Source organism: Flavobacteriales bacterium, assembly GCA_020635395.1.
GTDB lineage: Bacteria > Bacteroidota > Bacteroidia > NS11-12g > UBA9320 > UBA987.
Map to the genome: position 1 here is coordinate 576,715 of JACJZV010000002.1, position 176,285 is coordinate 752,999.

General features: G+C 38.4%; 133 protein-coding genes, 1 tRNA gene, 1 pseudogene and 1 riboswitch (1 of these 136 running past the window's edge). Of the genes and pseudogenes, 65 read left to right on the forward strand and 70 right to left on the reverse strand.

Annotated features, from left to right (window positions below; translation table 11 throughout):
• A protein-coding gene (locus H6607_08705) for a serine hydroxymethyltransferase (GenBank protein ID MCB9262439.1) crosses the window boundary here: on the reverse strand, window positions 1-592 show its 5' portion. 704 nt of this gene lie to the left of the window's left edge; only the first 592 of its 1,296 coding nucleotides appear in the window; its start codon is at window positions 590-592; its stop codon lies beyond the left edge, outside the window.
• Window positions 593-709: 117 nt separating this feature from the next.
• On the opposite strand from H6607_08705, the gene H6607_08710 reads away from it, so the two are divergent.
• On the forward strand, window positions 710-3,961 hold the full coding sequence (locus H6607_08710) for a tail fiber domain-containing protein (protein ID MCB9262440.1): 3,252 nt from the start codon (window positions 710-712) through the stop codon (window positions 3,959-3,961).
• A gap of 30 nt (window positions 3,962-3,991) precedes the next feature.
• Entirely contained in the window at window positions 3,992-6,262 is a 2,271-nt protein-coding gene (locus tag H6607_08715) for a PKD domain-containing protein (protein MCB9262441.1), read from the forward strand.
• Window positions 6,263-6,277: 15 nt separating this feature from the next.
• On the opposite strand, the gene purS is transcribed toward H6607_08715, so the two are convergent.
• Together purS and pssA are read right to left on the reverse strand one after the other, a co-directional pair.
• The gene (purS, locus tag H6607_08720) at window positions 6,278-6,532 is read right to left on the reverse strand and encodes a phosphoribosylformylglycinamidine synthase subunit PurS (protein MCB9262442.1); all 255 of its coding nucleotides are present in this window, start codon (window positions 6,530-6,532) and stop codon (window positions 6,278-6,280) included.
• Window positions 6,529-7,218, reverse strand: a complete 690-nt coding sequence (gene pssA / locus H6607_08725) for a CDP-diacylglycerol--serine O-phosphatidyltransferase (GenBank protein MCB9262443.1) — start codon at window positions 7,216-7,218, stop codon at window positions 6,529-6,531. The genes purS and pssA overlap by 4 nt, the downstream gene beginning before the upstream one ends.
• Before the next feature lie 91 nt (window positions 7,219-7,309).
• Here pssA and H6607_08730 point away from each other — a divergent pair, with 91 nt between their 5' ends.
• Entirely contained in the window at window positions 7,310-9,676 is a 2,367-nt protein-coding gene (locus H6607_08730; GenBank protein MCB9262444.1) for a TonB-dependent receptor, read from the forward strand.
• A gap of 4 nt (window positions 9,677-9,680) precedes the next feature.
• Entirely contained in the window at window positions 9,681-10,544 is an 864-nt protein-coding gene (locus H6607_08735) for a DUF4249 domain-containing protein (GenBank protein ID MCB9262445.1), read from the forward strand.
• On the opposite strand, the gene H6607_08740 is transcribed toward H6607_08735, so the two are convergent.
• On the reverse strand, window positions 10,534-11,766 hold the full coding sequence (locus H6607_08740; protein MCB9262446.1) for a TlpA family protein disulfide reductase: 1,233 nt from the start codon (window positions 11,764-11,766) through the stop codon (window positions 10,534-10,536). The genes H6607_08735 and H6607_08740 overlap by 11 nt on opposite strands.
• A 64-nt stretch (window positions 11,767-11,830) precedes the next feature.
• On the opposite strand from H6607_08740, the gene H6607_08745 reads away from it, so the two are divergent.
• Both H6607_08745 and H6607_08750 read left to right on the forward strand, forming a co-directional pair.
• Window positions 11,831-14,692, forward strand: a complete 2,862-nt coding sequence (locus H6607_08745) for a carboxypeptidase-like regulatory domain-containing protein (GenBank protein MCB9262447.1) — start codon at window positions 11,831-11,833, stop codon at window positions 14,690-14,692.
• A gap of 61 nt (window positions 14,693-14,753) precedes the next feature.
• The gene (locus tag H6607_08750; GenBank protein MCB9262448.1) at window positions 14,754-16,454 is read left to right on the forward strand and encodes a T9SS type A sorting domain-containing protein; all 1,701 of its coding nucleotides are present in this window, start codon (window positions 14,754-14,756) and stop codon (window positions 16,452-16,454) included.
• A 63-nt stretch (window positions 16,455-16,517) separates the two neighbouring features.
• Here H6607_08750 and H6607_08755 read toward each other — a convergent pair whose 3' ends face one another.
• Complete coding sequence (locus H6607_08755; GenBank protein MCB9262449.1) at window positions 16,518-17,657, reverse strand: acyl-CoA dehydrogenase; 1,140 nt, start codon at window positions 17,655-17,657, stop codon at window positions 16,518-16,520.
• An 80-nt stretch (window positions 17,658-17,737) separates the two neighbouring features.
• On the opposite strand from H6607_08755, the gene H6607_08760 reads away from it, so the two are divergent.
• Entirely contained in the window at window positions 17,738-18,655 is a 918-nt protein-coding gene (locus H6607_08760) for an LD-carboxypeptidase (protein MCB9262450.1), read from the forward strand.
• Here H6607_08760 and xerD read toward each other — a convergent pair.
• From xerD to H6607_08775, 3 genes are read right to left on the reverse strand one after another with little or no spacing between them, the layout of a single operon-like run.
• Window positions 18,650-19,546, reverse strand: coding sequence for a site-specific tyrosine recombinase XerD (xerD, locus tag H6607_08765; GenBank protein MCB9262451.1), 897 nt, complete (start codon window positions 19,544-19,546; stop codon window positions 18,650-18,652). The two genes, H6607_08760 and xerD, sit on opposite strands and share 6 nt — an antisense overlap.
• The gene (locus H6607_08770) at window positions 19,536-20,411 is read right to left on the reverse strand and encodes an Omp28-related outer membrane protein (GenBank protein MCB9262452.1); all 876 of its coding nucleotides are present in this window, start codon (window positions 20,409-20,411) and stop codon (window positions 19,536-19,538) included. Before H6607_08770 ends, xerD begins: the two co-directional genes overlap by 11 nt.
• A 1-nt stretch (window position 20,412) precedes the next feature.
• Window positions 20,413-21,303: an rRNA pseudouridine synthase gene (locus tag H6607_08775; GenBank protein MCB9262453.1), complete on the reverse strand. Its 891-nt coding sequence runs from the start codon at window positions 21,301-21,303 to the stop codon at window positions 20,413-20,415.
• A gap of 171 nt (window positions 21,304-21,474) precedes the next feature.
• Here H6607_08775 and H6607_08780 point away from each other — a divergent pair, with 171 nt between their 5' ends.
• The 10 genes from H6607_08780 to H6607_08825 all read left to right on the forward strand — a co-directional run bounded on the left by H6607_08780 (window position 21,475) and on the right by H6607_08825 (window position 30,978).
• A complete protein-coding gene (locus H6607_08780; GenBank protein ID MCB9262454.1) occupies window positions 21,475-23,136 on the forward strand; it encodes a gliding motility-associated C-terminal domain-containing protein in 1,662 nt (553 codons plus the stop codon).
• Window positions 23,137-23,583, forward strand: a complete 447-nt coding sequence (gene ybeY / locus H6607_08785; protein ID MCB9262455.1) for an rRNA maturation RNase YbeY — start codon at window positions 23,137-23,139, stop codon at window positions 23,581-23,583.
• Window positions 23,573-25,435, forward strand: coding sequence for a tRNA uridine-5-carboxymethylaminomethyl(34) synthesis enzyme MnmG (gene mnmG / locus H6607_08790; protein MCB9262456.1), 1,863 nt, complete (start codon window positions 23,573-23,575; stop codon window positions 25,433-25,435). The genes ybeY and mnmG overlap by 11 nt, the downstream gene beginning before the upstream one ends.
• Window positions 25,436-25,470: 35 nt before the next feature.
• Window positions 25,471-27,048, forward strand: coding sequence for an Ig-like domain-containing protein (locus H6607_08795; GenBank protein ID MCB9262457.1), 1,578 nt, complete (start codon window positions 25,471-25,473; stop codon window positions 27,046-27,048).
• A 400-nt stretch (window positions 27,049-27,448) separates the two neighbouring features.
• On the forward strand, window positions 27,449-28,465 hold the full coding sequence (pheS, locus tag H6607_08800) for a phenylalanine--tRNA ligase subunit alpha (protein ID MCB9262458.1): 1,017 nt from the start codon (window positions 27,449-27,451) through the stop codon (window positions 28,463-28,465).
• Between the two features lie 31 nt (window positions 28,466-28,496).
• A tRNA-Pro gene (locus H6607_08805) sits at window positions 28,497-28,571 on the forward strand.
• Window positions 28,572-28,610: 39 nt separating this feature from the next.
• Complete coding sequence (locus H6607_08810) at window positions 28,611-28,919, forward strand: hypothetical protein (GenBank protein MCB9262459.1); 309 nt, start codon at window positions 28,611-28,613, stop codon at window positions 28,917-28,919.
• A 302-nt stretch (window positions 28,920-29,221) separates the two neighbouring features.
• Window positions 29,222-30,265 carry a DUF2806 domain-containing protein gene (locus H6607_08815; GenBank protein ID MCB9262460.1) on the forward strand — a complete coding sequence of 348 codons (1,044 nt, stop codon included), beginning with the start codon at window positions 29,222-29,224 and terminating at the stop codon, window positions 30,263-30,265.
• Complete coding sequence (locus H6607_08820; protein ID MCB9262461.1) at window positions 30,262-30,411, forward strand: hypothetical protein; 150 nt, start codon at window positions 30,262-30,264, stop codon at window positions 30,409-30,411. The genes H6607_08815 and H6607_08820 overlap by 4 nt, the downstream gene beginning before the upstream one ends.
• 66 nt (window positions 30,412-30,477) lie before the next feature.
• Window positions 30,478-30,978, forward strand: coding sequence for a hypothetical protein (locus tag H6607_08825; protein ID MCB9262462.1), 501 nt, complete (start codon window positions 30,478-30,480; stop codon window positions 30,976-30,978).
• A 128-nt stretch (window positions 30,979-31,106) separates the two neighbouring features.
• Here H6607_08825 and rdgB read toward each other — a convergent pair whose 3' ends face one another.
• Together rdgB and H6607_08835 are read right to left on the reverse strand one after the other, a co-directional pair.
• Window positions 31,107-31,697: an RdgB/HAM1 family non-canonical purine NTP pyrophosphatase gene (rdgB, locus tag H6607_08830; GenBank protein MCB9262463.1), complete on the reverse strand. Its 591-nt coding sequence runs from the start codon at window positions 31,695-31,697 to the stop codon at window positions 31,107-31,109.
• Complete coding sequence (locus H6607_08835; protein ID MCB9262464.1) at window positions 31,694-32,080, reverse strand: RidA family protein; 387 nt, start codon at window positions 32,078-32,080, stop codon at window positions 31,694-31,696. The genes rdgB and H6607_08835 overlap by 4 nt, the downstream gene beginning before the upstream one ends.
• Before the next feature lie 44 nt (window positions 32,081-32,124).
• On the opposite strand from H6607_08835, the gene H6607_08840 reads away from it, so the two are divergent.
• The 3 genes from H6607_08840 to H6607_08850 are packed head-to-tail and all read left to right on the forward strand — an operon-like array spanning window position 32,125 to window position 33,786.
• Window positions 32,125-32,793 (forward strand): 3-hydroxyacyl-CoA dehydrogenase, encoded by a 669-nt coding sequence (locus H6607_08840; GenBank protein ID MCB9262465.1) that lies wholly within the window; start codon window positions 32,125-32,127, stop codon window positions 32,791-32,793.
• Window positions 32,790-33,341: a 1-acyl-sn-glycerol-3-phosphate acyltransferase gene (locus tag H6607_08845; GenBank protein ID MCB9262466.1), complete on the forward strand. Its 552-nt coding sequence runs from the start codon at window positions 32,790-32,792 to the stop codon at window positions 33,339-33,341. The genes H6607_08840 and H6607_08845 overlap by 4 nt, the downstream gene beginning before the upstream one ends.
• Complete coding sequence (locus H6607_08850; protein ID MCB9262467.1) at window positions 33,331-33,786, forward strand: methylated-DNA--[protein]-cysteine S-methyltransferase; 456 nt, start codon at window positions 33,331-33,333, stop codon at window positions 33,784-33,786. Before H6607_08845 ends, H6607_08850 begins: the two co-directional genes overlap by 11 nt.
• A gap of 69 nt (window positions 33,787-33,855) precedes the next feature.
• Here H6607_08850 and H6607_08855 read toward each other — a convergent pair whose 3' ends face one another.
• Both H6607_08855 and H6607_08860 read right to left on the reverse strand, forming a co-directional pair.
• On the reverse strand, window positions 33,856-35,550 hold the full coding sequence (locus tag H6607_08855) for an aryl-sulfate sulfotransferase (protein MCB9262468.1): 1,695 nt from the start codon (window positions 35,548-35,550) through the stop codon (window positions 33,856-33,858).
• A gap of 123 nt (window positions 35,551-35,673) precedes the next feature.
• Entirely contained in the window at window positions 35,674-38,553 is a 2,880-nt protein-coding gene (locus tag H6607_08860) for a T9SS type A sorting domain-containing protein (GenBank protein ID MCB9262469.1), read from the reverse strand.
• 181 nt (window positions 38,554-38,734) lie between these two features.
• Between H6607_08860 and H6607_08865 the strand changes: the two genes are divergently transcribed.
• Window positions 38,735-39,913 (forward strand): thiolase family protein, encoded by a 1,179-nt coding sequence (locus H6607_08865; GenBank protein MCB9262470.1) that lies wholly within the window; start codon window positions 38,735-38,737, stop codon window positions 39,911-39,913.
• A gap of 101 nt (window positions 39,914-40,014) precedes the next feature.
• On the opposite strand, the gene H6607_08870 is transcribed toward H6607_08865, so the two are convergent.
• From H6607_08870 to H6607_08885, 4 genes are read right to left on the reverse strand one after another with little or no spacing between them, the layout of a single operon-like run.
• Window positions 40,015-40,728 carry a CDP-alcohol phosphatidyltransferase family protein gene (locus H6607_08870; GenBank protein MCB9262471.1) on the reverse strand — a complete coding sequence of 238 codons (714 nt, stop codon included), beginning with the start codon at window positions 40,726-40,728 and terminating at the stop codon, window positions 40,015-40,017.
• 3 nt (window positions 40,729-40,731) lie between these two features.
• Complete coding sequence (gene serS / locus H6607_08875; protein MCB9262472.1) at window positions 40,732-42,000, reverse strand: serine--tRNA ligase; 1,269 nt, start codon at window positions 41,998-42,000, stop codon at window positions 40,732-40,734.
• Between the two features lies 1 nt (window position 42,001).
• Window positions 42,002-43,519, reverse strand: a complete 1,518-nt coding sequence (locus H6607_08880) for an L-serine ammonia-lyase, iron-sulfur-dependent, subunit alpha (protein ID MCB9262473.1) — start codon at window positions 43,517-43,519, stop codon at window positions 42,002-42,004.
• Between the two features lie 15 nt (window positions 43,520-43,534).
• Window positions 43,535-44,089, reverse strand: coding sequence for a hypothetical protein (locus H6607_08885; protein ID MCB9262474.1), 555 nt, complete (start codon window positions 44,087-44,089; stop codon window positions 43,535-43,537).
• Window positions 44,090-44,301: 212 nt separating this feature from the next.
• On the opposite strand from H6607_08885, the gene H6607_08890 reads away from it, so the two are divergent.
• A complete protein-coding gene (locus tag H6607_08890; GenBank protein MCB9262475.1) occupies window positions 44,302-46,728 on the forward strand; it encodes a hypothetical protein in 2,427 nt (808 codons plus the stop codon).
• Between the two features lie 31 nt (window positions 46,729-46,759).
• Here H6607_08890 and H6607_08895 read toward each other — a convergent pair whose 3' ends face one another.
• From H6607_08895 to H6607_08910, 4 genes are read right to left on the reverse strand one after another with little or no spacing between them, the layout of a single operon-like run.
• Complete coding sequence (locus tag H6607_08895; protein MCB9262476.1) at window positions 46,760-47,344, reverse strand: hypothetical protein; 585 nt, start codon at window positions 47,342-47,344, stop codon at window positions 46,760-46,762.
• Window positions 47,331-47,909 (reverse strand): hypothetical protein, encoded by a 579-nt coding sequence (locus H6607_08900; GenBank protein ID MCB9262477.1) that lies wholly within the window; start codon window positions 47,907-47,909, stop codon window positions 47,331-47,333. Before H6607_08900 ends, H6607_08895 begins: the two co-directional genes overlap by 14 nt.
• Complete coding sequence (locus tag H6607_08905) at window positions 47,896-48,828, reverse strand: glycosyltransferase family 2 protein (GenBank protein MCB9262478.1); 933 nt, start codon at window positions 48,826-48,828, stop codon at window positions 47,896-47,898. The genes H6607_08900 and H6607_08905 overlap by 14 nt, the downstream gene beginning before the upstream one ends.
• 45 nt (window positions 48,829-48,873) lie before the next feature.
• Window positions 48,874-49,326 (reverse strand): hypothetical protein, encoded by a 453-nt coding sequence (locus H6607_08910; protein MCB9262479.1) that lies wholly within the window; start codon window positions 49,324-49,326, stop codon window positions 48,874-48,876.
• Between the two features lie 59 nt (window positions 49,327-49,385).
• Between H6607_08910 and H6607_08915 the strand changes: the two genes are divergently transcribed.
• Both H6607_08915 and H6607_08920 read left to right on the forward strand, forming a co-directional pair.
• Window positions 49,386-50,420, forward strand: coding sequence for an ABC transporter permease (locus H6607_08915; GenBank protein ID MCB9262480.1), 1,035 nt, complete (start codon window positions 49,386-49,388; stop codon window positions 50,418-50,420).
• Window positions 50,421-50,598: 178 nt separating this feature from the next.
• Window positions 50,599-56,325 carry a T9SS type A sorting domain-containing protein gene (locus H6607_08920; GenBank protein ID MCB9262481.1) on the forward strand — a complete coding sequence of 1,909 codons (5,727 nt, stop codon included), beginning with the start codon at window positions 50,599-50,601 and terminating at the stop codon, window positions 56,323-56,325.
• Window positions 56,326-56,426: 101 nt separating this feature from the next.
• On the opposite strand, the gene H6607_08925 is transcribed toward H6607_08920, so the two are convergent.
• On the reverse strand, window positions 56,427-56,927 hold the full coding sequence (locus tag H6607_08925; protein MCB9262482.1) for a hypothetical protein: 501 nt from the start codon (window positions 56,925-56,927) through the stop codon (window positions 56,427-56,429).
• A gap of 29 nt (window positions 56,928-56,956) precedes the next feature.
• Window positions 56,957-58,099 (reverse strand): cytochrome-c peroxidase, encoded by a 1,143-nt coding sequence (locus H6607_08930; protein ID MCB9262483.1) that lies wholly within the window; start codon window positions 58,097-58,099, stop codon window positions 56,957-56,959.
• A gap of 279 nt (window positions 58,100-58,378) precedes the next feature.
• On the opposite strand from H6607_08930, the gene H6607_08935 reads away from it, so the two are divergent.
• Window positions 58,379-58,879, forward strand: a complete 501-nt coding sequence (locus tag H6607_08935) for a hypothetical protein (GenBank protein ID MCB9262484.1) — start codon at window positions 58,379-58,381, stop codon at window positions 58,877-58,879.
• Between the two features lie 446 nt (window positions 58,880-59,325).
• On the opposite strand, the gene H6607_08940 is transcribed toward H6607_08935, so the two are convergent.
• Complete coding sequence (locus H6607_08940; protein MCB9262485.1) at window positions 59,326-62,844, reverse strand: hypothetical protein; 3,519 nt, start codon at window positions 62,842-62,844, stop codon at window positions 59,326-59,328.
• 365 nt (window positions 62,845-63,209) lie between these two features.
• On the opposite strand from H6607_08940, the gene purQ reads away from it, so the two are divergent.
• Both purQ and H6607_08950 read left to right on the forward strand, forming a co-directional pair.
• Entirely contained in the window at window positions 63,210-63,902 is a 693-nt protein-coding gene (purQ, locus tag H6607_08945) for a phosphoribosylformylglycinamidine synthase subunit PurQ (protein MCB9262486.1), read from the forward strand.
• A gap of 114 nt (window positions 63,903-64,016) precedes the next feature.
• Window positions 64,017-64,526: a hypothetical protein gene (locus H6607_08950; protein ID MCB9262487.1), complete on the forward strand. Its 510-nt coding sequence runs from the start codon at window positions 64,017-64,019 to the stop codon at window positions 64,524-64,526.
• Between the two features lie 28 nt (window positions 64,527-64,554).
• On the opposite strand, the gene H6607_08955 is transcribed toward H6607_08950, so the two are convergent.
• Complete coding sequence (locus H6607_08955; protein MCB9262488.1) at window positions 64,555-66,507, reverse strand: DUF3352 domain-containing protein; 1,953 nt, start codon at window positions 66,505-66,507, stop codon at window positions 64,555-64,557.
• Between the two features lie 126 nt (window positions 66,508-66,633).
• On the opposite strand from H6607_08955, the gene H6607_08960 reads away from it, so the two are divergent.
• The 7 genes from H6607_08960 to H6607_08990 all read left to right on the forward strand — a co-directional run bounded on the left by H6607_08960 (window position 66,634) and on the right by H6607_08990 (window position 73,198).
• Window positions 66,634-68,064: a glycosyltransferase family 39 protein gene (locus tag H6607_08960; GenBank protein MCB9262489.1), complete on the forward strand. Its 1,431-nt coding sequence runs from the start codon at window positions 66,634-66,636 to the stop codon at window positions 68,062-68,064.
• A gap of 93 nt (window positions 68,065-68,157) precedes the next feature.
• Entirely contained in the window at window positions 68,158-68,643 is a 486-nt protein-coding gene (locus tag H6607_08965; GenBank protein ID MCB9262490.1) for an RNA polymerase sigma factor, read from the forward strand.
• Window positions 68,633-69,490 carry a hypothetical protein gene (locus H6607_08970; GenBank protein MCB9262491.1) on the forward strand — a complete coding sequence of 286 codons (858 nt, stop codon included), beginning with the start codon at window positions 68,633-68,635 and terminating at the stop codon, window positions 69,488-69,490. Before H6607_08965 ends, H6607_08970 begins: the two co-directional genes overlap by 11 nt.
• A 64-nt stretch (window positions 69,491-69,554) precedes the next feature.
• Entirely contained in the window at window positions 69,555-70,523 is a 969-nt protein-coding gene (locus H6607_08975) for a hypothetical protein (protein MCB9262492.1), read from the forward strand.
• A gap of 223 nt (window positions 70,524-70,746) precedes the next feature.
• The gene (locus H6607_08980; protein MCB9262493.1) at window positions 70,747-71,700 is read left to right on the forward strand and encodes a hypothetical protein; all 954 of its coding nucleotides are present in this window, start codon (window positions 70,747-70,749) and stop codon (window positions 71,698-71,700) included.
• Window positions 71,701-71,831: 131 nt separating this feature from the next.
• Complete coding sequence (locus tag H6607_08985) at window positions 71,832-72,140, forward strand: prolipoprotein diacylglyceryl transferase (GenBank protein ID MCB9262494.1); 309 nt, start codon at window positions 71,832-71,834, stop codon at window positions 72,138-72,140.
• Window positions 72,137-73,198: an Mrp/NBP35 family ATP-binding protein gene (locus H6607_08990; GenBank protein ID MCB9262495.1), complete on the forward strand. Its 1,062-nt coding sequence runs from the start codon at window positions 72,137-72,139 to the stop codon at window positions 73,196-73,198. Before H6607_08985 ends, H6607_08990 begins: the two co-directional genes overlap by 4 nt.
• A 68-nt stretch (window positions 73,199-73,266) precedes the next feature.
• Here H6607_08990 and H6607_08995 read toward each other — a convergent pair whose 3' ends face one another.
• Window positions 73,267-73,908, reverse strand: coding sequence for a YceI family protein (locus H6607_08995; protein MCB9262496.1), 642 nt, complete (start codon window positions 73,906-73,908; stop codon window positions 73,267-73,269).
• 168 nt (window positions 73,909-74,076) lie between these two features.
• On the opposite strand from H6607_08995, the gene H6607_09000 reads away from it, so the two are divergent.
• Complete coding sequence (locus H6607_09000; GenBank protein MCB9262497.1) at window positions 74,077-75,528, forward strand: hypothetical protein; 1,452 nt, start codon at window positions 74,077-74,079, stop codon at window positions 75,526-75,528.
• A gap of 9 nt (window positions 75,529-75,537) precedes the next feature.
• Window positions 75,538-77,541, forward strand: coding sequence for a methionine--tRNA ligase (metG, locus tag H6607_09005; GenBank protein MCB9262498.1), 2,004 nt, complete (start codon window positions 75,538-75,540; stop codon window positions 77,539-77,541).
• A 663-nt stretch (window positions 77,542-78,204) separates the two neighbouring features.
• Here metG and H6607_09010 read toward each other — a convergent pair.
• Window positions 78,205-78,936 carry a DUF4197 domain-containing protein gene (locus tag H6607_09010; GenBank protein ID MCB9262499.1) on the reverse strand — a complete coding sequence of 244 codons (732 nt, stop codon included), beginning with the start codon at window positions 78,934-78,936 and terminating at the stop codon, window positions 78,205-78,207.
• Between the two features lie 66 nt (window positions 78,937-79,002).
• Window positions 79,003-81,909: a serine hydrolase gene (locus H6607_09015; protein MCB9262500.1), complete on the reverse strand. Its 2,907-nt coding sequence runs from the start codon at window positions 81,907-81,909 to the stop codon at window positions 79,003-79,005.
• 165 nt (window positions 81,910-82,074) lie between these two features.
• On the opposite strand from H6607_09015, the gene H6607_09020 reads away from it, so the two are divergent.
• Window positions 82,075-82,947, forward strand: coding sequence for a DUF4846 domain-containing protein (locus H6607_09020; protein ID MCB9262501.1), 873 nt, complete (start codon window positions 82,075-82,077; stop codon window positions 82,945-82,947).
• A gap of 1 nt (window position 82,948) precedes the next feature.
• On the opposite strand, the gene arsC is transcribed toward H6607_09020, so the two are convergent.
• From arsC to H6607_09035, 3 genes are read right to left on the reverse strand one after another with little or no spacing between them, the layout of a single operon-like run.
• Complete coding sequence (gene arsC / locus H6607_09025; protein MCB9262502.1) at window positions 82,949-83,296, reverse strand: arsenate reductase (glutaredoxin); 348 nt, start codon at window positions 83,294-83,296, stop codon at window positions 82,949-82,951.
• Window positions 83,277-83,645: a hypothetical protein gene (locus H6607_09030; GenBank protein MCB9262503.1), complete on the reverse strand. Its 369-nt coding sequence runs from the start codon at window positions 83,643-83,645 to the stop codon at window positions 83,277-83,279. The genes arsC and H6607_09030 overlap by 20 nt, the downstream gene beginning before the upstream one ends.
• Window position 83,646: 1 nt before the next feature.
• Window positions 83,647-84,747, reverse strand: a complete 1,101-nt coding sequence (locus H6607_09035) for a hypothetical protein (GenBank protein MCB9262504.1) — start codon at window positions 84,745-84,747, stop codon at window positions 83,647-83,649.
• A gap of 169 nt (window positions 84,748-84,916) precedes the next feature.
• Here H6607_09035 and H6607_09040 point away from each other — a divergent pair, with 169 nt between their 5' ends.
• Window positions 84,917-85,711 (forward strand): DUF3108 domain-containing protein, encoded by a 795-nt coding sequence (locus H6607_09040; GenBank protein MCB9262505.1) that lies wholly within the window; start codon window positions 84,917-84,919, stop codon window positions 85,709-85,711.
• Between the two features lie 24 nt (window positions 85,712-85,735).
• Here H6607_09040 and H6607_09045 read toward each other — a convergent pair whose 3' ends face one another.
• From H6607_09045 to H6607_09080, 8 genes are all read right to left on the reverse strand, one after another.
• Window positions 85,736-86,155, reverse strand: a complete 420-nt coding sequence (locus H6607_09045; GenBank protein MCB9262506.1) for a DUF1801 domain-containing protein — start codon at window positions 86,153-86,155, stop codon at window positions 85,736-85,738.
• Complete coding sequence (locus H6607_09050) at window positions 86,139-86,537, reverse strand: SRPBCC domain-containing protein (GenBank protein MCB9262507.1); 399 nt, start codon at window positions 86,535-86,537, stop codon at window positions 86,139-86,141. Before H6607_09050 ends, H6607_09045 begins: the two co-directional genes overlap by 17 nt.
• Entirely contained in the window at window positions 86,537-87,283 is a 747-nt protein-coding gene (locus H6607_09055; GenBank protein ID MCB9262508.1) for a hypothetical protein, read from the reverse strand. The genes H6607_09050 and H6607_09055 overlap by 1 nt, the downstream gene beginning before the upstream one ends.
• Before the next feature lie 31 nt (window positions 87,284-87,314).
• A complete protein-coding gene (locus tag H6607_09060; protein MCB9262509.1) occupies window positions 87,315-88,064 on the reverse strand; it encodes a UDP-2,3-diacylglucosamine diphosphatase in 750 nt (249 codons plus the stop codon).
• Between the two features lie 2 nt (window positions 88,065-88,066).
• The gene (locus tag H6607_09065) at window positions 88,067-91,489 is read right to left on the reverse strand and encodes a T9SS type A sorting domain-containing protein (GenBank protein MCB9262510.1); all 3,423 of its coding nucleotides are present in this window, start codon (window positions 91,487-91,489) and stop codon (window positions 88,067-88,069) included.
• Window positions 91,490-91,560: 71 nt separating this feature from the next.
• A complete protein-coding gene (locus tag H6607_09070) occupies window positions 91,561-92,316 on the reverse strand; it encodes a hypothetical protein (GenBank protein MCB9262511.1) in 756 nt (251 codons plus the stop codon).
• Between the two features lie 9 nt (window positions 92,317-92,325).
• Window positions 92,326-93,174: an OmpA family protein gene (locus tag H6607_09075; protein MCB9262512.1), complete on the reverse strand. Its 849-nt coding sequence runs from the start codon at window positions 93,172-93,174 to the stop codon at window positions 92,326-92,328.
• A gap of 62 nt (window positions 93,175-93,236) precedes the next feature.
• Window positions 93,237-94,232, reverse strand: coding sequence for a WYL domain-containing protein (locus H6607_09080; GenBank protein ID MCB9262513.1), 996 nt, complete (start codon window positions 94,230-94,232; stop codon window positions 93,237-93,239).
• 82 nt (window positions 94,233-94,314) lie between these two features.
• Between H6607_09080 and H6607_09085 the strand changes: the two genes are divergently transcribed.
• Together H6607_09085 and H6607_09090 are read left to right on the forward strand one after the other, a co-directional pair.
• Window positions 94,315-94,695, forward strand: a complete 381-nt coding sequence (locus H6607_09085) for a hypothetical protein (GenBank protein ID MCB9262514.1) — start codon at window positions 94,315-94,317, stop codon at window positions 94,693-94,695.
• Window positions 94,696-94,716: 21 nt separating this feature from the next.
• Window positions 94,717-95,226, forward strand: coding sequence for an HIRAN domain-containing protein (locus H6607_09090; protein MCB9262515.1), 510 nt, complete (start codon window positions 94,717-94,719; stop codon window positions 95,224-95,226).
• 285 nt (window positions 95,227-95,511) lie between these two features.
• Here the strand turns inward: H6607_09090 and H6607_09095 are convergent, their stop codons facing one another.
• The 7 genes from H6607_09095 to H6607_09125 all read right to left on the reverse strand — a co-directional run bounded on the left by H6607_09095 (window position 95,512) and on the right by H6607_09125 (window position 103,316).
• Window positions 95,512-96,783, reverse strand: a complete 1,272-nt coding sequence (locus tag H6607_09095) for an HlyC/CorC family transporter (GenBank protein ID MCB9262516.1) — start codon at window positions 96,781-96,783, stop codon at window positions 95,512-95,514.
• A 63-nt stretch (window positions 96,784-96,846) separates the two neighbouring features.
• A complete protein-coding gene (locus tag H6607_09100) occupies window positions 96,847-98,544 on the reverse strand; it encodes an AAA family ATPase (GenBank protein ID MCB9262517.1) in 1,698 nt (565 codons plus the stop codon).
• Window positions 98,545-98,547: 3 nt separating this feature from the next.
• Window positions 98,548-99,336, reverse strand: coding sequence for a tellurium resistance protein TerC (locus H6607_09105; protein ID MCB9262518.1), 789 nt, complete (start codon window positions 99,334-99,336; stop codon window positions 98,548-98,550).
• 49 nt (window positions 99,337-99,385) lie between these two features.
• A complete protein-coding gene (locus H6607_09110) occupies window positions 99,386-100,369 on the reverse strand; it encodes a M28 family peptidase (GenBank protein ID MCB9262519.1) in 984 nt (327 codons plus the stop codon).
• 4 nt (window positions 100,370-100,373) lie between these two features.
• Window positions 100,374-101,834 (reverse strand): cysteine--tRNA ligase, encoded by a 1,461-nt coding sequence (locus H6607_09115; protein MCB9262520.1) that lies wholly within the window; start codon window positions 101,832-101,834, stop codon window positions 100,374-100,376.
• A 27-nt stretch (window positions 101,835-101,861) separates the two neighbouring features.
• Window positions 101,862-102,350: a hypothetical protein gene (locus H6607_09120; GenBank protein MCB9262521.1), complete on the reverse strand. Its 489-nt coding sequence runs from the start codon at window positions 102,348-102,350 to the stop codon at window positions 101,862-101,864.
• 90 nt (window positions 102,351-102,440) lie between these two features.
• Window positions 102,441-103,316: a cation transporter gene (locus tag H6607_09125; protein ID MCB9262522.1), complete on the reverse strand. Its 876-nt coding sequence runs from the start codon at window positions 103,314-103,316 to the stop codon at window positions 102,441-102,443.
• A 122-nt stretch (window positions 103,317-103,438) separates the two neighbouring features.
• Here H6607_09125 and H6607_09130 point away from each other — a divergent pair, with 122 nt between their 5' ends.
• The 6 genes from H6607_09130 to H6607_09155 all read left to right on the forward strand — a co-directional run bounded on the left by H6607_09130 (window position 103,439) and on the right by H6607_09155 (window position 111,171).
• Entirely contained in the window at window positions 103,439-104,563 is a 1,125-nt protein-coding gene (locus H6607_09130) for an HlyD family efflux transporter periplasmic adaptor subunit (GenBank protein MCB9262523.1), read from the forward strand.
• 2 nt (window positions 104,564-104,565) lie between these two features.
• Window positions 104,566-107,730, forward strand: coding sequence for an efflux RND transporter permease subunit (locus H6607_09135; protein ID MCB9262524.1), 3,165 nt, complete (start codon window positions 104,566-104,568; stop codon window positions 107,728-107,730).
• Window positions 107,717-109,030 carry a TolC family protein gene (locus tag H6607_09140; protein MCB9262525.1) on the forward strand — a complete coding sequence of 438 codons (1,314 nt, stop codon included), beginning with the start codon at window positions 107,717-107,719 and terminating at the stop codon, window positions 109,028-109,030. Before H6607_09135 ends, H6607_09140 begins: the two co-directional genes overlap by 14 nt.
• Window positions 109,027-109,635 carry a fumarylacetoacetate hydrolase family protein gene (locus H6607_09145; protein MCB9262526.1) on the forward strand — a complete coding sequence of 203 codons (609 nt, stop codon included), beginning with the start codon at window positions 109,027-109,029 and terminating at the stop codon, window positions 109,633-109,635. Before H6607_09140 ends, H6607_09145 begins: the two co-directional genes overlap by 4 nt.
• A gap of 61 nt (window positions 109,636-109,696) precedes the next feature.
• Entirely contained in the window at window positions 109,697-110,335 is a 639-nt protein-coding gene (locus tag H6607_09150; GenBank protein ID MCB9262527.1) for a hypothetical protein, read from the forward strand.
• 290 nt (window positions 110,336-110,625) lie between these two features.
• Complete coding sequence (locus H6607_09155; GenBank protein ID MCB9262528.1) at window positions 110,626-111,171, forward strand: pyridoxamine 5'-phosphate oxidase family protein; 546 nt, start codon at window positions 110,626-110,628, stop codon at window positions 111,169-111,171.
• Here H6607_09155 and H6607_09160 read toward each other — a convergent pair whose 3' ends face one another.
• Together H6607_09160 and H6607_09165 are read right to left on the reverse strand one after the other, a co-directional pair.
• On the reverse strand, window positions 111,172-111,924 hold the full coding sequence (locus H6607_09160; GenBank protein MCB9262529.1) for a response regulator transcription factor: 753 nt from the start codon (window positions 111,922-111,924) through the stop codon (window positions 111,172-111,174). It abuts the gene before it with no gap.
• Window positions 111,917-113,938 (reverse strand): histidine kinase, encoded by a 2,022-nt coding sequence (locus H6607_09165; protein MCB9262530.1) that lies wholly within the window; start codon window positions 113,936-113,938, stop codon window positions 111,917-111,919. The genes H6607_09160 and H6607_09165 overlap by 8 nt, the downstream gene beginning before the upstream one ends.
• Window positions 113,939-114,087: 149 nt before the next feature.
• On the opposite strand from H6607_09165, the gene H6607_09170 reads away from it, so the two are divergent.
• Window positions 114,088-114,597, forward strand: coding sequence for a hypothetical protein (locus tag H6607_09170; GenBank protein MCB9262531.1), 510 nt, complete (start codon window positions 114,088-114,090; stop codon window positions 114,595-114,597).
• On the opposite strand, the gene H6607_09175 is transcribed toward H6607_09170, so the two are convergent.
• Window positions 114,594-116,597, reverse strand: a complete 2,004-nt coding sequence (locus H6607_09175) for a hypothetical protein (GenBank protein MCB9262532.1) — start codon at window positions 116,595-116,597, stop codon at window positions 114,594-114,596. The two genes, H6607_09170 and H6607_09175, sit on opposite strands and share 4 nt — an antisense overlap.
• 78 nt (window positions 116,598-116,675) lie before the next feature.
• Between H6607_09175 and H6607_09180 the strand changes: the two genes are divergently transcribed.
• Window positions 116,676-117,893: a pentapeptide repeat-containing protein gene (locus tag H6607_09180; GenBank protein MCB9262533.1), complete on the forward strand. Its 1,218-nt coding sequence runs from the start codon at window positions 116,676-116,678 to the stop codon at window positions 117,891-117,893.
• Here H6607_09180 and H6607_09185 read toward each other — a convergent pair.
• Window positions 117,887-118,696: a hypothetical protein gene (locus H6607_09185; GenBank protein ID MCB9262534.1), complete on the reverse strand. Its 810-nt coding sequence runs from the start codon at window positions 118,694-118,696 to the stop codon at window positions 117,887-117,889. The two genes, H6607_09180 and H6607_09185, sit on opposite strands and share 7 nt — an antisense overlap.
• A 203-nt stretch (window positions 118,697-118,899) precedes the next feature.
• Here H6607_09185 and H6607_09190 point away from each other — a divergent pair, with 203 nt between their 5' ends.
• The gene (locus H6607_09190; GenBank protein ID MCB9262535.1) at window positions 118,900-120,366 is read left to right on the forward strand and encodes a glycoside hydrolase family 28 protein; all 1,467 of its coding nucleotides are present in this window, start codon (window positions 118,900-118,902) and stop codon (window positions 120,364-120,366) included.
• On the opposite strand, the gene H6607_09195 is transcribed toward H6607_09190, so the two are convergent.
• The 6 genes from H6607_09195 to H6607_09220 all read right to left on the reverse strand — a co-directional run bounded on the left by H6607_09195 (window position 120,367) and on the right by H6607_09220 (window position 132,512).
• A complete protein-coding gene (locus tag H6607_09195) occupies window positions 120,367-121,467 on the reverse strand; it encodes a glycosylase (GenBank protein ID MCB9262536.1) in 1,101 nt (366 codons plus the stop codon).
• 55 nt (window positions 121,468-121,522) lie between these two features.
• Window positions 121,523-124,162 carry a methionine synthase gene (gene metH / locus H6607_09200; GenBank protein ID MCB9262537.1) on the reverse strand — a complete coding sequence of 880 codons (2,640 nt, stop codon included), beginning with the start codon at window positions 124,160-124,162 and terminating at the stop codon, window positions 121,523-121,525.
• A gap of 37 nt (window positions 124,163-124,199) precedes the next feature.
• Window positions 124,200-124,300: riboswitch (SAM riboswitch) on the reverse strand.
• A gap of 79 nt (window positions 124,301-124,379) precedes the next feature.
• Window positions 124,380-130,070: a PKD domain-containing protein gene (locus H6607_09205; protein ID MCB9262538.1), complete on the reverse strand. Its 5,691-nt coding sequence runs from the start codon at window positions 130,068-130,070 to the stop codon at window positions 124,380-124,382.
• A gap of 101 nt (window positions 130,071-130,171) precedes the next feature.
• Window positions 130,172-131,434, reverse strand: coding sequence for a gliding motility-associated C-terminal domain-containing protein (locus H6607_09210; protein ID MCB9262539.1), 1,263 nt, complete (start codon window positions 131,432-131,434; stop codon window positions 130,172-130,174).
• Window positions 131,424-131,969, reverse strand: coding sequence for an RNA polymerase sigma factor (locus H6607_09215; protein MCB9262540.1), 546 nt, complete (start codon window positions 131,967-131,969; stop codon window positions 131,424-131,426). Before H6607_09215 ends, H6607_09210 begins: the two co-directional genes overlap by 11 nt.
• Before the next feature lie 72 nt (window positions 131,970-132,041).
• Window positions 132,042-132,512: a YbjN domain-containing protein gene (locus H6607_09220; protein MCB9262541.1), complete on the reverse strand. Its 471-nt coding sequence runs from the start codon at window positions 132,510-132,512 to the stop codon at window positions 132,042-132,044.
• Window positions 132,513-132,615: 103 nt separating this feature from the next.
• Between H6607_09220 and H6607_09225 the strand changes: the two genes are divergently transcribed.
• Complete coding sequence (locus H6607_09225) at window positions 132,616-136,722, forward strand: caspase family protein (protein ID MCB9262542.1); 4,107 nt, start codon at window positions 132,616-132,618, stop codon at window positions 136,720-136,722.
• Between the two features lie 98 nt (window positions 136,723-136,820).
• A complete protein-coding gene (locus tag H6607_09230) occupies window positions 136,821-137,267 on the forward strand; it encodes a hypothetical protein (protein MCB9262543.1) in 447 nt (148 codons plus the stop codon).
• A gap of 13 nt (window positions 137,268-137,280) precedes the next feature.
• Here H6607_09230 and recO read toward each other — a convergent pair whose 3' ends face one another.
• Together recO and H6607_09240 are read right to left on the reverse strand one after the other, a co-directional pair.
• Window positions 137,281-138,006 carry a DNA repair protein RecO gene (gene recO, locus H6607_09235; protein MCB9262544.1) on the reverse strand — a complete coding sequence of 242 codons (726 nt, stop codon included), beginning with the start codon at window positions 138,004-138,006 and terminating at the stop codon, window positions 137,281-137,283.
• Complete coding sequence (locus H6607_09240; protein MCB9262545.1) at window positions 138,006-140,291, reverse strand: hypothetical protein; 2,286 nt, start codon at window positions 140,289-140,291, stop codon at window positions 138,006-138,008. Before H6607_09240 ends, recO begins: the two co-directional genes overlap by 1 nt.
• Before the next feature lie 127 nt (window positions 140,292-140,418).
• On the opposite strand from H6607_09240, the gene lipA reads away from it, so the two are divergent.
• The 7 genes and pseudogenes from lipA to H6607_09275 all read left to right on the forward strand — a co-directional run bounded on the left by lipA (window position 140,419) and on the right by H6607_09275 (window position 149,237).
• Window positions 140,419-141,306, forward strand: coding sequence for a lipoyl synthase (lipA, locus tag H6607_09245; protein MCB9262546.1), 888 nt, complete (start codon window positions 140,419-140,421; stop codon window positions 141,304-141,306).
• A gap of 15 nt (window positions 141,307-141,321) precedes the next feature.
• Window positions 141,322-141,679 (forward strand): annotated as a pseudogene (locus H6607_09250) (four helix bundle protein).
• 52 nt (window positions 141,680-141,731) lie between these two features.
• Window positions 141,732-143,498 (forward strand): acyl-CoA dehydrogenase family protein, encoded by a 1,767-nt coding sequence (locus H6607_09255; GenBank protein MCB9262547.1) that lies wholly within the window; start codon window positions 141,732-141,734, stop codon window positions 143,496-143,498.
• Between the two features lie 12 nt (window positions 143,499-143,510).
• Complete coding sequence (locus H6607_09260; protein ID MCB9262548.1) at window positions 143,511-145,919, forward strand: enoyl-CoA hydratase/isomerase family protein; 2,409 nt, start codon at window positions 143,511-143,513, stop codon at window positions 145,917-145,919.
• Window positions 145,920-146,141: 222 nt separating this feature from the next.
• On the forward strand, window positions 146,142-146,771 hold the full coding sequence (locus H6607_09265) for a hypothetical protein (protein MCB9262549.1): 630 nt from the start codon (window positions 146,142-146,144) through the stop codon (window positions 146,769-146,771).
• A 376-nt stretch (window positions 146,772-147,147) separates the two neighbouring features.
• Complete coding sequence (locus H6607_09270; protein MCB9262550.1) at window positions 147,148-148,629, forward strand: hypothetical protein; 1,482 nt, start codon at window positions 147,148-147,150, stop codon at window positions 148,627-148,629.
• An 83-nt stretch (window positions 148,630-148,712) separates the two neighbouring features.
• Window positions 148,713-149,237, forward strand: a complete 525-nt coding sequence (locus H6607_09275) for a hypothetical protein (protein MCB9262551.1) — start codon at window positions 148,713-148,715, stop codon at window positions 149,235-149,237.
• 192 nt (window positions 149,238-149,429) lie between these two features.
• Here H6607_09275 and H6607_09280 read toward each other — a convergent pair whose 3' ends face one another.
• The gene (locus H6607_09280; protein ID MCB9262552.1) at window positions 149,430-150,572 is read right to left on the reverse strand and encodes a Fic family protein; all 1,143 of its coding nucleotides are present in this window, start codon (window positions 150,570-150,572) and stop codon (window positions 149,430-149,432) included.
• 318 nt (window positions 150,573-150,890) lie between these two features.
• Here H6607_09280 and H6607_09285 point away from each other — a divergent pair, with 318 nt between their 5' ends.
• The gene (locus H6607_09285) at window positions 150,891-151,316 is read left to right on the forward strand and encodes a protease inhibitor I42 family protein (GenBank protein MCB9262553.1); all 426 of its coding nucleotides are present in this window, start codon (window positions 150,891-150,893) and stop codon (window positions 151,314-151,316) included.
• A 181-nt stretch (window positions 151,317-151,497) separates the two neighbouring features.
• On the opposite strand, the gene H6607_09290 is transcribed toward H6607_09285, so the two are convergent.
• The 6 genes from H6607_09290 to H6607_09315 all read right to left on the reverse strand — a co-directional run bounded on the left by H6607_09290 (window position 151,498) and on the right by H6607_09315 (window position 161,291).
• Window positions 151,498-156,960 (reverse strand): Ig-like domain-containing protein, encoded by a 5,463-nt coding sequence (locus tag H6607_09290; GenBank protein MCB9262554.1) that lies wholly within the window; start codon window positions 156,958-156,960, stop codon window positions 151,498-151,500.
• 124 nt (window positions 156,961-157,084) lie between these two features.
• Window positions 157,085-157,978, reverse strand: coding sequence for a hypothetical protein (locus tag H6607_09295; protein MCB9262555.1), 894 nt, complete (start codon window positions 157,976-157,978; stop codon window positions 157,085-157,087).
• Entirely contained in the window at window positions 157,941-159,242 is a 1,302-nt protein-coding gene (locus H6607_09300; protein ID MCB9262556.1) for a T9SS type A sorting domain-containing protein, read from the reverse strand. The genes H6607_09295 and H6607_09300 overlap by 38 nt, the downstream gene beginning before the upstream one ends.
• Before the next feature lie 41 nt (window positions 159,243-159,283).
• Window positions 159,284-159,907 (reverse strand): murein L,D-transpeptidase catalytic domain family protein, encoded by a 624-nt coding sequence (locus H6607_09305; protein MCB9262557.1) that lies wholly within the window; start codon window positions 159,905-159,907, stop codon window positions 159,284-159,286.
• A 55-nt stretch (window positions 159,908-159,962) separates the two neighbouring features.
• Entirely contained in the window at window positions 159,963-160,385 is a 423-nt protein-coding gene (locus H6607_09310) for a GNAT family N-acetyltransferase (GenBank protein ID MCB9262558.1), read from the reverse strand.
• A 12-nt stretch (window positions 160,386-160,397) separates the two neighbouring features.
• Window positions 160,398-161,291: a hypothetical protein gene (locus H6607_09315; GenBank protein ID MCB9262559.1), complete on the reverse strand. Its 894-nt coding sequence runs from the start codon at window positions 161,289-161,291 to the stop codon at window positions 160,398-160,400.
• A gap of 171 nt (window positions 161,292-161,462) precedes the next feature.
• On the opposite strand from H6607_09315, the gene H6607_09320 reads away from it, so the two are divergent.
• The gene (locus tag H6607_09320) at window positions 161,463-161,609 is read left to right on the forward strand and encodes a hypothetical protein (protein ID MCB9262560.1); all 147 of its coding nucleotides are present in this window, start codon (window positions 161,463-161,465) and stop codon (window positions 161,607-161,609) included.
• A gap of 3 nt (window positions 161,610-161,612) precedes the next feature.
• Complete coding sequence (locus H6607_09325; protein ID MCB9262561.1) at window positions 161,613-161,786, forward strand: hypothetical protein; 174 nt, start codon at window positions 161,613-161,615, stop codon at window positions 161,784-161,786.
• Here H6607_09325 and H6607_09330 read toward each other — a convergent pair.
• From H6607_09330 to H6607_09340, 3 genes are read right to left on the reverse strand one after another with little or no spacing between them, the layout of a single operon-like run.
• Window positions 161,783-162,022, reverse strand: coding sequence for a NifU family protein (locus H6607_09330; protein MCB9262562.1), 240 nt, complete (start codon window positions 162,020-162,022; stop codon window positions 161,783-161,785). The two genes, H6607_09325 and H6607_09330, sit on opposite strands and share 4 nt — an antisense overlap.
• A 20-nt stretch (window positions 162,023-162,042) precedes the next feature.
• Window positions 162,043-164,100, reverse strand: coding sequence for a S9 family peptidase (locus H6607_09335; protein ID MCB9262563.1), 2,058 nt, complete (start codon window positions 164,098-164,100; stop codon window positions 162,043-162,045).
• A 57-nt stretch (window positions 164,101-164,157) separates the two neighbouring features.
• Window positions 164,158-165,276: an ATP-binding protein gene (locus H6607_09340; GenBank protein ID MCB9262564.1), complete on the reverse strand. Its 1,119-nt coding sequence runs from the start codon at window positions 165,274-165,276 to the stop codon at window positions 164,158-164,160.
• Window positions 165,277-165,414: 138 nt separating this feature from the next.
• On the opposite strand from H6607_09340, the gene tsaB reads away from it, so the two are divergent.
• Both tsaB and H6607_09350 read left to right on the forward strand, forming a co-directional pair.
• Window positions 165,415-166,089, forward strand: coding sequence for a tRNA (adenosine(37)-N6)-threonylcarbamoyltransferase complex dimerization subunit type 1 TsaB (gene tsaB, locus H6607_09345; GenBank protein MCB9262565.1), 675 nt, complete (start codon window positions 165,415-165,417; stop codon window positions 166,087-166,089).
• Window positions 166,086-167,867, forward strand: coding sequence for a hypothetical protein (locus tag H6607_09350; GenBank protein ID MCB9262566.1), 1,782 nt, complete (start codon window positions 166,086-166,088; stop codon window positions 167,865-167,867). The genes tsaB and H6607_09350 overlap by 4 nt, the downstream gene beginning before the upstream one ends.
• On the opposite strand, the gene H6607_09355 is transcribed toward H6607_09350, so the two are convergent.
• A complete protein-coding gene (locus H6607_09355) occupies window positions 167,854-169,158 on the reverse strand; it encodes a 1-acyl-sn-glycerol-3-phosphate acyltransferase (GenBank protein MCB9262567.1) in 1,305 nt (434 codons plus the stop codon). The genes H6607_09350 and H6607_09355 overlap by 14 nt on opposite strands.
• 101 nt (window positions 169,159-169,259) lie before the next feature.
• Window positions 169,260-170,348, reverse strand: a complete 1,089-nt coding sequence (locus tag H6607_09360) for an acyl-CoA desaturase (protein MCB9262568.1) — start codon at window positions 170,346-170,348, stop codon at window positions 169,260-169,262.
• 137 nt (window positions 170,349-170,485) lie between these two features.
• On the opposite strand from H6607_09360, the gene H6607_09365 reads away from it, so the two are divergent.
• Complete coding sequence (locus H6607_09365; protein MCB9262569.1) at window positions 170,486-173,260, forward strand: carboxypeptidase regulatory-like domain-containing protein; 2,775 nt, start codon at window positions 170,486-170,488, stop codon at window positions 173,258-173,260.
• Here the strand turns inward: H6607_09365 and H6607_09370 are convergent.
• Window positions 173,257-174,954 carry a hypothetical protein gene (locus H6607_09370; protein ID MCB9262570.1) on the reverse strand — a complete coding sequence of 566 codons (1,698 nt, stop codon included), beginning with the start codon at window positions 174,952-174,954 and terminating at the stop codon, window positions 173,257-173,259. The two genes, H6607_09365 and H6607_09370, sit on opposite strands and share 4 nt — an antisense overlap.
• Before the next feature lie 217 nt (window positions 174,955-175,171).
• Between H6607_09370 and H6607_09375 the strand changes: the two genes are divergently transcribed.
• Window positions 175,172-176,285: AAA family ATPase (locus tag H6607_09375; GenBank protein ID MCB9262571.1), on the forward strand; the 1,114-nt coding region annotated here is incomplete at its 3' end.

A 176,285-nucleotide genomic window follows, 5' to 3' on the forward strand; every position in this document is an offset into this window, starting at 1 on the left:
GTCCGGCCGGGTGCGAAATATCGCCCATTAAAACAGCTCCAACCTCATCGGCAATTTCTCTAAATCGCTTATAATCCCAATCTCGAGAATAGCTGGAAGCCCCACAAATAATCAATTTCGGTTTTTCTCTATGAGCAATTTCCTCTACACTTTTCATATCCACTAATCCGGTGCTTTGATCTATTCCGTAATGAAATGCCTGATATGTTTTCCCAGAAAAATTTACCGGAGAACCGTGGGTTAAATGACCTCCGTTCGATAAGTCAAAGCCTAACAATTTATCTCCCGGTTGCAAACAAGCCAGCATAACGGCTCCATTTGCCTGTGAGCCGGAGTGCGGTTGAACATTTGCCCATTCCACGCCAAAGAGTTTTTTTGCTCTGTCAATAGCAATTTGCTCTATCTGATCCACCACCTCACATCCGCCATAATATCGCTTGTTTGGTAGCCCCTCTGCGTATTTGTTTGTAAGAATACTGCCGACAGCAGCCAATACATCTTCCGAAACAAAGTTTTCACTCGCAATTAACTCAATGCCTTCTTGTTGGCGTTGTAATTCTTTATTAATTAAATCAAAAATTTCTCTATCCATTTCCACTTTTTTGCACAGACAAAAATAAGTATTCTTAAAAAGTGTTTACGAATTGTGTGTAAAATGTTATCTTAGCCCGCCTTTATTGGGTACCCTTCTTGATTTTTGGAAGATTTAATGCAATTATTAAAAGATATGCAACGTTTTTCTGCTTATGATTTTTCCAAACTCAAAGCTGTCCATTTTACTATATCAATACTATTGTGTTTGTTCATTTTTGAACCCGCTTTTTCGCAAGATGGGGTCGCGATTAATAAGTCTGGGGCAGATCCGCACCCATCGGCCATGTTTGATATTACTTCTAATAATAAAGGCATCTTAATTCCAAGAATTACCAAAACGGCAAGAATTGGAATACCATCGCCTGCAAATGGATTGCTTGTTTATCAGGTAGATGATACTATCGGCTTTTGGTATTATGACCAAAACTCCTGGAAGCCCTTTTTTAAACAATTTTATGCCGGAGCGGGACTTGCCGGAGGGCAAATTAGCAATCAACAAACCATTAGCCTATTGCCCACTGGCGTTATTCCTGCCCAGTATGGAGCCCCCGATTCCATTCCGCAGTTTACCATAAATCAATTCGGACAATTGGTCTTTTCAAAAAACATTGCTTTGAAAGAAGTAGATGGAATTGTTGGTAATGAAATTGCGGACACAACATCCTCGCTTGGAATTTTAACAAAAACAGGCACGGGTGTAGCAACAAACCCATATAAAATTGGGGTTAATCCGGGCAATTCGGTCAGTGATATTTGGGTTTGGAATGGCTCAAAATGGATTTTACAACAACTTCCTACTGAGCAGGATGCTGAAATCGGAAACGAAATTTCAGACACATCCCAATCAAGAGGTATTTTAATTCGAAACGGTAGCGGAAACGCATCAAACCCATACACAGTAGGTGTCAGAGCTGGTTTAAATGTTGGAGATGTGTGGATGTGGAATGGCAATAATTGGGTGTCCAGTCCAGTAGTTCATCCATTGGAAAAAGACAGTATTTTAGGGAATGAAATTGCGGACACCCTAAACAGCAGAGGTGTTTTGGAGCGATATGGTTCAGGAACGGCTACAAACCCATATCAAATTGGGGTGGTTTCGGGAACAAATGCAGGCGATGTATGGATGTGGAACGGCACCAAATGGGTATCTGCCTCCATATCAATTCCGGGCGAAAAAGATGCCGATATTGGCAATGAGGTTGTGGACACCACAAACGCCCGGGGCATACTCAATATTTATGGTGGTGGTACAACTGCCAACCCCTTAAAAATGGGTATTGAACCCGGAATAAGTGTTGGAGATGTGTGGATGTGGAACGGAGCAAAATGGGTTTCATCGGCCATCATTCACCCAACAATTCCCATAGAAAAAGACAGCGTTATTGGCAATGAAATTGCAGATACTATAAATAGTTTTGGCATTTTAACAAGATTTGGCAATGGCACGATTGGAAGTCCTTATAAGATTGGAATTACTCCAGGTAACTCCGTTGGTCAATCATGGGTTTGGAATGGCTTGAAATGGACATTGATTACCATTCCCAAAGAAAAAGATAGTGTAATTGGAAATGAAATAGCAGACACACTCAATTCACGCGGAGTGTTGGTTAGAAATGGAGCGGGAACTGCTGCAAATCCATACACAATAGGTGTTAATAATGGAACAAATACGGGAGATGTATGGATGTGGAATGGAAGCAAATGGATTCCAACGCAAATCGTTCATCCTACTGAAGTTGATGCTATTATCGGAAACGAAATTACCGATACCACAAATGCTCGTGGAATATTGAATAAATCTGGAGCCGGAACGGCAATTAATCCCTATAAGTTGAGCATAAATGGAGGAACAAATACGGGGGATGTTTGGATGTGGAATGGAAACAAATGGGTTGCCACACAAATTGTTCACCCAACTGAGGTGGATGCCATTATCGGGAACGAAGTAACCGACACCATTGCAAATGGGTTTTTAAATCTTGCAGGAGCTGGAACATCTGCCAGTCCCAAAAAAATTGGCATGAAGCCAGGTAAAAACGTGGGAGATGTGCTAATTTGGAATGGCACAACTTGGGTGTCAGGATATCTTGGAAGAAACTCTTTAGACATGGCCTATGACGAGGGTGGAGCAGGTGTGGGCAGAACAATTAATGCCGATGCCGGAGCAGTGAATATAGCAGGCACAGACGGTATGCTGGTTACGGGCACCTTTGGCACAGGAGCGACTATTAATGCTTCTGGTGCCGGAACAAGAATGATTTACAATCCTAGATTAGCGGCATTCAGAGCCGGAGGCGTAAGTTCGTCAGCTTGGAACAATGCCAATATTGGCCAATATTCGTTTGCAGGAGGCCTGAACACCTTAGCTCAAGATGAGTACACCTTCTCGATGGGAAGAAATACAAGAGCGGTAGGAAGCACGAGTATAGCTATGGGAGACAGTTCTACTACTCTTCTGCCAAGGTCGATTGCCATTGGCAACCGGTCGGCAACCGGAGGAGTTAATTCCATTGCCATTGGAGAGAAAAATTATGTTTATGGTCAATACTCCATAATTTTGGGTAATAATTCAACATCCCTTGGAACAAACTCAACCATTATTGGGGAGGAATCCATGATTCTTTCCGGCTACAATCATGGCTACGCCATGGGATATAGAGACACGGTAAAAGGAAATTTTGCCGTGGCTATTGGTAATGCAGCTTATGCAGAAGGAACAGGTTCTGTGGCAATTGGAACAAATGTTAGAACCAACAACCCCTATTCTGTGGCCATAGGTAATAATGCATTTGCCATAGCCGACCGTTCGGTGGCTTTGGGCAGTTATGTTTCCACCAACTTTAAAAACGGTTCTTTTGTGTTTGGAGATGCCAGCACATCAACGGTAACCACCCCTGCATTTCTTAATCAAATGACCATGCGTTTTGACAATGGTTATAAGTTTTACACCAAATCGGATTTATCTACCGGAGTCAGTCTTAACAATGGTGCAACCTCATGGTCAACCATCTCTGATAGAAACCAAAAAGAAAACTTTGAAGAAATAAATGGCGAAGAAATTCTATCCAAAATAAAGGCATTGCCCATTACAAAATGGAATTATATAGCCAACCCTGATAGCGTGAAATACATTGGTCCTATGGCTCAAGATTTTCATGCTGCCTTTGGTTTGGGTGGAGATGATTCTTGCGGAATAACCACTCTGGCTTTTGATGGTGTTAACCTGGCAGCAATAAAAGCACTTACCGAAAGAACGGAAAAAATTGAAGCACTCGAAAATACGGTTGAATCACAATCCGACGAAATAGCTGCGTTAAGAAAAGAAATTGAAGAGCTCAAAAAATTGATTATCGCAATTCAAAAATAGTTTCGGTTGAAAAGATTTACCATTTACATATTGTCCATTTTTTGTGCCACTCTATCCTTTTCTCAAGGGTGGGTAACCAATAACGTAAATGTTGTTATAAAAGACAATGCAAGCATTGTAATTCCGGGTGACTCAGGTAATTATATCAACCGTGGTTCGGGTTTAGTTTTAACCAAAATCGATGGAAATATTTACCTCGGCGGAAATTGGATTAACAACGGCACATCACCCGCAATTGGAAACAATGCCGGAACCGTAATTCTAAAAGGAGGAGGAAATCAAGAGATAACCGGAACAACATCCACATCCTTTTTTAATCTTGAGCTGTCTGGAATAGGCAACAAACACTTGAGGATAACTACGCTGGTGGGAGGTGGCTTTAGCGGATTAAAAACAGGAAAACTAATTATGTCAAATCACAACCTTATACTTAATTCTAAAACCTTGATTTTAAACAATTCAAGCAAAAATGCCATTTCAAGAAGCAGTGGTTTGTTGATTGGAGATACTGATCCAACTCTTGGATACGGCAAGGTTCAATGGAATATTAGAAATGCTTCGGTTGGAAGCATATTTTATGTTCCATTTGGTAGTATCGACAATATGGCTGTTCCACTAATATTTGAAGTTAAATCCGTTGGAAACCAAAGTTTTGATTCCGGCTTTGTTTCACTGGCCACCTACCCAACTAATGCTGGAAATTCACCAAACAACCGACCCCTACCGATAGGTGTTACTCATTTGAACAATAAATACAATATTGAAAATGATATTAAATCGGTTGACCGATTTTTCATACTAAACGGCGGTGGTTACACTGTTAACCCCAATTTGAGCATCGGTTTTTCTTATTTAGATCGAGAGCTTGGAGGAACCAATACTATTGATGAAACAAAACTTGAGGCTGCTAAATTTGAAAACTTGTCGAACAAATGGAACTACGATTTGAAGGGAAGCACACAGCCTTTGTCAAATTTAACATTGGCTGAAACCACGTCAAACTATGAGGGTGCTTGGGTGTTACACATACCTGCTATTTGCCCTATAGCTGATTTTGTTTTTACAAACGAATGTTTTCAAACTCCGATGTTATTTACCGACAATTCAAAAATTATTTCAGAAACCATTGATACAAGTGTCTGGGTATATGATTTTAATGAGCTTTATAACCAAAACAACCTGTTTCACACATTCGGTAGTGATGGCTTTTTTGATGTAAAAAGAAAAGTGCGAGGCGACCGCGGATGTTGGGATTCTATCACAAAACAGGTTCAAGTATTTCCGCTTCCCAAAAGTAGTTTTGTTTATAGTGATACATGCCTTACCGACAACGTTAATTTTCAATCTACTTCTTCCACAAAACTTGGCAACCCGATAAATGTAGAATGGCAAATAGAGTCGAACATTTACAAAAGTCCCAATGTAACACATTCATTTTCAACTGTAGGAGCTAAATTGATACAACTTATTTCTTCAAACACATTCGGTTGCAAAGACACACTTTTAAAGAACATTGAAATAGAGCCAATTCCAATTCCTGACTTTTCTTTTAATGATGTTTGTGAACAACAGTTGGCTGATTTTCAAGACCTTAGCACTTCAAAGGGTAAAATTATAGATTGGACATGGAAAAGCGGAGGCAATGTGGTGTCAAGAAATCCAGTACTTTCTCATCAATTCAACCTGCCAGGAACGTATAATATACAGCTTGCGGTAGAAAACGAGTTTGGTTGTTCCGACTCAACAACCCGAACATTAACCGTTCACGCAAAAGCGAATGCCAAGTTTGATGCTTTCCCAAAGGATATTTATATAACCGACCCTTATGTAAATTTTATTCAGTCGGGAAGTAACGCCAATATATGGCAATGGCGGTTTGGAGATTTTAGTGATGAAGAGTATGGTTCAGAGGTTTTTCATCAATATGGAGACACTGGTCTTTTTAGCGTTCGATTAATTGCAAACAACGACTTTGGCTGTGCAGATACGTTTTATAGAACAATTCTAATAAAACCGGATTTGAGAATATGGATTCCAAATGCTTTTAGCCCTGGACCCGAAAACGATATAAATAAAACCTTTGGCCCGGGAGGAATGCTTTATGGCTTAAAATCAATGGAAATGGATATATACAACCGCTGGGGTGAGCTGATATATCACAGCGAAACAATAGATAAACCGTGGAATGGGACGTATAAAGGCCAATTGGTTCAACCGGGAACCTATTTATATCTAATGAAAATTAGAGATGTTTATGGAAATATTAAGTGGTACAATGGCACGGTAACCGTAACCCGTTAATTATCCTTTTGCAAGTCAGTTTACTTCCACAAGTTCAAATTCAAAGTATTCCATTACTTGATTGGCCAATAAATCTTTACAGGCCTTTTCTACCTTTTGCTTGGCTTCGGCGGCGTTTTCTGCTTCCAACTCAACAGTTATGTGTTTCCCGATTCTTACACTTTCTACCCCATTTAAACCAACAAGCTGCATACTTTGATGAACTGCTTTTCCTTGTGGATCCAAAAGTGCCTTTTGAGGCATCACATTGATTTCTGCTCTAAAATTCATTCGGCAAAATTACGGATAAGAGATAAAAGTAAATAAGCGAAAATTATCAAACTTATCCCTGCAAACTGAAATACCAAGATAAGACTAATTGATACAAAAACAAGGGCAAATCTATATTTGTTTGCTTTCCAGCTTAAGTTTTTGAATTTCAGCGAAAAAAGGCGTATTGGAGCATTCATTAAAACTGCCGCCACAATTGGAATGATGGTAAAAAGTGCTTTGCTGATTAAAATTTTTTCCGAAAAAATATTTGGCTCCTCAATTAGAAAAGGCCAAGAAGCAAGCCACAAACCGGTGGCAGTAGTTGTTAGGCCATAAAAATCATCTGTTTGTCGGCTGTCATTGTTAAATCGTGCCAGCCTCAATGCCCCAAATACCGGAATCAAAATGGTTAAATATGCAACAAAACCGGTTTCATAAGGCTGTTGTAAAGTATAAATCATAACGGCAGGTGCAACACAAAAACTGACCAAATCGGCCAAACTATCCAAATCTTTTCCAACCGCCGATGAAACCCGAAGAGATCTTGCAACCAAGCCATCCAAAAAGTCAGGTATCGTGGCGGTTGCTATAAAAATAGCCGCCCATAAAGACTCTCCACTCACAGAACATATTATGGACAAAACCCCCAACGCAAGGTTTCCTAAAGTTATGCTATTGGGAAGATGCTTTAAAATATTTTTCATTTCATCCTGTTTTAGTGCGTGTTTTATAGAATCTGAAGTATAACGCAAATTAAGTGATATATTTTTGCCGCTTAAAACAAAATTGTTGGTTATGAATAGAGTTTTAGGGTTAATACTCTTTTTACTTGGAAGCGGCATGGCTTTTGGCCAAAATTATACCATCAGTGGAAAAATTACCGATTCTACCTCTGGGGAAGATTTGATTTACTCCACCGTTTTGGTAAAAGGAAAACAAATGGGAACCGTAAGCAATGATTATGGCTTTTTTTCAATTACCCTCCAGAAAGGAAGTTATACATTAGTTTTTGAGTATTCTGGATATAAATCTAAGGAAATATTAATCAACCTAAATGCAAACACCACGCTAAACGTAGAGCTTGCTCCAACGGCCAACATGTTGAGCATAGCCACAGTTGATGCAAAATCCGAAAAAAGAAAAGTTGAAAACAAAGAAATTTCAGTGGTTGATATGGATATAAAAACCATAAAAGAAATTCCAGTAATTTTTGGTGAAGTTGATGTTTTAAAAACCATTACTTTATTGCCCGGCATACAATCTGCGGGTGAAGGAAATTCTGGCATTAATGTGCGTGGTGGTTCGCAAGATCAAAATTTGATTTTGCTCGATGAAGCCACCGTTTATAATGCCTCGCATTTGTTAGGCTTTTTCTCCGTTTTTAATGGTGATGCAATAAAAGATGTTCAGGTATATAAAGGTGGAATTCCAGCATCAAATGGTGGCCGCTTAGCCTCTCTTATTGACATAAAAATGAAGGATGGTAACAACAAAAAATATGGTGCCACCGGTGGCATTGGCACCATCAGCAGTCGCCTTACAGTAGAGGGTCCAATAAAAAAAGACACCTCATCATTTATGTTAGCCGGAAGACGCTCGTATGCCGATATTTTTTTACCACTAGCCAACTCGGAAGCAGCCAAACAGAGCAAACTCTACTTTTATGATTTTAACTTGAAAACCAACTACCGTATTTCAGACAAAGACAAGTTATTTATAAGTGGTTATTTTGGCAAAGATGTTTTAGGTTTTAGCAACTTATTTACCACCAGTTGGGGCAACTCTACCGGAACTTTGAGGTGGAATCACTTGTTAACAAAGAAACTCTTTTCTAATACCTCTTTAGTTTATAGCAATTTTGATTATGGCTTTGATTTCAGTTTTGCTGAAAACGCTGCTTATGGGCTAAAACAAAAAATTGAAGACTATTACGTAAAACAGGATTTTTCATACTATGCCAACCCCAACAGAACCATTCGATATGGTGTTCAAATAACGCGACATTTCTTTAGCCCCGGAACGTTTTATCCTGCCAATGAAGAAACCGCCAAAAACTTTACCGAGTTGGTTTTAGAGAAAAAACATGCACTTGAAAATGCACTATATTATGACGACCAAATAAAATTCAACCCTCGATTTAATGTACGCTATGGATTACGATTTTCTTCATTTTCAAATATTGGCGGAACAGAATATACTTATACAAAAGATGAGGTCTATAAACCGGTTGACACATTAACAGTAGCAACTAAATATGGTAAAAACGAAATCTACAACACCTATTGGGGATTTGAACCACGGTTGGCAGTCAGTTATAATCTCACAACCCGAATGGCATTAAAAGGTTCATACAACCGAACCTACCAATACATTCAACAGGCCACCAACACGGCCTCGGCCTTTCCTACCGACCAATGGTTTAGCTCTAACCTGAATATTAAGCCTCAATCTGCAGATCAAGTATCTGCGGGACTTTTTCAGAATTTTAAAAACGGTATAGAAACCTCCGTTGAAGTGTATTATAAATGGATGCACAACCAAATTGATTATAGAAACGAAGCACAACTGTTTTTTAATGAAAACCTTGATGGTGAATTACTTTTAGGAAAAGGAAATGCCTATGGTACAGAGCTTTACATTAACAAAACTAAAGGAAAGGTTACAGGATTTATATCATACACCTTAGCCAAAACTACAAGAACCACGGAGGGAATAAACAATGGCAACCCCTATAGAGCCAATTTTGATTTGAGAAATAATTTGGCCATAGTGTTAAACACAAAGATTGTTTCGAGGTTAAGTGCCACGGCAGCTTTTATTTACACCACCGGAAAACCATTCACCTCAGTTGAAGGAAAATATTTCTTTGAAGGCCAGTGGAATTCTATTTATGGTAAACGAAATAGCACCAGAATACCTGATTATCACCGACTTGATGTCGGTTTTACATGGAAAAATAAAGACTCAAAAAAGTTTAAAAGCAGTTGGAATTTTTCTGTGTATAATGCCTACAACCGTGCAAACGCCTATGCCGTTTATTTTAGAAAAGCTACCCAAAAAGATGCCGCCGAAAATGCAACCATAAAAGAAGGGGACGATGTAGCAGTGCAGGTCACACTGTTTAAAATTATTCCTGCAATAACCTGGAATTTTGAATTTTAAAGACATGAAAACAGTAAAAAAAATAATTTTTGGTTTGTTGGCAATTGCCTCTTTTTCCAGCTGCGAAAAAATTATAGAACTAGATTTAAACAACGCCATCTCAGTGGTGGTTGTTAGTGGTCAATTAAGTAATCAATCGGAGTTTTGGATGGTCAATTTGTCGTGGTCGAAAGAATATTATGATCAAACTGAAATAAAATATGTAACCGATGCAGAGGTAACAATTGAGGTTTCTGACGGAACTATTGATACCCTTTTTTATGATACATTGGGCAATTACAAATCAAAGTCTATGAATCAATGTGAGATTGGAAAAACCTATACGCTAAACGTGAAGCACCACGACAAACTTTATACCGCCTCAGAAAAACTGTTTTATCAAGAGCCAATAGAATTGTTGCAATCATTCTATCTACCAAAGCAAAATGGTTTTATTCCAGAAGGAAACTATGTCTTTGAATATGCCAAAGAATATGAGCCATACGGCGATTTTTATTTGTGGCGAATTACCAAAAACAATTTACTTATGACCGACTCAATAGGTTATTTGTTGGATACGGACGAATTCAGAGAAACGGGTTTTTTTAATTTTCAAATAGACCCTAACGACCCGTTAAAAGACATAGACAAAGGAATTCTTCCAAGACCTTTTCCCTGGCCTTTTCAAATCGGTGATTCTGTAGTGGTGGAACAACTGCGTATTTCTGAGAAATATTATGATTTCATGTTTTCATTTGCCACTCAACAGCAAAGAAGTGGAACTCCGTTTGACCCTCCACCGGCCAACCCACCAAGCAATATAAAAGGTGGAGCTTATGGCTACTTTAGCGTTGTTAATATCACCAAAAAATCAGTGGTTATTCAGTAGTGTTTTTTGATAGCGTAACCAAGTTTTGGATATCATTTATCATTTCTATAGACTGTTGTTCAAAGTATTTTCCCGTTCCGGGTCCATAAAATCCGGTATGAATTCTAAACACTTTTTTGTCAGCCGTTAAATACAAAAGTGTGGGATAGGAGTTTATTTCTTTCAACCACGGAACAGACTTTGAAACTTCTTCCTTTTTTGCCAATCCGGCATACAGCACCGGATAGTTTATTCCTATATTCTTTACCAGTTTTTTCAACGTTGGTAAAGATTCTTCGTATGATTTTCGCTCAAACGTAAGTGCCACAATTTTAACCCCCATTGAATCCAAAAAACCGGATATATGTCTTAAATAAACGGATTCATCGAGACAATTCGGACACCAACTTCCCATTATTTGCACCAAAACAGGTTTGTTGCGAAACTGCTCATCGGACAGAGAAATCATGCTTCCATTTAGATCAATAAATTGAAAATCAACAGGTTTATCTGGATTAGACAACTCGGAAAGTGTGTAAGGGTTTTTCAACTCCACTTTTGTGTTTTTCCAAGCCACAAATGGTTCTTTCCAATGTTTACCGCTATAAAACCATCCCTTTAGGGTGTCATTTATCATTGATGCTTCAAACAAAAAAGCGTGCGATCCATCGAAAGCAGAAACTTTAAATTCTTTCCCATCAAAACCGCCTTCCAAAAACCTATAATCTCCCGATTCTGTGATAAAAGTTCCTTTTGTACTTTGCTCGTCCGTTGCAAAAAGTCCCACTGCCTTGTATTTCTCAGCGGTATCGGCACCAAACCAAACTTCCCATTTGCCATCTATTTGATTGTTTTGTTCATTTTCAAATATAAACCTCTTCCCTTCAGATTTCTTGGCTGTAGCCCAAATAGTATAATTATCTCGTGAAAAATCCTGCCAAACTCCGTTCATCATATCCTTCGAAATGTGCAGCCTTAATTCGGAGTTGAAATAGGCACTTTTAATTAAAATGCTATCACTTCCCAACTTCTCTACTGGTTGCACCAGCTTTTCATTTCCATTCCAAATAGCCGACAAATAGCCACTATCTGTGGCCACAATTTCTAGGAAAAAAGGCAACTCCTTTTGCTCATCAATGTGCAACTTAACGAGCCAAACTCCTGAAATTTGAACTGGTGTTTCATTTTTGTTGCAAGAAAAAAACCAGCTAACAATTATTAAGTAAAGAATTGAGTATTTCATATTTCAAAAATAGTATTTGCCAGAAGCAATATGTTTTCATAAAAATTTTTCTACTTTCGACTTAATGAAAGCAGCTTTACGAATTATTATCTGTTTGATATTTGGTTCAATACTAATGTCACAAACCACTTTCGGGATAACCTTATCCGGTTTGGTTGTTGATAAAGATGGTTACCCATTGGCATCCACAAGTGTAAAAATTAAAAACTCAACCACAGGAACTGGTACAAACCAAGATGGAAAATTTTCTTTAGAAGTCTCCAAATTGCCTGTTACTCTAGTTTTTGAGTTCTTAGGTTTTGAAACACAAGAATTAATTATATCAAAAGTAGAGGAGGCCTCAAATATAAAAGTTGTTCTGCTTGAATCTTCCGCCATTCTTGGCACGACGGTGGTAAAAGTTGACCGAATATCAGAAAAACAAAAAGAAGAGCCTCTAACCGTGGAATCTATGGGTATAAAGTCTATTAAAGAAGCTCCTGCGGCGTCATTTTATGAAAGTTTGGGAAATCTAAAAGGAGTTGACATTACTGCCGCAAGTCTGGGTTTTAGGGTAGTTAACACTCGTGGATTTAATAGCACCAGCCCTGTAAGAAGTTTGCAACTCATTGATGGTGTGGACAATCAATCGCCAGGGTTAAATTTTGCTTTAGGTAATTTTTTGGGAGCCAATGACTTGGATATCCGCAATGTAGAAATAATAGCTGGTGCAAGCGGAGCATTTTATGGGCCAAATGCTTTTAATGGAGTAATAAATATGGAAACCAAAAACCCATTTGATTATCCAGGGATTTCGGTAGAGACAAAACTGGGTGAAAGAAGTTTGGGTCAACTTGCCCTTCGTTGGGCCGACGTAGTAAAAGGAAAAGATAGTGCAGCTCAGTTTGCGTATAAGGTTGGGTTTTTGCTTATGTCTGCCCAAGACTGGCAGGCAGATAACTACAACCCTACAATTGATAGTAAATATGGAATAAATAATCCCGGGGGATATGATGCCGTAAACATCTATGGAGATGAAAGTTTTGCAACCAACAACGATTATACATCCTCATTTTCAAAGTATGACAATCCGGGTTTAGGTTACTTTTATAGAACTGGATACAAAGAGGTTGATTTAGTGGATTATAAAACAGAAAATTTAAAATTTAACTCTTCCCTGCATTACAAACTGAAAGACACTTCACACATTAGTTATGCGTTCAATTTTGGTGGTGGCTCAACCGTATATCAAGGGGATAACCGATATCGACTTCGGGATATAAAATTTTGGCAACACCGCTTGGAATGGAAAAAAGAGAATGACATTTTTATTCGGTTATATAGTACTCAGGAAGATGCAGGTAACACCTATGACATAGTTTCTACTGCCTTTAGATTAAACGAAATGAGTAAAGCTAATGATACATGGAATGCCGTTTACTCATCAAACTGGAAACTGTACGGATATAAAAAACAAGTTGAAAGGCTTCCCGATTATCCTAAATATGTAGCTTCCGTACATGGAACTTTAGAAAACTGGGCCAACAATTATTTAGACCCTTTCCTTGCCCAATATCAGGATTCATTAATAAAATGGCATGCACAAAATAGAATCTTTGTGGATTTGGCTGATGGTGCGGGAGCAACCTCAAGATTTATTGAAGGAACACCTGCATTCGATTCAGCATTTAATGTTGTTACAACTTCCTTATTTACCCAAAACGGAACACGCTTTTTTGATAAGTCCGCACTTTACCACACTCAAATAGAAAAAAAATTAAAATTGAAAGACTTTGATGGTGTAACTATTGGTTTCAGCGGTCGGTTATATCGACCAAACTCACAAGGCACCATTTTAAACGATACTGGTGATGTTGTCATTACCAATCACGAATTGGGTCTTTATGGTGGTGTTAGCAAAAAATATTATCAAAATAAGGTTAAAGTAAACCTTACCGCTCGAATAGACAAAAACCAAAATTTCAATTTCTTAGCTTCCCCAGCTGCTTCCGTTATTTATCTTCCCAATAAAAAGAACACCTATCGGGTTTCCTTTTCGTCGGCTATAAGAAACCCGACTTTGGCTGATCAATACTTATACTATGATGTTGGACGAGCCAAACTAATTGGCAATCTAAGTGGGTATGATTCTCTCATAACCATTTCATCTTTTATTAACTATAGAAACACATTGAATCTTGAAGAAATAGTTTATTACGAAGTAAGTCCTATTCGGCCAGAAAAGGCGAAAACCGTTGAGTTCGGATATAAGGGTTCTTTATTAAAAAATTCTGTTTTTGTTGATTTTGGTTATTATTTCTCACTTTATACTGATTTCATTGGTTATAATATCGGTCTTGATGCAAGATTTGATAAATCCACAGGCTTTCCTATGGGTGGTATTGAAGTTTACCGTGTAGCTGCCAATGCAACCTCCTTGGTTACCACTCAGGGTGCCAGCTTTGGCATTAATTATTACTTTAAAAATTATGCTCTTTCTGGGAATTATTCGTGGAACGTTTTAAACAAAAAAGGAACTGACGATCCAATAATTCCGGCTTTTAATACACCAAAAAACAAATTTAATCTGAGTTTCTCTGGCAGAAACCTAAAGCTTACGAATAGCTTAAAGCCAAAATTTGGTTTTGCGATAAACTATAAATGGATTCAAGGATATGTTTTTGAAGGTTCACCACAGTTTACAGGAAGCGTTCCAACGTATGATATGGTTGATGCACAAATGAATTATTTAATTGAAAAATCCCACCTGACCATCAAGTTAGGTGCTTCTAATGTTCTGGGAATAGTGCCCTTATTCGACAGTCGTTCTGATTCAAAACGAAGAACGGTATTCAACAATTTGAACTATCAGGTTTATGGCGGCCCTTACGTTGGTCGATTAGCCTATATATCATTATTGTTTGACATAGATCACAGACACAAATAACTTTATTCATTTTGCGGAATATTTTTCTATTTTTGGCTTTGCTTAAGAAATAAAAGGTTTTATGAAAAGATTGTACAATTATTTGGTAGCGACCGCCCTGTTGGTCAGCAGCTTCAATGTGTTTGCCCAACGCAGATACATAAATGAAGTATTCACAGATGCAGAAATTGAAGTTACAAGCGAGGTAACATACGCGACAAACATCGATTTTTTGCATTCTACAAGACTATCATCATCATCATCAACCAGAATCGGAACAGAACTGACGGTTATTAAAACAGCGTTGGGTATGGGACAAAACGTACCCGGACCTTATTTTGATTTGAGCGATACATCGACTGTTATTAAGCTTCAAAACATTAAGATGGATGTTTATGCTCCCACATCTTCGGCTGACACTGTTCAAAACCGTCCGGTTATTATTTTTCTTCACACTGGTAACTTTTTGCCAGCACCAATTAATGGAAGCCCTCTTGGAACCAAAACCGATAGTTCGGCCATTGTTTTGTGCCAAGGATGGGCAAAAAGGGGATACGTAGCTATTTCTGCCGATTATCGTTTGGGATGGAATCCGTTGGCCTTAACAGAAATTGAAAGAAGAGCTTCATTGCTAAACGCCGTTTATAGATCCATTCAAGACTTAAAACAATGTGTTTCTAACCTTAGAGTTGATGCCTCTGGTGCCAATACTTATAGAATTGATCCTGCTAAAATTGTTATTTACGGCGAAGGAACAGGAGCGTATATTGCCAATGCATACTCCACCCTAGACAAATATCCTGAAATGGCTTTGGAAAAATTCACGATACCTGGGCTCGGAGTATCCATGGTTGATACCGCTAAGTTTGGCCGTTTGGACGGAAGTGGAATTCCTCAATCCTTGACAATTTACCCACCAGCAAAGGCTAGTACAATAATTCAAGCCACAGTAGCTGCCGGTGGAGCTCTGGCTGATACCTCTTGGCTCGAAGCTGGAGACGCACCAATGATTGCTTTGCAGTGTATAAGAGACCCTTTTGCCCCATTTCACGAAGGAACAGTGGTTGTTCCTACAGATAAAAGTACGGTAGTGGAAGTTCAAGGAGCCAACTTGTATATTCAAAGAGCCGTTGAATTAGGAAATAATGATGCCATTAAATCCATGCCTAATGACATTTATACCATCGCCGCAAGAGAAAAATATGGAAAAACATTTGATTACATATATCCTAATCAAACCACATTGACGGTTAATACCGGCTTAGAAGGTTTGTTTGCGGTTGATTTGCCAAAGGCCTCCGGAACCAGCGTTTTTGAAAATCAGGCGGCCCCCTGGCAATGGTGGGATCCAAACTCACCGCTTGCAAAATATGAGGTTGCTACTGGTCTAACTGCCCACATGGCATCATTACAATCAAACCCCGACATGTCTCCAGCAAAAGGAAGAGCTTATGTTGACACGATTCATGGCTATGTTAATCCAAGATTATCTGTAATTCTTGGCTTCTATACAACTACCCAATTGGGCGTTGCCCCAAACAGCATTATTCGTTCCGCTATTTACCCAAATCCAAGCAATGGAACACTGTATATTGATTCTGAAAAAGAGTTGATTCGAAGCGTTCATGTTTTTGATATGAACGGTTCAATAGTGTCTGAGGTTAATAATGTTAACTCCATCTCCACAACGTTGAATTTGTCATCGGTTGAAAATGGTTGCTATTTTATCCAATTAAATACCGACCAAGGAACAGCAATGCACAAAATGGCATTGACAAAATAAAAATGCTATGGCACAAAAAAAGGGGAGTCAAATGATTCCCCTTTTTGGTTTTGTAAAATTACCTTATTTCAAAATGTCTCTTGAAATTACAACTCGTTGAATTTCAGAGGTTCCTTCATAAATTTGGGTAATCTTTGCATCACGCATCAAACGTTCAACATGATATTCTTTTACATAACCATATCCACCATGTATTTGAACTGCTTCAATGGTTGTCTTCATAGCCGTTTCTGAGGCAACTAATTTTGCCATGCTGCTGGCTCTGGCGTAATCCATGTGATTATCCTTAAGCCATGCAGCTTTGAGGCATAACAATCGAGCCATTTCTATCTCTGTGGCCATATCTGCCAGCTTAAAGGCTATGGCCTGATGGTTCATAATTTCTGTGCCAAAAGCTTTTCTTTCTTTTGAATAGGCCAAGGCTCTTTCGTATGCTCCAGAGGCTATTCCAAGAGCTTGGGAGGCAATTCCAATTCTTCCTCCAGCCAAAACTTTCATTGCAAATTTGAAACCAAAACCATCCTCTCCTAACCTATTTTCTTTTGGAACCTTGACATCTTGAAACATTAGCGAGTGTGTATCGCTACCTCTAATTCCAAGTTTTTCCTCCTTTTTACCAACGGTAAAACCCGGCATATCTTTGGTTACAATCAAGGCATTGATACCTCTGTGTCCCTTGTCCACATCGGTTTGGGCAATTACCAAAAAAGTATCAGCGGTTCCTCCATTGGTAATCCAGTTTTTAGTACCGTTCAACAAATAATAATCCCCTTTGTCAATAGCCGTAGTTTTTTGGGAAGTGGCATCACTTCCTGCTTCTGGTTCAGACAAACAAAAACCACCATGAATTTTTCCTTGTGCCAATGGCACTAAATATTTTTGCTTTTGCTCTTCGGTGCCATATTCTTCCAAACCCCAACAAACCAAACTATTATTTACGGACATCACAACAGAGGCAGAGGCATCTATTTTTGAGATTTCTTCCATAGCCAAAACATAAGAAATGGCATCCATTCCGGCTCCGCCATATTTCGGATCAACCATGAGTCCCATAAAACCAAGTTCTCCCATTTTGCGAACCTGTTCTAATGGAAAAATCTGTTTGTCATCTCGTTCAATTACACCCGGCAAAAGCTCTGTTTCGGCAAAATCTTTTGCGGCCTGCTTAATCATTAGATGTTCTTCCGATAATTCAAAATTCATAATGCTAATATTATGTCGCGAATTTACCTTTTTTTCAATCTTTCTTGTAATAGAAATTGTCTCAACAATACATTTGCGATATGATTTTACCCCCATTTTTAAAACTTGGTTCAAAAGTTAGGATTGTTTCTACAGCCAGAAAAATAGAACCCGAAAAAATAAACCCCTCTGTATCACTGCTATCATCTTGGGGTTTCGAGGTCAGTCTCGGTTCAAATATTTTTGCCGAAAAAAATCAATTTGCAGGCTCTGATGATTTAAGAATCAACGACTTACAAACCGCTTTGGACGACCCAGACATAAACATGATTTGGTGTTCGAGGGGTGGATACGGCACGGTTAAGCTAATCGACCGACTCAACTTTGATGCATTTCTCCGACACCCAAAATGGATTGTGGGGTATAGTGATATAACTGGTTTGTTGACACATATAACTGAAAATTTTGGTGTTGCTACCATTCATGGCACCATGCCCATAAATATTTCTGATTATCCTACTCCAGAGCAAAATGAATCCATTCAATCTCTAAAGAACCTACTTTTTGGTCAGACTTTTTGCTACAAACTTCCTCAACATCCTTTGAGTCGATGTGGCAATGCAGAAGGTTCATTAATTGGAGGCAACCTATCAATCCTATATAGCATTTTAGGTTCTTCGTCATCACCCGACACAGAAGACAAAATTCTTTTTATCGAAGATTTAGATGAATACCTCTACCATATTGACAGAATTATGGTAAACATGAAAAGAAACGGAAAACTGAGCAATTTAAGAGCCTTAATTGTAGGCGGAATGTCTGATATGAATGACAATGCAATTCCCTACGGAATGAGTGCAGAAGAGATTATTTATGAGCACATTAAGGACTTTGAATACCCAGTTTACTTTAACTTTTCTGCTGGTCATATTTCGCCAAATCTTGCACTGCCCTTTGGTGTTTGTGTTAAGATAAATGAAAACCAATTAATGTCTAATCACATTGGCCAAAATTCATGATCTTGGGTGAAATTGTTTTATCGTGTCCTTTAAATATGTTCTGTCCAAATGAGTATAAATCTCTGTAGTGGTTATCGAAACGTGACCTAACATTAATTGAACTGCTCTCAAATCAGCTCCTGCATCAATTAAACTTGTTGCAAAAGAGTGCCTTAAAGTATGTGGGCCAATATTCTTTTGAATTCCAGCCTTCTTTGATAAGTTTTTAATCATGGAAAAAACCGAAATTCTAGAAAGTTGTCCACCTTGAGTATTCAAGAATAGATATTTTTCATTTCCCCTTTTTATTCGAGTCAATCTGTTTCTATAATACAAAATATATCTTTCTATTTGATTTAACGCTGTTTTCCCAATTGGAACAATTCGCTGTTTATCCCCTTTTCCCGTTACCAAAATAAGTCCTTCTTCTTTGTAAACATCATCCAACCTAAGGTTCAAAAGTTCCGAGACACGTACACCTGTACTAAACAAAACTTCAATAATCGCTCGATCCCTTTCTGCGTAAAATTTACTATAATCTATACTTGAAATTAATGTATCTATTTCATTGATTTCTAAATACTCAGGAAGTTTTTTTGATAGTTTAGGTGAGTCGATATAATCCGTAGGATTTGAAACGATTATTTGTTGTAATTTTAGATATGAGTAGAATGATTTTATTCCTGACAAAATACGAGATAGGCTTCTTTCTGAAAGCCCGACCTCGTGAAGTTGTTTTAAAAATTGAGAAATGTGTTGATGATTCATTGAATGAATCGCCTTGTCAATTTGTTCAGAAAATGAGTTTAATTTTTCTACATCACGGATATATGCCTCCACCGTATTGTTGGATAAGGCAAGTTCTGATTTCAAATATGTTCGAAAACCACCAATGTGTGGATTAGTTGACATGTGCCTCAACACATTGAAGAACATCACTGTTGCTTCCGGCAAAGTTTACTAAAACAACAATTGAGCAATTGTCTTGATTATATTTTTTCGGGATTTCAATTGGAATTCCTTTTTCAAAAACTCTTCCAACTTCCACATTGTCAGCCAATTTAATCCCAGCATAAGGGGTTATACCCATTCGTAGTATGTCGTTGTGTACATAGTCATTGTTTATTGTAACATCCGGCATTTCCTGATTTGAAACAATTCCACTCTCGATTAAAAAAACCGACAAAAACACTGCCTCACTTTGTCCTTTCAAAAATGTCGTTTTTATATTGGCGTTAACAGTATTGTCGCCCGTTCGAACCAAACTTAAATTTATATCAGCAACAGGCTCCTCTTTTAAAATGTCGTGCACTAGTGTTCTCCAACTGTTATAATTATTAATATACCGAACCGAAGATCCGCTGAAAATTCTTCTATCAATCGCTCCTGCAGGCAATCCGTTCGGTTTGCCTATCAGATTGCTGACAATTTCTGTTGCCACTTCCGTATTAAGCGTATCCTTTGAATCGACATAGGGTGCTGTAAGAGTACTAAGTTCCCATGTGTGAAGTGTCATCACCACAACTCTATCCGGAAATGAGTCCTTTAGCTCATGGGCAATTACCGCGGCCTTAGGACAGTTGGTACATCTTACTCCAGAAATATCTTCAAGAAGTACATTTTTCTGAACACCAACAGGAAGATTATCAGCGATATAAGTTGTATCTCTCAACAACTTAATCGGTTCTGTAAAATCTATTGGCGGCAAAGCCTCTTTGCATCCAAGCCAGAGTGAAGCAAAGACCAACCAAACTGATATTTTTTTAACATTTTTCATATTACCAAACTTTAGTTATTCTTTTTAATTGTAGAATTTCGTTTTCTGTTAACTCCCTCCATTTTCCTCTCTCCAATCCTTTTTTATCTATTCCCGCATAAATTACTCTATCGAGCTTAACGACCTCATAGCCAAGTGCTTCAAACATTCTTCGAACCACTCTATTTCTGCCACTGTGTATCTGAACCCCCAATTTCGTTTTGTCTTCAGAATTGACCAAGGCAATTTTATCTGGTTTCATAAAACCATCAAAAAGCTTAATCCCGTTTTGCAGTTTAAGAAAATGTCCCTTTTCAATGGGCTTATCCAACTGCACCGAGTATATTTTGTTTACATTTCCTTTGGGGTGCATCAAGGCTTGAGCCAAATCTCCATCGTTTGTAAATATCAAAATACCTGTTGTGTTTCTATCAAGCCGGCCTACAGGAAAAACACGTTCTGCATCCACATCTCCAATTAAATCCATAACCGTTTTTCGGCCAGATGGGTCGTGTGTAGTGGTTATGTAGTCTTTGGGTTTGTTGAGCAAAATATACACTTTACTGTTTGGTGAAATTATCTTTCCGTTAACCTTGACCTCATCACTTATTTTCACCCGATGACCCAAAGTGGTTATCACTTCCCCATTTACCTCCACCTTTCCTCCTGCAATCATCTCGTCTGCTTCTCTTCTACTACAAACACCCCCTCTACTTATGTATTTATTTAATCTAAGATCATCATTTTTATCCCGAAGAGGTCGCTCCTGCGTTATTTTCAATGGGTTATCTTCTTCAGACGGCTTTCGGATACGCTTTCTTCGAGGTCTTAAATCTCGATTACTCGAATCATCATTCCTATTGAAACCGGCATTCCCATGTCTTGTTTCATTTCTATTGTTATTTTCAACCATAGTGCAAAATTAACGAATCATTTAAGGCAAAATTTCATCTTTGTTATAAAACCTTCAAATTATGTCGAATGTTCATCGTTATTAAGGGTTTTAGCAACATTTAACTTTATTTTGCGTTTGGAATCTGTGAAAAAACTTGGTTTTTTATACATATTGATTTGTAAATTGCTCATGAGTGCAACCGCTGTCACGGTTGCACCCAATCTTTATCGGGCGTGTCTTGATGTTGCTGATAGCACAGTCACTATTACATTTTCCGGTTTTGATGACGCATGTAGTAGCTTCAAAAAACACCATGTTTTTGGTTCCGAACTCGGAGTTTCATACACAATAATGGCTACAATAAATCAAAAGAACATCACATCAATTAGCTTTAAACTACCTAACACAAACCCAACATGGTCCTTCTATTTTGAAACGCTTTTTCTTTGTAATGGTGTAGATAGTATATCATCCAATACAATAAAGGTGGACACGGAAAAACCAGAAATTGTTCAGTTAGATAGTGTTAGCATAGATTTCAATACACAAAAAATAATTGTTGGATGGGGTAAAAATCCTTCTGATGACACAAAAGGATACCGAATTTATAAGAACATCGGAGGTAATTCTGGGGGAATTAATAGTTTAATTGGTGACACATCTTCAACATTTTATACAGTTAAAAATCTGTCTGTTACAAACAAAAATCAAATTACAATGGCATCCTTCGATAGTTGTAATTTGTTTTCTCCCATTGATTCTTTTCATAGTCCAATGGTTTTATCTACAATGCTTGACACTTGTTCTAAAACCGCCAATTTAATCTGGAGCAAATATGTGGGCTGGAATACTCTTAATCAAAAGTTATATTATTCTATCAATAACTCCCCATACACCCCAAAGACGATTGACAAAAATAATTCTTCATATAGTTTTATCGGTATAAATTCTGGTGATAGTGTTTGCTTTTTTATCCGTGCTTTAAATGGTACAAAATCAAGTAGTTCTAACATTTCTTGTGTTAAAATTAAAACATTTCAATTACCCCAAACAACCTACTTATCTCAAGTTACAATAACTCCCAGCGGCGTTGCTACCATTGAATGTATGTTAGAAGAAGCAGGCGATGCTGATAGTATTGTCCTTTTTAACACAACTACTGGAAATGAACGATTGGTTGGTTCGCAAAAATTAACTCCTAATGGCAGAAATTTTTATACTTGGGAGGACAACCTTGCTCTACCAAATGCAAGAAAAGAATTATATTTTGTACGAACCTACGCTCCATGTATAGGGGGAAGTAGCGGAACACAAACAGCAAACACAATATATCTTTCTATACAAGAAGATTACTTATCATGGAATCCGTATGTGAACTGGAGTGGAGAAATAAGCGGTTATAACATTTGGGGCTACAATGGTTCCACGTGGAACCAAATTGCAACCACATTAGAGACATCCTTCCAAAATTCTGACACAACCATTCAGTGCTTTTATGTTGAGGCTGTGGAAGTAATAAATATTTATGGCTATTATAGAACTTCCACAAGCAACAAGGTTTGTGTTAAAAGATCACCCAAGTTCTGGATTCCCAACGCAATAAACCCAAAGTCCAGCAATAATACATTTACAGTCGTTAGTCCAAACATAGATTATTCCGCCTCCTCCTTTTTTATATACAATAGGTGGGGCGAAATCATTTTTAGAACTAACGATCTCAGATCAGGTTGGAACCTATCCTATTCACCAGATCACAAAATTATGACTGGGCTTTACTTTTATGATATAAGCATAACCGACCTTAACGGCCATAAACATTATTTTACCGGCACTTTAAGCATTATTAACTAAATGTTTGAATATCAAACCATTTCAGTCTCAAATCCATTGGATAAAAACCCTAACCTGCAGCAATGGTTCGAGTCGTCCGCTTCTAAAATATTGAATACGCTAAATTACCTATCTCTTGTTTTTTGCACAGATGCCTTTATACTTGAGCTGAACAACTCTGCCTTATCACACAACTATTACACAGATATAATTACGTTCGATCTCTCAGATTCCGATTCAGAAATAGATGCCGAGATATACATAAGCATTGATCGAGTAGAAGAAAATTCTAAAAAATTTGGTGTTACATTTGTCCACGAACTAGCAAGAGTAATGATACATGGTGTTTTACATTTAGCTGGAAATAGTGACAAAACCCCAAATCAACAGGAAGCTATGCGTGAAAAAGAAAATTATTTCTTACAGGATTTAAAAATGTTCCACGTGGAACCCAAAAATGAAGAGTGAAAACTACGACATTATAGTTGTTGGGGCTGGACATGCCGGTTGCGAAGCTGCCCATGCTGCCGCTAAACTTGGATCGAAAGTTCTACTAATTACCATGAATATGGAAACCATCGCCAAAATGTCTTGCAATCCTGCAATGGGAGGGGTTGCAAAAGGTCAAATAATTAGAGAAATTGATGCATTAGGCGGCATAAGCGGGATTATTTCGGATAAATCCGCAATTCAATTTAGAATGCTAAATCGTTCCAAAGGTGCCGCCATGTGGAGCCCTCGCACACAAAATGATAGAATGCTCTTCTCAGAATATTGGCGTGAAACTCTTGAATCAAATGATAACATTTCCTTTTTTCAAGATTCTGTATTAGAGTTAAAAATCAAAAACAACAAGGTTCATGGGGTAGTTACTTCATTAGGTTTTACCTTTGACTCAAAATCTGTTATTCTGACCAGCGGTACCTTTATGAATGGATTAATTCATATAGGTAAAACTCAATTGTCCGGTGGTAGAATGGCCGAAAAGGCATCCAAAGGAATAACTGAACAGCTTGTTTCTTTCGGTTTCGAATCAGGCCGAATGAAAACAGGTACTCCACCAAGAATAGATGGAAGAACATTAGACTATTCCAAAATGGAAGAACAAAAAGGTGACGAAAACCCACAAACCTTCTCCTTTTTAAAAAATCATATCCTAAAGACCCAACGAAGTTGTTTCATTACCTATACCAACGAAATGGTTCATGAAAAATTAAAAGAAGGTTTTGAAGATAGCCCTATGTTTAATGGAACCATTCAAAGTTTGGGTCCCCGATATTGTCCTAGTATAGAAGATAAAATAAACCGCTTTGCCGAAAGAGAACGGCATCAAATATTCGTAGAACCAGAAGGTTGGAACACACACGAAATATACGTTAACGGTTTTTCCACATCTTTACCCATAGAAACACAATACAACGCCCTTCGCAAGGTGCCTGGCTTTGAACAATGCAAATTTTTTCGGCCAGGTTATGCTATTGAATACGACTTTTTTCCTCCAACACAACTCAAGCCAACATTAGAGACAAAAGCTATCGAGAATTTATATTTTGCGGGACAAATAAACGGAACAACCGGTTATGAAGAAGCTGCGTGCCAGGGCCTAATAGCTGGAATAAATGCTCATTTAAAACAAAACGACCAACCCGATTTTATTCTTAATAGAAATGAGTCCTACATCGGCGTTTTAATAGATGATTTAATAAATAAAGGAACCAAAGAACCATACAGAATGTTTACATCAAGAGCAGAATATCGCATTCTATTACGTCAGGATAATGCCGATGAAAGACTCACTCCTCGCGGTTTCGAAATAGGCTTAGTAAGTTCAGAACGGATGGAAATCTATTCTACCAAAAAGAAAAAAATAACCAATCTTCAAGAAAAATTAAACAACCTATCCATTGAACCAAATGACATAAATACTTATCTTTCTGAAAAAAATTCGAGTCCAATTAACCAAAAATTCAAATTAGCCAAAATCATTGCTCGTCCACAAGTTAAAATATCAGAAATGATAGAACAAGTTACCTCACTAAGCGACTATAAAAAATATCAAATAGATGAATTGGAGCAAGTCGAAATACTCATAAAATATGAAGGTTATATTCAAAAAGAAAAGGAAATGGCCGACAAACTACAAAAACTAGAAAATATAAAATTAAAGCCAGATTTCAACTATCAACAACTTCAATCTCTTTCTTCTGAAGCCCGAGAAAAACTTAGTCGTATAAGACCTCAAACCATAGGCCAGGCCTCCAGAATCAGTGGAGTAAATCCATCAGACATATCGGTTCTTTTAATATATTTTGGTAGATGAAAACTATTTATTTTTACCTTTTACTACTTACTTTTATGAGTTGTGCTACGATGGATGTACCAACAGGAGGAATAAAAGATACAACACCCCCAAAAATTGTGGCTTCCTATCCCGACACCTTCTCAACTAATTTTAACGATAAACTTATCAAAATTGAATTCAACGAATACTTTGTGCTCAATAGTTTAGAAAAAAACTTAATCATTTCACCTCCCTTAACCGCTCCTTACAATTACAAAATAAAAAACAAAACACTTTTTCTACATTTACATGAAACTCTTAAACCAAACACCACCTATCAACTTCAATTCGGCAACTCCATAGCCGACTATACTGCTGGAAATAAATCCAACAACCTAAAATTGATATTTTCTACAGGTTCATACATTGACAGTGGTTCTATTTCAGGTAATATAAAAAATGCCTTTACCACAAAATCTGTTGCCAATAGCAAGATTTTACTTTTTACCTCTTACTCCGATTCTAATTTATACAAAAATCCTTATTACGTAACTCTTTCTGAAAATGATGGCAACTTTTCCTTTACTAACATAGACGTATCACGAAACTATTACATATATGCATTTAATGATGAAAACGGCAACAACAAACTTGATACGAAAGAATTAGTCTATTTTCCTGTAAATGAAAATCAAACTATAGAAAACCTACAAAAGCCAATAACCATTTTTCTATCCTCAAATGAAGTTGAAACACCCCTCAAACTGAATTCCATTGCACAACATTCTAAAACAACCTTTTCTGCTAAATTTAATCACGCAATTAGTTCCACAAATATTTCAATAACAACAACACCGGACTGGTCCGGTAAAGAAACATACCAAGCCGTACCATATATTACTTCTAAAAATAAAGATAGCCTATACCTATACTTAAATGCCATTCCTTCGGATTTTAATGACTCAATTCAACTAAATATAATCATTGACTCTAACACATTTCATAAGACGATTCATTACAAACAAGTAGAAAAATCAGAGTATATAATGCTCAAGATTGATTCAAAAAACATACATCCACAACAGCCAATAAGTCTATTTGCCAACTATCCTATCAAATCAACGAATAGCGAAAAAATTACCCTTCAAAGAAAATCGGATAGTTCATTTATACCAATCAAATCAATTCGTATAGTAGATTTTAATCACCTAGTAGTTGAAGCAAAATTGGAAGAAAATACAAACTACAATCTCATTATTGACAAAAATGCCATTACATTTTCAAATCATTTCAATGATTTTCAAGACACAATTTCCTTTAAAACCAAAAATAGTCAAGAAACAGGCGAACTCAACTTTTCCATAAAGTTTGATAGTACAATTAGCCAAGATCACAAATTTTATTTTGTTCTTGAATCAGAAAAGGAAATTTTAGCACAAACCGAAATTTATAATGATACTGTTTTGGAATTTAATTACCTAAAACCACAAAAAATTAATGCTTATGTGTTTAAGGACTTAGATGAAAATAAAAAATGGTCTTCGGCAAATTACACCAAAAAAGTAAACTTTGAACCAATATGGCGACCAAAAAACGATGTAGAGATAAGAGCCAACTGGAAAACGAAAGACATTTTAATAGAAATAAAGTAACTTATTGATTTTCATCTATTTATAAAAAAATAATAATGTTAATATTTTATACTTAAACTGTTGATTATGCCTTAAAACCCAAAACAAAAATAAACAGTTGTTTACAGTCCTTAATTTTTAAAACGTTTTCCCGTGTATAGCCAACAGCAATGACAAAATTTTAAATCAACCACACCTTTAAAAGTAATCCACAATTTAAATAGCAAAGCCTTTTAAACAGGACATAACGAATGTGTAATGAATGTTGGATACCCAAATTAAAAACAAAAGCAAACATCAATATCCACAAATCCACAGCACTAAATAAAAAAGAACTAAATTTAATGTTTTCTTTTTTCTTTTTTTGTGTTGGAAAACATCAAAGGCCAATAAAACAAAAACAACTTTAATTTTGCCTCCAATGAAAGAACAGGTAGAAAAATTAATTGCCGAACTTGATGTGTTGAAAATTGAAACGAGCGAAGCGTTGGAACAATTTAGATTGGCTTATTTAACCAAAAAGGGTTTGTTAAACGATTTGTTCGATCAATTTAAAACCATTCCCAACGATTTAAAAAAGGAGATGGGTCAAAAGCTGAATCTTTTAAAGCAAAAGGCACAGAGCGTTTATGACCAAAATAAAGAAAGATTTGAAAACACAGCAGAAGGAGTAGATGATGAGATTGATTTTAGTCTTCCGGGCAGAAATGTTTCACAAGGAGCAAGACATCCGTTGACTATTGTTCAAAACCAAATGGTTTCGATTTTTGAGAAAATGGGTTTTGATATATCAGAAGGACCGGAAATAGAAGATGACTGGCATAATTTTTCAGCCCTAAATTTTCCCGAAAACCATCCGGCCAGAGATATGCAGGATACATTTTTTATAGATAATGGCATATCACTTCGCACGCATACATCGTCCGTGCAGGTGCGAGCTATGGAAAGTAGAACGCCACCCATTAGAACCATTTCACCTGGAAGAGTTTATAGAAATGAGGCCATTAGTGCACGCTCTAACAGTTTTTTTCATCAAATTGAAGGATTGTATATAGACGAAGGAGTTTCGTTTGCAGACTTAAAACAAACGCTCTTTTTGTTTGTGCAACAATTTTTTGGTGAGAACACCAAAGTTCGTTTTCGGCCCAGTTATTTCCCATTTACCGAACCCAGTGCCGAAATGGATATATATCTCGGAACGGCCACGCCGGAAGACTACAGGCTAACAAAAGGCACCGGGTGGCTCGAAATTTTAGGCTGCGGAATGGTGGACGTAAATGTGTTGGAAAATTGCGGAATTGACAGTAAAAAATATAGCGGTTTTGCCTTTGGAATGGGAGTGGAACGGATAACCATGTTTCGATATGGTGTAAAAGATTTGCGAACTTTTTTTGAAAATGACATTCGGTTTTTAAGTCAATTTAAATCCGTTGATTAAAACGAAAATAAATAACTTTGCCACCGAGAAACGGGATGTAGCTCAGCCCGGTTAGAGTACACGTCTGGGGGGCGTGTGGTCGCTGGTTCGAATCCAGTCATCCCGACAAAAGAGTCACATTACAAGTGGCTCTTTTTTGTTTATTATGAAACTCAAAATAAAATATGTCTTATTAATCATTGCCTCGTTGGTTGCAATTGCAGCATTAATAACTAACCCGAGCGAAACAAAAATCAAAAAATATTTGCTCAGTGTCGATAGTAAAACGAATGGATGTGGTGAATTTATTTCAGCGGAATATACCATGATTAATGAAAACGGGAATAAAGTTGACTATAAAATTGAACGGAAAAACTATTATCTATTTTCTCAAGTAGTATTCATAATAAATGAAAAGAAAATAACGGTTGGCATTGCAGCTTTTGACAAAGTATGGTCAACTTTGGGAGGTTAAAAACGCCACTATTTCGCCATTTTAGGATGGTCATTTCTGTTGGTGTAAAAAGGAAAAGTTCTCTGCATTGTTCTTACAAATGTATTTGGACTTCTTACAAAACTTAGCAATATTCGTATGGATTAATTATGCCATATACAACGTTCCTTCCTTTTTTTGTATCTTGTATAAAAAGTAAAGGACTATGTTTGTGTGGCGGAGATAACGAAAATATACGTAATAGGATGTTTGTATTGGGTATATCTGGATGTTAGCTGCAACCCTATGACGACAAATACTGCTAAAAATAAAAGACAATGGAAATGAAAGACATTTTAGGACTTGGAAAAGTATTACCAATTGACAAACTTATTGATATTGTTTCAAATTCAGTTGGTAAAATATCAAAACCATTTTTCGATAGAAAAGATGTTGATACTAAAGCATATGAAATTGAAAAACTTGCTGAAGCACGTGCTAAGGAAATGAAAATTATTGCTACTGCGGTAAAAGAGAATTTTCAAATCACAGGTGGCATAGAATATAAAGATGAAAAAATTTCAATCAGTTCTCCAAAAGAATTACCGGCTGAAAAACAACAACAAATATTAATCACTCCTTCTCTTGAAGAAAGAACTCAAGACAGATTAAATTTTCAAGAAGCTAAAAAGCAACTTAATATTGAAAATGTTACCGCGTTTGCCGCTGAAGAATTAAGGAACGAACAACCTGTTACTGACGAACCTTTAGATGAGGATTGGACAACTAGATTTTTCAAAATTGCAGAAGACGTATCCAATGAAGAAATGCAAGCTCTCTGGGGGAAAATTCTTGCTGGTGAAATAAAACATCCTAAATCCTATTCATTGCGAACTCTAGAACTTATACGTAATTTATCTAAAAGTGAAGCCGACACATTTATGAAAGTGGCGAATTTTGCAATAAAATCGGGTGGTAAAAATTATTTATTTAAAGGAAATGACGACAAAGCATTGAAAGAAAAGTATAAAATAAGTTACATGGATATTGCTCTTCTTACCGAGATTGGATTAATACAACCTGGTGAATTTGTAAATCATCAATTATTGCAACAGACTATAGACAGTCAGCGAGTTTTTATTGCAGGAAATATTGTCATCATTGCAAATATCAAAGCAAACACTCCAACCATCAAAATGCCCGTTAATGTATTCAGTAATTCGGGCAATGAACTTCTTAAGTTAATCAATGCAACACCATCAATGGAATACTTAACCTATTTTGCAAATTCAATAAAAAACGAAAATGTTGACATTAAATATGCACACATACTAGCGTTTGAAGACGACAATATTCGACATACTCAACCATTACAAGAATTCAAATGAGAAGGGCAGCAGCTAACAGCACCTACCCAAAAGTGGCGGTTCAGGGGTTAAATCAAGCTTTGTACTTCTATGCAAGTTTGTACTTGACTGAAAATGAATCGCTTCAAAATCACCACCTTCGGGTAGCTGCAAAACGTTATGACTAATTTGAAAAATGACAAGAATAGCATTTATACTGACAAATTGGACTTTTAATTTCAAGTTGTAATAACATGACAACTAATTCCTCAGAATCAATTCCAGAAATGATGCAACCAAATTGGACTGGACTGGACATTGATAGCTTTCCTGTGAAATTTGGACAGATTTTGAAGTTTAATAATGACAGTGCTGAAATAACTGCAATTGTTTTGGACTTTAGTGAAGACGAAGGCGGACAATGGGTTGGAGTAACCTTCATTGACCAAAATCGACTTTTTGGACGACAAATCCCGAGCGGGCTGATTAATACGAAATGTCTCGACCTTCTTGACGTAACTTATATTCAAAGAGACGGACTAATTGACTTTGAAGTATTGGAAACAATTACAGTCAACAAAAGGAAAGTTGGAATTGGCTCTCAAAGTCCTGCTACAAACTATTTAGAAATTAAGAGAGACTTCGAAAGAGGAATTGAACAAAGGAAAAAAGAACAAACCCCTTGCGACAAAGGATTGACAGATCTAAACCCTGTAAGAGAATGCTATTTTGACATTAAAACAATAAAAAACTAGCCACAACAATGGGTATAAACATAGGACGGTCAGTGGTTTTTCGTATGGCACAGCACGTATCAAAAGTAGTTGTAACTTGACAGGAAATCGTTTCGAAATGCCAAACATTTCATACACGCAACCGTTACTCAACCCTTCCCAGTTAAAAACGCCACCATTTTAGCAATGGCTCTTCCTCGGTGGCTAATGGCATTTTTTTCTGTTTTATCCATTTCGGCAAAGGTTTTTGAGTGTCCATCGGGTACAAAAATAGGGTCGTAGCCAAAACCTGCGTTGCCTCTTTTTTTAGTAATGATTGTGCCTTTAACAACACCCTCAAAAAAATGGTGTTGGCCATTAAAATAAAGCGATATAACCGTTCTAAATTGAGCAGACCTATCCGCAAAAGGTTGTAGATTTTTGAGCAACAAGGCCATATTTGCCTGATTATCTTTTTCTTCTCCGGCATATCTTGCCGAAAAAACACCCGGCTCGCCGTTTAAGGCAGTTACTTCCAATCCGGTATCATCGCTAAAAACATTGCAATTAAATTTAGAAAAAAGGGCATCCGATTTCAACCGAGCATTGCCTTCAAGTGTGTTTTCAGTTTCTTCAATTTCATCAAAAAAACCAATATCAGAAAGTGTTTTTACATTGAACGCCTCGCCCAAAATAGCCTGTATTTCGAAAGCTTTGTGGGCATTGTGTGTGGCAAAAACAAGAGGCGTTTTTTCGCTCATTTAACCGCCACAACACTAATTTCCACATGTACATTTTTAGGCAAAGTCTTTACCGCCACGGCCTCTCTTGCGGGAGGATTATCTCTAAAATACTCGCCATAAACGGCGTTTATTTTGGCATAATCATCCATGGTGGCCATAAAAATAGAGGCTTTTACCACGTTGCTGTAATCCATATCGGCAGCCTTTAAAACTGCCCCTACATTTTTTAAAACCTGATGTGTTTCGGCTTCAATGCTGTCCAAAACCAAGTTTCCGGTAGCCGGATTAATGGCAATTTGCCCTGAACAATAGAGTGTATTGCCCACTAAAACCGCCTGACTATATGGCCCGATAGCAGCCGGAGCATTATCTGTGTGAATGATTTTTTTTGAAGTTTCCATATCTTCTTTAATTGCATTCGTATTTTTGTCAGCATCAGTATAGCATGAGGATAGCAGCAATAGGCACACCGGATAGAATAAAGGAACTGACGAAAAAAGTTTCTTCAAAACACGAATTGATAGAAGTCAAAAATAATGATTTTGCAAATGCTGATATTGTTTTTGATTTAAACTTTGATGATTTTGAACATCGACTTGCTAATTACGCTCATTTAAAAGGCACAGTGGTTGTGGTTTCTGCCATAAAGCAACAATTGGAACAAGTGGTGTATGATTTTGGAAAGCCAATTCATTGCCAATTGTTTGGTATAAATGCATTACCAACATTTTTAGATAGAGAGCTTGCTGAAATGACAAGCGTTCAAGCAGATAGCAGAAAGGAAGCTGAAGAAATTTTCAAGGAACTGGATTGGCCAATAAAATGGGTTGAAAGCAGGGTGGGAATGGTAACGCCACGCGTAGTTTTAATGATAATAAACGAGGCCTATTACACGGTGCAAGAAGGAACGGCGGCAAAGGAAGACATTGACATAGGCATGAAGCTGGGAACAGCCTATCCGAAGGGACCATTTGAGTGGGCCAACGAAATTGGTCTAAAAAATGTGTATGAGGTTTTAAATGCCCTATACATAGACACGCATGATGAACGTTACAAGGTTTGCCCTATGCTAAAAACGGAGTATTTACAACTGGTTTCATCGGTTTCGGTTTGAGAAAATTATATAAATTTATCTTTAAACAGTTGGGGTGGAAGGTAGCCGGACGATTGCCCGTCAATCATAAAAAATACGTTTTAGTTGTTGCACCACATACCAGCAATTGGGATTTTTTTGTCGGACTTGGTGCCAGAGCCACATTCAATTTTTGGCCACAATATGCGGCTAAAAGCGACTTGTTTTTTTGGCCTTTGGGTTGGATTCTTAAAAGACTGGGGGGCTATCCCGTGGTTAGGTCAAAAAACACCAACTTTGTTCAGAGTTTTGCCGATATTTTTAAAAAAGAAAAAGAGTTTATTCTGACTATAACTCCCGAAGGGACACGTAGCTATAACCCCGACTGGAAAACAGGTTTTTATTACATTGCAAAAGAAGCGAACGTGCCTATTGTTCCGGTGGCTTTTGACTATAAAACCAAAACGGTGACCATGCGAGAACCGATGAATACAGACATGTCGGTGGAAGAAACCATTGATGAATTAAAAAAATGGTATAGCCATTTTCAGGGTAAAAATCCCCAAAACGGTGTGCACTATGATAATTGACTCGCCCGTTGGAAAGCTGAAAATTGTAGAAAGTGAACTCGGAGTTTCGGAACTTATTTTTGGTAAAAAATCAGAAGAAAAAATGGATAGTGCTTTTTCGGAGGCGGCACACCAAATCAAAGAATATTTTGACGGAAAAAGAAAAGTATTTGAACTAAAATTAGACTTAAAAGGAACTGATTTTCAGCTTAAAGTTTGGAACGAATTATTAAAAATCCCTTATGGAAAAACCATTAGTTATGAGGATTTGGCCATGCGGTTGGGGGACGAAAAAGTAATACGTGCTGCGGCATCAGCCAATGGCAAAAACCCGATTCCTATCCTTGTTCCATGCCACCGTGTAATAGGTAAAGATGGAAGCCTAACGGGCTATTCCGGCCAACTTTGGCGAAAAGAGATGTTGTTGAGGCACGAGGGTGTTCTAAAGCAAACCACGATTTTCTAAAAAAAAACAAAAGCCTCCATCACGGAGGCTAATCAAACCAATTCATCCATTTTTAAGAAGTAAGAATGCTTATAATTTTGACAAACCAGTTCGGGTTATTTGCTGTTCAATATTTTCGAAATAAACGTGATACAATCCCAATGAAAAAGAGGTTAAATCAATTTCAAAGTGTTTTTGATTTGGTTTTATGGTAGCAACCTCAACACCTCTTGCATCAATGATTTTTACCGTTGTTATAATACTTGATGATTGCACCGTTACATTATTGATGGCAGGGTTAGGAAATAATTTTAGACTGCCAAATGAAATACGGGCAATTCCGCCATGGTGTGTTGTGTCCACAACGTGTGTGGTGTCATCACACAATATAGGCAACGGGCTAAGCTCTAGTCTATCGCCTTCTTTGATTGTTTTGCCGCTAAAGGCTGAGCTGTTTGTGGCATATTTGTATGCTCTAAAACAAGCGTTTCCTAAGGGTTTTGTTCCTTGAGTTATTGGCCCTGTAGCCGTGATTGGGTTTACATAACTCCAGAGGATATTTTTATTTTGGTCTATTTCAAAAAAGTGACCTTTTGTGCTTTCACAAATCAAGAAGTGACCATTAGACAACGGTTGAACACTGCTCATGTTTACACTGTAAAAGTCCTTTTTTATAGGGTTGGCGGTATATTCCCACTCCGAATTAGGCGGACCAAAAGGCTTCGTGCCGTCAATGGCATATTTGCCGTTAATATCAAGTGATGGAGTAAACAGTTCTACGGAAGAGTATGCCCGTGTCCCACCATTGTTAAAAAACAGAATTTTACCGGCATTGGGATAACCTTTTGGAATCCATTGTGCATCATGTTGCTTAAAACTTACTTGGTCTGCTGATGTGCCTCTGCCATAAACAGCGGGGTTTCCGTATCTGTATAGTATATCGCCTCCTTTATTTTGTTGTCCACCAAAATGACCGCCGCTCTGTTGGTCGGTGGTGCTGTGGTCTATAATATAAATTTCGCTAAAGGCATGGCAGCTAATCATTATTTGATCTAAATCGGCATTGTAATCAATAGAATTAAAATGAAGCCAATCTTTGTTGTCGGTAACGTAATTAGAGTTAAAATTTAGCCGTTCAGGATACTGCGAAATGATGCCAAAATTGGCTTTTGCGTCGTCATAATCTTGCACCAAATGGTTCATTGCGTCCCAACGCCAAACAATTTGATAGCCGCTATCTTTTAAGGGGACAATTTCCCAAATACTTTCAGTCCAGATAGGTTGTTCGGGGTCAACATGTTGAGGGTCTCTGCCGGCGTTAACAGCATCTTCGTTTGATACCATTCTCCATAGCAAAACCAATAAATGTCCATTTGGCATAAGTTCAATGTCGTGGTGTTGGCTAAAAGAATCGTCAGACAAATTGGCAAACCACACAAGATTGCCATCCCAATCAAATTCTTCAATTCGCCCACCGTTGCCACCGGCATGGTCAAACTCATCGTGCATTACATGAGCCGTTCTCAGCAAGTTGCCGTTGGGTTTTAAATAACACACCGCACCGGGAGTGTAGTTGCTTACCCACTTTTTTACTTCATGCCCACAGTTGTTGAGCAAATAAGTGTTTTTTGAAGGAAATGGAAACAAAAGCGTGTAACCATCAAACGTGGTGCTATCGTTTTTGAACAAACCAACGGTTTGTTGGGCAAAAGAAGAGTTGCTGGTTAGAGCATTTAGAGAAGAAACAAGGCCAACTAAAAGTAAAGTTTTTACATACGTTTTCAAAGAGGGTAAATTAAAAAATCATTTAAATAAAAACCCCAAACGGAGATATGAATACATTTATTTCAAGAATTTTTTTTAAAAATTCTTGAAATAAATAACTAATTGATAATGAGACAAAAAAAGTTAACGGACAACCAAAATTGGACTATAAATCACCGAATTTTCAGCAATGATTTTAACAAAATATTTCCCCGAAGCAAGATGGGATATATCTACTGTGTATTCATTTTCTGGGCTTAAAAAATCATTTGAAAACACCTTTTGTTCAAGCATATCATAAATTTCGATACCAGATATGGGGTGTGCTTTATCATTGGTGGAAATGATTAAAACCTCTGTTGTTGGGTTTGGGTATAAAGTGAAAGCACCAACGTTGACATCTGAAATGGCGGCGTTTTTTCCCGTTGTAAAACTCCAAGCCTTGCACCAATTTCCTGTGGCAAAACTACTTTTTGCCCTCACCCTCCAATAAAAAGTGGTGTATCCTTTTAAGTTGGTAAATGTTGTGGAGTTTCCTGTAGAGCTACGTTCTATTGGCGAACCAAAATTTGGGTCGTCATCAAGCTGCACATCAAACGAAACCGCGGGCATGGCTTGCCATGATAAGCTAATGTTAACCGTTGCATTTTGCAGGTTGTTACTGGGGCTAACCAACACCGGAATATCCATTGTGTCTTTGGTATTAAAAGACCAAGTATAGCTCCAATCTCCAATTTCTTGACCACTGCTATTCTTTGATTTTATGTGCCAGTAATACGTGGTTTTTGGTTTGAGAGCCACTGTTTGTTTTGTGCCGGCGGTAGTATATTGCTTTGGAGAACTAAAATCGGGGCTTTCTGAAAACTGTAGAATATAACTGGCAGCACCACTATATGCCGACCACTCAAAGTTTATACCCAGAGGAATGTTGGAAGAGTTGCTGTCGGGGTATATAAGTTTTGAGGCCTGAATGGGTCGCGTGGTAAAATTCCATACCTCGCTCCAGTCGGTGGTGTCTTTGCTGTGATAAACCTTTCCTCTCCAGTAGTATTTGGTATTGTATTGCACCGGAGCCTCTCCAATGAAATAGTGGAAAAAATCATTGGTGCCTGTATCGGCAAAAACAGATGGGTTTGTAAATCCGGAAGAAGTGTCGAGGTGCAAAATATACCCGGTTGTGCCTTTGATGGAATTCCAGTCAAGACTAATCAAGCTGATATTCGTACTGTTGTTTCTTGGCCAATTAAGCCGCACAGGGTTTAACACTTTAAAAACCCATGTGTCGCTCCAATCGGAGGTATCGGTTTCTGTGATGGCTCGCACTTTCCAATTGTAGATTTGGCCAAAGTACAAATCTCTAACTGTTTTTTGAGTTATGCTGTCCACAATGTACTTCTCCAAAACAGGAGAATTAAAATTGGCCGAACTATCAAGCCAAACTTCATATTTTGATACAAACTTTATAGGGTTCCAGATTAAATCGGTCTCGGCATCTGCACCTAAAAAATTGCTGTTAAACGGGCGAAATAATGTGGGTTTTGAAACCGTAGTAAAACTTTGCCCTAAACCATTTTTACTCCAATCGGAGGTGTCGTATAGGTGCCACATTCGCATTCGCCAATAATAGGTTTGGTTGAACTTCAAGGTTGGTGGCCAATATTTTGTTTGAGTGCTATCCAACACCGTATCCGAAAATAATTCAGAGAAATCTGCTTTTTCGGAAAGTTGAATTTGAAAAAACTCACTTCCCAAAACAGGCCCCGACCACGTTAGACTGTCTTTTACCTGCACCTCTTTGGTACTTAAAAATGGGTAGTATTGGGTAACGGAAGAAACGATTTTATCCGTTGCTGTTCTGCTCCATTCGCCAGTGTCTTTGGCATGAAATGGGCGGCATCGAATGAAATATGTTTGACCATAATCAAGCTTTTCGAGCAATACAAAGGTTGTGTCGGTATAAAAATCCTTTTTGTTAATAGAAGAAAAATCGATGGCCGTATCCACCTGAAAATGATAACCTAACACATTTTTTAGAGCCAACGGTACATATACAGGCTGTGTGGGGCTGGTTCGGGAAATACTGATAAATCGATTTTTTAACCCATCCACTGTAAAGTAGCTGGTTGCCCATAGCGAGGTGTCGTCTGAATGAACGCTGCGAATTCTCCAATAATATTTGGTGTCAAACATCAACTGCCGTATGGTTAAGTATTCTGTTTTGTTAAAATTGTCTGTAGAGTCGAGCAAAACAGGGGAATTAAAATGGGGTGTGGTATCCAGTTGAATCTGCACTGTAGCCGCAGAGATATCGCCCAGCCACTTAAACTCTACGTTTACCCCATTTGAGCTTGAAAAGGGAGAGGGACTTTGAGGTCGTAAACTGTCATAAACCGTTCCGTATATGGTGTCTGACCAAGGGGAGTTGCCCGAAGGTTTTAAACCACGCACACGACAAAAGTATTTTTGGCCAAACAATAAGTTTACAAAATAGTCATCCACCCAAGGATTAGATCCCGTATCAGGCAAAATCAAGGTTTTTTTGTGAGAAGAATTAAAACTTGAAATGCTGTCCATCTGAAACTCAAACGTATCATACCCAAAAACTTTAAATGTAGAGGCATTGAGTCGAGGTGTCCATGTTTGGCCATTGGCGGTTGGTGTATAGAGTTGTATAGAGGAAAGTGTGGTGAACGACCAAGCATCAGACCAAGTGGAAGAGTCGGTGCTTTTTCTTACTTTAACCCGCCAATAATAGGTGGTATTAAGCTTTAGTTTTTCAAAAAAAACAGAAGTTAAAGAACTTCCTGAAGACTCCACTTTGGTGGCGGCATTGGTAAAAGAACTGTTTTCGGCTAATTGAAAAACGTATTCCGTGCCACCGCTGACATTTTTTGTATATAACCGAGGCCCAGTGGCAACGTTGGTAGAACCATCTAATGGAGAGAATAAAACGGGCTTGGTCATGGTGGCAAATGCCGGGCAGGAGAAAAGCAACAAAGCAAATCTCAAAAACAAATTCTTCATGAAACAAAACTAAAGGTTGGATAAGAGAATGGAAACATTTTTTAGGCAACGTTTAATATTTTTGAATTACTGAAGAAAATATAGGAACAGAGAGTGATAAATAAAATTGGTCAGGTATAGTGATACCAAAAAACAAAACCTATTAACCCAAAGTTATATCTTTGAACAATTGCACAAAACAATGGAAGCATACATCATAAACGGATACAGAACTGCGGTGGCAAAAGCCGGAAAAGGTGGGTTTCGATTTACCTCTCCGGTTGATTTTGGAGCAGCGGTTATTGACCATCTCATAGACAACACACCCGGTTTTGACCCCAACACGGTGGAAGATATTTTGGTGGGCAATGCCGTGCCGGAGGCCGAACAGGGCTTGCAAATGGCCCGCTGGGTGGCCGTAAAATCAAAACTTCCGCTAAGTGTAGGCGGTGCAACCGTGAACCGATATTGTGGCAGCGGCCTCGAAACCATTAGCATGGCCGTAGCCAAAATAAAAGCCGGTTTGGCCGATTGCATTATTGCCGGAGGTACAGAAAGTATGAGCTTGGTGCCGACCGTTGGTTTTAAAACTGTTCCCAATTATGAGATTGCAAAAAACCACCCGGATTATTTTTTAGGAATGGGTCTTACCGCAGAAGAAGTAGCTACTAAATTTAATGTGAGCCGCGAAGACCAAGACACATTTGCGTTGCATTCGCACCAAAAAGCCATTGCCGCTATTGAGGCCGGAAAGTTTAACGACGAAATTGTGCCATTTGCGGTGGAAGAAGTGTTTTACAATGCCGAAAAACGAAAACGGGAAACCCGAAATTTTGTGGTTAAAACAGATGAAGGCCCGCGAAAAGACACCAGTTTGGAAGTGTTGGCCAAATTGAAACCGGCCTTTAAACAAGGTGGTTCGGTTACGGCCGGAAACTCATCGCAAACCAGTGATGGTGCAGCCTTTGTGATTGTGATGAGTGAAAAAATGATGAAAGCTCAATGTTTAACACCTATGGGCAGACTGGTGTCCGTGGCAAGTGCAGGAGTGGATCCTCGATATATGGGCATTGGCCCTGTGGAAGCCGTACCGAAAGCATTGGCTCGAGCTGGTTTAAAAATTCAGGATATTGACCAAATCGAGTTAAACGAAGCATTTGCTTCGCAAAGTTTGGCGGTTATACAAGAGTTGAATTTAAACCCCGAAATTATTAATGTAAACGGAGGTGCCATTGCTTTAGGGCATCCGTTGGGATGCACAGGAGCAAAGCTCTCCATCCAACTTTTAAACGAAATGAAACGCCGAAATCAAAGATATGGCATTGTAACAGCTTGTATTGGCGGGGGACAGGGTATTGCCGTGGTTTATGAGCGATTGTAGATTTTTTTTTGAACGCATCGAATATCTTGTAAGCTCAACTTGACCCTTTTCAAATTCACGAGATAGAATATTCCAACAGTATCGGGTTGTCCAACAATATGTCATAAATCATGAAAATATCCCGCGTTTTCTCCTTGGTTCGATTTATCTTTTGCTAGAACAAGTACGTAACCAGATATTATATAAATCACCACGACAAACACCAACCCCCCTAAACCTAAAATGTATAGACACATGCTATCAAAAAGAACATTTATTAGGATAAAAGGATAGAATTGTACACTTACACTTAGCCCCTTCAATCCCAAAACGTGCATTTTTTTTGATACCATTGCTACTGCTAATATTATTGCCGAAGAACTTATTATTATCCATAAGTTGGTATTAGTTTGAACGGCTAAGGCGTAAATTGAGGTAACGCAAATAGCCGCCGCAGGAGTTGGTAACCCGATGAAATTTACAGAAGGTTCTAGGGTATTAAATTTGGCAAGTCTGTACCATGCCGCAATAAGATAGAATACTGGTAAAATTGCCACACACACACCTCCAATTGGAGCGTGTGACTGAAGATATTCATATAGGAGAATAGTGGGAAATAACCCAAAGCTAACCAAGTCAGCAAGGGAGTCAAGCTGCTTGCCCAACTCCCCAGATTTTTTAAAGACTCGAGCCATTTTTCCATCCAATAAATCAGACAGGAGACAAACACCCATTAAGATAAATAATTGATTTATTTCAATATCAGATTTTAGTGTGTAAATAATTAAATAAGAACCAAGAATTAGATTTGTTGCTGTAAATAAAATTGGAATCATTTTTTAATCTATTAAACTAAAGCCACAGTATCCTCTCAATACTTCTGGAATAATAATTCCCTCTGGAGTCTGATTGTTCTCAAGTAAAGCAGCTACAATTCGAGGAAGAGCTAATGCACTTCCGTTCAAAGTATGGGCTAATTCGTTTTTACCATCCGCATTTCTAAATCTAAGTTTCAATCTATTGGCCTGAAAAGTTTCAAAATTAGATACAGAACTCACCTCCAACCATCTTTCTTGGGCAGCACTCCAAACCTCCATATCGTAGGTCATGGCACTTGCAAAACCCATATCGCCACCACATAGCAACAAAACCCGATAGTGCAATCCCAATTTTTGCAGTAAACCCTGAACGTACTCGCTCATAGATTCAAGGGTCTCGTATGATTTGGCTGGATGAGCTATTTGCACAATCTCTACTTTGTCAAACTGATGAAGACGGTTTAATCCTCTCACATCTTTCCCGTAGCTACCTGCTTCGCGTCTAAAACACGGAGTATAACCACAATTTTTTATGGGAAAATCATCCTCTTTCAGAATGACATCACGGTAAATATTTGTGATAGGTACTTCGGCAGTTGGGATACAGTACAGATTGTCAGCAGGAGCAAAATACATTTGACCCTCCTTGTCTGGCAACTGTCCTGTACCAAATCCACTGGCTTCGTTTACCAAAATGGGCGGTTGAATCTCTTCATAACCGGCTTCGCGAGCTTCATCCAAAAAAAAGTTAATCAATGCTCTTTGCAATCTTGCTCCTTTGCCACGATATACAGGAAATCCTGCACCGGTTATTTTTACTCCCAATTCAAAATCAATGAGATTGTACTTAGCTGCAAGCTCCCAGTGAGGTAAATTCTGCTTCAACACCAGTTTTTCCCCATATATCAATGTCACAAGATTGTCGTTGCAAGATTTTCCTCTGGGAACTTTTAAGGAAGGTGCATTGGGTATTAAGCACAGCACTTCAAATAGCTTTGCCTCTATTTTTTTCAATGCCCTTCTTAGTTTTGAGCTTTTTTCTTTAAGTTCAAGAACTTGAACCTTCATTGAATTAAGTTCTGGCGTTTCATTTTCCATTGTCAGTTGACCAATGTCATTTGCCATTTTTTTACTTTGTCCAAGTACTGATTCTAATTCTGTTTGGGTTGCTTTCCGTTTTTCATCCAACAAAATAGCCCTGGTGATTAGATCATCAAAGTTTTTTCCTCTTTTGAGAAGACTCTCCTTGAGAGCCTCAGTCTCACTTTGTAATTGTTTGATATTTAACATTTTAAAAACAAATATTATTCGATACTACTATTTGATCCGCATAATTTTTTTTACCTTCCATTGTTTTGATCTCATGATACTCACCGTCAATACAGGCAATTGGGAAGCGGCCAGTTAGCTCTGATTTAATACCATTTACCTCGGTGATTACAAAGGCTCCACCACCTAGGCTTTCTGCATAAAAAGTCCAAGGTTTCCTAGAAGCTGTAGTGGTTAGGGCTACATGTACAGCGTTATCAGCGTAATTTGAATCCTCGATATATGACACCTTTTCGCTAGAGTATTCAATTTGGCGTTCAGCGTTCTCAAAAGCACGCAGCAGATCTATTTTATAAGATGGCTCGTTCAACAATCCACAAAGTATACTTTCTCTGGTCATGTGGCCAATACCCGTGGTCGCAAAGCTGTTATACAATCGCAGCTCATCTAAAATAAATTTTTCTGATACTAACATCGAAATAAGGGTACCGATTCGCGTAGGAGCTAGCGAGTGAGAAGATGATGGGCCGAAGGTCGTGCCTCCACACACATCAAACATGCTTCGTTCTCTGAAATATGCTTTTGGCATTAACGTGTTACTCGCTATTTCTATGTCCGTTAGACCTAGATTTGGCGGGCATACATCGTTTTTGGAGTTAAGTAAATACCCTCCTTTTCCCATCATCTTCTGCCACCCTAAACTCAAACATTTCGCCCCAGAACATCTCTCTTTATTACTCAAAGGCATTGATCTCATAATAGCCCAAGCCTTTACCATATATCTATCTAATTCGTAGATCTCAATATCAAGGATAGTCTCTTCAACCAAACACTTAGTTGCCATTTCAAAAGCGTTTTTGGTGGCCATCACGTTCAGTTGAACGCATGGAATGGTTACCTTGCCTCCAATTGTCTCACATTTTAAGGCTTCGGCACGAGTCCATGTGAGCCTACATGCCCGTATTGCCTGGGCAAAAGATCCACCATTATAAAGCACAACTAACACGGCGGCAGCCGCTGAGGTTACCCCCGTCTCAGCAAAACAACCACCCATTGCTGCCGAGACCGAAGAATTTTGTTCAATAATAGTGGCAAAAACATATGAGGCAATCGTACAATCAATTAACCGTTCCAAATCGAAATCTGTCTCAGACAGCTTAGCCCACACAGCAGGGTATATCCCACTCGAACCGCTCGTGCATATGGCATCAGTACCACAGTGCAGGTCGTTAAGTGCAACCATGGCTGCTGCCACGTAGCTGCTGAGGCTACTAGGGTATTTTTTCGCCAAGTTAACTGCGTAATTACCAATCAGCTCATCATCGGTCGCACTTTCTACATAATGATTCACATTTCTCAGAGCACGTTCAATTTGCTGTTTCACAAATTCCTTGAGAAATGACACATCTTTGCCATCGAATGCCAGCGGATTAAGCACCTTTTCCCGCTCGTGAGCGATTTTCACAAGGTTGGAAACACTTTGGTCAGAACCTAGTAGCTCCAATAACTCACGGAAATTGTTGTAAATATATTTACTCATATTTCATTTTTTTGTTTAATACACTATAATATCGAATTTATTGAGCTTGATCATACCTTCTTCTTGATTCACAAGCAGGTTACCGTAAGAGTTCGTACATGCAATAAAATTGTCTAAATCCACCACTTTAGTTCCATTCCCAGATATTATGGCCTCATATACTGTGTCCACTTTAATTTTGACCTCCGAAAAATTTAAATTTTCGGGAGTTGGTAAACCATCGGATAGCAAGGTCGCTTCATAAATTGCTTGGTTGAGAATAGACTTACTCTGGTGACCTATCGAATAAAGCCTGCACACCGCGGCGGTAGCCGTCAGAATCAAAATACGCTGATTGTAATGCTTTAGCCCAAAGAACGGAGCTTTTCTAAACTCTTCTACGATCATACAAGCCAACAACATTATCTCTTCAACTCGGTCTTTGTCTAATTCTAGTAGGTCCAGATAGAAATCTTCACCCAACCAGAGCACGTTGGCAAAAATGCGACTGATGTCAACATCTCTTTTTAGGAGCTCAACTAAATCGTCCGGACAATCGTTGAAATTCGTGTAATTTACTAGTTGTTTCACACAACAAATATAATATAGTTTCTTGGCTTTGTTTCATATTGCTTTTTGTTTATGAAAAAAAATAAACTAAAAAGAAATGCAAGACTGTCCTAGTGAAACACAAAAATATTTCACGAAACCATAATCAACCTATATTTCAGCGATTTAAATAGTTTGAATAAATATTATTTTATATTTGTACTACAAAAAGTTAAAATGTTAATATTCGTTTCATGAATAAAAATATGACAAATATTTCTGAAAATAAAATTGAAATACCTTTTTTCGTAGGGAATTTTCTCTTAAAGGAAATTAGAAGAAAATATGTTTCCCTTACTGGAAATGCCTGGAATCCATGCCCTGGTCATCATCCAAGTCCTTATGTTGGGTACTTTAAAAAAATAACCTCAAAAACAGGGGAGGAAGCTACTTTTGTTTACGTGTCGGAGTTAACCAAAACACAAATCGAAAAATATCTTCGGTCAGATTTATCCGTGAAAGAAATTATCATCGAGGCACTTAAAGCACAGAATGGTGGTAGTAAACAACTGGACGTGGTGCCAGAAAATTTGGCACCACACATGCTCCCTTACACATATTTAGATTTTTCTGGAAATCTATCCATTGGGCAATTAGGTGGATTATATGAATTGTTTTGGGTTAACTCAAATCAGGCAGAATTAAAGAAGAAAGAAAATCTTACGATTACGCAAACCTTTAAAGCTACGACCAACAGAGTAAATGCAATAGTATCCTACATTTCGGGCAGAGAAATGCCTTTTGAAGAATATCTGAAAGATGTTGTGAATAACATTGCCGATTCGGAAGAGGTTGCAAAGGATGAAATTACTGCTTATTTAGGAATTATTAACTCATCAGAAAACGAAAACCGTGTTACAGCTTCATACACAGTGTATCTGTCAGGAAGAGTTGGAGTCAAGTTTGGCAGAGCAGTATTCTTTGACAATAAAGTTGAGTTGGAAATTCAAGAAATGGGGATTAATGATGAACAGACATTCCAATTATTTAAAGGTGATCTTGAGCCAATTATAGGTACCACAGGTGATGAAAGAAAGTATAATTCGATTATTAATTTAAAAAGTGCCTATAATGCTGAACAGGCAACGATTTATCTTCCAGTCGGCAGAAATCAGATAAGAAAGCATTCTACTCAAATAGAAATAATGGGAACCTTCGCGGGAATTGATTCAAATGCCATGAACCCCGTTTCTGGGAAAATCATATTTAAGTCGACGCATAAATTGATCGATGAACTTTCTAAAATTGAAATTAATACAAAAACATACCAATCCCAGTTTTATCAACTTAGCTCCAAGAGACAAATAATACATGAAACTAATTTTGTTTCGCCAAATGCCAGAGGTGAATTTAATGATGGAATTCAAAATTTGGTGGGAGACTGGCAAATTTCCACCTTAATGGGGTCTTCTTTATACATTGGAAAGCTCAAAATTGCTGCCGATTTAAAAGTTAGCCTTTCGTTCAATACATTAACTTTTTTTTACGGCTACCCACATAGGGTGCACAATAATCACAAAATAATTGCTTTTACGCTAAAAACATTTGAAGGTAAACATAACATTTTTCAGATGATTATTGAGGTCAACCAAGATTCAGATAAGCAAAACAGTTATGCGGGTAAATTTTTATCTGAGTCTGACGGGTTTCCGTTTGTGGGCAATTTACTAATTAACAAGGTCGACAAAGGTGCAGAAGTGGGGTGTTTACAAATTGATATCAGGGAGCCGAATGGGTTTATAGAATTTACTAAGATCAATGAAAAATATTCTGAAATAAAAAGAGGTGGTGAATCTGAAAATAAAAAATACCGCGACATGAGAATCCAATATGAGGGACATAATTCACTAAGTTTACAAAGAACTCAAAGGGTATTTTTAGAGGGCAATTATATGTTGCTATATCTTGACCCTTACCACTCTAGTGAAAACACTACGTATTTTACCATAAATTATTTAAAAATTGATCGTAGGGGAAACTTAGAAATGACAACCCCTGGTAGAAACGAAAAGTATTACGGAAATTATTACCTCGAAACGAACGTAGGAGCTTTAAATCTACATTTAATTTCGGGAAGTGATCGAAGAAGAGTGATTAAAAAAGTGTTTACAATCAATGTTGATAAGATGTATGAAGGCCTTTATTTGACCACCGCAAGGAAAAATAACTATGCTTTATGTGGTAGAGAGTTTATGATTTGTTTGGACGAAGTTAATGGCGGGAATGGCAATTCTGAAGATACTTTAATTACACCAATTACCATTGAGCAAAAAAGACTGAAGAACGTATTAATAAAAGAAGAATGTCAAAATGATGATGAAAAAACGTTACTCAGAGAGCTTGAAAATATCCCTGAAAAAGTGAGGAAGTATTTGATTGACTCTGTTGGGGTTATGTTAAAATCTGACATGAAGCATAATTACTTCTTTGGCAATCTTTTAGAAACAAATGCATTACAATCCAGTAGTTTCACTATTGAGGACTATAAAATTCTTATAAAAAAATATTTTGAAGATGGGGATATCAAAAGAGGTTTAGAAAAGATTCAAGAAGCCGTTAAAATTCATGGTACTGAAATATGGGGTAAGGTTTTTGAAGTTTTAAACAATAGGAATTCCTGAAGAGTGTGATGGAAGAAAGTTAACAAAACGACTACGGTTTTTCAACAGGCAAAACCTCAAACAAATATTTGTATTTGTCTGCCTTATGAATACCCGATATTTCGAAGGTGTGCGATTGTTCTGGAGTTAAGTTGGTCAAAACATGATAACCCAACATGTCTTCGCTACCTAAAAACTCGCGGAGTTTGCTGTAGTCGTTTTGCTTAAACACTTCTATCAAATCTTTGTAATGATTTTGGGTAATGGTGTCGAGTTTGTAAATAGGCGTTTCAAAATCTATTTCATACACAAAAAAGGTCAGTTTTTTACCCTTTAGCGAATCGGCATCAAACAAATAGGTTTTGCTTCTTGTGCTGTCATCGAACACCAAACTATCAACAAATAGCCTATTTCCTAATGTGTTACTGTCGATAGAAGAATAAACAAACCAAATAACTTCATCGTTTTTGGTGGACAAAAAACTCAAGTCTTCGCTTAAATTTTCGGCCTTTAAAGTCAAACTAATTGTCTTAACAGGCGGTTTTTCTACTTCCTTTTTTTTGGATATAAACTTGCAACTTACTCCAATTAGAATAAGGGTAAAAAACACGAGCAACTTGGGTTTAACTAAATTCATCTGCTTCGCTTAAAAATAATTTATTGACTGCCTCAAAAAGGTGTTCCGGTTTTTTTGCTTTCCAGTTCCATGTGTTTTCATCGTTTTCTTCCAAATGAATGTAGTTGCCAATTCCGGCATCCTCCATTTCGTTTAAAATGTGATCTCTGAAATGCACAAAACTAACCCATCCACCGGGCGTATCTTCCCACCACTCCTGATAATAGGAATCATCGCTGGCATGAAAATTCAAAACATTTTCGCCCAACAAAATAAATTTTTCTATTCCCTCTTTGAGCATTTCGTCAATAATTTCACGTTTCAAAATCATGATATCATTATTGATGCAATCATTCCACTCGCCGATAAGCTCGATGATGGTATAGCCCAGATCATAATCAACAAAAAGCACTTTTAGAAGCAGGGTGTCGCTGCCAAAAAAATCCCATTGAGGATGAATCACAAAGTTGTACACCTTGTTTGTAAACTCAAACTGGCTGTGTTGTGTTTTGTAAAATGGACTGCGAGGGTCTTTTTCGGCTTTGTATAAATGCCTCCAAAGAAAATGGGGTTCAATGTCGTGCATTTCTCAAATTTGATTCTTTAACGATATATAACGGTCGGTTTTGAATGTTTTCATTCATTCGGCTAATGTATTCTCCGATAATGCCAATGCCAATGAGTTGAATACCTCCAATAAAAATAATAGTTATCATTTGTGATGCCCACCCAGGTTGATAATCGTCGGTAAAAAACCGAGAGTAAAGGGTATATAGTATTAATAAAAATCCTACAAAAGAAAATAGAAAACCACTGATAGTGGCCAGTTTAAGCGGCCAATTGCTAAAAGAGGTTATGCCATCTATGGCAAACCGAATCATTTTTCGATAGGTATATCCGGTTTGGCCACTAAGCCGTTCTTCACGTTTATACTCTACAAAAGTTTGATTAAAACCAATCCACGAAATCTGGCCTCGAAGAAACTTTCTTTTTTCGGGCATTTTGCGAAGTTGTTCGACCACTTTTTTGTCGATTATTCTAAAATCTCCTGTATCGAGCGGAATATCTACATGGGTTATTTTGTTCAAAATGCGGTAAAACCATTTGGCCGTGGCCTTTTTCATTGCCGACTCTCCAAGCCGCTCGGCACGTTTTGCATACACCACCTCAAAACCTTCCAAACTTTTCAGATACAACTGCTCAATTATCTCCGGCGGATCTTGCCCATCGGCATCAATTATGACCACTTTATCTCCGGTGGCATAATCCAACCCGGCACTTACGGCTATTTGATGTCCAAAATTTCGGCTAAAGTGGATGTATTTTACTTCTGAGTTACTTTTTGCTAATCGGTTGATTATTTCGGCACTTTCATCACTACTGCCGTCATTCACATAAATTATCTCCCTGCTCAGGTTAAGCTTGTCCAATACCAACTTCAACCTATGGTAAACAGGCTCAATATTGTGTTGCTCGTTATATACCGGAATTATTACCGAAATCATGCTTCAAAGAAACAATTTTACAACGGATTTCTATTTGACTTTGGACTATTGAAACTCAATAGTGGCCTTGTTACCAATTTCTGTTCTTTTGTCAAAAACAAAGTCGGTGTAGCTGCTCTCACCCATTTTTCCTGTTACACGAGATTTCGACCTTCCCGTTTCCAAGCCTTGCTCATTGGTTGTTTTCACGGTTACTTCGGTATCAAAATCTTTATCAAAAATAAAATACATCGAAAGCACCTTGGCAAAATCTTGTTTCGAATCGGAAGAAACTTGATATGCTCCCGACCTTAATCCGCTTTCTTTCAGTTTTTCTGAAATAACGATGTTGCATTCCAGTGTTTTTTCAACGCCATCGGCTACCCCTTCAAAAAACTCTCCCGCCCCTTTGCCTGCCGCTTCACCTGTTTTGTTTATAGCTTCCTTAGATTTCTGTTTTATTTTGCCACACGACATCCCAACTGCAATCATCATCAACAAAATCCAGTACTTTTTCATTTGCTTATCTTTTTAAGCAAAGCTACAATTTTAAAGTGATTAACATTGGATGAAAAATTTTGTGTTGTTTTGAGTTTTTTAAAACTCTGAAATCATTTTGGCAGAAATATCGAAAAAATAAGTTGGCTGTTGCAGGACTGTTTTTTATTGGTTTGTGTTTTTTGCTTGCCATTAGCGGCTATTTGTTTGCCCCCGACAAATCGACCAATTGCAATGAAATGCATTTAGAAATTAGTAAAAAACCCATTGGGTATTCGGCATTTTTCTGGCAAGCCAATAATTCGGAAAAAGCCACTATAAGGCAGGTTTTTTTCAATGGAAAAAAAGCGGAAAATACACTCTTTTTATATGATAATCAAGGAGATACATCATTTGCCAACATGGTTCAATATAATGAGACAACCAAAACCAAATTGACCAAACAACGGTTTTGGCTGGGTACGGATGGGTTTGGCCGTGATGTTTTAAGCCGATTGATTTTGGGCACTAGAGTCTCTTTGTCCGTTGGCCTAATTTCCGTTCTAATTTCATTAATCATTGGCATTTCGCTTGGGCTGTTAGCAGGCTATTACCGAGGTTGGGTTGATGCTGCCGTTATGTGGTTAATAAATGTTATTTGGTCGTTGCCAACGCTGCTTTTGGTTATTGCCATCACCTTTGCTTTGGGCAAGGGGTTTTGGCAAATATTTGTTGCAGTTGGACTTACTATGTGGGTAGAATTGGCCCGAGTGGTGCGTGGTCAGGTCTTTGCACTTCGTGAAACGGAATATGTGCAGGCCGCAAAAATGCTGGGGTTTGGCAATATGCGAATTATGTTTCGGCACATTCTTCCTAATTGCGTTGGCCCAATCGTTGTGCTATGTGCTGCAAATTTTGCTTCGGCCATACTGTTAGAAGCCGGCCTCAGTTTTTTGGGGTTGGGTGTGCAGCCACCCACACCCAGTTGGGGACAAATGTTAAACGAAAACTATAGTGACATTGCCTTTGGGGCGGCTCATTTGGCCTTGGCACCTGGCATGGCCATTATGCTTTTGGTAATGGCTTTTAATTTTGTGGGCAATGGCTTAAGAGATGCGTTGGACGTGAAGTTGTAAAATTTTATACAGCCGAGTGGGTTATGATTGCCTCAGCTCCACAAAAAACAAAAGCCTGCTTTGTCAGAGTGCAACACAACAACTCACATTTTCACCATAAAATCATTGCATTGATTGATAGCCATCAACTTTTTTGATGAATAACCTAAGTAGCTTTGGAATACAAACAAGGTGTAATATGAAACGTTTGACTCTTTTTATCTCGGTTTTAATCACTTCCATGTATGCACAAAGTGCTTCTATTTCTTCAAAATCCAGTGGAGGAGATTGGAATTCTACGGCCACATGGAATGGTGGTGTTGTTCCTCAATCGGGCGATGATGTGACTATTAACGGAACGGTTACCGGAAATGGTTCGTGCAATCATTTAACGGTTAGTGCCGGTGCATATCTCAAAAATGTGCCTGGATATGCTCATACTATAACCGTTTATGGAAACCTGACAAATAATGGAACCATTCAGAATGATGTTTCTTCTGGACTATTAACCATCTATGCCTATGGAAATATTACCAACAATGGTGTGTGGACCAACAGAGTGCTTAACCTTGAGCATGCCACCAATGCCCATTTTTATCAATCAGCAACTTCTTATTTTGATGGGGTTCAGATTTATGCAAACACGGGCAAGGTAGATACCATTGTTTTTGGCACGGCTCAAGAATTCAGAAATTGTACGTTTACACGTGGTGGTTCGGGCTTGCAACAACTTAAAACCAATGGGTATAATTCGGTTTTTAAGCAATGCAACCTCACATCGTTTGATGTGCTTTCCAACAATTTGTTGGATTTTGATGGCACGATGTTTTCAGACGTTCACATAACGGGTGCAGCACAGCTTTCGGGAAACATTACCTTATACTCAACCAATTATTTTGCCAACGGGGTGGTAAATCAAGGAGTGATAAAAGGGGCTTCGGGCTATTCGGTAACGCTGCGATTGTCGGGAGATTTTACGAATAAAAACACCATTTACTCTCCCTCAACCTATTTGATTGTATATGTTGACGGGAATTTTCACAACGAAGGGGTTTATCGACCAATTTCAACTTATTTTTATGCCGGACATTCGCATATATTGAGCCAAACAGCCAACCATCCGATGGAAGGATATATTTATGCTCAAGAAACTGACACGCTGAACATTGTGTCGGATTTTACCTTCTTAAAAGGGCCGCTTAAAGGATACAACAGTTCTGGAAATGCTTCGATAAAAGGGGGTAGTCATAAAATGGTTTTTGACAGTTGCTCGGTTGAATATATAAACCTATTTTCTAACGACAGCATTCGGCTAAACAAATCAACACTTTATAACGGAACCATAAACGGAAACGCCAAAATTGCCGGAAATTTTGATATAAACAGCACGTTGGTTTGGTCGGGAAATATAACCAACTACGGCACCTGTAGGAGTACACCGGGATATTCGGTTACATTAATCCTCAACGGGGTTTTTACCAATATTGGTAGCATTTCGGGCGGCTATTTGTCAATCGATTTATACGCCGATATTGAAAATAGAGGAATTTATGCACCCACAACCACTAACATCAAAGGGGATAAAATTCGTTCGTTCAGTCAAAACGGCAGTAGCATTTTTCAGGGCAATTTTCGCACCGATTCAAAACTGGATGGCATACGACTTCAATCAAATTGTACGTTCAAAAAAATCACGCTCGATGGGCAAAATGCAACACCTTATTCTGTCATAGAAACGAACGGTTATTCATTTTCGGCTGATAGTTGCACCCTTGCGGAGTGGCAAATCATTGGGGCAGATTCGCTCCATTTTAATGGCTCACTACTAACCAATATTCAAACATTTTCGACACCCATATTAACCGGAAAAATCACATTATATTCAAACGTTACGTTTGAAAACGGTTTTGTCAATTTGGGCTACTTGGGGCCACGTCCCGGCTATAGTGTTGAAACTTATGTGCACGGAAATGCTCAAAACTATGGTAACATTGCCTTATTCCCTTCTCAAGGGGGCGTGCTCACTGTTCAGTTGTTCGACACCCTTTTTAATGCGGGAGTGTATAAACCTAGTTCAACCTATTTTAGAGGAAAACCAAATGTACTCAGCCAAACACCTGTGGCACTTTTTGAGGGCAATTATTACAGCTACGACACATCGGCGGCGGTGCAATTAAACTCAATGGCTCGATTTTATAAGGCAACACTTGATTTTCAGAACAACTTGCCATACACCCGCATATTGACCAACGGAAATACCCTTCATTTTGACACATGTACTGTCTATGATGTGTATTTCAAAAGTAGTGACACCATTGATTTTAATGGATCTTTGGTAAACAGCTCTATATTTTATGATATACCGGTTGTCTTGGGGTCGTTTATTATGTATAACGGGGTGGTTTTTGAAGATGGTCTGATAAACCACGGTTCTATTTTCAATAGAGCAGGCTATGGTATTACTGGAAAATTAAATGGCACAACCACCAACTACGGCTCCATAGCCACCAACAAATCGGGGGGCAATTTTATCATTGATATCAATGGAACATTTATAAACAATGGTATTTATCATCCAAACAGCACCTATTTGAAAGGAGATACGCTTTGTGTTTTTAAACAGAATACAACTTCTATTTTTGAGGGAAGTTATTATGCCGCCGATACCAACAATGGAATAAAACTTGGTTCGGATGTACATTTTAAAAAAGCATACCTACGCTGGATAAATGGTAGCAACTATCCCAGATTTAATACACAAGGATTTCTTCCAAATATGGATAGTTGCGATATAAGCTTGGTTCATTTTACCCAATGCGACACGTTGGATTTCAACGGTTCTGTTTTATCCGATATGCACATATCCGGTTTGCCAGTGCTAAAAGGGGAGGTAACTACCTACTCAAATGTTCGATTTAGAACCGATATGGTAAATTTTGGCACAATACAAAACAAACCTGGCTATGGTGTTTCAAACTATTTTGATGGCGAGGTGTACAATTTTGGCACAATTCAAACACACGTTTCTGGTGGATACTTAAATACTTATTTGGCAAAAGGTCTTCAAAACAATGCATTTTACCAACCGGGTGCCACGTATTTGGTTTCGCACAATCCGCGTCAAATTGGGGGCAAGAATAGTGCATACACCAAAGGAAATTTCTTTGTAAACGATTCGATGAGCTTTATTAACGAGTCCATCCTTCCAAATCTTACCGTAAACGGTTCGTCGGTTTTGACCATTGACACCTCCGGACAGTTGAAATGCAATGAAATAAATGCATCATCCCTCTCAAAAATTGTGAACAACGGCAGAATCATATCTAACATTGCTTCTGATAATTTTTACGAGAAATTTTATCATCTGGCATCCGTTCGGTTTCTGAACAATTCAGATATTTCGACTCTTGAAGTGGAATCATTTGGCAACGACGTTCATCCGTCCGTGCCCACATCGCTTACCCATTGGTGGCGTTTTAAACCCAATCCGTTGGCTGCAAAAGATAGTTTAAAACAATTGTATCTCAATTACCTTCCACACCGATTGGCGGGCAAAAAGGAGACCGACCTAAAACTGTATTTTTCGGAAAATGCAGGATTAGACTGGCGGGCAATAAATAGAAATATTACACTTGACACAGTTAATAATCGTTTTTTACTTTACAATGCTCCGGCCTATGGTCACTACATTATTTCGGACACCAACATAGGTATTACAATATTTAACCCCGAAATTCATCGTTCGGAACCACGGATATTTGGCAATCAGGGCGAAGTTACCATTTATGGATTTGGCCTTGGCTTTACTCCGGATATGAAGGTGAGTCTGCAAAAGAATGGTGTAACACCTATATATGCTGATACGGTAAAAATTACCGACAAAAATGGAGAGTCATTTTTAGCGGTATTCAATGTGGATAATGCCACGGTTGGTGTTTATTCAGTGGTGGTGGAGGTGCCTGGGCAAACTGCCATTCAGCTTTCCGATTATATGACTATTGAGAAAGCCGAGCGGCCAGCCCCGTGGGTAATGTTGGGTGGTCGCGATCGCTTTTTGCTAAATCGTTGGCAAACTTTTACCATCAACTACGGAAACTTTGCAAATACAGATGCGTTGGGCGTTCCTTTGTTTTTTGTGGTAAACGATGTTCCAGGCATGGAAATCGAGTTTCCCGATGTACAGATAGGCGTACCCAAAAGTTTTACCGATGACGGCTGGACACAATGGCAAGACACAACGATTGATTTATATTTTGTGTCTGATTCTTTTGGAGAGTTCGAAGGTCGTAAGGTTCGAATTTACCCATTTTATGTGCCGTCTATAGGTGCTTTAAGTTCTTCTTCTATTCGGGTTAAAATAAAATCATCAAAAGATTTGGAAATGACGGTTTGGGTAACCGACCCTTTAATCGAAGGATTTGAAAAACGAAAAAAGGCCAGCACACCACCCGAGGTTTCCGCCTGCCTTGCCAAAGCCGCCGCCAAATACAGTTGGGACAAAGCCATTGGTCTTATTCCAGGTTATGATTGCTACAAACTGGCCTATAAAGTTACCGAAACAGGGGTGTCGTATGCCTTAAAAGATGCCAACGAGCCCGAAAAACCTGAAACATGGGGAAGCTGGCTCATTAGCGGTTGGGGTTGGGCATGGAGTATAGCCGACTGTGCGGGCGATTTAATTCCGGTTTCAAAAGGGGTTAAAATTGCAAAGGATTTAATTGACATTGGTTTTGATATAAAATCAAACTACGATGCCAATCAGGAATGTTGGGATAAATTTAATGCCAAAAACAAGGGTAAACACAAAAGCCGCGGAGTCACTTCATTCGACCCAAATGAAATTGCAGGCCCCGATGGATATGGTTTTGACGGATACGTTGGAGCCAGAGCAAATATGGTTTATACCGTATATTTTGAAAATAAGGATACAGCAAGTGCACCTGCCACCAATGTGGTTGTTTTTGATACGTTGGATAAAAGCAAATTTGATTTTTCAACGTTCAGCTTTGGTCAAGTTACTATTGCCGACAGCACCTACAACATACAAGGTTTTAGTAAGGAGTTCCGAATCATGATAGATTTAGCTCCGCGTATTCAAAGTCTTGTGCAGGTTACCGGAAGTCTGGACACTTCCAATGGAGTCATTATGGTATCATACCTCACAATGGATAGAAGTACGCTTGAGCCAAATGAAGATGTGGACTTGGGCTTTTTGCCTCCCAATCAAACACAACCTGAAGGGGAGGGAAATTTTAGCTATTCAGTTGGCTTGAGAAATGGAATTAAACATGATGAAACCATCAGCAATAAGGCACTTATTTATTTTGATGCCAACCCGCCAATAGCCACCAATGTGCACACCAACAAAGTTGACATAGAGCCACCACAAAGTGCTGTTACGATGTTGAACGCTATAACCAGAGATTCCACCTTTGTGGTGGAGTGGGGTGGAAGCGACAACGGCTGCGGATTACAATTTTTTTCCGTTTTTGTATCAATAAACGACAGTGCATACGTGGCTTGGAAAAGCAACACTTCTCTGGTGTCGGACACATTTTACGGTAGAGACCACCATCGATATGCTTTCTATAGCATCGCTACCGACAGTTTGGGCTTGACCCAGTTGCCGCCTGATAATCCGGATGCGAGTACAGAAGTTTTGGATAGGAGTTTGGTGGAAAATATGGCAAACATCAATTATTTGGTTTACCCAAACCCTGCACAAGACCGCCTATATGTGCAGTCGAATACAACTGAGGTTTCAAAGTTGACAGCCTATTCGTTGCAGGGTCAAGAAGTGGGTGGTTGGGAAATAAAACCCGGTTTAAATGTTGTAAAACTTCCGGAACTACCAGCAGACGTATATTTAGTAAGAATTGAAAGCAAAAATGGAATTGCTTGGAAAAAGATTGCAATTGTGAAATAAGGTGTAAACCGTATTGACAAATTGTTTTGGAATTGATGTTTTGAAATGGTTTGACCCAAATTAAGTAACAGACTATTACAAAATTTGGGTTAAACCACTTTTTATCGAATTCTTACCCATTCGTTTTTGTTGATAGTTGCTGTGTCAATACGAGTGGCACGAATAAAAAATGGACGAAAATGCTCAACCCGAAATACATCAATTACTGGAGAGCCGCCGTCGGTGGCACCACATCCAAAATCACGGACAATTATTTTTGTGGTTGGGTGCAATTTGTTTTCAAAAAGCACTTGTCGGTTTGTCCATGCACACATATCGGATAATAATGATAAAAGCATAATGAACGCCACCATGGCAGCCATAAGTATTGTTATGATAGTTTTAGCAAATATCTGCCGCCTGTTGTCGTGTATTTTTAGTGTTCCAAATAGGGTAAGAAGAACGGCAGCTGGTAAGGCAAAAAATAAAAATAGTTTGTAATCGGACTTAATCGTATCGGAAGCAAATTCCATATTTAGTAGCCATAAAATGGGAGAACAGAGTAAACCAAAGGCAAGTAGTGCAATAGCCAACCATAAAATTATTTTCCTCGGTTGTTTCATATTATGAAGGCAATTAATGGCAAAATAAATTATCGAAAGGGATTAGAGTATTTCTCATCGGTCAAAAATTGCGGGTCGGTTAATGTATTTAAAAATGCCTCTAAAGCCTCTTTTTCCTCAGTGGTAAGCTGAAAACGAGCCGGAGTAGTGCCATTTTTCAAATGCTCGTCGAGGGTGGATGACCAAGCAATATTGTCGCTGTAATGTTCAATAACCTCGGATAATGTTTTAAATCGGCCATCGTGCATATATGGAGGCCGCACGGCTATGTTGCGGAGCGAGGGCGGCAAAAACTTGCCTCGGTCGTTAACATTTCCCGAAACCACCTCATAACCCACATCGTTGGCCAAAAATTCTTCAAACGAAATGCCGTTGTTTCGCGGGGAGTCTATAACCATGGCATCGGTATTGTGGCAACCGCCGCAGTTGCCTTTTTGAGCATTGAAAAACAATGATTTTCCAAGATTTTCCAATGGGCTAAAGTTGTTGAATACGCTATCGCGTGGACGATTTTTTCTACCCTGGTCGTATTTGCTGTCAAAAGAAATCATAGAACGAACAAAGGCCGCCAACGCCGTTTTAATCTTTTGCTCGGAAATATCGGAAACGCCATAAGCCTGCTTAAATAAAATGGGGTAATAGGGCAGTTTGTTTAGTTTCGAAACGAGTTCAGAAATGCTCATACCCATTTCTACGGGGTCCAATATGGGTTGCAACACTTGCCCCTCAATATTATCTGCTCGGCCATCCCAAAAATAACGGGCTGAAACCCTAAACCTGGCATTGGCCAAACCCATGCTGTGGCGTTTGGTTTTGCCACCTAAATGCCCTACCGAAAGGGTGGCAGTATCACTAAAACCATATTTTTGAATATGGCAACTGGCACAAGCGGTAGCATTGTTTTTTGATAGATTTTTATCATAAAACAAAACCCTTCCCAAAGTGACAATTTGGTTGGAAGTAGCAGCAGAAAGCGGCGTATTGTCTTGAAGAAGGATGTTTTTCTTATCTAAAAAATCAGGAACATTCAGGCTTAGATAGTCAAAAGGAGTAGTTGGGAGGTTTAAATATTCGGCAATAATTTCTTTTTCGGATAAGGCATCTTTGTCTTTACAATTGCTCAAAAAAACAATCTGAAAAGAAAGCAAAACAAATACTAATTTCAGCTTCATCTATACGAAAATAAGACAACTGCAACTATATAGTCGGGTACATGGAGAAGAAAACAGCAAAATCTTGCGTCAAAACTGGGTTGTATTGCGGAGGTGGGATATTCCGTTTCTTTATAGTCCGGTATCAACCGAGTTTAAAAAGCTGTACTATATGGTTGGCCGTTACGTTAGATTTGTTTTATGTTTTATTTGAGAGATGGAATACCTATAAACCGTCAGTGGATTATGAAAACAAAAACAATTTTACTTCTTACTCAATTATTAGTGTGTCAATTTTGTATGGCTGACTCTACAAGCATTAATAGGCTATATGCGGAAATAGACACACTTAAATCATTGGCAAGCAACTCACTCTATGTCATAAAAGACCTTGACGGCCAAGACAGTATTTCAATATCTTTAGATACAATTCGTAGCACCATATTCTATAAACGCATATACGGAAAAAACCATGATACTGCTTTTGAGGCATATTTAGAAAATGATTCCTTGATTTCGTTTGGATATTTTTTATTTCCCAGAGAATACATCACAGAAAGAGGATTCCCAATTTATTTGTGTAATTACAATAAAGTTGCTGGAGAAATTATGGAACGTCGGTACTACAATAGTAACAGGATGAACTTCATCTGTATTACAAGCATTAACAAAAAATCAAAAAAAGGAACAAAGATTAAATATGAAATCGATTGGGTAAGTAAGATTATAAAAGGAAAAAGAAAGGAGAGCCATGAATTCGGTATTGGATATTATTTCAATCATTCAGGTTTTGGGATTTAGAATGCAGGGTAATTTAGCCGAAGAGTTGGCCATGGATAACCCCCATTCTATCTTGAAAAACAAAGAAATTGGGCCATAATTTTTTGGGTGTTTACAAATAGTGATGTTTTGGCGAGCCTCTGCATGACGAATTAGAGAACCCCTCTCTTGGAGCGAGGCAGACAGACCATTGTGGAGGAAAGTCCGCCACGGGCAGGCTGTTTTTTCCCGAAAACCATTAGAGTGTCCAATATCCGCATAATTCGTTTAAAGGCATAATTCAAAAAAAAGGATTTTTTACATTTGTCATCAACGTCGCTAATGGGAGACACTGATTTAGATGAAAATAACAAAATCTAAAACCGACAAACCCATTGAAAATAGCTACAAAGATTTTATTCAACTAAGTTTTCATTGCTCATCCATTGGACTTAACAAAAACTTGGTAATAAGTGGATGTGCCTTATTCAAATTTTTTCTTCCACGAAGTACATGTCAAGTTCTCCTTTATTCTTCGCCTGAATTTTTCCTCTGTGCGTACAGATGAATTTGTCTTTTACCAGATTATAGGTAGTTCCGCTGATGTTTACTTTTCCCGTTTCTCCGCTATTTTCCATCCTACTTGCGGTATTAACAGTATCTCCCCAGATGTCATAGGCAAATTTCTTGATGCCGACAATTCCTGCTACAACCGGGCCTGTATGGATACCGATTCGAATTTCAAAGGGTTTCTTTCCTAAAGCAGTCCTTTCGGTTTTACGATTCAAAATAAAATGTAGAATCTCTAATCCAGCACCGACCACATCCACAGCATGTGTTTTGTTGGCCACAGGTAAACCTCCGGCACACATATAGCTGTCACCAATCGTTTTTATCTTTTCTAAACCATGTTTTTCTATGATATGGTCAAATGCCATAAAACAGGTATGAATTTCTTCTACCAATTCTCCGGCTGTCATTTGCTCTGACATCTGTGTAAAATCTTTAAAATCAGTGAATAAAACCGTCACTTCATCAAAATGTCTGGCCTTGGCACTACCCTTAGCTTTAAGTTCTACTGCAACTTCTTCGGGAAGGATGTTTAACAGCAATTCATCTGATTTCTTCTTTTCTGAAGTTAGTTCTTCTGTCCTTTTTGCTACAGTTCTCTCCAGTTTTTCTTTTTCCTCCCTGAGGTTCCGTTCCCTCCATTTGCTAAAAATCCGTAATGCCCCCAGAAATATTAATATATATATCAGATAAGCCCACCAGGTGCGGTACCAAGGGGGCAATACCCTAAAGGTGTAAGCAATAGGTTCTGTCCAAAAACCGTTGGCACCCAGGGCTTTTAGCCTGAAGGTGTACGTTCCTTCTCTGATATTGCCGAAACTGGCATTGGTTCTGTTGGTAACTGGGCTCCAGTTTTTGTCGTAGCCTTCCAATATGTATTGATATCTTACCAATTGGGGTTTTGAAGTTTCAATGGCCGTAAATTCAAAGGATATCTGGTTGTGCCGGAAAGGCAGTACTAAGTTTTGTGGTAATGGGTAAAATTTGGTAATGCTATCGAATTGAATATCACCAAACCTATTTATTATGGAATCATTTTCATCTTTCGACAATACCTTCTCATAGGCCCAAAATTCCTGTAGTAATGCTGTTGCACTATCTTCAGCATTTTGCCTTATTCCATTTGTTTTCAGATTATACCAGCAAATATTTTCTTCATTTACTTTAATCCTTTGAATAACCAAAACCGGAGGCTGTTTAATTCTTTGAACAGCTGCATAATCAAATCGTACCAGAGCCGATTTAGAGCTTCCAGTACCCGCCCAGATAATTCCCTTACTATCGCATAACATGGCATTGTTATTCACATCCTTTATTGGATAACCATTCGATTCATTGTAATATTCAAGTTCGGATTTTACCTCTGAAAAAGGCATAGAACTCATTTTAGCCGGAATGAAGGTAAAACCCAGATTGGTGCCGATAATCACATTGCCCTCCTTATCCTCTACTATATCATAAACTACGTCATTTGCCAATCCTTGCCCTATTGAGAAATTATCAAAAGAAACTTTACATACACTCTTGACTTTTTCAATATTTTCTTGTAATTCCTCCAAATTTCTTCTCAATAAACGACTCACCCCGCCGCCGTCCGTGCCAAACCAGATATTACCGCCTTTGTCCTCTAGGATACTATAAACCGTATTATTAGCCAGTCCCTGGGCTGTGGTAAAAGTGCTGAAGAATTTCCCGTCGAAACGGCTCACCCCGCCGTACAAAGTGCCGAACCAGAGATTTCCGTTTTTGTCCTCTAAAATGCTCGGAACCTTATTATTTGCCAGTCCCTGAGCGGTGGTAAAAGTGCTGAAGAATTTCCCGTCGAAACGGCTCACCCCGCCTCCTCCAGTGCCGAACCAGAGATTACCGTCTTTGTCTTCTAAGATGCTCCAAACCTTGTTATTTGCCAGTCCCTGGGCAGTGGTAAAAGTGCTGAAGGATTTACCGTCGAAACGGCTTACCCCGCCTTCAGTGCCGAACCAGAGATCACCACTTTTGTCCTCTAAGATGCTCCAAACCGAATTATTTGCCAGTCCCTGGGCTGTGGTAAAATTGCTGAAGAATTTCCCGTCGAAACGGCTCACCCCGCCGCCCAAAGTGCCGAACCAGAGATTACCGCTTTTGTCCTCTAAAATGCTCAGAACCTTATTATCTGCCAGTCCCTGAGCGGTGGTAAAAGTGCTGAAGGATTTCCCGTCGAAACGGCTCACCCCGCCTCCTCCAGTGCCGAACCAGAGATTACCGTCTTTGTCTTCTAAGATGCTCCAAACCTTGTTATTTGCCAGTCCCTGGGCAGTGGTAAAATTGCTGAAGGATTTCCCGTCGTAACGGCTTACCCCACCTTCAGTGCCGAACCAGAGATCACCACTTTTGTCCTCTAAGATGCTCCAAACCGAATTATTTGCGAGTCCCTGGGCGGTGGTAAAAGTGCTGAAGGATTTCCCGTCGAAACGGCTCACCCCGCCGCCCAAAGTACCGAACCAGAGATTTCCGCTTTTGTCCTCTAAAATGCTCCAAACCTTATTATTTGCCAGTCCCTGAGCGGTGGTAAAAGTGCTGAAGGATTTGCCGTCGTAACGGCTTATCCCGCCTTCAGTGCCGAACCAGAGATCACCACTTTTGACCTCTAAGATGCTCCAAACCGAATTATTTGCCAGTCCCTGAGCGGTGGTAAAAGTGCTGAAGGATTTCCCATCGTAACGGCTCACCCCACCGCCGGCAGTGCCGAACCAGAGATTACCGTCTTTGTCTTCTAAGATGCTCCAAACCTTGTTATTTGCCAGTCCCTGGGCGGTGGTAAAATTGCTGAAGGATTTCCCGTCGAAACGGCTTACCCCGCCATCGGTGCCGAACCAGAGATTACCGTCTTTGTCTTCTAAGATGCTGGAAACCGAATTATCTGCCAGTCCCTTAGCAGTGGTAAAAGTGCTGAAGGATTTCCCGTCGAAACGGCACACTCCGCCGCCATAAGTGCCAAACCAAAGATTACCAACATTGTCCATTACAGAACAACTAATTCCATCCAACGCCAGGCCATCGTCTGTGGTAAAATTTGTGAAATTGGATATGCCTCCATCACCCAGAATAAATGTTTTACCATCCTTATCCAATATGGGCTCCCCTTCTTTATTTCGCAATATCGGCAATGATATTTTTATGGGTGGCTTCAAATCAATGGAGGTTGTTACGCCATTGGAGCCAGATTTGGTATAGGAACCTCCCGCCTTATTTGGAATCTGCACTACTAAGGGCTTGGGCATCCTATCCAAAGAAATGATTTTGGGTTGCAGACTGTCGTGCAAGTCAGCTACTATAGTTATCTGTATGGGTGCAGATATATCCTGACCAATTGCTTTAATGATTTTTTTATTCTCCTGTTGGTTATTACAAGAGTAAAGAATAAGTACGGAAGCAATGACTCTGGTAAAATTATTCATAAGAAGCAAATCTAAGTTTATTTTGGATAGGTTGACGGATCAAGGCAACATCACCACCCTGGTGCGAGCTTCCTCTACAAGCGACACGTGTAGCATGCACCTAACGCAGTATTGGGTATTGGCAAAATTTGACAATCGTAAATGAAATTCAGGGATTCGAATACTCCCCGACAAGATTGCAAGTTAAGTCCGATAGTATTCGGGATTCCCGTGGATGTGCTTGCTATTTGGACTTCGGAGATTTTTAGGAGCCGCAAAAAGCAGGGAATGGATGGAAGGCAAAGTTGGTTTTCCGACAAACGCCACCCTATTTTGTCAACCAAGAATGGAAAATTTTGCGTTGTTTTGCATTAAAATTTGAGCGGATGAAATTTGGTGTTGTAATATTTCCGGGATCTAACTGCGACCACGATTTAATTGAAGTGCTGGAACGCACTTCTGGCCAAAAAGTGGAATTGCTTTGGCATAAAGATACCGACCTTAAAGGGGTTGACTTCGTGTTTTTGCCGGGCGGTTTTTCGTTTGGCGATTATTTGCGAAGTGGGGCCATTGCTAAACTTAGCCCCATTATGCAAAGCGTTATCGAACATGCCAACAATGGCGGATATGTGATGGGAATTTGCAATGGCTTTCAGATTTTGTGCGAGTCGGGTTTGCTGGAAGGGGCATTGCTACGCAATCAAAACCAATTGTTTATTTGCGAAAATGTGTATCTAAAAACGGCTTCCACCAACACCATAATTACTCAAAATTTCGATAAAAATTCGATTGTAAAAATACCCATTGCCCATGCCGAAGGTCGATTTTATGCCGACGAAAAAACCATTGCTGAGTTGATTGATAACGACCAAGTGTTGTTTTACTACTGCGATGAAAATGGACATGTGCATAAAGGTACAAACCCTAATGGTTCAACCATGAGCATTGCCGGAATTACAAACAAAAACAGAAATGTGTTTGGTATGATGCCGCACCCGGAACGGGCTGCCGATGCCAAATTGTTCAATACTGACGGCTTGGCAATGTTTGAGGGCATTATGGCTATGACCAACGCATAGAAGCCGTCTTTAAACCAATTAGTTTATTTGTCCAAACTTTTGTACAGTGTGCATAGCTCGATATGAATTGCACGATTTTAATGGCCAATTTTGTTGCATCTAATAAACGTTAAGATGCAATTAGAATTAGGAATGTATAGAACGACCAAGGGTTTTAAGACAAACCATAAGTCAACCGAATTAATTTGCGAAAACTGCGAATCGGCTTTTTTAGCAAATCGTAAAAATGCCCGTTTTTGCAGCTCAAGCTGTCGGTCGCAATTTTGGTTAAACAAAAACGACAAAAAAGTAATTACACTGGCTGTGCCCATCGATATGGACGATGATTATTTGGAAGAGGTAAAGGCCATGCTGCTCAACTACAAAAAAGGAGACGTTATAACTATTGGTAAACCTCAAAAAACCGAATCGGTGGTAGAACAACCTCGCGAAAAAATTTCGCTTCTTCGCAAAGAATCGATGATTTTTGATGATGTGGTGGATTTAAGAATGTACTTAGAAAGCAATGGGTTTGAAGACTATAAAGTGCCTAAAATGGACAATGGTATATATTACGATGAGGGTTTGACCATCAAGAAAATTGATGAGGGTTGGGAAACACTCATTTCCAAAAAAGTATCCTAAACGCAATTAGAAAAAACCGTTTCGGTTTTTAATATTTCGTTCTGTTCAACTCCTCGCCAGACTGGCCGTATTCGGTCCATGTTCCGGCTTTTCTACCCTTTTTATATTTGCCTTCAAAGTGTTTTTCTCCTGTAATGTAAAACTCAGTATAATCGCCATTTAACACGCCGTTTTTGGTTTCAGCCTCAATTTCAATTTTGTCGGTTCCGGCAAAAAACTTTTTGTAGATACCATCTTCCACAAACTGCATATCCGGTATGGAATCGTTGGCCGTAAACTCAGAGGCATATTTAGCGTACATTTCGGCCAAGTCGGCTTCGTTGGTTGGGTTCATTTCTTCGCCATTTCCTTCGTTTAACCTCAATGAAACTTCGGTTTTAAGCATGTCTCCATCGGCAACCAATGTTAGGCCAACACTTTCAAACGCATTGAAATATTTTTCGCTTTTGGCCATATTGGTTCTGCTTTCGGGTTTCATACGCTGCATCAACACATTGTCGAGATGCTGAGGGTTGGAGTACACCGTTACGCTACTCTCGGAGAGATCGTCTAAAAATCGTTGGTAAGAATCAAGTTGACTCAGTGTTTTGCTGTTTTCGTAATCTTCGATTTGGCCAATGAGGGTTTGTGGGTTGTTGGCAAAAACTACAAAATCGCCCAAAATGGTAAAGTAGGGTTTTTCTATTTTATCGAAAGCTTTTCCAAATAGTCGTTTAAAAATACCCTTTATGTCTAAGTATTGAATTTGATGATTTTTATAGTCGATTTGCCTGAATTTGGCCGGAGTGCGGTTTTTTAGGTGTTTGGTAATGGTGTTTAACTTTTTCTGGGCTTCGGCAATTTCTTCCGAACGCAGCAGAATAAGGTAGTTGTCGGATTTGTTCAAAGCATTGTTGTTTCTCAATTGAGCTACTGTCACCTCATTTCCAATCCACCCAAGCAAGTGTTCTTCTACAGATATGCCGAGCAGCTTTTCAATCAGTTTTTGATTAGGAATAAACTCGGCAGTTTCTAAAGATGGTTGTTTTAACACTTTGCTAAGGTTTTTTCTAAAATCGCCAAAAGAATTAAAATTAAAACTCATGTACCACGCTGTTCGGTTGCTCAAAACATCACCAGCTTTGTGGTCGCTTTTCCCAGAGTTTAGCACTGCCCGCAAATAAGAGTCACCTTCCGGGTTCAGGTTAGAAAAACCCTCTAAATGCCACTTGTTTTTTGGGGTCAAAAAATCCAAACAACTAAACCGCATCGATTCGCCAAGAGTTTTTATATCGGCTACATCGGTCATGTAGCAGGCCATCAGCTCGTCAAGCATCGAATATTGCACATACAACTGTGCCAACCCATCATTTTCGCATTTGTCTAAACAGGATTTAAAAAAAGTACTTTCGGCAAATTCAGGCTTCTCAAAGGCCTCAATAGATTGCTCTACCAATCCAGTTGTATAGCTGCACACCAACTGATCTTCTATTTGTGCAAAGGCCAGTTTTTCGCCCAAGTTGTCTGTGCTTTCCAGTATTTCTACATTGTGGTAAGTGTAGTTTTTTATTTTGTAATCAGATGATTTTAAGAGAGTTTCGATGCCTTTAAAAACAATTTTTCGTTTGGCACCCGACTTCAAATCGACGATAAACAAAAAGTCATAATTGTTTTTGGTGGTAGGGTGGGCAGAAATAATCGCCCTGCGGTCGCCCACCAATTTGAATGCAGTTTTATTGTTATCAATCAATGAGTCGAGGTAATTTGCATCTTCGGTCAAATCAGCAAACTCTGGGTGCGATTTGAGCACATTCCATATCGGGTGGCTGCTTAGTTCTTTCCAGTTTTTTATCGGTTTTTCGCAATCTAACACATACATGGCGTTGCCCGGAACAAGTTTTAGAGCATCTATATTGCCCACCTTGCCCAGCTTAAAATAAACCAACAAGCCAATTATTACCAGCAAAATCAATAGACCCAAAATTTTTAAGAATCTCTTCATAGTGTTGCAATTTAAAGGTTTGAATGTATGTTTTGGATGATTTTGTGATAATTTGCCGCAAAATTGTTAATTCAAAAAAAGCTGATTGTTTCAACTAACATATCGTTTGGCAGCAAGAGGGGTTTTATGGTATGGTTTGGCGTGTTTTTTCTTTTCCTTTATTTCAGAAGCTATTTTTTTATTACTGCAAACAAAGGTTTAGAATTTGACCAAACACTTTTTCAAACGGTTGCCAACCAGTTGCTTCATGGTCGCACATTGTATAATGATATTTGGGCCAGCAAACCGCCGATGATTTATGTCGTTGGTATGATAAACCATTATTTGCCCTACCGCATTTTAGAGTTTTTGCTCGGAGTGCTCACGGTGTTCAACATTGTTTCTATTGCCGGAAATTGGTTAAAAAAATGGTGGCAGGTTTTGGCTGTACTCATTTTGTTTTTAACACTTTTCTACAATGGGCTTTTGTATGGTCGAGGTGGATATACCGAAGAGTATGGCCTACAATTTCTTATATTATCAATCACTTTTTTATTAAAATTTCATCAAAACGAACAAAAGAAACAATTACTTTTTGCCGGAATATTTGCAGCAACGGCCACCTTGTTTAAAGAGCCATTTGTTTTTTCGATTATCCCGTGGTGGTTGTTTTTAGTTTTTACATACAACTTCAAAAAATGGATTCCTTTTGTGTGGGGTGGTTTGCTTGGGCTATTGCCGTTTACCTTTTATTTGCTGTTTACAGGGGGAGTTGGTGGTTTTCTAAAATATATAAACTATACCTCGGCATATAGCAAGTTTTTGGATTTAAACCTTATGCAAAAACTATCCATTGGCCTAAACAAATACCTCCAAATTTTTGAACCTATTGGCTCTTTTGCAGCCTTCTTACCCCTGCTCATATTTTTTGCATTTCTACTTCCAAGCACCAATAAAAAACTGTGTCTTGTCATTGCTTCACAGTTTGTAGTAGAGCTATTGAGCTGCTGTGTGTCGGGCTACACGTTTGGCCATTATTTTTTGCAGATGATTTTTTCTTATTCCATTGTTTCTGTAGTGGGCGTCGTTAGTTTGACGGAGTTCTTACAGCAACGAAGGTTTCCGTTTGTTAACACTGCTTTGTTGATTTTTGCTGTGGTATTTTCATATCAAAATCTCAACTCATTTCAACAAAATGGATCAAAAGAAAACCCAACATTATTGGCTAAGCCGTTTGAAAAAACAATTGAAAAGTACATTCCAACCGGAGCAAGTGTCTATATCGACGACCCGGATTTGGCAAGTTTTTATCTCAGAAATAAGTACTATACCAATTCGTACATCCCGATTCCGGTATTTCATTTTTTTGTTATTCAGGATGATTATGCCCAAGTGCGGTTTAACATATTCAAAAAAACACTGATAGAAAGGCCGAACCAATTCATTATTCAATCAAGTGAAACATTGGGTTTAACCAACAAATACAAGGATATAAAGGCATTTTTATTAGAGAAATATGAAAAAATATACGACTCAAAGATAGAAAACAAAGGCCTAATAATCTGGCGGTTAAAATGAAGTTTTGATTCGAATTTTTGACAAAAGGAATATTTTTTTCAAAAACTTTGTTTTCGTTGTAACTTTCCGAACTTTGATTCTATTCCCCTGCAAGTGACACTCCAAGAATTCAATATCTGCGTCAATCAACTGGGTCCTCGGTTGCTTCAATTTGCCGACAGGCAGATTAGCGATATTGAGCAAGCCAAAGATATGGTGCAGGAGAGTTTTATAGCCTTGATGAACAAACTTGACGGTGTGGAAACGGAAAAGGCCAAACCCTTTTTGTTTGCCGTGGTTCGAAACAAAGTCAAGGATTTTTATAAGCTAAAAAAAGATACTGTTGAAATTGAATCGCAACACCAAATTGGCAGTACTCAAGCGGCTTATGAGAGCAAAGACCTTGTATATAAAGCATTGGAAAAATTGTCGGCAAGAGATAAAGAACTGATTGTGCTTCGCGATTTGGAGGCATATAGCTATGAGGAAATTTCGGATATGGTAGATTTGAGTTTGGCTCAGGTAAAAGTCTATTTATTTAGAGCCAGAAAGGCTTTCAAAGAACAAATTATAAAGTTGGAGGTGTATCATGACAAATAGATTAAATGAAGAAAATTACGAAACCGTTTTCTTTAAATTGTTAGAAAACGAATATGACCAAACAGAAAGACAAGCTATTTTAAAAGAAATAGAAAACAATTCATTTTACTCGTTCGAGTGGGATTGTTGGCAAAAGGCCATGCTGCAAGATGAGTCGGAAAAATATGCCGAAGCACACGAATCATTTTTTGAAAATATTAAGGCTGAAGCCCTTGTGGTAGCCCAACCGGAGCGAAAAAGGGTAATACCCATGTTCCGAATTATTTCGGCCATAGCTGCATCCTTAATCATTGGCATTGCTGTGGTTATGAATGTTGACCGTACAAAACATACTCAAAACGGGGTTGTGGTGGTGAGCAATGACACGCTCAAAAATGAGCCCGTGCAGCAACAAGAAATAAAGGCAGCAGAAGAAAAAATGGCCCAATCACACGAAACGGAAGAAACCGAAACATTGGAAGAAATCAAGAATTGGATACCCAAAGAAGTGTATGTTGAGGTGCAAAATATATTAATCGACACATTTTCGGTTGATACGTTGATTCGATCTGAACAACCGATTGCGGTGTCTCCGAAGCCTTTTCCAACAATAAAACCAGACAGCACACCAAGAATTGAAATTGTTCAGGCAAAAGTGAAACCCTATACACGAAAATTTAGTGTTTCCAATACTTCGGTAGAGGCCACTGACATTGTTTATACCGTACGCGACATTGAAGAACAAAACATTAAACTTCTGGATTTGGTGGCAGATAAGCACATCACGTTTGTTCGGCAAAATGACAAGCTCTATTTGAAATTAGACGGCAACAATGAGAACCCAATATACATTGCACTCAGTTTCTAAAAAAACTAAATTCATCTGTAACTTTTAAAAAGTTGATTCTATAAAGAGGTATATAAAATATGTTATGAAAACAAAAATTAAAAAAATAGCATTTGGCATAACATTACTCACGGCCAATTCCATTTTTGCACAAGACGTGGTAAACGTTGGAATCAACGATGAGAATATTTCTGTAACCGCCCCCGAGCTAAACCACAAAGTATCTATAACCATTGAGGACAGCACATTCAACTACCAAATAGACATCATTAAGCTTCCAAAAGGTGTTACGTACACAGGTATGAGTATGAATTCGGATTCTAAACATGGCAAAAAACAAAAAAAGTTTACATCCAAGTTTTTTGATGAAGTAGGTTTGGGATACACGAATGTGTTGCCACAACAAATTTACACTCCATCTTATATTTGGACTTCTTGGACTCTTCCTTCTACCTTTACCTACACCAGAAGATCCTTTTTGCCCGATGCTGAAAATGGGGGATTCTATGCCAATCTAAATATCCGAAAAAAAGAACGACTATTTGGAAAATCAAAAAACTTCTATTATCACAATGCTACCAATATTCATTTTGCACAGCAATTTTTCTATGGGAAAATGGAATACAGACTATACGAGAACATAGAAAACCGTTCGACAGATTCCCTGCTTCTCCATACAGACATTAAGGCAGATATTGCTCTATCCAATCTTTATATAGGTAAAAAATTGGCACTTGGCTACAAAATTAATCGGATAAAAGGCTTATCGGTAGAGTATGGTTTGGATATCGCCGTTCGATTATTCAACAAAGAAAATGTCAACCTATATAACACAGAGGCTTGGTTGAATGATGTGCCAATATACAAAGACAAATATGATATTTACTTGTCTAACCTATTCAATCCGGGAGTAACCATCATGAATCGACTTGGAGTAAACTATAAACGATATAGTTTTAATTATGGTTACTCTATGGGAACAAGATATTTTGGTTCTGACACTGAAATATCTGGTCACGCCCAAAGCATTGGTTTTGCCTTTCGATTCAGATAAATTTTTTGTTGGCATTTAGCGTTAAAGCGAGGTTGGAAACAACCTCGCTTTTTTTTTTGAATGAGCGTATATATGCTCACGCTGTTTAATCCAAATTGAGTTTTAGGATTTCGCTCACTTTAGATTTTCTGATGATTATTCTATGTTTAGATAACATTTTTTGTTCTACTTGATTGTAACTTTTAAAAAGTTGATTCTATTATGAGGTATAAAAGAATATGTTATGAAACGGAATTTAAAAAACACAGCACTCGGAGTAATGTTAATTACAGCCAATTCCATTTTTGCACAAGACGTGGTAAACGTTGGAATCAATGATGAGAATATTTCTGTAACTGCCCCCGAGCTAAACCACAAAGTATCTGTAACCATTGAAGACAGTACATCCAATTACCAAATAGACATCATTAAACTTCCGAAAGGCGTTACCTACACCGGTATGAGTATGAATTCGGATTCTAAACATGGTAAAAAAGAGAAAAAGTTTACATCCAAGTTTTTTGATGAAGTAGGTTTGGGATGGTTAGGAATTATCCATGTAACAAATGTCACCCCTTCGGATATAAGTAGCTCATATAATGGAAAATCGGCAAATTACATAAGACGAGCATTCGTTCCGGAAGAGCAAAACGGTGGTTTTTATGCCAACGTAAATATCCGTAATAAAGAGAGGCCATTAGGAAAATCAAAAAATCTTTATTTCAGAAATGCTACCAATATTCAATATTCAAAGCAATTCTTTTACGGAGAGATGGAATATAGACATTACATAGTTTTTGGCAGTGGAATTCCGGACTATTTAAAGGAAGTTAACTATTACAAAACTGATCTGAGGCTAAGCAATCTTTACTTGGGCAAGAAGTTTGCACTCGGCTATAAAATAAACTGGGTAAAAGGTCTTTCGGTTGAAGGTGGACTTGATATTGGATTAAGATTGTGGAGCAACGAAGAGATTGAACTATACAATATTGGCCAAATCAATGAAGCTACAGTAAGTGATTATGATATTAAAATTCGCAATTTTGATAATCCAAATCTTACGTTTTTGTACCGCTTGGGAGTAAATTATAAAAGATATACGTTCAATTTTGGTGGATCTATGGGTTTTAGAGTGTACGGATCTGATAATTATTATGAAGGTTATGCTCGAAGCATTGGCTTTGCCTATCGGTTCTGATAAATTTTTTGTTGGCATTCAGACTTTTTAGCGAGGTTGTTTTCAACCTCGCTTTTTTATTGGTTGATTTTTTATGGTATAAAAAAATGAATGGTAAAGGCAGCTTAGCAACTTATAAATACTTTTGCCCTGTGAAAAAATATTGGGAAAAGCTAAAGCAAAAGTGGAACATTGACTCCGACCAAAGGATGATAAAGATTTGGGTCATTTTTGCCATCACGGGTTCGTTTACCGTTTTTGTTCGAAAATCACTTTTTAAAGTTTTAGGTATTCATATTGATGCAAAATGGTTGGCATTTTTGGTAAAACTTGTGGCAATCTATTTCATTTATCAATTGTTATTATTTTTGATTGGTTCCATTTTAGGTGAAAGCAAATTTTTTGGCTGGTTCATCAAAAAAATGAATTATCGATTTATTGGTAAAAAGGTAGAAAATTGAGTTATTCAAAAGAGCAAATTTTGTCGGCATTAAGCCATGTTGACGACCCTGATTTAAAAAAAGATTTGGTTACCCTCAACATGATTCAAAACATTGAAATAGAGGGAAATACTATAAAATTTGACGTGGTTTTAACCACACCGGCATGCCCGCTAAAAGACATGATTAAAAATGCGTGCATCAATGCGGTAAAACATTTTGTGAGCAAAGAACTTGAGGTTATTCCAAACATGACCAGCAAGGTTACAACAGCCAGAGAGGCAAAAGAGGTGCTTCCGCAGGTAAAAAACATTATTGCCATAGCCAGCGGAAAAGGGGGTGTCGGAAAATCGACGGTAGCCGCCAATTTAGCTTATTCTCTTGCCGAAAGCGGTGCCAAAGTTGGGGTATTAGATGCCGACATATATGGCCCTAGTATGCCCACTATGTTTGGCCTCAAAAACCAACATCCAAAACAAGTAGATGGCAAAATGGAGCCACTACTTTCGCAGGGTGTTAAGGTAATTTCCATAGGTTTTTTGGTACCCGAAGAACAAGCCATTGTTTGGCGAGGTCCTATGGCTTCGTCGGCTATTAGGCAGTTTACAACCGATGTAAATTGGGGTGAGTTGGATTACCTCATCCTCGATTTGCCGCCCGGCACAGGAGATATTCACCTAACGGTTACTCAACAAATTCCGGTGGATGGTGTGGTAATAGTAACCACACCACAAGATGTGGCTTTGGCGGATTGTAAAAAAGCCATTGGAATGTTTAAGAACCCTAATCTAAAACTGCCAATTTTTGGTATTATCGAAAACATGAGTTGGTTTTCACCGCCCGAACTGCCCGAAAAGAAATATTACCTATTTGGAAAAGAAGGGGGCAAAAAATTATCGGAACAATTTGATTTACAGTTGCTTGGAGAAATTCCGTTGGTAGAGGCTGTTCGGTTGGCTGCCGATGAGGGTACAGCTATTTCACGGCAGGAAAGTGTGAAACAGGCTTATGCCAACATTGCCGGAGAGTTGGCTCGCCTTGTGGCCGTTAAAAACAGCTTCAAACAAACAAATTCTTAAAATTTTACCATAAAAAAAGGGGCTGACACTGTCAACCCCAATTTTATATTAATACCTAAAAGTTACACTTATTTGTTGGCAACTAAATGCACTTCAAACTCGATGTCATCGCTGATAAAGTTGTCCTTAAGCATGGCAATTTTATTGGTTGTTCCGTTGCCCCAAGTAATCCCCCAATCATTTCTGTTGATGGTAAATTTACTTGTAGCTGTTAAACCATTTTCTGACATTGTTTGGGTAACAGGGATGGAAATTTCCTTTGTTATTCCTTTAATAGTCAAATTACCTTTTATAGTTTCTTTTCCACCTTGAGTAATCTCAAATTTTGCCATAGGAAATGAGTCGATATGAAAAAATTCAGCACTAGAAATGTGACCAACAAATTTTGGGTCAACTTTTTCCCCTTCGGGAACAACCTCAGCAATTTTTGTCATGTCAATAGTGAAATTACCTGATTCAATTTCATCTCCTTTCACAGAGAGCGTTCCATTAGAGATGGCAACGGTTCCGCTGTGAGTACCTTGAATAACCTTTTTTCCGGTCCACATAACTTTTGATTCAGCAGTATTTACGTTGTATGTAACGCTCTCTGCACTTGTACCCGCGGTGTCAGCAGCACCACTAGTTTCAACACCTTTGCTTCCGCCACCACATGAAGTCATAAACGCAACACTGGCAGCCATAGTCAAGAACAATAATGTCTTTCTCATTTTTAAACTTTTAATAATCTTTAATCAGCACAAACATTGCTTTTTTTCTAATTGTTTGAAAATGGATTTATTTTACCCTTCTTTTACATTATTATGACAAAAGGGTTTTTTGGCCAAGTGTAAAAGGGTGTTTGTTCAATCGTTTAATATTCAATATTTTTGGCCAATATGCGTACAATACTTATAGGTGCTTTATTGACATTTCATTTGTTGGCCGTTTGCCAAACTTCTGTTCTTATTCCAATGACCGACAAACTCAAAATTGGAGAAATTAATGTGTTTAAATCGGGCGTGGCACTCACGGTTTTCGATAACTATCAAACAGCAGGTTTTAACCCCAAAAGAAACTATATTTTGTTTGACTCCAACCTAAAAGCCATCGACACAATAACTGTAAACCCCAGTTTTCGTGACAAATATTCGGCAAGTTTTTATTCCGATAGCTTGTTTGCCCAATTTTTTTATGACTATCGATACGGAAATTTTACGCTGTATTGCATCAATAGCGATTTTTCGATAGATAGCTTTGGTGGAATGCTCAGCAAGCACATCTATGAACCGAAAATATGGATAAATCAACACAAAATGTTTTTACTAAACCACATGCCGAACCACGAAGAGCTGACAGTGTATGATTTAAAAAAGAGCACCTTCCGAACATTTGACGTTTCGGCTAAAACACGAAGAACAACATTCGATTATGTGTGCTTAACCACTTTGCAGCATTCTAACGATGTGCTTTTTGTGTGGCAGGAAAAAGGTAAAAAACATCATTACACATACGCTTATAGATTTGAAACGGAAACGGAATCAATGATGAAGCACAAAATAACTTTTCCTTACAGAACCATTCAAGCTGGAGTGGTGGAGACTGATGATGGAGACTTATTATTTGTGGGAACTTATTCCAAATATTTCAACCAAAATGCTTTAGGGGTATTTGCCGGTTTGGTGCAAGATGGTTCAGCTATTCGATATTCGGCAATGCCGTTTACAAAACTTACAAACTATTACAACTATCTTAATAATACAGAAAGAGAAAGCTTAAAACGAAAGATAGACAAAGCTGAAACACGAGAAACCGAACTGGACATACCAGAGAAATGTATGGTAACCTCAGTTAAAAAAAATGGGGATAGAGTTTCTCTTAGTTTAGAGGGTTACGAGCCGATTACCAGTAGCCCAACAGGAACAATAATACGCAATGGCCAAACCGTGGCCGGTTTGCCAAAATCAACCGACGGGTATTTTTTTAGCCACGCTTCCATTGTTCAATTCGATATGTTTACAGAGTTTAAGGGCGATTATTTTGTTAGTCTGGAAAGCGGCGAACTTATTTCCGCATTATCCCCTCGCTTAAATCCTTTTTTGTGCAGCGATACGGCATCATACCTCTATCAATTTGGTTTTGATGTGCGAACAGCCACCATTTTGCCAGGAAGAATTAAAATAGACATAGATACCAGCACAAACACCAATACGAATGAATTGTATTATACCAGCCGAAATGCCGTTCCCAATGGTTGCGGCTCTATCATTTCGTATGGATACAAATCGGGGAAGGGAGTATTACCAAACCTACGAAGGTATTTTTATATCGAAAAAGCAAAACTCCACTAATTTTGCGGCATGACATTTCCTAAAAAACATTTAGTTACTTGTGCGTTGCCTTATGCCAATGGCCCTTTGCATATTGGGCATTTGGCGGGTTGCTTTTTGCCCAGCGATATTTACGTAAGGTTTTTGCGAAGCAAAGGCAAAAATGTCATGTTTGTATGTGGCACCGACGAACACGGAGTTCCCATAACTTTAAAAGCAAAAAAAGACGGAATTAGCCCTCAGCAAGTGGTGGACATAAACCATAAAATTATCAAAGAAAGCCTTGAAAAATGGGGTATTCAGTTTGATAATTTCTCAAGAACTACCAACCCAAAACACCATGCAATAGCAAAAGATTTCTTCAAAAGATTATACGACAATGGTTCGTTTATCGAGGAAACGACCGAACAGTTTTATGACGAACAGGCGGGTCAATTTTTGGCCGATAGATACATAACAGGTACTTGTCCAAACTGCGGTTTTGAAGAAGCCTATGGCGATCAATGCGAAAAATGCGGTCGAACACTCAGTCCGGCAGAATTGATAAATCCAAAGTCAGCCTTAACAGGAAATATTCCAGTTAAAAAGCCAACAAAAAACTGGTTTTTGCCCTTAGATAAACTTCAAAATGAGTTTTTAAACCAATGGGTAGAAACACAAAAAGAAGTTTGGAAAACCAATGTTTTTGGGCAATGCAAAAGCTGGCTCAACGATGGGTTAAAGCCCCGGGCCATGACCCGAGATTTGGATTGGGGAGTTCCTGTGCCATTGCCCAATGCCGAGGGTAAGGTAATGTATGTGTGGTTTGATGCACCTATCGGTTACATTACATCAACAGCAGAGATAACAGAGGATTGGAAAGACTGGTGGCAAAACCCCGAAACCGAGTTAACCCATTTTTTGGGAAAAGACAACATCGTTTTCCATACCATTATTTTTCCGGCTATGCTGCATGCCCATGGCAACTATATTTTACCAACCCATGTGCCCGCCAACGAGTTTTTGAATTTGGAGGGCAAAAAACTCTCTACCAGTCGAAACCACGCGGTTTGGTTGCATGAGTATTTGGAGGATTTTGTAGACAAGGAAGATGAGTTGCGATATGTTTTGACCAGCGTGATGCCCGAAACCAAGGACAGCGATTTTAGCTGGAAAGATTTTCAAGCCAGAGTAAATAATGAATTGGTGGCCATTGTAGGCAATTGGGTAAACCGTGTAATGGTTTTAACACACAAGTTTTGCAATGGAACGGTGCCTGCAAACGAAGCTCAAAACCATTCCGAAATTTTGAACGAGACCAATGAAATAGCCAAATTGGTAGATGATTGTTTAAACAAATTTAGGTTTAGAGATGGGCTTGCCGAATGTGTGAATTTAGCTCGATTGGGTAACAAATTTTTGCAAGATACTGCCCCGTGGCATGTGATAAAAGAGGAAAACGGGCAACAAAAGGTGGAAGAGATTCTAAATGTTTCACTGCGGCTGGTGGCACAATTTGCCCAGGTTTGTGAACCGTTTTTACCCAAAACGTCAACCAAAATAAAACAAATGCTAAATCTTAAGTCAGAAAACATCATGGCCGGACAAACCATAAGCCAAGCCACACTTTTGTTTGAAAAAATAGAAGATGAAGCCATTGAGAAGCAAATGCAAAAACTTGAAAATCAAAACAAAGTGCAAACAACAACATCGCTTGAACCTGTAAAAGAAACCATTGTTTTTGATGATTTTGCTAAAATAGATTTACGGGTAGGAACTATTTTAGAAGCTCAAAAGGTGCCAAAGGCCGACAAGCTGTTGCAGCTGTTGGTAGATGTGGGTTTTGAAAAAAGAACCATTCTTTCGGGCATTGCCGAGCATTTTAGCCCTGAAGAATTGGTTGGTTTGCAAGTTACCGTAGTTTGCAACCTTGCACCCCGTAAAATGCGAGGCATCGAATCAAATGGTATGCTGCTTTTGGCCGAAAATTCCGAAGGAAAATTGGTTTTCGTTTCACCAAAAGCAGGTCTGGAAAATGGCTCGGTGGTGAGGTAATACTTGCTCCAACCCCAATAAAATAAATGACCTTTGGCAGAAAAACAGGCAATTTTGATAAAGAGAAAATACATAATACTGGTTATTCTATGCCTCCTATTCCAAGCTCTTTTTTGCTTTCGCTATCGTCTGATATTTTTCGATAACGAAATCCTCAATCCAAATCAATTTAAGACTCGTTCATTATTTTATTGGGGAACTATCGTTGTCGGTTTGGCAGCAATTTCTTTTTTATATCTTCGGAAACATCGAAAAGTGCTGGTTTTGTTGATTTGTCTAACCATTTCAATCCATTTATCTCAAGTCCCCGAAAGCATTGAAGTTACTTTTAACAAGAGGAAAATGGAAAGTCTTGCTCTTAACTTTCCTCTATCAGCTCATGATTCAAAATATAAAACAGAAAAACATTGTGGCGAAAATATTTTTCAATGCCAAAATGGAGATACCATTTTCTATTTTTTTCTGTATGTTAGAAAACAATCCGAATATCCGGCAATAGAGGGGTTTGGCTTTTTGTTCTACGATAAAAGACTGTCTGAAATAACCAGTACGAGTCTGCTTTTTTCAAAAAATTGGTTCGTAATAAACAAACCAAATATATCCAATTTATTAGGACAAAAAAAACCCCGCCATTAGCGAGGTTTTTATTAAAATAATGTGCAATTATTTCTTTTGTTGATCGGCGTAGTTAAACACCTTTTTAAGTATTTCTGTTGTTCTTTCTACAGGGTTTGCACGAATATTATCCTCTTGTTTTTTGATTTCGGTAAACAAAGCGGTCATAGCCAAATCGGTAACATACTGGTTTAAATCAGTGGTCACGTTTTTACCCATCACAGTGTTGTAAGCCGAGCTAATTTGTTTCCATGGTTCGTTGGCATTTACTTTATCTAACGAACTTTTTATAACGGGCAAAAACTTTTCTTTTAGTTGTGCTGAGGTGGCATTTTTAAGATAATTGGTGGCAGCACCATTGCCGCCTGTCACAATATTTATGGCATCTCTAATGCTCATAGCTTTTATGGCATCAACAAAAATGGGTTTTGCCTCGGCCATGGCGTTTTCGGCACCACGGTTCATGGCCGTAACAAGGTTGTCGAGATGTTTTCCGGCCAAGGCATTGGTAATTGGGTTATTTCTAATTTTTTGCTCGGCATCTCTTACTTCTTGAGGGAGCAAAATTTTGTAGGCTGCATTTTTTAAAAATCCATCGGTTTTGCCCAAAAAGTTCGTGCCTGTTCCAACACCGTTGGTCAAGGCTTCTTTAAGTCCCTGTGCGGCTTCACCTTCGGTGATGCCTCCAGTTACTTGGTTGGCTGTTTCAAGTGCCTGCAACAGTGTGTCGCAAGAGGATAGTGAGAAACTAAGTGCGATGATAAAAATCCATTTTTTCATTTTCTATTCTACATTTTAATTGGTGAGACTATTGTGTTGTTTTCAATTTTGTTCAAAAATATAAAATCAGTCCAGCGACTCATATATAACATCCATGATTTTTGTGCGAACACCCATGCTTACAAGTTTTTTGTTTTCGGCAGTTGGATAAACCCGATTTGAAAGAAAAACATAAACCAAACCATTTGCAGGGTCGGCCCACATAATGGTGCCCGTAAAACCGCTATGTCCAAAACACTGGTAAGAGGCATAATCTGAGGCCGGATTCACTTTTCTTCGGTCGTTTTCGGGCTTGTCAAAACCCAAACCTCGTCGGGAGTCGGCAAATTGATATTTAGTAAACTCTTTTATGGTTTCGGCATGCAAAAGTTGTTTACCGTTGTAATATCCGCCATTAAGCAACATTTGCAGCACAGCGGCCACATCGGCACTATTGCTAAACAAACCTGCATGGCCGGAAACGCCGCCAAGCATTGCAGCACCTGGGTCGTGCACATATCCATGAACAAGTGTTCTTCTAAAATCGGCGTTATCTTCGGTCGGCACTATTTCAGACAAATCAAACTTATCCAACGGTTTAAAAGTCATGGTTCGCAAACCCATGGGCTGGTAAAAAACGCTATCAACATATCGATCAAATGGTGTGTGTGTCACATTTTCGATGGCAAATCGCATCAACATCATACCCAAATCGCTGTAATTGTAATTGCCTGGGTTTTTTACATCCGAATCATAAATTTCACCAAACACTACTTTTTGATAGTCTTTGCACATATATAGGTTGTCGGCCACCTTCACACAAAATTTCTCAGAAGGAATTTTTGAATAAATAGTGTCGTACGCAATAGGGTCGCTTATGGTAGCTTCATAAAATGGAATAAAAGGTTTTAATCCTGCAGTATGGGTCAACACTTGTTTTATGGTAATATGATTTTTGTTAGTAGTATCCAAATCGGGCAAATATTTGGCCAATGGGTCATTTATTTTCATTACAGAATCTTCTACCAGTTTCATAACTGCAAGCGTTGTTGCATTTACTTTAGTTATAGAAGCCAAGTCATACAAATCATCGTTTACCACCATGCGGCTGCCGTTGTACGTGTGTTTTCCAAACGATTTTTGATAAACAACTTTGCCATCTTTGGCTACCAAAATTTGGCAACCCGGCATAGCTCCATTGCTGATGGCATCTTTGGCAATGCTGTCTATTTTTAGCAAATGTTTTTCACTCATGCCCACCTCGGCAGGCTCGCCAAATTGAAGAATTTGCAAATCGGGCACAAGACTTTTGCTGTATAGTTTGAACTCTTGACTAACCGATACGGGCAAAAAGGCATCGGCAGGAATGGCTCCAAAAAGCATTTGAGCAGCTTTTGTTTGGTTGGTTTTATCATCCTGATAGGCCATTACCACCGTTTTCATTCCGTCAAAAAATGCCAGATTGTAGGGGTTTCCGAAGTCAACAAAAACACACTTTTTTTCATGATTCAATTCTTTTAAAAATTTGGCAGTGGCCAAATTTACCCCATAGTTATTTTTAGGATAACGACTTGTATTGTGCATACTCACAATTATCAAGTCATAGTCTTTTAGTTTACTTTTCATGTTTGCAGCCACATTAGCTGAAACAGCTGAGGATACCTCAAAATGTTGAACAGCATGATAATGCTCAATGGTTTTTTGAAACTCATTATATAGTCCTCCACCAACACTCAAGGTGGCAATTTTTGCTTTGCTGTTTACGCTTATGGGCAACAAATTATCTTGGTCTTGCACCACACACAGTTGCTTAGAAATGAGTGAATTGAGCAGGAATGTGGCATAATTAGAGTTCAATTCTTCCAACAAATTCTCTTCGGCAGCAGGCTCATAGTTGTCCAAACCCAACCATTGTTTTGCATAAAGCACTTTCAGCACTTTTGAGTCAATGTACTCTTGCGAAATTTTGCCAGTAGCCACCGCATTTTTGATTACTTGAATAGCTTTTGGCACATCTGTTGGCCCAAGCAAAATGTCGTTTCCGGCAATAAGAGCTTTCAACTCTAATTCGCCGGGTTGATAGAATTTGGCAACGCCTTGCATATTCAAAGCATCGGTAAAAGCAAGTCCATTAAAACCAAGCTCATTGCGAAGCAACCCGTTAATACCTTTTTCTGAAATAGATATTGCAGTATTGGCTCTGTTGTCGATGGCTGGTATATAAAGGTGAGCAGTCATGATGCTCATTACCCCACTATCTATCAAAGAACGAAACGGATAGAGCTCAATCGAGTCAAGTCGTTCTCTGGAATGATTAATAACGGGAAGATCTTTATGCGAATCAACGTCAGTATCACCATGTCCGGGAAAATGTTTGGCACAAGCAATTACGTTTTCGGTTTGCATACCTTTGGCATAAGCCCATCCTTTAGCAGCTACATTTTCGCGACTTTCACCGAAAGAACGGTAGTTGATTACCGGATTTTTAGGATTGTTGTTTACATCCACCACCGGAGCGAAGTTCACGTGAATACCCATACGGCGGCATTGGCGGCCAATTTGACGACCCATCTGAAAAATAATATCGTTGTCGGCAATGCCACCCAAACCCATTTGGTATGGAAACGAAGTCGTATTGCTTAACCGCATGGCAAGACCCCATTCTCCATCAATGGCTACCATTAATGGTGTTTTGCTTATAGATTGATAGTCGTTTGTAAGTCGAAGTTCGCTCAAAGGCTCTCCTTTAAACAAAATAATGCCTCCCACTTGATATTTGTCAACGGTATTTCGAACAGCATCTAAGTGAGCCTGCCCGTATGTTGGACGAACCTCAATCATCATTAGTTGAGCTATTTTTTCGTCCAAAGTCATTTCGCTCAACTTGGTTTCTGCCCAACTGTCGGTGGCTGATTTTTGCTCAGGTGCAAATAACAAGGCAAATGGGAGAAGAAGACTCACCACCAACGCTATTTTAAACCCAATGCTTTTCATTTTTCTGTTTTTTTAAAAATGTTACTCAAAAACCGTTCCTGCAATGTTAGCCAATATTAAAACCACCTGCTCGCCTATTTATCAACGATTGTACTGTGTTTTTCAACGAAAAACAACGTGGTTTTAGCTTTGCAATAGTTTTGTTTTTTTTACCGTTTAATAGGTATGAAATTTTTTGCAAATAATTGGTTCTTACTGGGCGTTGGTGTAGCTATAATAGGCAGCTGCGGTGCTTCTGGACAGAAGAAAAATCAGCAACAAAATGCCAAAACTCAAACCGTTGAACAAACCAAAGAAAACAAAAAACCCGAAAAAGTAAAAGAAATAGCTTTGCCTTCGGGATATAAAAGATTACCGGCTGATAGTGGCAGTTTCGCGTTTTTTCTCCAAAAATTGTCTCTAAAAAAGGACAGTTTGGTGCGGCTTTTCAATGGTCAATTAAAATTAAACCAATCGGCACAATATGCCATTATAGATATAGATGTGGGAAGCAGAGATTTGCAGCAATGTGCTGATGCCGTGATGCGATTGAGGGCCGAATATCTTTTTGAAACCAAACAGTTCGACAAAATAAAGTTTCACTTTACTAGTGGACACCTTGCCGAATGGAGCAAATATGCACAAGGGTATCGAGCCAAAATTTCGGGCAATACTGTTACTTGGGTAAAAACGGCTACACCAGACAATTCATACACCTGTTTTCGGCAATACATGGATTTGGTGTTTAGCTATTGCGGCACAAAATCCATGAACAATGAAGTTAGCTCCATATCCATTAAAGAAATAAAGCCTGGCGATGTTTTTCATGAAACGGGCAACCCATACGGCCATGCTATTACCGTTATGGATGTGGCACAAGACAGCACGGGCAACCCAATATTTTTATTGGCACAAAGCTATATGCCTGCTCAGGATATTCATATATTGATAAATCCAACAAATACTAAATTGAACCCGTGGTATAGTTTAAAAGAGGGTCAAAGTTTAATTACCCCGGAATGGCATTTTCCTTCGGGTAGTTTAAAGCGGTGGAAATAGTTTATTTCAACTCCAAAACCCGCTCGGGTGGTCGGGCAATAATGGCTTTTCCGTTTTTTATAACTATTGGGCGTTCTATCAACACCGGATATTTGGCCATCACTTTTATCCAGTTTACTCGGTTGGCCGCTTTATGAGCATAGTGTTTTTGAAAAACTTCTTCTTTGGTTCGCACAAGCTGCATGGGTTTTATGTTTAGAAGAGCCACCAATTGTTGCAGTTCTTCTTCAGAAGGCGGATTTTTTAAATATTCAATTATTTCTACATCCTCATTTTGCAGCAAACAAAGGGCATCGCGGCTTTTGCTGCACCTTGCGTTGTGGTATATTTTAATCGGGGTTTTGCTCATTTTTACTGTAAAATTTTCGTGTTAACACTTTTTGTAATTCGCGGTTCAAAATTAGGGAAGTCAGCTTTTTAACCCTATCACCCTCATCCAAATGCCACAAAATGGCCGATTGTTTTTCAGTAATATCCACTCTATAAAGCAGTTGCATAATAGAGGGTTGCCCATTTCTTAACTTAGTTTGTATCACTTTTTCGAGCAATTTCACAAAGTCATTGTAGGCAGCTTGCGATTCATAATTCCAAAAAAGGGCTTTTTCATCAAGGTTTAGGTCTTTGCGTATTTGATTGATGGTGTCTTGCAGAAGTTCATTGTGATTTAAAAGATCCTCAAACCGCTTGATTTCGTCCATTCTACAATGTATATTTTGGATGCCACCGTATATAAAATTCGGCAATTACTCCGGTAGTTTTTTGATTCATATCGTAAACGAAATTACTTCTTAGCAAAAAGTCCAGATTTTCGGCCACATTGGTTTGAAAAAACAAACGAGCCATGGCCATTTTGCGGTAATTCAAAATATAGTTCGGATTTTTTGACGAAACCGTTCTATAGATGGCATCGCCCATGGGGTTATAAAACTGATGCGAATCCCAGTAATTAAGCATCAAACCCCACTGATTTTTATAAGCCGACACGGCCGCATATTGCCCCAAACCGTCGATAAAATTCTCGGGTGTGGTGGAGATGTCTTCATAATCCAAAGCATGAAATTCGAGAACAAAAGAATCAAGTTTTTGTATTTTTGAGATAAGCCGAATGCCATAATCGAAATTAAAGTTGCTTTGAGTTGGCATTTTGGATGTGTCAATTTCGCCACCTTTGTGAAAAGCCAAGGCAGCCACTGGCAATGAAAGTTTAACTGCTTTTTTAGATATAATGGTTGGTTCTAACGTGGTGCCTACCGTAAATTCTTCTCTAAACGGACTGTTTGGGTATATCATTTTGGTCCAATCAATCCAAAATTCACCTTTCAGTTTTTTCGCTTTCAGCAAATATTGAAACCCGTTTTCATTTCGGTTTTCAATAATTCTTTCTGGGTCGTAAAGTGGCTCTATTAAGCCATGCTGCACGCTGCCCAACACATTGCCAAATCTTAGTGTGTGCTGTTTTTTTTTGTATTGAAAGCTAAAAGTAGGGGCTATTTTATAAAACCCTGAAGAACCAAAATCTTTTTGCACAAAAACACCTCCAGCTATTTGTGCATTTTGCGAAATGCCATACGTCATTTCTGGCCAAAATTGGTAGCCAAACAAGGTTCGGCCTTCGTCAATGGCATTGGTATATTCAACATTTCTAAAATACCCAATATTTTCAATGTGCAGATTGAATTGATTTTTAATCGAGTCGTTTCGTTCGATATAAAAAAAAGAATTGTTGAGTTGTGCGTATGAAATTTTAGACAAAAAAATGCACACAACCAGCGTCAACCAATGCCTAAAATACTTTTTCATTGGCACAAATATACACCAACTGTAGGTATTAAAAATTTAATATAAGTATATGATAAACAGCATATTGAGTGGTGAGCTGTTTTTTTATTTGTACGGTGTCAACTTCTTTTATCAGTTTTGGAATATTTTTTGAAAATACATTTGCGTTTAATTAATTGTTTTGACCCTTATGAAAACGATAAAATATACATCCGCACTTATTCTTTCTGTTCTGATTTTTAGTTTTAAAACAGGAGAAGAATCAACCTTTAAATATCGGGAGCAAAAAAATGCTGCTTTTGGTTATGGCGAAAAATTGGAATATCGCATACATTATGGTTTGCTCAATGCGGCTACGGTAACCATGCAGGTTGACAGCAAACATGAGATGATAGACAATCGTCCGACCTATCATATTGTTGCCAAAGGTTCTACAAACAAATCTTTTGATTGGATGTACACCGTTCGCGACCACTTTGAAACAAATCTTGATAGTCAGAGTATGGCTCCTTTAAAATATTTCAAATCAGTGCACGAAGACAACTACAAGGACAATGATTTGGTGTATTATAACCACGAAACCAAAAAACTTCGAGGTGCTAAAAAGAACATGGATATGCCACAGTACGTGCAAGACATTGTAAGTGGCACATACTATGCCCGAACCATTGATTTTAGCAATGCTTATGTTGGTAAAACATATCCTTTGGATATTTATTTAGACCAAAAAATTTATAACCTCAAGTTTAAATATTTGGGAACAGAAACACTAAAAACCGACGTGGGTAAAGTGCGATGCATCAAATTGAGACCTCAACTGGTGGTAGATAGAGTGTTTAAAGACGAAGATGACATGACCGTTTGGGTTAGCGATGATGCAAACCATTTGCCAATAAGGGTTCAAACAGATATTTGGGTGGGTTCGCTAAAGGTGGATTTAACCTCATACAGCGGGTTGAAAAATCCGTTTTCATCGAAGCTGTGATGCGGCTTTGACCGGTTGCAAGGATTATTTGTTCTGCAATGTGCCAATAGAATGGTTTGCGAGTTCGGTAAGTACTTCCATATCAATATCCGACAGACTCTTTACATATAAGCACGATTTTCCGATTTTGTATTTTCCTAAGCGGCTCATAATGCTTTCATCGGCAAAACCGGCCATAATATAAATAGTTAAATTTTGTTTGCGAGGCGAAAACCCTACCAAAAAGAAATCACCCTCTCTACCGCTATCATATTTGTAATGAAAGTCGCCATAACCTACAATAGAAGCTCCCCACATAACGCCTGTTTTTCCGGTAAGCTTTGAAAAAAGTGTGTCGAGTGTCTGGCAATCTTCTTTGCTCTGATTTTGTTGAGTGTTTATAAATTCGCTCACGCTTTGAGCGGTTGCCACTGTTTTGTTTTGAGATTTATTCTTCGCCGTCATCTTCCAAAAATACAATTAAGTTTCCAAAATAATATTCATCCCAGCCCTCAGCAAAATCGTCAAATTCATTTTCTGGAATGTTGGTGTGCCGCAACTCCACCGATGTTCCCTTTTTGTGCGGATGCAGTTTTATGGTAACAATGGAGTGTTCTTCTTGCCCATCAAAATACCATTGCTGAACAATTTTTTTGTTGGGTTCAAATTCCAAATTTCTTCCAACAATACTGCCGCCCCAAAGGCTAAACTCACTACCGGGCTCATTTGTCATTATGGCTTCATCGTCTGTCCAAAGCTCAATGCTTTTTTGAAATGTTAAAGCAGTATAAACCTCATCTGGAGGGGCAGAAATGGTGTAATATTTCTTAAAATCTTTTGTTGCCATTATTTAAAAATGATTTTTAGGGTGTCGTTTTTCCAGCTATAAAGTTGATTTTCTTCCAATCGAACACAGCTGGCAAATGAGTCGATTGCAAGCGTATCGGTTTTGAAATATTTATAATTGTAAGAGGAAAGCGTATGGTTTTTATACCAAAGTATGTTCTCTTTTTTTACCTGAAACTGGCTCAATCCTTTTATATCAATCGATTTGTAATAGTTGCCAAACTCGTCAAAAATAGAAAAACCTTGAACCGAGTCATATACAAACACGTTTGTTTCGTTATCCAACATCATTTGTGGGTTCCATTTTTCGGTAGTCCACAAGCCAAATGGTTGACTTTCTGCTTCGGTATTCAACAAAAAAGTAACTCTTTTTAACTTCATAGAGGCAGCGTCGAAACACCAAATATTGTTGTTGAATGATCGAATGGCTGAGGCAATTTCAGAAGTACTCATTTCGGCCATGTTTATTTCATGTTGCAGCCCGAGCATATTGTCTAAAATCAGCAAAGTCTGTTGGTCGCGGTAGTAGGCATAAATCTGAAACGGATTGGAAACATCTAATTGGGTAAGATTTCCATATATCTTAAAATTGGTTTTTGCCACAATTTTTCCATCTTTGTTCAGTTTCTCAATGGAGTTGTCTTTTTGCACAAAAAAAACATTTCCCAAATTGTCGGTTGTAAAAAACTTACCTGAAAAGGGTATGGCAATTGTTTTTTTTGCTGTTGGACTTTCAAAGGCCCACACAACAAATGCTAAAAGCAATATTATGACCAATTTAATTTTCAAATGTTTTGAGTTCTAAATTATTTCCGTCAAAGTCGGCATACGTAAAATGGTGCAGCCATTCACCCAAATTGATGTAATGCCCGCCATTGTTCAAAGCCAAATCAAGCGGCAAATGCCGATGACCAAAAATCAGGTAGTCAAAGTGTTTTTGAGTCACCATTTCGTTGCAATAGTGCAACAACCATTCCGAATTTTGGTCGAAAATTTCATCATTTGCTGCGTTGGCCAATCGGCTTTTTGAGGAGAAATAATGTGCCAAACCCAAGCCCCAACGAGGTGGCAAAATGCCAAACAACCAAATGCAGAGTGGGTTTCTAAATATTTTTTTGATGAATTTATAGCCATAATCGCCTTGGCCAAGTCCATCGCCATGATGTAGGTAAAATTGTTTTCCGTGATACTCAAATTCCAGTTCGTGGCATATCAGTTTTATGCCTAACTCTTCTTGAAAATAGTGAAACATCCACATATCATGGTTTCCTTTAAAAAGGTATATTTCAATTCCGGCATCAACCAGTTCGGCTATTTTGCCTTGCAATCGCACAAAACCTTTTGGTATTACTTTTTTGTATTCAAACCAAAAATCGAAAACATCGCCGAGTAAAAATATCTTCTCTGCATCGGTTTTTATGTAATCGAGCCAGCGAACGATTTTTTTTTCACGAATTAAACTTTCGCTGTGGTTGGGTATTCCCAAATGAAAATCGGAAGCAAAATATAATCTGTTGCGTTGTGTCAAGTTTATTGAATTACAATTTTATGTACACTTCGCTGATTGTTTTCAATCATTTCAAGAAAATAAATGCCCGGCACTTGGCCTTGTAAATCTATCTGAATCAAACCTCCATCAGTACTTGATAAACCTTCGTACACTTTTTTGCCCGATAAATCTGTTACCAAAATAGAAACATCTTTGGCTTCAACCACGCCATCGCTGCTCAAGGTTATCAGCCCATTGGTAGGGTTTGGATAAACCTGCCATTTATCCGACAAAACGGGTTCAACACCCAAGCCCCAAGCCACGGTAAAATAATATTCAATGCTTTTTCCGAAGTTGGCATTAAAGTTTTGAATATATCCGTTAGAGGCCGAGTAAAAACGAATCAAACCTGAGCCAATTTGTGGTATTAACGGATAGGTTAAACCAAATTCGTTTTCAGTTTTACAAACCATTTTATAGCATCCCGGGTTTAGAGTAACGGTTTCTTTAAACAATTGCCCGGCGGGAGCATCCAGTTTTTCATAAACTACTTTGCCTTGGTCGTCAAATATTTGAACTGTAGCATCTTCAATGCTGTTGTTTCTAAAGAAAACATCGAAACTGCGAGGAGCAACACCCGGAATATTGTAGTTGGCTTCGGCTCGGTTGTTTATAGCATAGTCGTCTGTCTTTCCGTTTACGGAAATGATTTCAGCATAAAACGTATTGCCTTTATAGGTGGTGTTATATGCCCACAAGGCAAAGGGAAGGTCTATATCAGTAGCTTCGTCTGATTTTAAGGTAATGTTGAAAGGATATGAAATGGCATAACCGTCAATAACACCATATTTCACAACCACTTGTTCAATGGTGTTTTTTCCGGTATTTCTAATTCTGATTTTGGGTGTAGCACAAGTTGGGTTGATGCGGCTGTAATATTCCCAATTGTTTGGGCTAATTATTTCCTCTACAGTGGCATCGGTTTCAAAGTTGTAATCCCCATATTGCATTAAATGCATCGAAACCACATAGTTTCCACCTCCTTGACCCAAATTGTCTGTTGGAACGGGTTCTATTTCGTAGTCCAAAGCCACAGATTCTCCTGATACATATTGAGTTATGTCAAAGTTGTAATCATCAACCGGAGCACCAGGACACCAACCTGCACGTGGTGGAGCCCAGTTTCCACCCTGAGGATAAACGGGGTTTAAAGCACATTTGTCGTTTTGCCAAATATCCCATTGCAGAGCATTTTTACCGTCTATATTTAAATAATGTTGTTTGTCGGCCCATTCGCAACAGTGTGGTTTTGTGTCGTTATCAGTGTTGTGGCCATGGCCAGTTATTCGCGTAACGAGTTTGAATGTTTTGGCATCTTTGTTAATGCCTATGGTATCATTTTTAAAATACACATCATCGGCAATGTTTTTATAGGTTCGGCTTTCACGATTAATGTAATATGACCGTTCTATCAAATTACGCGGAGGTGTACCTTTAATCATTTCGAATTTCAAATCAATTAATTCTTGTTGATTTCCGGCTGAAATTGTCACATTTCCATTCAACAAATCGGCATAATCAGTCACATCATAAATCCATTTGAATCCATTTGGACCCAAATCAAGCCCAATGCCATAAGGCGTGATATATCTGGCAATTTCCACATTATTAACTACCTCAAATTTAACATAGTAGGGACTCAATTTTTTAATAATGCTATGAGTAGAAGAAACCATTGTTGAGTCCTTTTTGGTTCCATTAGGATTAAAACTGAAAGCATATCCGGAAGCATAGCCCGCATCAAAACCGGTAGTTTGAGTTGGGTTGTTTACATCGTCAAATTTTTCAATAATCGTAATAGGACGAGCCTTGATTTCGGAATATGGAACCGAATCGAGATGTGAAGTCATATCTGCCTGCACAAATTGCATTTTAGGTACATAAGCCGTATTTTTTGTTTGGAAAAATGCTTCATTTTGGTATGAGTTAATGGTTACGTCGCCTTTTAAATTGGCAGTGATGGACGAATTAAAGTCGGAGGCCAACAAATATGGAGTGGAGCCGTTGTAATTATCAAACGAGAAAGAAAAAAGGAGTGAGGCAAATTTTGGGTGACTTGATGAAATCTCTTTAGTAAGCATATCAGCAATTTCAGCCTGAGAAAGCTCCGTTTTCCAGACATTAATTCGGTCTATTTTTCCTTGATATTGATTGCTACTTGTGGTTCCTCTACCTACTCTAAACTGTTCGATTTTTCCAATCAAACCTGTTTTGTCTATTGCCGAGTGCCAAAGGTTTCCGTTCAAATAAATTTTCATGCTTCCTGTGCTGCTGTTTTTTACAAACGCATAATGATTCCAACCATTTTTATAGTCGGCTGCATTGGCGGCTTTGTTAATGCGATCATATCCTTCTGAGTTTCCGGCATCCCAAAAAATTTGGCCATTTCCCCATGGTAAGTGAATGTTCAACAATCGGTTTCCATCTTTATCTTCTGCTTCCAAAAACGAATTGTTGACCGGTAAAGCGTCAGACCCGTTTGCCCAAAATGCGATGGTGATGAACGAATCGACCCCTGAAAAAACGGTTGATGCATTGGCCAAATCCATAAAATCATTGGCACTAACTTGATAATAATTGTCTCCCAAAACGTTAGAAATTGCAGAGTTTATGGCAGGGTCGGTAAGTACAGAAATGTTGGCAGAGCCGCTAAGGTTATAGGTAACAAATTCAATCACTACATTTGATGAACCGTCCCACTCAAAAGCGTCTTGTAAAACAATTTCATTTTTTCCGTTCACTACATTTAATTTTCCTTTAAAAACAGTGGTTGGAGAATTGTTATTTAGCCGATTTAAAATAGGAGCAGATTCGCTTCTCATCAACACCTCAACGATGCCAGAAAGGGTTGAAAGACCAGAATTAAAGAACGAAATGGAGGTAATTTTTCCGGGTTTTAAACCTCCGTTGGCCAAATCCTGACCAGAGTAAAGATATTGAGTTCTTTCTGAGGCAAAAAGATTTTCGCTCGATTTTCCTAGCCCAATAGTGGTGGAATCTAACGAGTTGATTAAATCTATTTTTCTAATTATTTGGTAATAGTAAAATGTATCTGATATGGGCGATTTTACATACTCAAACATATCGGGCGATAAATCGCCAAGCATAAAATTGCTGTGTTCAAGCCTATTGCTGTCGATTTTTCCGGTGCTGTCATGCACAATTACATAACTCAAATAATCCCATTCGCCGCAATTGTAGTTGTCTTGTTTGGTTTGGGGGTCACATTTTAATGTATAGTGCATTCGCACTTTTCTATACTGGTCGGCTTCTGGAAAAGAGTATGTGCCTTTTCTTTTTGTGATGTCACCAAAATTGAGTGTGTTTACCCAAACGGTGTCTTGTGCCAAAACCTGTGATAGGCTAAACCCACACACTAACAGTAAAATAAATCTTTTAATCATACCCTCAAAATTGAGGATATTTGGCTACTTTAGCAAAAGAACAAATAATTTTTACAGAAGTCGGTTGGTTTTTAAACTCTTTTGCCGCCTTTTAGTATATCCTGCAAACTCAAAAGTTCATCCCATTGTCCGTTTGCCGCCAATTTTGCTTGTTCTGTCCACGTGCCGGGGTCGTGCACTCTAAATTGTGGTCCGGCTTTGTCAAGCACCGCTTGAATTCTATCTACTCCTGCGGCCACCATTTGGGCAAAAGTGAATACTCCATCCTCATTGAGCAATTTTTCAATTTTTGGCCCAATACCTTCTATTTTTTTTAAATCGTCCTTTTGGCTCGGTGCAGCAGCAGGGGCATTAACCACCATAGTTTCGGGCTTGGCAGATACAATTTCACGAATTGGGGCGGGTTCTGCAAATTGAGATATTTTGTTTTTACATGCCTCCAAATCCGATTTAAGCTGAGCATTTATTTGTTCTAATGTTTTTATTCTTGCCTCAAATACAGAGTTGTCAGAAGATTTTTCTTTCAAAGATGTTAACTCCATAAGCAGGGCTGCATTTTTATTTTCGAGACCTTTTAGCCTTTCTTGGGCAGATGCAAGGTCGTGCGAAACATTTAATGATGCCCCCGAAGAAGCACGCAAACCCTCCATTTCCAATGTTAGTTCGTGTACTTTTCTTTTATATCTAGAAGCCAAAATTCTGCTAATCCACCAGCCTAAAAGAAATGCTGCCAAAAGCATCAAAACAATTTCAATAAGGTGGTCGGTAAACGTTTCGGTACCCGGACCCTGTGTTACGTTTTGTCCAAAAATTTCGAGTAATGTCATTTGTCGTCTTTAGTTTTTTTCAATTTTCAAAATAACTCTTCTATTATAGGCACGGCCATCTTCGGTGTCATTGCTTCTTGCCGGCTCCGTTTGGCCTTTTGATGAGGTAATTATCTTTAAAGGTTCAAGACCCTTATCCATCAAATATTTTTTTATAACCCAAGCTCTTTTTCTACCCAACTGATAGTTCGATTCTGTATCCCCTTCATTATCAGTGTGACCCTCTACAAACACCTTATAGTTAGAGGATTGCTTCAGTTGGGACACCAAATTGTCCAAATATTGCTCCACATCATCCGTAATGATTTTTTCAACAGAACCTGAAGGAAAATGAATGACTGTTTTGTCGCCATCAATTTCCACCATAGGTTTTTCATTTGTGTTGGGATTTTCTATGTTGTTTGGTTTTACAAAATTATACGAAACGCCCTCGAATGGTTTGGAATTGCTGACAGTAACAATATTGTCATGAGCTGATTGCGTTTTAATTCGATTAACATCAAATCGGTCGGCAAACAAAAGTTTTACTTTTTCGGCACGTTCCAAGCCTATATTTTCATTTTCTCCATCAAAATATCGACCCACAATAATTAATGTATCACTCTCTGAAAGGCGGTTTATTTGATTGTTTATATATTCTTCAAAACCATCGCCTTGAATGGGGTCGGCAGAGTTTTTAATAAATGATAGGGGGAGGGTTTTTTCGGTAGCAACCGAGTCATTTGGCGTTGCCTGTTTTGAACTGTTTGCACTCCAACTCTCCGGACAAACCTGTTTTATATGACAAACATAATAATACGAACCACCAATCAAAAGCAGAAAGAATAAGACCAGTGGTAAAAAAATTCGTGAGTTCATAAACTACTACTTGTACTTGTTGATTTGAACGGCGAAATTTAACACTTTTTAAACATTTGCTATTATTTGTGGAGCAATTTGGCCGCCTCATTTTTGATAAAGCCGGATAATTCTGGAGGTTCAATAACCCTTATTCCTGAGCCAAACGACAACAATTGACTTTTTAGCTCATAGTTTAGTATGACATGTAATTCAATAATTATTTCATTTTCAGATTCTTCTATGGTTTTTTGACTGTGATGCAAAGGTTGGGTTTTTAAAAAAAGATATTCTTGTGGAGAAACTGCCAATACAACTTTTTGTGGTTTTTGATTGGTGATACTCACACCAATTGCATTTTGGTAATAGCTTTCTGCATCAAAATTAGACGGTCGATAGGTGGTTTTATAATCGGGTTTTAACCAGTTTATACGCTCCAAAGCTAAGGTTCGCAGCTCTTTATATTTCTCATGAAAACCAATGACATACCAGCGGTTTCGATATTCTTTTAAAAAATAAGGATGCAAAACCTGAATGCTCGTTTTGTTTGAACTAAACGAATGATACTCCACTTCGATAGCCGTTTGCTGCCGAATGTGTTGCAACATTTCGTTAATAAACTTGCTGCCTCCATCAGCGGTGCTGGTTTCAAACGAAATAATATGACCAAGCTCGGTGGTATTGTTTTGTTTAAGGTGTAAATCTACCCTCTCGCTCAGTTTTTCTACCGCACCAGAAAAGGTAGAAAACAATTCAATATTGCTATACTGTTTCAACAAATTGGCGGCAAACGAAATGGCCGTAAGCTCCTCTTTTTTTAGCGGAATACTGTCTATCGAATATCCTTTTTCGGCATATCTGTATCCCTCACCTTTTACTGTCTCTATGGGAGCAAAATAGCCAAGTTGTTCATTGCTTCTCATTGCTTTTATGTCAGAGGCAATGGTTCTCCACGAGACATAAGTGCCAATTGCCTCTGTGCAAGCATCAATTAAATTGTCTTGCGTTGCAATTTTATACTCTATCAAACACCTATTTATTGCTCTATATCTTACCAGTGATTCCTTATTGGCTGCCATTTTTTAAATTTTTTTAAATTTTTTTCAAAATGAAAGCTGGCTGCATTTTGGGGTCTTTTTTTTGAATCAAAATTAAGAGAAAATGAAAGACAACGTATTTAAACAACGATTTTTTGAGGCAGGTTCATCAGAGTTTACCATTGCCATAAGCCGACACCGCGATGCAAATGGCGAGTTTGTGTATATTCTTGATACCAGCGAAGAAGTTTACGATTATTTGGAAATGTCTTTTCCGGTGTTTAACTCATGGGCTGATGCTTGGAACTATGTAAAACAAAATTACCCTGGATGGTGGAACATGAAACCATTTTTTATTCATCCACAGGTTAATGCATTTTTGTTGTTAGAGTTGCGTCGGGAGCTTAAAGAACTCTCTATTGCAGGCAAAAAGTTTTGGAGAAACTGCATTAGACCATTTTGGAGAAGCTGCCTAAAAGAAGACATTCAAGAATTATTGGGTTAAAAAATCATTAAAAACAAACAGATGCAACGAAACGATTTTATTAAAAAACTGGGACTTGGTATTACGGGCTTGGTTATGCCTGCAACTGGATTGGCACGAGTAAAAAACGAACCGATACGTATATACGACAACTTTGTTAGAGGCATTTTTGCGTATGGTTTTAATGATGTAAAACACCAGCTAAAAGAGGGCGACAAATTGGAGTTGAGGCGAGAAAGTGAAAACATTTACGACACCTTTGCCATTGCCATTTTTTGGAATGGGGTAAAATTGGGCTATGTAGCGGCCTACGAAAACATTGCCTTGGCCAATATGCTGGATGCAGGTGTGGAACTGAACACCTACATAAGCCGACTCGACTTAAAAACTAGCCCTGTAAACGCACTTTCAATGGTGGTATTTGCCCAAATGGTGGTGTCTCTTCCAACGGTATATGCACCCCAAAAACAGCAAATAACTGCCGATGAAATGGTGGATTTGTATCGGGGTGTTCGAGATGCAAACGAGGTGTTTATACCTAAAAAATATTGACCAATTTTTGTCTCGTATTCTGCAGAATGATGGGGCAAAAGGAGAGGTTGATGCAAATAATATGGAGTTATCAGAGTAGAGAGTTCATGAGGGATATAATTTATTAAAGAAAGTTTTGAATGAGAACAATAATAAAGTGTTGCGGGGTTGAAGATTATTAAAAAGAATAAAACAAGATTCTATGGTAAAGGAAAAACAAAGCGGTTTGAGATATGAAGTGTTATAAAATCAAAGTCTAACTTTTTAACTTACACACTTTATGGTGTAGTGTCAAGAAAAACATGTTTAGCTACCCGAGTGTATTCGCAAATGAACCGTTTCTATTCTATTTTCTTGCGAACTTAAAATGGTAAATATAAAACGACCAAAATCAATGGTTTCGCCAGTTTCTGGGATGCTTTCAAACTCACTGATAATGTACCCACCAAGTGTTTCGTAATCTCCAATAGGCAGTTGTAGCCCATATTTTTCATTCAAAAAATCAATTTCGAGCGATGCAGAAAACTCATATTCGAGGTCATTGATTTTCTTATTTATAATATCGTCAGTGTCGTCGTGTTCGTCTTCTATTTCTCCAAAAATTTCTTCAATTATATCCTCGGTGGTCACAATACCTGCCGTTCCTCCAAACTCATCCACCACCACGGCTATACTCTTACGATTTACCGTAAAATCATTCAACATTTCATTAGCCAATTTTGATTCGTTGGTTATCAATATCGGAATTAAAATCGAGCTTATCGTTTTGGGTTGTTTAAACAAATCGATATGATGCACGTAGCCAATTATATCATCAATATTTTCTTTGTAAACTAAAATTTTACTATGGCCACTTTCCATAAACAAATCCATTAATTCGTCAATAGAGCTATCCAAATCAATGGCCACAAGTGAGGTTCGTGGCACCATACATTCTCGAATTTGAACCGTACCAAAATCGAGGGCATTTTTAAGTATTTCGGTGTCCACATCTCGTTCGTCTTCATGCTTATGCTTCTGACTTTCAGTTATATAGTGATCCAGATCTATGCGGCTAAATGTGGGACTCTCTTCAGTAAATTCCTTTTTAAGCACTAGTTTTAAAATGCCCTTTGCCAGCCACAAAGTAAGTTTTACAATGGGACTCAAAATCCAGGCAAAAAAACGGAAAGGGCGTATGAAGATACTCAACATACCGCTCGGATTTATCCTAAATAAAGCTTTGGGCATAAACTCGGCCACCACCAACACAATGATGGTGGAGAACAAGGTAATGAGCAACATTCTACCAAATCCTTCAGCAGAAAAATTTATCCACTTAAAAATGGTATCACCCAAAAACCGCTCCATGAAAATGCCATAAATAACTATGGCAATGTTGTTTCCGACCAAAATGGTGCTTATAAATTTGGATGGTGTTTTTATATATCCTGCACATATCTGAGCCCATTTTACTCCTTGATTGCTTTTTAGCTCAATACGCAATTTATTGGCCGATAAAAAAGCAATTTCTAAGCCCGAAAAAAAGGCAGAAAGCAGTAAGGTAATGATGATGACTAAATAACCGGATTCGTCCATACAAGGGGTTAAAACCGTTGCAAATGTAATGATTTTAATAGGTTTTGATTTCCGGTATCTGCATCAAGCAAAAAGCTTAAACAAATTTAAATTTTCATACGAAAATTTTCCATTCAATAGGTCGAACAAAACTTTTGAACGAACAATGCCATCCTCGGTAAAGTTTTCTGGGTTTCCTTCTGATTTTAGTTTCTCGTAAACCGTGTTTATTTCGTCAAAACCTTCCAAATCAGATTTCAGTCGGTCATAATCTAATTTTGTTCCTTTTGTTTTTAGTGTAACCAAATGGCTCACGATAGTTCCGGTGGTAAGCCCTCTGTTTTCAGCCATTTCTTCCAACGTCAGACCTCTTTCAAAAAGCTCTTTGGTTTGTTCGTAAGTGCTTATTTTTTTCTCTTTGGCTGCCTTTTTATTTTTCAATCGTTCAATTTCTTGCAGGTCGGTTACCCCGCCGCACGAACGAATAAATACATTGAATTGTTTCTCCAAAATTGCCTCCGGATATCTTGCTTCAGCTTCTATACTCAACTGCTGAAACCGTTTGTCGGCTTTCAAAGCCAGCGAATCAACCTGAAGGGCAATTTCGTTGTAGCCCAAAAGTCTCATTCCACTTAAATCTTTTAGCCTCGATAGTGCCACGTATCCTTGCCCATGCTCAAAGGTTTTGGTTAGGTCAATTTCGGCTGCGTCCAGTGTCATTCCTTGGCTTTTGTGTACGGTTATGGCCCATGCCAAACGCAATGGAATTTGTATAAATGAGGCTTGTGGCTTGCCCATTTCGTTGTTTATACTCCACACTTCGCGGTCGGTTTCTATTTCGCGGCCTGCATCGGTTTTCACAATAGGCAGGCCTGTTTCGCCACTAAAACCTACCACCACGCCCAGGGTTCCGTTCATAAAACCTTTTTCGTAGTTGTTTCGCACAAACATTACTCTGGCATTTTCTTTTAAAACCAGCCTGTCTGGTGCCAACACAGATTTTTGCAACATTTCTGCAAGACCTTGATTTCCTTTGGTTTCTGCCGAAAAAACGACTTCTTCCCCTGCCAAATTTTCGAGTTCTTCATGGTTTATTCTATCCACATCAAAATTGTGGCTATAAAGTTTGGTAGGTTCTTGGCTAAACCGATTATACACGGCATCATCAAGCAACGACATACTTTTTTGTGAGACTTCGCCAGTGCGTATTTCATTTAAAATTTCGTTTAACTCATTGTCCGTTTGCCGATATTGTTGGGTTAAATAACAGATGGTCAAGTTGGTGTCAACCCAGGTTTTGCTCATAAAAGCAAACTTATCTCGGTTTAATTCTTCATTTTTTGTTACGGGTGGTAGTTGAAAAAAATCTCCTGAAAAAACGACCTGAATGCCCCCAAAAGCCTCGTTGAAATTGGTTTTAAATGTCTGCAACACTTCGTTTACCATATCCAATTGGTTTTTATGCAACATAGATATTTCGTCTATGATTAGCACCCGGACAGATTCGAGGTTTTTTTGAATATATTTTTTTTCGAAAAGTTTCCGTAAATCGTTGTGGTTTAAATGGTCTTTAACGCCAATTCCGCTCCAGCTATGAATGGTCTGCCCATTCATGTGGGTGGCGGCAATGCCCGTGCTGGCCGTAATGGCCACACCCACTTTTCGCTCAAGCAAATAGTTGATGTATTGGTTTAAAACGTATGTTTTTCCGGTTCCGGCACTGCCTGTCAGAAAAACGTTTTTACCTGATTTTAAAATGGCTAAGGCTTGGCTCTGTAGCATAGTTTAGTGATTGCTTTCGGCCTTTTTAGAGAGATTTTTTTGATACTTGCTCTGCACCACATCTATCAAAACCAAAATTACGATTACAAAATAAAAAGTGGTTTTGCTCATGGGTGTTATTTCGTTTCCGGCAATTTTTATGTGTGCCAAATGTCCGCCTTCTGTAAGCAACATAATGCCCACCACGAACAGTATAAATAACCCCAACACCTCATACATTCTGTTCTTTTTTAAGAAAATGGTTATTCTATCAGTCAGCCATACCATAAGTAAACTACTCACCACCACCGCAATGCTTATTACCCATTTATTTTTGGTTAAGGCCAAGGCACTCAATGTGCTGTCAAACGAAAAAACAACATTCATCAGCAAAATCCACATCAGCACATTGCCTACCGATTTTCGGCCTCCACCGGCTTTTTCGTTTTCTGTTTCGGCGTTTGGTGCCAGCATGTGCCAAATTTCTTTTATGGCTGTGTAGATGATAAAAATTCCACCAAAAAAAACAATGATGCTGTGCACATTGAAATGACCCGAAAGCCATTGGCCAAACTCAAAATCGAACAACGATTTGTTTACATTTTCGATTAAACTTATAAGTAAAAAAACAAGGCCAATACGCAGCACAATGGCAATGGAAATGCCCAATTTTCGTACAAAACTTTGCTTTTCTTCCGGTGCCTTTTGCGATTCGATAGAGATGTATAGCAAATTGTCGAAACCCAACACAGTTTCGAGCAAAATCAGAACCACAATGTCTATCAGATTGTTGAGTGTAAATAATTCGCCCATTATTTTCTTTTGATGCCGGGCAAAGCTAATGGATTTTTAGATTTCTTACTTAATGGTTTACCACTACATGCAGCACAGTGTGTCCCACAGCACTTAACGTGTTTTTATCAATCACACTCATATTGTCTTGTTGGGTGTGCCAATGGTCAGGAAAGTGATTTCGGGTATTGGGGTTGTAGTGAATAATATCAACTGAAGGTACACCCCCATATTTCGACATGTAGTAATGGTCATCGGTTACCTGGCTTCCGTTTGTCTTTAAAAATATGCTTCCATATCCCAAATCGGCTGCCGTATTCCAAATTTTGAGCATTAAGTTCTGATTAAATTGGGCAGAAAATCCTTCGTAAGCAAATGTGGCATCTTTAGCACCAACCATATCCAACAATATTCCGTTTTGAGCCACATAATAGTTGTCCATTGCCCAATTTCCCCAGTATTGAGAACCCAAACACCAAGAGGTGGCATCTCCTCCATTTCCATCGTCTTCTCGATCAAAGAAAATAATATCAACACCGGTTTTTGGTTTTAATGTCTGCAATTGGCGGGCAATTTCAAGTAGCACCCCAACCCCGCTTGCCCCGTCATTGGCTCCGTCAAAAGTTTTATTTGGATTTACTTTGTCTTCATCAGATTTTGAACGTGTATCCCAATGGGCAGCCAGCACAAACCGTTGTTTGCTTCGGGGGTTAAACTGGCCAATAATGTTGTTTATGTCATAAACCTGACCCGCTTCGGAGGTATGATTTCCGCTCATAATGTATGCCGTGTCGCAAAACTGGCTCAACTTATTTCGGAGGTAGTTCAATGTCTTTGCATGTGCCGAAGTTCGAGGAATACGGGGGCCAAAGGCAACTTGTTCGGCCACATATTTATAAGCCGAATCGCCATTAAACTGAACCTGTACTGTCGTTTTTACCGGAGGTTTAATTTTATTAGGGTTGTCGTTGTCTGTTTTACCTCCATCCGATGTGCAGGAAGGAAAAAACATCGCTATAACCAAACTGATTGTTATTAATTCTTTGATTTTCATTTTGTTAAATAATTGAATAGGTAGCCCCCTCTTTTCCATCTTTTATTTCAAAACCTAGCTCTCTTAGTTTATTTCTTATTTCATCAGATGTTTGAAAATCTTTTCGAGTCTTGGCCTCGCTTCTTAACTCTAAAATAAATTGCATTAAACCATCTACCTTATCAGAATTTGTGGCCGATTTTTCATTTTTTAAACCCATAATGTCGAATACAAAATGATTTAAAAGTGTGCTAAATTGACTTAAATCTTCTGCCGAAATGGTTTGCGAACCATCTTTGATGAGATTAATCCATTTTACAGCTTCAAATAAATGTGCAACAGCAACCGGCGAGTTAAAATCGTCATTCATGGCATCATAAAGGTTTGTTTTTAAGGCGTTTACATCAATCGAAGAAGTTGAGGAAGTTGATAGCGTGGGTAGTGCATCTATGGCATCCAACAACCGTTTTAATCCTTTTTCGGATGCTTGCAGAGCCTCGTTGCTAAAATCGAGCGTACTCCTATAGTGTGCCTGAAGCATAAAAAACCTTATGGTCATTGGGCTATAGGCTTGAGTAAGCAGCGGATGGCTGCCTTCCATCATTTGTTTTGGAGTTACGCCTGTGCCTTCACTTTTGGCCATTTTTCTGCCATTGAATGTGAGCATATTGGTATGCAACCAATATTTTACTCCCTTCTGCCCGTTTGATGCCTGATTTTGGGCTATTTCGCACTCATGATGGGGAAATTTTAAATCCATTCCACCGCCATGAATGTCGAACTGATGACCTAAGTATTTCGTACTCATGGCCGAACACTCCAAGTGCCAACCCGGAAAACCAATACTCCAGGGCGAATGCCATTTCATGATGTGTTGAGGTTCTGCCTTTTTCCAAATTGCAAAATCGGTGGCATTTTTTTTGTCACCTTGTCCATCCAAATCACGGGTGTTCGACATCAATTCCTCTACATTTCTGCCGGACAACTCGCCATAATTTTGTTGCTTGTTATAGGCCAACACGTCAAAATAAACCGAACCATTTGATACGTACGCCAGGCCAGCATCCAATATTTTTTGAACCATTTCTATTTGCTCAATCAAATGTCCTGTAGCCGTGGGTTCTATGCTTGGTGGCAGGGCATTAAAAAGGTTCATGGTGTTATGAAAATCGACCGTATATTTTTGAACAACTTCCATGGGTTCTATATTATCAAGCCGTGCTTTTTTTGATATTTTGTCCTCCTCCTCATCATCCAGCAAATGACCCACATCGGTAATGTTTCTAACATAACGCACCTTATACCCTAAATGAATTAGGTAGCGATAGATTAAATCGAACGAGGTAAATGTACGGACGTTTCCAATATGTACTTCGCTATATACTGTAGGGCCACACACATACATGCCCACAAAAGGGGCAGCAAGTGGTTCAAACTTTTCCAATTGACGGGTAAGCGAATTATAAACCTTTAGCTCTGATTGCATCGGGCAAATTTATCAAAAAGGCGTGGCTTAATTGTTTCGATATTTCATTTTTCGATGCGAATCAATACCAAAACCAATCTTTAATTCGGTAAATACTTGGTTGGCATTTTGGTTGTTTACATCCAAATGATAGGTTACCTGCAAGGCGTATCTTATATATAAGTTTGGGGTTCTTTTACCCAAAATAAAAGCGTTCATGCCCAGCCCAATTCGAGGAGAAAGGTTGGCTTTTCCTTCTTTAAAAAACTCACCATCCAGTTCGGCCAAGGCAAAGGTTCGCAAATGCCTGCAGTTGTTCACTCTCAACATTAACCGACGGTTGTAAATTATGGCCTTTGCACCTACAAAAGATTGTTTGCCATTGAACCCACCGCATAACCCATATCCATAGGAAAAAGGAACTTTTACATTGCTTGGATATTTGTCGAAATACTGGTCATACATCATATCAAATGCAAACATTTTGATATTCCATTTATTGGTTTTTAAACCGAACATATACGAATTATTTCTCATTGAGAAAGAGGAGAGTGGCAACAAAAAGAGCAATATGAATGGTAGTTTTTTCAACAAATCAGTCAAAGATAAACACAAAATGTGGTAGTTTTAATTAACCATTGAACAACTTTCATCATCCAATTCGGTTTCGATGGTGCAATTTTTTAAATGATATTTTGCCAAAACCACTTTTATTTCCTTTTTGGTTTGAATGATTTGACTGACTGAATCAATGTTTTCAAGCCTTAGATGCGTACTAAAAACATGATGCTCTCCTTCGAGAGACCACAAATGTGTATCGTGCAGCGACTGAACATGATGTATGCTCAAAATTTCCTTTTCAATTTTTACTAAATCAATCTCTTTCGGTATGCCCTGCAAAAAGGTAAAAAGTGTTTCTTTTAATCGTTTTAACGCATTCCACAAAATATAGGCCGTAATAAACAAAGACAAAATGGGGTCCAACAGGAGTAAGTATTTGATTTTTAATACTATAGATGCAACCAGCACCACGCACCAGCCAAGCACATCTTCAATGAGATGCCACGAAACTACTTTTTCGTTAAGTGTTTTTCCATGGCTCATTTTCCAAGCGGCATAGCCGTTTACAGCCACACCTACAAGAGCAAAAAGCATCATTCCATCGGCATTGGCCATCTCCGGATGAGATATTCTTTTGGCGGCCTCAACAATTACGAAAACAGAACCCACCACCAAAACCACGCCATTTATTAATGCCCCCAAAAGTGAAAATCGGGCATATCCAAAAGAAAATGAAGCATCGGGTTTTTGCTTGCTTTTTTTATCCAAAAGCCACGCTGTGCCCAGCGAAAGTGTGTCGCCCAAATCATGTATAGCATCCGACAATATGGCCATACTGTTGGTGTAAAATCCGCCAATTACCTCAAAAATAGTAAAGCCAAAATTGAGTAAAAAGGCCAATTTCAAATTTTTGCCTGAATCGTGATGATGGTTGTGAGCCATTTAGCAATAGTACGAAGATTCTGCTCAAAGTGTCCGAAAATGTTTCAATCAAAAAAAAACACAATTTATTTAAAACCCAACTTCCACAACAATGTTATTATTTTTGACCTTTTAAAATTGATATGCCCCTAAAAGTAAAGATTAGCAGAAGTATTATAGTTGCTATTCTAATAATCGTTATCAGTAAAATAGTTTTTGGAATGCTTTCGAAGGCAGCCAAAAAACCACCCATAAAGTCGAGTTTCAGAACCATAAATGTGCTTTCGGCCACGGCTCAAAACAAAAGCGAACATTTGGTGGTAAACCTGAGTGGAAAATTGGTAGCCAAAAACAGAATCGATATTTTTTCGGAAGTAAATGGTTTGTTGCAGTCTCCCAATTTCAGAGAGGGAAATCGGTTTTCGCAAGGTCAAATTTTGGCAAGTATCAACGACAGCGAGATGCAAGCCAGCATAAAATCGCAAAAGAGTATTTTGTTAAACAGCATTGCTCAATTATTGCCCGATTTGGCCATTGATTTTCCGAATGATTTGGCCACTTGGCAAAAATTTCACGCTTCCATTAGTTTCGACAAAAAGCTGCCTGCACTGCCTGAAATCAATGACGAAAAATTGAACATATTTGTCTCGGGCAAAAATGTTTTTACCAATTATTACAACATAAAATCGTTGGAAGAACGCTTGGCAAAATATAAAATCTATGCCCCATTCAGTGGCATTTTGAGTCAGGCCGATATTGACCCGGGAACTTTAGTTAGAGCCGGACAAAAACTTGGTACATTCATTCAGCCAAATACCTTTGAGCTTGAGGCTTCCATTGGGGTAGATGATTTAAAGTTTATAAAAGTTGGTAATAAGGTAGAGTTAAAAAGTTCTGAACTTGGCAAAACATGGCAGGGCAGCATTTTGAGAATAAACGAAAGCCTTGATGCAGCCACCCAAAGCATAAAGGTTTATATCGGTGTAACCGATTCGGAACTAAAAGAAGGTCAGTATCTTACAGCTCAGGTAAATGGAAGTATGTTGAATAATGTGGTGGAAATTCCGCGTAAATATTTGATAGAAAACGATCATTTATACTTCATCGAAAACGATTCGGTATTGACCAAGAAAAAGGTAAGTATTCAATACCTGAGCAATGAGTCGGCCTACCTTTCGGGCGTTGAAAATGGAACTGTTTACCTCAACCAAACCATTACCGGAGGCTATGATGGGATGATTGTAAAACAAATAGCCGAAAAGCAATAGCCGTGAAAAAAATAGTTACTTTTTTTATTAAGTACCCCATCACGGTAAACGTGTTGATGGTGCTTATGGTCATTTTCGGTACCATCTCTTATTTCGAATTAAAATCGAGCTTTTTTCCGGTTATCCCCAACCGTATAATCAATATTCAATTGGTTTATCCAGGCTCTTCACCCGAAGAAATTGAAGAGGGTGTGGTGGTGAAAATTGAAGAAAAACTAAAAGGTGTTTCGGGTGTAGAGCGAATCACTTCTAAAAGTCAGGAAAATGCAGCCACCATCACGGTAGAAGTTGAAAAAGGCTACAATACAAGCACTGCTCTTGAAGATGTTAAAAACGGTGTGAATGCCATAAACTCATTTCCAACTGGTTTAGAAAAACCTATTGTGGTATTGAGGGAGAACGTTAACCCAACCGTAACATTCTCACTTTCAGGAGAAAATGCAAATCTTCGCACATTAAAAAGCATTGCCCGACAAGTAGAAACAGATTTATTGAGTCATGAAGGCATTTCAAAAGTAGAACTATCCGGTTTTCCGGAAGAGGAAATAGAGGTGGCTTTGAGCGAAAATGCCATGCAGGCATACAATATCAGTTTTGAGCAAATATCAAACGCTATACGAAGCACCAATGTAGATGTAACAGGTGGCAAAGTGCGAACCGAGGGTGAAGAATTGCTCATTAGAGGAAGAAACAAAGGCTACCATGCCCGCGATTTGGAGGATATTGTGGTAAAATCAACTCCAGATGGAAAAGTTGTTTTGCTGAAAGATGTAGCCAAAGTGGTGGATAGATGGGCCGAAAATCCGAATAAAACCATAATAAACAAACAACGCGGAGTGGAGGTGACAGTAAACAGCACCGACAACCAAAATTTAGTTCAAAACGCTGATTATGTTCGTAGATACATTGATGAATTTAATAAAAACAATGGTCAGATAAAGGCCACAATGATTAGCGACCGTAGTGTAAACATAAACGAACGAAGAGATTTGTTGCTTCGCAATGGCGGACAAGGAATGCTCTTGGTGTTGTTGCTTTTAGCTTTGTTTTTAAATATTCGAATAGCTGCCTGGGTTGCCTTTGGCATTCCGGTTTCCTTTTTTGGAATGATAATCATTGCATCGTTTTATGGTGTTACTATCAACGTAATCTCGTTGTTCGGAATGATTATCGTTTTGGGTATTTTGGTGGACGATGCCATCGTAATAAGCGAAAATATTTATCAGCACTACGAACGCGGAAAAACACCCATTCGTGCGGCTATTGATGGCACAATGGAAGTGATGACCGCCGTTATTACAGCCGTTTTAACAACCGTTGTTGCGTTTGCATTTTTCTTTTTGGTAGATGGTCGGCCGGGCGATTTTTTCTCAGAACTTTCGTTCGTGGTCATTGCCACACTTCTGGTTTCGTTGGTAGAGGCACTCATAATTTTACCCAGTCATATTGCTCATTCAAAAGCTTTGAAGCAGGGTTTGGATGATAAGAATTTATTAGAACGAGCCACGGACAAGGTTTTTAACTTTATGCGTGATAAAACCTACGCTCCCGTTTTAAGATATTTCTTAAACAATAAATTTTTGGCAATCACCATTATGGTTTGCGGTCTTGTGGTAACGGTTGGAGCTATGAAAGGTGGGATTATAAAAAGCACATTTTTCCCATTTATTGAGCGGGACGATATCCGGATAACATTAGAAATGCCCTCAGGCACTCGAGAAACCATAACCGAAGAAAAACTAAAAACCATCGAAGCCGCAATTGATCGGGTTAACAAAGAATATAGCGGCAAACGCAGCGATAGTCTTCAGGTGGTGCAGAATGTGAGCATAAAGGTTGGCCCCGGCACCCATACAGGTACAATAGATGTAAACCTTTTAAAAGGAGAGACCAGAAACATTGCCGTTTCCGAGGTTGAAAATGCTTTTAGAAAGGAAACTGGCGTTTTACCCGGTGTAGAAAAACTAACATTTGGCACCGCCAGTGCCTTCGGAAAACCTGTTTCTGTTACTCTTTTAAGCCGAAATTTTGAACAGCTAAACGCTGCAAAAAATGAGGTAAAAGCGGCAATGGAAAACATGGATCAATTAAAAGATGTGGTGGAAAACACTCAAGCAGGCCCACAAGAAATTCAATTAAAACTAAAAGAAAAAGCCCACCTTTTGGGTTTGTCTGAAGCTGCAATTCTTAATCAAATAAGACAAGGCTTTTTTGGAAATGAAGTACAGAGATTGCAGCGAGGTATAGACGAGGTAAAAGTTTGGGTAAGATATGACGAGGCCAATCGATCATCCGAAAATAATTTGGAAAATATGCGGATTAGAACCACCTCCGGCCAAGAATTGCCCCTAAAGGAGTTGGCTACATACACCAAACAGCGGGGCATTGTAAACATAAATCACCTTGATGGACAACGTGAAATAACGGTAGAGGCTGATATTGCCAGCCGAAAAGTGAGTGCAACGGAAATGGTTACTCAACTAAAAGATGAAATAATGCCTTCCATTTTGGCCAAATATCCGAGTGTTACACCACTTTATGAAGGACAAAACAGAGAAGCCGCCAAAACCCAGACATCAGCCAAGGTGGCTCTACCTGTGGTGCTGCTGATTATTATTTCTCTTATCGTTTTTACATTTAGAAGTTTCGGGCAAACTGTGGCCATTTTCGTTCTTATTCCATTCAGTTTTGTAGGTGTGGCTTGGGGTCACTACTTCCACGGGCAGCAAATAAGCATTCTTTCCTTTTTGGGTATTGTGGCTTTGATTGGAATTATTGTAAACGATTCGTTGGTTTTGGTAACGAAGTTCAACCAATATCTGCAAGAAGGGTTGGAGTTTAAAGAAGCCGTCTATCAAGCAGGATATAACCGGTTTAGAGCCATTTTTTTAACCTCGGCTACCACCATTGCTGGTTTGGCTCCATTGCTTTTCGAGACCAGTTTTCAGGCTCAGTTTTTAAAACCAATGGCCATTGCAGTGGCCTACGGCATAGGCATTGCCACTCTTTTAACCCTATTGGTTTTGCCGGTTTTGCTGGTTGTTTTAAACCAAATCCGGTTGGGATGGTTTAGAGCCTGGAATTGGGAAAAAGCGAGCAATAGAGAATTGGTAGAGCCTGCCATTAAAGAACTTGAAGTTGACAAGGAAGTATATGATGAGGAGTAATCTATTTTTGATTTTGATGTTTGGTGTTTCGCGTGTTTTTGCCCAAACCGAAACTCCAGTGTATAATTTGGAAACAATCATTGACAAAATATTGGCAAACAATTTTGAGGTGAAATCAATTTCGTATGATGTTGAAATAACCGAAAACGCTGCCACCAAAGGAAATGCCGGGATGTTGCCAAATGTGAATCTGAATGCCGGAAGCAATTATAGCAACAACAACACGGAGCTGAAATTTGCCGGAGGCATACCATCTGCCAATGTAAGTGGGGCTCAAAGCACCGGATACAACACCTCCATTGGTTTGAATTACACAATTTTCAATGGTTTTGCACGATTAAACAATTATGAAAAATTGAAACTAAACCATGATTTGAGCGAAGCTCAATTGAGACTTACTCTTGAAAATGCGGTAATAAGTGCCATCGGTTTGTATTTGGATATGGCCAAATTGCAAATGGATATTGATGCGTTGCAACAAAATTTAAAAATCAGTCACACCAGATTGAATAGAGCGGAACTTGCCAGTCAGTTTGGTACCACCAATTCGCTCGCCGTTTTAAACGCACGTGTTGATTTAAACACAGATAGCGTAAACTTATTGAATGCAAAAAACCAACTTGCCACCATCAAGCGACAAATAAACTATTTGATGGGCGAGGTAATTTCTACCGATTTTAGTGTAAATAACCAAATCAATCTTACCGACAACCTTAGTCTGAGCAATGTTTTGGAAGGTTCGCAAAACAACAGTGTCGCCTTGATATTAGCCAAACTTAGAACAGAAGCAGCCGAGATTGATGAAAATTTGGCAAAAGCCAACACCTACCCTACAATCAACTTTACCTCCAGTTATGGTCTTAATGCCTCGCAAAATGGTGCAGGTATCATTTTGGAGCAACGCAATCTGGGGTTTTCGGCTGGTCTAAATGTTACTATGCCTATTTTTACCGGTGGACGAACCAAAATTGCCATGCAAAATGCGGCTCTTTCGTTAGAAAAAAGCAACACCCAATTAGCACAAAATCAACTTTTGATAAACAAAGAAGTGTATGACTACTGGGCTAATTATCAGTATTTTATGCAACTTTTAACCATCGAAAGAGAAAATATTAAAACCGCAGAGTTAAATCTTAAACGAACGGAAGAAGCCTATAAATTAGGGCAGATTACATCGGTGGAATATCGTCAAGCTCAACTCGGTTTATTGTCGGCTCAAAACCGAATCAATGCCGCCTTGATCAACATAAAAAAAGCAGAATACCAACTTTTGCGTTTGAAAGGAGATTTGGTAAAATGAAAATAATTTGCGTTGGTAGAAACTACCGTAAACATGCCGAAGAATTAGGCAACGAAGTGCCGGAAGAACCGGTTTTGTTTATGAAACCCGATTCAGCCATAATGCGACAAAGAGATGCATTTTATATTCCTGATTTTACCGACGACGTGCATTATGAGGCTGAGATTGTCGTTAAAATCAACCGACTTGGAAAACGCATTCAGAGCAAATTTGCACCAAAATATTACAGTGAAATAACGGTAGGAATTGATTTTACTGCCCGCGATGTTCAGTCGAAACTAAAAGAAAAAGGCTTGCCGTGGGAAAAAGCAAAGGCCTTTGACAACAGTGCTGTGTGCGGCCACTGGCTAGATGCCTCAAACTACGATTTAGAGAATCTGAACTTTGAATTGAAACTAAATGGTGCTACTGTTCAAAAAGGAAACACCAATATGATGTTGTTTTCTATTAACCAACTTATTGAACATTCGTCTCAATATTTTATGCTAAAAATAGGGGATTTATTGTTTACCGGAACCCCAGAAGGTGTAGGCAAAGTGTCGCCCGGGGATATGTTGGAAGGATTTATTGAAGGTCAAAAAGTGTTGAATGTTCGCATAAAGTAGGTGGTGTAAATTTTTTACCTGTTAAAAATTATTGTTCTTTTGAAGAAAAACTTCAATAATTATGGCACTAAAACTCGAAACGACACACGAACAATTAAGAAGAAATTTGGGAATATTAGGCGTTAGTTTACCCATTATTTTGCTCATTTATAGCAACTTTCATCCTCAGCCATCTATTAGCGATTTTTATTATACCAATATTGGTATTGTTTTTACAGGAGTTCTCATTGCATTTGGTTTGTTTCTTTATTCCTATCGCGGTTACGAAAAACAGAAAGATGAAGTAATTAGCGATAATTGGCTAACCAATATTGCCGGAATTTTGGCCATTGCCACGGCTTTGATTCCTACCCAATATGTTGAAAATCCTTACTCAACTTGGCCACCAAATGGGCATAATAATGAAACTATAGGTCTTATTCATCTGCTGTGTGCATCTGGCTTTTTTATCATCATGGGTTGGATGTCGATGTATAGATTTACCTTAAGCACCGACCCCGCAAAGAAAAATCGAAATAGGCTTTATAGAATTTGTGGCATTGGTGTTTGGGTGAGCTTATTATTTGCCGGATTATCGATAAAATTTGATGTACTGCAAGTTTCTAAAATTGACGTTTTTATATACGAAACGGCCGCATTGTGGTTTTTTGGAACAGCATGGCTCATAAAAGGTGAGGCACTTAAAAAGCTCGGTATATAATTGGGTTCAGATGGTCTTTCCTTTTTTAATCTATTCGGAGAAGGCTTTCAAACCCTGAAAATCATCCAAAATTAGGTTTCGGAGAACAAAGGTTGGCACTCGGAGACCAATTCTTTCTTGTTTAATATAGGTGTAATACTTTTGAATACTACTAACTCTGATGGTGAGCTAAGCAATTGTCGGACGGGCAAATATTCCAAACAACATGAAAAAACTTTGCATTTAGGTTCTCATTTATTACCAATACTATTTGTCTGTTTATTTTAACTTCGCTTCCGTAAATACGTTACATGGCGAATAAGGAAAATAATCTAAACCCTTTTCATATTGAATTTATTCAAAAGCAAAAGGTGTTTTTTGTGGCTACCGCCCCAACCGAAGGTTTTATCAATCTTTCGCCCAAAGGTATGGACTCGTTTAGAGTGATTGACAATCAAACAATTGTCTGGCTCAATTTGACCGGAAGCGGAAATGAAACCGCGGCACATTTGCTCGAAAACCCGCGAATGACCATAATGATGACTGCCTTTGAAGGCGACCCTTTGATTTTAAGATTGTATGGAAAGGCTGTTGCATTTCATCCAAGAGACCAAGAATGGGAAGATTACATTCATCTTTTTCCTGAAATGCCGGGTAGCAGACAGATTATTGAGTTAAAACTTGAAAAAGTAATGACCAGTTGTGGTTTTGCTGTACCCATTATGGAGTTTAAAAAAGAGAGAAGCCAATTGATTGATTGGTCGAACAAAAAAGGCGAAGAGGGCATTTTGGAATACCAAAAAAACAAAAATGTTTTGAGTTTAAATGGAAAACCGACGGGTCTTTTCGAGGTGTAATTACCCAACAAACCTTTCCAAAAAATCTTGTTTTCGGCGAATGGCAATCTCCAATTCTTTGCCGTTACTCATTTCTACAAATCCACCTTTTCCCTTTTTGTAGCCCTGCACATGCTCAAGATTTATAAGATAACTCTTGTGGATTCGGAAAAATCCGGCATCACCAAGTAATTCATCAAAATGTTTTAACGTTTTGCAAATTGTTTTTTTCTTTCCGTTTACAAACATAAAATCGGTCAAATTATCATTGGCTTTGCAATAAACAATATCTTTTAGTTGTGCCACCTCAAATCCTTCCAATTCGGGAAGCACAATGCGTTTTAACTGATTTTCGGTCGTATGCAGATTCGTTTGCAGAATACGAGCCGAATGAATTCTGTCTTTGTTTTGAATATTCTGAGAAACCTTTTCAACCGAGGCTATAAGTTCTTCTATATCAATGGGTTTTAGCAAATAATAGGACGCACTCATGTTGAGAGCTTTTAACGCATAATTGCTAAAAGCTGTTACAAAAATCAGTTCAAAATCAATTTCAGGAAGTTGTTCAAGCAAATCAAAACCATTTCCGTAAGGCATTTCCACATCCAAAAATACCAGCTGCGGCCTATGCGTTTCTATGGCTGTTTTTCCGATGGATATATTCTCAGCTTCTGCCGCTATATTTACATTCGGGCAATATTTTGTCAGATAGTTTCGAAGCGTTTCTCGGCTTACTTCTTCATCTTCTATTATTATGGCTTTTAACTCATGCATTTTCTGCGTATTTTTTATCGTCCACATCTAAAAAGGGCAGCTCAATGCTCACACTCGTGCCGGTTTCATTTTCGTCCAAATCGGTGATGGAGCATTTTACATGGATGTTGTGAATTTCGTTAAGCAGTTTTATTCTACCGTTGGTATTACTAATTCCGGTCGATTTTCCCATTTTTTGATTTTTTGTTTTCAATTCTTCACTCCTTTTTCTACCAATTCCGTTGTCCTTTATTTCAATTAAAACGGCATTGTTTTTCTTCCAAAATTTAACGGCTAACATTCCCTTTTCTTCCTTATATCGAAGCCCATGCCATATCGCATTTTCAATATAAGGTTGCACCATCATAGGCGGAATCAAAAGTCTATCAATTTCTAGATTTTCATCCACTTCAAAAACGTAGTCGAAATGGTCTTTAAATCGCAAGTGTTCCAAGTTTAAATAACGCTCCAAAACTTCCAATTCAGCAGATAGTAGTACAAAATCTTTCTTGCTGTGTTCCAAAACCGTTCTCATCAGTCTGGCAAATTCAGACAAGTATTTGTTGGCACTTCTGTCATCACTTTTTGATATAAAACTATTAACCGAATTGAGCGAATTAAAAATAAAATGAGGATTCATTTGACTTCTCAACGACCTGATAGACAATAGTTTATTGGCAATTTGTTTTTGCTTTGTGCTACGGTATAGCATAACTAAACCCAAAAGCATCAACACCAATAGAGCCGCCAAAATGTAGTTTATTCGTTTCTGTTGACGTGCATTTTCTGCTTTTAAATTGCTTTCTTTTTGCAAAAGCGAAATTTGCTTTTCGTCTAATTCCTTGTCTTTTATCAATAAGGCTATTTGGTTTTCTTTGTCCGAAAATTGGGAGTTTTGGTTGACCAAATCTTGCAATTGCGATTCTTTTTCGGCCAATAGTTGTTCTTGAACCTGCCTGTATTGGTCAAAACTTGCCTTTGCTTGTTCAAATTTACCCAGTTTGGCGTAGGCTTCCGAAAGGGCTTTGTGTGTTTCTCCAGTGCTTTTTATCTGCCCGGTTTGATTTGATAAAACAAGATTTTCTTGCAAAAACGGAATGGCTTCGTTGGCTTTGTTCATAAACAAATAGTTGCCAGCAATATTGCTGTTGTTATCCAAAACCCGTTGATTGTCGCCGTTTTTTTGATTAATTTTTTTAGCACGTTTTTCGTATTCATTGCTCTTGTCATACTCGCCAATGCTGTTGTATGAACGACCAACGTTTTGCCAAGATACACTTTGATCGGTTTCATTGCCATAATTATCGGCCACTATGCCGGCCAACCCAAAATATTTTAGTGCTTGAGCAGTGTCGTTTTGGCCTGCATAACATTTCCCGATAAGCTCATACATCTCCGAAACTTTTGTTTCTTGGTTCGCACTTCTAAACGAAACCAAAAGCTGCTGATAAAATGCATTTGCCTCGGTATATTGTTTATTGTTAAAAAGTACTCTGGCTAAGTTTTCTTTTGCCAAACGTTCATCGGTTGCACTCTGTTTTTGCTGGGCAAGTGATAAAAATTCGCGGTATTCGGCAATCGCTTGGGGGTATTTTTTGGCACCTTCGTAAGCGGCTGCAAGCATTTTTATTGAGGTATAATAGCCCGAATTGTCACCAATTGCTTTAAAACCATCTTTGGCCTTTTGATAATATGATGCTGCCTGTTCGTAGTTCTTTTTTTGAAAATAAATGGCTCCCAGCGATTGGTAACAAAATACTTCGCCTCGTTTATTTTTATTTTTAAAACTGAGTTTTAATGCCTCCTCAATTTCTGACAATGCTTTGTTTGGGTCTGAAGAAATGTTTCTATTCGATTGATTTATAAGGTCATACATTTTGGCTTCATCGGCCTGCTTTATTTCGAGTTCGGCAATATTGCCCACTTGTGCAAACAGCAGAATTGCCTTACAAAAACAAATAACCAAAATTATTAACCGTTTCAAACTTGTGCCTAATGAAAGTTGCCAAACAAAGGTAAATAATTTAAAAGCCAAATTGCAGAACGCAAACTAAGGTGGCACGTGCGATAACTCACTTTTTGTTTTTAGAAAAACCCTAAAGGCCGACATTCGAATAAAAAAAGAAAAAGAATATGAAAAAATCCCTCTTCCCCTTTTTAGTTCTAGTTTCTACATTTTTAACAATGTGCAATGGCTCATATAGCAAATACGACTCCCGAGGTTCAAACATTATTGAGCAACTATATCAAGAAGCACTTTCTGAGGATGACGAACTTAAAAAGCTAAACTCTACATTGGAAAATTTGGATAAAAATATCTCTAAAACACTGAGTTCGGCTAATGAATACAATGGCTTTTTTGCGAGATATTGGTCGGCTGCCATAGTGTCTATAAAACAAATTTCGGACTCGAGTATATCACAAAAAACCAATCTGTTTATTCAAAAGAAGAAAAACGAACATGAAAAATCTGAAACTGATTTGCAAACAAAACAATCGATACTTGAAAAACAGAAAACGGAACACGAACAGAAATTTTTAGCATTAAAAATTCATATAAGTCAACAACAGCTTGAAAAGTACAAAAAAGAAAATCGACCGAAACCCGAGGATTTTGACCAACTTTTGAATGAAATTCAAAATGCGGACAAGGCCATTCAGCAAAAACTAAAAGCACTTAATAGTGCTTTTTAAAAATAAGATTTTTGCTTTACTCGCGGCCTGATAATAGGGTCTTTTGGTACAAATGTAATGTCCTCAAATGTCCAGTTGCCTTTAGGATCTATTTTAATCATCAAACTTTGATAGGGTTTAAACTCAAAAACTTGATGAATTGACTTACCGTTGGCGTTGATAATGAGTTCAACTGAGTCGGACTGATTCATATACGACATGCCTGAATATATTGGGTACTCCAAATTTTTGGATATTTTTTGTGCCAAAAACAAATGCAGGGTTCCGTCTTTCTCCTTTCGGCACCAATAGGCCGGCAATGTATCTCCTTCAATAAGTGGTTTGCTTTTTATTACCTCCGAAAAGTTTTCTGATACATTTTTCTGCATTTTTAATTCGTGAAGGAACACATCAAATTCCATTGATTTGTTATGTCCTGGCTGGGCAGGCAATTTTTTTAAGCAAATGGGCAAGCCTTTTTGAGCAAGTTCTAAAATTCGGCTTAATGCTCTAATATCCATATAATTAACATCAATATACAAAACAGAAAACTGAGCATCACCAACGATAAGTTTTCCATTTTTTACTTCTGCATCATCCAAAAAAGTGCGGTTTACCCATAATGGATGATAGCCTTCCAGCTCGGCGTTTGGATAGATATATCGAAGTTCATATTCACCCCATACCCACACCCGGCGTTTTTCGGGCGGCAAAGCTCCTTTCATTACAGCATCTTCGTATGGCAAATACACAGCAACCTCACTATATGTTGTACCCTTTTGCATGATGCCCGAAACTTTTTCCATATAACTATTGAATTGAGGTAATTCAGGTTCAAGGCTTCCGCCGGGTCCAAAATAGGTGGTGGCAAAAAACTGAAACGAGTCGCAACCCTTTGGGTTATAAGGCATTCCGTGATAAAAATGTTGGTTTACACCTTGTGCAAAAAGAGCATCAGCTACAATCTTAAGGTCAGCAGTTTGTTCCTCTCTGAGGTAGGTATCATGAAACCCATACATACAGGTAAATGTCTCACTCGACACCACAGGTTTAGAGGCCAAACAAGCAGCCGAGCTGACAATTCTTGAAAAATTTGGATTATTCAACATGGCTTCCGACTCCGGAATGTCAACCATGCCATAAAGAGTCATTATATCTGCAGGAGCTGCCAAACATTGCACGCGACTCCAAGCCCCCATTTCTGCACATTTATCTACATAAGGTTTGTAAAAACCATTGGTTACATAATCTTCCAAATGTAGCATGTAGTCATACCGCACATCTGGGAATGAATCCAAATTTTGCTCCATGTATGGGATAATATCGTATCCAAACTTTTGCTGAAAAGTAGAATCAAAACCCGGCGTCCAAATTTTGTTCGTAAAGTTTAATTTTATCTCCCACGAGTCAGTGAAAAGTGCCGATTTTGAGCCTTTAAGGGCATCTTTCATGGCGTTTTCTATCGGGTTCGCAAACAGTTCAAAAGCCTCTTTATCCAAATGATTTATCACTAATTGATTTTCAGGCCAAGTCCATGCAAAAGTCAGCGTTTGTCGAAAAGAGGTATCTCCGTAAATTTGGGTGGAGTGTGCCACATCAATGTTGCTTCCGGCCACAGGCCATGCACTTCCAAATGTAAAATCACAAGCAAGGCCAATAGAATCGGCATACAATTTTGTGTATGCCACTATCTCCGACCACTCGGGGCTAAGCCATTTTTGTGCTGTGGTGTCTTTTTGGTAGTGCCGGTTTTGACGAATAGAATACAAATCTTTGTAGCGATACAATGGATAAACCCAGGCAACTTCAACACCACCAAAATTGTTTTTCTTAGCCCAATCAAGTTGATATTTGATGTCTTCTTTCTTTATTTCGGTAGCAAACCACCACCATCGGGTGCAAGGTTTTGAGGTTGGATAAAATTGGTTTTGAGTAGTTGTTGTGGTGGGAGTTGTGGTTTTACAAGCCACCAATTCAACCAATAAAATAGAGATAAAAAGTGCTTTGCTTAATGCGTTCATGGTGTAAAAATAGAAAAAATCAATTTTATGTATTAATCTTTGACTTGAACAATATGCCTCAAATGCTATTTTTACAGCGTGAAACGGCTTATTATCCGAATATTTGTTGTGTTGGTGTGCCTTGTGGTAGGTTTTGCTCTTGGCTATTTGCGGCTACCATACATTGATGAAAAATACAACTTTTGGATTGGTTTTGTTACTGCATCAGCAATTGTTTTATGCTACTTTTTGTTGAATAAAGTAGGTTCTAAACTTTGGATAAGTAATCCCAAAAAATGGGCTGTTGTTGGTCTGATTGCATTTTCGGCATTGTTTATTACCCTGTTGACCAAAAACAAAATGCTACAACTAAATGCCCAACAAAGCGAAAAAAGAGCCACCGATTTACAAGCAATTTCCGATTCTATAACAAGTCAAAATCAGGCCGTGATTCTAAATGAAATTATAAATCAGTTAAGGCTTGAATCTGGCAATGGTAAAATAATTTCCGACCACGCAATCGAGAGAATTTCTGCTTTGACGGCAACTTTAAAACCAAGTCGCCAATTTGATGGAGATAGCCTAACCGAAAAAAGCTACAGTCCTGAAAAAGGTCAGCTACTTTTGGCCATTTTGATGATGAATTTGGATAGCAATAGCTTCAAGAAAATCAAGCAAAAAGTGTCTTTCGCTCAAGCCTATTTACCAAGAGCCAACCTTCAAAAAATGGATCTAAGCGGCATTGATTTGAGCAATAGTTATTTGAAAAGTGCAGAAATGGATGAGGTAAATTTGAGCGGAAGTAACCTTAAAGAAGCCAATATATGGGGGGCGAATCTTCGACAAAGTGTATTTGACTCTTCAAATATGAATCGGTGCATTTTGTCGTGGTCTAATTTAGAATATTCGAGCCTAATTGGTTGTAATATGAACGCTGCAGAAAGTGAAAATACAAATTTTACTTTCTCTAATGTTTCTTTAGCAAAGGCCTCTTTTTCAAATCTTAATTATTCAAACTTTAGTTATGCCCAACTTAAAGGGGCTAACTTGGATTGGTCTAAATTGAAAATGGTCAATTTTGACAAAACAGATCTTTCATCCTCATCAATCATAAACGCCGATATATCTCATTCCAACATTTTCAGTGCTATTTTGAACGAAATCCAAGTTAATAAATCTTGGTTAGAGGATTTATGCAAATGGGAAATTTCTAATAGTGAACAAATCCAACAAGAGTATCAAATTCGAACAGATTCTTCTGGCCCTGAAAAAGAAAGATTGTTTAAATATTTTCTTGTACCAAAAACGTTTCAGTAATCTGAAAAAGACATCCCCTGGGAAACTCGGTTGATCTTTGCGGTAAACTTGGCAATCAAGTCATCATGCGGTTTAAAAGGATAAAATGAGACATTAAATGACCATGCATAATAGCTCTGAACATCATTTAAATAGTTTGTTAGAAGATAAGGTGTCCAATATGTTTCTTTGGAAATAGTGTATTTTGATTTTAAGTATTTTCCTAAAATTTGCCCTAGTTCGTTGTTAAATAAATCAACGTAATTGTCAACTGGATTGATATTGGGGTCAACAATTTGTTGCTCCGTAAATTCTCCAGTCAAAAGCTCCGGCATATAATATCTCTCATGAACATTCCCAACGAAGTCTGCAACCGTATCAGAACATAAGGTTGTAATCAAGGCTTGTGCTGTGAAGTGGTTGAATGTATTAGTGTATCCTTTTTCAAGACTATCCGCTTCTGTCTTAAACGCCAAATTAGGATTTGAAATGTTTGCGACAGATTTTAATGCCAAATCATAGAAGGCTATATCTCCTTCCCCAAATAAACTTGGTCGTCTTCGAGCAAGCTTATTTACCATATTGAGTTCTTCCCTTATTGCAATTGCAATAGGAGATTGATGGGCAAATCTGACTCTTAAAGCAAAATCTCCTTCTTTTGCTTTTATTATATCACCTTGAGATATCCCATTTTCAAATACAAATTGAATGTGATTTTTTTTTGTATCATTTCCATATTTCAATTTTACAGCAGGTAATTTGTACATAGCTGATTCTCCTCCCCTCAAATACTCAATTTTCACCACCTTTTTCAATTCGTCCAAATTCTTAAATCGGCTTGCCAAAAGGGCTTTAACTCCTACTACTTCGGCTAATGGTTTGTTGAAGGTTTCTTCAGGGGTGGAGCAATTTTGCTTTTGGTTTTGACACCCCCAAAAGGTAATTACGGCTATAAAACCGATTATTCGTGCGTATTTTATTGATAATCCTTTTTTCACTCGAAACAAAAATAATTAATATTGTTTGTATGTTTTCAAAGTGTATTTCGGGCTTCCTTTTTCTGTTGTTTTCGCTTAATTGTTTTGCCGACAAAGCAAAATTCTTTTCCACTCAACATATTCAACAATGCATCGACAGTTTGCATTCCATTGGTCAGGGTAAAGTTATTATCCCAAAAGGGACGCATACTGTGGGTACCATTTTTTTAAAATCGGGTGTGGAACTGCACCTCGAAAAAGGGGCTATGTTAAAATCAACTCAAAATATGAATGAGTTAAAATGGGTTTCAAATACAACGGCCACCAACAAATGGAAATCGTTAATTATTGCTAAAGATGCTGAAAATATCTCAATTACCGGTGAGGGAACAATTGATGGGAGTGGTGCTGCTATTGCCCATTATCTCGACAGTCTTTTTTATAGAGGTATGCTCGACTCTTCGCTTTATCAGTTGCAAGAAAAACGTCCTGTTGCACATGTTCGACCGCAAATAATTCAATTCGTAAATTGTAAAAATGTTCGAATTGAAGGCATAACCATACAAAATGGCTCAAGTTGGTTGCAGTGTTATGATATGTGTAAACATCTCACTATAAACAACATAAGAGTATTGAGTAATACCTACTGGAATAACGATGGAATTGATATAGTAGATTGCCAAAATGTGAAGATTACGAATAGTTTTTTTGATGTTTCGGATGATGGAATTTGTTTCAAATCATACATCAGAAATAATATAAACACCCGTTGCGATAGTGTTTATGTGGCCAATTGCAAAGTTCGGTCGAGTGCAAGTGCGGTAAAACTTGGTACCTCATCTTATGGCGGTTTTACTAATTTTTTAATCGAAAACATTTTTATTTACGACACGTATCGCTCGGCTATTGCCATCGAAAATTGGGAAGGAGGATTGGTTGAAAACATTACCGTGCGAAACATTAAAGCCAAAAACACTGGAAATGCAATTTTTATAAAACTTAATCATCGCGGTAAGTATAACAACCCGATTGGAACACTGCGAAACATTTTAATTGAACATGTGAAAGCTGAAATTCCGTTTGAACAACCAGACTACTATTACCCGCTTCCAGGCCCCGCTCTACCTTTTTTTCACAATGTTTTCCCTGCATCGGTCTCTGGTATTCCGGGTGGAATGGTTGAAAATGTAGTTTTGCGAAACATCTCTATTACCTATCCCGGTAGAGGCAATGCTTCGTATGCAAATATTCCTGCTTGGCGATTAAAAGATGTGCCAGAAAAAATAGAAGAATACCCCGAATTTTCAATGTTTGGAGAGCTGCCTGCTTGGGGCTTTTATTTTAGACATATTGATGGTTTAGTTTTAGAAAATGTGCGTTTAAAAATAAGGCATACCGATTATAGACCAGCTGTTATTTTTGATGATGTCAAGAATTTGAATACAAAATTTGTAAAAATTAAAAAGGACGAAAAGGAAGAACATTTTGTCTTTGAACCACCAGTTAAAATGCAATAATTATCTTTTGAGTTTGTTTTTTATCGGCACAAAATGCAAGTTACTTTTTCCTAAATCTTTTGAAGTAGCCACGGCCAAACCCCGCTGTTCCTTCTCATTTACGGCACAATAAAAATGATAAACCACTCCGTTCCATTTTATAACACACGGCTTGTGAGCATATTTTATATCATAGTCTTCTGATGGCTTTATCAAATCTTCGCCTTTCCAGTCTGTCCAATGAACCAAATCAAAAGAACAAGCAAAACGATTGAAAGCATCTTTTCGCTCAGCAGGCCAAAAAGCCCCATAATAAAACATAACATACAAATCTCCCATTTTTTGTACAACGCCATCACCGGTGAGTCCTGTTTCGTGTTGCAAAATGGGGTTGTTTTTATATCGCTCCCAATGTATCATATCATCCGAAACGGCCATTCCAATACGCTCCACCCAATTTATTTTTGAGGATGTATCACCCACAGCATTGTAGTACATCACAAATGGTTTTCCTGTAATATTTTCCCTATCCCAAATTATGCTGCTTTTGTACAACTTTTTGTTTTCCCAATATCCTGTTGTACTATCTCGGGTGGTCATAATAGGATTTTCTAACCGTTGCCAACCATGAGGTTCCGTGGGATTTTTATCGGTAAACGACATACCAATTGAAAGCAAACCACGTTCGTAACCCTCACTGTTGCTGCCAAAATAAGACATCCAATATTTGTTCTCAAATTGTTGCAACCCATAGTTTCCACCCCATGTATGATCAACCAACGCCGGATAGCCAGCCGCCTGATTCCAATCCCACCGTTTTTCGCTCATAAAAGGAAGAATTTTTCCTAATTGCTCCCAATGTAATAGGTCTTCACTTTTGGCAAGACACGTCTCGTAACCTCTTCCGTTAAAAGTTAAAAACGTCATATACCAAAGACTATCTTTTCTGAAAATGGTTGGGCAATCTATCATATTCGAAGTGTCTTCATGAATCAATATCATGCCATATTTATAGGGTGTTTTTATTTCATTAAACACCTTTTGCATTTGTTTGTCAGAAACTGCCGTATTTTGAGAGGTTTTGGGGCCTCTGTTAAAAAAACATCCAAAAACCAATAACATTGAAAGTGTTCCCCAAAGTTTCATTTTTCCCAAAATAAAGACTTTTTAGACATACCTATAAATTGGGGCTTAGCCATTTTTCCACTTCCTCAATTGTGGCATTTTTTTGCTCCGTGTAATGCTGCAATTGGTCATTTCCAATTCTACCCACAGCAAAATATTTACTTTTTGGATGGCTAAAATAAAAACCGGAAACGGAGGCAGCAGGATGCATTGCAAAGCTCTCCGTGAGGGTCATTCCCGTATTTTTTTCTACTTCTAATAATTTCCAAATTTTTCCTTTTTCCGTATGGTCGGGGCAGGCTGGATAGCCTGGTGCCGGACGTATTCCAATATATTTTTCTCGAATCAAATCAACGTTTTCCAAATTCTCCGTTTGGTCGTACCCCCACCCAATTTTTCTTACATTTTCATGCAAATATTCGGCAAATGCCTCTACCAATCTATCGGCAAGCACTTTGGTCATTATAGCTTTATAATCGTCGTGGTCCTCTTCAAAATGTTTGGCCATTTCTTCCGCACCATGTATGGAAACCGCAAAGCAACCCATAGAATCATTCTTTCCCTTTGGAGCCACAAAATCGGCCAACGAAATATTTGGTATTCCATCTGCCATTTTTCGTTGCTGCCGCAAAAAGTTGAACGTTATTTTTTCGTTTGGCAAATGAATATTGTGCCCATCAGAATGGGCTGTGAACAAACCGGAAACACCTTTGGCTATGAACTGTTTTTCATTAATAATAAGGTTCAACATCTCTTGTGCTTCGTTATAAAGTTTTGTTGCTTCGTTGCCAACAACCTCATCACTCAATATTTGTGGAAACCGACCGGCAAGCTCCCAAGCCTGAAAAAAAGGAGTCCAATCTATATAATTTCTCAGTGTTTCAAGCGATGGACTATGGGTTTCAACACCCTGTTGTTGAGGAATCTTTGATTCAAAATTCTCCCAATCTAATTTTAACCGATTTTCAAAAGCCTTTTCAAATGTTAGTATTTCTTTGGTCGCCTGCCGTCTGCCGTGTTCTTGAGCCAATGCAATGTATTCGGTTTTGTATTTTTCAATTGTTTCTTTCCCCAAATCTTTCGACAACAAGCTACCCACAATAGGAACACTTTTGGAAGCATCAATTACATGAATAACAGCATTTTTGTATTTAGGGGCAATCTTAACGGCTGTGTGTACTCGCGATGTCGTTGCACCACCAATGAGCAATGGCTTTGTAAAATTTTGGCGTTGCATCTCTTCTGCCACATGCACCATTTCGTCCAAACTGGGTGTTATCAAGCCGCTTAATCCGATGATGTCGGCATTAATTTCTTTGGCCATTTGCAAAATTTTATCTGCCGGCACCATTACCCCGAGATCAACAATCTCATAGTTGTTGCAAGCCAAAACTACACCAACAATATTCTTTCCAATGTCATGTACATCGCCTTTTACAGTGGCTAACAATATTTTGCCACGGGTTTCGCCTTGTTGCTTCTCAGCCTCTAAAAACGGCATAAGATAGGCCACTGATTTTTTCATTACTCTCGCCGATTTTACCACCTGTGGCAAGAACATTTTACCCGAACCAAACAAATCACCCACCACATTCATACCATCCATCAGAGGTCCTTCAATCACTTTTAATGGCGATGAAAGTTTTGTCCTTGCCTCTTCTGTATCGGCATCAATAAAATCAGTATTTCCTTTTATGAGGGCATGTTTTAGCCGTTCTTCAACCGATTGTTTTCTCCACTCATCATCCTTCTGAATGATTTTTCCTTTCTGCTTTACCGTTTCGGCAAATTCGATTAGTCTTTCGGTGGCATCCGGCCGTCTGTTTAAAACCACATCTTCCACTCTTTCCAACAAATCTTTTGGAATCTCGTCATACACCTCAACCATTCCGGCATTCACTATTCCCATATCCATTCCGGCTTTTATGGCATAATAAAGGAAAACGGAGTGAATAGCTTCTCGCACCGTATCGTTGCCCCTAAATGAAAAAGAAATGTTGCTTACGCCACCACTTACCAAGGCATTTGGCAAATTGGTTTTAATCCATTTAGTAGCCTCAATAAAGTCAATTGCATAGTTGTTGTGTTCTTCCATTCCGGTGGCAATGGCCAAAATATTGGGGTCAAAAATGATGTCTTGAGAAGGAAAACCAACCTTATTTACCAGAATGTCGTAACTGCGTTGGCAAATTTCTATCCGCCTTTCAAAGTTGTCGGCTTGGCCGGTTTCATCAAATGCCATAACCACAGTGGCCGCACCGTATTTCTTAATTTTTTTTGCTCTTGCAATGAATTCCGCCTCGCCATCTTTTAAGCTAATGGAATTTACAATACCCTTTCCCTGAAGACATTGCAAACCAGCTTCAATAATTTCCCATTTGGAAGAATCTATCATTACTGGAACCTTACTGATGTCGGGTTCGGAGGCAATAAGGTTAAGAAATTTTATCATGGATGCCTTGCCGTCAAGCATTCCTTCATCCATGTTTATATCAATAATTTGAGCCCCGTTTTCTACTTGTTGCCGTGCAACAGAAAGTGCCTCATCAAATTCATTATTTAATATTAGTCGGGCAAATTTTCGTGAGCCAGTTACATTGGTTCTTTCTCCAATGTTTACAAAGTTCAATTGGTTTGTAACGTTTAATGGTTCTAAACCACTCAGTTTTAAGATTTTATTCTTCTCGTTCATATTAATATGTTATCCAAGAAAAACAATTGTGTTGTCGAAATTATCTTTTTCGCTCCTTAGCGAATAGGATGTAGCACCTTGTTTTACAGGTTGCCAAGACTTCACAGGACCTATTCCCTCCGTCTTTCTTGATAACGGTGACAAAGATACATATTTCAATAACAAAAAAGTCCCGAACACTTTCGCATTCGGGACTTTGCATTTATTCAATTAAAATCTATTGTTCCCAGATTAAGGTAACCGTACCGCTTCGGTTTTTACCTCCATCGTTTTCATCGCGGTTTTCTAATTTGTAGTTTACCACATAGAAGTAAGTACCCGCAGGACATTTAGTTCCTTTATTCATTACCGTTCCATCCCAACCAATGTTAGGATCAGCGGTTTTGTAAACCAACTCGCCCCATCTGTTGTAAATGCTCATTTCAAACTCTTCCCAACCAAGAGCATCTACTACGAAAACGTCATTAAGCCCATCGCCGTCGCCATCTTTACTTGGAGTAAATACGTTGTAAAGTTGTAAATCAATAATAAAGCTGTTGTCCACAATTTTACAAGTTGTGTCCGGACAACCTATCTCGCTAATCGCTACCAAACAAACCTCAAATTTACCAAGTGATTCGCCCCAGTTGTATTCATAATCGCTCATATCATTCATGTCAACAGTGAATATTGTTTTATTCTGACCCTCAACAATCCAAGTGAATGTTTTACCATTTACAGATGTATTCTTGAATACAAATCCGTGTTTATCTGGAGTACGGGTTGTGTCAAAATCAGCTTTCACTGTCTCTACCGTAACAAATCCGCTATCGGTGCCAATACATTTTGGTGTAAAGTCTCCAGGTGGCAAGTCGTAATTTGGTATTAATACAACCTTATACGTTCCTACAGCACTATAAGCATGATTTGCATCTATCTTTGGGTTTGAAACTGTCGTAGTATCACCGTCACCAAAGGAGAACTGTCGATATTGGTATAAAGAACTATCTGATTTGTCAGTAAATGTTACCAACTGATCTATACACACAATTGTATCAGATATATCCAAAACAGCAGGACTCAATGGTTGAACTATAACCTTTATCTTTCTTGGTATTTTGCCATCTTTTGTGCTGGTATCAGGGAAAATTCTATTACACTTCACGTTTGAAGTAGCTGTTTTATCCTCCATATATAGTGACAAATAGAATGTTCCTACGGTGTCGTAGGCATGTGAAAACACATTATTAATATCATTAGTGGAACCTATTTTTCCATCACCCCAATAAAGAATCCATGATGGGTCGAACATTGGGTCGTTGCTAATATTATTAAGAGAAACCCTGTCTCCTTTACATATAATTATTGAATCCTCACCCCATGGGTTGTTTGGATTGCTAAACTCAAATCGCGGTTGTGGCCCGGCAATAAATATTTGCTTTTCGACTGTGTCTGAACAGCCTAAGAGGGTGTGAACCACCAGTTTTACAGTAAACCATCCACTGGATGTATAGTCATGCGAAGGATTTTGTAGAACGCTTCTTTTTGATCCGTCACCAAAATTCCAATCCCACGCAACCACATAGTCGCACGGATCATATACACCATTCGGACAGGTGTCTCTTCCTCTACATGGGTCGAATACGACAGTTGAATCATAGAATGAAATGATACCGTCACATGGGTCGCCCCCAGCTGCCTGATTGGTTTCAAAATTGGCTTTCACCTTGGTAACAAAGGCCGTAACAAAGGCTGTGTCTTTACAACCAATGGAATCTTTCATGGCAATAGCCACCAAATACTCACCAGGCTCATCATAGGTATGGAAGAATTTTAAGCTTCTATCAAATTCTTTTACCGAATCGCCATAGTTCCAGTCAATTTCCTTGATTTCTTTATTTTGTGAATATCGAATACCATCATCCCAAAATTTACGTGGATCGATTGGGTAATAATCAGGGAAGGCATCATCACCATACTGCCAGTACCTAATACTATCATATAGGAAATGCTCCATTCCGGCACAAACCGCTTCAGATGCTAACCTAAATTGGTTTAAGTAACCCACGTTTAACAACTTGGCGTCTGATTTTTCACAACCCACATTGTTGTTAAGGAAAAGATTCGGGGTCATTGGTCCGTTTGACCGCACCCAGAAGGTATCGCGTTTTGTGGGGTCGCAGAAGTTCAGTCTAACTTCCGGATGAACATATTTGAATTTATAAACCCCCGGTATTACAGAGCCTCGTTTGAAAATAGTGTCGGTTCCAACCAAATCATAAGGAGCAACCAATGTATCATATCCTTGCAGCGAAGAGTCCCTAAAGTGGAATATTTCTTCAACGATTTCCTTATTGGTGTGACTCGCATCGGTATAGTGATATTTGTATTGACCATCAGTATAAACATCCTTTGCTATGCCTATTTTGCCAAATACAAAATATTCGCTAAGGCCTGTGGTGTCGATACATCCAAATGTTCCATCGCCCAACATATAAGGTAAATCATCCTTCACATCCTCAATTTCCAAATTCAGGCTTTTTAATAGGTCAACCAAAATTTTATCTGCCGCATAGGTGTTTACTTTTACATCCCACTTTCTGTAGATACGCGTAACTATGGTGTCAATCAACACATCACCAAATAGCTCATCCACATCATGGCGGACAACGTAGTTGTACAACCATTTTTTGGATTTGTCCCATCCTGTTGCATTTGCATCATTTCGTCCGGCTTGTGGACCTTTGTATGGAGCAAAATATACAAATTGCTCGTAGTATCCAGATGTTCGTGTTGGGTATCCCCAGTTCCATCTCAATAAGGCAATGCTGTCTTGAATCGGATTAACCAATCGGAAGTAGGCAGTTTCTCCGGCACAAATAGCACGCGGTTTGTTTTGTGGAATAAGTATATCGAAAGCGGCATCCATAAACATATATCTAAACATATCGCTATACCAAGCCGTGTCAGTACATTCCGGAGCAATGGGTTGCCCAGCAGCATTAAATTTTGGGGGTCCGTTTCCAACTACTAAACCAATGGTAAATGAACCATTTGGCCGTTTACTTGGATCGCTGCCTACCTCACCGGCAGTATAAACCTTTGTAAACTTGTTGCCCCATGTTCCAATAATATCATAAGGAAGCACAAAGGGTATTGGGCTACCTGGAGGAGGAGGAGCTAAAACACTACCTGATTTGTAGTTTAACCAGTTTGTAGGCCCTGTCAAAGAGTCGTAGTTAACTTCAAACCATTGTTGCGAACAACCGGGTTTAGTGTCATCCATGCTAAATTGCAAATAATAATTCAATTTATTTCCATCTGCCGGACAAGGAACTCCAGATTCCCATTTCAATCCTTTTGCGTTTGGAGGCAATAAAGCCAGGTTGTCGGTAGCAGAGTGTTCGCATCTATCTGGATGAACGGTGTCTTTATGCCAAAGTGTTACTGTGTTACATTGTCCATTGGTTTTGAAAAATGCATCTCTATGATATGCTGAGTCTATAATTATCGCTGAACGAGTGACAGTAGTGGCAACGCCATTTATTACAGTATCAACCAGTATGGTGCTGGCAGCAGCTATTACCACTCTTTCTGCATTTATCTTCATCAAACTTCTTGATAAGATTGAATCTCCGGTTTTTACCTCAAACTGCTCATCCTTTTTGATTTTTTCCAATTTTGGACCACTGGCAGTACGAATATTTCCATTCTTAAGGTTTTTAATTTTAATCGTTGTTCCGCCAGGTATCCAGTAGTTTTGGTCTTCCCAAATAACTGTGTTGATAACACTTCCCTTATAAACACTATTCGGTCTCCACACTTTTAATCGGTAATTATCCCTGAATGTATCTTGCGGATAAATCTTTCCTCCGACTATGGTAACCACATCCGTTTTGGCATTTCCAAATGAATCGGTATATGGAATATTAAACGTGGCAGTAGAATCAAACGGAACAAAAAGTACCACTGTTTGAGGGAATTTAACGGTATCTGCGGGATAAACGGAAACTTGGAAACACTTTCTCGAATTTCTACTAAATCTTGTCTGAGTGGCAGGGGTTAGATAAAACTGACCATTGTTTTGGTATTTGTAAATTTCATCCCAAGGTGTGTACCAGTGAACCGGCAACGAATCACGCGTGAAATTACAGTTAAGATTTACGTTTTTATTGGCCTTTGTATCTGTGGTACACTGCGAAGCAAAATTATCTCCCAACGTCCAAAGCCTCAAAACATGATCCTTAAATCGGTAATCGGTATTTGGCGGATCAGGAATTGCTTTTTGATTGCCCGTTCTTGTTGCCTCTTTATAGTTGAATACATAACGTCTTTTTGCACCCAAACCAGCTAACGTTTTACTAAAAGCCGAAGTGTCGTTGCTTGGATTTATAATCATCAACGAATCTTTTGTTGCATCAAAGTAAATTGTATATCCGTTTAGGCTGATTACATCGGTTAAGGCATATTTTTTCTTCAACGTATCCTTGTTCGTACCATTTACCTTATTGGCATAGTAAAAAATACTGTCAATCTGTGTTACTTTATGTTTTTGCACCGAAAACGCTTGAAGATAGAATATAAGCGTACTGTCCTCATCCCAATAATTGGCATCATCGTGATACCAAGATGAATGATTCTTAAAGTGAACACTATCGCGAATTATGCACTGATATTTTTCTTTTTCCAAGATTTGGTCGAATGCAACCCCGATAGCTGAAGATGGCCCATATTTTGTGATGGTATCAAACGCCATGATGTCGCAAGGTCCGGCCACAATATTGATAGAAATCATCCAAGGACCCGCACCATAGCTGTGTTTGGGAGTCCATGACTTATTGTCGAAGTTGTTTGGCCCTGATGGTGGATCACCAAAGTTCCACAAAAATTTACCCCCAGCTACTGGGCCGTCTTTCAAACTGAAATTAACGGTTGGGTTATCCGTACACGATGAATCGAAATCAGCCAAAATAACCGGACGTAGATAAATATTGGTAGCCGCAGCTTTGTAAGTAAATGATTCTGTACAACCAAATCTTGACTCCACGGTCAATTTTGCGTTGAATGTTCCATTTTTATAGTACCATTTTTTCAGAATACCATCATCATTTTTACCGGTCCACCATTGTGTATTTGTAACCGAGTCGCCCACCACTTGGGTGCCGTCACCAAAATCATAAGTAAACTTGGCAATGTCTTTTAAGCCTATTACATCTTGCGAATCTTGCCAGTTAGCATACGTTTTGTTTGTAATGGTGGCTTCCGTAGAATCACATTTTGTTGGAGAGTTACTGCTCATTTCCACGCCAAGGTGCGGGAATACTCTAAATGCATTATTTACGTAATGCTCCGTAATACAGCCGTTAGCATCTTCTATCTCCACTTTCAAATTAAACCACCCACCCTTTTTATCAACGATGCTGTGACAGAGGGTGTCACCATAAATCGAACTAACGAAACTGTATCGTGCACCATCGCTAAAAAGATATATTATATTCTTTATACTACTTCCTGAAGCCGCCGTACTACTGTCTATGAAACAAAACTCATTACCGTTAAAACACTGTTGTTTTGATTTTATCAAAAACGGACGGGCAATCGGACTTTCCCTAATTGTGATGTTAAATGTCTTACTACAAGGACCCGCAGGACCATCCGCCGAAAATGTTACCGTGTAGGTTCCCGCTTTTGGATACGTAAAAAAAGGATCCCTTTCCGTACTGGATGAGTTGGCGGGATCACCAAATTTCCACAAATACGTGTTTCTACCGGGCGAGTTTGCACGAAACTTTACCGCCGAGTTTTCACACTCATTTCCCGGAACCCAGTCAGGGCTACATACCTGAGCCGTGGCTAAATCAACTGAACCCAAGAGCAATAGAATTGGGATAACTAAGTAGCCAAAAAATTTAAACTTTTGTTGTTTCATCTTCATAAACATTGTGTATCGGGTTAATCCACCGAGCTCTTCAAAAATTAAGCTCGCTATATTATCGCTATTTTTTGTTTTTTTCAAATTTTTTCTTGTCATTAGTTTACTGTCAATTTGCCCACCATTTTGTTTGTACCCCCGTCGCAGCCATAAACCAGTGTATATGTGTATTCGCCAATAGGTACAGGTTCTCCCAAGTTAAACATTTTTCCGTTCCAAACCTCATTTTGATTGGTGCTTTCATACACTTTTTGAAATGCCGAATTGTATATTACCAAGTAAAAATATCCTACTTCGGGCAGATTTATTTCAAAATTATCATTCTTCCCATCCATATCGTGGGGAGTAATAATGTTGTATGGAATGGTAACTTCTGCATCACAAAACGGATTAAAAGTGATGGTTTCAACTGCTGTATCAGCACAGCCACTTCCGTTGGTTAAGATATGTGTTAGTTTTACTGTTTCACTCGATTTTCCCTCAATGGTAATTTTCGGAACGTTTTCGGCCACCAACACATTGTTTTTAAACCATTGACTTTTTAGTGCATTGGCTTTAGCTTCAAGGCTCATTTGGCCCTTTGTTTGACGGTGTGTAAAAGCTGCATTTGCCTCATACACAGCTATTCTTTTTTCGACTTTGGCTTCCAAACCATTGTCATTCAGGCCTTTGGCCAAAAAGGTAACATTGCCAGGTTTATCCATCAAAACCGTAATGCTTCCAACGCTACCAATTTCTTTTCCATCTCTGTACCAAACAACGTCTTTAAGGTGGTTAGTTTTTAATTCAACTATTTGATTAATACAGCACTTTGAAGTATTGCAAGTAATAGAAGGTTGTGTAGTTTGGTTGCTCGTTTTAGGGTTTTTCTGATACGATTCTTTGGCTTTTGACAAATCATTTTTGGGTTCCACACCTACCGTAGGGTTTGGCTCTCCGACATTGCCCTTGCTATTGTTCGTATTAATTTGGTTAGTACTATTATCGGCTTTTGTATCTGTTGGTGAAGTTGGTTTTTCAGCTTCCTCCACCAAAACTGTATTAGCATCATTTTTTGTAGGTAAAACATTTTCTGTCTTGGTAGTTTGCCCTGCTTCAATTTGATTTGTTTGAGTTTCTTCTGCTTTGTTACTTAAAATTAAAACGCCCGCCGTGATTGCAGTTAAAACCCCTGTTACCAAAGCCGCAGCCTTCATTACGCCAAGTTTGCCAAGCCAAGAACTCGTGGTGGTCGCGGTGCCAAAAGAAGATGTAGCACTCGAAACTCCTTGCCAAACACTTGGCGGAGGTGTTATGCTACTGCTTTCAAACGCATGTTTGAAAAACTCGTCAAATTGCTCTATGTTGTTGTTATTCTCCAAACTGTTCTTTCACTTTTTTTTGCAAAGCCAATCGGGCTTTAAATAATTGGGTTTTGCTTGTGTTTTCATTAATACCAAGCATTTCTCCTATTTCTTTGTGGCTATATCCGTCTAATACATAAAGGTTAAAAACACTTCTGTATCCATCTGGAAGTGATTTCACCAAACTCATCAAATCATTGTATTTAAGCCTTTCGAAGCTTTTGGCATCCACAGGCATTTCGGGCAATATTTCAAAGTTGTCTTCTTTTATTCTACCGTTTTTTCGGATGGCTTCAATGGCTGTATTGGCCACAATTTTTCTGCACCACCCTTCAAACGAACCGATAAATTTGAATTTACCAAGATTTTTAAAGATACGTATAAATGCTTCCTGCAACACATCTTGTGCGTCATCGGTTTGCTGCATATATCGTAAACTTACTGCGTACATTTTTCCTGATAATCTATCGTACAAATTTTTGAAAGCGGCATGACTGCCCTGCAAACATTTTTCTATCAGCTCCTTTTCCGTATCTTGTTTGCCTATTGCCATGCAAAGCCTTCATTTTTTTCTTTCTCTTTGGTTGCTTAGATGAAAACCAAATTTGAAAGGTTGCCTAAACTTTTAATTTTTTTCGATTTTTTTTAAAGAATATTTCGTTGGAAAATAATTGCCGAAATTTTCGGCGTAAAAACCAATGGCCTCTATGGGTTCTATCATCTCCACTCTGTTTATCCCCTCAATCAATCTTTTAAAGCTTATGGCCACCATATTTTCTTGCTCATTTATGGTGAAACAGCCATAAAAAAGGTGATGATTTATATGCAAAATCTCGTTCACAAAATCTTTCTTTTCTTCTTCGCTATCCGGCAAATAACAAACAGGAGCCACCACCTGAAAAACGGTTGCAGGTTCTTCATCTCTAAAATACTCCCATTGGTTGTGGGTTTGGGGTTGCCACACGTCAATGTAAATTTCCACATCTCCGCGTTGCAAAATCCATTGTCCGGATTGTTCGCATCGGGTTATTTCGGGGTCAACACCAAGTGTTCGTATGGCATCTTCTACTGTGTCAAAAAAGGGTTGTAACTCCATGGGGCAAAATTAATTTTTTGAATCCGAATACTTTTTTATCGTTTACTATTCTAATCCTTTATTAATAATTTAGCTAATTTTGGATACTTTTGGTATAGGTTAAATGATTCGAATGTGCAAACCCATCTGCTTAGTTGTTGCCACGTTGTTGCTTGGTTTATCAGCATCCGCCCAAAATTCGGAAAAAGCCGGTAAGGCATTTACAAAAGCAAAGAAAGCCTATTCGGAGGGCGACTTCAAAGAGTGGGCTAAACAAATTGCTGATGCTATTGAGTTGGAAGGTAATCTTGGCGAAAATGCCGATCGAAATTTCATTGGCGAAGTTTTTTATTACAGTGGTCAAGGTTTAATTTCCGAATCCACGTATGGTTCGGCTTCTCAAATGTTTTATCGGGCTGCCATTAGCTATGCAAAAGCCAAAAACGGTGCTATGGCTTCCAACGCCCGCCAACAAGCATCATATTTTTACGATTCCTGTTTGAAATATCAAAGTAGTTTTTTGCGGGCTACTTCTGAAAAAATGGAATCCGTCATGGTGCATTTTCCTATTGATAAAGTGCTAAAAACAGCTCTCGACACCACTTGGTTCAGTTTTAAACTCGGCACTCGAGACTCTATAAAATTGGGTCAAAAGGCAAGCATTATCACCAGCTATATGGGTGGAAAAAACAGCGAGAATGGAAATACATACTTCGGGCAAGTTGTTATTACCAAAGTAGATTATGGGCGTTCTGAAGGTTATGTGGTTATTGACAAAACGGCCAAAGAAAAAGGAATAACACTGCAACCTAAAGACCATATTTTTATTCAAACTTTTGTTCGAGAGAAAATTTACAAAGGGTTACTTTTTGATATGGCCAAACTCAATATCGTTTTTACCGACGATTACAAAATTGGGATGTATAATATTGGCACCATTGGAGAGATTATTTCGGAAGCCTCAGAAAATGCCATTTTAGACATGATGGTTGATGTAGTTCAAACTACAGCCAAAAGCATCAAAGAAGACCCCGAAATGTATTCTAAAATTAATTCAACCATTGCCGACGGAGCGTTTAAAAATATCGGAACCATTGATGCAATGTTGCTTTGCACAAGAGATGACATCTCTGCCTTCTTGCGATTTGTGAAAGCTTTTCCGGCAAAATATATGGGGGGCAATTATAGAATCGACGAAACGTATGCCACATGGCTTATAAACAGCACGCCCACTGGAGATAATGAAGCCAGATACTTGCTGGATGAATATAAGAGCATTTCTACCACTGACGAGTTGAAAAATTGGCTTGAAACAAGAAGTAGATATTTGGATGTGGCCGGTTTTGATTATGACAAAATAAACCAACTTATCTACGATTATGTTAATCAAAACCAATTCCCGCAAGCCGACAGTTTAACAGGTATTTGGAAAAATGTCGTTACCCAAAATGAAAATACCTCACAAGTCTATAACTACGAAATGATAGAAGCCTGGATTGCATCAAGTGCTAAAAATTATGATAAATCGATATCAGACTATGAAAAAATCATCAAAAAATACGACAACTACTGGTATGCCCATTTGCAGTTGGGTCATGTTTATCTCGAAAAAGAAGCCTTTGGCGAAGCTCTAAAACATTATCAGGTGGCCATAGATAGTGCCCCAGAATATGCCGATGGGCATGGAAGTTATGGTTGGACAATGCTAAAAATGGGTCGATTTGCAAAGGCAGAAGAATATTTGCAAACCGCCTATTTGCTAGACAGCTCAAACCCAACATATATTATGAATTATGCTCATTGCATGCTGCTAACCAACCGACATGCAAAAGCCCGAAAGCTATATGACTACCTCATGGAACATATAGAATCAAAGGCCGTTTTTGAGAAAGGCTTAATTGCTGACTTGGATTTTTTTATCGAAAATGGTTGGGAAACGGAGTTGCTTAGCTCTGAGAAAAAATACCTTCTGAACTTGTGGAATAATCACTTTAAAAACCTAATCGAGGCCAAAGAACTCTATGAAACAGGCAAAAAACTGAGTGACAACGAAAAATATCAGGATGCGGCCGTCAAGTTTGACCAAGCATCTGTTTTGGCCGAAGATATTAAAGATTTCAGCAAATTTAAACTGCGGTCGTATTATCGATATGCCGGATACAACTACTATAAATTGGGCAACCACCAGGAAGGGTTGTCGCGATACACAAAAGCTTGGGACATAAGTCGTAAATATTTGGACGATGTAGAAAGCGAAATTAGTGACATTGAATCCATTAAAAATGAATATGACTGGCTCGATAATGAGGTGATGCAGGATATGTTTCAAAAAATGCAAAATGCCGCTCAACGAAAATTGAATAGTCAAAATCAAAACAGCACTGTTTTTATTGTTTCGGTGGGAGTGAATGATGCTTTGGGCAGCTATACTACTGCCGATGATGATGCTTTGGCAATAGCCGAATTATTAAAAACAAAGTCGAAACTCATTTTTGACACCTCAGTTGTGGTATCGCTTGTCAATGAAAAAGCAACTTTACAGGAGTTGAAAAAATCTTTTGATTTAGTTATTGCCAACTCACGACCCGGCGACTGTTTTATCCTTTACTTTAGCGGATATTGTCCTCAAAATTTTAATGGCATTATTCTGCACTCCGACACCATAAAAAATCGTGAACTATTGGCTTGGATTTCGAGCATGCAGGCAGATAAAAAACTCATTCTGATAGATGCTGCAAATGCACAAATTGTACCTGATTTTATTGCGAAACAACGAGATTTGGGCGATGTATTCAATGCCGAAAACATTACCTTTTTGGTTTCTGACGGGCGTGTAGAAATGCCGGCCACTCAAGGTGGTTTGTTCACGTCTTACCTTATTCAAGGGCTTAGCGGTGGTGCCACCACTCAATGGAACAACGGATTTGACTACGTTAAAATAAGTGCATCAAACCAAAAGGAAATTTCATTTATCACCTCCAAAAGTTTGGAAGGCTATATGTATGGAAATTTAAGTGCCGGAAATTTGAAATTTGACCTCAAAAGCTATAGCTCAGGGGTTGATTTTCCGTTAACTTTTACCAGCTCTTTGGGATATTCTATTGACACGATACCCCCAATGATTTTTGTGCCGAATGCCGTGGGGGGAGAAGGAAAACGAGGTGGAAAAACAAAACTTGTTACAGTTAAAAATCAACTAACCGGCCAAGCATTGGATGAGAGCGGAATAGACAAAATAAGAATAAACGGCTTAGATATTGAATTTAATCAAAATGGCAAATTCGTTTATAATCTCCACTCTGTTGGAGATTGGGCTAAGGTGGTGGTTTCGGCCATCGACAAAAAAGGAAATGTGGCCACCGACTCCTTTTTGGTTAATATTACTCATATAGAGAATGAAGAACCAAAACTTGAAGAAGAAACACAAACCAACTATGCACTAATGTTTGCTACCAGCAATTTTGATGAATGGAATAGCTTGGACAATCCGCAAAAAGATGTGGAAGCCATTGCAAATTTACTGAGAAGCAATTACGACTTTTCTGTTGAAATAGTGCTGGATGCCACCAAAGATGAAATGAAGAAAAAGCTGTTGGAATACTTCCGAAAAAACTATACCTCAAAAGATCAATTGTTCGTTTATTTTGCCGGACATGGCCATTTCGACCCTTCGCTTGGCGGACATATTGTATGTGCCGATTCTAAAAAGGATGACCCAACCATGGATTCATACATTCCATACGACTTTATTGTAAAAAACCTTGATAGAACGTTGGCCTGCAAACACATTTTTGTTGCCTTAGATGTATGCTATGGAGGCGAGGCTTTCGATAAAAATACCTCTACCACAAATTATAATCGCTTGGGCACTTCTTTACAACAAATTAGAGACAGCCAGCAAAGCTTTGTGAATGACAAACTGAAATATACTTCACGTGTTTTTGCCACTTCTGGCGGAATAGAATATGTGCCAGATGAAAGTGTTTTTGCAAAAAAAATAATTGAAACCCTTCAATCGAAAGGAGATTTTAAAAACGGATTATTAACCTTTGACGATTTTACCGACAATCTGCAAACCATATCTTCCATACCAAATGCAGAAATTCCTACTCACCCTCGTTTCGGTTCTTTTGGCAGTCACGACCCCAAAGGTGACTTTATTTTGAAGTATGTTGAACGCAATGGTGTTACCAAATCGGGAAAAAATAGTCCCAAAATGGAACTAAATTAGGTTTTTTCAATTTTTTTTATTTTACTTTGTGTTCGGAAATATTCGTTGCGAACTTTTCCACTACTACTACTTAGTTATTACTTTTAATGTTTACTGTTATGTTCAAAAAATTGGTAAAATCGTTCTTATTGGTTTTTGGGGTATTATGTTTTACTTCTAATCAAGTTTTTTCTGCCAAGTTAGAGTTTCAAATCGAAATTTCTCAGGTAATTTATGATGGTGATACATTGCATTTTAACAAAAAAGTAAAGTTGCAAGGTGAAATGAAAAACCATACACAACGACTGGCAATTGCAACCTTAGATGATGGCACGGTGTTGCATTTAGAAATGTGGGTTACCCTTGAAAAAGATGGCAAAAATGACTTCGTTATTTTTCAGCATAAATATTATACAAGCTCTGATGATTTGTGGACCGTGAAAGCCGTTGGGCCTCAGTTAAAGTTTAGAGGAAATCAGTATGATAACGGACATTACACCTTTCGTGACCCTCAATCTTCAGAGAGTCTTGAGGTTTTTTATAAAGTTCACGTAAAGCCTATCTGATTTTTTAAGCAAATTACACTGCAAAAACTTCATGAAGCACTTTGTGCGATTTTATGGCTTTGCCATGCAAGCCGTGATATTGATAATAGAGCAATAGTTGATCTAACAAAGTGGTTCTGGTTTGTTTAGAGAGGTGGGTTTGCGACCATTCATGCAAACTTATTTCCATCATTTTTCGCCACATTAGTGTGCTTTTGGCATCAATGCATTCTGTGTTTTGATAACCACTATCAACAAATAAGCCCTCCTTTAAATTCAATAGTTGGCCTTCTTTGTATATTCCCTTTGGGTAAAAACCCAAATACCGACACAGGTGCATTAAAAAATAGAGAGGATAGTTTGCCAATTTTTCCGATTCAAGATCAAGAACAATGATAAAGTTTTGTAAGAATAAAAACAGTTCCTCATTAGGCTCTTCTTCTGTAAGGCTGGCATTCAAAATTTCTGAAATAAACAATGCAATGCCATTTTTAAGCACATTAAAGTGTAGAGAATTTAACGGTGGATGACAACGCAACTCTTTGATATGTTGAATATTAGCATTTTCTTTTCGGTAAATTACCATTTCAACCAAGTTTAGCGGAAATATGTGTGAAGGTTTTATTGCCCCCTTTTGATTTCTAACTCCGTTTAAAACAAAACTTTGAATCCCAAATTGGCTGGTAAATATTTTGGTAATAACACCATTGTCTTTAAAGTTGGTGTTCTTAATGATTATTCCATTTGTTTTAACCAGCATTAATTAATAAGCAAGAGCTTGGTTACATGCGGGTCTTTGTCTTCGTTGTTGGCAGTCATAAAAAGATAAATTCCTGTTTGCACTCTCTGCCCCGAAAAATTATTTCCATCCCAAATGGCAGTGCCACCATTGGCAACCATTTCATAAACGAGTTTTCCTGAAATATCTGTGATTTTTACAGTAGCATTTTCGGGCAAACCAGATATGGTGATAGGGCCTTTGTAGGTTTCACGCACAGGATTTGGGAAGATAATTACCTTTCCATGCACGTTTGTGCCACCTGTGGCATCACCTCTAAAGCTCACAATGCCTTTATCAGTACCAAAAAATACTTCTCCGGTTTTATCTATAATTCCAATGCAATGCACCTGATTGCTTAAAAGTGGACTATTTTGCTCTGTGAAATGGTTAACAACTGCTGAGCCATCGGCGGCTATTAGCCAAACGCCGGTGTTGGTGGCTACCCATTTTCTGTTTGCCCCATCCACTTTTATATCGTTTACCACTTCGGTGCCAAGCAAATAGCCAACATCTTTGCCATCATCAATAATAAATCTTCTGGCCTGCACTCTATCAGGGTTTTGAAATACATCATCGCCAGAAACATAAAACACGGCCAAACCCTCATCGGTTCCTATCCAAATTTCACCGTCTTTGTCTTTTACAATAGCGTTCACTTTATTTGAAGGCAAACTTCCCTGACCTTCAATATTTCGCAATGATAATGTTCTAAAATCATTGGGTTGGTTGGTTTCTCCCTCTTCAAACACCACCATTCCGGCAGACAAATCTCCGGTAACTATCCATTTTCTACCAAAATCATCAATAATTATTTTGCCCGATGAGTTTGATGGAATTTTATACTTAATCCAAATTCCTTTGTTGGATCTCATCAAAAGTGAACTATCTGTTTGATAGTTCGTAATCCAGAGGTTGTCGGCTTCATCCATTGCAAGGCCATCTACAATGTTATATTCTCCCTTGTTTGCTCTAATGGGGCTATTCTGTTCGGTGTAAATATTTTTTAAAGAATCGTTATACAAATGCACCAATCCAAAACCATGGCACCCCATAAAAACCTCATTTCCGGCTTTATTGGATGCTATGGTTACATAATCATACGAACCCAAAAGGGCAGGAATATTTGGTCTGCTTTTCCATAGTCCGTTTTCAAATCTATACCAACCTGCTTTGTTGAAAACTGGGCTTCCTTGGGCAGATATTCCGCCTCCTGCCACCCAAAGTTCATCGCCAATGGTTGTCATAGAAAATGAGCTTGCCCGCTGTGGACCATTGGGTTGGGTGTAGCTATAGTTTCCATTTATATCTCGCCGAACTAATCCTGAAAAATCATTTCCAAACCAAAGACTGTTTTCGTGGTCAAGAATGGCAAAGTTGAACGTTACTTCTTTTACAACTCTTTCGGTTCCATTGGGTTGAACAATGGTTATTCCACCCACAAAACTGTCTGGAATTTGAGCAATAACCAATTGGTTGTGGCATACTTCAATGCTTTGGGTAATGGGTCGGTAGGTGGGTATAGTGTCTCCTTTAAACATCCATCTCGAACCATCATAAACTCTCACGAATTTGCCAACATCGCAGTAAATTTTTCCTCCAAATTTTCTCATTAAATGAGCCTTCCCGTTGTTAATCATTTCTATCGGCCCTTCCCAACTGTTAAAATCGCTTAAATTACTCCCGTTTGCCGCAGCTTTGATAATGCCATATTCTGTGCCTGCAAAAATGGAATCGTTGAAAAAAGCAACAGAAAAAATACTGGTTGGAATACCGTTTAATCCAATATTGAGATACGTATCTTTTATGGCTTTTTTCTCTAAATCAATAACAACAATGCCAAATGAACAGCTTAAATAGGCCAAATTTCCTTCAAAATGAATGTCATTAATTTCTTTGGTGCCAATAATCGATTTGCGGAGAATGTCGGATATGTTATAGATAGAACTACCCTGCAAAATATCAATGTTGGTATTTTTATATGCCACCAACAAGATGTTTAGACCTTCGTGATATTTCAATAATTGCACCTCAACATCCGAAAAACCGTTAGTTTTTCCATACAGTTGCATTTCACCCGATTTTTTGTGAAAACTGTAAAAACCACGTTCTGCACCCACATACAAATACGATGGACTTTCGGCAATGCTGTTTACTGCATTGTATGGCAAATGAATTCTCCAATGACCCACAGGCACTTCCTCTTTTTGGGCAAACACCGCAGTAGAGAAAAGTAAAAACCAACAAAACCAGACTTTTTTCGACATCATTTTCTTCATTACAAACATAGGGATAAATGGGTTACGACATTTTAATCATGTTCAAAAACGCATTTCATATAAAATTGTTGTATGTTTAAATCCCTTTAAAAGTCATAAAAACTACCTTTGTGCTATGGCAAATAAAATTGAAAATAAAGAGCCTGTAAAGATTGTGCAGAACAAACGGGTAAAGCCCGATTGGTTGAAGGTAAACATTGCCGGAGGCGGCAAATATGCAGAAATGAAAGACCTGGTAACCAAGCATAAACTGCACACTATTTGTGAAAGCGGAAAATGCCCAAATATTGGCGAATGTTGGGGAGTTGGCACAGCCACATTTATGATTGGGGGCAACACCTGCACCCGCTCCTGCCAGTTTTGCAATGTGGCCACTGGAAAAGGCGATGTGCTTGACGCTACCGAACCTTTCAAAGTGGCTCAAAGCATTAGCATTATGGGCATTAAACATGCTGTAATAACTAGTGTTGACAGAGATGACCTTGCCGATGGCGGCTCCACACATTGGGCAAAAACAGTATTGGAAATACGCAAATGGAATCCGGAAACTACTTTAGAAACGCTTATTCCGGATTTTCAAGGAAACACTGAGCAATTAGACAGAATTATTGAGGTTCATCCCGAAATTGTCTCTCACAATATTGAGACTGTTAGACGGCTCACAAAAGAAGTGCGTATTCAAGCAAAATACGACCGCAGTATGGACGTGCTGAAATACTTGCGTGAAAAAGGAATGAAAACCAAAAGCGGTATCATGCTTGGCATGGGCGAAACCGATGAGGAAATACGAGAAACATTGGCCGATTTACGCAGTGTTGGGGTTGATATAATTACCATGGGGCAATATTTGCAACCCACGGCACGTCATTTAAAGGTGGATAGATACGTTACCCCCGAAGATTTTGCAAAATACAAGGATTGGGCAGACGCGATGGGCTTTGAATTTGTCGAAAGTGGCCCTTTGGTTCGATCGAGCTATCACGCAGAAAAACATTTGAAGTGAGATTTGAGTATTTACATGCACAATTTTAAAGAACTGAAAGTTTGGCAAAAAAGTAGGATTCTTGTTAAGGATGTTTATTTGATTTCGAAAAGTTTTCCTAAAGATGAACAGTTTGGAATTACGAGTCAAATTCGTCGTGCAGTTATTTCAGTCTCTAACAATATTGCAGAAGGCAGCGGGAGAAACACCAAAGGTAAATTTAAACAGTTTTTAGTCATGGCCTATGGTTCGGCTTTAGAACTGGGAAACCTGCTTATTCTATGTCTTGATTTGGAGATGATTCAGGAGTTAAAATTTAACAACCTTCACAATCTAAATAACCGAAATAGAAAAGATGATATTTGCTTTAACGAAAACGCTTTGTAATGGATAAAATCTTAATACTAAATACTCAAATCTCAATACTCATTATTCATATCTAAACAATGCAAGGAGGAGAATTTTTAATAAAAGATCAAAAAGCAAACGAGGTTTTTATACCTGAACAGCTTAATGAGGAACAATTGATGTTCCGCAGCATGACCATTGATTTTGTAGAACAAAAAATTTGGCCGATTGTAGCCAAAATAGATAAGCAGTTGCAAAATCCGGAACTCATTCCCGGCCTGTTAGACGAAATTGGTCAATTAGGTATTTTGGGAGCCGGAGTGCCCGAAGAATATGGGGGCATGGGCGTTGATTTTAACACCGAAACCGTGTTGAGCGAGGAGCTTGGCAAATCTCTTTCGTTTGGTGTGGCAGTGGCCGCCCACACGGGTATTGGCACCTTGCCAATTCTTTATTTTGGCACCGAAGAGCAAAAACAAAAATACTTGCCCAAACTTGCCAGCGGGGAGTTGAAAGCCAGTTATTGTCTTACCGAACCGGGCAGTGGGTCGGATGCATTGGCGGCAAAAACAAAAGCTGTTTTGGATGGAGACCAATGGGTGCTAAACGGTCAAAAAATGTGGATTACCAATGCCGGATTTGCTGATTTATACATCGTTTTTGCCCAAGTGGATGGCGACAAATTCACTGGCTTTATAGTAGAAAGAAACACCCCAGGATTGACTCTGGGAGACGAAGAAATAAAACTCGGAATTAAGGGTTCAAGCACCCGTCAGGTGTTTTTCGAAAATGTGCGAATACCAAAAGAAAACTTACTTGGCGAAATAAGTAAAGGACACAAAATTGCCTTCAACGTGCTGAATATAGGCAGGTTTAAATTGGGTGCAATGGTAATGGGAGGTTGCAAAAAATCCATTGACATTGCCATAAATTATGCCAACGAACGCCAACAATTCGGACAACCCATCTCCCAATTTGGAGCCATCCAACACAAGTTGGCCGAAATGGCCATAAAGGCTTATGTCACCGAATCGGCTACCTACCGCTTGGCCGACTTGATAACCAATAAAATTGAAGAACTTAAAAAAGAAGGTCTTAGCAAGGCAGAAGCCAAATTGAGGGCAGCCGAGGAATACAATATTGAATGTGCCATTCTTAAAGTGTTGGGCAGCGAATCGCTTGATTTTGTGATTGACGAAGCAGTGCAAATTTTTGGTGGAACGGGCTACAGCGAAGAATATCCTGTGGCACGTATGTATCGCGACTCGCGGATTAACCGGATTTTTGAGGGTACAAACGAAATTAATCGAATGTTGGCCGTTGGTCAGGTGCTAAAAAAAGCCCTAAAAGGAGAACTTGATTTGATGACTCCTGCTATGAAAATTCAGGAAGAATTGATGTCTATTCCCGATTTTGGCGATGACGATGAGTCTGAATTATTCTTTGCCGAGAAAAAAGCCATCTCCAATGCCAAAAAAGCCATTTTAATGGCAGCTGGTGCAGCGGCACAAAAGTTTTTGATGGAACTGGAAAAACAGCAGGAAATTTTAATGAATTTAGCCGACATGGCCATCGAAATTTTTACTGCCGAAAGTGCCCTGTTGCGGACAGAAAAATTAATTTCCATGCGGGGTAAAGAGGCCGCAAACCTTCATGTATTGATGGCAAAAACGTATTTGAACGATGCCTTAGAACGAATTTATTTAGCTGGAAAACACGCACTTTGTGGTTTTGCCGAAGGCGACGAACTGCGAATGATGTTGATTGGTATGAAACGGTTTACGAAATACGAACCTTTTAACACCATAGCCGCCCGAAAAGCCATTGCCGCCAAAATTGTGGAGGAGAATAAGTATCCGTTTTAAGAAAATTGTATTATGGATATTTTAGAAGCAACTAAAAGAAAAATAAAAGCCGTTGCCGTTCTTGGTTCCGGCGTTATGGGCAGCAGGCTGGCTTGTCATTTTGCCAATATTGGGTTAAAAGTTTTTTTGCTCGATATTGTTCCGTTTGATTTATCAGATGAGGAAAAAAACAACCCGAAAGCTCGTAATCGCATTGTAGAATCATCATTGGCAGCCGCCCTAAAATCGAACCCATCTCCTGTTTATAATACCAATGTGGCCAAACGCATCAGCACTGGAAACTTTGACGACAATATGCATTGGATTGCCCAATGCGACTGGATTTTGGAGGCAGTTGTCGAGAATTTGAAAATAAAAAACGAGGTTTTTGAAAAGGTAGAAAAACACCGAAAACCCGGTACGTTGATTACCAGCAACACCAGTGGTATTCCCATTTCGATGATGCTTCAACAGCGGTCGGAAGATTTTCAGGCTCACTTTTGCGGAACACATTTTTTCAACCCTCCCCGCTATTTGCGGTTGTTAGAAATTATTCCTTCGGAAAAAACCCATCCGGAGGTAACCCAATTTTTGATGCACTACGGTGATTTGTTTTTGGGCAAAAAAACCGTTTTATGCAAAGACGCTCCGGCGTTTATTGCCAACCGAATTGGCGTTTTTAGCATCATGGCCATTTTTCATTTGATGCAACAAATGGATATGACCATTGAGGAAGTGGATGCCGTGACCGGACCTGTTTCGGGCAGACCCAAATCGGCAACGTTTAGAACCTCCGACCTTGTGGGTCTTGACACGCTGGTAAAAGTGGCCACCGGAGTAGCTCAAAATTGTCCGAATGACGAAGCAAAGGATTTGTTTAACATTCCTGAATTTCTTCAAAAACTAATTGAAAACAACTGGTTGGGCGACAAAACCGGACAAGGTTTTTACAAAAAATCGAAAGATGCCAACGGAACCACCGTTATTGAAGTTCTCGATTTAAAAACCTTTGAATACAAGCCACAAACCAAACCTCGGTTTGAATCAATTGGTGCTGCCAGAAAAGCAGATAGCGTAAAGCATCGCATTAAAATTTTGGCCAAAGCAAATGACAAGGCCTCTGGTTTTTTGAAAACCCTGAACCAACAGGTTTTGGCTTATTCCAGCAACCGCATTCCGGAAATTGCCGACCATTTATATCAAATTGACGATGCCATGCGTGCCGGATTTGGATGGGAACTCGGCCCTTTTGAAACATGGGAAACGCTTGGGGTTAGAACCGTTTTTGATGCTATGAAATCGGCGGGCGTTACGCCCAACGGTTGGGTAGAGGAAATGTTAGACTTGGGTTTCGAAAACTTCTACAAAACCGAAAACGGAGCTCGTTATTTTTACGATATTCAAACCAAAAATTACCAAATTATTCCCGGTTCGGAAGAAAATATAGTGTTGGACAATTATCGGTCGAACAAGCTGGTGTGGGGCAATAAAGGGGCTAGTTTGCACGACATTGGAGATGGCGTTTTATGCCTTGAGTTTCACACAAAAATGAATGCCATTGGCTCCGAAATTTTGCAGGGCATAAACAAATCTATCGACATTGCCGAGCAAGATGGTTGGCGAGGATTGGTTATTGGCAATGACGCTCCCAATTTTTCGGCGGGAGCCAATTTGGCCATGATGCTGATGTTGGCCATCGAGCAAGAATATGATGAACTGAATATGGCCATTCGCTATTTTCAAAACACCGTAATGCGACTGCGATATTCAGCCATTCCCGTGGTGATGGCTCCGCACGGCATGACCCTGGGTGGTGGTTGCGAAATGAGTTTGCATGCCGATAGCACCGTGGCAGCCGCCGAAACATACATTGGTTTGGTTGAGTTTGGTGCAGGACTCATTCCCGGAGGTGGCGGCACCAAAGAGTTTGTGGTGCGGGCATCTGACAGTTTTTATAATGGCGACCCTCAGTTGCCAACATTGCAAGAGCGATTTACCACCATTGCCACCGCCAAGGTGGCCACATCGGGCTATGAGGCATTTGATATTGGCGTGTTGCATCGCGACAAGGATGAGGTAGTAATCAATCAACAAAGGTTGATAGCCGAGGCCAAACGAAAAGTTCTTGAATTGGATGCCGAAGGCTATGTTATGAAACCACAACGCGAAGATATTTTGGTATTGGGAAAAACGGCTTTAGGAACACTCTATGCCGGAATAGAAGCCTTTGGCGTGAGCGGTTTTGCCACTCCGCACGACCAAAAAATGGCTCGAAAACTGGCCTTTGTTATGGCCGGAGGCGATTTATCGCAGCCCACCCACGTTTCGGAACAATATTTATTGGATTTAGAGCGGGAAGCCTTCCTCTCTCTTTTGGGCGAACGAAAAACCTTAGAACGTATCCAACACATTTTAAAAACTGGAAAACCGCTGAGGAATTAGGTGGCTTTTCGTTGATGATTCTACCCTTGAAGGTTTATTGGCAAGTTTTATTAATATTTGTATGAAATAATTATGCCTTCTTCAACTTCCTATTCTTTTATATCTCGCAACGAACATAAAATGCTCGATTCGTGTGCTGTACATAATGAAAATATGCACAATAGGGTGTTTGTATTGGGCATATACGGATGTTGTGTGCAATATTAAAACGTCGAACATATTATGATTATAGGAATATTAAGTGGACTAATTTTAATTACAATTCTTGGAGTGATTCTAATGAAGAATAAGCTCGCAAAAGGAATAATGATAGCCTTTAGTATAATCCTTATTCTAGTTACAGGCGGACTAATTTTTTTGAATTATTTTATAAGTGCACTTGCACCTCCAAAAGTGAAAATTACGACAAATTACATTTCAACTAATAATGACTTTATTAACGGAGTGACAATTGAAATAATAAAGGTTGACTCTATTGGGAGCGAAAATTATCCCGTAAAATATACTGTGACTTATTTGACAAGTTGCCACATCGTCCATCCTGAAGGAAAGCCGCCAAATCCACCTGACAAAATATATTTTAGTAGAGAAGGTAAATACTGGTGGACAGAAGAAAACGTAAATATTCATTTTATTCATAAAGGATTATCAAGAAAAACAACTGATTCAAAACACAGACCAGTTAGGAGCATGGGTGGAACGAAATTAAAGACTTGTCCGTTAAAATTTGAGAAAGAAAAGTGGTACTATATTACTATCGGAGACCCAAAGGTGACAGGAATATTTTTTTACATTGACAAGAATGGAAAAGAGAAACAGTATTATTTAACAAGTGGCATTTCTCCAATATGACAGAAAAATACTGCACACAACAAAAGTAGCTGTTGCACAACTACCCTCAACGCTATTTTAGATTTTTACCTCAAAAACAAAACACAATTAACTCACTGATAATAAGAAGATTAAAATTACAGCTTTTTTGAAATAGTTGAAAAATAGAGTTACTTTTGAGTTGTGCAACAGGCACAAAAGCTATATGTAATGCGGGGTTCGGTGGGTAATTCAATCGCAGTTCTTCGTTGCAACACCGCCAATTCGTCTTTGACGATTTGGCTATAAAAACAATAATATGAATGAACGAATTGGCTCAGTGGCACCCTGACAGTGAAGCATTTCAAAGTCCCGCACTCCACATAGCCCAACCGTTATCAGCAAATGAAGAAGATAAATGGCAATAGAATTAAATCCATATCATAAAATTGAGAATCAGAATTTTATTTCTGAAGAGATAAGAATTACACCAGAAGTTTTTGAAAACATCACATTCATTAATGGGAAAATGGTGCTTTCATTTGAGAACTGCAATTTCAAAGAAATATCAATTTTTAATGACACAGATATTGATTTTAAAGACATTTCAATCTCCTTCACTTATTGTCTTATTAATAGAATCAAAATTAGAGAAATAAAGACTGAACAAATCAATCTTCATTTTCATGGGTGTATAATTGAAGGAAACATTGATAATGGCACAATAAGAAACGTAAGTTTAAACAATTGTATAATCCCAAGTCTTTTTCTTCAAAATTTAAATCTTGTCGAAATATCATTCACAGAAGAAAATATCTTCATTAGAAAATGGATAGCACTATGCAGACGAACTGATTTCAAAAATATAAATGATGTATTGGGTTTTAAACAATCGATATACATTAATCACGTAAAAAAGGTATTCATTCGAAAAAACCACAATAAGACAAAAAGGACAGGAATAAAAAGAGATGACTATCGGCGAGATATGATAAAATTCTCCTTAAGCAAAGAGCAAAAAAAACAACTAAATATCAATGTCAGCATCGACTTCTCAAAACAAACAGATGAATTATTAACTATAAACGATAGTATACTAAATTCTTTGTCATTAACTGGAACTGCAGAAGGTAAGGTCACTATAGAAAATACAAGAATAAACAACATTTATATCCATGACTACAATTCACTAAATGAGACATTTTTATATAACATTTCACCTTACTTAAAAGCATCAAAATTTGAAATTAGAAAATCTAACATGGACAACACTTGGTTTGACAATATCGATTTCAATAGTTACAAAATACTATCCTTTTATAGAACAAGATTTGCAAAGGCATCATTTACATCGTGTAACTTCCCATCGGACAATTTGACATTTGAAAAATTCAAAACTCTCAAAAACATTCACTATCCGGACCAAAAACCACAAAACTATTTCAAAGATCAATATGAGACATTTCTCCAACTTCGTAAATCATTGGAAAATAGTGGAAATTACTATGAAGCTCAAAAACTCGGAGCAATTTCCAAAGAATCACTAAGAAAAATAGCAGGTTTATCTTATTGGGATAAATTTATTCTTTGGGTAAGTAGATATTCTAATAACCACGGATTATCAATCAAAGGACCTTTTGTATGTATATTAATTTTCTCTATAATTTTTTATATTATCTATTTGATGAGCTTAGGAAGAATATTTATTAGTACAAATTTTGATTGGAATTTAGTTGGATACTATTTTTCATTTTTAGATTTGACTCATAAAAAGGATTTTCTTGTGCCTAAGACAGAATTAAATGGTTGGTCAGTAACAATGGATTTTTTGAATAAAGTTATAGTTGGTTTTTTTATTTTTCAATTTATTTCGGCATTTAGAAAATATTATAAAAAGTAGCACCAGCTGATAACAATAGATAAGAAGTAATAGCTTCTTCGTCGCTACTACTCTTATCATCATCCGTTATAAGCCATAAAAGAATGTCAAAATCAATTAAGATAGCACTTTATTTTTTTGTTCTCTTGGAGTTTCTTCATCTTGGCGGAATTTTTATATTGAAAAAAATACCAATATATGGGCCGACGGATTTCAAAGATGTTTTTGTGATACCCCTTGTATTGTCAATAGGTTATTATTTCTTGCTTTTAGTTAAGTGGAAAATCAACAAGGGAGTGCTTTTAGGAACATTGCATATAGTGCTTTGGTCAACCATCTTAATTATCAGCTACATATCTACAAAACCTAAGAATTGCATTGACTGTGAGTCAGCTGAATGGTTTCTGGAAGGGATAACGGGACTTATTTGCTCACTATTCTTAATCTTAAAACATTCAATTTCTCAAATATCGATGGGGTCGGAAGCTAAATATGCAGTGGAAACCTTCCTGATTAATCTTCTCTTAGTCGGGTTCTACCTATATATTATTGCAAACCTTGCAAAATATATTGAATTAAAAATCAATATTCACTTCCTTACAGAAAATAAGGGCACAAACTCTAAGTAGAAATTGAAGGTAAAATAAAATTGCTCTAATCAAGTAGGCGGCTCTCGCCATAAATGAGGTGAATAAACCTCTCGCACCATCTTATCCGAGCTTCCTCCCCAGGCGAACAAGTGCAGCTTGCACCTTTCTTTGTGCAACGGGTGGCTAAAAATTTTTCGACAAACCACTGATATTATCATTACCCTTGCCGAACTAAAACTTAAACAACTTCAAATATTGGTCAAACACAAATATTCGATTTCGGTTTTGCCCGGTCATTTCTTCAAGAATAGAGGCTTGAACAAAATCGTTTACCATATCGTTGGCGGCTTTATAACTCAAACCCAACAATGTCTGAACTTGAGTTACTTGAATTATTGGGTTTTTAAAAAGTTGATGCAACAGCAGGTTTGCATTCGCTGCTTTTTTGCCAAACTGTTTTGGCAGTCCTATTTCTAAACTTGTTTTTAGCAAAAGTATTGACGAAAGCGTTTCTGTTGCGTTTTCTGCAGTTTCTGCCACCCCGACCAAAAAATATTTAAGCCACTGAATCATATCATTTTTGGTTCGCACAAATGTGAGATTGTCGTAGTACAAACCTTTGTTTTTTTCGAAATATGCTGAGAGATACAGCAGTGGTTTTTCTAAAATTTTTTGTTCTATTAAAAATAGGGTAATGAGCAATCGGCCAATCCGCCCGTTTCCGTCTATAAAAGGGTGGATGGTTTCAAACTGATAATGAGCAATTCCAATTTTTATCAATGCGGCAATTTGATTTTCGTCGTTGTTCAAAAATTTCTCTAAATCACCCATTAACTCTGGTATCAAATCCTGACTTGGAGGAATAAATACCGCATCTAACAAGCTGCTGCCGCCAATCCAATTTTGACTGCTTCGGTATTCTCCTGGCATTTTATTTTCACCTCTTACGCTGGTAAGAAGGCTTTTATGAGTTTGTTTAATAAGCCGAGAAGAAAGCGGAAGACTGCTTAGTTCTTCAATTGCCTGATTCATGGCTTGTATATAGTTGTTTACTTCTCGCCAGTCATTTTTTCTTTCGGGTGCGATATCATTTTCATCCAATAAGGCTTCGTCCATTTGTGTTTGAGTACCCTCTATTCTGCTTGAAACCACGGCCTCTTTGGTAACGTGCAGTTGGATAAACAAGTCAATATTCGGAACTAACCTTGCAAAAGAGTTAAGCTCCCCCAATTTAATTGCAGCCTTTTCAAGTAATGTGTTTATTGTTTGATTTTCCCATTTCCAAGAATTGTTTATAAGAGATGGTGCAAAAAAACGATACCCTGTAGGATGCTTTTGATACAATCCGGCATGAAAATTCTCTAATACAATCATTTTGCTTCCAAGATTGGAGCAAAGTAACATAAAAATTTTTATATTTTACTTTAAGCCCATCAAAGTAAAATAAGAATTTTTATATTTTACTTTAGTAGCATAAAAGTAAAATATACCGACCTTTAGCCGCAATTGGAAATATTGGCTGTTTTTAACCCCGTCAGTATTTCCCGAAGGGGACTCTTGATGACCTTAAAACACTTCGAAATACTTAACCATCACTTCTTTTTATGAAGTTTTTTAAATTTGCCGTTAGAGGCACTTGTGAAAAAGGACTTCTATGGAACGGAGACGTATTAAAAACATCTGGCTTAAGGAATGAACAAATTAAAAATCATATTTTTAAGTGTAATAATTACTCCTCTAATGATTTTAATTATCTATTTGCTTTGGAGTTATAATTACTACAAACCTGGAGAAAATGACTCATTCAATTTGAAAGTTGGTGAGGAATTTTCTGTTAAACTCTATGAAAATCCTTCAACGGGATATTCTAATTGTGTGTTGAATGAAAATTCTGTTGGTTGTATTGAAAAAGTCAAACAATACTATGAACCTGACTGGAATCCATTTAAACAGGATGGAAAAGGCGGAGAGCTAATATTAAAATTTAAGGCAGTGAAAACAGGAATCGATACCATAAGAATAAGCAAATGTCCGACAGGCAGGGAACACAAAACTTGTAAAGATTACAGTGTAAATTCCTCTCAAATTGATAATGAATTTTATGTTTTGGTGGAATAGAAGGTGACACTATGAGATAACCTTGAGCAGCACGTTAATGCATCTTTCGATGCAGGTCAGCATTATTTAGGGTTAGTCATGAACAATTTTTCTCTACTTCCCTTCACAAAAAAATGCCAAGTCTCCCGACTTGGCATGTGACTAAATAAAAAGGTACGAAGTAATATTTAAAAAAAATTTGTCAGTTAACGCCCGCTGCCAGTTTGTTTACCACCTCTACCCATCCGCCCGGCTCGGTGGCCAGCACACTGTGGTCGTACATATTTTCTACCGAAATGGTTGGTTGAAAAAAGGTGCCGTTGTAGGTGGCTGTTAGCGGAACTTCAATGGTTTTGCTCAAATCTCTGTTCAAATCGAAATAGGTGTATATCCTGTCATCTTTGATGTCTTGATAATCCACCCCTTCCAAATCACCAAACATGCGGTTGTTTTGTATTTCCCAACCCGCCGGAACCATAAAACTCAATGCCAAATCTCGCTGCTCCATGTAGCTTTTGTTTTGCACTGTTATTCGGGCTTTAAACTCTGTCCCTTTCGGAATTTTATTTGGGTCGAGCCGATTTCCTTCATAATCAAAATAGGCCACATTTAGGCTCATTTTATTGCTGATTTTGGTAGTGTCGGCTTGCATTGGCACATACGATTTTACCACTCTTACAAATAACATATTCGACCCCGTGTTGCTTATTTCCAACGTTTGAGTCGTTCTTGCTGCATTATTAGCCAACACCTTGCTGTACATCGGTTTGGCGGTTGCTATTTTATCAGAACTATTTTGATGATTAACCACAAATTTCATTTCGCCGGTAGCGTTGTTTTTCCTGTAATATTTCTGAATTGCAATTAAACTGTAGGCGGTTTCTTGGGTGCTAAGCCAAGAGCTGGATGCCAAACTTTTTGCAATTTCTTTGGCCAACATGCCTGACTGATTTTCCTTGTTTAAAAGTGTCAACGTCTCCAAAATCATGGCTTTATCCCTTAATTCCGAGCCATAGGTGTAGCCATGCGAAGCATATTTATTCGGGGTTATTTCCACCTGATTTATTAAATTTTGAGCCACTTCGGGCATTCCGGCAATAGCATAAGCAGCAGCCAATCTCCATTTGGCAGTACCACTCAAGTTGGGCATTTCTCTAAAACGATTCATTGCCGCTATTTCAGGCTTTCCGTTTAGTGCCAGAGTGTAAAGTCTGTAGGCTTGTATCAACTGGGCGGATTCATCGGTGGAGTTATAACTTATGGCTCGATCTTTTTGATAGTTTGCCCAGTTTTTCATAAAATTGGCATCCACCTGATAGCCTTTATCTTTGGCCAATACCAAAAAATGACCGGCATAGTTTGTTCCCCATTCATTTTCGGTGGATGCCCCCGGCCAATAACCGAATCCTCCGGAGTTGGTTTGAAACAACTTTAGTCGTTGAATGGCAGCCTGAATATTTTGAGAAGCCTTTACTTGCTCATTTTCTGTTAAGCTAAGCAATTCATTTACAAATAGTTGTGCAAAAACGGAACTGGTGGTTTGCTCCACACAACCATGCGGATAGCGTAGCAACTCATTTAGTCTGTGGTTTAAATTTAATGGCGGCAAGGCCGATACCTCCACAATGGCCATATTGGTGCCATCAATACCCGAAAGTTGAATTTGTGTACTTAATTTTTTGCCTTTTTCCAAGGCAAATTCTTGCACGTCTGTAACCCGTGGGTTTGGTGTTCTTATCTCAATTTCTATTGTTTGTGTGGCTATTTCGTTTCCATATTTAGCTGTTATTTCCACTTTGGCAATACCCACCTTTTCGGCCACTCTGGCTTTAAAGAAAACGGTTTCGTCTCCTTGTTGTGCAAAATCAATGGTTTTAGTAGTGCTTCCATCAATCGTAAGATTATTGGATACTTTTACATCTACTTTCACTTGCTTTTTACCCTCTGTTATAGCAAAAACCGTGGCCGGAATTTCAATACTCTCCCCCGGACTAATTACCCGTGGCATGGTGGCCAGCACCATAATGGGTTTTTTAACCTTTACCGATTTCTCGGCTTTCCCATAGGCATTTTCTTGTCGTGCAATTACCATTACTCGCACAGCACCAATATATTCCCCCAACTGCAATCCGTGTTTTACAGATTGACCAGGGTTTAAATGGAATGGCCCTAAAAACTTTACAGTGGGTTTAAATCGATTGGCTTTGTGTGCCGATTCATCTAATGCTCCGGCCTCGTCTCCTCCTACACTCAACACATTGCCGTATTTGCCGGCATAGCCACCCATCACGTCATCATACAAATCCCAAGTTTTAACTCCCAATGCCTGTTTTTGATAGAAATATTCCCACAAATCGGGGGTTGAAAAATGTGTCAAATCCAGTAAACCTTCATCCACTACCGCCAATGTATAAGTCATTGCCTTTCCATTTTTTTCGCTTACCGTTATATTTTCTTTTCTGTCCGGTCTTATTTCGTCTTTTACCGTCAAAACAGGGTCGAGGTGTGTATTTTTGTCTTCCACACTAATGGGTAAAATTCCATAAAGTCGCATGGGCAAGTCGTTCTCTTCATTTTTATAGCTCTGCAAATAGCTGACATGCACATATACATTAGGAGCCATTTCTTTGGTAGTTTTAAACGTAAAATGACTTTCTCCACTGCTACCATCCACCCAAAACTTTTTCAAAACCGATGTGCCATTTTCGATACACACCAAAGCCTTGCCAGAGCTGCTGCTTGGTATGGTTATTTGCACCGTTTCATTGGTGTTATATACCGTTTTGTTGCTCGATAATTCGATGGTTTTGGCTTGATCTGTTTTATTTCGATTTGTTCGTCGCCAATAAGGATAATCCACATAAAACAACGAGGAACTTGTGTGGTTTGATTTTAAATCTTTTACCACCATAACAAACCGACCCCAATTTGGATATGGCAGTTTGAAAGGAACATTTGCAATACCGTTTGAAGCAGTCGTTAAAACAGTATCTATCGCGGGCATCAAACTGTTGGATTGCATGTAGGCAGTGGCATCGCCATTGTTATCCCACCACCATCGCCAGTCAATTTTATACACCTTCACTTCCAGCTTTGAACCACCAATTGCATCACCTTTGTTAGATACATTGGCTATTCTAAAAACATACTTTTTGTCGGTTTCCAACCATGTATCATCATCCGTTTCGGGCATTTCCAAACCTGCATAACTGTCGAAAGCCATGAACGGATAGGTGGCATAATCCTGACTAAAATTGCCTCCTTTTTCGAAAACTTTGGTAAGCAAATCGACATTTAATGTGCCATTACTCCGTTCGTTTAGTTGCATTTTTGGTGCAAAAACCACCTGCCCGTTTTCGTCCAAATTACCTTCCGAAAGCAATACTTCTTCTGTATTTCGGGCCTTTGTAAAATCCTCAAAATTGAATTTTTTAAATTTCTCGAAAATGGTTTTTGTTGGTCTAATTCTCGCCTTCACGTTATACGCCAATCCCGGCGATTTTGCTCCGTGCAGCCACTCTGAAGTAATGGTAATCTTGTTTTCTTTGCCCCTTTGCAGTACGTCATTCAATACCGCTATTTTTAATTTTAACCTATTTGGTTTAACGGTTTCGATGGCCAATGTTCGGTAAAATGATTTTCCGCCAACGGTTACTTTGGCCGAATAATTTCCGGTGATGGCCGAGGCCAGTGTAGCTGTTCTAAAATCATAAATTGAGCCTACCGAGTGGATTTTCACACTTTTCTTTATTACCTGTCCATGAGGGTTTGACAATTCAAAAGAAACGGGAACATTGGCAGGTAGTTGGTTGTTTTTGTCTTCCAAAACAAAGCAGACATAGATGCTATCTCCGGGTCGCCACACACCTCTTTCAGTATAAATTTTCCCATTAAATCCTTCATTTATTACCCCGTCAACTTCAAATTTGGAGGTGGAATTATTTCTTCCGTCGGAAATTTTTAAATACCCTTTTTGTTTACCACTTGAGGCCATAACTAAATAAGCATCGTCGGTATTTCCCACAGTGGCCATACCCATTTGGTCGGTGGTAGCCGATTTTAACTTGATGTTTTGGTAATCAAAAAATTCCACTTTTACATTGGCCATTGGCTGTGCTGAAGCAAGATTATTTACAAACACATGGGTTTTACCGTCATTTCCTTTTTTGGCAATTATACCCACATCCGATGCCAAAATATTTCGTGCAACTGCTCCAGAATAATAAAACGAATTATCGCAGGGGTAATAATTAATCAGGTTGTAATTGTTGCCGCTGTAGTAGTGATAATACATGGCATCATCGTCTATTGCATGGTCTTCTTCCCCTTCCGAACATTCAAAAAAAGTGTAGCTTCTTCTAAAACCAATCATCACTCGGTAGATGGCTCCAGGCTCTTTTTGAATGTATTTATTGATGTTTAGCGTATATCGAACCCATTCGTTTTCGAGTGGTTTTTTGTTTTGATTTAATTCTACTTTGCCTTCATAAATTAATTTCCCTACTCTTTTTAGCTCGCCATTTTCTTCCAAATCGTTTATCTGCAAAAACTGCGGTATGTTTTGTTCATGAATTCTGAAAATCCAAACATCAACGGCTTTTAAGCCCATTGCTTCAAACGGGAAAACTACTCCTTTGGCATCTGGCACAATGGTTCCGGCACCTACCATGCGAAGTTTGGGTTTGGGTTTTTCGAAATATACTTCTCGTATCAAATCGTTTTGCAATGTTTTTCCCGCATAGTTTTTTATGGATTTGATAAATTTTAACCTATGTTCTCCTATCAACCCTTTTTGAGGAAAAATGGTCATTTTGTTTCCATTTACTTCATAATTTTCAATCGACTGACTATCGAGTTCTACCAACCCAATAAAACTTTGCATTTCGCTCAAACTTTCCGAAAAAAAGACATGTATTTTTTGGTCGGGTTCATTAATAATTTCTACTGTTTCCACACGGAAAATGCCCATACCAGGCACCAACACTTCGTTTTTTAGTTGCGTTGCACACTCCATTGGTTTTCCGTTTAGCTCCAGTATTACTTTACCCATCTCTGACCCTCGTTCTAAACTATCTATTTCAAATCGAAATTTTTGACTGCCAACCTCATACCAGTCAATTTTTTGACTTTTTCCTTTGTATTGTGCAGTTAAACATTGCTTTATTGTTTCCAGATTTTCATCATCACTTGTGGTAATTTCTCCGGTTAATTTTCGCAATTTGGGGTTGTTGTCAGCATAGGTTTGCAAACCACTTACGTGAAGGTTTATTTCTGGTTTTTTTGTTTCGAACCTAAATGGAAAACGCTTCAGGTCTCTTTTTACATTTTTGATTTCACCATAATGAAAAACGGCTTGATAAACAGTGCCTCTTTTGAGCTTTTCATTGGGTTTGAATACAATGGTTCTATTATTCCGCCATTCGGCAGTACCTTTTATTGTCGGTTCAAAATCGAATAATTCTGTGGGTTTTATTTTGTCCTTTTTATTGTCTTTTACGGCTTCGTTCAGAACAATGATTATTTCCGCATCGCGTTCAACAAAACCTGTGGTGTAGGCCGATATGTGATTAATAAACTCAGGGTTGTAAACCGGAAATTTTTTAGAATTGGTGCAGGCCGAAAAAATGCCGACCAGCAATACGATAATTTGAATCTTTGAACGCATAGCAAAACTCTTTTTTGATGGTTCAATTTTAAAACCATGCGTTTTGCCAGTTGGCCAAATACTATTTACCGTATTGGCCTATTTATTTTTCGCATTAAAACATCAATTTTTTGGAAAAACGGACTTATAGCCTTGATAAGCGTCCATTTCCGATGGCCTTTGATAGACCTATTTGAAAAAAAACATAACTATCTTTTACACTTGGATTTCCACGGCGAGAGCCAGCCGGATAGGCATCATTACCTCGGTAACTGAGCTTTGAAGCAAGGGTATTTTCGCTTCCGGTAAGTTTGTAAAAATCTGGATAATTACTGCTCACATCATCAATATAATCGGTGGTGGTGTATCGATAAACTGCCTCTAAAAAAAGAGTTGTTCGGCTGCTAAGTCCAAACCGAAATCCCCCACCTACGGGCAGGCATGCTGCCACAATAGAATAGGTTTTTGAATTGGGAATTAAACCCTGTCCTTCTGTACCCACCTGCCTAAGATTGTATTTTTTACCTTCGTATTTGGTGGTTGGGTTGTAATAAAAAAGTCCGGCACCCAAAGCCACATAATATTCCACAAAGCTCTTTTTATTATTAAATTTAAAATTTTTGTACCACAATCGGGTTTCGGCTATAACCGATGCTTCGACAATGTTTGTAGAGAATTGAAGGTTTCGAGCGTGTTGCCATATTTTGGCCGACTTGCTGTCGTCTTGGTTAATGCGGGTATAGCTCAATTGGCTGTTTATGGCCAGCCAGCCCAAAATGTTTTGCTTAATACCAATGCGAACCACAGGCCGCAGGTTTTTCATATCAAATTCATCGGTTCCAAACGAAGCTCCACCAAGTTGTTTGCCACCCATATCGCCAAAATAATGACAAGTTCCAATTCCGTAAACTGCTTCTTTCTTCCATTTAAGGTAGGTGGTTTGAGCATGGCAAACGCCCGATCCGCTTGCAAAAATTAGAAAAACACAAAGCGTGTTTTTACTAATTTCCCTTAAAAACCTTTTTTGTATAAACCTCACCCGACTCAAGAATAATTTGTACAAAATACACGGATTTTGAAAGGTTTTGAGTGTTTATCAAAAAACCATTCTCCACAGCAGTATTTGCATTGTCCAAAATTGTTTGTCCCATGGCGTTTATAAGGTTTACGGTTTTTATTTTTTGATTTGATGTGGTAGAAATTTCCCAATTTCCTTCTGCTACGATGCTTATTGAAACTTCGTCTTTTTTGTGTTGAGCAATTCCAACGTCTCCTTTTTGTACCTCCAAGTCCAAAAACACGGGCAGGTGGTCGCTCATTTCGTAAAGTGCTGTAGCCACTTCGGCTGGCACACTATTGTTTGTGGGGTTTAACACATCACCATTAAACCTGCGGCTATCTTGCCCCAAGGCAGTATAACTTCCGTTGATATATTTTATTCGATATGTATTGTTTTTTACCTCTTTACCAATCAAAACAAAATCGAATCTATCATCCATACCGCCACTGCTAAAGCAGCCACCTCGTGTGTCGCTGTTATGAGTGCTTTGGGTGTGAAGGTTTGCATAATTGCTGTTGTTATTCCAACCGCCTGGAGCATCTTTGGGGTCGTAAAACCGAATATCTGCCACGCTATGATTGGTAAGGTTTTGGTAGCATTGCTCGCTGCTTGACTGAATATTGAAATCACCCGTAAAGAAATAACTATGGTCAAAATGATTGTTTTTTAAATAATCCATGGCTGCTTCCGTCATCTCGGCTCGCTCCGTTTGGTCGGCACTAGTGCTTCCAGCTTTTAGATGGGCTACAAAAACCGTCATAAAAACAGTATCGCCTTTGGCTAAATCAATCGGTCGATTTACATAAAGCGTATATGCATCCACCACCCGCACAAGGTTGGCTCCGCTCAAATTTTTTGATATAATTTCCTGATTGTGCAACACCAATTTTTGCTTGTTATAAAAAAGCATATTGGTCAAGCTGCTAAAACTATTGTTCGTAAATTCGGCTTGCTCAAAATGGGTTACTCCGTTTGTATTCAATGCGTTGGTCAGAATTTTATTTGGGTTTAACCAATTGGCTCCCATTTCATTTACGGTCAAAATGTCGGGCTTTGCATGTGCAACAATGGTTTCTAAATATCCGTCCTTTTTATCGGCATTGTTGGTGCTGTTTGTGCATTGTGCCGTAGAGTTTCTGTAGTTCAAAAGGTTATAATGCATCAACCTAATGGTGTCGGATTGTGCCGCAGTTTGAAATGCCCACATGCACAAAAGACATACAATAGCTACTAATTTTTGCATACTGCAAATTTATTAGGCTCGGCCGAGGTTTTGGCCATGGTTTAGTAATAAATCCACAGTAAAATGGATTTTGAACTATTGTCGATTATTTTTTCTAGTTCTTTTAAAAAATTGGGTGAAACCGTTGGGCAACCTTCGCTCTGGCAAATGCCCATGGTTTGCTCTTCGTCGGGTACGCAACTGTGGCCATGCAGCACCACAAATCTATCAAAGGCATTGCTGTTTGATTCTTCTAAGCCATATAGTTTGTATGCGGTTCCGAATTTTCCAGTATATTTTCCTCCAACTTTATACTTGCCAAGCGAGGAGCAATTGCTGCCCGGTTCGTTGCTAAAAGCCGGTTTTGAGTTGTAAAAATCTTGACAGTGCCCGTGTGTCACCAAACCACTATTTAGCACAGAATCGTGGGACAATGATGCCACAAAAAAGCGTTTTTTGGCAGACTTAATTCTAAGGTTAAGCATGAAAGCTACCGTAGTGTCAAACCCGTTTTTCTTACAATAATCTTTGGCTTGGGCATATTTGCTCGAATCTATTTTTGCTAATTTTATTGGAGCATTAGTTACACTGTCTCTTGCAATATCGGCTTCATAAAAATCTTTATTTTCTGATGAGCCACACATCAGCAAAACCATCGACAAAAGTAAAATTGATGACAATTTCATTACACTATAAACTCTATGTTTCAATGGCTTAGTATCGGTCTTGAAAAAATTAATTTCATTGCTTCAAAATCATTTTATAGTGCTGAATTCCTGCTTCTTCAAATTGAGGCTCGATGGCCTGAAATCCATGCCTGGCGTACAAATTCATGGCGGTAAGTTGTGCGTGAAGGTAAACATATTCTTCGGTAGGCAAATCTGCCAAAACAGCTTCCACCAGCTTGCTGCCCACGCCCAAATTTCTTGACTTTTTAAGCACAGCAAACCGCTCAAGTTTTATTCCGTTGGGTGTTTTTCTCCAACGGGCTGTACCCACCGCTTCATTATTAATTTGGGCAATAAAGTGCGTTGAACTATCCTCAAATTCATCGTATTCCAATGCCGGATCTACCTTCTGCTCCACCACAAAAACCTCGTTTCTTATTGAAAAAATTTGTTCTTTTTCGGCTTGGGTTTCTACTTTTTTTATTCTTATCTCCATTAAACTTCAAAATTAATACCCATACGAAAATTTATCGAGGAGTAACCATAATATACCGGGAAACATAAAAATTAAATCTCCCCAAAACCGATAGAGTTCATTTTCTTTAAACCTCTCTTCTTGAAGCCAAATAATAAGTAAGGTATTCATCATCAATAAAATAGGAATTGTAACTACCATTTTTATGGGTTGGTGAAAAGAAAACAGCCATATCATAAATGAAAAAAAGGCGGCAGTTAGTAAATACAAAATGGTGTTTCTCGTTTTTTCCTTTCCCCAGCGGGTGGCCGCCGACTTCAAACCTCCGGCAATATCATTATCATAATCGTAATATGAAAACAAAATAAGGTTTGTAAAATTGATAAAAACCAAGCAAATAAGAAGAAATACGGATGCTATGTTGGTTGAAAGATTTCCCGCTATTCCGGGCATAACAGCCATACCTACACAAGCTATCGTGGCCACAAAAAGTTCTTTTAACCAGCTTATTTTTAGGTATTTAAAATAGTGAACAAATAAAAAATATGCGATAACTAATGCCGCCACCAAAATACCTGCGTAAACAATTTTTATCGGCAAAAAGGCCACGGTAAAGAAGGCATTAAAAACCACCAAAGCTGCCACAATAGCCAATATTGGTTTTTGATACTCAAAATGAATGATATGCCTTATCGACGTGGCTTTTTCTTTCATTTTATTTCCATCCAAAATATGATCAATACTATAAATTACCCATATAGTTGTGGCCAAAACCCAATAAAACGAAAAAGGCAATTGTGCCCGAAAAAGTTTGCCAAAGAAAAAGGATGTGGACACCGACCCAAACACCACCAACAAACTAAAACAGTTTATAAACTCTATTGAAGAAAGCTCCGAAATTTTCCTTTTTTGCGGGGTTTGAGGCATTGTTTTTTTGTTCTAATCCAATGATGAAGAAATTGTTTCGCGACAATGTTATCTAAATATAGTTTAAAGAACGAATTTTTTTGTTCGAGTTTTGACACAAAAACTAAGAGGTTGTTTTACCTACAATTGCCCGACTGTTGGCATCTTTGTCAAAACTAATTAAAAAACAATTTGCAAAGCGTAAACCGGACATTATACAATGCCGTTTCTCAAATTATTAGTGAGGCAAAAGCTACCGTTTACCGCTGCACCAGCACTAATTTGCTTAAAATGTATTGGCAAATTGGTAAACTTATAATCGAAGACGAACAGCAATGACAGATGCGGGCAGAACATGGCAAAGCTGTTTTGAAACAACTCGCACAACAGCTTACTGTTGAATTTGGAAAAGGTTTTGATGAAAGTAATTTCCGCAATATGCGTAATTTTTTTTCTGCCTTCGATATTTGGTACGCAGTGCGTCCTGAATTGAGTTGGATAACGAAACTAAATTAAGCCTCGGCAACCACCTCTTTCACCTGCGGATATACCCTTTTGATGCTTTCTTCGATGCCCGCCTTCATGGTGATATGACTGATTTCGCAGCTGCTACATGCACCCAACAAACGAAGTTTCACTACATCATTTTGTTCATCAACCGATAATAACTCAACATCGCCTCCATCGGCTTTTAAAAAGGGACGAATAGTGTCTAACGCCTGTTCTATTTTTTCTGAAATTTCGCTCAAAATAGTGCTTTTACGGCTCGAATTTACGCTAAATCATCTATTCCTTCCAAACTTAGCAAAAAGGCATACTCCAAAGCTACTTCCTTAAATTGCTCAAAACGGCCACTTGCACCACCATGACCAAAGTCCATTTCGGTTTTTAAAAGTAAAATATTGTCGTCGGCTTTCATCTCACGCAGTTTCGCCACCCATTTGGCTGGTTCCCAATATTGCACCTGACTATCGTGCAAACCTGTGGTAACCAGCATATTGGGATATTTTTTTGCCTCTACATTGTCATAGGGCGAATAGGATTTAATATACCAATAATAATCTTCTTCTTTTGGATTGCCCCATTCGTCAAACTCCCCTGTGGTAAGCGGTATAGATTCGTCGAGCATGGTTGTAACTACATCAACAAACGGTACAGCTGCTATTACCCCATTCCACAATTCAGGTTCCATATTAATAATGGCACCCATAAGCAAACCACCTGCACTGCCACCCATAGCATATAAATGTTCTGGTGATGAATAATTATTTGAAATTAAGTGCTTTGCACAATCAATAAAATCGAAAAAGGTATTTTTTTTCTCAAGCAATTTTCCGGTTTCATACCAATTTCTGCCCATTTCTTCTCCCCCTCTGATGTGGGCAATGGCAAAAGCAAAACCTCTATCCAACAAACTCAACCGGCTACTGCTAAAATATGGGTCAATACTGTGGCCGTAGCTTCCGTAGGCATAGAGCAATAGGGGCGACTTAGCATTTTTTTCAAACCCCTTTTTATAAACAATAGATATGGGTACTTCTACTCCATCACGTACACTGGCATATAATCTCTCTGATTGATATTGACTCTTATCATATCCTCCAACAACTTCCTGCTGTTTCAGTAGTTTTCGCTCACGATTATTCATATTGTAATCGTAAGTGCTTGATGGTGTGGTTAATGAAGTGTATCCGAACCTCAAAATATCTGTCTTATATTCCGGATTTGTACTGGCCCCACAGGTGTAGGTTTCCTCGTCCATGGCAATGTAATGTTCGCTGCCTGTACTCATTTGTCGAACTCTGATATGGGTTAATCCCTTAGTTCGTTCTTCCAACACCATATAGTCATCAAATAGTTCAATGCCTTCTAAAAGTGTCTCTTTTCTGTGCGGAATTACCTCGTTCCAAAATTCTTTTTCGGTATTTTCAAGTCCACATTCCATCAATCGAAAATTTTGAGCATTCCAGTTGGTCAGCACATACCATTTATCTTTAAAATGCGAAATGCCATATTCCAATTTTCGTTCTCTCGGATGAAATATTTTAAAATCTCCATACGGATTTTCGGATTTAAGATATTGATATTCAGAAGTTAAAGTGCTTCCACAAGAAATAATAATGTATTCTCTCGATTTGCTTTTTGATACACCTGCATAGAACGTTTCGTCTTTTTCGTGGTAAATCATTTCCGACTCATCCGTTTCCAAATTATACCGATGAATTTTATCAGAACGCAAGGTTTGTGCATCTTTGGTGGTATAAAATAGGGTTTTGTTATCAGCAGCCCACGTGCCGCCTCCGGTAGTGTTTTCAATGGTTTGAGCCAAAATCTTACCGTTTTCAAGGGTTTTGAAATAAATGGTATAAATCCTGCGGCTCAATTTATCTACGCCAAATGCAAGAATTTTGTTGTCAGGACTTATGCTAAGGCCGCCAACTTGATAATAAGCGTGTCCTTCTGCCAAGATGTTTACATCCAACAACGTCAACTCCTCCGAATCCATATTGTCTTTTTTCCGACAATAAATGGGGTATTCTTTACCTTCTTCAAATCGAGTGTAATACCAATAACCATTCAGAAAATAGGGAACAGATTCATCCTGCTGTTTAATACGACCCACCATCTCGTTATACAAATTTTCTTGTAAACCCTTGGTGTCAGCCATTACGGCCTCCGTATAGGCATTTTCTTCATTCAAATAATTTATAACCTCCTGATTTTCACGATTGTTTAACCAATAATAATTATCTATACGCACATCACCGTGCATTTCCAATTCATGAGGTTTTGGGAGGCAAATTGGGGGTTGGGCAGCGTTTTTTCGCATTTTAAAATGTTTAAGTGGCAATATTAGTCAAAGCAATTTTGTGAAGTAATAAAAAGGCTAATCTTCCAAGAATTTCATAAAGTTTTCACGATGCACAATTTCCACTTGTGCATCATAATTTTTACTAAAAGTTTTAGATATTTTGACTTTTGTCTTTGGATTCCACTTTAGCTCAAATGCTCTAAGAGTTGCCCCTTCCTGCTCTATCAAATCAATTTCCTGCATTTGTGTTGTTCGCCAGAAATACAATTTGGCATAGGTGGGTTTGTATCGAATATATTTAAGACGTTCGGCAATAAAGTAGTTTTCCCACAAAGCCCCGACATCATTGCGAAAAGAGAGCGGATTGAAATTTTGAATTAACGCATTTCGTACGCCGTTATCATAAAAATAAAATTTCTTTCCCCTTCTAATTTCCGTTCGCTCATTGCCGCTAAAAGCCGGAAGCTCAAACAAAACGTATGCTTGCTTTAGCAAATGAATGTAATTTTCAACGGTTTTATTGTCAATTCTAAGCAAATTACTTAGCTCATTGATGTTTGCTTCGCCGCCTATCTGCAACGCCAATGCTTTTAGCAATTTTTCTAATTGATCTGCTTTTCTAATGTTGGTTAATGCCAAAATATCTTTGTACAAATAGCTGTTTACAATTTCGTTCAACACATCAATTTCTTGGCCTTCACGGTTTAACACCTCTGGATACGAACCATAAATCAATCGGTTTTCGAGTTGAAAAAGAGCATTTACAAAACCCAAATGGCTACTCAACTCTTTCCAACTCAATGGGAATAGCTCAAATTGCCACTTTCTTCCTGTCAAACTTTCGGTTATGTTGGTGTTAAGTTCTAAAGCCGATGAACCACTTACCAGCAGTTGAACATCCTCAATTTGGTCTATTATTATTTTAAGCGTTGTGCCAATATTATTGATGCGTTGGGCTTCGTCCACAAACACTAATCTATGTTTTGCAATCACCCGTTTTATATTTTCAAGCGAATTTATTTCGAACAATTGCCGTGTGGCCGCATCATCACCCGAAAGAAAAAGATGGTTTTGGTTGCCAATAATTTGTTTTAAAAGCGTTGTTTTTCCCACCTGCCTCGGCCCGATGAGCATTATTGCCTTTTTTGGATTTAAAAAAGACATTATTCTTGGTTGAATATCTCGAACAAACATTTGGCAAAAATATACTTAAATTGGAGTATAATCCTAAAAAAACATAATTAAATTGGATTTTAATCTAAAAATAATTATGTTTTTTTTGGATTATTTAAGCGTTTATCCCGCTTAAAAACAAATATCTACCTTTGCGTTGTGCAAAAAATTTTGGCTATTGAAACTTCGGGAAAAGTGTGTTCGGTTGCCGTTTTTGAAAACAGCAGTTGTTTTGGCTATTTAGAAGAAAAAGAAGATTTTAAACATGCCGCCATTTTAACCATTCTTATTGAAAAACTGCTCAATCGACTTGATATAAGGCCAAATCAATTGGATGCTATTGCCCTAAGTGGAGGCCCGGGTTCGTACACCGGATTGCGAATTGGAACCAGCACCGCAAAAGGATTGTGCTACGCACTTGACAAACCTTTATTAGCCATTGATACGCTACAAATAATTGCCAATGGGTTTGTTGAAACTCATAAAAAAAATGGCCTCATTTGCCCCATGGTAGATGCCCGCCGGATGGAAGTTTTTACCTCCCTTTTTGATGAAAATTTAAAAGCCGTTACTGCACCAAAACCTTTGATTCTGGATGAGAACTCATATAAACCTGAACTTGAAAACAGCATAATTCATTTTGTGGGAAACGGCTCTGAAAAGGCAGCTGACGTAATTTTACACTCAAACGCTCGTTTTTATTCGGATGATTTTTTGTCGGCAAAAAATATGGGAGATTTAGCTTTAAGAAAGTTGCAAAACCAAGATTTTGCAGACACCGTCTATTTTGAACCATTTTATCTTAAAGAATTTTTTATGACCGGAAAGAAATGAGGTTGTTTATTGTTTTAGGATGTTTGTGCTGGAGTCTCTCCACTTTTGCACAGTTTGAATACCTATCCGTAATTCCCATCGACAGTACGGCCAAACAAATTTTGGTAGAAACCGAAATAAAAAATCAAATAAATAGTCGAGAAGATTTGTTTACCCAAATTGAACTTCTACTAAAATCGGCACATAAAAATGGCTTCCTTACTGCTTCTATAGATAGTTTTTATGCGGATAGCAGCACCACATTTGTCCATTTTTATGCTGGCAATAAATACACTTGGGCACAAATTTCGCCCGATAGTCTGGCCACTTTGTGGCTCAACGAAACCAATAGTTATTTAAAAATTAAACCGCTAATGCCGGTTTATCAGTATGAGTTTGTGGCTCTGATTGATAGATTGTTAAGGTATGGCGAAAACCACGGATACCCCTTTGCGTATGCCTTTTTGGATAATGTGGCAACCGATTCTCAAAACAGAATATCGGCAGATTTGATTTTAAAACCTTTTCGCTTTTTTGCCTTCGATAGCATTCAAATAGTGGGAGATGCTAAAATTTCTGATAAATATCTCCAGCAGTATTTGGGCATTAAAAATGGTGAGCCTTACAATGAATCATTGGTGAAAAAAATGGATGAAAAACTCCAAAAACTTCCGTTTTGTTCGGTAGAAAAAAACTCGAAAATATTTTTTAAAGATGACAAGGTGCGGCTTGTTGTTTTTCTAAAACATCGAAAAACAGATAGGTTTGATGGTATTGTCGGTTTTGCCCCCAATGCCTCTAACAACAACAAACTGCTGATAACCGGTGAGGCTAATATTGATCTTAAAAATTTATTGAAACGCGGAATTGGCTACTCTATGCATTGGAAAAGTTTTAATGAACGCTCTCAACAGTTAGAAATGGCAGGCCAAATTCCTTATTTTCTAAAAAGCCCTATTGGTGCTGATGCCCAAGTAGAATATTTAAAATTCGACACCCTTTTTTTTACTGTTAAAACCAAAATTGGGTTGAATTATTTTTTTAGTGGAAATGATTTTGCCCAATTTTATATAAAGCGAAACCAATCGGCATTGCTGCACATTGACACAAATTTGGTAAGACAAAGTGGCCGATTGCCAGCAAGCAACCCTGTTAATTCTATTGCCTATGGCTGTCAGATTTCTCATCAAAAACTTGATTATATATACAATCCTCGAAAGGGATTTAGTGTGCAACTCAATGCTAATGTGGGTGTTCGGAGCATTGTGAAAGAATTTCAAATTCAGCAGGTGGTTTTTAAAAACGCTTTGAATGAACAATACAATGTGTATGATTCGGTAAAACTCAAATCATTGCAAGGCGAGTTTCAATATAGTTTTTCCCTGTATCTGCCCATTGCCAAAAAAAGCACATTTGTAAGTGGTCTTTATGGCAAGAGGCTGGTGGCCGAAAATATTTTTGTAAACGATTTGTATCGATTTGGCGGCACAAAATCATTGAGAGGTTTTAACGAAGAATCATTACAGGCCAATAGCTATACGGTGCTTAATTTGGAGTATCGATACATTCTTGGTGGCAATGCCTTTTTTCAACTGTTTGGAAACATTGGCTATATGCAGGATAAAAGCAATCCTGAAACCGGAATCAAAACCGACTATCCTTATGGTTTTGGAACAGGCGTAAATTTGGATGTGAACAATGGCATTTTAACTTTGGCATACGCATTGGGCACTCAACAAGGTAATCCAATAAAATTAAATCAAGCCAAAATTCACTTCGGAATAATCAACTATTTATGATTGTTACAATGGTCTGGTTTAATTCTATTTTGGTCTGTTTTAAGGCCGTTTGAAGTCCTTTGCGTTTTTTTCCTAAAAATCTCCAATTTATATTGCCCAACCACTGACCCACCGAAGAAAGGTATGAATAAGCAAACAAACCCAAGCTTGGCCACAAAAAGAAAAATATGATGGTTGCCCAACCATTGCCCGAAAGTTTCCAAACAATCCATGTTTCTAAAACACAGAAAATAGCGAACATCAATAAACCTAAGGCCAACAACACAGAACCCATAAAATCAACTCTTTTTACCACCCGAAGGGCAATTTGTTGAGTAAAAACAAATGGTAAAAAATGTAATAGAAACCCAATAATAAATATGGGAAAACCGAAAACCAACAGAATAAAATGAAGTATTGGGTAACGTTGCAATCCTTTGTGTGAGCTTCTTTTAAAACTACTTGTTCCTAATTTGAGCTTTTGCAACGCCCACATATAGCTGCTCATGGTATGATTAAATTTATCAAAACCTACGGCATCATTTTCTTTGAAACTATTTATTTGTTCAACAAGTCTTTTTCTTTGGTTGTGCCAATCATCAGAAACATCAGAACTCTCCATGAAAGTTTCAATATGTTCCACTAATTTCATTTTATGTTGGTCATCAACCGTCACAATTAGCTCTTTCAAATTATTTTCTACATCTGCGGTTAAATGGCTTATAGCCGCCCAATAGTCTTTTTCAAATTCATCTTTATAGTCTTTTGGTCTTAATGATTTGCCAATATTTAGGGTTAATCTTCCTCTAAACCGATGTGGATTTGAATAATTGATGCCAATTGGAATTACATGTATGTCCAACTTAAAATTATTCTTTGCCTCAGCCTCCAACGCAATGCGTGCTGCTCCGGTTTTGAGTGGTGCCAAAGTATATTTGGTTTGGCAAATGCCTTCCGGAAAAATGATTAAACAACCATTTTCTTTCATCAACTGGTGGCAATGTCTAAATATATCTTCGTTTTGATTAACCTTTTCTGGATTATGTTCTTTCCGATAAATAGGAATCATGTTTAGTTGTTTGAAAATTTTAACCATTATTGGTTTTTCAAACGATTCACCTCGGGTTAAAAAATTTGCAGTTCTATTGAGCTGGGTGGCCACCACAATGGGATCCATAAATGCACTTCTATGGTTTGGCAAAAGCAGCACTGGTTTGTTGTATGGAATTTCCTCGGCATTTTTTATGTGAATTTCGGCAAAATATTTTCGCACCACATACGACCAAATAAATTTTAGAACGGCATAAAGCATACAAGGGCTATTTTAGAGGCAAATAAACTGCACAATCTATTTTGCATTGTAATTAAAATCTTTGGTTTGAAAGTCAAAAAAACGCAGCAGAGCTCCGCTTTTTATGCCTTTCCCAGTTGTTTCAAGAAATTTTTGTGTGCCCACAAAGCAGCAAAAAAAGTACGTTTTGAATAGTAGGGAAGGTTAAACTCTTTCGCTGTTTTTTGTACAATACCTGATATTTTCTTGTAATGAACATGACAAATGTTTGGAAACAAATGGTGTTCTATTTGAAAATTAAGGCCGCCCACATACCATGAAAAAAGTTTGCTTTTGGGGGCAAAGTTTACGGTAGTTCTTAATTGGTGTTCTGCCCACTGATTTTCCATGCTGCCATCTTCTTTAGGTTCCGGAAAATCTGTTTCAGGCATTACGTGAGCCGGCTGAAAAATACTGGCCAAAATAAAACCTGCCACAAAGTGCATCACCACAAAACCCAAAACAACCACCCACCAACTTTGATTGCTCAAAATCAAAGGCAAAACAAGAAATAGGATGTAATAAATCGCTTTAACAACAATCAGCTCCCTCATTAAACTCTTGTATGGTCGTTTCTCTGATTTCAATAAATTGTTGTTTTTGTATCTGATAAGCTGTTTGAAGTCTTTTGTAGTAGCCCACATTAGGGTCATCAAACCATAAAAAAACCAGGCATAAATATATTGCAATCGGTGTATTTTCATCCTTTTTTTGTGAGGAGAGAATCGCAAAAATGGAACGGTTTCTAAATCCTCATCATGCTCGTTGATGTTGGTAAACGAATGATGAAGCACATTGTGCTGTATTCTCCAATTGGTATAACTACCTCCAACAAACCAAATTACTTTGCTGATAAAATCATTGACTTTTCTGTTTTGAGAATAGGCTCCGTGATTTGCATCGTGCATTATGGATAAGCCAATACCTGCCATTCCCGTTCCCATAATGACCCACAACAGAAGGTATAGCCACGTGCTAACACCCCCCAAAAACAAGACAAATAGATATGGGATAAAATACAAACTCAACATAAAAATGGTTTTCATTACCATTTCGGTGTTGGCATATTTTGATATCTCTCCTTTTTGAAAATATTCGTGAACTCTTTGACGAACGGTATTGTAAAAATCATTGCCCGACTGGCGGGGAAATTTTATTGCTATTTTTTGCATATCCTTTTCGACCTTTCTGTCGAAGGCTGCAAATTTAATTAAATATTTTTTGTCATTTTGTCTCAATTTTTTTTGATTTAGTCGGACAATAAATAAATAACTTATCTTGTTAATAAGCCATACCATATTTTTGAAAAGTGAAAAAACAATCCACCCCTGTCCACTATTTGCTGGTTCTTTTATTTGTTGTTGTTTTTGGCTCTGCAAAGGCTCAAAATATATCTCTAAAGGGCATAGTTGCTGATAGTGCCTCCGGTTTGCCTATTGATTTTGCAAGTGTTGTTATTCTTGAAAAGACCGACAGTTCTGCTGTGTCATTTACGGTTACGAATATTAATGGTGCTTTTGAGTTTAAAGATGTTAAGCCAAAAGAGTATTTAATGCAAATTTTCTATGTTGGATATAACCTACATTCACAATTCATAACTATAGAAGACGGAAAAACCACTGATCTTGCTAAAATTGCACTTTCGCCATCATCCAACACTTTGTCGGTAGCTTTGGTAACAGCCAAGGCCATACCTATTGTTTTCAATGGCGATACAATGGTGTACAACCCCAATGCTTTTAACACAAAAGAAAGTGCAACAGTAGAAGATTTGCTTAAAAAACTTCCCGGGGTAACCGTGGGACGAGACGGAACCGTTTCGGCTCAAGGCGAAAAAGTGGTAAAGGTGTTGGTAAACGGAAAAGAATTTTTTGGAAACGATCCCACCAAAGCCACTCAAAACATAGATGCAAAAAATGTGGCCAAAGTGGAGGTTTTAGATCAAAAATCTGAAAACTCTGAGTTTACGGGTGTTGACGATGGCCAGCGTGAAAAGGTGATAAACCTTGTTTTGAAAGAAGATGCCAACAAAGGAACCTTCGGTAAAATAGAAGCCGGCGGAGGAACCGAAGAAACCTATAGGGTAAAAGGTACATTCAACTACTTCAACAAAGAAAATCAGTTTGCCATTATTGGAAACACCAACAATTTGAATCAAAATGGTTTTAACTGGCAAGAATATTATCAAACCCTTAATGGGTCGCAGTCAATCAGTTTTGGCGAAAGAACCTATTGGTATTCGCAAGGCAGTTGGCTGGGTGCCAACCAAGATGGCCGTCAAAAAGCAAAGGTTATTGGCACAAGCGGCAATTTAAAAATTGGAAAAAAAGGCGAGCTGAATGGCAGTTTGTTTGCTATGAACCGAACAAACAGCCTCATTTCAATTTCTAATTCGGAGAATTATTTACCCGGTTGGACTGTTTTCAATTCATCAAACTACATTAGTGAAGGTTTGAACAATCAAGGGAGAGGGTTTATTAAATATCGATTTAAACCTGATACGTTGAATTGGTTGACCATTTCTGCACAATCGGATCTTTCTTTAGGAAACGATGCTTCTTTTTCTACAAACACAAATAGCAACTCTATTTCCGGTTTTTTGAATAACTCAATGTCAAAAACATACAGTTTTAAATCAAACTATAACATTAAAACAAGTCTATCATACTACCGAAAAGTGAAAGGAACAAAAAACTCTTGGTCTGTTCAAGGTGGTGTAGAGCATAATGCTGCCCGGGATACTTCAAAATGGATTACAGCCTATTCCAATTACGAACAAAAATATACTGACAACGTTAACTATCGGTATAACGACCAAATACTTGGTACGGGTAACATAGCCTTTGGCCAATTTCATTATTCGGCAGCCATTGATTCGTTTGAGTTTCTTACCTTTACCATTAACAATAAATCAACCCTCGGCACATACAACATGCGGCGAATTTATTTGCCATCCGACTCCTTAATTTCTGGGCAAAGCCCAAATATTGCAACAAATTATCGAGTGAGTTCTGCCCAAGTGGGTTATTTCGGCAATTTTGTAAAGAAAAATGGTTGGTACTATCATGCCAATTTGGGTTTATTGAGTATAGGCTTAGATCGAAAACTTACCGAAGCTGCCAAACAAGCATATCGCAACACTATGCTGGTGTTGGCTCCAAATTTTGGGGTAAACTATCAAAAAGGCAAAAACTTTCGATGGCATTCATGGTTCGCAACACAGGAAAATTTTCCTGGTTCGTCGCAAATAAATCCCATTGTTGATGTTCGAAATCCTATACGAACCCAAATGGGTGATTTGACGCTAAACCCTACCTTCAACTACAGCCTTGGATCAAGCTTTCACAAACGAAATACTAAAAAAAACAGCTACTTTGGTGGTTGGGGAAATGCTAGTTTCACACCAAATTCGCTCATAAACGTTCAAACCTTAGATAGCAACAACATATCGTTTACCACATTTGAAAACAAGAAATTTACCTCGTCTCGATATTTTAATTTGAACTATGGTTTTAGTCTAAAAAAATTAGGTATTGATATATCTTTTAATGGGGGGGCTAATCAATATCAATATTACAGCCAGCTAAACGGCATTTTGTATGAAAATTTGCGTTCGTCCTTCGATGTTGGTGGCGATGTAGAATATTCCGGAGATGATTTAACTGTAAGTTTTGGATATTATCCAGAGTACTCTACTCAAAAAGGGGGCTATGTGCGACAAAATCCCAGCTATTGGCAACATACCTTTGACTATGAGGTTATTTTGAACATCACCAAAAGGTTAGAGTTCTCCAGTGAGGGAAATATATATTATTACAATGTTCAAAGCGTTGGCGGAAAACAATCTGTTCCATTAATCAACTCTAAATTGTCCTATCACCTCGATACGACTAACCGTTGGATAGTCCGATTTTCAGCCTATGATATGCTGAAGAAAAATCAATCCATCAATAGAAACTTTTATGGCAATAGTTACTCCGAAACTCGGCAAAATAACATTACCCGATACTTTATGTTCAGTGTAGAATATGCCATTAGAAAAGGCAAACAAAAAGAACAGGTATTACGTCGTTGGGATGGTTAATAGTCGAAGCGTTGCTGGGCTATATTCATACGTAAACCTGCCATCAAAAGTATGGCCTTGTTGCTATTGAGTGGAGCTTCTCGTTTAGCATTTCTATATACAAGCCGCAAATCAAAATAGGTGCGATTGTAGAATTGGTACGAAGCCGATACATCAAAAATCTGAAGTTTATCCTTTAATCCATCGCCAATTTTAATCCCTTTTTCCTTTTGTCGATTGTTGTATCCGGCATTGATGTTTCCGCCCGAATGTGTAAAACTGGTGTAGCTGGAATCTGTTCCGTGCAAAATATTGAAGGCTTTTAATGTAAAGCTCAATTTGGGTATTGGTTGATACCGAACAATGGCCAACACTTCTTTAAAATTGGCTCCCATTGGGTGGGCAATGGGCTGGTCGAAATGGGTATAGGATTGGTCAGGTTTGAAATGGGTATATACGTACGGTCGTACCAAATTGGTTTCTAATTGAAAATCTAAATTACTGATTTTTAAAACATTAAACCACTTAACTCCGGCCTGCATTCCCCATTTATTTACCCAACTGCCTGTGCGGCCAAACAATTCATTTTTATGAAATTCATCCAACACAAATTGTCCGTAAAACTGTTTGTTAATTGCAAAATTCCATTTCCAGTCGGTACCCAAAAAGGCATTGTCCGAACTATTTAGACCATGCTCTACCGCCCGATAAAAAATGATTGGGTTAAGATAATTCAACTCAAAACCCGCTTGTTGGTTGCTATCGTTTCGGGCAAAAATGATGTTTTCGAACAAACCAATTTCAGCCTTGTTGTTTAAAAAACGAAGATTGATGTAATGAAATGCCGAATATTTCTTTTTTAAGCCGTTTATTCCCCCGTTTTGATAATCAGTCAGTTCTGAAAAAATATTGACATAATTGATTTTCCAAACACGGGTATGAATTTTTAAAAACAAATTTTCTTTGGCAAAATCACTCATTATCAAACTGCGATATCCGTTGCCAATAAAATTTTTGTCATGGCCAAATTTAGCCGTCATGTATTTGTTTAAACCAAAAGTAATGTAGCCGCGAGCATTCAAAAAATCATGTCCGTTTTGGCCAAAATTTTTGATAAAACCCGTGCCGGGAATAATGCCTGTTTGTGCTGTTTGGTTGCGGTAATCTTCTATATACCGAAACTGGTTTTCACTCAAAAAAGAATAAAACCCAACCTTGTTGGCAATGCTTCCCCGAAGCTCGGCTCCACGTGTGTTTCTGTAGATATTTTCGGTTGGGGAGAAACCACCATTTACTGCCAAAACCGGATTTACCACCAATTTAAAATCTTTTTCATTTACCGAAAAAAACGAGCCTGTGTATGCAAAAAACCGATTGAGCAACGCATTTTTTGCCTCTCTTTTATAAAAATAAAATGTAGAATCGAGGGCATCCCAATTGTCGTTTACAAAAAGAGAATTGTTGAAGGAGGACACTTTGGGCGGTGGAGCAAACGTGGCAATGCCGGGTTGCATAACCAAATGTTTATTAAAAACCGATCGATTAAACGGCTTAATGCTGGTGCATTCTGCCAATCTATCGTTGTTCAACACCATGTATCTGTCCACCAATCGGTAGTATTCGTCATCAAATGTAAGGTCGCTAATTTGGGCCTGCACCGATTGAAAGCCGAACATCATCATCGCCAAAACCAACCAAGAAATCCATTTTTTCATTGTGACAAAGTTAGGGGGAAAAGATTTTTACTTTGTTTTTATTGATGATAAAGCCACAAAAACCTTTAGAACAATTCATTTTGCCCCGAATTTGATACAAAAAATTGCGAAATTTGCCCCGAATCTGCAACAAAAATTTTATATATTTGCCCCGAATCTGTAACAAAACTCAATGCTTTTTGAACGAAAAATAGTCGAACATTTTGTTGCTTGGCGGTTGAAAAAAGGGCACAAACCTTTGATTGTCAGAGGAGCAAGACAGGTGGGAAAATCCACCACTATCAGGCAATTTGGCAAAAAATACGACTGCTTTTTAGAAATTAATCTCGAAAAACAAGCCGACAACCGTTTTTTTGAGAACGAAGAAAACGTAAATCGAATCATTGAAGCCATTGCCTTTAGCAAAGGAAAAATTATCGTTCCGCACAAAACTTTACTTTTTATTGATGAAATTCAAGAAAACCCAAAAGCCATTCAATGGCTTCGGTATTTTTATGAAGACCAAACCGATGTGGACGTGATTGCCGCAGGGTCATTGCTTGAGTTTGCCATTTCTCAAACACCTTCTTTTCCGGTGGGTAGGATTGAACAAATGGTTTTGCACCCGTTTAGTTTCGAAGAATTTTTGATGGCTATTGGAGATGTTCAGGCACTGACTTATTTCAATCAAATACCTTTTGATGCTCTTGCCTACAACAAACTACTTGATTATTTTAACCGCTACATATTGGTTGGTGGAATGCCCGAAGTGGTGGCCAACTACGTTGAAAGTAATCAATCTTTATTGGGCTTGAACGAAATATATGCCTCCATTTGGGAGAGTTATTTGGACGATGCCGAAAAATATGCAAAAAACGACACAGAGGCGAAAGTGCTGCGGCATATTTTAAAAACTGCTCCATTTGTTCGGGATAGATTCAGCTTTAACGGTTTTGGAAATTCAAACTATCGGTCTCGCGAAGTTGGAGAGGCTTTATCAAGCCTTGATAAATCGAGGTTGATCAAAATTATTTACCCCACCACCGACACCTTGCCACCACTCCTTAATGATTTTAAGCGAAAGCCACGTTTGCAATTTTTAGACACTGGACTACTCAATTTTGCCTCAGGAAATTTATCAGAAATGCTTTATATAAAGGACTTTGCGGCATATCAAAAAGGTTTTTTTGTTCAACATATTGTTTATCAAGAAATTATTGCAAGCACAAATCAGCTTGGTTTTTCACCTCAATTCTGGGTTCGGGAAAATGCTAAATCAAACGCCGAAGTTGATTTAGTTTTAGCACATAAAAATTTTGCCATTCCGGTAGAAATAAAATCGGGTGCCAAGG

Excerpts from the sequence above, each read along its gene's own strand:
- H6607_08880 (MCB9262473.1), bottom strand. The coding sequence starts at position 43,519 with ATGAGTAAATATATTTACAACAATTTCCGTGAGTTATTGGAGCTACTA.
- H6607_08735 (MCB9262445.1), top strand. The coding sequence starts at position 9,681 with ATGAAAACAGTAAAAAAAATAATTTTTGGTTTGTTGGCAATTGCCTCT.
- H6607_08825 (MCB9262462.1), top strand. The coding sequence starts at position 30,478 with ATGACAACTAATTCCTCAGAATCAATTCCAGAAATGATGCAACCAAAT.
- mnmG (MCB9262456.1), top strand. The coding sequence starts at position 23,573 with ATGAAGAGTGAAAACTACGACATTATAGTTGTTGGGGCTGGACATGCC.
- H6607_08710 (MCB9262440.1), top strand. The coding sequence starts at position 710 with ATGCAATTATTAAAAGATATGCAACGTTTTTCTGCTTATGATTTTTCC.
- H6607_09145 (MCB9262526.1), top strand. The coding sequence starts at position 109,027 with ATGAAAATAATTTGCGTTGGTAGAAACTACCGTAAACATGCCGAAGAA.
- purQ (MCB9262486.1), top strand. The coding sequence starts at position 63,210 with ATGAAATTTGGTGTTGTAATATTTCCGGGATCTAACTGCGACCACGAT.
- H6607_08950 (MCB9262487.1), top strand. The coding sequence starts at position 64,017 with ATGCAATTAGAATTAGGAATGTATAGAACGACCAAGGGTTTTAAGACA.
- H6607_08810 (MCB9262459.1), top strand. The coding sequence starts at position 28,611 with ATGAAACTCAAAATAAAATATGTCTTATTAATCATTGCCTCGTTGGTT.
- ybeY (MCB9262455.1), top strand. The coding sequence starts at position 23,137 with ATGTTTGAATATCAAACCATTTCAGTCTCAAATCCATTGGATAAAAAC.
- H6607_09110 (MCB9262519.1), bottom strand. The coding sequence starts at position 100,369 with ATGAAAATCAAAGAATTAATAACAATCAGTTTGGTTATAGCGATGTTT.
- H6607_08775 (MCB9262453.1), bottom strand. The coding sequence starts at position 21,303 with ATGGTTGAAAATAACAATAGAAATGAAACAAGACATGGGAATGCCGGT.
- H6607_08895 (MCB9262476.1), bottom strand. The coding sequence starts at position 47,344 with ATGAATTTAGTTAAACCCAAGTTGCTCGTGTTTTTTACCCTTATTCTA.
- H6607_09325 (MCB9262561.1), top strand. The coding sequence starts at position 161,613 with ATGCGGGCAGAACATGGCAAAGCTGTTTTGAAACAACTCGCACAACAG.
- H6607_08975 (MCB9262492.1), top strand. The coding sequence starts at position 69,555 with ATGAAAACAAAAATTAAAAAAATAGCATTTGGCATAACATTACTCACG.
- H6607_08860 (MCB9262469.1), bottom strand. The coding sequence starts at position 38,553 with ATGAAGAATTTGTTTTTGAGATTTGCTTTGTTGCTTTTCTCCTGCCCG.
- serS (MCB9262472.1), bottom strand. The coding sequence starts at position 42,000 with ATGTTAAATATCAAACAATTACAAAGTGAGACTGAGGCTCTCAAGGAG.
- H6607_08920 (MCB9262481.1), top strand. The coding sequence starts at position 50,599 with ATGAAACGTTTGACTCTTTTTATCTCGGTTTTAATCACTTCCATGTAT.
- H6607_09075 (MCB9262512.1), bottom strand. The coding sequence starts at position 93,174 with ATGAACTCACGAATTTTTTTACCACTGGTCTTATTCTTTCTGCTTTTG.
- H6607_08770 (MCB9262452.1), bottom strand. The coding sequence starts at position 20,411 with ATGAAAAATGTTAAAAAAATATCAGTTTGGTTGGTCTTTGCTTCACTC.
- H6607_08910 (MCB9262479.1), bottom strand. The coding sequence starts at position 49,326 with ATGAAAAAGTACTGGATTTTGTTGATGATGATTGCAGTTGGGATGTCG.
- H6607_08835 (MCB9262464.1), bottom strand. The coding sequence starts at position 32,080 with ATGGAAACTTCAAAAAAAATCATTCACACAGATAATGCTCCGGCTGCT.
- recO (MCB9262544.1), bottom strand. The coding sequence starts at position 138,006 with ATGCTGGTTAAAACAAATGGAATAATCATTAAGAACACCAACTTTAAA.
- H6607_09170 (MCB9262531.1), top strand. The coding sequence starts at position 114,088 with ATGTGCAATGGCTCATATAGCAAATACGACTCCCGAGGTTCAAACATT.
- H6607_08980 (MCB9262493.1), top strand. The coding sequence starts at position 70,747 with ATGAAACGGAATTTAAAAAACACAGCACTCGGAGTAATGTTAATTACA.
- H6607_08970 (MCB9262491.1), top strand. The coding sequence starts at position 68,633 with ATGACAAATAGATTAAATGAAGAAAATTACGAAACCGTTTTCTTTAAA.
- H6607_09065 (MCB9262510.1), bottom strand. The coding sequence starts at position 91,489 with ATGATTAAAAGATTTATTTTACTGTTAGTGTGTGGGTTTAGCCTATCA.
- H6607_09130 (MCB9262523.1), top strand. The coding sequence starts at position 103,439 with ATGCCCCTAAAAGTAAAGATTAGCAGAAGTATTATAGTTGCTATTCTA.
- H6607_09140 (MCB9262525.1), top strand. The coding sequence starts at position 107,717 with ATGATGAGGAGTAATCTATTTTTGATTTTGATGTTTGGTGTTTCGCGT.
- H6607_08750 (MCB9262448.1), top strand. The coding sequence starts at position 14,754 with ATGAAAAGATTGTACAATTATTTGGTAGCGACCGCCCTGTTGGTCAGC.
- xerD (MCB9262451.1), bottom strand. The coding sequence starts at position 19,546 with ATGTCAACTAATCCACACATTGGTGGTTTTCGAACATATTTGAAATCA.
- H6607_09155 (MCB9262528.1), top strand. The coding sequence starts at position 110,626 with ATGGCGAATAAGGAAAATAATCTAAACCCTTTTCATATTGAATTTATT.
- H6607_09205 (MCB9262538.1), bottom strand. The coding sequence starts at position 130,070 with ATGAAACAACAAAAGTTTAAATTTTTTGGCTACTTAGTTATCCCAATT.
- H6607_09115 (MCB9262520.1), bottom strand. The coding sequence starts at position 101,834 with ATGCAATCAGAGCTAAAGGTTTATAATTCGCTTACCCGTCAATTGGAA.
- H6607_08815 (MCB9262460.1), top strand. The coding sequence starts at position 29,222 with ATGAAAGACATTTTAGGACTTGGAAAAGTATTACCAATTGACAAACTT.
- H6607_09355 (MCB9262567.1), bottom strand. The coding sequence starts at position 169,158 with ATGCTTTATGCCGTTCTAAAATTTATTTGGTCGTATGTGGTGCGAAAA.
- rdgB (MCB9262463.1), bottom strand. The coding sequence starts at position 31,697 with ATGAGCGAAAAAACGCCTCTTGTTTTTGCCACACACAATGCCCACAAA.
- H6607_08840 (MCB9262465.1), top strand. The coding sequence starts at position 32,125 with ATGAGGATAGCAGCAATAGGCACACCGGATAGAATAAAGGAACTGACG.
- H6607_09340 (MCB9262564.1), bottom strand. The coding sequence starts at position 165,276 with ATGTTTGTTCGAGATATTCAACCAAGAATAATGTCTTTTTTAAATCCA.
- H6607_09270 (MCB9262550.1), top strand. The coding sequence starts at position 147,148 with ATGGCAATAGAATTAAATCCATATCATAAAATTGAGAATCAGAATTTT.
- H6607_08745 (MCB9262447.1), top strand. The coding sequence starts at position 11,831 with ATGAAAGCAGCTTTACGAATTATTATCTGTTTGATATTTGGTTCAATA.
- H6607_08905 (MCB9262478.1), bottom strand. The coding sequence starts at position 48,828 with ATGATTTCGGTAATAATTCCGGTATATAACGAGCAACACAATATTGAG.
- H6607_09370 (MCB9262570.1), bottom strand. The coding sequence starts at position 174,954 with ATGAAAAAATGGATTTCTTGGTTGGTTTTGGCGATGATGATGTTCGGC.
- H6607_08850 (MCB9262467.1), top strand. The coding sequence starts at position 33,331 with ATGATAATTGACTCGCCCGTTGGAAAGCTGAAAATTGTAGAAAGTGAA.
- H6607_09305 (MCB9262557.1), bottom strand. The coding sequence starts at position 159,907 with ATGAAATTGTCATCAATTTTACTTTTGTCGATGGTTTTGCTGATGTGT.
- H6607_08760 (MCB9262450.1), top strand. The coding sequence starts at position 17,738 with ATGATTTTACCCCCATTTTTAAAACTTGGTTCAAAAGTTAGGATTGTT.
- H6607_08890 (MCB9262475.1), top strand. The coding sequence starts at position 44,302 with ATGAATAAAAATATGACAAATATTTCTGAAAATAAAATTGAAATACCT.
- H6607_09275 (MCB9262551.1), top strand. The coding sequence starts at position 148,713 with ATGTCAAAATCAATTAAGATAGCACTTTATTTTTTTGTTCTCTTGGAG.
- H6607_08930 (MCB9262483.1), bottom strand. The coding sequence starts at position 58,099 with ATGAAGCTGAAATTAGTATTTGTTTTGCTTTCTTTTCAGATTGTTTTT.
- H6607_08955 (MCB9262488.1), bottom strand. The coding sequence starts at position 66,507 with ATGAAGAGATTCTTAAAAATTTTGGGTCTATTGATTTTGCTGGTAATA.
- H6607_09015 (MCB9262500.1), bottom strand. The coding sequence starts at position 81,909 with ATGAAAAGCATTGGGTTTAAAATAGCGTTGGTGGTGAGTCTTCTTCTC.
- H6607_08755 (MCB9262449.1), bottom strand. The coding sequence starts at position 17,657 with ATGAATTTTGAATTATCGGAAGAACATCTAATGATTAAGCAGGCCGCA.
- H6607_08995 (MCB9262496.1), bottom strand. The coding sequence starts at position 73,908 with ATGAGAAAGACATTATTGTTCTTGACTATGGCTGCCAGTGTTGCGTTT.
- H6607_09315 (MCB9262559.1), bottom strand. The coding sequence starts at position 161,291 with ATGCCTCAAACCCCGCAAAAAAGGAAAATTTCGGAGCTTTCTTCAATA.
- H6607_09030 (MCB9262503.1), bottom strand. The coding sequence starts at position 83,645 with ATGGACGAAATCAAGCGGTTTGAGGATCTTTTAAATCACAATGAACTT.
- H6607_08730 (MCB9262444.1), top strand. The coding sequence starts at position 7,310 with ATGAATAGAGTTTTAGGGTTAATACTCTTTTTACTTGGAAGCGGCATG.
- H6607_09100 (MCB9262517.1), bottom strand. The coding sequence starts at position 98,544 with ATGCTACAGAGCCAAGCCTTAGCCATTTTAAAATCAGGTAAAAACGTT.
- arsC (MCB9262502.1), bottom strand. The coding sequence starts at position 83,296 with ATGAGCAAAACCCCGATTAAAATATACCACAACGCAAGGTGCAGCAAA.
- H6607_09105 (MCB9262518.1), bottom strand. The coding sequence starts at position 99,336 with ATGGGCGAATTATTTACACTCAACAATCTGATAGACATTGTGGTTCTG.
- H6607_09050 (MCB9262507.1), bottom strand. The coding sequence starts at position 86,537 with ATGGCAACAAAAGATTTTAAGAAATATTACACCATTTCTGCCCCTCCA.
- H6607_09225 (MCB9262542.1), top strand. The coding sequence starts at position 132,616 with ATGATTCGAATGTGCAAACCCATCTGCTTAGTTGTTGCCACGTTGTTG.
- H6607_09090 (MCB9262515.1), top strand. The coding sequence starts at position 94,717 with ATGCAACGAAACGATTTTATTAAAAAACTGGGACTTGGTATTACGGGC.
- H6607_09310 (MCB9262558.1), bottom strand. The coding sequence starts at position 160,385 with ATGGAGATAAGAATAAAAAAAGTAGAAACCCAAGCCGAAAAAGAACAA.
- H6607_09035 (MCB9262504.1), bottom strand. The coding sequence starts at position 84,747 with ATGAAAAAGTATTTTAGGCATTGGTTGACGCTGGTTGTGTGCATTTTT.
- H6607_09300 (MCB9262556.1), bottom strand. The coding sequence starts at position 159,242 with ATGCAAAAATTAGTAGCTATTGTATGTCTTTTGTGCATGTGGGCATTT.
- H6607_08870 (MCB9262471.1), bottom strand. The coding sequence starts at position 40,728 with ATGATTCCAATTTTATTTACAGCAACAAATCTAATTCTTGGTTCTTAT.
- H6607_09045 (MCB9262506.1), bottom strand. The coding sequence starts at position 86,155 with ATGACGGCGAAGAATAAATCTCAAAACAAAACAGTGGCAACCGCTCAA.
- H6607_09095 (MCB9262516.1), bottom strand. The coding sequence starts at position 96,783 with ATGGACGAATCCGGTTATTTAGTCATCATCATTACCTTACTGCTTTCT.
- H6607_09020 (MCB9262501.1), top strand. The coding sequence starts at position 82,075 with ATGAAATTTTTTGCAAATAATTGGTTCTTACTGGGCGTTGGTGTAGCT.
- lipA (MCB9262546.1), top strand. The coding sequence starts at position 140,419 with ATGGCAAATAAAATTGAAAATAAAGAGCCTGTAAAGATTGTGCAGAAC.
- H6607_08960 (MCB9262489.1), top strand. The coding sequence starts at position 66,634 with ATGGTATGGTTTGGCGTGTTTTTTCTTTTCCTTTATTTCAGAAGCTAT.
- H6607_09360 (MCB9262568.1), bottom strand. The coding sequence starts at position 170,348 with ATGCAAAAAATAGCAATAAAATTTCCCCGCCAGTCGGGCAATGATTTT.
- H6607_09280 (MCB9262552.1), bottom strand. The coding sequence starts at position 150,572 with ATGATTGTATTAGAGAATTTTCATGCCGGATTGTATCAAAAGCATCCT.
- metG (MCB9262498.1), top strand. The coding sequence starts at position 75,538 with ATGACATTTCCTAAAAAACATTTAGTTACTTGTGCGTTGCCTTATGCC.
- H6607_09150 (MCB9262527.1), top strand. The coding sequence starts at position 109,697 with ATGGCACTAAAACTCGAAACGACACACGAACAATTAAGAAGAAATTTG.
- H6607_09335 (MCB9262563.1), bottom strand. The coding sequence starts at position 164,100 with ATGCGAAAAAACGCTGCCCAACCCCCAATTTGCCTCCCAAAACCTCAT.
- H6607_09085 (MCB9262514.1), top strand. The coding sequence starts at position 94,315 with ATGAAAGACAACGTATTTAAACAACGATTTTTTGAGGCAGGTTCATCA.
- H6607_08940 (MCB9262485.1), bottom strand. The coding sequence starts at position 62,844 with ATGAATAATTTTACCAGAGTCATTGCTTCCGTACTTATTCTTTACTCT.
- H6607_09240 (MCB9262545.1), bottom strand. The coding sequence starts at position 140,291 with ATGTCGAAAAAAGTCTGGTTTTGTTGGTTTTTACTTTTCTCTACTGCG.
- H6607_09120 (MCB9262521.1), bottom strand. The coding sequence starts at position 102,350 with ATGAGAAATAATTCGTATATGTTCGGTTTAAAAACCAATAAATGGAAT.
- H6607_09290 (MCB9262554.1), bottom strand. The coding sequence starts at position 156,960 with ATGCGTTCAAAGATTCAAATTATCGTATTGCTGGTCGGCATTTTTTCG.
- pssA (MCB9262443.1), bottom strand. The coding sequence starts at position 7,218 with ATGAAAAATATTTTAAAGCATCTTCCCAATAGCATAACTTTAGGAAAC.
- H6607_09190 (MCB9262535.1), top strand. The coding sequence starts at position 118,900 with ATGTTTTCAAAGTGTATTTCGGGCTTCCTTTTTCTGTTGTTTTCGCTT.
- H6607_09125 (MCB9262522.1), bottom strand. The coding sequence starts at position 103,316 with ATGGCTCACAACCATCATCACGATTCAGGCAAAAATTTGAAATTGGCC.
- H6607_08795 (MCB9262457.1), top strand. The coding sequence starts at position 25,471 with ATGAGTTGTGCTACGATGGATGTACCAACAGGAGGAATAAAAGATACA.
- H6607_09215 (MCB9262540.1), bottom strand. The coding sequence starts at position 131,969 with ATGGCAATAGGCAAACAAGATACGGAAAAGGAGCTGATAGAAAAATGT.
- H6607_09160 (MCB9262529.1), bottom strand. The coding sequence starts at position 111,924 with ATGCATGAGTTAAAAGCCATAATAATAGAAGATGAAGAAGTAAGCCGA.
- H6607_08820 (MCB9262461.1), top strand. The coding sequence starts at position 30,262 with ATGAGAAGGGCAGCAGCTAACAGCACCTACCCAAAAGTGGCGGTTCAG.
- purS (MCB9262442.1), bottom strand. The coding sequence starts at position 6,532 with ATGAATTTTAGAGCAGAAATCAATGTGATGCCTCAAAAGGCACTTTTG.
- metH (MCB9262537.1), bottom strand. The coding sequence starts at position 124,162 with ATGAACGAGAAGAATAAAATCTTAAAACTGAGTGGTTTAGAACCATTA.
- H6607_09220 (MCB9262541.1), bottom strand. The coding sequence starts at position 132,512 with ATGGAGTTACAACCCTTTTTTGACACAGTAGAAGATGCCATACGAACA.
- H6607_09260 (MCB9262548.1), top strand. The coding sequence starts at position 143,511 with ATGGATATTTTAGAAGCAACTAAAAGAAAAATAAAAGCCGTTGCCGTT.
- H6607_09285 (MCB9262553.1), top strand. The coding sequence starts at position 150,891 with ATGAACAAATTAAAAATCATATTTTTAAGTGTAATAATTACTCCTCTA.
- H6607_09230 (MCB9262543.1), top strand. The coding sequence starts at position 136,821 with ATGTTCAAAAAATTGGTAAAATCGTTCTTATTGGTTTTTGGGGTATTA.
- H6607_08925 (MCB9262482.1), bottom strand. The coding sequence starts at position 56,927 with ATGAAACAACCGAGGAAAATAATTTTATGGTTGGCTATTGCACTACTT.
- H6607_09350 (MCB9262566.1), top strand. The coding sequence starts at position 166,086 with ATGAGGTTGTTTATTGTTTTAGGATGTTTGTGCTGGAGTCTCTCCACT.
- H6607_09070 (MCB9262511.1), bottom strand. The coding sequence starts at position 92,316 with ATGACATTACTCGAAATTTTTGGACAAAACGTAACACAGGGTCCGGGT.
- H6607_09000 (MCB9262497.1), top strand. The coding sequence starts at position 74,077 with ATGCGTACAATACTTATAGGTGCTTTATTGACATTTCATTTGTTGGCC.
- H6607_09255 (MCB9262547.1), top strand. The coding sequence starts at position 141,732 with ATGCAAGGAGGAGAATTTTTAATAAAAGATCAAAAAGCAAACGAGGTT.
- H6607_09175 (MCB9262532.1), bottom strand. The coding sequence starts at position 116,597 with ATGAACGCATTAAGCAAAGCACTTTTTATCTCTATTTTATTGGTTGAA.
- H6607_09195 (MCB9262536.1), bottom strand. The coding sequence starts at position 121,467 with ATGTTATTGGTTTTTGGATGTTTTTTTAACAGAGGCCCCAAAACCTCT.
- H6607_09040 (MCB9262505.1), top strand. The coding sequence starts at position 84,917 with ATGAAAACGATAAAATATACATCCGCACTTATTCTTTCTGTTCTGATT.
- H6607_09010 (MCB9262499.1), bottom strand. The coding sequence starts at position 78,936 with ATGAAAAAATGGATTTTTATCATCGCACTTAGTTTCTCACTATCCTCT.
- H6607_08780 (MCB9262454.1), top strand. The coding sequence starts at position 21,475 with ATGAGTGCAACCGCTGTCACGGTTGCACCCAATCTTTATCGGGCGTGT.
- H6607_08865 (MCB9262470.1), top strand. The coding sequence starts at position 38,735 with ATGGAAGCATACATCATAAACGGATACAGAACTGCGGTGGCAAAAGCC.
- H6607_08935 (MCB9262484.1), top strand. The coding sequence starts at position 58,379 with ATGGCTGACTCTACAAGCATTAATAGGCTATATGCGGAAATAGACACA.
- H6607_09080 (MCB9262513.1), bottom strand. The coding sequence starts at position 94,232 with ATGGCAGCCAATAAGGAATCACTGGTAAGATATAGAGCAATAAATAGG.
- H6607_09265 (MCB9262549.1), top strand. The coding sequence starts at position 146,142 with ATGATTATAGGAATATTAAGTGGACTAATTTTAATTACAATTCTTGGA.
- pheS (MCB9262458.1), top strand. The coding sequence starts at position 27,449 with ATGAAAGAACAGGTAGAAAAATTAATTGCCGAACTTGATGTGTTGAAA.
- H6607_08740 (MCB9262446.1), bottom strand. The coding sequence starts at position 11,766 with ATGAAATACTCAATTCTTTACTTAATAATTGTTAGCTGGTTTTTTTCT.
- H6607_08900 (MCB9262477.1), bottom strand. The coding sequence starts at position 47,909 with ATGCACGACATTGAACCCCATTTTCTTTGGAGGCATTTATACAAAGCC.